Below are 230,686 nucleotides of genomic sequence, written 5' to 3'. Positions count from 1 at the left end.
TGGGCATGCAATAACTGCAGCGCAAATCGCAGCGGTCGGTGACGGACAGCCGCACATAATCGATCGAACGGCCAAAACGGTCCTGCAACTTGACGCTACCCATGACGCTACTCCTGTTTCTTCCTTGATTGTAAAGGCTGGGGCACGATCTGGCTGTGCCCCAGAAGGCCTAGCGGCCTACGCCTTCCGGTCTATTGCACTAACGGACTGGCTGTGCCTTCCAGCTCGATGCCGGCGATCTCCGCGCGCCCCACCAGCAAGTGCAGATACTGGTGCACGGCGCGCTGCCACGCGGCACGCGACAGGCGGTCGGCGATCTGCGCCTGCACCGCCTCGTAGGCGATGGCCTGGCCTTCGACCCGGCGCAGCACCTGCACGATGTGGTAGCCGAAGCGCGTTTCCAGCAAATGGCCAGCCAGCGCGCCCTCTTCCAGGCGGAAAAGCAGCGCGTCGAACTCCGGCACGCTCTGGCCCGGCGACAGCTGGCCCAGGTTGCCGCCCAGGGCGCCCGAGGGGCAGTTCGAATACTGCGCCGCCAGTTCGCCGAAGCGCTCGGGCGCCAGCTTCAGGGCGTCGAGCACGGCTTGCGCCGTGGCCCGCAGCAGTTCCAAAGGCGCCTCGGGCGTCACCTGGAACAGGATGTGGCGCGCCTCGACCAGCGCGCCGCTGCTAAACAGCTGCGGACGCTGCGCATAAAAGGTGCGGCAAGCCGCATCATCGGCGGGCGGCACGCGCACTTCCTGCGCGAACAACGCTTCGATGCGGTCGTCAAGGCTGCCGCCCTGCACGCCGAGGCGTTCGACCTCGTCTTGCAGCAGCCGGCGCAGCACCAGTTCATGCACGGCCTGTTTCAGCGGATTGCCGGCGCCGTCGTGATGCGGCAATTCCTGCGCGATGTCGGCATCGTCGATATCGATGCCATTGACGGAGATTCCCATGATGTAGCTCCTTTCTTAACGGCGGCGCACCAGTTGATAGGCGCGGCCCAGATATCCAATGGCGCCAAAGCCGCTCCACACGTGCACCAGGCGGGTGAACGGGAAGATGACGAACAGCGACATGCCCATGAACAGGTGCAGCTTGAACACCAGCGGCGCATCGACGATGAAGCTGGCCGCGTCGCCGCGGAAAGTCACGATGTGCTGCGCCCAGTTCATCAGCAAGACCATCATGTGGCCATCCATGTGCGAAGCGGAGACGAAGATCGACGACAGTCCCAGCAGCAAGGTCAGCAGGATCCACACCATCACCAGCTTGTCACCGGCCGTGGTGACGGCGCGCAAGCGCTCATTGGAAAAGCGGCGCACCAGCAGGATCAGGATGCCGGCCAGGCACAGGCCGCCCATCACGCCGCCGGCCGCCATGGCCACGCCCTGCTTCAGGCTGTGCGACACGCCCAGCGTATCCCACACCCAGACGGGGGTGAGCAAGCCGGCCGCATGGCCGAACAGCAGGCCGATGATGCCGATGTGGAACAGAATATTGCCCAGGCGCAGGCTGCCGCGGTGCAGCAACTGGCTGGAATCGGACTTCCACGTGTATTGCTCGCGGTCGAAACGGATCAGGCTACCCAGGAAAAAGATGGCCAGCGCGATGTATGGATAAATGCCATACACAAATTGATGCAAATAGTTACTCATGATGTACTCTCCTCATGCGGACGCGATTCAAGCTGCGCGCCGCGGCTGCGGGTGAAAATGCACGGGATGGACGCCGCCCGCGACCTGGCCCTGACCTTGGCGCAGCAACGGCTCGACGCCGTCCGCACCGGGACCGAAGGTTTCCAGCGCTTCATCCATGTCGCGCACCGGCGGTTCGGCCAGCATTTCGGCCGCCACGGGGCTCAGGCGTTCTAGCAAGGTGAAGATGGGCGCATACGGGCTGCCGTTGGCCGTCAGCTTGCGGCCAATGTGCGCCAGCACGTGGACGGCGTCGCCCAGCAGCGGCGCCGAAGCCGCCTCGTCGAGCTGTGCCAGGAACTCCAGGAACAGGGGCACGAAGTCGGGCAAGTCGTCGCCCACCATTTGCAGGCCGTGGCGCTTGTATTCCTCCATCAGGTCGACCATGGCCTGGCCCCGGTCGCGCGATTCGCCGTGGATATGCTCGAACAGGTGCAGCGAGTGCGACGGATTGCGGTCGAACGTGGCCACGTACTGCTGCTGCAGGTCGATCAGGCTGCTGCTTTCCAGGTGCGCCAGCAAGGGCTGCAGCAGCGCGTGCTGTTCCGGCACGGCCGCCAGCGCGGCGTCCAGTTGCGGCAGGTGCGCGATCAGCTCGGGCTCCGGATACAGCAGCAGACGCGAGAGGATGTGATAATGGTTCATCGGGTTGGTCATATCGATTCCTTAAGCGCCAGGCGCCGTTTTGCGCGACTTCGGCATCTGCATGAAGATGGCCGAACCGTGTTTTTTCTTGCCGAACAAGGTAGGCTCGCTGACCCCGTCCGAGCAGCCATTGCCGAAGCTGAAGCCGCAGCTGCCCTTCTCGTTGAAGCTGTCCTCCGCCATTTCCTTGTGGCTGCTGGGGATGACGAAGCGGTCTTCGTAATTGGCGATGGCCATGATGTGGTACATGTCCTCCACCTGCGCCTTGGTCAAGCCCACCTGCTTCAATACCGTGAGGTTTTCCACCTTCTCGACGGTCTTGCTGCGCATGTAGGCACGCATGGCCAGCATGCGGTCCAGCGCCGAGACGATGGGCGGCTGGTCGCCGGCCGTCAGCAGATTGGCCAGGTACTGCACGGGAATGCGCAGGCTTTGCGTATCCGGCAGCATGCCGTTCACGCCCAGCTTGCCCGATTCGGCGGCCGCCTGGATCGGCGACAGCGGCGGCACGTACCACACCATCGGCAAGGTGCGGTATTCCGGATGCAGCGGGAACGCCACTTTCCACTCGACGGCCATCTTGTAGACGGGCGACTTGACGGCAGCTTCCAGCCACAGGTCGGGAATGCCCTGGCGGCGCGCCTCGGCGATGATGGCCGGATCGTGCGGATCGAGGAACAGATCGAGCTGCGCCTGGTACAGGTCCTGCTCCTGCGGCACGGAGGCGGCAGCCTCGATCTTGTCGGCGTCATACAGCAGCACGCCCAGGTAGCGGATGCGGCCCACGCACGTTTCCGAGCACACGGTCGGCTGGCCCGCTTCGATGCGGGGGAAGCAGAACGTGCACTTCTCCGCCTTGCCGGACGACCAGTTGTAGTAAATCTTCTTGTACGGGCAACCGGAGATGCACATGCGCCAGCCGCGGCACTTGTCCTGGTCGATCAGCACGATGCCGTCGTCTTCGCGCTTGTACACGGAGCCGGACGGGCAAGACGCCACGCACGTCGGGTTCAGGCAATGCTCGCACAGGCGCGGCAAGTACATCATGAAGGTGTTTTCGAACGTGCCGTACATCTCCTTCTGCATGTTGTCGAACAGTTTATCTTTACTGCGCTGGGCGAATTCCCCGCCCAGGTCATCTTCCCAATTCGGACCCCACTCGATTTTCTCCATCTTTTTCCCCGTCAGCACGGAGATGGGACGGGCCGTCGGCGGCGTCTGCGACAGCGGCGCGCTTTGCAGGTGCTCGTAGTCGTAGGTGAACGGCTCGTAGTACTCGTCGATGGCAGGCAGGTTCGGGTTGGCGAAGATATTCGCCAGGATTTTCAGACGGCTGCCCTGGCGCGGCTCGATCTTGCCCGCGTCCGTGCGGCGCCAGCCGCCATTCCACTTGTCCTGGTTTTCCCACTGCTTCGGATAGCCGATGCCTGGCTTGGTTTCCACGTTGTTGAACCATGCGTACTCGACGCCGTCACGGCTGGTCCACACGTTCTTGCAGGTGACGGAACAAGTGTGGCAGCCAATGCACTTGTCCAGGTTCAGCACCATGCCGATTTGCGCTCTGATTTTCATACTATGCTCCTTCTTCCTGCAACGGGCCTTCGAGCCAGTCGACCTTGTTCATCTTGCGCACCAATACGAATTCATCGCGGTTGGAGCCCACCGTGCCGTAGTAATTGAAACCGTACGCCAGTTGTGCGTAGCCGCCGATCATGTGCGTCGGTTTGGGCACGGCGCGCGTCACCGAGTTATGGATGCCGCCCCGCTTGCCCGTCATCTCCGCGCCAGGCACGTTGATGATCTTTTCCTGGGCGTGGTACATCATCGTCATGCCGGCCGGGATGCGCTGGCTGACGATGGCGCGCGCCGTCAGACTGCCATTCACGTTGAACACCTCGATCCAGTCGTTGTCGACGATGCCTGCCGTCTGCGCATCGGTTTCCGACAGCCACACGTGCGGTCCGCCGCGCGACAGGGTCAGCATGCGCAGGTTGTCCGAATACGTGGAGTGGATGCCCCACTTCTGGTGCGGCGTCAAAAAGTTCAACGCCAGTTCCTTGTTGCCGTTCGGCTTGGTGCCCAGCAGCGCTTCCGTCGTCTTCGTGTTGATGGCCGGCTTGTACACGCACAGCCCCTCGCCGAAATCGCGCATCCACAGGTGATCCTGGTAGAACTGCTGGCGGCCCGTCAGGGTACGCCATGGGATCAGTTCATGCACGTTGGTATAGCCGGCCGTGTAGCTGACTTCCTCGCTTTCCAGGCCCGACCAGGTGGGCGAGGAAATGATCTTGCGCGGCTGCGCCTGCACATCGCGGAAGCGGATGCTGTCATGCTCGCGCGGCAGCGCCAGGTGGGTGTGCTCGCGTCCCGTGATGGCGGACAGCGCGGCCCAGGCTTTCACGGCCACGTGGCCATTCGTTTCCGGCGCCAGCGACAGAATCATTTCGGCCGCATCGATGGCCGTATCGAGGCGCGGCTGGCCCTTCGACACGCCCTCGTCGAGCACCGTGCGGTTCACGCCGCGCAGCACGTCCACTTCATGGCCCGTTTTCCAGGAAATGCCCTTGCCGCCGTTGCCGATGGTTTCCAGCAGCGGGCCGATCGAGGTGAACTTCTTGTAGACGTCGCGGTAATTGCGCTCGACCACCGTCATGTTCGGCATGGTCTTGCCGGGAATGGCGTCGCATTCGCCCGCGCGCCAATCCTTGGGATCGAATGGCTGGCCCAGTTCGCCCGGGGTGTCGTGCATCAGCGGCGTCAAAATGATGTCTTGCTGGGTGCCCAGCAGCTCGCCGCCGATTTCCGAGAATTTCTCGGCAATGCCCTTGTAGATTTCCCAGTCCGATTTCGATTGCCACAAGGGTTGCACGGCTTCCGACAAGGGGTGAATAAACGGATGCATGTCCGACGTGTTCAAGTCGTCCTTTTCATACCAGGTGGCCGTCGGCAGCACCACGTCGCCATACAGACACGTGGTCGACATACGGAAGTCCAGCACCACCAGCAGATCGAGCTTGCCTTCGGCGGCCGGGCGCACTTTCACCTGCTTCGGCGTGAGGCAGTCGTCTTCGTCGCTGAGCAAGCCATTCTGCGTACCAAGCAGGTATTTCAGGAAGTACTCGTGACCCTTGCCCGAGCTGCCGAGGATGTTCGAACGCCAGACGAACATATTGCGCGGGAAGTTGGCCGGGTTGTCCGGGTCGTCGCACGAGAACTGCAGCTGGCCCGCCTTGATCTGGTCGAGCGCATATGCGGCCGGCGCCTGCCCTGCCGCCTTGGCGGCCTTCGCCACTTCCAGCGGATTGGTTTGCAGCTGCGGCGCCGATGGCAGCCAGCCCATGCGCTCGGCCTTGGCGTTGTAGTCAAGCAGGGTCAGGTCGCCCGTGCCGCCGGCCGCCGATGGCGAGGCGATGTCGCCCGTTTCCAGCTTTTCGTGACGCCATTGGCTCGTGTGGGCATAGAAGAACGAGGTGCCGTTCATCTGGCGCATCGGACGCACCCAGTCCTGGGCGAAGGCCAAAGGCGTCCAGCCCGTTTGCGGACGCAGTTTTTCCTGGCCCACGTAATGGGCCCAGCCGCCGCCCGACTGACCGATACAGCCGCACATCATCAGCATGTTGATGATGCCGCGATAGGTCATGTCCATGTGGTACCAGTGATTCAGGCCGGCGCCCACGATGACCATGCTCTTGCCGCGCGTCTGGTCCGCGTTTTCCGCGAACTGGCGCGCCACGGTGATGACGTCGGCGCGTTTCACGCCCGTGTGCTTTTCCTGCCATGCGGGGGTGTACGGCACGTCGTCGTCATAGCTTTCGGCCACGTTTTCGCCGCCCAGGCCACGGTCGATGCCGTAGTTGGCCAGGGTCAGGTCGAACACGGTGGTCACTAGGCCCGTGCTGCCGTCGGCCAGGCGGATGGTTTTCACGGGCACCTTGCGCAGCAACATGTCGGACGCATCCTTGCCGCCGAAGTAGGCGAAACCCACTTCCGTGACGGCGTCGCTGTCGTTGATCATGGAGAGCATCGGCACGATAGGCGCGCCGCTGCCGCCCGCCTTCTGTTCCAGGTTCCACTTGCCCGACTCGCCCCAGCGGAAGCCGATGGACCCGGCCGGCGCCGTGATGGCGCCCGTGGTTTCATCAATGACGAGGGTTTTCCATTCCGGATTGTTGGTTTCGTCGAGGTTGTTGTCCAGGTGCGAAGCGCGCAGGAAGTAGTCGGGCACCAGGGTGCCGTTATGCTCCTTGAGCAGGACCAGCATAGGGAAGTCCGTGTACTGGCGCGCATAGTCGCGGAAGTAGGCGCTCTGCCCTTCCGAGTGGAATTCCTTGAGGATAACGTGGCCCATGGCCAGCGCCAGCGCGGCGTCCGTGCCCTGCTTCGGCGCCAGCCAGATGTCGCCGAACTTCACCATTTCGCCGTAATCGGGCGAGATGGCCACGGTTTTCGTGCCCTTGTAGCGCACTTCCGTGTAGAAGTGGGCGTCCGGCGTGCGCGTCATCGGCACGTTCGAGCCCCACACCATCAGATAGGTCGAGTTGTACCAGTCGGCCGATTCCGGCACGTCCGTCTGTTCGCCCCACACTTGCGGGCTGGCCGGCGGCAAGTCGCAGTACCAGTCATAAAAGCTCAGGGCCACGCCGCCGATCAGCGACAGGTAGCGCGTGCCGGAGGCATAGCTGACCATGGACATGGCGGGAATCGGCGAAAAGCCGACGACGCGGTCCGGGCCGTATTTCTTGATCGTCAGCGCATTCGCTGCGGCGATGATTTCATTCGATTCGTCCCACGTGGCGCGCACGAAGCCGCCCAGGCCGCGGATGGATTTGTATTGCTGCGAGCGCACGGGGTCCTGGCTGATCCAGTCCCAGGCCGTGACGGGGTCCATGGTCTTGCGCGCTTCGCGCCACATTTCCATCAGGCGGCCGCGCACCATCGGGTATTTCACGCGCTGCGCCGAATACACGTACCAGGAATAGCTGGCGCCGCGCGGACAGCCGCGCGGTTCGTGGTTGGGCAGGTCGGGCCGCGTGCGCGGGTAATCGGTTTGCTGGGTTTCCCAGGTGATCAGGCCATTCTTGACATACACCTTCCAGCTGCACGAGCCGGTACAGTTCACGCCATGCGTGGAGCGCACGATCTTGTCGTGCTGCCAACGCTGGCGGTAGGCGTTTTCCCAGGTACGGTCTTCATCGACCACGGTGCCATGGCCGTTTGAAAACGGCTCGGCGGGCTTGCTAAAAAATTTCAGGCGGTCCAGAAAGTGACTCATGCTACCTCCACATTGCGCCGCAGACAGCGGCGCCAGGTCTTAAAAAACGCTGCAAGCAGGATGGCTCAAGCGTCGATACAAACAGTCTATCGATGCGCCGTGCCCGGCGGTATTGGCAAGAAGTCGGTTTCCGGCACCAGGAATGCATAGATGGATAGTCACTATTGCCTATGGGCGGCAAGGCGGCGCTGCGGTATACCTGTCGTCATCGTTCAACACAGAGAAAGAGCACCATGTCGATTACCGATTACGCCAGCCTGCTGCGCAGCGCACGCAACCAGGAACAGCCGCAACGCCTGCTGTTCACCTTTACCCAGGCGCAGGCCCAGCCTGGCGGCCAGGGCAAGTCCCTCACGCCCGTGATGTGCGCAGACAAGCTGCCCGAGGAACTGGACAACTTCGAGACATTGAAGGAGGAGTCGAAACAGATGCAGACGCACTGGGACGTGGTCTTCGTGGCGGGACTGGCGGGCCAGGACGGCCAGCCGCCGGCGGCGCAGGAATGCGAAGCGCCCCTGCGCGCCATGGTGACAGCCATCGAGCAAGGCCGCATCGACAGCCTGCTGGCGTTTGACCGCAGCGGGGATTTGTTACGTTTTAGCTGAATCCGGCCAAGGGCGCTCGTGCAAATGCCGCGCGCGCTCTATCGGACACACCAGCGGCAAAAACTGCTGCTGGCGCGCCGAATACGCCATCAGCGCCCCGCTGTCGATGTCGAAATACCATCCATGCAATTTCAATAATCCCTGCTCTACCCGGCGCTTGAGCCACGGGTAGGTGAGCAGGTTGTCCAGCGACTGCAGGATGCTGGCCAGTTCGCACGCATGGTGCTGTTCCGCCGATGAACGGTGCGCCAGCTCGCGCCGCACGCGCTGCGCCACCGGTTCGGCGATGCGCATCCACTGTCCCACGAAGTCCGTTTCCTGGCCTTCCGCGCGCGGCTGCGGTTCCAGCAGCGCGCGGATGCCGCCGCAGCGCGCATGCCCGAGCACGATGACCCTGGCCACTTCGAGCTTGCAGACGGCAAACTCGATTGCCGAACTGACGCCGGGCGGCGCGTCGGGCGTGCACGGCGGCACCAGGTTGGCGATATTGCGCACGACGAACATGTCGCCCGGATCGCTGCCCGTCAGCAGCATGGGATCGACCCGCGAATCGCAGCAGCCGATCAGCAGGGTCGAAGGCCGCTGCCCGTCGCGCAGGCTGTCGTACAAGGTTTGCGGCTCGCTGAAATACTGCTGCTGAAACAGGCTGAAGCCGTTGACGAATTTTTCCAGTTCTTCCATGACTACCTCTTACTGAATACAACGCCCGGCAAGCAGGACTTGCCAGGCATTCTGACGCTAATTAGCAAGGCATCGGCGCGTTTTTACGGGCATAGCACCACCAGGTGATCGCGATGCAGCTGACATAAAAGCCGATGAAGCACCACAGGGCCGCGTCGGGGCTGCCCGTCAGCGAAATCGAGGTGCCATAGCTTTTCGGGATGAAGAAGGCGCCATACGCGGCCACGGCCGAGGTGAAGCCCAGGACGGCCGCGCCTTCCTTGTTGGCGTCGACGATGGCTTGCTCCTGCTCCGCCTTGCCCTTGCCGGCGGCCGCGCGCTGGTGTTCCGTCAAAAAGATCACGGGGATCATGCGGAAGGTCGACGCATTGCCGATACCGGTGCCGGCGAACAGCAGCATGAACATCCAGAAGAAACCGGTGAAGCTGCCACCCGCGCCGGATTGCGGCATGAAGTACAGCACGCCCAGCACGGCGCCGATCATCAGCAGGAACGACCATAAGGTGACGCGGGCGCCGCCTAATTTATCGGAAATCACGCCACCGGCCACGCGCGCCAGCGCACCGACCAGGGGGCCGAGGAAGGCGTAATCGAGCGGGTTCACGTCGGGGAACTGGATCTTGATCAGCAGCGGAAACGCGGCCGAATAACCGATGAAGGAGCCGAAGGTACCCGTGTACAGCCAGCACATGAGCCAATTGTGCTTGCGCTTGAAGATCACGGCCTGTTCCGAAAACGAAGCCTTCGCCGACGCCAGGTCATTCATGCCGAACCAGGCCAGCAAGGTGGAGAGCGCAATGAACGGCACCCAGATGAAGCCCGCGTTTTGCAGCCACATGTCCTTGCTCACGCCATTCTTGACCCAGGTGAGCGAATCGCCGCCCCAGGCGCCGAAGACGGCGAAGGTGATCACCAGCGGCACGACGAACTGCACCACCGACACGCCCAGGTTGCCCAGACCAGCATTCATGCCCAGCGCGAAGCCCTTGCTGGCCTTCGGGTAGAAAAAGCTGATGTTGGCCATCGACGAGGCGAAATTGCCGCCGCCGAAGCCGCACAGCAGCGCCAGGATCAGCATGGTCGGATAACCGGTGTTCACATCCTGCACCGCCAGGCCGATGCCGATGGCGGGAATCAGGAGCGAGCCCGTGGAAATGGCCGTCCAGCGGCGGCCGCCGAAGATCGGCACCATGAACGAATAAAAGATGCGCAAGGTGGCGCCGGACAGGCCCGGCAAGGCCGTCAGCCAGAACAGCTGGTTGTTGCTGTAGGTAAAACCGATGTTGGGCAGGTTGACCACCACCACGCTCCACACCATCCACACGGCGAACGCCAGCAGCAGCGCGGGAATCGAGATCCACAGATTACGCGCGGCCGTAGCCTTGCCTGTCGATTGCCAGAAACTGGGAGTTTCCGGCTCCCAGGTGTTAATCATGTAGCGGCTCATGCTTTTGCTCCTGCAGGTTGTTGGATAGTCGCCGCAGCCTGCGGCTTGAACGAGAAATGCATCCAGACGAGGGAAACGCAGACGGTGCCGTACAGGAGCATGAAGGAGCTCGAACGCACGCCGGTGAAGTCCACCAGGGCACCGAACATCACGGGCAGGATGAAGCCGCCCAAGCCGCCGGCCAGGCCCACCACGCCCGAGACGGCGCCGATATTGTCGGAAAAATCATCGCCGATGAACTTGAAGACGGACGCCTTGCCCACGGCCATGGCGATGCCGACGATGAACAGCAGTACGGTGAACCACAGCGGCGACAGGCCGATATGGAAGGCCAGCGGACCCGTGACGGTTTCCACCACCATCTGCGTTTGCGGATACGACAGCAGGAAGAAGCACACCCAGCACACCCACATCACGGCCCAGGTGACTTTCGCCGCACCGTATTTGTCGGAGATCCAGCCGCCCACGGCGCGCAGCACGCCGCCCGGCAGCGAGAAGCAGGCGGCCAGCAGCGCCGCGTGCTTCAGGTCGAAGCCGTATTCGGCCACGTAGTACTTGGTCATCCAGAGGGCCAGCGCCACGTAGCCGCCAAACACCACCGAGTAGTACTGGCAGTAGCGCCACACGCGGGGATCCTTCAGCACCTTCATTTGCGCGCTGAAGCTTTCGCCAGATGGCGCCAGATGCGATTTGTCCGTGTAAGAGAACAGCCAGAAGATGATGGCAGTGGCCAGCATGGCCACGGCATACACCTTGGGCAGCATTTGCCAGCCGAAGGCGGCGACGATGCCGGGCGCGACGAACTTGGTCAGCGCGGAACCGGAGTTGCCGGCGCCGAAGATGCCCATCGCCAGGCCGCGGCGTTCCTTTTCATACCAGCGCGCCACGTACGGCGTGCCGACGGAAAACGAGCCGCCCGCCAGGCCGACGAACATGCCCAGCACGAGAAAATGCCAGTAGGCGGTGGCGTAGGAGATCAGGTAGATCGGCACCACGCTGGCCAGCATCAGCCAGAAGAAGACGCGGCGTCCGCCGTATTTGTCCGTCCAGATGCCCAGGGGCACGCGCACGAGGGAGCCCGTCAGCACGGGCATGGCGGCCAGCAGGCCGAATTGTGTTTCAGTCAAGCCCAGGCTGGTCTTGATGGGGATGCCCAGTACGGCAAACATCATCCAGACTGCAAAGCAGATGGTAAATGCGAAGGTGCTGCTGATCAGCACGGACGCCTGCTTGCGCCGCATGCCGGGTTCGACTGCCTTGTTACTACTGTTGTTCTTAGTGCCATCTAGGGTAGCCACGATGTTTCTCCATGAATGCACTGGCCGTCTGGCCAGCCGTCCCGACCAGCTTACGTGGCAGAGGGGAAAGGCACTATCGGTCACAGGGTGATTCTGGAAAGGCAATCTGGATAGCCGTATCGGCAAAAGTGACTAGACAGGGAGGCGCCGCACTAGGCTGAACGGCAGGCCAGGCTCGTGCGAACCGCCGCCCTGCCCAGCCTGGAAAAGCAGGCCCGCGGGCAGTCCAATTCCCGCCATGCCTTGATCTGCATCAAGAACATGAAATTGCCTGGCGAAACCGCCTTGCCGCATCACCGCTCTATCCTATTCGCCTCCCGCCGCCTGCATTCCCCAGTAGCGGCAAGAGCTTCACCAAGAGGAGTTACCATGAAGATATTCTTTTTCACTATCCTGTTGCTACTTTTACAGGCGCTCCCGGCATCGTCACGCGCCAGCGGAAGGCTGCCCGCGCTGGCCGCCAGCCAGTCGCAAACTTCCGTTTCCGGCCTTTCCGCAGGCGCATTCATGGCTGTGCAATACCAGGTCGCCTATTCGGGATCGGTGATCGGCGCGGGCATCGTCGCCGGGGGGCCGTATTACTGTGCCACCGGCATGGCCACACGTACCGCGCTGTGCATGGGCTGGATGAGTCCTCTTGAACCGTGGCCGCAGCGAATGCTGCTCGCGGCCGAATATTTCGCCACCATGGGCCTGATCGACCCGCTCGACAACTTGAGGCACGAGCGGATCTACATATTCAGCGGCCTGAATGACAAAGTCGTGGTACCGCCCCTGGTCGACGCTACGGCCATTTTTTTCAGGGATGCCGGCGTTCCCGCCGAAAATATGCTGTACATCAAGAATGTTCCTGCTGGACATGCCATGATATCGCCATCGTATGGCGGCGACTGCGCCACGAATGGGGACCAGTACATCAACCACTGCGAGGTCGACGGCGCGGCATATGACCAGCCTGGCGCGATACTCAAGCACATCTATGGCGACTTGAATCCGCCGGTGCGCAAGCGCACGGACAAGGCGAAAAGCTTCAATCAGCGCGAATTTTCCATGGGCTGGACCAGCCTGGATGCCGATGCCCATGTGTATATCCCCGCCATCTGCCTGCGCGAGCCCGGCTGCCGTATCCATGTGGCATTTCATGGTTGCGAGCAGACCCAGGCGGATGTGGCCGATGCCTTTTATGAAAAAACCGGCTATAACGATTGGGCCGACAGTAATAAAATCATCATCCTGTATCCGCAGCTGCGGCGTGTCGGCATCCTCAACCCCCTCGGATGCTGGGACTGGATAGGCTATACGGGGCAGAACTACGCGTTCCGCTCGGGAGCGCAGATGTCCGCCGTGCATGCGATGCTGACGCGGCTGATGTCCGCCCCGGACTGAGCGCGGATGATTGCCGCCCGCTTCTTCGTCCGGGCGGCAAGGCGCAAACCCGCCGGCGCCTCATGCGATTTACCGGCGTGTTTGCCGGCGTGGCGAGAAAGACGCATGATGATGGCAGCGGCCTGCATGACCGCGCATGCCCGCTGGGCGATATCGACAAGGGAAAACCCGACGGGAAAGGAGCATTCATTGATGTATTACGCAGGAAACAGCGCCGCACAGGGTGACGAGAGCACCGTGCTGGTCCGCACTGCAAGACCCGAAGAGATCGACGCCATGCTCGCCTGCGATGCCTATGCGCAGGCGCACCCGGAGCGTGGCGATGCCGTGCGCGCCGCCGTCGGCCAGGGCCACTGCCTGGTGGCCATGCGGGCGGGCCACGTGGCCGGCTATGCCCTCACGCACGACGACTTCTTCGGCTACGGCTTCGTCTCGCTGGTGGTGGTCGATTCCGGGCAGCAGCGGCGCGGCGTGGGATTGCGCCTGCTGGCCGCCGCCGAAGCCGCGTGCCAGACAGGCAAGCTGTTCACCTCGACGAACCAGTCCAACAGCGCCGCGCAACGGCTGTTCGCCAGCGCGGGCTTCGTGCGCAGCGGCCAGATTGACCATCTCGACGAGGGAGACCCGGAGCTGGTGTACGTAAAATGGTGCCGCTGATCGATCGCGCCTCATCCCGACGACGTATGGCGCGGCGGGCCAAAGGCGGCTATGCTGGCGCCATCGTCAATCAACGCCGACAACATCACGCATGGATTATCTGAGCCTCAAGCATTTCCACATGGGTTGCGCCGCCGCCAGCGGCTTTCTTTTCCTCTTGCGCGGCGCGTGGATGCTGCGCGCCTCGCCCGCCTTGCAGCAGCACTGGGTGAAGATATTGCCGCACCTGGTCGACACGGCCCTGCTGGCCAGCGCCATCGCCCTGGCCGTGTGGAGCGGCCAGTCGCCGGGCAGCCAGCCGTGGCTGGCCGCCAAGCTGTGCGCGCTGGTGGCCTACATCGTGCTGGGCACCATCGCCCTGAAACGCGGCAAAACGCCAGCCGTGCGCGGCGCCGCCTTCGCGCTCGCCGTGCTGGTATTCGCCTACATCATCGCCGTGGCCGTGACCAAACAGGCCTGGCCACTCTGATACATCAGAAGAGGTAGCGCAGCGTGACGCTGGCATTGCGCGGCGCGCCCCAGTAACCCTGGTTGTACATGCCAAGCTGGCTGTAGTAATGCTTGTCGAACAAGTTGTTGACGTTCGCCTGCAGCGACAGCTGGCGCGACAGCGCGTACTTCGCCATCAGGCTGGCCACGGCGTACCCCCCCTGCTCCACGCGTTCCGTGCCCTTCGGCCCGGTGGCGTCGCGGTAGGCGCCGCTCTGCCAGTTCACGCCGCCGCCCACCGATAACGCGCGCCAGTCGCCACGCAGCTGATACGTGGAAAACACGCGCGCCAGGGTCTGCGGCACATAGCTGTTCAGGCGCGCGCCCGTGTTGTCCTCGGCCGCCGCGTGCGACACGCTGCCCGAGACATTCCAACCCTGCGCCAGCTCGCCCGAGACATCCAGTTCCACACCCTTGCTGGTGGTGCCGGCCGCCGCGTAATACGCCTGCGTCAGCGAATTGCCGACGAAATGCCCCGTGTCCTCCTGCGCCAGGCCGTCTTGCGCGATGCGGAACACGGCCAGCGCCGCGTTCAATCGGCCGCCGAAATACTCGCCCTTCACGCCCGCTTCCACATTCTTGCCCTGCACGGGATCGAGGTAGCGGCCGAACCGGTCCTGGTAGCCCTGCGGCTTGAATATCTTGCTGTAGCTGGTGTACAGCGCATGCTGCGCGTCGATATCCCACACCAGGCCCGCATACGGCGTGACGGCATGCTTGGCATACGCGTAGCTGCCGCCCCAGTCATCGACGTGGTCCGCCTTGTAGCGGCTGTAGCGCGCGCCGACGATCAGTTTCAAGGGATCGGCCAGCGAAAAGCGCGCCGTGCCGTAGATGCCGCGCTGCTGCACCGTGTCGAGCAACTGCCAGCGCGAGAAACTCGGCGTGTTCCAGTCCGGCTCCGGCGCCACGCCCTGCCACTGGTAGAAATTGCCGTAATCGACGCTGCTGCCGGCAATACCCGGATTGCTGGAGAACTGGTTGCTGCCCGAGACGCCAAACGCCAGGTCGTGCGTGCGCCCCAGCAGCTGCACGGGGCCCTGCACATAGGCGTCGACGCTGTCCTGGCGCCGCGTGCCCGAGTAAAACCCGGCGTAGCCCGTCACGCCCTGGCCCGTGACCTTGTCCGGCCAGGTATTGGCGAAAAGCTCGGCGGCCGAATAATTGCCCCAGCCGTGATTCAGCATGGCCGTCAGGTTCCAGCCCTTGCCCAGGTCCTGCTCCAGGCGCAAAAAGGCCGTCTGGCTGGTGCTGAACCAGCGGCTCCAGGTGGTTGCCGTGGTGGCGGAACGAGGCAAGGTGGCCCGTTCGCCATCCGCATACCACAGCGGCAAGCCGCCATACATGCCGCCGCGCGGGCGATTATCCTGGTACTCATAGCCGGCAATCAGCACGCTGCCGGGCGCCAGGTCCGCTTCCACGGTGGCATACGCCATGGCCTTCTTGGCGTGATACAGGCGCACATACGATTCGCTGTCCTGGTAGCTGGCCACGACACGCCCGCGCACCTTGCCATCCGCGGTGAGCGGCGTGGAGACGTCCGCGCTGACGCGCGCATTGTGCCAGGAACCCAGGCTCAGGGCAGCATTCCCGGCGAGCTGACTCGATGACGCGCGCTTGCGCACCAGGTTGATGGTGGCCGACGGCTCGCCCGCGCCCGTCAGCAGGCCCGTGGCGCCGCGCACGATCTCGACCCGGTCGTAGGCCGTCATGTCCAGGGTGCTGTCACCCACGCTGAACGCATTGTCGACCGTGGTGGGAATACCGTCATACTGGTAGCTGGCGATGGAAAAGCCGCGCGCGAAGAACGAGGTGCGGTCGCTGTCGTAGCGGTTGATAGCCACGCCGGCCGCGTTTTGCAGCACCTCTTCCACCGTTTGCAGGTTCTGGTCATCCATCTGCTGGCGCGTGACCACGCTGACGGCTTGCGGCGTCTCGCGCACGGACAGGCCCAGGCGCGTGGCCGAGCGCATGGTCTGCGTCGTATACGAACCGCTGCCTTCCGTCGCGCCGTTCGCATCAAAGCTGGCGCTGACCTTCATCTCGGGCATGGTCTGGCCGCCATCGGCCGCCGCCATGTCGAGCACATAACCGCCGTTCGCCTGCGGCACGGCGCGCAAGCCCGAGCCGGCGACGATGGCGCTCAGCGCTTGCGGCACGCTGTAGCTGCCCGCCAGGCCGGCGCTGCGCTTGCCCGCCACGGCGGCGGCCTGGTAGGAAATCATGGTGCCCGTCTCCTGGCCGAAGCACACCAGCACCTGTTCCAGGGTACCGGCGGGTATCGCCAGCTCGATGCGCGCCGCATTGGCTGCCTGGGCAAGGGGTACGGCGGCCGAGGCGCCGCCGGCGGCGAGCAGCCACAGGGCCTGACTGACGGCCAGCGCCGCCACGCTGCGGCGGCATGTGCTGGAAATGGAAGAGGTGTAAATAGGTGTTGTGCTGGGCATGCGGACTGTTTTCCTGAAAGTGAATGAAGGGTTCACTCGCTATGTCACGCGAAAATCGAAAACCCCTCATTTTTTCGGAAAATAATCACGGGTGCTTCCGATGCGGCACCACGCTCACCCAGAAGCGCGTGCTCTGGCGCACGTCGACGGGCAAGGTGCGCGTCAGCATGTCGAGCACTTGCGTCGTGTCGGCCAGCGGATAAATGCCCGACACGCGCAGGTGGGCGATGGCGGGATCGCAGGCCAGGCGCCCTTGGCGATAGCGGGCCAGCTCGCCGACAAAATCGGCCAGCGGCATGTCGTGCGCCACCAGCATGCCGGCCGTCCACGCATCCGCACCGGCAGGCAAGGTTTGCACGCTACCGATCTGCGCCGCCGTGAAGCTGGCTTGCTGGCCGGCCTGCAGCCTGCGCACGGCGGCGGGCGCCTGTTCCGGCAGAATATCGACGGCGCCCGCGAACACGCCCAGGTGTGTGTGCCCCCCTTCCGCGCGCACGGCAAAACGCGTGCCCACAGGCTGCAAGCGGCCTTGCGCCGTGCGCACGAAAAAGGGACGGCCAGCCGCATCGCGCGCCGTACTGACCATGATCTCGCCTTTTAACAAGGTCACCATGCGCTGGCCCGCATCGTAGCGCACGTCGATGCTGGACGCCGTGTTGAGCGCGATGCGCGTACCGTCTGCCAGCACGAGGTGGCGCAGCTCGCCCGTGCCGGTGCGGTAATCGGCCAGCCAGAAGGCCGCCTGTTCGTCGCCGCCCGCCAGCCAGGCGCCGCCGCCCACGGCCAGCAGCGCCAGCAGCTTGAGCGACTGGCGCCGCGCCGCATTCGCTTGAGCGTGCAGCGGCTTGCGGGCCAGGGTGCCGTGCGCCAGCGGCGCGGGCAAGGCACGCATGCGCGCCATGCAGCCTTCCACGTGCTGCCAGGCCTGCTCGTTTTCCGGGTCGCTGCCGCGCCAAGTGCGCCAGGCCTGCTCCACTTCGGGCGTGGCGTCTCCGGCCTGCAAGCGCACCAGCCATTCGACAGCCTGCAGGCTGGCCGCTTCCGGCCTCAGGGCGCCCATCACGGCGCCGACGGGGAAAAGAAGCACTGGTGCATGGCTTTGACCAGGTGGCGCTGCACGGTGGCCAGCGAGATGTTCAGTTCCAGCGCAATGGCCGCCTGCGGCATGCCGTCGAGCTGCGACAGCAGAAAAGCGCGGCGCACGGCGGGCGCCAGGCCGTCGAGGCGGCGGTCGATGTCGAACAGGGCTTCGAGCAGGATCGCCTGCGCCTCGGGATCGGGCGCGCACTGCGCGGGCAGGCTGGCCAGGGTTTCCAGGTAGGCCGCTTCCAGGTCGCGGCGGCGGTACAGATTGCCCAGCACGCCCTTGGCCACGGTGGTGAGGAAGGCGCGCGGCTCGCGGGCGGCGATGGCCTCATCACGGTTCAGCAGGCGCATGAAGGTGTCGTGCGCCACGTCGGCCGCGTCAAACGCGTTGCCCAGCTTGTGCCGCAGCCAGCCTTGCAGCCAGCGGTGGTGATCGTGGTACAGGCTGCCCACCTCCTGGTGGACGCCGGGTTGGGCTGCCGACACGTCGCATGCTCCCTGGGTCGCAAATAATAATGATTCGCATTCTATATCTAGGCGGTGCTGCGGCGCAAGCGGCCTGCAAATGCCAGTTTGACGCGATTCTTTCCAAAATTGCCAGGCTGACCACGTCCGCCGGCGCAATGCACGGTGCAAGTTCTACCGGGCGCGCCTCGGCACGCGGCAATGATAGTATTGACAACATCACCCAGCCGGCCATCCTGGCCTGGCGTCCCTCCATTGAAAGGCCAACATGCTGTTATCTGAACTGCTGACCAAGCTGACCTGCGGTGACCTGGAAGGCGAGGAACTCGACGCGGCCGTCACCGCCATCACCAACGCGCCGTCCGCGCCACGCGACGAGTGGATCGACAGCGATGCGCATGCCTACGCGGTGGCGATCCTCTGGCACCTGGCTGGCTATACGGCGTCGGGCGACAAGCTCGATGAGCTGCACGAACAGATACAGGACATGTTCGACGAATTCCCCGACTTCCCGTACGCAATGCTCGAGGGAGGCGACGGTAGCGCGCTGCCCTATTTCGAGTGGCTGGACACGGAACTGGCGCAGCGCGCCGTGGACGAAGGCGGCTATGACCTGATCCAGATCGACGGCAACGGCACCGACCAGATGGATGCGCTGGTCGTGTACCGGCGCGATACAAACGACATCATCCAGGCGGCGGCATTGATGGGAGTGACGATAGGCCGCCCGCTCACCTACTATCGCGGCATCGAAGCGATGGTGGGCAAGCGGCCGGGGTAAGGATCAACGCCTATTGCATCGGCAAGGCCGCCACATCGACGGCCGGTGCCTGGCCCGTGGCCGGACGCGTGAAGTTCTGGCTGGTTTTCACGTAGTCGGCAAAGAAGCCGCCGTTATGCAGGTAGAACTTGCCGTTTTCCAGGCCGCCCGCGTAATCCATGCGCTGCGCATTGGTGGCCGTGGCGTCGCCCGTGAACCTCCCCGCCGTCACTTCCGACCAGGCGCCTGAAACGTTCCTCGCCCACTGGTTGCCGAACTGGACGCGGCGCTCCGTGTAGCCCAGGGTATCGATGAAGTTCTCGAGGAAGGAATGCACGCCCGTCAGATACGTGGAAATCGCCGGCCGCTTCCAGGTGGCGATGTAGCGCCACTTGCCCGTCTCGGGCGCGTAGAACCAGGCCGAGTAGTCGCTGCCGCCCTTGCCGTCGGGCCGCGCGCGCGTGATGAAGCGGTAGGTGGTGCCGGCCGCCCAGTTGTACGACAAATAGGTCTGGCCGCCCGTGCCTTCACCGCCGAACGCGTTGTCGACCACGCCGGCGCCCTTGCTGACCAGGGTGGTCTTCGCGCCATTGTCGGCGTCCCAGACGGAAAACAGGATCCAGCGCTCGCTGGTCGATTTCACCTGGATGCCCATGTAGCCCTGGCCAAAGCCGTTGGCCATGAAGTAGGAGCCGATGGCGTCCTGCCCCTTGGGTATCGTCATCTCGTTATAAAAATACTCGGTATTGGCCGGCACCGTGTAACCCATGTGCACGGACGGACCGCGCCGCGACCAGTAGTAATTGGCCGGGTCGTTGGCGTAATTAAGCGCCGCGTTCGCAGTCACCTTCAACGCGGCGACGTCGCCAAACGTGGCTTTTGCGCGCGTCACCCCCTGCAAGTCCACCTTCACATAGCCGGCCGTCGGCACATCGACCATGCCGACGGCGTAGGTCTTGCGGGCCTTGCCGGCCAGCTTGACGTCGAACGGCGCGCCATTGATCTTCACGCGGATGGTGCTGTTGCCGCCATCGGCCAGGCTGGCGTCGAGCGCCACCTGGACGGGGCCCGCCTCGGCCACGCGGAAATACGTGCTGGCGACGGCATCGGGATTGCTCCAGCCGGCCAGGCCATGTTCGCCGATGACGGCGCCCTTGTCTCCGCTGGTGATGAAGGCATTGCCGGCCAGTTCCACGGTGGCGGGCGTGACCGCTGTGGCCACGCCAGTGGCCAGCAAGGCGGTGCCGCCCATGTCTGAGGTAGCGGTGGCAGTGGCGCCGCCGCAGGCTGCCAGCAGCAAGGGCATGGCGGGAAGGACTGCGCAGAGTAATGAACTTCTGTGTTTCATCAACGTCTCCTGGTAGTACGGCGTGCAACAGGCGCAAGAAGTCCTGCGGCATGCGCCGCGGTTGAAAAACGGATCGGGACAGAAAAAACCCGCTACGGCGGCAAGCGCGGTAGCGGGCGAATGGAGCTTAGTACTTGCCGTCGAGGGCGAAGATAGGCTTGCGCGATTTCCACTGCCCGCCCGTGAAGTCCGGGAAGTCCAGGGTCTGGAAGTTGGCGGCGATCGATTGCTCGGACAGGGGCGTGATGGCGCTCCACGTCACGGCATCGTAGATATCGATCGGCATCGGCGCATTGGCCTTCAGGGCTTCGACGAAGGCGTGGATGACGAAGAAGTCCATGCCGCCGTGGCCCGCGCCTTCCGCTTGCGCCGCATACTTGCGCCATACCGGGTGCTCATACTTGTCCTGGTAAGCCTTGAAGTCATCCCACTGGTGCGGCTTGCTGACGCCCTCGATATGGATGGCATTGTTCAAGTCCATCCACAGGCCGTCCGTGCCTTGCACGCGGAAGCCCAGCGAATACGGGCGCGGCAGGCTCGTATCGTGCTGCAGGATGATGGTTTCGCCGTTTTCGCACGCCAGGGTGGTGGTGACCACATCGCCCAGCTTGAATTTCACCTTGGCGTTCGCATGCTGCGCGCCGCCCGGCTGCTTGACGATGTAGTCGTGCAAGCCGCGCGCCTTGGTAGCGAAGGCGTTGATGCGCGTAAAACGGTTACCGCGGTTGATGTTGGTATACATGGCGCACGGGCCGATGCCGTGGCTCGGATACAGTTCGCCATTGCGTTCGACCGAGTGCTGCGTGCGCCAATGGGCTTCCGACCAGCCTTTTTCGCCGAATTCCACGCCGCCGCCATACGGCTTGGCTGGATTGCCGCTGTTGAATTTGACGGCGCGCAAATCGTGCTGGTAGCCGCCCTGCAGGTGCAGCAGTTCGCCGAACAGGCCCGCGCGCACCATCTGCAGCGCAGCCATCACGTCGCGGCGGTAGCACACGTTCTCCAGCAACATGTACGGCGTGCCCGTTTTCAGCTGGGTGTTCAGGACATCCCAGTGGTCTTGCAGGGTGATGCCGGCCACCACTTCGCAACCGACGGGTATCTTCGCCTGCATGGCGGCGATCGCCATGGGCGCATGGAATTCCCACGGCGTGGCGATGATCACGCCATCGAGGCCACCCGCGTCCAGCATGCGCTTGTAGGCTTTCTGGTCGCGGTCTTCGCCATACGTGCGCGGACGGGGCTTGCCGGCTTTGGCTACCTGGCCCAGCGCGTGTTTCAGCATGATCGGCTCGATATCGCACAGGGCGACCACTTCCACGTCGTCGCGGCGCACCAGTTCAGCCAGCAGCACCTGGCCGCGCATGCCCGTGCCGATCACGCCCAGGCGGACCTTGTCGCGGCCTGCCACGGGGGTGGCGTTGGCGTCGCCGGGCAGCAGTGCGCTGCCGGCCATGGCGCCACCGGCCAGCGCGGCGCTGGCGGAGAGGAAATTGCGTCGATTGATTTGTGTTGTCATTGGTCTCTACTCGCTTCCATTGGTAATGTTCGTCGCCGGCCCGCCATACAGCGGACCGGCTGCAGTTTAATAGGTGTATTCAGCCGTGAAGCGCACCGAACGCGGCGCCGTACGTCCATCGACCTGCAGGTAATTGCGGGAGATGGCGCCATGGTCTTCGCGCGTTTCGGTGTAGCGGGTCACGGTCTGGCTGTTGAACACATTGAAGACGTCCACTTTCAGGCTCAGGCCCTTGACGGCGCTGGGAGTATAGGCCACATTCATGTCCAGCTGGGCTTGCCACGGCAGGCGGCCCTGGCTGCCGCGCGGCGCCGGCTTGCCGTTGCAATAGAAGTAGGAATCATCATAATCTTTCTCGAACCTCAGGTTATCGGGCAGCGCGCCGATGCAGTTGCGCGGTGCGCCCGAGGTCAGCGACAGGTTGGCGCCCACCATCACGTCCGGGATGACCTGCATGAAACCGTAGGCCTTGAAGGCGTGGCGATGGTCGCCCGGCAGGTAGCCATACGCGTTGTACATCAGTTCCTTGTGGTCGTCGCTGACCGTCAGGCCCACGTCGCCGCCGCCGATGCTGTCCGTCTGGCCTTCCATATTGCCCTTCAGGCCGGACAAGGTGTAGGTCAGCTTGCCGTACCAGCCGTTCGTGTACGGGTGCTCGATGAACATGTTCAAGGCGCGGTAGGTGCGCGATGGCAGCGGGTTGCCCCACTCCGCCGCCGAAATATCCACGCGGCGCAGGCCCTTGCCATCGTCAAAGTCCACCATCAGGCTGTTGTCGCGGCCAGGGTTGATGATGGCGCACTGGAAGCCGCTCCATTTGCCCGTGTCGACGCCGTTGCGCGTGGCCCAGGCTTGCAGCGGACGCTCGTCGCAGACGTCGTCGTTGGTGTCGTTCAGCTTGCGGTACAGAAAGCTGGCGCCCACCACCAGCTTCTTGCTCAGGGCGCGTTCGAAGCCCAGCGAGAATTCATCCTGCGACAGCGGCTTCAGGCCCACGGCCGTCACCTCGCGCGCGTCGCGGCTCTGACCATACGCGTTGTTGGCCGAATACGGCTTGCTGATGGCGTGCAGGCCCGTCGGCGCGCCCGTGACGGGATCGACGCCCGTGTAGGTGAACATCTCGCTGGTGGCCAGGAAGGGGCTGGCCATGTTGCTCGACAAATTCGATGGCACCGGCAGGTGGTAGCGACCGCCGTTGGCGAAGAATTTCAGGGTGCCGTCGCCCAGGTAATCCCAGGTGGCGCCCACGCGCGGGGCGATCATGTTGCGCTGCGAAATGAAGGCCACGCCATCGGTGCTGTAGTTGGTGAACTGTTCGCGGCGCAGGCCCAGGTCCAGCAGCACCCGTTCCGTGACCTGGTAGTGATCCTGGATGTACTGCGCCGATTGCACGCTGGTCGGACGCGCCAGGTTGGCGTTCAATTCCTTGCTGACGTAATAGCCGTCCTTGCCGTAGCCGTTGCCCTGGGCCGGCGTTTCAAAGGCGCCGTTGATCAGGAGCGTCGGATCCTTGACCTTCTGGTACTTCCAGCGGTAGCCGCCGGCCAGGCTCAGGCCCACTTTCGATTCCACGTCGATGCGGTCGATGCCGCCGCGCAGCGAATGCTTGCCCAGCTTGTATTCCAGGTCCAGGCGCTTGGCTTTCTGGCGGTCTTCCGACGACGGGTCGACCAGAGTACCGGTCACCATTTGCGGATTGGTGTACGTCAGGCCAGGCACCTGGGTTGATTCATTCGACGACGTTTGCGCCAGCAGCGGATTGTAGCCTTCCGGGGTACGGCGGTGCGAAGTGCGCGACTGCCCCATCATCGCCGTCACCGTCAGGTTGTCCGTCAGGTAGCCCGTGTACTTGAAGATGTCGACATTCGCGCCCGGCGCGGCCGACGAGCCGCAGCAGTTGATGGTGGTCTCGCTCCCGCCGCCAGCCACGTTGTTGCGTTTCAAGGTGGCATAGTCAAAACCATAGCTCTGGCTGTCCGTAGTCGTGCGGTCATACAGCTTGGTATATTCAAAGTGATGGTCGTCCGTCAGGTTGTAGTCCAGTTTGGCCATCATGCGGTCAACCTTGCTCTTGCTCTCGCGCCAGCCGTTCGGCAGCACCTTGTCCACCAGGTCGTCGCGCGCACCGGCGACGGCGCCGCCGTCCGTGCGCGTCTGTTCCAGCGCCACGAAGGCGAACAGCTTGTTCTTGATCAGCGGTCCGCTGCCGTACAGGCCGACCACCTTGCTGGTGCTGCCGTTATCGCGGTTCCAGTACTTCAAGGTGCCATCCGTCTCCGGATTGGCGCCCGTGTTCGGGTAGTACCGGTTTTCCGTCGTGCCCTTCAGCGAGCGGGGGATGATCGAGACCTTGCCGCCGAATTCAACCTTGTTGCCGCCGCTCTTGGTGGTGATGTTGATCACGCCGCCCGTGGAGCGGCCAAATTCCGAACCGTAGCCGCCCGACAGCACCTGCAGGTTCGAGATCGCGCCGAACGGCAGCTCCGACGCGCCCACCTGGGTCAGGAGGTTGGTGATGGGGAAGCCGTTGACGTAGAACGCGTTTTCGGACTGGCCCGAGCCGCCGATCGACGGTGCATTGCCATACACGCTGTTGGTGCCGCGCGCCACGCCCGGCGTCAGCTGCACGATGGAGGCGACGTCGTTGCCGACTGGCAGCGCCTTCAATTCCTTGGCGGTGAAAATCACGCCATTGTTGGTGTTCGACACGTCGATCGGATTGCGCGACGCCTTCACCACGACGGTCTGCTCCTGGCCCACGGGGCCAGCCGCGCTGGCCGGGCCGAAGTTCGCTTCCGCGCCCGCGCCGATCAGGGCCTCGACTTCCTGCGACGCTTCCACCGAACCGGCACGCAGCACGCGCACCGCATAGCGGCCTGGCGGCATGGAGTTGGCCACATAGCGGCCCGACGTATCCGGCGTCAGGCTGCGCTGCACGCCCGTCGCCAGGTTTTCCAGCACCACGGTGGCGCCGGCCGGCGCGCTCACTTCGCCGAAAATGGTGCTCGTGGCGTTCGACTGTGCCCAGGCCTGGCCTGGCACGCCGGCCGCCAGTGCGATCACGATCGCGGCGGCGCGGCTGATGTCGCGCAATTTGAGTCGGGTGCTATGCATGATGTCTCTCCGTCTATATCGAGGGTTATACGCGCCCTCCCCGCTCCAGGGCGGAGTCGGGGGAGCGCAATTTTTATGGTGGTCGTCGGCCGGTGCAGCCAGGCAGTTGCACCTTTCGGGAAATCAGTCCGTATCGGCTGATTTTCGTTTTCTTGGGATTACTTTAAAAAGAAAAATAAGTATCGTCAACAAAAAGAAAGTTAAAACGGTAATTTATCGCTCAATCGAGCAAATAAATGCAATTTATCTTTCGATTCAATCAGTGACGCGTCGAATAACTTTCGTTATCGTGGTGTGGCAGATACACGCGTCTGCAGGAAGGTGGCAAACAGAGGACGATACGGGCGGGAATCAGGGGAGGAAAACACGAAAGACGACAGGGCAAACGTCTTTCGCTTACGTTTATCTTTCGTATTGTGCATTTCGGAACATTGTCTTTTCTTTTCCATGGCAAAACCCCGGCCCGCCACAGGCAGGCTGGCGGATCGGGGCAGTGTCACGCCTTAAAAGAACTTGTAGCTGGCCGACAGGGCAAACTGGCGGCCGAACAGGTCCTGGCTATGGTTGTAGCCTTCCCAGCCGTTCGGGTCGTAGTACGGCTGCTTGTTGAAGGCGTTTTTCACGTTCAGGCCCACGTCCAGGTGCTTGATCGGCTTCCAGTTGAACGCCAGGTTCACCGTCGTGTACGACGGCGCCCCCTTGCACTGGCCGGCCGGCAGCGCCACGGAGGCGGCGGTGCAGTTTTCCGGCGTGTTGTCCTTGTCCCAGGGGCCATACGCCCAGCGCGTCTTGCCCGAGTAGTTGATGAAGACACTGCTGACGAAGTTGCGGTAGCTCCAGTCGGCGTTGACGGTGGCGCGGTAGCGCGGCGAATCGTAGTAGCCGACGGTGTTGCCCTTGATGTCGCTACCGTCTTCGCTGTCGTGGGTGTCGCGCTTGCGGATGGTGGCCGCAATGCCCGTACTCAGCTTGCCCATGTCTCCCAGCGAAAAGCGCGTGCGCGCATCGATGTCGACGCCGTCCATCAGGGTGCGGCCACGGTTCGAATACGAGTTGATCAAGCCGCCCAGGTTGCCCACCGAGTAGCCGGGCACGCCGCCCGCGCACACGCCCGCGTTGGCGGGATTGGCGCACATGGCCGCCACCGCCGCCACATTGCCACGATCCGCGTCGGTCAGGTCATTGCGGATGGCGCTGGGCGTGCCGGCCAGGGTCGGACCGTATTTGTCCACCAGTTCCGTAAACAGCTCGTTGAAGTCCTGGCGCACGATTTCGTCGCGGCGGTTGATAAACCAGTAATCGATGGAGATGCTCACGTCCTTGGCCGGCTGCAGCACCAGACCGACGGTGGAAATCTTGGCCTTCTCCGGACGCAGGTTCTGGTTCGGCGGCGTCAGGCCGCCCACCGTCGTCGAGCAATTCGAATTGAGCAGGCTCTTGCCCAGGTCCGCATCCGTCGCCACCTTGGACTTCATCAGCGCGCGCGCCATGGCATTCGTTTCATCGCAGCGCACCGTGTCGCGGATGCCGCCCACCTGCGCAAAGACGCCGCCCGTGCCCGATTCGGCCAGGTTGGGCGCGCGGAAGCCTTCAGAATACGTCCCGCGCAGCATCAGGTCGGGCCGCGCGCGCCAGATCACGCCCAGCTTGGGCGCCAGGTTGGCGGCGAAATGCGGATATTTGTCCAGGCGCGCGGCCGCATTCACTTCCAGTGTGTCGGAAAGCGGCACCACCACCTCGCCAAACACGGCGGCGATGGTGCGCCGGCCGTCGAACCAGGAACCGCCCTGTTGCGTGATCAGGCCATTGGCCGCATCCGTGTTGCCGGGCGTGAGAAAACTCTCGCGCATGACGTTGGTGCCCACGGCGGCGCGCACTTCGCGCTCGCCCAGCTTGAACAAGGTGCCTTCCAGCTTCGCATCCCAGGTCATCAGCTTGGTCCACGATTCGATGGCGAAGGTCGGGTAGGCGCTGCGCAGCAGCGCCGCATTGGCCTCGCTGATTTCGCCGAACTTGTAGGCGGGATTGTCCGAAATGAACGTGCGGCCGCTGACGGGGTCTTTCGTGAACGGGCCGAATGCCTGTTCAAAACCCTTGATGTTGATGTTCGCCGTCTGGAACAAGGTGGAATGGCTGCCCGCCACGCTGAGCGCCGTTTCAAAATCCCAGCCGCCGCCGATGCTGCCGCGCAGGCCGACGAGCGCGCGGTAGTTTTCATCGACGTTCTTCTGGCCGAAGTGGCCCGTCGCATCCTGCAGCAGGTAGTTCAAGCCGGCCGCGCCGCCCATCTTGGCCACCATGTCGGCATCGAGCTTGCCTTTCAGGTAGACGTTGTTGGGACTCAGGAAAGGCGTGGCGAAGGTGTTCAGGGTATTGCCCGTGTTGCGGGCGAACCAGTTGTTCGTGCTGCCGCTGTTGAAGCTGGACGGACCGTTTTCGCCGCGCATCTTGATGTGGGTCAAGGCGCCCTCCGCGAACGCTTCCAGGTCGCCGCCCAGTTTCAGCCGGCCGCTCAGATACGCCGTGGCCCGCTCCGAGGTAGGCCCCGTGTCGAGCTGGTTGGGCAGCGCATTCCACACGCAGCGCGTGCCCGACGCTTCCGTGATGCTGGTGTTGCAGCCAGGCGCGGCGCGCTGGGTGCGGGCATTGTTGTTGGCCTTGTCGAAGACAAAGAAGGTTCCGGGGTTCATCGTGCCCGGTTCGCTGCCGACGCCCACGCGCATGTTCGGGATGAAGTTGGGATTATTCGCATAAAAATACGCGGGACGCTTGCGCCAGGTGTCGGCCAGCGCGATGCGGTCGCGCTGGTAGACGTTCACGGAGCCGTAGATGTTGTAGCCGTCGCTGGCCAGGTCGCCCAGGCCATACAGCACGCTGGCCTGGCGCTCGCCATAGGATTTCACGCTGGGCGAAAACTCGCCGTTGGCGCGCGCCTCCAGCCCCTGATACGACTTCTTGGTGATGACGTTGATGACGCCGGCCACGGCATCGGAGCCATACACGGCCGACGCGCCATCCGTGAGGATTTCCATGCGCTCGATGGCAGCGGCGGGAATGGCGTCGATATTGACGAACATGGTCTGGAAGCCGGCCGGCGCGCCATAGAACGACAGGCGGCGGCCATTCAACAGCACCAGGGTGCCCTGCGCACCGAGGCCGCGCAAGTTCGCCTGCGAACCGCCGTCCGAGCCCGTGAACATCGAGCGGAAGTCCTGCTGCGCCGGACGGGCGGCGGGCAGGTTGTCGAGCACCTGCAGCAAGGTGAGCGCGCCCATGTTCTCGATCTGTTTGGCGTTGATCACCTGTACGGGCGACGCCGTTTCCGCGTTGATGCGCTTCAGGCTGGACCCCGTCACTTCGACGCGCGTCAGTTTCTCTTCCTCCGCTGCCAGCGCCGTTGACGCCAATCCTACCGCCACCATGGCGACCATCAGTTTTTTCAAGTGCATTCCCATCTCCCTTTTTATCAGTGATTTGTTTTCGTCAGGTTGCAAGAGCCCCTCCCCGGTCCGAAGAGGGGCTCGTTTTTGGTGAAATGATGAAGTGAAGTTGCTTAGCGCGGCTTGACGGTCGCGCCTTCCGTGCCGGTCAGCACGGCGTTGGCCCAGTTACCGCAGACCTGGGACGGGTGGGCGCCGCGCGCGCCCAGGGTGCGCAAACTGAGCTGGCTCAGGCCGCGCACGTCGATTTCGGGTTTGACCACCCCGGGAGCCGTGACCAGGCCGCTGTCATACAGCAGCCGCTCACCGCTCCAGACCTGGAATTGCAAGCCGCCCGCGCTGCGGCAGCTATCGTCCACGCCCAGGTCGGCGCGCAGCAGATTCCAGTTGCCCGCCAGTTGCAAGTCGATGCGGCTGGCGGGGCCCACGCCGAGGCCCTTGCGGAACCACAGCCCGTTCATGCGCATTTCGGCTGCCTTGCCGGCTGGCCTGTCTTTCGCGATATGCTTCGGCAGCGCCAGGTCCGACAGATAGCGCTGCACCTCCTCGCCTTCGGCCACGCGGTGCTCGAGCACGCGGAATTCGGACAGGGTGACGGGCGCCACGTCGGTCGCCAGCGCCGCATCGAACGCGCGCGCCACCGGTGCGCCTTGCGCCGCCGTGACCATCGGGTCGGTGGACGCCGCGCCATCGCCTTCCGGATTTTGCGTGCTCATCACGCGGAAGCGCAGCAGGCGCCCGGCCGTGGCAGGGAAATTGATCGTCTGCGTGCCCTGTTCCAGTTTCAGGGTGCCACGCGCAAGCGGTGCGCCCCACTCTCCATTGTTGTCGCCGATGTAGATTTCATAGTCGCGCACCTGGCCATGCTTCCAGTGCTGGTCGTTGCGCGGCGCCAGTTCGATGCCGTCCACCAGGCGCCGTTCCGTGAAGCCGATCACCCATTCGTGCGGCCCGCTCTTCACGGACGGGCTGCGCACGGTGCGGAACCACGTCTCCGGCTTGCCATCGAAGGCGTTTTCCAGCGGATAGCCATTTTCCTCAAACGGACGTCCCACCACCTGCATGGCATCGGCCGGCAAGGCGCGGCCCGGCACGGGCGCGGCCGGGAAGTCGGCGTCCAGCCGCGCCACGGCCAGCGCACCGGCGACCTGCAAGGTCAAGGCCTGGCGGATATCCTGCGCCGCCACCTTCACGTGCAGGGTGCCCTGGCGGTCGGCAGCATCGAAATACCAGCCGTCCAGCGCCTTGTCGTAGCCGGCGCGGTCGCCGGCTGCCGCGATCAGCCGTTCGCCGGCACGCACGGCGGCCGGGGCCTGGCCCGCCAGCATGCGCAGCGCATAGCCGCGGCGCGCTTCCTGGCCCTGGTACTGGCCATCGACAGCGCCGATGTCGACCTGCACGTCGCCGCCCGTCTGGCGCATGCGGATGACTTGCTGGCTGAAGGCGCCGCCCTGGTACTGGCGCGTGTTGCCATCGTCTTCATACAGCGTGTATTCGGAATCTCCGTGCGGGTAGATATCGAGCGTGAGCTGATCCTTCGGCTTCTGGCCGTCATACAGCATTTCCGGATACATGGGCAGGATGGCGCCGGCCCGCACGAACACGGGCAACTTGTCCAGCGTGACCTGCATGTCCAGGTCGCGCCCTTTCGCGTCCGCCGTGGCCTGGAGGCCGTCCCAGTAGTCGTACCACGTGCCCTGCGGCAGGTGGATGCCCTTGCGCCAGCCGCCGCTGACGGCCTGGCTGCGGTAGACGGGCGCCACCAGCACGTCGCGGCCCAGGAGGAACTGGTATTTATAGGCTTCCGTGTAGGCGGCCGGGTCTTGCGGGTAGTCCCACATCAGGCCCCGCACCAGCGGCGCGCCCGATTGCTCCGCTTCGCGCACCAGCGTATACATATACGGCGTCAAACGCATCTTGAGTTTCAAGTAGCGGCGGTTGATGTCGCGGTACGGCTGCTCGAACCACCACGGATGCTTGCGCTCGGCCGCGGCCCAGCCGGACATGCCCATCAGCACGGGCGTAAAGCTTTTCCACTGCAAGTCGCGCAGATAGGTTTCCGGGCTGCCGCCAAAGATGGCGTCCACGTCGCCGGACGCATACGCCTGGCCGGACAGGCCCGAGCCGATCAGGGTCGGGATGTGCCAGCGGATGTAGTCCCAGCTGGCGCTCTGGTCGCCCGTCCAGGCCACGGCGTAGCGCTGGATGCCGGCCCAGCCCATCACCGTCCACAGAAATGGCCGGCTGTCGGAGTTGTTCAGGATGCCGTCGTAGGCCGACTTGTTCGCATCCATGGCGAATTGGTAGCCCTTGCCCGTCCACGCCACGTCCAGCTTTTGCACGCGGCTGCCCGCCTGGCCCACTTCCCACGCGATCTTGTCGACGCCGTTTTCCGTCCACAGACCCGTACGGAAGCCATAGCCGGCCAGGCCCTTCACGGTTTCCGGCAAATTCGTGTAGCCGCAGCCATAGCCGTCGTTGGGCAGAATCCAGCCGCCCGGCATGTCGTGCTCGCGGTACTGGCGCGCCACGCTTTCCACCACGTCCGGCGTCTTGCCGGTCGGGCCATCCGTCCAGCCCTTCGGCACGGAACCGGGCTTTTTCACGTTGTCGCCATCGTTGTAGCAATCGGCGTCGCCGTATTCCAGCGCCCAGCGGGGCAGCATGCGGGCGCGGCCCGTCAAGTCCGTGTAGCGGGTGACGACGTCGCGCACGTCCTTGCCGACGAAGAAATACGCGTCATAGCGGCCTTCCGCGTGCTGCAGCGATATCTGTTCCTTGTCGCGCAAGTCGTAGTTCCCGTCGGACCAGGTATTGCGCAGCATGCCCCAGCCCCGTGAACTCATGAGAAATGGCGCGGGATTCGGCCGGTCGCCCTCTTCCCAGCCGCCCGAATACGACACGGGCACCTGCTTGCCCTTGAATTCGAAGCGGCCATTCTGCTGGCCGCCGCCAAAGTATCGTTCGCCGGGCAGGCTGGAAAGCACCTGCACGCCCTGCTTGTCGTCGAGCGACAGCGGCTGCACTTCGCGCCACAGGGGCACCGCGTCGCCCTTGCGGTACAAGGTAAAGCGCAGCGGCTTGCGGTCGATGCGCAGGCTCAGGGCTTCGGTGCTGATCAGGATATGGCCGGGCTGTTCGTCGATCTGGTATGCCACCTGCGCGGCCGGCTGGCCCACGACGATGGGCGCGGCCTTGTCGCCGGGGCCCGTCAAGCCCCCCTTGCCGCCCGCCTGGATGCGCAGCACGTCCGCCTGCGGCAGGCTGATACGCAACTGCATGCCCGTGTCGCTGCGCACATCCCAGCCCAGCGCCTCGCCCTTGACCACGTCGGCCGGGTGCACGGCGGACAATGACTGCAGATTGCCGATGGTCGCGGCCTGCAAGCCAGGCGCAGACAGAGTGGCAAGAGCGGCGAGGACACAGGCGGAAAGGAGGCGGCGGGGAAGCGGGAGAGGTTTCATCGGCTGGCTTTCAGAAGTAATTCAATGAAATTACTTTAAGAAGAAAAATAAATATCGTCAACAAAAAGAAAGTTTTGGCGCCAATTTATTAATAAAATACCTAAAATCAGCTCATTTATCTTACGTTTTACTAAAAAATTACGATACATACTTTCGTTATCGTCGCATTTCAGCGACAGGTCGCGCCGCCACACGCTTTCACGCTGCACTGCAGCACACTATCACACCGTTAAAACGACACAATTTCGCAAGTCGATTAAAAATTTACTTTCGTTTTACTTTCGTATTTGACTTTTCGAAATTTAGTATTTATGCTTTCTCCAACAAACACTTTACTGACACTCCATGACTACCCTTCTTCAGCGTGACATTCAAACCTGGCGCGACATCGGCGGCCTGCACACGGCCGAGGAAATCGCCCACCAGCCAGCCATCTGGCGCGCGCTGTCCGGCATTTTGCGCAACGAGCAAGCCAGCCTGGCCGCCTTCCTGGGCGACGCGCTGTCCAATCCGCAGCAGCGCGTCATCCTGACGGGCGCCGGCAGCTCGGCCTATGTGGGCGAGATCGTCGTCGATACCCTGAACGCGGCCTGGCCTGCGCAGATCCGCGCCATCGCCACCACCACCCTGCTGACGCATCACGAGCTGTACCTGGAAGCGGATGCGCCCACCCTGCTCGTCTCGTTTGCCCGCAGCGGCGACAGCCCGGAAAGCCTGGCGGCCGTGGAACTGCTGCGCCAGGTCGTGCCCGGCGCGCGTTTCCTGAACATCACCTGCAACGCGGACGGCAAGCTGGCGCGCCAGGGCGCCAACGACAGCAACACCTATAACCTGCTGATGCCGGAAGGCAGCTGCGACCGCGGCTTTGCCATGACCAGCAGCTTTACCAGCATGCTGCTGGCGGCCCTGTCCGTGCTGGGCAAGGATACGGACTTGCAGCGCCTGGAGGCCCTGGCCGGCCTGGGCGAGCAAGCCTTGCGCGACTGGTCGGCCCCCGTGGCGCAGCTGGGTTCAACACCCGTGCAGCGCGTCGTCTACCTGGGCAGCGGCCCGCTGGAAGCGCTGGCCAAGGAAGCAGCCCTGAAAATCCTGGAATTGACGGGCGGCCGCGTGATGGCGATGGCGAATACGCCGCTGGGTTTCCGCCACGGCCCGAAATCGGCCGTCACCACGGAATCGCTGGTGATCCTGCTGCGCAGCAGCAAGCCGCTGGCGCGCCAGTACGAAGACGACCTGCTGAAAGAACTGCAGCGCGACAGCGTGGCGCAGCGCTGCCTGACGGTAGGCATCGGCGGCGACTTATCTGCCAACTTAGCGGCCGATGCGCCGGCCTGGCCCGATGCCTGGCTCGCTCCCCTGTGGCTGCTGATGGCGCAGCAATATGCGCTGCACCAGTCCGCGCTGCTGCAACTGCGCCCCGACAATCCATTCGCCGGCGGCATCGTCAACCGTGTCGTGCAGGGCGTCACCATCTATGGCCATGACCAATTCTAATCACATCGCCGGTTACCACGGCATCGACATCGGCGGCAGCAAGATGGAGCTGGTCGCCTTCCGTGACGACGATGGCGTGCTGACGGAAGCGTTCCGCGAACGGGTGGCCACGCCGGGCGACGATTTTGCCGCCTTCGTGCAAGCCATCGTCGACCTGGTGGCGCGCGGCGACGCCGCCCTGGGCACGACGGCGCCCGTCGGCATCGGCTTGCCCGGCGTGATCGACAGCGCCAGCGGACGCCAGCTCAGTTCCAACGTGCCGGCCCTGAACGGCCGCCTGGTGGCGCAAACCCTGCAGCAAGCCTTGCAGCGCCCTGTTGCCATCGGCAACGATTGCCAGTGCTTCGCCCTGTCGGAAGCGCAGGGCGGCGCGGCCGACAATGCCGCCAGCATGTTCGGCGCCATCCTCGGCACGGGCGCCGGCGGCGGCTATTGCGTGGGCGGCCAGCTGCTGCGCGGCTTTAACGGCGTGGCCGGCGAATGGGGCCACTGGAGCCTGCCCGCCACCCTGCTGGCGCAGCACGACCTGGCCGAATACCCCTGCCCGTGCGGCAAGGCGGGCTGCCTGGAACGCTATGTCTCCGGACCCGCCATGCGCAAGCTCCACGCGCATTTCGGCGGCGACGGCGCCGAACCGCTGGCCATCGTGGCGCGCGCCAACATGGGCGACGCCGTGGCCCAGCGCACGGTCGCCGTGCACCTCGATGTGCTGGGCCACGCGCTGGCCGGCCTGGTGCTGGCCTACGACCCGCACGTCATCGTGCTCGGCGGCGGCTTGTCCAAGCTGCCGCACCTGTACGACAAGCTGCCGGCCGCCGTGAAACGCCACCTGTTCCCCGGCGTGCACGTGCCGCCTATCCTGCCGCCCCGCTTTGGCGACGCCGGCGGCGCGCGCGGCGCGGCCCTTTTGATACGACAACATACAAAGGCGTCAACATGATGAAGCAAGCGGAAAACCCGACTTTTACCCTGTCCCCGATCCAGCAAGTGATCAAGGCGCACCGCCGCGGCGAGCGCGTGGGGCTGTACGCCGTCTGCTGCAGCCACCCGAGCGTGCTGCGCGCCGCCATGCGCGTGGCCAGCGAATACGACACGGTACTGCTGGTCGAGGCGACGTCGAACCAGGTCGACCAGTTCGGCGGCTACACGGGCATGACGCCGGCCGTTTTCCGCGACACCATGCTGGCCCTGGCCCGCGAACAGGGCTTCCCCGCCAGCCGCCTGGTGCTGGGCGGCGACCATCTGGGTCCGAACGCCTGGCAGCACCTCGATGCGGCCACCGCCATGGACCATGCCGAAACCCTGATCGCCGCGTATGCGTCGGCCGGTTTCCATAAAATCCACCTCGATTGCAGCATGCGCTGCGTGGATGACCCCTTGCAGCTCGACGATGAAACCGTGGCCGCCCGTTCCGCGCGCCTGTGCATCGTCGCCGAGGAAGCGGCCGCCGCCGCCGGCTTTGCGCCGCCCGTCTATGTGATCGGCACGGAAGTGCCGATTCCTGGCGGCGAAGCGTCGCTGGCGCAGGCCGGCGCCGTCACCAGCCCGCAAGCGGCGCGCCGCACCCTGGACGTGCACCGCCGCGCCTTCCTCGACAACGGCCTGCATGGCGCCTGGCGCCGCGTCATCGCCATGGTGGTGCAGCCGGGCGTCGATTTCGACCAGAGCAGCATCCAGCACTACGATGCGGATGCCGCCGCCGAGCTGTCGGCCTTTGTCGCCGAGCAGCCTGGCCTCGTGTTCGAAGCCCATTCCACCGACTACCAGCGCGAAACGGCGCTGCACGCCATGGTGCGTGACCATTTCGCCATCCTGAAAGTGGGCCCGGCCGCCACCTTCGCCCTGCGCGAGGCGCTGTTCGCCCTGTGCCAGATCGAGGAAGAACTGCTGCCGGCGCACGCCACCTCGCAGCTGATGCAAGTGCTCGACGACGTGATGGTGGCCAAGCCGAAGAACTGGATCAAGCATTACCTGGGCACGCCGGAAGAACAGCGATTGATGCGCCGCTACGGCTTGAGCGACCGTTGCCGCTATTACTGGGGCGAGCCGGAAGTGGCGGCCGCCGTCGGCAAGCTGCTGGCCAACCTGGACGCCGTGGCCATTCCGCTGCCGCTGCTGAGCCAGCATTTGCCGGAACAGTACCTGGCCGTGGTGCAGGGCAGCCTGCAAGCGCAGGCGCCGGCCTTGATCGAGCACAAGATCGGCAGCTTGCTGGCGCAATATGCGCGCGCCTGCAACCGCAATGCGGCAGTGGCCGTCATTGCCGAAGCGGCAATCTGTTAAGCTCGGTATTTTCATTTTTTACTGAGCCCGCCACCATGCGAAATACCAGCCAACGTCGTGAATCCATCCTCCAAATGCTTGCCCAGCAGGGCTCGGTGCAGGTGACCGATCTGGTGGAAAAGCTCGGCGTGTCTGCGGTCACCATCCGCAGCGACTTGAATGCGCTGGAAGCGCAAGGCATGGCCACGCGCAGCCACGGCGGCGCGACCCTGACGCGCACGCCGCCGCCCGAGCACACGATACGCCAGAAGGACGCCATCAACCACGAGCAGAAGGAGCGCATCGGCGCCTTTGCGGCGCGGCTGGTGGAACCGGGCGACAACATCATCATCGACTCGGGCACCACCACCATCTCGCTGGCGCGCCATCTGCGCGATGCGACGGGCGTGACGGTGGCCACGAATGGCCTGAACATCGCGTGGGAACTGGCCGATGCGCCCGGCGTGGACCTGATCCTCACGGGCGGCTTGCTGCGCAAGCAGTCGCTGTCGATCCAGGGCAGCCAGGCCGAAACCTGCCTGCAGGCGTACAGCTTCGACAAGCTGTTCCTGGGCGTGGACGGCTTCGACCTGCAGTTTGGCGTGACCACCCACCACGAAGCGGAAGCAAGCCTGAACCACAAGATGGTGGAACGGGCCAAGAAAATCATCGTCCTCACGGACGCCTCGAAGTTCGGCCGCGTCAGCCTGCACCGCATCGTGCAGCTGGATCGCGTCGATACCGTCATCACCGATGCCAGCATCAGCCAGGAGTACCGCGAAGGGCTGCAAAAGCTGGGCATCGAACTTTTTATAGCGGAATAACACATGCTGAGCGGCAGAATCCTTACCCCATCTGGCTGGATCACGGGCACCATCACCTTTGACCAGCGCATCGTCCAGATACAAGAAGACCCTGCCGCCGACAGCGCGCTGACCATCCTGCCCGGCTTCATCGACCTGCACGTGCACGGCGCGGCCGGCGTCGACATCATGGAAGGCGGAGACGCGGGCGCCACCGTGGCGCAGGTGCACGCGCGCCACGGCACCACGGCCCTGCTGGGCACCACCCTGACGGCCAAGGAGCCGTCGATCCTGCGCGCCCTGCAAGGCCTGGCCGGCGTCATCGCCGAGCGCCCCGCCAACGGCGCGCGCATGCTGGGCGTGCACCTGGAAGGCCCGTTCCTGAACCTGCACCGCCTGGGCGCGCAGCCGCCCGACGTCGTGCAGGCCAGCTTGGCGCTGGTGCAGCGCTTCCACGCCATCGCCCCCATCAAGGTGCTGACCATGGCGCCGGAAATCCCCGGTCACCTGGAACTGATCCCGCAACTGGCGGCGATGGGCATCCGCGTGCAGATCGGCCACAGCGCCGGCACGTACGACGAAGGCGTCGCGGCGCTGCAAGCCGGCGTCTCCGGCTTTACCCACCTGTACAACGGCATGACGGGCATGACGCATTACGACCCGGGCATGGTGGGCGCGGCCCTGGCGCACGCCGAATACGCGGAAATCATCCCCGACCTGCAGCACGTGGCCAAGGGCGCCCTGCGCGCGGCCCTGCGCGCCATCCCCCGCCTGTACGGCGTGACGGACGCCACCTCGGCCACCGGCATGCCGGACGGCGAGTACGGCCTGGGCACGCAGCGCGTCTATAAATGCCTGGGCTGCGTGCGCCTGGCCACGGGCTCGCTGGCCGGCAGTGTGCTGACCATGGATCAGGCCCTGCGCAATTTCGTCGACCTGGGCCTGGATCTGGCCGACGCCTCGAACCGCTTGTCGCTGTACCCGGCCGACTACCTGGGCGAATCCGAACGGGGCCGCCTGGCGCCCGGCGCCTGGGCCGATATCGTCGTCCTCGATTCCACATTACAGCCAGTGTCCGTCTTCGTCGAAGGCGCGGCCATCGATCTTTCCACCCGCTAGATTCAGTCTCTAGACCCAGCCCCCAACCTCAACCCCGTCCCGGAGTTTTCATGCACGACACGTCACACAAGGCCCCCGTGTGGGCCATGCGCTACCTGCTATTTATTGCCGGCATGGGGGGATTGCTGTACGGCATAGACATCGGCATCATCGCCGGCGCCCTTCCCTACCTGGAATCGACGGCCTCCGTGGCGTGGAAACTGACGGCCCAGCAGCTGAGTTTTATCGTTGCCGCCGTGCTGTTGGGCTCCGTCCTCTCCTCGCTGTTCGCCGGCGCCTTGGCCGACCTGCTTGGCCGGCGCTGGGTGATGTTCCTGGCCGGCGCCCTGTTCAGCGCCAGCATCCCGCTGATCGCGCTGGCCGACGGCTACATGCCGCTGCTGCTGGGCCGTCTGCTGCAAGGCATCAGCGGCGGCTTGATCGGCGTCGTCGTGCCCCTGTACCTGGCCGAATGCCTGCCCGCGCAGCAGCGCGGACGGGGCGCGGCCCTGTTCCAGCTGCTGCTGACCATCGGCCTGGTGGCCGCCGCCCTGATCGGCCTGCTGCAGGCGCAGACGGTGGAAACGGCCACGCAGGCGGCGCAAGCCTTGCCAGAAGCGGGCCGCATCGCCGCCATCTTCACGGCCAAGGACCACGCCTGGCGCAGCATCTTCTGGGTCTGCCTGACGCCGGGCCTGGTGTTTACCATCGGCGCCCTGCTGCTGGCCGAATCGCCACGCTGGCTGGCGCAACGGGGCCGCATCGAGCAGGCGCGCCAGTCGCTGCTGCGCACGCGCCTGCCCGCCGACGCCGACATCGAACTGCGCGAGATGCAGGATACGCCGGAAAATACGGCCAAGGCCGGCGGCAAGGCCAGGGATCCGCTGCTGAGCCGCCGCTACGTGCTGCCCTTCCTGCTCGCTTGCCTGATCCTTGCCTGCACCCAGGCGACGGGCATCAATTCCATCCTCGCCTACGTCGTCAATATCTTGAACCAGGCAGGCCTGTCCGGCGCCTCCGCCAACATGGCGGACGTGTTGTTGAAGGTGCTGAACGCCGTGATGACGGTGGTGGCCGTGCTGCTGGTGGACCGCAAGGGCCGCAAGTTCCTGCTGATGCTGGGCACGGGCGGCATCGTCGTCTCGCTGCTGGCGGCCGGCCTGCTGTTCCGCGGCGCCGAAGCGCACCTGGCCGACGTGCGCCCCGCCATCGCGGCGCAAGTGCAAGCGGACAGCCTGGCCTTGCACCTCGATGCGGCCACCTTGGCGGCCCTGGGCGCGGCGGCCGACGGCACGCCACAGCAGCTGACCATCGCCTACGCCTACGGCCCCTTCACCAACGTGAAAAGCCTGCGCAGCGACGATCCCGTGCTGCGTCAGGTGACGATCGCCCGCGCGGACGCCGTGCAGGCCGACAGCGTGATCGGCGTGTTCTTCCGCAAGCTGCACCTGAACCCCTTCGCCGACCCGGCCGCCGGGCGCGAGGCGCCGCTGCGCATCGAGAAGGCCAGCCTGGGCCCCGTGCCCTCATCCACGCACGGCTGGCTGGTGGCGGTCGCCATCTGCGTGTTCGTTTCCAGCTTTGCCGTGGGACCGGGCGTGTGCGTGTGGCTGGCCCTGTCCGAGCTGATGCCGACCCGCATCCGCTCGAACGGCATGAGCATCGCCCTGCTGGTCAATCAATTTGTCTCGACGGTGATCGCCGCCATCTTCCTGCCGACCGTGGGCTTGCACGGTTATTCGACGCTGTTCTTCTTTGGCGCCGGCTGCACGGTGCTGTACTTCCTGGCGGCGGCCTTCCTGCTGCCGGAGACCAAAGGCAAGACACTGGAAGAGATCGAGGCGCACTTTTCAAAGTAAGCCAAAGTAACCATTTGTAGCAGTCTCCTTTCCAGCCCCGGCCGCTTCCGGGGCTGTTTTTTTGCCCGCAAGACAAGCTTCCGGGCTGGCGCGCACGCCAAAGTACGGTTTTCCTTCTGGAATCTTGGCCGCCTGGGCTAGAATCTGGCTGCGTCGTGCTACTCACGAGGCGGCAATGGCGCCATGACAAAAACCACCAGGAGACACAGTGAGCTTATTTAGAACCAAGAATTTGGATGACATGATTGCCCACAGCAAGAAGCCAGGAGGTCTGGCCAAGGTGCTGGGGCCCTTCGACCTTGTCCTCATGGGCATCGGCGCCATCGTCGGCACGGGCATTTTCGTGCTCACCGGCACGGGCGCGCTGACGGCCGGCCCCGCCCTGTCGCTGTCGTTTGTCGTGGCGGCCGTCGCCTGCTGCTTCGCCGCCCTGTGCTACGCGGAATTCGCCTCCACCGTACCGGTGGCCGGCTCCATCTACACCTACAGCTACGCCACCCTGGGCGAGCTGGCCGCCTGGATGATAGGCTGGGACTTGCTGCTCGAATACGGCCTGGCCGCCGCCGCCGTCTCCGTCGGCTGGTCCGGCTACTTCCAGTCGCTGCTGTCGGGCTTTGGCATTACCCTGCCCGTCGCGCTCACCGCCGCACCGGGCGCCCTGCCCGGCGTGACGACCTTCATCAACCTGCCGGCCCTCGTCATCATGCTGGCCCTGACGGCCATGCTGGGCTGGGGCGTGCGCGAATCGGCGCGCCTGAACAACATCATGGTGGCCATCAAGGTGGGCGTGGTGCTGCTGTTTATCATCTTCGGCGCGCGCCACGTGCAGCCGGCCAACTGGCAGCCCTACATGCCGTTCGGCTACCACGGCATGCTGAGCGCCGCAGCCCTCGTCTTCTTCGCCTTCATCGGCTTTGACGCCGTCACATCGGCCGCCGAGGAAGTCAAGAAACCGTCGCGCGACCTGCCGATCGGCATCATCGGCTCGCTGGCCGTGTGCGCCGTGCTGTACGTGGTGGTGTCAGCCATCATGACGGGCATCGTGCCGTACCAGAAATTCCTCGGCGTCGACCATCCCGTCTCGCTGGCCCTGCAGTATGCGGGCGAAAACTGGATCGCCGGCTTCGTCGACCTGGGCGCCATCCTCGGCATGACCACCGTGATCCTCGTGATGGCATTTGGCCAGACGCGCATCATCTTCGCCATGTCGCGCGACGGCTTGCTGCCCAAGCGCCTGTCGACCGTGCACCCGCGCTTCCACACGCCGTTCTTCGCCACCTGGCTGGTCGGCATCGTCTTCGGCCTGATCGCCGCCGTGATCCCGCTCAACATCCTCGCCGAGCTGATCAACATTGGCACCTTGGCCGCCTTCACCATGGTGTCGGTTGCCGTGGTGGTGCTGCGCAAGAAGCGTCCCGACCTGCCGCGCGCCTTCCGCTGCCCCGGCGTGCCGTACGTGCCGGCGCTGGCCGTGATCCTGTGCGTGGGCCTGATGAGCTTCCTCAGCTGGGTCACCTGGGTGGCCTTCACCATCTGGCTGGTGATCGGCCTGGTCATCTACTTCGGCTACGCGCGTCGCCGTTCGCTGCTGCACCCGCCGCAGTAAAAAATCCCCTGCAGCGACATATCCTGTCGCTGCCCCAGTTAAGATGGCGGTCTCGCAACCACCGCAGGCCGCCATCCATGCAACGTTCCCCCGACCTCATCGCACAGCTGGACCAGAGCACGGACCAGCTCAAACGCGCGCGCCTGCGCAACATGCAGTGGCTGGCCGTCGGCTTGCTGCTGCTGGCCGCGCTGGTCTTCGCCGTGGCCCGTTCGCAGCGGGGCGGCCACCCCGCCTGGGGCTACGTGGAAGCGTTCGCCGAAGCGGCCATGGTGGGCGCGATCGCCGACTGGTTCGCCGTCGTCGCCCTGTTCCGCCACCCGCTGGGCATCCCCCTGTGGCATACGGCCATCATCCCGAACAGCAAGGCGGACATCGGCCGCAGCCTGGGCGCCTTCGTGGAAAACCATTTCATTACCGAACAAGGCATCGCCGAACGCATCGTGCAGGCCGACCCCGCCGCGCGCCTGGGCGCCTGGCTCGGTGACGAGACCCACGCGCGGCAGCTGGGCATGGCCGGCGCCGGCGTGGCGAAACAGCTGCTGGCGATGGCCGACCACGACAAACTGGGGCGCCTGCTGCGCGAGCAGGCCAGCGGCTACCTGGGCCAATTGAATGTGTCGGACGTGGCGGCCGACTGCATCGATGCGCTGATCGCCGACGGCAAGCCGCAGGAATTGCTGGACTTCCTGCTCGACCGCAGCGCCGCCTACCTGGACGAAGAGCACCACCACGCCGCCATCGGCGACTTCGTGCTGGGCGCCTTCCAGATCGAGAACGCGCTGGTGAAAAAAGCCGTGAAAGCGTATGAACCGCGCATGATCGCCTCGCTGCAGAAATTCGCCCTCGCCGTGCGCGTCGATCCGGCCCACCCGCTGCGCCAGCGCATCGCCGGCTGGATCGCCGACAGCGCGCTGCACCTGAAGGCCGACCCGCAGTGGCAAGCCACAGTGCGCCGCTACCAGCTGCAGCTGATCGCCAGCGATACGGTGCAAGCCATGCTGGGCGACGTCTGGAACCACCTCCGCACGCGCCTGCTGGCCGACCTGCACGCCGACCAGCCCGTGCTGGCGCAAGCCATCGCCGGCCTGGCGCAGAACACGGGCAAGGTGCTGGGCGCGGACCAGGCCGCGCGGGCATGGCTGAACGACGCCATCGTCGCCGGCAGCGGCGCGCTGGTGCGCCGTTACCGGGGCGAGGTGGGCGCCTTCATCGCCGCACGCCTGGACCTGTGGAGCAAGGACGAAATGAGCGAGCGCATCGAACTGGCCATCGGGCGCGACCTGCAATTCATCCGCATCAACGGCACCGTCGTGGGCGGCCTGGCCGGCTTGCTGATTTATACGGCTACCCAGCTGTTCTAGGCAGCCTTCACCAGCGCGGCACGGCACTGGCCGGCGCCGCATGCGAGGGAAAATGCGGCAGCACTTCCTGCGCCAGTTCCTGCAGCACCTCCGCGGCCGGGCGCTGGCCATGCTGGATGCCCAGCGCCGCATGGTTGACGCCCGCTTCGCGCCATTCACCGAGCAAGTCGATCAAGCCCCTGCGCCCCGTGCGCAGCACATAGCCGCTGCGCACGGGCGTGCGCGGGTAATCGGGGTCGTCCACCAGGTCCAGCCACTCGTTGCACATGTGCGGACGAAAGCCGCCATCGGGTATGCAGGCGCGCCAGGCGCGGATCTTGTCCGCCAGCCGGCGCGGCCCGTCCGGCGTATCCGTCGCTTCCGGATACGTCAGCCATCCATCGGCGTGGCGCCCGATCCACTCCAGCGGCTGGCCCGAGGAGCTGGTGACGACGAGGGGAATGGCGCCCGCCACGGGCTTGGGCAGCAGTTCGAGGCCCGCCAGGCTGCCCAGCGGGCCGTCGATGCTGGCGGGACCTGCCTGCAGCAGCTGGCGGAACATGTGCACGGCCTGCGCATAGCGCGCGCCGCGCGTGGCATACGGCACGCCATACGCGGGAAATTCGCTGGCCCGGTCGCCCGACGCCGTGCCCAGCACCAGGCGTCCGCCCGACAACTGGTCGATGCTGGCGGCCGCCTTGGCCAGGTCGATCGGATGGCGCAGGGTGAAAATGGCGCTGCCCGTGGCCAGGGCCAGCGAGTCCGTGCGCGCCGCCAGATACGCCAGATAGGTCCACGGGTCGAACAGCTGGCCCGCATCGCCGAAGCGCGGGTCGAACAGGGGAATGTCGCGCACCCAGGCGGCGGCAAAGCCTTGCCGGTCCATGGCGGCGACCAGGTCGGCCTGGCCCGCCAGCGCCTGCATGTCGCCCTGGTAAAAGCGCAGCGGCAGATAAATGCCGAGGGTGAGCGCGCCGGGCGCGAACATGCGGCGGTAGCCGGCATGGTGGGCAAACGCGTGCGAGGACGCGCCGCCGGTATCGATCGTCATATTGTTCCTTGATATAGGTCAAGCGCCCGTGGCGGGCGCGGGAAGCGTGATGCCCAGCTGCACGGCCGGGCGGGCCGCCACGCGGGCGTACCAGGCGGCCACGTGCGGCCATTCATCGAGCTTGAAGCCGACCAGGTCGGCGATGTGCAGCCAGCCGAAGCTGGCGATGTCGGCGATGGAATAGTCGTCGCCGGCCAGGTAGGCATTGGCGGCCAGGTGGCCGTCCATGGTGGCCAGCGCCGCATCGCACAAGTGGCGGAAGTGCGCCGTGGCGACGACATCCGCCCCGCCGTCGGCCAGTTCAAAATGCACGCGCTGGCCCAGCATCGGCCCCATGCTGGCCGCGTGAAATTGCAGCCAGGTGATGGCGGCCCAGCGCTGCTGCGGCTGCTGCGGCAGCAAACGCCCCGTCTTTTCCGCCAGGTACAGCAGGATGGCGGCCGACTCGAACACGGTGATGCCCGTGTCGTGGTCGACCAGCACGGGAATGCGCCCGTGCGGATTGAGGGCCAGGAAGGCGGGCAAGCGGTGCTCGCCCTGTTCGATGCGCACATGGCGCAATCGATAGGGCAAGCCCAGTTCGGCCAGCGCGATGGTGGCCTTGAAACCGTTGGGCGAGCTGTCGGTATAGAGCTCCATCATGACGCCGCCTCCTGGCGCGCGGCCTTGCCGGGCAGGATGGCGATGGCGCAGGCCAGGCCCGCCGCCACCAGGCAGGCGGAAACGAGGATGGCGCCGCTGTAGCCTTGCGCGGCCGTGCCGCCGCCGGCCAGCACGGCGATGCTGACCGCCACGCCCACGGCCAGGCCGACGGCCGAGCCGACTTCCTGCGTGGTCGTCAGCATGCCGCCCGCCAGGCCATGATCCGCTTCCGGCACGCCATCGATGCCGGCCACCGTCCAGGCGGGAAACGCCAGGCCATAACCGATGCCGGCCAGTACGGTGCCGGGCAGGATGGAGGCGGCCCACGACGCCAGCGTGGCCAGCGACGCGCCCAGCATGGCCAGGCCGCCGATGAACAGCAGCATGCCGCCAACGATGACGGGCTTGGTGCCGCAGCGGGCGATCAGCGCCGGTCCGGCCCACGCGCTGGCCAGCGTAAAGGCGACGGCCATCGGCAGCAAGCCCAGTCCCGTGCGCGTGGCGGAAAAGCCCAGCACTTCCTGCATGGCCAGCGCCACGACGACAAAGGTGGGGCCGAGGGCCGTATTGGCCAGCAGGGAGACGACATTCGCGCCGCCCGTCGAGCGGCGCAGGAAGACGGCCAGCGGCATCAGCGGCGCGGCCACGCGCCCCTCCACCCAGACGAACAGCGCCAGCAAGGCCAGCGCCAGCGCGACCAGGGCAAACGTGAGCGGATGGGCCAATCCCACATGCTCGCTATTGGCAAAGGCAAACACCAGCGTCGCCGCGCCCGACGCCACCAGCAGCGCGCCCCACACGTCGAGCGCGCCGCCAGCCGCAGCGGCATCGGGCCGGCCCTGGGGCAAGGCCGGCGACAGGGCCAGCACCAGCAAGCCGACGGGCACATTGATCCACAGCACCCAGCGCCAGCCCAGCAGGTCCGTGATGAAGCCGCCCAGTATCAGTCCCGCCACAAAGCCGCTGGCCGCCACGGCCGTCCAGGCGCCGAGCGCCCGGTTGCGCTGCGCCGGCTCGGGAAACACGGCCAGCAGCAGCGAGAACGCGGCCGGCGAAAACATGGCGGCGCCGAAGCCCTGTAGCGCGCGCGTGGCCACCAGCATGGCCGGGCTGTGCGAAAAGCCGCCCAGCAGGGAGGCGGCCGTGAACAGCAGCAGGCCCGCGATGAAGACGCGGCGGCGGCCAAACAGGTCGGCCGCGCGCCCGCCCAGCAGCAGGAAGCCGGCGATGGCCACGCCATACGCATTGATCACCCATTGCAGCCCGCCGGGCGTGAAGCCCAGGCTGTGCTGGATTTGCGGCAAGGGGATCATGGTGATGGAAAAATCGAGCAAGGCAACGAATTGCGTGGTGCACAGCAAAAGCAGGCAAAGCTGCCGATGTGAAAGTAACATGGAGATCCTATCGATATAGTTTTACTCGACGTAAAAAGAACGCCGCATTCCCCTATAATGCGTTTTCCTAGAGCGAAACAGAAACGATGTTTTTTCGCGCTTAACTTTAGAAAAACTATATCGATGACGCATCCTTTACCGCTCCAGGCGCTGCGCGCCTTTGTCGAAGTGGGCCAGCGCGGCAGCATCAAGGCAGCCGCCGAAGCGCTGCACGTGACGTCGGGCGCCGTCAGCCAGCAAATCCGCCTGCTGGAAGAACGGGTCGGCATGCCCCTGTTTACGCGCGAACGCCAGGGCTTGCGCCTGACCGAGGCGGGCGCCAGGGTCCACCCCGCCCTGCTGGGCGCCTTCGCGCAGATCGCCGGCGCCAGCCAGGCGCTGGAAGACATGGGCGCGCGCCAGACGCTCACCGTCAGCACGGTCGCCACCTTTGCCGCCGCGTGGCTGGTGCCGCGCCTGGGCCGCTTCAACCAGCGCCATCCCCATATCGAGGTGCGCGTGGAAGCGACATCCGCGCTGGTCGACTTGCGCCGCGACCGGGTCGACGTGGCCTTGCGCCACGGCCTGGGCGACTATCCGGGCTTGCAGGTGACGCGTTTGATGGCGCCCGTGCTGGTGCCCGTCGCCAGCCCGTCCCTGATGGCGGGCCAGCCGCCCATCGCCACGCCGGCCGATTGCCTGCGCTACCCGCTGCTGCACGACACGGACCGCGCCGACTGGCCCCTGTGGCTGGCCGCGCATGGCGCGCCGGACGGCAGCGAGGATGCGGCGCGGGCGCTGCGCGGCTCGGCCTTCGAAGATGATTTTCTGTTGATACGCGCGGCCGAGGCGGGCCAGGGCCTGGCCCTGGTGCCGCAGCTGTACGCGCAGGAAGAAATCGCCGCCGGGCGCCTGGTGCAAGTGCTGGACTTGCCGTGGCCCGCGCGCTTTGCCTACTATCTGGTGACGCGGCCCGACGCAGCCACGCGCCCTGCCGTGCAGGCATTCATGGCATGGATTTGCGAGGAAGCGCAGGCCACGCGCTAGAACACATCGCCGCCGGCCGCGCACGACACCACGCCGCACGCGGTGCTGAACAGCACCGGCACGCCGGCGCGTCCCATGGCGATGCAGCTTGCGGCGGGCAGCACGGCCAACAGCAGCGCCAGGTAGGCGAGCGCCTGCAGGCGGCCCAAGGCCGGTCGCACAGCGCCCGCGGTATCGCGCGCCATGCCGCGCCTGAACGCCGTATTGCCCCTGCAGGCATCTGCCCTGCCGCTTGTCATCCAGTTCGTAAGCATGTCCCTCTCCTCGATTCCGGTTACCGGCCTGTCCCGCCGGCTTGAACGGCCTGCACGCCTGCTGCTCAGGCTGTAATGGCATTTTGCTGCATAAATTTACCAAATACAATAAATAAATCCAAAAAGAAACAATTTTTTTGGTTTGCCAGCATGCATCGTGGCGCAAAGAAATCCGCCTTGACAGAGTGTAAAATGGGGTACTGGACACTGGCGCCGCCATCGAGTCCGGGTATCGCCGCATGGAAAATTCAATTTTAATTATTGCAATCAGTAAATTCGTTGGAATGCATTTCGTTTATGCAGCAAACGGACTCTGCCATCCCGGCGGCAGGTTGCCGGCCGCAGGCATCCGGCCAAACTTGATGTAGATCATAATTTTTTGAACAAGCTCTTGCTATCCTGTAAAAAAATGACGGGAGCCCCAGATGAACAAGATGCAGTCGAGCAATGCGGAGCAAAAGTTTGCACACGAGCGCCTGGGCAGCGCCTGGCAAGGCGTGCCGGTTCCCGGCTATCCGGAAAGCGCGCCGGAAGGCGCCACGCTCGACCTGCTGCTGAACGCCTGGCTGGGCAAGTTCACGGGCGGCATTTCGCCGGCCGCGCTGGGCAACGCGTATGCCGACTGGCTCAGCCACCTGGCGCTGGCGCCGTCGAAGCAGCAAACGCTGCTGCAGGAAGCGAGGAAGAAGATCGGCCGCTGGCAGCAATATGCCTGGCAATCGACCCTGACCGGCGGCGCCGCCGAACCGCCGTGCATCGCGCCGCTGCCGCAGGACCGGCGCTTCGACGACCCGGCCTGGCAACGCTGGCCCTACAATCTCGTCTACCAGGGTTTCCTGCTGCAGCAGCAGTGGTGGCACCGCGCCACCACGGGCGTGCGCGGCGTCTCGCCGCACCACGAGGATGTCGTCACGTTTACCGTGCGCCAGTGGCTCGACATGCTGGCGCCGTCGAACTTCCTGCTGACCAATCCCGTGGTGCAGCAAGCTACCCTCGCGAGCGGCGGCGCCAGCCTGGCGCGCGGCATGGTCCACGCGGCCGACGACTGGCAGCGCGCCGCCATGGGCGCCGGCGCGGCCGGCGAAGCCACGTTCAAGGTGGGCGGAAACGTGGCCGTCACGCCGGGCAAGGTGGTCTACCGCAATGACTTGATCGAATTGATACAGTACGCGCCCGCGACAAAGAGCGTGCATGCCACGCCGCTGCTGTTCGTGCCCGCCTGGATCATGAAGTTCTATATTCTCGACCTGTCGCCGCACAATTCGCTGGTGCGCTACCTGGTGGGCCAGGGCCACACGGTGTTCATGATTTCCTGGAAAAACCCGCAGGAAGAAGACCGCGAACTGTCGCTGGAAGACTACCGCCAGCTGGGCGTGATGGATGCGCTCGACGCCGTTGCCCGCATCACGGGCGCGCCGCAGGTGCACGCGGCCGGCTACTGCCTGGGCGGCACCCTGCTGGCGATCGCCGCCGCGACGATGGCGCGCGATGGCGATGCGCGCCTGGCCAGCCTCACCATGTTGGCCTCGCAGGTGGACTTCAAGGAGCCGGGCGAACTGTCGCTGTTCATCGACGACAGCCAGGTCAGCTTCCTGGAAGCGGCCATGTGGAAGCAGGGTTACCTCGATACGAAGCAGATGGCGGGCGCCTTCCAGTTGCTGCGCTCGAACGATCTGATCTGGTCGCGCCGCTTGAACCACTACCTGCTGGGACAAGATGAACAGGATAGCGACCTGATGGCCTGGAACGGGGACGCCACGCGCATGCCCTGCCGCATGCATTCGGAGTACCTGCGCCGCCTGTTCCTGCACAACGACCTGGCCGAAGGCCGCTACCGCACGGCAGGCCGCCACATCGCCCTGCCCGACATCGATGCGCCCATCTTTGCCGTCGGCACCCTGACGGATCACGTGGCGCCGTGGCGCTCCGTCTACAAACTGCAGCTGCTGACCGACACGGACGTCACCTTCCTGCTCACCTCGGGCGGCCACAACGCGGGCGTCGTCTCGCCGCCGGGCCAGCCGCGCCGCAGCTACCAGCTGGCCACGCACCGCCACGACGCGCCCTATGTCGACGCGGACAGCTGGCAGCGCGACGTGCCGCACCATGACGGTTCCTGGTGGCCCGCCTGGCAAGCCTGGCTGGCGCAGCAAGCGGGTGCGCAAGTGGCGCCGCCGGCCATGGGCCCCGACCTGGGCGACGCGCCGGGCAGCTACGTGCTGCAGACCTGACAACTGACAACCGAGGAAACGCCATGCCCTACACCACCCTGCTGGTCCACGTCGACAATTCCCGCCACTGCGCCCAGCGCATCCGCCTGGCCGTGCGCCTGGCCATCGCCGAAGGGGCGCACCTGATCGGTTCGGCCATGAGCGGCATCTCGCGCTACGCGTATGGCGGCGGCGTCAACGCGCTGCAGTTTGCGCCGGCGCAGATGCAGGCGCTGCGCACCCAGGCCAGCGAAGCCTTGCACGACTTCGAGCGCATCGCGCGCGAGGAAGGCCTGGGCGCCTACGAAACGCGCTTCGTCGACGACGACGCGCAAGGTGCGCTGCTGCTGCAGGCGCGCTATTGCGACTTGCTGATCCTGGGCCAGACGGATGCGCAGGATACGCCGTCGCGCGTCATCGCCGGCACGGCCGAATACCTGATGCTCCATTGCGGCCGGCCCGTGCTGATGGTGCCGCACGCGCCCTCCGCCGCGCCGGCCGGCGCCGCGCAGCATCCGCTGCTGGCCTGGAACGGCAGCGCCGAAGCGCTGCGCGCCATCACCGATGCGCTGCCGCTGCTGCAAAAGGCGCGGCAAGTCACCCTGGCCGTCGTCAATTCGCACGCCCAGCCGGCCGCGCACGGCGAGCAGCCGGGCGCCGATCTGGCCCTGTACCTGGCACGCCATGGCGTCAACGTCGAGGTGCTGCAGCACGACACGCCGCCGGGCCAGGACGTGGGCACGGCCCTGCTGGCCATGGCCGCGCAGCGGCGCTGCGACCTGGTCGTGATGGGCTGCTACGGCCACATGCGCCTGCGCGAAGCGCTGCTGGGCGGCGTCACGCGCACGGTGCTGCAAGAGACGACGTTGCCGGTGCTGGTGTCGCACTAGCGCGGCCGGCGGGCCTTCAGCCTTCCTTCACCCGCCCCTCATCCGCGCTTCATGCGCGGCGGCGACACTGCTCATGCCCTTACCCACACCAGGAGTACAGCATGAGCAAGACACCCGGCGCCCCCGCGCATTTCCACGCCCGCAGGCACTTTCTGTCGGGGATGACGGCGCTGGCCGGCCTCGCCGCATGCGGCGGCAGTTCGCTGCCGCGCGCACCCGCCGTGACGGACCGGAAGATCGGCGTCGCCCCCGGCGTCAGCCTGCACGTGCGCGACTGGCCATCGGCAAGGGGCGGCAGCGACGACGTGATCGTGCTGCTGGCCGGCCTGGGCGCCAATGCGCATGCGTTCGACAGCCTGGCGCCCGCGCTGGCGCGCCGCCACCGCGTGCTGGCCATCACGCGGCGCGGCTACGGTTCATCGAGCAAGCCAACGCCCGCCAGCGACGCCAGCTACTCTCCCGCCACCCTCGTGGCCGACCTGCTGGCCGTGCTGGACGCACTGAAGGTGCCGCGCATCATCCTGGCAGGGCACTCCATCGCCGGCAACGAGCTGACCCTGTTCGCGGGCAGCCACCCGCGGCGCGTGCGGGGCCTCGCCTACCTGGACACGACCTTCGATTACCTGGCCAGCGGAGGCTATGAAGAACCCGCACCGACGCCCTACGATGAACCGCCGCCCGGCCCGGCCGACCTGGCATCGCTGGACGCCTCGATCGCCTATGCCAGACGGATCAACAAGCAATGGTGGCCCGCGCTGGAAACGAACTGGCGCGATGCGCTGGAAGTGCTGCCCGGCGGCGCCGTGCGGCCGAATACCCCGTCCGCCATCGCCACGGCCATGGACATGGCCGCGCACAATTTTTCGCCCGACTACCGCCGCGTGCGCGCGCCGGCGCTGGTCGTCACCGTCGATCCCGGCACCTTGCGCAACCTGTTTCCATGGCTGCTGCAAGCCGATCCCGCCACCCGGGCCGCCGCGCAGGAAGTACTCGACTTTATCCGGCCCCTGCGCCTGGCTGACGGCGAGCGTCTGGCCGCCGCCCTGCCCGGCAGCAGCCACCTGGTAATGCGCAACGGCTTCCACAGCGATTTCTTCATCGAGTACGAGAGCACGGTGGTCGATGCCATCGAGGCCATGCGCTGGGAAGGTCTACAATAGGCGTGCAGCCAGCCGCCGCGCAGTGCCTTTTCGAACACGGCGCGGTCTTCTCCGTTTCCCTTGTCCCAAGGAGTTCCGCATGAGCAAGCAAGCCACCATCGTCCTCGTCCACGGTTTCTGGGGCGGCGCCGCCCACTGGAGCCGCGTCATCGTCGAATTGCGGCGCCACGGCCACACGGCCATCCGCGCCGTCGAACTGCCCTTGACGTCGCTGGCCGACGACGCCGAGCGCACGCGCAAGATGGTGGCGCAGGTCGATGGCCCGGTGTTGCTGGTGGGACACTCCTACGGCGGCGCCGTGATCAGCGTGGCCGGCAATGCGCCGAATGTGGCGGGCCTCGTGTACATCGCCGCCTTTGCCCCCGACGCGAGCGAAAGCCCTGGCAGCATCACGCAGGAACACCCGCCCCTGGGCGCGGCCAGCCTGGAAGGCGACAGCGACGGCTATCTGTGGGTCAAGCCCGAGCAATACCATGACAGCTTTTGCCAGGACCTCGACGCGGAAGAAGGCGCCGTGCTGGGCGTGGTGCAGAAAGCGCCGCTGGCCAGCACCTTCGGCGACACCGTCAGCGACCCGGCCTGGAAACATAAGCCCAGCTGGTACCAGGTGTCCAGTGCCGACCGCATGATTTCCCCCGTCAACCAGGAGCGCATGGCGGCGCGCCTGCAGGCGCGCAAAGTCATCACGCTGAACGCCAGCCACGCGTCGCTGGCCTCGCGCCCCGTGGAAGTGGCGGCGCTGATACTGGAGGCGGCAAACGCGCTGGCCGCAGCGTAAGCTTGCCGGCTACAGCCAGCCTTCGCGCTTCAGGCGGCGGTGCAGCCACCAGCAGCCGGCGATGATGACGACGATCACCGCCGGATAGCTGCCGCGCCACTTCAGTTCCGGCATGAATTCGAAGTTCATGCCGTACAGGCTGAAGACCATGGTGGGCACGGCCAGGATGGCGGCCCAGGCGGCCAGGCGCTTGACGACCTCGTTCTGGCGGATCGAAATTTGCCCCAGCGCCACCTGCATGGCCGAGTTGACCAGTTCGCGCATCTGCCCCGCCGTATGCGTGACCCGTTTCACGTGGTCGAGAATGTCGCGGTAATAGATGCGGTTTTCCTTGGGCACGATATCGCCATGGAAACGGATCAGCTGGGTGCAGATATCATGCAGGGGATTGACGGCCGCGTCGAGCTTCAGCAGCTCCGTCTTGAGCTGGTAGAAATCCTGCAGCTTGTCTTCGCTCAAGCTGGGCTTGAACAGCTGCAGCTCATGGTGCTGGAAGCGGGCCTGCAAATGGTCTATGCACGGCTGATACTGGTCGACGATGAAATCGATGATGGAATACAGCACGTAGCCGGGACCGCTGGCCAGCTTCTCGGGCATGCTTTCCTTGCGTTCGCGCAACTTCGCATAGCCGGCCGAAGCGCCGTGGCGCACCGTGATGATGAAGCGGGGACCGAGAAAGACGTGGGTTTCGCCGTAGACGATGGCCTCGCCATCCAGGGTGGCCGTGTGCATCACCATGAACAGGGTGTCGCCGTACTCTTCCAGCTTGGGGCGCTCGTGCGCGCCCTGCGCATCCTCGACGGCCAGTTCGTGCAAGCCGAAGGCCGCTTGCAGCGCGTGCATGGCCGTGACGTCGGGGCTGGCCAGGCCGATCCACACGAAACAATCGGGGTCGCCGAGGAAGTCGCCCACCTTGTCGATATCAAAGTGCGCGATCTTCTTGCCGTCGCGATACGCTTCGCAATTGACGACGGCGGCGTGGGTACTCAGGTCCATGGTGATTTTCGGCCAGGGGCAGCAATATTGGGGGGCCAGTATAGCGGAAAGCCCATGATTGCCATGCCAATCCGGCTGCCGCATTGACATTCGGGCACGTCAATGTAAAATGAGAACCATTCGCATTTAAGAAGAGCCTGCATGCGCCAGCGGCACGGGACTTCCGCGCCAACCTGGAGTGTGCCGTGACGTATGCCGTATCGCCTGCCGCCGATTCTCAAAGCCCCATGTCATTGAGTCAGCTGTATGGCCAGCACCATCCGTGGCTGTTGCGCTGGCTGCGCGGCAAATTGTCCTGTACGGATCACGCGGCCGACCTGGCGCAGGATACCTTCATCAAGCTGCTGGCCACGCCCGGCGAGCGCGCCGTCACCCTGCGCGAGCCGCGCGCCTACCTGACCACCGTGGCGCGCCGCCTGCTGATCGACCATTACCGCCGCCAGTCGCTGGAGCAGGCCTGGCTGGCCACCCTGGCGCAGCTGCCCGCCCCCGTCACGCCGTCGGCGGAAGACCGCTTGCTGATCCTGGAAACCCTGCACCAGATCGACGCCATGCTCGACGGCCTGGGGGCGAAGGTGCGCACGGCCTTCCTGCTGTCGCAGCTGGAAGGCATGGCGTATGCGGACATCGCCGCGCGCCTGAAAGTAAGCGAGCGCACCGTCAAGCGCTACATGGTGCAGGCGTTCGAGCAATGCATCCTGCTGCTGGCCTGACATGAGCGCGGCCCTCGATGCGCGCGCCGCGCGCGAAGCGGCGCACTGGATGATGCGCCTGCAAGGCGGCGAACTCGACGCTGCCGCGCAACAGGGGCTGGCCCGCTGGCGCGCCGCCCACCCCGACCATGAAACGGCGTGGCAGCGGGCCGAGCAAGTATGCCGCACCTTCGGCATGCTGCCCCCGCCGCTGGCCATGCCCTTGTCCAGGCAAGTGCTGGACCGCCCGTCCGGCGCGCAGCGCCGCGCCATCCTGAAGACCCTGGCCGTGCTGATCGTCGCCGGCCCAGCCGGCTGGGCCATGCTGCGCGTGGCGCCATGGCAGGCATGGACGGCCGAGCTGCGCACGGCGACAGGCGAAATCCGCCACCTCACCTTGGCCGACGGCAGCGGCCTGAGCCTGAATACGGCCAGCGCCGCCGACGTCGTCTTCGGCGCGTCCCTGCGCCTGGTGCAGCTGCGCGGCGGAGAGATACACGTGGCGACCAGCCCCGATCCCCTCGGGCGTCCCTTCATCGTGCGCACCAGCAACGGCAGCATCCGCGCCCTCGGCACGCGCTTCACGGTGCGCCAGGACGACAGCCTGCTAGGCGCGCGCACCCACGTGGCCGTCTCGCAGGGCGCCGTGGAAGTGCGGCCAGCCGAAGGCCGGCCCATCATCGTGCAGGCGGGCTGGCAAGCCAGTTTCGATGAAACGGCCGCCGAAGCGCCGCAGCCGCTGGCGCCGCACGCAGCCGCCTGGCTCAAGGGTTTGCTGTACGCGGACGACACGCCGCTGGAGCAGGTGCTGGCGCAGCTGGCCCGCTATCGCCACGGAGTGGTGCGCTGCGATCCGGCCGTGGCGCGGCTGCGCGTGTCGGGCGTGTACCAGCTGCGCGATACGGACGCCCTGCTGGCCCTGCTGCAAGCGTCGCTGCCCATCCGCGTAAGGCGCCACAACCGTTGGTGGATTTCTGTCGGGCCCGCATAAAAATTTTTGAGAACAATGTCCCTTTCCGTCATGTGCCCCGTCAATCCACACAGGACCAACACATGAACGAAGGGAAACAAGCAATGAAGCACTACCGCCACACCAGCATCACCCTGGCCCTGCTGGGCAGCCTGGCCTTGACCGCGCCCGCATCCGCCCAGCAGCAACCGCAACAGGCGCCCGCGCGCCACTACCAGGTGGCCGCCGGCCCCCTCGGTGCCGTCCTGTCCGCGTTTGCGGCCGACGCCGGGGTCAGCATTTCCGGCGCCGCCGGCCTGTATGCGGGCTTGAACAGCCGCGGCTTGAACGGCAACTACCAGGTGGCCGACGGTTTCGCCCGCCTGCTCGATGGCAGCGGCTTATACGCTGTCGACCAGGGCGGCGGCCACTACGCCGTGCGCAAGCTGCCTTCGGCGGCCGACGCTGCCACCCTGCCCGGCATCGCCGTGCGCGCCACGGCCGAGCGCAGCACGAGCACGGAAGGCACGGGCTCGTACACGACGCCGGCCACGGCCAGCGCCACGGGCCTGGTGCTGTCCCTGCGCGAGACGCCGCAATCGGTCAGCGTCATCACGCGCCAGCGCATGGACGACCAGGACTTGCTGACGGTGCGCGACGTGCTGCGCAATACGCCCGGCATCGCCGTCAACCAGTTCGACACGGAACGCAGCACCTTTTCCGCGCGCGGCTTCGACGTCGACAATTTCCAGTACGACGGCGTGCCCACCACCTATAAGGTGCAGTATTCGGGCGGCGAATCGGAAATGGATTCGCTGATCTACGACCGCGTGGAAGTGACGCGGGGCGCCACGGGCTTGCTGACGGGCGCCGGCTACCCGTCCGCCTCGATCAACCTGGTGCGCAAGCGGGCCAGCGCCAGGCAATTCGAAGGACAATGGTCGCTGGCGGCCGGCTCGTGGAGCGATTACCGGGGCACGCTCGACCTGGCTGCGCCGTTGAATGCCGACGGCTCCGTGCGCGGCCGCGTGGCCGGCGCCTGGCAAGACCGCAAGTCGTTTACCAATGGCTATTCGAACCAGCGCCAGCTCGTCTACGCCACCGTCGAAGCGGACCTGGCGCCCGGCACCGTGGCCATGCTGGGCGCCAGCTACCAGAAGAACGACCCGAAAGGCAGCAACTGGGGCGGTTTCCCCCTGTGGTACAGCGACGGCACGCGCACCGATTTCGACCGGTCCGTCACGACGGCGCCCCGCTGGGCCGCCTGGGCCACGGAACAGACGAATGTGCACGCCACCGTCGAACATGCGCTGGGCCAGGGCTGGAAAGCGCAGGCGCAAGCCATGTACAGCAAGCACACGGAAGACACGCCGCTGGTGTTCCTGGCGGAGCGGCCCGATAGAATCACGGGCCTGGGCATGCTCGGCTACCCGAACCGCTACATCGGCGCGCGCGACCAGAGCAGCGCCGACATGAAGCTGTCCGGCCCGTTTACCCTGGGCGGACGCCAGCATGAAGTCATCGTCGGGGCCAACTACACGCTGCAGCACGCCGAGTTCAGCGTCAAGGAAGCGCTCGACCCTGAACCGATCGGCAATTTCCTCGCCTGGGATGGCAGCTACCCGCAGCCGGCCTGGGGCGAACTCGTGCTGTCGGAAAAATACACGACCAAGCAATATGGCGCGTATGGCGCGGCGCGCCTGAACCTTGCCGACAACACCAAATTGATACTCGGCGGTCGCTTGAGCCGCTGGGACAAGGACCGCATCGGCTTTGACGGCAGCGCCCGCTTTGCCTTCGCCAAGAGCAAGTTCGTGCCCTACGCGGGCGTGGTGATCGATCTCAATGAGACATACTCGGCCTACGCCAGCTATACGGACATCTTCCGCCCGCAGGAAAACCAGGACCGCACGGGCGCCTGGCTGGACCCGCTGACGGGGCAAAGCCTGGAAGTGGGCTTGAAGGGAGAACTGGCCGGGGGCCGGGCCAACGGTTCCATCGGCATCTTCGAGATCAAGCAGGATAAGCTGGCCCAGCCGGACGGCGCGCACAGGATTCCCGGCACCACCACGCAGGCGTACTATGCGGCGCGCGGCGCCACCAGCCGTGGCATCGAGGGGGAATTGTCAGGCCGCCTGGCGCCGGGCTGGAACGTGACGGCCAGCGCCAGCCACTTCCGCGCCAGAGACCGCGAGCAGCAAGACATCAACACCCTGTCGCCCCGCTCGACGGCGCGCCTGTTCACCACCTGGAAGGTAAAGCCCGACCTCACCGTGGGCGGCGGCGTCAACTGGCAAAGCAAGTTCTACTTTGACGACGAAGGCCCGAACGGCAAGGAAAGAGTGACGCAGGAAGCCTACAGCACAGTCAGCCTGATGGCCACGTACCAGCTGTCGCGCCAGTTGACGGCCCAGCTGAACGTGGAAAACGCGCTGGACAAGAAGTACATCAACATCAACACCTACGCGCAAGGCACGTATGGCGTCCCGCGCAGCGTGCGGGGGACGTTGACGTACCGGTTTTAACGTAGCAGCCAGTATTTAGCGTACACGCAGGACGGGCACTGGTAGCAACACGATTCATGCCTATCTAAGCTCGTCCGTGTGCGCGGTCGCGTATTTCACGTGCAATTCAACATGAAAATTCGGAGCATCGCATGGTTTCCAATCAAATGAACTCGTTCGGACATCGGGTGTGCATGACCCAGCCAAGACCCGATCAGGCTCAACTCCAGCAATCAACCCTGCTTCCGACACAATCTTGATATTGTCGTCATTCATTACCTTCCTGATTGCATTGGCAACTACCCGGGCACGTAACTGCGCCTGCTGCAAATACTTATTGCCATCTTTATCGTTGGGAAGTAGTACATTCTGATTCTGGCGAACGCCTTGCACAAGGACCAAAATGCTGCGCGGAACACCCGCGCCACGAACTGTCAAGAGTACGTCGTGCAGCCGCTCCAGAATGTCAGCGTTCAACTCCTCGCCACGCGATTCAAGTCCAAGGTCATGCGTAAGATCGAAACAAATATCCATCGCAGGACTGCTGGTAATGACACGCAATGAAACCGAGTCGAATCGAAGGGAAATTTTTCTTCGCACCACCTGCTCGGTACCGAAGATAGTGGAGCGATCCGGCCCTCGCAGGCTGAAGCTCACAAGAGAGATAGCGCCTATGCCTGTCCACAATACATCAGCGCCATGCAATAGCAATCGCCCCTCTGCAGTTCTACGACAGTCCAGAATAGGTCTGCCTATAAATTCGGTGGCGCGTTCAATCGCACCCAATTCCGCCTCAGCTACCTCAATACTTACATTCGAGCTTCGAATACCCATGGCATTGAAAGCCATCTGCGGCAATGTCATGGGTCCGGAGTAAAAAAGCACAAAGGCAAGTGGCAAAAAAAAGAAAAAAGCATATTGCCACCAAACGACTGAACGTATGGATTGGCGCGTAACCGCGTCTGGCTGCTCGCTTGACGTCACCGCAATCAGCATCTGCAAGGTGAAAAATCCAGCCAGGAAGCAGCCGATTAATAAGAAGGTAAAAACCATCAAGCCTTTGACGAGAACCAGACTCAACATCACGATGAACACGACGAGGGAAAATAATACTGAAAAAAAGCCGCGCAGCGGACTTGGCAGCTTATTGAGTGGAGTCCTGCTATTTCTCGTCGCCCCCTTGCGAAATTGACGTATTTTCTTTGGAATCCAACGCAAACGGGGCCACCAGCGAGAAGTCGGAAGGGCCGCTATTTCCTGGATATATCGCAATGGACGAAATGGCGATAATGTCTTACGCCTGAACCGGCACTTGTATCTTATGTAATTGACAATCTGCAGTAACCATAAAGCAGAAAAAGTTCCATAAATCCAGAGTATTCCATATATAAAACTGAAGGCCAACGCAATAAATACAAACAAAATTATCTCGCCTGGCGCCAAGGCGGAAGGGAAAAATTTAATTGAAAATAAATATGAAAATACGACGATAGCGCCAATAGCAATGGCAATTTTGTATGCCAATGATGCGAGGTGATTGACGTTTTCTATGCGTTTGGTATTGGCATCGTTTCTTTCTAGCACCTCAGTTGGCATTGGCGCGTCTGTCGATGGGGTAGATTGATTTCCGGATGACATACCCCCCCCCGTTGACAATAGTAATTGATCATGGCACCCAACATATGGGTGTCGTACAGACATATATAGACCTAAAATAAGACCTCTCCCTTATGGAATAATTCGCTCCTCGCCCAAAAAAACCAGTACATTGCGGCGGCAGCGGCAGGGTCTCAATGTCCGCACGCTCGAGGTCACGGCGCCGCCATTGCAGCAGCAGGATGCTCTCAGCCATCATACTCAGATAGGATCGCGGATGGCTACCAGCTGTCCCGTGTGCAGAATGCGCACGACTGTTTCGGAAGCCACGTCTTGCGCTGCCGTTTTGTTGAACAGCCGTAACAGCAGGCGTTGCAGCACCCATCCCCCGTATTCCGTAAAACAGGCGGGCCGCCAGCGATTGCTCATGCGGCAAGAGAGATAGTACGGAGACTCATCTATCAGACTCACGAATGATAATGATTCTGATTGTATTTTTACATCGCACCGCCGGCACGGCGCTACCCCGTCGAAATGACCATGTTCAAGGCGCGCCGCAATTCCTTCAGCCGGGGCGGCTTGCCCAGCACGCAGTTGACGTGTTCCGGGTAGTCGCTGTCGGCCGCCAGGCGCTGGCCCCAGCCCGTGAGCATGATGATGGGCGTGGCCGGCGAATGCTGGCGCACGGCGCTGGCCACCTTGCGCCCGTCCACGTGGGGCATGCCGAGGTCCGTGATGACCACCGCGAAATGCTCGCCCCTGTCGCAGGCGACCAGGAAGCAGTCGATGCCGGCCTGGCCGCCATCGGCGGACACCACGTCGTGGCCGTCGATTTCCAGGATGTCGCGCAGGGACTTGAGCACCATCGGGTCGTCGTCCACCACGAGGATGCGCAGGCGCGGCGGCACGGCGTGGGCCGTGTCGGGCACTTCGATCCCCTCGCCTTCCGCGCAGGCGGGAAACGCCAGGCGCACCGCCGTGCCCTGCCCCGGCGCCGTGACGATGTCGATGCCGGCCCCATGGCGCTCCATCATGCCGTACACCATGGCCAGGCCCAGGCCCGTGCCCCGCTCGCCCTTGGTGGTAAAAAACGGCTCCAGGCAGCGGCGGCGCGTATTTTCGTCCATGCCGATGCCCGTATCGCCCACTTCGACCTGCACCTGCCGTACCCCGGCCTGGCCCGGCCCGGCGATGCAGGCCGTGCGCACGGTCAGGGTGCCGCCTTCCGGCATGGCGTCGACGGCGTTGAAGACCAGGTTCGTCAGCGCTTCGCGGATTTCGCCTACGCTGCCGGGCAGCATGGGCAACCCGTCCGCCAGCTCCATGCGCAGGGCGATGACGATGCCGCGCTGCTGCGGCATGTCGCTCCAGCGCGCGCGCGTCAAGTCCAGCACCTGCTGCACCACCAGGTTGACATTGATGGGCGACAGCGCCAGTTGCGGTTCGCGCTGGCGGTAGAATTCGCGCATGCGCGCCACGGTGGCGGCCACGTCGTCGATGGCCCGTTCGATGACTTCCAGACAATGCCGGCCCTGCGGACTGAGATTGGTTTCCGTCTCCAGCAAGGACTCGGTGTACAGGGCCACGGGGGAAATGGCGTTATTGATATCGTGCGCGATGCCGCTGGCCATCTGCCCCAGCGCGCGCAGGCGCTCCTGCTGCATCACCGACTGCTGGGTCTGGCGCAAATCGTCATACGCGCGCTGCAGCGCGCCGTAGAGCTGCGCCTGGTTGGCGGCCAGCGCCACGTGCTCGCTCAGCTGGCTGAGGAATTCGCATTCGCCGCTGGTGAAACTGTGCGCGGCACGGCGCGCCACGATCAGGATGCCGAAGACCGTGTTTTCAGCCAGCAGCGGCGCCATGACGAGGGCGCGCAGCCCCCCTTGCGCCAGCCGCTGCGGAAACGGAAACGCCACATCGGCGATGTCGGCTTCATACACGAGCTTGCCGCGCACGCAGCTCGACAGGCCATTTTCATCGATGGGAATGTGCGCGTGTTCGCTCATCATGAAGGACTGCGCCAGCGCCTCGCTGCGCACGCCCACGCACGTCACCTGCAGCGCGTGCTGCGACGGCTCATACAGGCAGATGCAGCTGAAATCGATGGGCAGCTGCTCTTCCAGGCTGCGCACCACCACCTGGAAGATGCTGCGCAAGTCCTGCCGCTCTCCGATCGAGCGCGTGATCTGCTGCAGCAGGTTCAGGCGCTCGAGCTGTTCATGCACCTTGCGCTCGGCCAGCTGGCGTTCGGCGATCTGCGTTTCCAGGGCGGTATTCGTGTGCGCCAGCTCGTCGCGCGAAACGGTGGTGCGGCGCAGCTTTTCCGTCATGCCGTCGAAGGCGCGCGCCAGGTCGCCGATTTCATTTTTGGTGTGCACGCCGAGCGCAAAATCGAGCTTGCCAGCGCCGACGATCAGGGTACCCTGGCGCAACTTTTCCAGCGGTCCCGTGACGCTGGTCATGGTGAAGTAGATCAAGCCGGCCACCAGCGCGATGATCATGCCGCCGAACAGCATCACGGCCACGTTGGCTTGCTGCTGCGCCTCCAGCACGCCTTGCCGGCTCAATTCGGACAGCCGCATCGCATCCGAAATCATGCCCTGCACCTTGCCCATGATCTGGCCCGACAGCCGCGCTTCCAGCTCGCCCAGCACCTCGCGCCGCTGCGGGTCCTGCCCCAGCTCGCGGTGATTCGCGACAAACAGCTCGAACAGGCCGCCCACGCCGGCCAGGTCGCCCTGCAATTCGCGCAGCAGCTTGCGCTCTTCGTCGCCGTTGAAGACGGGCGTGGCCAGCAGCCCCGTGGACAGCGACTCGCTGCGCAGCTGCCACTGGGCGCGCGTGCGCGCACCGTGGTGCAGCGCATACTCGATCGACAGGTAGCGCAGCGACGTGACGGCTTGCAGGATATCGGCCGCCGCCTTGTTCTTCGCCAGTTCGCGCTGCATCGCCATGGTGGTGGAGAACAGCACGGCGACGATGATGGCCACCAGCACCACGCAAAACAGTTGGGCCAGCTTGAAGCGCGTGACGATTTTCACGGTGGCCCTCTCAATGAATGACCGTCACGGCCGATGGCGCCACGGCTTCCAGGCCATCCAGGTAGACGGCGTCGAGGAAATTCGGCATGTCGCCGCGCTCGCCCAGGCGGTTCTTGATGGCCCAGCGCGCCTCGTCTTCCAGCGCCAGCAGCAAGCCCTGGTCGAGCACGACGCCAAACTGATAACCGTGCCAGGCCGCCTGCAGGCGTGCCGCTTCGCCGGGCGACGCCCTGGCAAACAGGGCGCGCGCGGCGTCGGGCTCGTCCTGGCAAAAGCGCGCGCCGGCGATCAGCGCGCGCAGTACCTTGCGCATCGTCGCCGGGTGCGCGCGCACGTAGTCGCCCGCGCCGGCCACGTTGAACAGGCCCGCATACACGTCCTCGCCATAGAAGATGGCCGCCTTGCCCGCGATGGCGTGCGTCATGGCCGTCAGGAACGGTTCCCAGCCGGCCGCCGCATCGACCTCGCCCCGCGCCAGCGCAGCGGCCAGCTGGTCCGGCGCGTAGTTGTGCAGAGTGACTTCGCCGGGCAGCAGCTTCTGGCGGTTCAGGAAGGCGTCCAGCGCGAACTGGCCGGAGGTGCCCAGGGTCACGCCGATGCGCTTGCCCTTCAGGCTGGCGGGCGTGGACACGCCGCGGTCCAGGCGCCCCACGATGCCGTGGTCGCGTTCGGCCTCGAAGATGCTGGCGATGATGACGACGGACTGATTCTTCAGGCTCGCCAGCACCACGGGAATATCGGACACGGTGCCCAGGTCGGCCTGGCCCTGCAACACGGCTTCCAGCGACGCCTTGCCCGACGAGTAGGATTGCAGCCGCGCGTGGATGCCTTCGCGCGTGAAATAGCCCTGCCCGTGCGCGGCCAGCACGGGGCAGCTGCCCACGTATTCCGCGTTCACGGCCAGGCGCAGCTCTTCCACGGGGACGGGCAGCGGCGCGGGACGGAAATACAGCCGCCACAAGGCGATAGCGGCCAGCACCGCCAGCAGCAGTGCGGCCGCCAGCCAGACCGTCCGCCGCGCTGGCGTCGGGCCGCTCATGCGCTGCACTGCGCCGTGGCCGACTCCAGCGCGCTATTGACGGCCTCGGAAAACGCCACCACGTCGACCGGCTTGGTGAGATAGCGGTAAAAACCGGCCGCCAGCCCCTGGCGGATATCGCCGGGCCCCGCCACGGCCGTCAGGGCAATGACGGGAATATGCGCCGTGCGGGCATCGGCGCGCAGCAGCTGCATGACTTGCGTGCCGCTGATGTCGGGCAGGTCGATATCCATCAGTATCAGCTGCGGCAGGTGGCGGCGCGCCATCTCCAGGCCCGTTTGCCCGTCGCCGGCCGACAGCAGGTCGAGATCAGGGCGAAAATGGATCAGGCCCGCCACCAGGGTCACGTTCAGGGGATTGTCTTCCACATACAGCAGCGTCTTGCGCTCCGGCAACGTTATCGGCTCGGCGGGCCGGGCAATGGCGGGCAGGCGCGGGCTTTCCTGCAGCGGCTGGCGCGCCGGGCAACTGGCGATGTCGAGCCAGAAAGTGCTGCCGCGCCCGGGCGTGCTGGCCACGCCGAGTCTGCCCTGCATGGCTTCGGCCAGGCGCTTGCTGACCACCAGTCCCAGGCCCGTGCCCTCCTCGTCGCGCGCATCGCGTCCCAGGCGGTTGAAGGGCTGGAACAGCGCCTCGAGCTGCGCAGCGCTCAACCCGGCGCCCGTGTCGCGCACGGACAGGCGCAGCCGCTGCGCATCGACGGGCTGGCAATCGACGTGGATCTCGCCCTGTTCGCGGTTGTACTTGACGGCGTTCGAAAGCAGGTTGATCAGCACCTGCTTGAGGCGCGTGCGGTCGGCCAGCACATGCAGGCCGACCGCTTCCACGAACGTCAGGGTGATGCCGCGCTTGTGCGCCAGCGGTTCCATCATTTGCCAGCATTCGTGGTAGATGCCGGCCAGGTCCACGGGCTCCATCGACAGCGACATATTGCCCGACTCGATCCTGGCGATATCGAGGATATCGTTGATCAAGGTCAACAAATGCCGACCGGCGCCGAAGATGTGCGAGGCAAAGGTTTTCCTTTCCTGCGCCGTCGAGGGGATGGAATCGGACGTGAGCATCTGCGAAAAGCCCAGGATGGCGTTGAGCGGCGTGCGCAGCTCGTGGCTCATGCTGGACAGGAAATTGGTCTTTTCCTGGTTCGCCCGCTCGGCCACTTCGCGGGCCAGCTGCAAATCCTTGTTCATGGCGTCGAGTTCGGCCGTGTGCTGGCGCAGCAGCAGTTCCAGGCGCGCATTGGCGATGCGCAACTGGCGCGTTTCCAGCGCCCGCGCCAGTATCAGCAGGATGCCCGAGACCTTGAACGGCTTGACGACGTAATCGAGCGCACCCGCCTGCATGGCCTGCACGGCCGAGGCAATCGTGCCTTCGCCCGTCATGATGATGCAGGCCAGGTCGGGATCGATCTGCCGCGCCGCTTCCACCACGGCGATGCCGTTCATGCCCGGCATCATCAGGTCGACCAACAGCAGGTCGAACGATTCGACGGCCAGCAGGGACAGCGCCGCCTCGCCCGAGGCGAGCCCCGTCGTGTCGTAGGCCTGGCCGCGCAAGGTGTCGCACAGCGCGCGCACGTGCTCCAGCTCGTCATCGACGATCAGTATCCGCGGCGGCATTGGTGAGCTGTTCATGCATTCTCCTGGCGGCATGGCCTTGCGGACCTGAAACCTGCCCCGCAAGATGCGTTCCGAGCATAGCACTTGAAAATTACCAAAAATACACGCTTTGTCACGCGCGCGGCGGCGCCAGGACGCCAGCCCGAGGCTAGGTCATGACAGGCAGCCCCCGCAGCAGCTTGTCCGGGGTCAGCGGATAGCAGGCCCGAGGCAGCAATCTGGTAAACGAACGTTCAGCCTCAGGCCGCGCCGGGTCGTGCCGACGCCGCCCTGCGCCGCGTACCCCGTGTGGCGCGCGCAATGGTCGAGCGCCTGGCGCAGGGCCGTATCGACGTTGCGCAGCGACATGTCGTGCCGCTCGGCCACTTCCTGGCGGGTCAGCTCATCCACGCGCAGCGCTTCGAGCACTTGCCGGTGGCGCCGCGGCAGCAAGTCGACGGCCTGCGCCAGGCGCCGCACGTCCGCCTGCAGCTCGGCCAGGCGTTCCGGACCCGCCGCCGTATCGGCGAGGAAATCGACCAGGCCGGCGGCGCCATCGTCACCGCCCTCGTCCGCATACAGCCAGGCGCGGTTGCGGCGCAGGCTGTCCATGGCCGCATTGCACGCCACGCGGAAGACATAGGCGACGGGGCTGTGCGCCAGCGCCGCGCCGTCGCCGGCCGCCAGCGCGCCCAGCCGCAGCCAGGCGTCGTGCAGGCTGTCGCTGGCCAGCTCGGCGCAGCCCAGGTGGCGCGCCAGGCGCCGGTGCAGTCCCGCGTAATTGCCTTCCAGCACAGCCTGCAGCCGGGCGCCCTGCGCCGGCGCCTGCATCGGCAGGGGCGCCACGTCGTTGGCCGCCTGCAGGCGGGGCCGGATGGCGGGCCGGCACCAGGCCATGCCGGCATGCCCCGCCGCGCGCAGGGGCAAGACAGCGGCCACATTCGCCATGCCGGCCATCATGGCGACAACCTGCTGCGCTCTTGCGCCGTCAGCTGGCGCGTGGCCGATTCCGGCAAGGTGCCCAGTCCCAGCACGCGCACGGCGCTGCGCGGGTTGTAGTCGGCCGCCTCGATGCGCGCGCCCTCCTGCGGCGTCGCTTGCGCGCTGTCCGGCGGTGCTTCGCTGCCAAAGCCCAGCACGCGCACCGTGAACACGGATGGCTGCGCGGAACGGGTGGCGGCGCGTTCGCGCTGCACCACGTCCTGCGCCGCCGCCGTGGCCTGGGAAGCGGCCGCGCTGGCGTTCGTCATGGCCGCCACGTTGACGGACGCCGCCGTCGGCATGCCCTTCGCTTCGCCCTTGACCTGGATGTTGGCCGCATTCATCACTTTCAGCGCGGCCAGGTTGACGTTGCCCGAGACGCGGATGCCCGCCTCGCCCGCGTCGATGGTGCCCAGCGGGGCCAGCAAGTCCACGTCGCCGGCCGGCACTTCCGCGATCGGCGCCAGGGTGGCGATGCCGGCGCCCGTGCTCGGCACGTCCGACGACAAGGTCACGTTGCCCCAGTTGTCATACACGCGCTTGGGCGGCGTGTAGACGATGGTCGACTTCGAGCCGCGCCCCGCGTTGATGTCGCCCTGCGACGACCAGCCGAGGATATCGCCGCCAAACGTCGTCATGATGCGGCTCTGGCCCAGCAGGATGCTGCCGTGCGAGAACAGCTCGATATTGCCGCCGCCCTTGGTGATGACGCCCGAGGTTGCCGGCGGCGCCTCGCCTTCGATGCCGAACACCTGCTTGCCGCCCGGCGTCAGCAGCTGGATGTCGCCGCCGAAGTTCGTGTGCACGTAGCCGCTGCGGGGGTAGTAATCCCAGCGCTGCTCGCCGTCATTGCGCACCGCGTACAGACCACGGTACATGACGATGTCGCCCGCATAGGCAAGCGCCTTGCCGTTGGCGTCCGTGGCCGGCGCCAGGGCCGCGATGGCGTTGCGGCTACGCAGGAAACTGCCATAGCGCGAGCTGTCCCAGTCGTTGTATTCGCGCCCGCCCGCCTTCAGTTCCGCGAAATACACATTGCGGGCAAACACGCGCTGCTGCGGCTCGGGCAAGGCCAGGTAAAAGGCCAGAACCTCGGCGGCCGTGCCCTTGAAGGCATAGCGTTCACCCAGCCACGCCGCCAGTTCGCTGTCGTACGCTTTCACTACCTTGCCCGCCTGGTCGGCCAGCGGCACGCCCTTCTGCGCCACGTTCGCCGGGTCGAGATACGGCTTGACGAAGCGCAGGTAGTCGAGACCGGCCGCGCCCACGCCCGCCTGCATGGCGATGCCGGCGCCCGGACGCTTGTCGCCCGCCACCACAGGACCGAGGCTGACGACGCTGCCCTTGTCCTGCATCAATATGTTGCGCCCGGCGCTGATGTCCAGCGTGCCGGGACCGGCCACGTTGAAGGAACTGTTCAGGATGTCGCGCCCGGCCGACACCACCGATACGTCAAATGCATTATTGTGCACGAACAGGTTGCTGTAATTGCGGAACATCATGTCGCCGTCGCCCCTGGCACCCACGGCTTCCAGCTGGGCCGTGCCGCTGCTGACGATATCGCGGCCCGCCTTCATCCACACCGGCTGCGCCCCCTCGTACCAGGTGACGCCCGCCCGCGGGGCATCGTCAAACGCGACCATGCGGCCGCTGTTCACGCCCATCAGGTCGCCCGTGACGGCATAGATGCGCGCCGCCTGCGTGCCGCTGTTGGCCGGGCCGGCGGCGGAATCGGGGCCGAAGGCGAACAGGGGATAGTTCACTGTCGACGATGGCACGCCCGTGCTCGCGACATTGTCGGCCAAGGGCGTCAGGCTGCCAGGCCTGAGGTTCCACGCCGCAAAGGCGGGCTTGAACGGCGTCGCCATGCTGTCGGCGGCAGCGCCGGACTGGCTGATGGCATAGCCGCCCGCATAGATGGAGTCGCCGGCCAGCCATTGCAGCTGGGCGTTGGGCGACGGCGCCAGCAGCAAAGGCGCGGCATACAGCGATGCGGAGCTCCAGTCCGTGATGGCCTTGCCATAGTACAGGCTGCCATGCGGCGCCGCGACCCGCACGATGGACGGGTAGACGATGGCCAGGTCGGTGGCCGTGTCGATGCCCGCCGTCAGCGGCGTCATGTTGCCGCCGGCGGAGAGCAGGTCGAGCGCCGTGCGCGGCGTCCACAGGCTGAACCAGCTGTAGCCGGCGCCCTGCTCGCCCGACGCGCTGGTATAGGACGAGGTATTGAGCTGCAGGACGCGGCCGGGATCGGCCACTTCCTGCAGCACCTGGTCGCCCAGGGTTGCCACGCTGAAGGTGGCGTCGCCCGGTACCAGGGTCATGCCGCCCCGTGGCGTCGCGCGCGTGGCGCGGAAGGCGTCGAAGGCGCGCGTTTCCAGCGGCACGTGGTCGGTCCCCCAGGTGCCGTACTGCAGCGCAACGGCGCCCAGCTGGCCCGCCGCCACGTCGGCATGGCCGCGCAGGTCGGCCAGCGCGCCATTCAAGTGTCCGTCGCCGGGCTTGCTGGCGGGATTGAGGGCGCCGCCCACGCGCAGGTCCAGGTCGCCGCCGCCCGTCAGTTGCAGGCTGCCATCGGCCAGCACGCGGCCCGTGCTGCCTACGGCCAGCAGCAAGCCTTGCGAGCGCACATTGATGTTGCTGTCGTAGATAGCGCCGACCTGCCGCGCCAGCATGCCGGCGTCGCCCGCCACGTCGGCGCGCACATTGCCGCCGCCCAGGGTGCCGAAGCCCGTAAAGCCCAGCACGGTGTCGGCCAGGCCGCTGCGGGCAGCATAGGTGCCGAAATTGATCCACCACGCCGTCGGCTGGGCCGGGCCGCCCGTGGCCACGCCACCGCTGCCCTGGCGCCACAGCCAGTTGCCCACCGCCACCGAACCGCCCAGGCCATCCTTGTTGACGGGACGCCCGTTGCTGGCCGCCGCCGCGCCCACCAGCGAACCGCTCAGATCGCCAGCCACCTGCAGCAGCAGATTGCCGCCCTGGTCCGGATACCAGGCGCGGTAGAGGCTGTCGCTGCCGCCGTCGACGAGGCGCTCATGCGCGCCATCGGGGTTGGACAGCACCGTGCCGTCCAGCCCGCGCGCGCGCGCCAGGTTGTACGGGTCGCCGGCTGCCGTCGCCACCGACGACGTGCCGGCCGTGTACACGCCATACAGGCTGTCCATGCGCAAGTTGCCGCCGCTGACCAGGTCCAGGTCGCCCGTGCCCGTGCGCAGCACGCTGTAGCGCAGGCTGGACGCCTTGTAGTCGAACGTGGGCTGCGACGCGCCGCACCAGGTGGGATTCTCCTCGCACATGGTGGGCCAGCCCAGGCCGTCGAGGTCGACCACGTCGCCCGCCTTCACGCTGGGATCAGCGAACTCTTCCGCGCCCGCCCTGGTCCATACGTATGCCACCTTCAGCACGCACAGGCTCGGGTCGTTGGCGCAAAATACCTCGACAGTCTGGCCGAACTGGCTGGTGAATTCCTCGGTGATGGGCTCGCCCGCCACGATGCCGGGAATGCCTTCGCGCTCGCCCAGCTCCTGCGCTTCCTTGGTCCAGTACTGCACGCCCTTCGGCGGTATCAACACGCCATACATGCCGTAATGGCTGTCGGCCAGGCGCAGGGTGCCGTGCGCGGGATGCGCCTGCACGGCGCGCGTGTCGGCCCCGTCCAGGTCGGCGCCGGCTACCAGGCGCATGCCCCACGCCTGCGAGCCGTCGGCCAGCATGGGCGCGATGGCCCACAACCGGCCTTGGCGGCCCGCCACTTCCGGGCGCAGTTCGATGGCGTCCACGCCCGGCAGCAGCTTGACGTTCGTGCCATTCGGGATCAGCGCGCCGACGGGCAACACCACCTTGCCGCTGAGGGTGACCACATTGAGCTCGCCCAGCAAGCCGGGCAAGGCGACGCCTTTCGGCCAGGTCATGGCGCGCACCTTGATCAGCTGCCCAATCACGCTGCCCGCGTCGAGGCGCGTGCCGGATGGCAAGGTTTGCGCCGTGGCCAGCAAGGTGCCCGCAGCGTGGAGAACCTTGCCGGTGCTGTCGCGCACGGCGGCCGCCAGCACCGTGCCGGCCGGCAAGGTGAGCACCTGGTTCAGGACCACGTCCACGGGCAGGCGCGTGTTGGCGCGGACATTGAAGGCCTTGACGGGCACGTCGTAATTGAGCGTGACGCCGCCCGGGAAGATGGTGCCGTCGGCCAGGGTCACGCCCTTGCCCGGCACGATGACGTCGCTGCCGTTGAAGTCGCGCCCCGGCAACAGTTTCCAGCCGCTGTCGTCCTGGGTGGCAGGCGGCGGCGCGAAGCCGTCATTGATGCTGCCGTAGATGCTCAAATCGCCGCCGGCGCGCAGCAGCAGGCTGCCCACCTCGCCCGAACCGCGCACGGTCGTGCGCTGGAAGCGGGGATTGAGGCTGGCGTAGCGCATGCCCGACAAATCCAGGTCGCCCTGCACCACCAGGTCACCGTCCGCCGTCTTGCTGACGATATCGACGCCGGGACGCAAGTGCAGCGCATCGGCATACGCGGCCGTGGCCAGGCCGGCCAGCTTGCCGTTGCGCAAGGCCGTATTCGCCAGCGCCGCATCGATGAAAGCCGTGCTGTCCCCGTGCTTGCTGTCAAGATACACCTGGTTGATCACCTGGTAGGGGCGGCCGCTGGCCGACAGGTCGGGCACGGGCTGTCCATTGGCGCCCGGCGCCATGGCGTAGGCCGCGTCGTCGTAGCGCTGCATGGCGTTGACGGCGATGGATTTCGCGCCGCGGATGGTCAAGCCGCCGCCGGCGGCGATGGCGATGTCGCCAAAGGTGGCGGCGTCCGCATCCGTGCGCGCGCCGCCGCTGCCCAGGCGCGGCGCGCTCAATTCCACCGTGCCGCGCGCGGCGCCGTCGTATTCGCCCTTGCCCTTGCCCGCCACGGCGGCCGTGCCGTGGCGCACGTCGATCTGCGCGCCGCCGGCCAGGTTCAATGCGCCTTCGCCCGCATTGATTTCCACCATGGCGCGGTTCGGGCTGTCGATGATCTTGCCATAGCTGTCGACGCGCAGGACGGTGCCATGCGCGTCGAGCACGGCGTTGCCGGCCAACGTCAATCCATGCTTGCCGGCCAGGCGGATGCTGCCCACGCGCTCGCCGCTGGCATCGATCACGCCAGCGACGGTGAGGCGGCCATTGTCGACGGCCACCTGCACTTCGCCCGCCTTGACCTCATTGCCTATCGTCAAGTCACCCCGTTTCAGCTGGAAGCTGCGCCCGCCCGTCACGCCGCCGTCCGTCAGGCGCTTGTTCAGCGAGGCGAACTGGCTGTCCAGGGTGCCGCCGGCGCCCAGGGTCTGCGCGCGCACGTCCACGCTGCCCTGCTTGTACGGCACCATGGTACCGCCCGCGTCGTAGCTGCCGCTGGCGCCGCCCAGGATCTTGCCCTGCAAGTCCACCATGCCGGCCCCGCCGTCGAGGGCCACGGCCTTCAGGCTGCCGGCGCGGTTATGCTCGGCCGACAGGTCGATCACGCTGCCCGCCCCCTGGCGGATGTCGCCGGCGCGGCTGTCCAGGATGACGTCGCCGCCCCAGCTGTATTTATCCACGTCAAAGAAGGTGCTCTTGCGGCCCGCCATGTCGATGCGCGCCGCGTCGGCCACGGTGATGTCGTGCTGCGCGTTGACGGTGAGCTTGCCGCTTGGCAGCACCACGGCCGTCGCCACGCTGACGCTGTCGCCGTTCAAGCTCAGCTGAGCACCGAACCCATCGTTGTTCTTGACGGGCGCGGCGGGAGCCACGCCGGCCGGCGCCGCCACCGTCAGCGCGCCGCCCGCCGTGTAGCTGTGCGCGGAACCGGCGTCGCCCGTCAGCAGCGGCGTGCTGATGTGCAGGTTGCCGCCGCTGTACTGGAAGCCCTTGCCCGTCTCATATGCGCCCTGCGCCTGGTAGACGGACAGGCTGCCCTTGTGGTTGGCCGTGACTTGTCCCGACGCTTTCAGGTTGACCGTGCCAAAACCGAGCGCCAGGCGGTCGAACGAGGCGACACCGGCCGGCTGGGTGAACGGGCCGAAGCCGAAATCGATGCGTTCCGCTTCCAGGTTCAGGGTGCCGCTGCCCGTGCCGGCGCCGTGCGCGATCACGTTGCCGGCCGCCGACACGGCGCCGCCCCAGATCAGGTTGGCCGTGCGGATGGTGGCCGCCGTGCCGGCCCCGCCCTGGCCATACATGGCCGGCGTGGTCAGCACCAGGCGTTCCAGGTTCGATTTGCCGCTCGCCTTGTCGTAGGTGTCGAGCACCACGTCGCCATAGAAATTGACGCTGTCGGCCGCGCTCAGCATCAGCGCCTGCAGGGCGGGCGCGCCCGTGCTGGTATCGCCGCGCAGCAGGCGGTCCAGCACGCCCTGGTTCAGGGTCAGGCCGGAGGGACGCGTGCCGCTGGCCTGGGCTGCCGCCAGCGCCTCGTTCGAGCCGATATTGATGGCGCCCACGGCCAGGCTCAGGTTGCGCGTGCCGTAGCGGGCCGTGTCGTGCAGCTGGAAGCTGCCGCTGGTCGACAGCAGCAGGGTACCTTCCGAGTACAGGCTGGCCGTGTCCGTGCACGCCAGCGCGCACATGCCGATGCGGATGCCGCCGCGCGCGGTGCCGCCCACGGGCGCCACGTTGAGCAAGCCGTTCGACGCTGCCAGCATGTGGATGTCCGCCTTGCTCTTGTAGATGAAGCCGTCGTTGGCGTCGTAGGCGGCCTTGCCCTTGCCCAAGGTGCTGATGCCGGCGCCGGCGGCGATATCGATCACGCCGATGCCCAGCTCGGTATTGCTGGGGTCCTGGGCGATCAGGAATACTTCAGGCGCGGACAGCACGGCGCCCGCGCGCAGGTAGATGGCGCGCGCAAAATTATTGCCAAAATTCACATAATTGCCGCCCTGGCCAAATTCCGTGATCGGCGAGCTGCCCACCACGATGCGCGCCGCGCCGATATTGTTCAGGCTTGAAGCGCGCACGCTGACCTGCCCGGCGCCGCTGGTGCCCGGCGCGCCGTCGCCAAGGATCTCGATGTCGCCAGCGGAAGGAATGCTCGACATCAGCACCACGGTGCCGCCGTAGCCCCCCTCGGCGGCGGCGAACTTGCCCGTGCCGCGGAACTGGAGCGTGTCCGCCCCGCCGCCGGGCGCCATGGTCAGCTTGAGCGTTTTCGCATCGGACGGCAGCAGCGCGCGGGGAATGCCCCGCGTTTGCGCGTCGGCCAGCGCGAAGGCGGCATAGCCCGTTTCGTTGTACTGCGAATACGTGCGCAAGACCTTGGCCGGCGTGAGTATCAGCTGGCTGGCCAGCGGCGCGCGGATGTCCGTGCCCGCGATCGACAGGGTGCCGGGCGCGGCCCAGGAACCGTTGCGCAGCGGCTGCGCCACGCTGCCGGCGCCGCCCTGGCCCGCCAGGCCGTTCAGTTCCACGCGGAAAGCGCCCGGCAGCAAGGCATAGGTGGACGGCATCAGCGTGTAGGTGCCGGCCGCCAGGCCCGGCACGCCGCTGCCTATCGTCACCTGCCGGCCCACGGCCGGGTCGGACGCCGCCTTTTCGCCGCCCGAAGGCGCTTGCGGCGCCTGCACGCCCGGCACGATGGCGTACACGGGGTTGGTGGCCAGGCCCGGCAGCACAAAGCCGCCGTTCGCTCCCACCTGCGCCAGCGGATGGTAGCGCGCATCGGTGGAACCGCCGCGGCCGGCGATGAAGCCGGCGCCCGTCAGTTCGCCGCCGCCGGACAGGTCGAGCAGCGCGCCCGGCTGCACATCCACGGCCACGCCCGCCATTTCCACGCCGATGTGCAAGCTGCCTTGCGAATTGACGCCGCCCACGCCGATGAAGGTGGCCGCCTTGCCATCCACGTTCCAGTTCTGCCCGTCGACGGTGCCGCCATACGGCATGACCATGCCGGCGCCGCTGACGGAGGTGATGCTATTGGCCAGCAGATTGACCGTCAGGCTCTTGTCATTGTCATAGCGGGCCACGCCGATCTCCAGGCGGCCCAGCGGCGCGCGCACGACGCCGCCCTGCTCGATATGCGCGGCCGCCAGCTCCAGCGAGCCGAAGGCGGAAGACGGCATGGCCGGCACGTCCGCCGTGCTGCGGCCGATGGTCAGGCTGTGCGCCGGATCGTAGCCGAACTTGCCGCCAACGGAACCATAGCCCACGCGCACGGCGGCGCCGGCGCCCGTGGCCGGATACAGCTGGGCCACATTGAGGGTCATGTCGCCGGGCGAGGACAATACCGTCGACGGCTGGTTGCCGTCCCAGCCCAAGGGCGACAGCAGGAAGCGCAGGTCGCCGCGGCTGCTCAGGCGCACGTCGTCAGCCAGCATGTTCACCATGCCGCGCACGTCGATCAGGTCGCCCGCAATACTGATCTGGCTGGCAACCGGCGACGCCCCCGCGCTGCCTGGCGTCGTATAGAAATCGCGGCCAGCCGGCTTGATGCTGGCCAGGCGCACATACGGCGCCGCGATGCTGATGCGCGCGCCGGGCTGGCTGCCGGGCGTGAGCACGGGCGCGCCGTACAGCTGGAAGCTTTGCTGCAGCCGCAGCGCCACGTCGCCGTCGAAGGAGGCGGCGCCCAGCAGCGCCAGGTTGGCGAAACCGCCCGCCTCCACCTGCTCCACGGAAAAACGGCCGTGGCCATACTGCAGCGTTGCCGCGGCGTCCTGCGCGCTCGCGTGCGCGGCCAGGTCGCTGGCGCCCTGGCGCTGCGTCATGGCCAGCTGGCGGCCCTGTAGCACCTTGGGCGTGGCCAGCACTTTCAGGTACTCGGGCGTGCCCGTGGCCAAGGACAGGGTGCCGCCCGCCGCGCCCGCGCCGCCGGCCCTGGCCCGCAGCTGGCCATCGAGGTACAAGCCATTGTTCGACGCCAGCGCGATGCTGCCGCCCGCGCTGGCCACGTCGATGGCGTCGCCATTGACGTCGAGCACGGCGTGCGCGCCGGACGCGTCGAGCACGGCGCCGTCGCGCACGACGACGAACAGGCTGGCCGCCGAAGTGCTGCCCTGTGCATGGTCGATCTCGCCGCCGACGACGATGCTGCCGCCATCGACTACCTTGCCATAGCGCCGGCCCTGCGCGTCCGTGGCGCTGACGGCGCGCGCGGCCACGTCCAGCACGGCATGCTCGCCGATCCAGATGGAACGGCCATGGCCGGCCGCTTCCACCGCTTCGGAAACCGTCCGGTCAACGCCCACGCCGCCCAGGCTGATCTTGCCGCCCCACGCGTTCAGGCGCCCTTCCACCGTCAACTGGCCCACGCTGGATAGCTTGATGGACTGGCCCGCATCGACGCTCACCACGGCATTCTTGCCCACCAGCAATTCGGCGATGGCCATGTCGGCCGCGCCGGACTGGATATCGCCCACCTGCACGGCAAGGCTGGCGCCCTTGCGCTGCGTCAAGGTGCCCTTCAGCGGATTTTCCGTGACCTGTTCCGGCATCCACAGGGCCAGTTTCTCATTGTCCACCACGCGCAATACTGGCATGCGCACGTCCACCTGCGTGCCGTCCGCTACCGTGACGCCTTGCTTGCCAACCAGGCTGTAGCTGGAAAAACCCTTGTCGAAGAAGCCGCCGTCCAGCTGCAGGGCGCCCGCCTCGGGTTTTTCAATGTGGCCGATCATAATCTTGTTGGCCTGCAATTCCAGCTTGCCGCCGCCCGCCACACCGTGGCCGCGCACTTGCGCGCCCTTGCCCAGCACCAGGTCGGCCTTCGGTCCGTAGCTGGCCAGGGTCACGTTGCCGCCCTTGCCGCCCTGCTGTTTCGCCTGCGCCAGGATGGCCGCGCCGGAACTGACGTCGACCAGGCTGCCATTGCCGATGCGCACGTCACCATACGTTCGCAACGATACGCTGCCGCCGTTCATATAAGGCAGGCCGGCCGCGGCCAGCGGGTCGCGCAGCACGTTACTGAGCAGGCCGCTGGCATCGAGGCTGACGCCGTCGGCCAGCACCAGCGTGCCCGGAGGCACGCCAGGATTGACGAAGGTATCGAGCATGCCCAGCGAACCGATCTGGTTCAGCACGTTGCCGGCCGCGATGCTGCCGCCGCGGCTGCGCAGGCTGGCATTGATGGCCACGTCCTTGCCGAACAGGGTGATAGTGCCGCCATCGGCCACCTGCAGCGCGCTGTCGACGGTGATCGCGCCCTTGGCGGCGATGCGCAGGGCGCCCAATTGCTGATTGTTCAGCAAGGTGGTGTCGAGCAGCAGCCTGCCCTCGCGCTCAGTGGACAGCACGCCTGTCACGTCGAGGCCGGCGGCGATGCCGTCCTGCACGCGCGTCAGGCGCACCTCGTCCATGACGGCGGACAGCGCATGCTGCAGCACGCCCGTGCGCTTGTCGAACATCGGCACGTACTGGCCCACGATCAGCTGCCCCCGCTGTGCGGCCGCCAGCTGCGACTGCTGGTAGCCGTCGAGCAGCGCTTGCGGCGCCTGCGCCTGGCGCTCGCCCTGGAAAACGTCGCCCGCGATGCCCCCTTCCAGCACGGCCGACCCCGTGGCCACCACCAGCTTGCCCGCGTCGCGGCCCACCGTGTAGCCGTTTTCCAGGCGCTTCTGTGCGGCGATCAAAGGATTGGAGTAGAACGCGCTGGCATCCTTGCCCCAGCGCACATGTTCTTCCTCGTAACCCTTGTACACGCCCGCATACGGCAAGTCGGCGGGCGCACTGCCTGCCTCATACAGCTTGCCGTCCGCGCCTTTCAGCCAGGTCTGGCGCAGCGCACCCGTCTGCACGTCCAGGGTGCCGCCCGACAGGTTGATGCTGGAGCCAAGCTGCGTGACGACATCCTTGCCGCCGAAGCTGACCGTACCGCCCTGCGCCATCCATTCGCTGACGGAGTGGCCCTGCGTGCCCAGGTAACCGGCCACTTCCAGCAAGCCGCCCGCCGTATACCAGCGGTCGCTGTCGTAGCCGTTCGTGCCTTTTGGCACGAACACCAGCTTGCGGCGGTCCACCCAGATATTGTTATTGATCAAAGCCTTGCCGTCGCGGTTGACGGGCGCATCGCGCTGCTCGTTGCCCTGCACGTTGATCTCGACATTGTTCGCTTCCATCGCCACCTTCACACCCACGGCGCCGGAAACGTCGAGCTGGGCGCCGTCGCGCAGCAGGCTGCGGCTGGCCGCGTTGACGGCGATCTGGCCGCCCGTGGCCAGGGTCAGCGAATCGCCGAGCAATTCCACCGTGCCGGCGCTGCCGATCTCGATGCGCGACTGGTCGCGGCGGTCGTTCACGGCGAGGATGTTTTCCGTGGACGTCACGGCCGGGCCGCGCATGGCGTCGCGCTGGCTGTCGAGCGCCGTCGTCTTGCCGTCGTCTTCGACGAGGATGGCCGTGGTGGCGCCGCGGCCCACGGTGACGGCCGCGTCGCTGCCCAGCGCGTTCAGGTGGATGGTGCCGCGCGTGGCCGTGGTGGTGGTGGCGAGCAGCACGCCATCCTGCTGCACCGTGCGCCCGGCCAGGGTGACGTCGCCTTCGCGCGCCTGGATCAGGCCCGTGTTGACGACCTTGCCCGCCGTGCTGCCGGCCGCGAACTGCGGCGTGACTTCGCTGCCGCGCGTGGTCGACAGCGGATTGCCATCCGTGCCCACGCCTTTTTTAATGGTAAAGCTGTCGCCGGCGGCCAGCAGGGCCTGGCCCTTGGGCGTGCCGATCTCGCCCGCATTGTGCACCTCTTTACCCAGCAGCATCACGTAACCGCCGCCTTCCGTGCTGCCCTTGGGCGCATTGCTGGCCAGGCGCGCGCCGGCCTGCACCTGCACCTTGCCGGCCGCATCCGTGAACGTCGTGGCGCCGGCCGTGCCGGGGCTGTAGATGCCGTTTTTCTGGAATTGCGCGTCGCTGATACGGGCCGCGGCCGCCACCAGGCTGCGCGTATCGACCTGGCTCGTGCCGTTGAAGACGATGCCGTTGCGGTTGACCAGCAGCAGCGTGCCGTCGGCCTTGATCTGGCCCTGGATCTGGCTGGGACGCGCTTGCGGATCGTTAACCCGGTTCAGCACGGCCCAATCCTTCTGCTGCTGGAACGTCAAGGTCGTATCCTTGCCCACGTTGAACGTTTCCCAGTTCAGGATGGCCTTGTCCGCCGTCTGCTGCACCACCACGGCCGTCTTGCCCGCCGCCACCGTCTGCACGGGCGCCTGGGCATTGAGCCAGCCGGCCGTCAGGCTGTTGGTGTCGACCTGCAAGCCGCCTTGCACGAGACCATCGGGTGCCCCAGACACGCCGCTCGCCGCCTGGCGCGCCTGCGCCTGGGCCGCTTGCTGCGCGGCAATGGCGCGCGCGGCCAGGTTCAGGTTGTTGAGCGAACGCTGCAATTGCGCATTTGCCTGCTGTTGCTGGCCCTCGGGCCGGCTGCCCAGCGGCAGCGGCTGGCCATTCGGCAGGCGGCCAGCCGTGGCCGCCGTAGTTTGCGCCGCGCCCTTGGCCGCGAACCAGCCACCGCTGAACGCCTGCTGCGCGCGGGCCGGCGTGGCATAGGCGCCCGCCATCAGCATGGTGGTCAATGCGTAGGCGAGCGGCGTGAGCCGCAAGCGGCTGCCCAGCGTGGAGTAACGCTGCGCGCCCGTGTCATTGGTTGGGACTGGGCGCTGGGCAGTGTGAAGCTTGGTCATGGCAATGGTTTCCTGGCTAGAGAGAAGGGAACGGAGCCTGGCGGTAGCGCAAGCGTCCATGCCTCCATGACGTAGCTCAATGGCGGAAGGGATAATGTTTTTTGAAAAATATTTTCAGATATTTTCAAATAAGCCTGCCAAAGGGAAACCTGGAATCAGCGGAAATCAACTGAGCAGCACGATGCCGCCCGGCAAACTGGTCATTTGCGCGCCATACAGGTCGCGTATCATCGCCAGCGCGCCATCGGTTTGCCCGATGGAAAAACGCATGCGCACGAGGCGGCGGCCCAGCTCGGCATTGCGCAGCACCACCCGGCCCGGCCGGTAGCGGTTGATTTCATCGACGACCTCGGCCAGCGGCTTGCCGACAAACGACAGCGCGCCCGTGCGCCACGCGCTGGCCTCCTCCGCTGGCGCGGCCGTGGCCGCCTGCACGCCCCGGTCATCGTAGACCAGTTGCTGCCCCGCATCGAGGGTCTGGCGCCGCTGCTGCCAGACCACGTCCACGGCGCCCGCCAGGCAGGTGACGCAGACGGCGTCGTCCGTGTGGCGCACATTGAAGCGGGCCGACTGCGCCAGCAAGCGCCCCGCGCCTGCCACCACCGTGACGGGCTTGCGCGCGCCGCTGGCGAGGATTTCCGCTTCGCCGCCCAGCAGTTCGATGGCTTCCGGCGCCCGCACATCGATGCGCGTCTGCGTATTCATCTGCACCGTCATCTGCTGCGACACGGCCACCTGCCGCTGCTCGCCCGTGCCCGTGCGGTAATCGGCGCTCCATTCCTGCAGCGACGGCCAGGCGCCCAGGGGCGGGCGCAAGGCCAGCACGGCCACGCCGGCCGCCAGCGCGCCGCCCAGGAAAGCCCGGCGCCCGGGGCGCGCCGGGAACGCCAGCACGTTCGCCCGCTGCGGCGCGGCGGCGCGGCTCAAGGCGGGATCGAGCGCCTGCCACACTTGCTGGAGTTCGCGCCAGGCGCGCGCATGCGCGGAGCTGCGCGCACACCAGGCGCGCAAGGCGTCGGCGTCCGCCTGCGTGAAATCGTCGCCGCGCAGCCGCGCCCACCAGGCAGCGGCTTGCCGGCCGATGTCAGCGTCGCTGTCGGCGGTATTGGAAGGGGCGCGTGGATCGCGGTCAGGAGCAGTCATGAGATTCATCAATATTTACGGCGGCCCGACACATCGCTGCGCTGGGCGGCATCGGCGTCGGCCATGCACGTTTTACAGTGTTGCATAGCGGCCTGCAATTCTTTCTTCACCATCGCCACGGAAATGCCGAAGCGCTCGGCAATGTCCGCATTGAGCAAGCCATCGACCCTGGCGGCCGTCAGGATGGCGCGGCGGCGCGGCGACAGACCCGCCAGCGCCGCGTCGAGCGCCTGCACGTCGAGCCGCGCCGAGACGATGCGCGCCGGGTCGCTGATGTCGTCGCCGGCCTCGTCGGCCATGTGCATCAGTTCTTCGCGCTCGCGCTCGGTGACGATGATACGGTCGCGGCGGTAGGCATCGGTGGCGATATTGGCCGCCATGCGCAGCAGGTAGGCGTCGGGGTTGTGGACGGGCGCGGCGGCGGGACCGGGCGCCACCATCGCTTCGAGGCGCAGCCACGTTTCCTGCAGCGCATCGGCCGCATGGTGCTTGCAGCCGACCACGCGCTCCAGGCGCCAGCGCAGCACGGCGTAGCGCGAACTGAGGTGGCGTTTCAGCTTGGTGCGCAGGTCGGGCATGCTCATGGCGCGAGCCTTCCCATTGTTCCGGGGGCGCAATCGACTTCGCTGCCCGGCCCCTGCGGCAGCAGCAGGATGGAAACGGGTTGCGGCATCGAGGGCTGCGGCGCCGCGCCCACGCGCATGCCCAGCACCAGGCGCGCGATGGCCGTGTCGCGCGCGCGCAAGCCCGTGCTGTCGAGCAGGTGCACGCGGTCCACCACGCCGGCGCGGTTCAGATACAGTTGCAGCGCCAGCCGGTAGCCGCCGGGACGCGTCTGCGCCGCGCGGCACAGCAAGCCCAGCAGCACGTGCTGCAGGCGGCTCACATAGGCCGCATGGTCGCCGCCGCCCTGCACGGCGCCCGGGATGTCGGCGGCGGCCACGACGGCGGCCTGCGGCAGCTCCGCCGCGGCAGCAGCGGCAGCGCCGGCCGGGGCGTACACGATGACGGCTTGCGCGTCGGACAGGCGCGATTGCAGGCCCGTGCCTTCCAGCAAGGCTTGCAGGGCCGCGCCGGCCGCATGGGCGCCGCGCACGGCCCCCGACTGGCGCTGCGCGTAGCGCTGGTCCATCAGCACGGCGATGCCCGTGCGGCGGCTGTACAGGTCCAGCGCGTCGCCCAGGTTTTGCGCGGCGATATCGAACTGCAGCACGGGGCCGTCGGCCGGCTGCGCCCGCACGGGCCCCACCGCGGCCAGGAAACCCAGCAAAACCAGGTATCCTGCCAGCGCAAGCACATGGACGGATGCCGGGCTGCCTGTCATATCGCTATCGAGTCGCTATCGTGTGAGGGGGGAATTGCGTGGAAACAAGGCATTGCCAAGTAACAACTCTTGCATCAACTGCAATAGCCTACACAGAAAAAATGACGGCTTCGTGACATCGCCGGCGTGCATAAATTTCGCCATGCGGGACGTCCGGCGCGCCACCTATTTCGGCTACACTGGCTGTCACTTTCCCTTTCAGACGCCTGATGATCGAAAAGAATCTGCCCGAGCTGGTCTTGCTGAAGCGCCTCATCGACGAGGGCGGCAGCCACCTGGAAGTGGCCGCGCCCTGCAGCATCGCCATGGATGGGCGCGAGTTTCCCGTGTACTCCATCGCGCTGGGCAATCCGAGCCCCGACGTGCCCGTGCTGGGCTTTTTCGGCGGCATCCATGGCCTCGAGCGCATCGGCACGCAAGTCATCCTGTCTTTCCTGGAAAGCCTGGTCGCGCGCCTGCGCTGGGACGCCACCCTGCACCAGCAGCTGGAAACCATGCGCCTCGTGTTCATGCCGCTGGTCAATCCAGGCGGCATGTGGCAAGCCACGCGCTGCAATCCGCGCGGCGTGGACCTGATGCGCAACGCACCCCTGAGCGCGCGCGAAAAAGTGCCGTTCATGCTGGGCGGACAGCGCTACAGCGCCCGCCTGCCCTGGTACCGTGGCGCGGCCGGGGGGCCGATGGAGCTGGAAAGCGCCGCCGTGTGCGACCTCGTCGAGCGCGAACTGCTGTCGCGCCAGTTCAGCATCGCCCTCGATTGCCATTCCGGCTTCGGCTTGCGCGACCGCATCTGGTTTCCCCACGCGCATACCAAGGTGCCCATCGAACACCTGGCCGAAATCGGCGCGCTGGAAGAGCTGTTCAGCCAGAGCTACCCCAACCACAACTATGTGTTCGAGCCGCAAAGCCGGCAATACCGCACGCATGGCGACCTGTGGGATTATCTGTACCTGAACGGCACCAGCTATACCGGGCGCGTGTTCCTGCCGCTGACCCTGGAAATGGGTTCCTGGCTGTGGGTCAAGAAAAACCCGCGCCAGCTGTTCAACCGGGTCAGCATCTTCAACCCCACGGCCGCGCACCGCCTGCAGCGCGTGCTGCGGCGGCACCTGGTGTGGTTCGATTTCCTCATGCGCGCTGCCAGCAGCCACGGCCGCTGGATGCCGGAAGGCTTGCTGCGCAAGGCACAGCGCCGGCGCGCCCTGGCGCAATGGTATGAATCATGATGCAGATCAACACGCACGATAACTGGGTCCTGTTGCGCGGCCTGATGCGCGAACAGCGCCACTGGGGCAGCTTCCCCGCCACCTTCGCGCGCGCCCTGCCCGGCGCCAGCATCGTCACGCCCGACCTGCCCGGCAACGGCACGCGCCATGCGCAGGACAGCGCCACCCGCGTGGCCGACATGGTGGAAGACTGCCGCCGGGAGTTGCAGGCGCGGGGCATCCCGGCGCCCTACCACTTGCTGGCCCTGTCCCTGGGCGGCATGGTGGCCGTCGAATGGGCCAGCCGCTATCCGCAGGAAATCGCCCGCTGCGTGCTCATCAACACCAGCATGCGGCCGTTCAATCCCTTCCATCAACGCCTGCGCTGGCAAAACTACGGCGCCCTGCTGCGCCAGCTGCTGCTGGGCGATGCCGCCAGCCAGGAAGCATTGATCTTGCGCCTGACGAGCCGCCGGCATGCCGGCGGCACTCCCGCGCTGGTGGCCGACTGGTTGACTTACCAGCAGGAATACCCGGTCAGCCGCCGCAACGCGCTACGCCAGCTGCTGTCGGCCGCCCGCTACCGCGCGCCCCTCGTCCGCCCGACCATGCCCGTGCTGGTGATGGCCGGCGCGCAAGACCGGCTGGTCGACCACCGCTGTTCGCAGCGCCTGGCCCGCGCCTGGCAAGCCGATTGCCTGATCCACGGCGACGCCGGGCACGACTTGCCGCTCGACGAGGGGGAATGGCTGGCGCAATCGGTGGCGCGCTGGCTGGGGGTGGCAGCGGCAGGCGATGAGCAGACCAACACGGCACAATCATCATGCCGATAACCTATCGCACGGAGCAACTGACGGCGCTGGCAGAGGCCGGCGTGCAGGAACGGATTTTCCCAGGCGCGGCCTGGGCCATCGGCACCGTCGACCACGACGTGGCGGGCGCGGCCGGGCGGCTCACGCCGGAGCCCGCCAGTGCCGCCATGCAGGTCGACACCCTGTTCGATATCGCTTCGCTGACCAAGATCGTCAGCGTCTGGTCGCTGATCGGCAGGCTGATTGGCCAGCAACGCCTGCGCCTGGACGACCGGCTGGCCGACGTCTTGCCCGGCACGGCGGGCTACGCGCTGGCGCCCATCACGATTTTCCAGCTGCTCACGCATACGGCCGGCTTGCCGCTGCGCGCCCGCCTGCGCGCCAGCTATGGCGAGGTGTACGACGATATCGTGCGCGGCGTGCTGCGCGAACCGCTGGAAGGCACGCCGGGCCAGGCTGTCGAATACACGGACCGCGCCGCCCTGATCCTCGGCTTTGTCATCGAGCGCCTGCTGGGCCTGCCACTGGAACAGGCGCTTGCAGAGCATGTGCTGCAGCCGCTGGGCATGGCCGCCACGGGCTACGGCCCGCTCGCGCCACGCCACGGCCAGTTAGTGGCGCCGACCGAGTATTGCGAACAGGCGGGCGCCCACCTTGCCGGCGTGGTGCATGATTTCTCGGCCCGCCTGCTGGGCGGCGTGTGCGGCATCTCCGGTCTGTTTTCCAACGTGCCCGACTTGCAGCGCTTCCTGCGGGCAATGCTGGCGCCGGGCCTGCATGGCGCAGGCCAGGTGTTTGACGCCGGCTGGGTGCACGCTTCGCTGACGGTGCAGACGGGTTCGTTAAATCCCTCGCGCGGCCTGTTCTGGCACCCGGCGGCAGGCACCGGGCCGGCAGACGACGTCTGGTGCCACCAGGGGTTCACCGGCACGGCCATGTGGCTCAGCCCCCGGCGCGGCCGCTATGCCGTGCTGCTGACGAACAAGCTGTATTACACGCGCGATTCCGCCCGGGTCAACGCGCTGCGGGGCGACTTCATGCGCTGCGCATTCGGCCTCTGAGGTTTACAACCGCAAGCTCACCGCGATGGCCAGCAGCAGCGCGCCGGCCGCCGCCAATAATGCGCCGTTGAAACTGTGCGACTGCGCATACAGGCTGCCTGCCAGCACGGGGCCGATAATCTGTCCGATGCCATACACCACCGTCATGATGGCCATCATGCTGGCGCCCGCCTTGACGGCTGCCCGCTGCGCGGCCGGCATGGCGATGGTCACCGTGCCGACAAACGTGCCACCGACGAGGATGGCGCTGAGCAGATAGCCGGCGGCCGAGGGCGCCAGCACGGGCAAGGCCACGCCCAGCGCCTGCAGCAGCAAGTTCAGCCGCAGTGCCTGGCGCGTGCCCAGGCGCTCGTGCAGCCGGTGCCACAGGAAACACGAAGGCGCCGCGCCCAGGCCGAACACGGCCCACACGTGGGCGGAATTGAGATTGGGCAAGGCCACACCCACCAGCACAGGCAGATAGGTGGCCGTGACGATGTAGCCGAGTCCCGCCAGTCCATAGATCAGCACCAGCGGCCAGGGCGACACGGGCGCCAGCGCCGGCGCGGCCGGTGCCGACGGCGCATCCGCGGTCGCCTGGCCGCTCACGGCAAGCGCGGGCGCGGCCGCCAGCCCCGCCAGCACGGTGCCCCCGGCCAGCAGCAGCCACATACCGGCGCTGCGCCAGCCCAGGTGCGATGCCAGCACCAGCAATTCGGCCGAGATGGCAATGCCGGCGCCCACGCCCGCATACAGCAGCGGCGCGCCGCGCGCCTGCCCGCGCTGCACCAGCAGCCACAGCGACGCCGCCACCATGGCCAGGGCGCTGAAGACGCCCGCCACGCCGCGCACCGCCACGATGAGCCAGACGGGCATCGGCCAGGCCAGCACGCCCAGGCACAGGGCCGTGCCGGCCACCGACCACAAGCACAGCCGGTGCGCGCCATTCGCCCGCGCGCGCATGGCCAGGATGGCGCCCAGCAAGTAACCGGCATAGTTGGCCGAGGCGGCGAGGCTGCCGTCGCGCAAGGTCAAGACGCCTTCCTCGAGCATATGCGGGTAGATGGCCGTGAAGGCGAAGCGGCCGAAGCCCATGCCGATGGCGAGGATGACGGCCGCAGCGATGGCCGCGCGCAGCCTGGCCGGCCCGCTCACGCCGCCTCGCCGAACTGCGCCAGCAAGTGCTGGAACGCGGGTACGTCGAATCCCGCGCGCCACACCAGCACGGTGTCAATTTGCCCTGCGGAAATAGTCGCCAGGGTGTCCGGCGCGCCGGACAGCGCCAGCACGCTGGCGGGCAGCAAGGTCACGCAGGCGCCGGCCGCCACGCAGGCAATCATGCAGTGATACGAACTCATTTCCTGCACCCGCCACTGCGTACTGCCGGCCACGCCCAGCACCTCTTCTGCGATGCCGCGGTAGGTGCAGCCCTGCGGAAACGCCGCCAGCGAGCGCGTGCGCACGTCCATGGCGCGGCGCGCCTGCGCTTCGCTGGCCGGCAGCAGCAGGCACAGTTCCTCGCGCCACACGGCCTTCGATGCCAGGCCCAGCTCCGCCAGGGCGGCGGCGCCGCCGAATGCTGGCGGCAAGGCCACGAAAGCGCAGTCGAGCAAGCCCGTGCGCACTTGCTCGATCAGGGGCCGCGATGGCCCCGTGCTCAGCGCCAGGCGCGTCGCCGGATAGCGCGCGTGATACGCGGCCAGCAAGGCCGGCAAGCGGCTGGCCGCCGTGCTTTCCATGCTGCCGACGCGCAAGGTGCCCCCCTCGCGCCCGCCCGTGACGACATGCCGCGCTTCGTCCGCCAGCGCCAGCAGGCGCTGCGCATACTCGAGAAAGCGCTCGCCCGCCGCCGTCAGGGCCATGCGTTTATTGGTGCGCACGAACAGTTCCGCGCCGATATCGGCTTCCAGCTGCTGGATGCGCGTGGTGACGCTGGACGGCGCGCGGCCCAGCCGCGCGGCGGCCTGGGTGACGCTCAGTTCATTGGCGACCGAGCAAAAAATCCGCAATGATTCCGAATCCATCGTATTCTCTTTTTGAAAATGATTGTGCTATTATATTCTTAAAATACGAATTAAATACAGCATCCTCAACTTCATGAAGGAATCATCATGACGTCAATCCAGCGCTTCCTCGACCGTCTCGGCTTGCAATTGCCCATCATCCAGGCGCCGATGGCGGGCGTTTCCACGCCGCGCCTGGCCGCCGCCGTCTCGAACGCGGGCGGCCTCGGTTCGCTGGGCATCGGCGCCGGCACCGTGGCGCAGGCGCGCCAGATGATCGCCGACACGCGCGCGCTGACGGACAAGCCCTTCAATATCAATGTGTTCTGCCATGCCCCGGCCGTCAGGGATGCGCGGCGCGAAGCGGCTTGGCTGGCCCATCTGGCGCCCCTGTTTGCGGAGCTGGGCGCGGCCGCGCCAGAGGCGCTCGACGAGATCTATAAAACGTTCATCGGCGACGAGGCGGCGTTTGCCCTGTTGCTGGAACAGCGTCCCGCCGTCGTCAGCTTCCATTTCGGCTTGCCGACGCAGCAGCAGATCGCCGCCCTGCGCCAGGCCAGCATCTACACGATGGCCACGGCCACCAATGTGCGCGAAGCAGCACTGATCGAACAGGCGGGCGTCGACGCCATCGTGGCGCAAGGCGTGGAAGCGGGCGGGCATCGCGGCGTCTTCGACCCGCAAGCGCCGGACGAGCGCCACAGCACCACCGTGCTGCTGCGCCTGCTGGCGGGCCGCACCGCCCTGCCCCTCATCGCCGCCGGCGGCATCATGGATGGACAAGGCATCCGCGCCGCGCTGGACCTGGGCGCCGTGGCCGCGCAGCTGGGCACGGCATTCGTGCTGTGCCCGGAATCGTCGGCCAATGCGGGCTACCGGGCCAACCTGAGAAGCGAACGGGCGGCCAGCACCCGGCTGACCAGCGTGCTGTCGGGCCGCCTGGCGCGCGGCATGGTGAACCGCTTCATCGAACATGGCGAAGCGCCGGGCAGCCCGCCGCCGGCCGACTATCCCGTCGCCTACGATGCCGCCAAGCAATTGAACGCGCTGGCCAACCAGCATGGCGACAGCGAATTCGCCGCGCAGTGGGCCGGCCAGGGCGCCCCGCTGGCGCGGGAAATGGGGGCGGAGGAATTGGTGGCCACCCTGGCGCGGGAAATGGCGGCCTGACTTTTCCGGGGCCGCCCGCCTACGCCGGCTGCTGCTGCGTGGTGCAGTGGATGCCGCCGCCACCAGCCGCGATGGCGTCGATGTTCAACTGCACGATGTCGCGCCCGGGGAATTGCTCGCGCAGGATAGCCTTGGTATTGCGGTCGGCTGCCGCATCGCCAAATTCCGGGCACAGCACGGCGCCGTTGCAGACATAGAAATTGATGTAGCCGGCGGCGAAATCCTTGTTTTCATAGCGCGGGCGGACTGACCCAGGACCCGGCAAGACCACCACCTGCAGCGCACGGCCGCGCGCATCCGTGGCCTTGCGCAGGATGTCGAGGTGGCGCTGGGTGACGGCCCGTTCGGGCGACGCCGGGTCGCTGTCGAAACCGGCCGCGACGACGCCGGGAGCGCAGAAGCGGGCATAGAAATCCGTGTGGCCATCGGTGATATCCTGGCCCGCGATGCCGGGCAGCCAGATGACTTTTTCGATGCCCAGCAGCCGGCGCAATTCACGTTCGCATGCTGCCTTGCCGACGCCGGGATTGCGGTTGGCGTTCAGCACACAGCTTTCCGTGATGATGGCCGTGCCCTGGCCATCGACTTCGATGCCGCCCCCTTCCAGCACCAGGCTGCTTTCCAGCACGGCCACGCCGGCGCGTCCGGCCACAAAAGGGGCCACCCGCGCATCGTCATCGTAGTCCTGTTTTTCGCCCCAGCCATTGAAATTGAAATTCACGCCGGCCAGCGCCCCGCCCGCCTTTTTCACGAAGACGGGGCCCGTGTCGCGCATCCACAGGTCGTCGATGGGCTGCACCAGCAGCTTGACCTTGTTGCCGCACAGGCGAGCCGCCACGTCGTAGTCTTCCTCGTTGACGAGCATGTGCACGGGTTCGACGCTGGCAATCGCCTGCGCGATGCGCGCCAGGTCCGCCTGCGCGCCCGCCTTCAGGCGCTTGCCCCACACGTCGTCATTCGCGCCGAAAGCCATCCACGTGGCGGCGTGGCGCTCGCCTTCGTCGGGCATGCGCCAGCCGGCGCCGGCCGCCAGGGCGGATATGGCCGGCAAACCGGCCGCGGCGCTGGCCGCCAGGCCCATGGCACCGTTCAGAAAATGTCGTCGTTGCATGCTGTTCTCCTGTGCGGCGCGCTTACGCCGGTTCCTGTTGCGTGGTGCAATGGATGCCGCCGCCACCGGCCGCGATGGGGTCGATATTGATCTGGATCACGGCGCGTCCCGGATACAGCTGCGCATACTGCGCCCTGGCGCTGGCGTCCGCTTGCGCATCGCCGAATTCTGGCAGGAAAATGGCGCTGCTGGTGGCATAGTAATTGATGTAGCCGGCGGCGAAGGTGTTCGGGTTGTTTCCGGGACGAATTTTCTCGGGACCGTCGATGACGACGATCTGCAGCGGCTGGTTGTCGGCATCCGTGGCGCCGCGCAGGATCTCCAGGTGGCGCCGGGTCAGCGCGTAATCGTACGATGCCGTGTCCATCTCGCGGTGCGCCGCCACCACGCCGGGGCGCACGAAGCGGGCGTAAAAGTCCGTGTGGGCATCCGTGATGTCCTGGTTCTTGATGCCTGGCAGCCAGATCACCTTGCGGATGCCCAGCAGGCGCTGCAGTTCCGCTTCGCAGTCGGCCTTGCTCCAGCCCGGATTGCGGTTGCTGTTGAGCACGCAGCTTTCCGTGATGATGGCAGTACCCTTGCCATCGACTTCCAGCGAGCCCCCTTCCAGCACCAGGCGCGTGGCCAGCAGCGGTACCCGGGCTTGGGCGGCGACCACGTCGGCCACCTGGCCATCCTTGCCGGACTGCTGCTTGTTGCCCCAGCCATTGAAGTTGAACTTCACGCCGGCCCGCTCGCCATTCGGCTTGCGCACGAAGACGGGCCCCGTGTCGCGCATCCAGACATCATCCATCTCGGCGGGAATCAGGTTCACGCGGGCGTCCAGCAACTGCCGCGCACTGGCCAGCTCTTCCTGGCGTACCAGCATGTTGACGGGTTCATAGGCGGCGATCGCGTTGGCGATGCGCACCAGCGCCAGTTGCACTTGCGGCACTTGCGCGCGCGTCCAGACGGCGTTCGAGGCGCCATACGCCATCCACGTCGCCTTGTGGGCTTCGGCCTCGTCGGGCATGCGCCAGCCGTCGGCCTGTTGCACGCCACCGCCGCTATTGATCGGAGGCAATGGCGCGACGGGGCCCGTTTCCGGCGTGCCGCCGCCGCAGCCGGCCAGCATGCCGCCCATGGCCAGCGCGCTGCCGCCCAGCATGCAATGGCGCAAGAAATATCGACGTGTGTTCATATCCATCCTTGATGAGTTAGTCAGAGTGCCGCGCAGTCGATGCGCTGGCATGGACGGCATTGTGGAGCGATCAAGATATGAAAACAAATGATATGATTTACGCCAATTCATTAGGTTTTCTCATATGTCAGAACATCGCATTCCCTCGCTGAAGTTATTGATGGGCTTTGAAGCGGCCGCCCGCCACGGCAATTTCTCGCGCGCGGCCGACGAGCTGCACGTGACGCAGTCGGCCATCAGCCACCAGGTGCAATTGCTGGAAGAACAAGTCAAGCAGCCGCTGTTCCGCCGCGCGGGACGGGGCGTGGAACTGACGGTGGCGGGCGAAGTGCTGCTGCGCAGCGTGCAGCCCTCGATGACCGTGCTGCGCAGCGGCCTGGGGCGCATCGCCACCTATCTCGATCCGGGATTGGTCGTGCTGGTGTGTCCGGCACCCCTGCTGCACGGCTGGCTGCAACCCCGGCTGCGGGCGCTGGAAGCGCAGCTGCCCGAACTGTGCTTGCTGCTGTCGGTCGATGAGAGCGCCCGCTTCGTCGACGAGATCGACGTCGATATCGCCATCGGCGAGCGCCCCATCCTGCAGCCGGACTTGCAGGAAATCCCCCTGCTGCGCGATGAATGGGTGATGGTCGCCAACAGCGAGCTGGCGGCGCGGCTGGCCGGCGTGCCGCAGGATGCGCATCACCTGCACGCGGATCTGGTGTGTCTGGAAGAAAGCTTGACGGGCGACACTACGGCGCCATTGTTCCTGGGGCCGCTGGCGCGCTTTCGCAAGCGGGCCATCTACGACGATGCGCGCCTCTTGCTGGACGCTACGCTCGACGGGCGCGGCATCGCCTGCCTGCCGCGCCTGCTGGTCGATGCCAGCCTGGCGCGCGGCCTGCTGCACATCCTGCCCGATTATCCGCGCGTGCCCGGCGCCACGTGGTGGCTGTCGGGCGTGGCGGAACATCCGCGTTCGCCCATCGTCGGGCAAGTATTCGACTGGCTGCGCGCGCAGGGTGCAGCGCAGGGGCAGTGATTACGGCAGCGGTGCAGGCGCAGGCGCGCGCGCATAGTCGATGCCGCTGGCCCAACGGTTTTCCCAGTGCGCCAGATACGACTGCGCCAGGCGCTCGCTGTGCCACACGACGAGCACGTTTTCGCTGTTGGCGGTGGCCGCATCGGCCGTGTAATTGAAGCTGCCGTTCTGCACGGTCACGCCATCGACAACGATGTACTTGTCGTGATGCAAGGCATAGCGGGAAATCAGGCGCGTGGGAATGCCCGCGCCGACGAGCCGGTCCAGCGCGGCCCGGCTGTTCTTGCGCGCGTTGCGCCGCGTATCGGCCAGCACCCGGACATCCACGCCCCGTTGCCGCGCCCGCAGCAAGGCCTCGACCACATGGGGCGAGCTGAACGAATAAGCGGCCAGCCGGATGCTCGACGCCGCGCTATCGATGACCTTGAGCACCAGCGCCTCCGCCCCGCCATCGGGAGAAAACGCGTTCTCGATGGTCACCACGGGCGCGGTGTCGGCGGCAAGCGCCGCTGGCGAAACGCCGTTAGCCAGGCACAGCTCAACGGCAAGTACGAGATTCTTCATCACTGGCATTTCCCTGTTTCAATAATCGGGGGTGGACGAACAAAAAATGTGGACACAGCCTGCAGGCAGACTCGTCGCCTGGGCGAGCGTCCGCTGTCGCCCCAAAGCAGACGTGATCGCGTCACCACCATTTGCCGAACTGGTTGAGCGCTGAATACAGCGCAAGCATTGACCCGGCATTGATCTTCAGACGAATTGCGATGCAGTCGCCATCTTGTGACTGCCTTTCCGAACGAGGATTGATCGTTAGATACTCCTGAGATGAATGCCGTTCGAAGTGAAGTACTGGGTACTCGCTCATGTCATTCAGTCCTGCGTCACGGCCGTCACGGAGTTCACTTTCGAATTGAATGAGGGCTTCGTACTCAAACCAACGGTGCTCGGCAGTCCAGTTGCAACTCTGGCTTCCACTTGAATACTCAACTTCAAGCCGGACCTGGACGCCAATATCTATCGGGTCTACTTCTGCAAACCAAAGCTGGAACTTGAGTGGTCCTTCAGCGAAAGCTACGTCGGCAGCCATCTGAATCCTTTCTTGGGTGTGCTAATCTCGGGCTATCGCAGTGGCCGCCTCTGGCCGCTAGCTGAAGTCCAGAGGATGGAAATCCGACATTGCTTTACGCAGCAAAGGACGAGTATATACATCTTCATTGCTACCGCTTACTTGCCCTGTATGCAAATACTCGCCTTCATCAAAGGCTTGGTACACCGCCCAAGAGTAGGAAGGAAAATCTTCAAGTGGCGTCCAGGCAGACAGTGCATTCATCGCACAATCAGCAATGTCGAAGTCAATCGAACCCGCAAGATATCTCTCCGCAATTTCTTTCGAAAAACTGTCGGAAAACTCACTTCTTGACGCGCCATAAACAGTGAATGCGGCATTGAGCTCTGCGATGACCTGGGAGTGTCCCTCGTGAATGTGGCGAAGAATATTCTCCATGTTTTCTCGATTAATTTAACGGCCGCTTCTGGCCGGCTGCCGTCGTTGGCAGGTTCCGCCCCATAGCGGACAGTCGAGCATGTGCGCGGTCAACTTGCCAAAGTATTAGCCCTTGACGACTCGCAGCATCCCATTGATGGCAGAAAGTTGTTCAAGGACGGCGGGAAGGTAGGTCTGGTCAATTTCGAATTCAAAATCCAGCTTACTTCCATAACAGGCTACAAACCAGGCAGTGCCAGAGACTTCGATTCCTCCGCGCCCATTTCCTCGAAGTTTAAGCGTTAGTTGTTCTTCCCTAGGCAATAGTTGGGCTTTGCCGCTTAAATTTTCGTAGAGCGCGCGAAGCTCAGCCTCAAAAATCTGAAAGTCAGTCGGTTCAAAATCAGCAGATATCGAGGCGCTAAATCCACGGACCCTAATCTCAGCATCGCCACCAACCCAGTCATCGGTTCCGTTATGCTTCCGAATGATTATCTCGACAAACTCCGAGTCGTTACCAATGTGTATTTGATGCATAGTTTCTCAATCAGTCTGGGCTAACCCCAATATCATTACTTTCGAGAACACTGCTGAACGACCGCTCCTGGCCGGTAGCGGCACCAGAGCATAGCGGATTGCCAATCAGAAAATCTCACACATTGTCACGCTGCTTCGAATGGCCGCTTCTGGCCGATTTCAGCCAACCAGTCCACCTTCAAAACGAATCGGAACCCCACGACGTCGTGCATCACTGCTACGTCTCTCTACATACTCTGGGAGCCTGACACACCGCATCAGTTCATTTTTTCGACTTCTGACCATTTGAATACACCAGCACACCTTGCTCGTTGAACTGCTGGGTACTCAGCAGCACGCCCTTATCACTGTAAACCTGAAGAATGCTTACCTTACCGTTGAGATGGTAACTATTTTGCACACCCACGGGCTGGCCATCGCGCCATTGCCCTCGGGACTCCAGCTTGTCATGACTAAAATACGTAGTTGCTACGCCGTGTTGGCGGCCATGCTCATCTAGCTCTACCTGCGATTTAATATTGCCATCTCGATCATAATAGCGGTAACCGCCAACCATCTTGCCAGAAACAAAATCGGCTGCATTGGTCTGTCCGGAGATTCGTACCAGATCGCTCTTGATGGTATCGAAAATCTCCACCTTCCAAGTGCCGGGCAACGCTGCTTTTGGTAGGGGCAGCACCAGCACATAAGGCGAGAGATGCTTGACCTGCGGCATCAGCTGTTCGTCCAGGTAGAGGCGCGCCTTGCCGTCGGGACAGGAGTCCGGGTCACAGTCGGTCATCATGCGCGCAAACGGAATGGCCTCATCGCCGGCTTTCCCGACAGGGCAGCCAAACAAGGTCACGACCATTGCTGTCTTGTCACGGATGCGCTCGGCGAGTGCGGGTCTGAGGCTCGCATACTCATCTTTGTTTTCCAGCATCCCCTCTTTTATGCGCAGCTGATTGCCGCCGCAGGCCGTAGATTCCGCCACGGTCAGCACATCGGCGCCTTTGCTATCTTTCTCGTTAGAAATAGCCGTAAACACGTGTCGCTGAATAATATCGGCCTGCGCCACTACTGGCCACAACAGCATCGCACCTAGCGCCACGCATATCATTTTCTGATGTTTTTTCAAGTACATCTCTAATCAAGTGCAACTGTAATATTGACTGGGTTAGCGGAAAAGTGCTTTCCCATGGCCGCTTTTGGCTGCTGTCATTGGCAGGTTCCGCCCCATTGTGCCGCCCGAAATCACATTCAACGTCAAAGTGATCGCTGCGCTTCAGTCCGTCAAATGCACCATAGTGTTATCCATTTGCGTCAACTTTGCTTCGATCTGATCCAAAGCATGTAGCTTTTCTTCGCGATGAGACCAGTCCCCCGCGGCCAGCGCCTGGGCTCTTTGCTGCCCGATAGCGTCCAATGCCAGTTGTCGCGCCTGTTGGTTGCATGCCGCTCTTAACTTTATATCCGCAAATGCGAGAGCAATCGACGCTTCGCAGCGCACGTCATCGTCCATGGCGTGTATGTTGGCGTATCCCCACTGCTTTGCCAGTTTCTCGAGGAATCGAATTGGCGTGACATCCTTGTGCGTCTTGTGCCAATCGCGATAGTTCTCCAGAAGATCAGCTCCAGTATCATTGCCGTTCGGCGAGAAATCATCCGTGCAGTTCCAAAAAAATGGATCATCCAATATCTCGCGTGCCTTGGGATGAAAGTCTTCCCAGTCGATTCCCAACTGCTCCCAGGCCGACATTCCATCACGCTTGGCTTGTGCCGCTGCCTCCAGCCCGGATGCCATGAGTTGCAGGGCTTCCTCCGAATCGGGGACGCGTTTCCTGGCAGCTTCACAGTGGTCCAGAAATTTCTCCAAGCTAAAATCATCAGTGCGCTTCAGTCGCTTGCTCAATAGCCCTAATGCATGGACGACTTCATCAACACCTGCCTTAAAAAGTGGCAAAGACAATGTTGAAGAACGCGTCCAGTCCCGGCCTTCCATCAATTCGCTGGCGATGTCGATCTCGACCTTGCCCTTTGCTCTTCGATAAGTGACCTTGGGCAGCGTTGAGCGAAAATTATTGTGCGCCTCCAACAGAGATTCCAGCGTCTTCTTTGCCGGACCAGAGTCCCTGAAGTGAAGCGTGACCGCAATTTCCTGAATCGCGTCGCCAAAACTGCCGCTGTCCGCGAGAAGAAAATCCCCGATCGGAGACAACGTTGTGTGACCGCCGTAGCAATTATAGGAATTTGCGACTACATGGAAATCCATTGAATACTGCCTTTCATCCGAAATTTCAATTGTTCTGAATGTCGATATATATTGCTTGTTCACCTCAAGCCAGCCATGCCGTGGCTACGGCAACCGGTGCCGGAACGTCGGTTCGATGTTGCGCGCATGCAGCCAGCGCACGATGTCTTCCAGGGTGGCGTCCTGCAACAGCAAGCCTGGCGCGGTGGCGGAAGATGCAACAGGCGATGCGGCCACGGGAACAGGCGCTGGCGAAGACTCCGAAAGGCCCGCATGTCCCTGTAATTTCGCCAGCGCCTGCGCGAACTGGGCCGGATTGATGCTGCGCAAGCTTTCCAGGAAGCCCAGTTGGGCGGCGGGCTGCGGCGGCATGTCCAGGCCCGGCTCGTCGACGAAGGCGGCGCCCATGCTGGGGTGGATGAAGGCGGCCCACTTGCCGGACGGCTGCAGGCTTGGCGGCAACGCCACCTGTTCCACGTCGGCGGGCGGCGCGGCGGCAAGAATGTCGGTCGAGGCAGGCAAAAAGGTCGAGCGCAGCAGTTGCACGAACTGACGCGCCTGGGCGACGGGTACGGGCGTGGCCAGCGATAGCCATAACTGGAACGCCGTGCCCGAGATGCTGACGGCGGGCGCGGGCAAGTCCAGCTCGTGCTGCACGGCATTGGCGATCGTGCACAGCGCGCTCCAGTGCGCCTCGCCGCCGCCCTTGCCGCCAAACTCCAGTACCAGCGCGCGCGTCAGGCCGCTCCCGGTCACGAGTCGCACCGCTACCGTCTGCTCGCCCGACAGATGGCGCGCCAGCACGGCCGGCGTCAGCGGCTGCACGCCGCCCTCGCCATCGACATAGTGCTGCTGTTCATCGAACAGGTACAGGCGGGTGAGTTCGGAAATCAGTTTATGCATGGACGGCCTCGTAATGACGTTGAGCAACACTTGTCAACGTGCCCAGATTATAGCCTCCCAAGCCTTGGCGCACCCGCACGTCCGACGCCAAACACGAGCCAGCTGGCCACGGCGAACAGGCAGGCGGCCACGCCGCCGTACAGCATCACGGCGCCAAAGCCTTCTGCCAGCGCAAGCTTCGCCACGCCGGCCGGCAGCATAGCGGCGCCCTTGCCTGCCGACAAGTCTTCCACCATGGCGCGCCTGCCCGCCCTGCTGGCGCAGTTCGCCCATCTGTTTCCCGCCGTGCGCCTGGACGTGACGGTCGGCACCTATCTTGACTTGCAAAAACTGGTCGCCGCCGATGCGCTGGACCTGGCTGTCGTCATGGCCCTGGCGGACGGGCAAGATGAAGCGGCCGTGCTGCGCCGCACGCGCTTCGTCTGGGCTGCGGCGCAGGATTTCCGGCACGACGGCGCGCTGCCCCTGCCGCTGGCGTTTTCACCGGCGCCCTGCATGCACCGGCAAGTGGGCGTCGATGCCCTCGAGGGCGCCGGTCTCGACTGGCGCGTGGCGTTCACCTCGCCCAGCCAGCAGGGCTTGCGCGCCGCCGTGCTGGCGGGCCTGGCCGTCACGGCCCTGCCGCAAGGCGACCTGGAGTCCGGCATGCTGGTCATCGATGGCCAGCATGGCTTGCCCGCCCTGCCCGCCGCCCAGTTCCAGCTGCTGTGGCGCGCCGCCGGCGGCACGGCGGCGGCCGACGCGTTCGGACAGTTGCTGCGCGAGTGGTCAGCCGCCGCGGCGGCTTGACAGCACCAGCAGCAAGGCCAGCGCCAGCATGGCGCTGGCGCCGCCCAGGGACACCGTCACGCGGTGCGCCAGCAGCGACGCGCCGACGCGCTGGTGTGCGCCAAAGGACGAGATTGCCACCAGCACCGCCAGCCCCAGCGAATTGCCCAGCTGGTGCGCCACGTTGACGATGCCCGCGGCGGCGCCCGCATCCTGCGCGGGAACGCCCGCCACGCCGGCCGCCGTCAGCGGACTCAAGGCCATGCCCTGCCCCGCGCCGATCAGCACCATGGGCAAGGCCACGCCCAGCCAGTACGCCGTGCCCGCATCGATACGGCTCAGCCATGCCATGCCCAGCAGGGTTATCGTCAATCCCATGGCCAGCAGGCGCGCATTGCCCAGGCGACGCGTCAAACGCGGCACGCACAGGGCCATGCCGAAGTTGACCAGGGTCATGGGCAGGAAAGCCAGGCCCGTCAGCGAGGGCGGATAGCGCAGCACCACTTGCAGGAATTGCGTGGTGAAAAAGAAAAACCCGATCATGGCGCCCAGGAACAGCACCCTCGCCCCGTACGCCGCATTGCGCTGCGCATCGGCGAACAGGCGCAGCGGTAGGATCGGCTGCGCGGCGCGCCGTTCGATACCAATGAAAGCGGCCAGCAGCAGCACGCCCGCCGCCAGCGCACCTTGCGTCAAGGAATCGCCCCAGCCGGCGCCGGCCGAGCGGATCAAGCCATACACGAGGGCCGACATGCCGAGGGTGGAACTGGCCGCGCCAGCCACGTCAAAGCGGCCCCGGCTGCGCGGGCTTTCCGCGATGAAACGGCGCGCGGCCAGCAGCATGGCCGCGCCGATGGGCAGGTTGATGAAGAAGCCCACGCGCCACGACAGCCATTCGGCCAGCACGCCGCCCAGCACCAGGCCCACGCTGGCGGCGATACCCGCCACCGCGCTGTACAGGGCGATGGCCCGCGTGCGTTCGCGCCCTTCCGCAAACGTGGTTTGCAGCAAGGCCAGGGTGGATGGCGCCAGGATGGCCGCGCCCACGCCCTGGATGGCGCGCGCGGCAATCATCATGGCTGGCGAGCGCGCTAGGCCGATGGCCAGCGACGCCAAGGTGAACAGCGCCAGGCCCAGCTGCAGCAGGCGGCGCCGGCCAAGCACGTCGCCGGCGCGCGCGGCCAGCAGCAGCAAGCCGCCAAACGTCAGCGTGTAGGCGCTTTGCACCCAGGCCAGGCCCGTATCCGTAAAGCCCAGTTCCTGGTGGATGTTCGGCAAGCCCGTCAGCACGATGGATGTGTCGAGCACGATCATCACGTAGCTGACGAGAATGATGGCGAGGATGGCCGCCTTGGGCGGCGCGGCAGAGGGAGTAGCAACTGGCGGATTGTTCATGCCATCACTGTAAGCCGTATGCATTACCATGAATAGATGGTAAAGTCTGCATGAACTTATTAGCACAACTAATGAATTGAAAAGACATCCGCCATGGCACAAACCAACTTCAACGACATACTCGCCTTCGTGGCCGTGGCCCGCGAAGGCAGTTTTACCCGGGCGGCGGCCAAGCTGGGCGTGTCGCAGTCGGCGCTGAGCCAGACCGTGCGGGCGCTGGAGGAACGGCTCGACTTGCGCCTGCTGGTGCGCACCACGCGCAGCGTCTCGCCCACGGAGGCGGGCGAGCAGCTGCTGCGCACGGTGGCGCCCCGCTTCGACGAGATCGAGGCGGAACTGGCCCTGCTCAGCGCACGGCGCGACAAGCCGGCCGGCAACATCCGCATCAGCGCGGGCGAGCATTCGGCGCTGACGGTGCTGCAGCCGGCCATCGCCCGTTTGCTGCCGGACTATCCCGACATCAACATCGAAGTCATCGTCGACAATGGCATGACCGACATCGTGGCCGCGCGCTGCGACGCGGGCGTGCGCCTGGGCGAGCAAGTGGCCAAGGACATGATCGCCATGCCCATAGGCCCGGATTTCCGCATGGCCATCGTTGCCTCGCCCGCCTATTTCAGCCGGAATCCGCCGCCCGTCACGCCGCAGGACTTGATGGCGCACAACTGCATCAACATGCGCCTGCCCACCTTGGGCGGCCTGTTTGCCTGGGAATTTTCCAAGGATGGGCAGGAACTGAAGGTGCGCGTGGAAGGTCAGATGATCTACAACAACATGGCCATGCGCCTGCATTCGGCCCTCGATGGCCTGGGCCTGGCCTGCATGCCGGAAGACGTGGTGCTGCCTTACGTGGCCGATGGCCGCCTGGTCCGCGTGCTGGACGACTGGTGCCCCGCGTACGCGGGCTACAAGCTGTATTACCCGAGCCGGCGCCACCCGTCTCCCGCGTTTACCTTGCTGCTCGACACCTTGCGCTATCCCCGCGTTTGAGCCAGCGCAATCGTCCACCGGGCGTGGACAGTCGCCAAACGAACATGCGTTTACCGTGCGGCGGCGCAGGACTATAGTGGCTACTTTCCCACCTGTTCAAGGATCGCCATGAAACTCTTTTATTCGCCGGGCGCCTGCTCGCAGGCGCCGCACATCCTCCTGCGCGAAACGGGCACGCCATTCACTCTGGTCAAGGTCGACCTGGGCCAGCACCGGACGCAGGAAGGCGGCAATTACTACGAACTCAACCCGAAAGGCCAGGTGCCGCTGCTGGCGCTCGCCGATGGAACGACCTTGAGCGAAGGCCCCGTCATCGCCCAGTACATCGCGGAACAGGCTGGCCGGCAGGACTTGCTGCCGTCCGTGGGCAGTTTTGCCCGCTACAAGGTGCTGGAATGGCAGAACTACATCACGTCCGAGCTGCATAAATCGTTCAGTCCCCTGTTCGATCCGCGCATCGACGCGGCCGCCAAGGCCTTGTTCGTCCAGCAACTGGCCAAGAAATACAAATGGGTGGACAGCCGCCTGGAAGGCCAGGCCTACCTGACGGGCGACACGTTCACGGTCGCCGACGCCTATCTGTTCGTCATCACGGGCTGGGCACCAGGCGTGGGCGTGGACTTGTCCGCGCTGGCGCATGTGCAAGCCTTCCTGGCCAGAGTGGCCCAGCGCGACAGCGTCAAGGCGGCTTTGGAAGCGGAAGGACTGGCCAAGGCGGCTTGAGCGCCATCGCCCGGTGCACGGCTCACGTCTTTTCCGACTTGCCGTGCATCACCATGATGGTTTGCTGCATCAGCGCGCACAGGGTTTCCTTGCCATCGCGCACGGCGAATACTTCGGCTTGCGTGACGATCAGGGTGCGCCCCGGGCGCACCACCTTGCCGCGCGCGATCAGTTTCTCGCCATCGGCGGGCGCCAGCAAATTCATCTTGTATTCCACCGTCAGCACGGACGCGCCGTCGGCCACCATGGTCATGGCCGCGTAGCCGGCGGCCGAATCGGCAATCATGCCCACCACGCCGCCATGCACGAAGCCGTGCTGCTGCTCGATGCCGCGCCAGTGCGGCACGTGGATTTCCGTGCTGCCATGCGCCACCACGGGCAGGCTGGCCTGGATCAGGGTCATGGCGTTTTGCAGATCGAAACTGGCGCGGACTTTCTCAGCGAAGTGCGGGTCGGGAAGATGGGACGTGCTCATGGGCTGTGCGCTTTCAAGGGGAGAACGCCTTACTGTACCCGCTTATGCCCGTTCGCACCATGTCGCGGCGCCCGCCAGCTTGCACGGCGGATGCGGTAGTATCGCCATGTCGACACATGATCCCTCCTCCTGCCCCCGCGAAAGGTCCGCCATGGAAGAAGAATACGAAGTACCCAGCCCCCATGAGCACGCCGTGGAAGAGGCGACGGAGAAGGAGCGCGATGGCCTGACGCAGAAAATCGCCCTGATGACGGCCATCCTCGCCACCATCGGCGCCCTGATCAGCTACCAGAGCGGCAACGCGCAGAACGAGGCCATGTTCCTGAAGAACGAGAGCATCCTGAAACAGGCACAGGCGAGCGACCAGTGGGCCTTGTACCAGGCGAAGTCGACGAAAGGCCATATCGCCGAAGCGACGGCCGCGCTGGCCAGCGTACCCGAGGTGCGGGCCCGCTTCCTCGCGGAACAGGCCAGGCAGGAACGGGAAAAGCCCCTGGTGCAGGCGCAGGCGCACCAGCTGGAAGAGCAGTCGAGAAAGCTGGGCGAGGCGTCGGAAGCCAAGCTGCGCCCGCACGAACGGCTGGCCATGGCCCTGACCTTCATCCAGATCGCCGTGGCGCTGGCCGCCATCACCGTGCTGACGCGGCGGCGCTGGCTGCTGTGGGGCTCGGTGGGCGCGGCGGCGGCCGGCATACTGGCGGCCGGCAGCGCCTTCCTGCTGTAGCGGCAGGCGGGGTCAGGCGGGCGGCACGATGCCGCTCCAGCCCGGCAAATAGCGCGCCTGCTGGCTGCGCGCCAGCTTCATGGCCTGCGCCAGTGCCTTGGGGAAATTTTTCTGCAGGCTGGCGGGCGCGATGCGGCTGCGCAAGAAATCGGCCCACAGGAATTCGCTGAACGGCGTCACGTCCTTGGCGTAGCCGCCCGCGCTGCGCAATTCGCCGGCCAGGCTGCGGTAGGGATCGTCGTGCAAGCCGCTCAGGTGCCGGGGGATGGCGGAAAAATCGCGGCGCAAGCCTTCGCTGTCGTACGGGTGCACCCACTGGTGGTGGTCCATCACATGCCAGAAGTGCAGCGGCTCCAGCCAGGACAAATCCTTGAGGATCATCAAACTGACGCTTTTCACGCCTTCCTGGTGCAGCGCCAGGCCGAAATGGTGGTGGTCGACGATGTAGTGGCGCCCTTCCGGACCGATGATGCTGGGAAACCAGTGGTCGGCCAGCGCCGCCGCCCGCGCTTTCCGGCCCAGGCTGGCCCAATGCGCGCGCTTGAGCGCCACCTCGGCCATGCCCACCGTGATTTGCGTGGGCAGCAGCTTGTTCAGCCGTCCCTTGACCAGTTGCGGTTTCGCGCTTGTCATACCGTCTCCCAGATGCATGGCCTGGCCGCCAGCGTAGCATAGTCGCCGCTACTTTTCAGGCGTGGCGCAGCCCAGCAGGCGCACGGCCTCGGCCACGCTCAATTCGCTGAGCAGCAGCGCCGGCCCCGCCTGGGCGGCCAGCATGTCGCGCAGCGCCAGTTGCAGCACGGCGCACGCCGGCTCCTTCAGCCGCGCCAGCGCCAGGGCCAGCCCCCGCTGGCGCGCAAACGCGGCAAAGTCGCGCAAGGCTTCGACGCTGCTGCCATCGAGGTCGGGCGACTCTTCCAGGCTGAGGATCACCTTGCGCAGCGGACCGGAGCGCTCTTCCAGCATGGCGCGCGCCAGGTGCAGGCTGCGCTCGGCATTGACGAAGAACAAGGGTTCATCGAGGCGCAGGATCAACGTGTCGGGCTGCGCGCGGGCCGCCGGGTACAACGCCAGCTTCACGTAGTCGTGGCTGTCACCCAGCCGACCCAGCACGGACAGGCCCGGCCGCGACAGGCGGCGCAGCATCAGCAGCAGGCTCATGGCGATGGCTGCCAGCAAGCCGTCGAGCACGCCGAACAGCAGCACGCCGGCAATGGCCGCCAGCACCAGCAGGCGGTCGCGGCGCCAGGTGAAATAAGGCCGCAAGGAAACAGGGTTCAGGGTATGGCTGACGGCATGGATGACCACGGCAGCCAGCACGGGCACGGGTATCAGGGCCACCAGCGGCAGCAGGGTCAGCACGATGACGCCCACGACGGCGGCCGCCACCAGCCCCGCCAGGCGCGAGGTGGCGCCGGCCGCCTCGTTGGCGGAGGTGGCCGAATAGCCGGCGCCCACCGGCATGGCCTGGAACAGGCCCGCCACCACGTTCGCCGCGCCCAGCGCCAGCAAGTCGCGCTCGGGCGCTACGGCGTCGCCATGCTTCAAGGCAAAACTGCGGATGGCGCCATACGATTCCGCATACAGGATCAGCGCCAGCGCAAACGCCAGCTCGGCCAGGCGCGTCCATTCCTCCTGCGTCAGGCGCGGCAGGACAGGCATGGCCAGGCGCACATCGATGGCGCCCACCAGGGCCACGCCATGGCGTGGCAAGTCCAGCCATTGCCCGGCGGCGATGCCCAGCGCAATGACGATCAGGCCGGCAGGCCAGCGCTGCAGCCGCCGCAGCAGGAACAGCGACAGCAGCGCCGCTGCGCACAGGCCGGCGCCGCTGCCGTTCCACTGCCCTGCGCCTGCCAGAAGGCCTGCCAGCAGATGCGGCACATCGCCGTGCGCCGGCTGCACGCCCAGCACGCCGGGCAGCTGTTTCACGATGATCACGATGGCCAGGCCGAAGGAAAAGCCCCGCAGCACGGGCTTGGCGATGAATTCCGTGATGCTGCCCAGCCTGGCCAGCCAGGCCAGCAGGAAAAATGCCCCCGTCAATATCACCAGTCCCGCCATCAGCATCAGCCGGTGCCCCGCCGTGCCGCCCGGCATGGATGCCATGGCGGCGGCCAGCACGGCGGCCGAGGACGACGTGGCCGAGACGATGGCAAAGCGGCTCGTGCCCAGCACGCCGTAGCACAGCAAGCCCGCAAACAGGGCCAGGATGCCCGCCTGCGGCGCCAGGTTGCCGATGCTGGCATACGCCACCGCTTCCGGCAGCAGCAGGCCGGCGATCGACAGGCCGGCGCTGGCATCTTGCCAGCGGTTCATTTGCGTCGCAGCCGATGCGCTCATGGAGGCTCCTGGTGGGTGGCGCTAGTCCGCTCCATGATGCGGCAAGAACGGTGTTTCCGGCCACATTTGCTTACATTTTATACATAAAAACTGTCTACCGGCGGCCCCGGCAGCGCATTCAGGCAGTGTGACATCCCTGATCGACCACCTGGAGACTACAATGAAAACCACCGTCCTGTCCGCCATCACCGTGATCGTGCTTGCCTCGGTTGCCGCCAGCAGCTTTGCCGCAGAAACGACCTGGCAGAAAAACCATCCCCGCCGCGAACAGGTGAACAACCGCCTCGCGCATCAGAACGCGCGCATCCATAAGGAAGTCAAGGAAGGCGAGATCAGCAAGGGACAGGCGGCCGCCCTGCACCGCGAGGACCGCAGCATCCGCCGCGAAGAGCGCAGCATGGCCAAGCTCGATAACGGCCATATCACCAAGGCGGACCAGCGCGCGCTGAACCAGCAGGAAAATGTGGTCAGCAAACAGATCGGAAAGTGATTTGACGCAAGGGGCGGCGTTGCACGGTGCAACGCGCTCGCGCCGCCCACGGCATGCAGCTCTGTGCGAAAATGCCCGCCTTCGCCATTGCCGGATTCTGCCCATGCCGCACGCTGCCCTCGCTACCCCTGCTACCCTTTCCGAGCGCGATGCGCGCCGCATCGCACGCCACGCGCCAGCCGCCGACGCCGCCCGCTTCCTGCATCCGGCCCAGCAAGCCTTGCTGCACCGGCGCGGCTGGCTGACGATGCTGGCGCCGCGCGGCGCGGGCGGAGCCGAGCTGCCCTTGCCGCAAGTGGTGCGCCTGGAGGAAGCCGTGGCCGCCGTCGACGGCAGCATGGGCTGGGTGCTGACCCTGTGCGCGGGCGCGGGATGGTTCGCGGGCTTCCTGGCGCCCGACATGGCGCGGGCCATCATCGGCACGCCACGCGTCTGCCTGGGCGGCAGCGGCGCGGCCACCGGTGATGCGGAAGAGGAAGGCGACGGCTACCGCATCACGGGCAGCTGGGACTACGCCAGCGGCGCGCCGATGGCGACCCACTTCACGCTGAACGCCCGGCTGCGGCGCGATGGCCAGCCCCTGCTCGATGCGGACGGCAAGCCGCGCATCCGCGCCTTCCTCGTGCCCGCCGCCCTGGTGCAGCTGGTGCCCTCGTGGAACAGCATCGGCATGCGCGCCAGCGCCTCGCACAGCTACCGCATCGACGGTCAATGGGTTGCCAAGGAACACGGTTTCACCATCGCTCCTTCGGCCGCGACGGCCGACGGCCCCCTGTACCTCTACCCGTTCTATTCGCTGGCCTACGTGACCCTGGCCGCCAACGTGGCCGGCATGGCCAGCCATTTCATGCAACTGGCCGAAGAAGGCATGCGCCACCGCCGCCATGCGCGCGCCGGCTTGCCGCTGCTGGACGTGCCGGAAGTGGCCGCCATGCTGCAAGCCAGGAAACAAGCGTTCGCGGCCGCCCGCACCCGCTTCTATGCCGTGCTGGACGACAGCTGGGCGCAGGTGGCGGGCGGCGCGGCGCTCGGCGCGGATGCCATGCAAGCCGTGCAGGACCGTTCGCTGGACTTGGTCGCCGCATGCCGCGCGGCCGTCGGTGATTTGTATCCGTATTGCGGCCTGTACGCGGCCCGCGAAGACAGCACCATCAACCGCGTGTGGCGCGATTTCCACACAGCCAGCCAGCATGCGCTGCTGCTGCCGTAATCTGCCTGAACGCCCGGCGCGGCATCGTCATTGAGCGCCTTGGCGGGGATAGCTATCGTCCGCCACCTGTTCCAGCCACGTCACCGCCGTGCCATCTTGCGCCTCGGCAATGGCAACATGCTGCATGGCGGACGTGGCCGTCGCGCCATGCCAGTGCTTGACGCCGGGCGGTATCCACGCCACGTCGCCCACGGCCAGCGCCTGCAGCGGGCCCTGCCAGTGCTGCACCCAGCCCTGGCCTTGCGTGACGATCAGGGTCTGGCCCAGCGGGTGCGTATGCCATGCCGTGCGGGCGCCGGGCGCGAAGGAGACGATGGCGCCGCCCACGCGGGCCGGCACCAGGCGCTGGAACCTGGCGTCGACTGCAACTTTCCCCGTGAAATAGGCGGCGTCGCCCATGCTGCTGGGCATGGCGGCGGCGCGCGTGACGGTGACGGCCGCTGGCGCGGCAGCCGGCTCGGCGGACACGGCCCCGGCGGGCAGGCAAAGCGGCAAGAGTGCCGCAGCGTATCGGTGCATGTGGATATCCTTTCTTGCCGCGCGGGGCGGCGGTCGTTATTTGCGGAAGACTTCTTTCGCCACGGCCAGCGCCGAGACGGCATTCGGCCAGCCCGCATAGAAGGCCAGGTGGGTGATCGCCTCGACCAGCTCGTCCTCCGTCAAGCCGTTCTGGCGCGCCAGCAACAGGTGCGATTTCAGCTGCTCGGGACGGTGCATGGCCACCAGCGCGCTGACGGTCACCAGGCTGCGGTCGCGTTTGGACAGCTGGGGACGCTCCCAGATGTCGCCGTAAAGCACCTTGTCCGTGAGGTCGGCCATCTTCGGCGCAAGGTCCCCCATCAATTGCTGCGCGCGCGAGGGCGGCTTGCTCTGCGCATCCAGCGTTTGCGCTGGCGCAAAGACGGGCAGCGCCAGGCAAGCCGCCAGGAAGCCCGCTTTCATGCTGTTCGAGAAAACGCCCATCACGCCCCCAGGTGCTGGCGAAAGAAGGCGTCCAGCCTGGCCAGCGACTGCGCGATATGGGGCGGCCGGTCGTACAGGTCCACATGCGAGGCGCCTGGCACGACGAACAGTTCCTTCGGCTGCGCCGCCCTGGCGTACGCATCCTCGCTGAAGTAGGCCGAGACGGCGCGCTCGCCGACGATCATCAGCAACGGGCGCGGCGCGATCGTCTCGATCTGCGCGAACGGGAAGAAATTCATCATCGGTGCCAGGCTCGTCAAGGCGTACAAGCTGGTCGAGTGCGGGTGCTGGCCCCGGGGCGTGGCGTAGTAGTCGAGGAATTCGCGCACGATTTCCGGCGCGTCCGGCCCGGCCGACTCGGGCAGCGCGCGGATGTCGCGCCGCGGTTCGCCGCGCGCTTCGCGCGTGCGCTGCTCGCCGACCTCGTCCAAGGTCTTCATGCGCTGCTCGTAGGTGAGCGTGTCGCCCAGCCCCTGGCGGCGCGCGCGGCCCATGTCGTACATGCTGACGGTGGCGATGGCCTGGATGCGGTGGTCGACCTGCGCCGCGCTGACGGCATAGCCGCCGCCACCGCAAATGCCCAGCACGCCGATGCGCGCCGGGTCCACGGCCGGATGATTGCTGAAGAAATCCACGCAGGCGCTGTAATCGCCCACGCGCGTGCCCGGCACTTCCGTGTAGCGGGGCAAGCCGCTGCTGTCGCCGTAATGCGAAGCGTCGAACGCCAGGGTCACATAGCCCAGTTCCGCCAGTTTTTGCGCATGCAAGCCGGCCGTCTGTTCCTTCACGCCGCCGAACGGGTGGCCGATGACGATGGCGGGATATTTTTTGGCCGCGTCGAAGCGGGCCGGCATGAACAGGTTCGCCGCGATGACCGTCTGCGCGCTGGTGTTGGGGAACGTGACGCGTTCGATAGCGACGCCGTTGCGCCGGGGATGGCCCACGACCATGGGCCGGGTGGGCGCAGACGCCGGCGCTTGCGCCTGGGCCGTGCCTGCCAGGGCCATGCCGGCGCCGCCGGCCACCATGGCCAGCGAGGTGTTCAGGAATGTGCGCCGCTGCGGCTGGGGAACTTCATCACGCATCTGTATTTTCCTTGTAAACATTGATATGGAACAAGCCGCGTACGAGGCACGCTTGTGGCAGATCAAGCGTACCCGCCCTCGCCCACCGTGAATAGACAGGCAAATCCACTAAAGTCTATAAGTACAGCTTATGAATGGCGCCGCCGGCCAGCCATGCCTGACAGGGAAGGCAGCCGGGCGCCATGCGGCCTGGATTGCCTGATAAGATGGGGACATTGCTACTTCCCGCTCCCCTATCCATGCACGTCAACACGCTCAGCAGCCTGGCGCAACTTTTGGCCAGCGCCGAAACGGAAACCCTGGCTTTTCCCACCAGCATCAATACGGCCCTGCTCCTGCAAAAGGAACTGGCCAATCCGGATTGCCACTCGGCCGACATCAGCCGCTTGCTGCTGTGCGAACCGACCTTGTCGGCGCGCGCCGTGGCGCTGGCCAATTCGGCCCTGTTCTCGCCCGGCCAGGCGCCCGCCATCACCAGCGTGCGCGCCGCCGTCGAGCGACTGGGCCACCGCAACCTGTATGCGCTGGCGACGGCGGCCGTCATCCGCCAGCTGAACGCGGGCATCCGCGACGAAGCCTTGCGCGCCCGCGCCACCCAGCTGTGGGCGCACACCGTGCACGTGGCGGCGCTGGCGCACGGGCTGGCCACCACCGTCACGCAGACGGACGCCGATACGGCGCTGTTCGCCGGCATCGTGCATGAAGTGGCCGGCTTTTATTTGCTGGCCCAGGCCGACAAGACTCCGGGCCTGTACGCCCAGCTGGAAACGCAGATGGCATCCACGCTGGAAGTGATCGGCCGCGCGCTGATGCGCCAGCTGGGCGTGCCGCTGCCGGTAGCCGACGCCGTCAACGCCTTGCCCGGCTCGACCATCATGCTGCCGCCCGAGGGCTTGCGCGACACCCTGCTGCTGGCCAAGGCGCTCTCTCCCGTCCCGTCGCCGCTGCCGCAGGCCGGCGTCACCGTCAGCGAGGCGCTGCAAGCCTATCTGGAGCATGATCCCGTGCTGCAGGCGCTGCGCACGCAGCCGTCGGCCGAAGCGCAGGCCCTGATCGAGGTACTGCTCAGCTGATGGCCGATCTGCTATGATGGCGCGAGCCGGGATGGACCCGGTCCGCTTTCATTGATGCTCACTGGAAAACTGCCTTGACTACCTCCTTACGCATGCTCGGCCTGGCCGCAGCTCTGACCATGGCGTGCAACGCCAACGCCGACAGCTTCGTTTCCTCGGCCTCCAGCGCCGGTTCCCAGTCGAGCGGCAGCATTTCCGATTCGCTCAACGGTTCGAGCAACAGCTCTTCGCGCGACAACAAGGTGGCCAATGGCCCCTACCGCATCATCGACGTGGCCGCCGTGCCGGGCCGCGCCGGCATGACGCGTTTGACCATGCAGGCCGACGCCACGGCAACGCCGCTGGTGCTGGACTTGCCGCAAGCGGCGCTCGACAAGCAGCAGCTGGCGCAGGGCGACGTGGTGCATGCGCAAAACCGCGCCTACGGCATCGAATTCTCGCGCAACGACACGCGCGCCGCCTTCTTCCTCGTGCTGGCCGACGACTGGTACGGCGAAATGGCCACGCGTCCCGTCAGCCTTTGATTTTGCGCAAACTGGCGCCGCTGCTGGCCGGCTGCGCCGCGCTCGTCCTGGCTGGCGCCGCCCAGGCGGGCACCTCCATGTCCTCCTCGCGCTTTTGCGACCGCGCCCAGGAACTCACGGCCACGGAACAGGACCGGCTCTTGCGCTTTGCCGCCGTCGTGCGCGAGGAACTGGCCGCCAGCGAAGGCAGCGTGGCCCTGATCAGCCGTTCCGGCCTGGACCTGGCCCGCTTCGGCATCCGCTATTCGCACGCCGCGCTGGCCTGGCGCCACGACAATGACAGTGGCTGGTCCGCGCGCCAGCTGTACTACGCCTGCGACGAAGGCCGCCCGCGCATCTTCGACCAGGGCACGGCCGGTTTCGCCATGGGCACGGAAAACCCGGCGCTGGGCTACATCTCGCTCGTGAAATTGCCGGCCGAAACCGTGCCGCCCCTGCGCCGCGCCCTGCTCGACCCCGTGCGCGTGCAGCAGTTGCTGGCGGGCCGCTACAGCGCCAACGCGTATGCTTTCAATTTGACATACCAGAATTGCAATCAATGGGTGGTGGAAATGCTGGCCTCGGCCTGGGGCGAGCTGGCGGCAGGCGGCGACTTGCGCGCCCGCGCCCAGGACTGGCTGCGCGCCGCACCATATGCGCCCGCCCCCGTCGACGTGGGTGCGCGCTGGCTGATGCTCGGCTCCATCTTCGTGCCCCTCGTGCACATGGATGACCACCCGCCTGAGGCAATTCGCTCGATGCAGCTGGCGGTGAGCCTGCCGGCCAGCCTGGAAGCGTTCGCGCGCCAGCGCCTGCCCGCCAGCGAACGCGTGGAAATCTGCCACGACGGCAAGCAGGTGGTGGTGCACCGGGGCTGGGAACCGATCGCCGACGGCTGCGTGCCCGGCGCAAACGACCGGGTCATCGCCCTCGACGATACCTGGCTTCCTTAGGCAGACTAAGCGGCCAGGACCGCTTCGACGTGATCCAGTAGGCGCGCTGATTCGAGCCCCTGCCCCATCCGGCGGGCCAGCTCGCCGCACGCCAGCCTGACTTCGGGCGCGTCCAGCAGGCGCGCCAGCTGCCGCTGCATGCGCCCGGCAGACAAGCGCTTGGCCAGCAAGACTTCCCCCACACCGAGCCGTTTGGCGCGCCAGCCATTGTCGAACTGGTCGTACGCGAACGGCACGATCAGTTGCGGGATGCCCGCGCGGAAAGCGTCCGCGCTGGTGCCGATGCCGCCGTGATGCACCACGGCCGCCACGCGCGGCAACAGCGCCGCGAACGGCGCGTGCGCCTGCCACAGCACGCCAGCCGGCAAATGCTGCGGCACTTGCGCCGCATGGGGCGTAAGGAACAGGCCGCGCCGCCCCAGCCGCCGCAAGACGTCCAGGGCGATGCTGAAATAGCGTTGCGCGTGCTGGTGGCCGGTACCGGGCGTAAACACGATGGGCGGCTCGCCCTCGCCCAGAAAACGTTCGAGTTCCGGCGGCAGCGCTGCGGCGCCAGGCATGGCGGCGGCGGTGAAATCGGCTTGCGCGAAGTACGGCGGCCAATCCGCCTGCGGCGCGGCGAACCAGGCGGGAAACAGTCCCAGCGAGGCGTCCGGCGCGGCCAGCATGTGTCCAAAAAAATGCGCTTCCGGCGGCAAGCCGTGCTGCGCGCGCGCGCCGTTCAGCCCAGGCAGCAGCACCGGGTCGATCATGGCGCGGTGGATCATGCGCCACAGGGCCTGGCGCCAGGCCAGTGGCACCCAGGCGGGAATGCGCAGCGAACCGGCCGTCAGGAAATCATGGCTGCTGCACAGGTTCGATGGCGCCAGATACGCCGCGACGATGCGCAAGTCCGGGCGCACGGAACGCGCCAGGGCCGCCATCGGCACGAGGATGGGATGGCACAGCACCACGCAAGCCTCGTTGGCCGGCAAGCCTTGCACGATGTCGCGCACGGCGCCCAGGTGCGGCACGAGGCCGTTCCACACCACGCCCCAGCCCTTGCGTTCATCCCACAGGCCGGGGTTGCCCAGCATGGCCTGCCCCTCTTCCGCGCTGCCGAAGGTACGATACGGCAACTTTGACGCCTGCGCGGCCGCTTCCTGCCAGCCCGGCACCAGCAGCAGCACGCGCCGGCCCCGTTGCTGCAAGCCCTGCGCCAGCGCGATAAACGGCTGCATGTCGCCGCCGGTGCCGCTGCTGGCGATGATGACGAGCGGGGATGGATCAGCCATGCAGCCATCCGTGCCTGGCGGCAATTTTCAGCGGGAAATCAAGCAAGAACGAGGGGTGCATGGGCATCTTTCCTAGTTGAAACACCCAACGATAGTAAGCGATTAACGTTAGCATTTCAATCAATTATTGAGCACGGCACGGCGCCATGCCTGCCGCCGCTACACCGGCAGTTGCAGCACCATGTCCCATCGATCGATGCCCGGCCCGAAGCCGTCCGGCGTCACGTTGACCGTCACGAAACCGTAGCCCGCATAAAAGCCTTGCGTGTGCTGGCTGGTATTCATGCGCACGCTGGTGATGCCCGGCACGGCGCGGATGGCGTCCAGGCGCGCCTGCGTCAGCGCCCGGCCCAGTCCCTGGCCATGCGCATCCTGCGCCACCATGCCCCAGCACAGGCTGGCGGCGCTGCCGCCCGCCTCGATGGCATGGCCGCCGCAGGCGACGATGCGGCCGTCGCGCAGAATGACCAGGTAGGGATGCGTCGAGGTATCGAGCCAGGCGGCAAAGTCCGCGCGCTCGGACGGGTCGAAAAAGCGCGGTGTATTGCCGTCGAACAGGGCCAGGCAGGCATCGCGGTCGCCGGCCTGGTAAGGACGTACAGTCTGCATTGCTATCCTTTCAGAAACAGGAAGGGAAATTACACGGGCGCGCACTCACAGCAGCTGCTCCGACGTCACCACATGCACGCCCGGCGCGGCGGCCAGCGCCGCTTCCAGCAAGGCGCTGGCGATGCGCGGCGCGGGATTGATGCGCCAGCGGCGCGGCAGCACGGGACCGAGCACGCGCAGGATGCGCAAGGCGGCGCCCTCGCCCGCCCGCGCCACGGCGCGCTCGCCGCCGATCAGGCCCGGCCGCACGTACGTGAGCGAACGAAAACCCAGCGCTTGCAGGTCGCGTTCCAGCTCGCCCTTGACGCGGTTATAGAAGATGCGCGAAGCGGCGTTGGCGCCGGCCGCGGAATTGAGCACATAGACTGGCGTGCCGGCCGCCAGCGCCAGCCGCGCCACGGCCAGCGGATAGTCGTGGTCCACGCGAGAGAATATTTGCCGGGTGCCGGCCACCTTCATCGTCGTGCCCAGGGTGCAGATGACGGCGTCCGCCTGCCACCACGATGCGTCAGGCGGCAATTGATCGAAATCAATGAGCGGCGCGGCCAGCTTGGGATGCGACGGCAGCGGTCGCCGCACGGGCGCCACGATGGCCGTGATCCGCGCATCCATCAACGCCAGGCGCAGCACTTCGCTGCCGACGAGACCGGTAGCGCCTACGAGCAGTAATTTCATTGCATCCCAGTATAAAGTTGCTCACAGCCACCACCATACACGGAACTCAGGACAGGCGCAGCGCCAGCGCGGCCAGGGTCACCAGCAGCACGGGCACGGTCAGCACGATGCCGACGCGGAAATAGTATCCCCAGGAAATGTGGATGTTCTTGCTGTCGAGCACGTGCAACCACAGCAAGGTGGCCAGGCTGCCGATCGGCGTGATCTTCGGTCCCAGGTCGCTGCCGATGACGTTCGCGTAGATCATCGCTTCGCGCACGGCCCCCTGCGCCGTCGTCGGGTCGATGGCCAGGGCGCCCACGAGCACCGTCGGCAAGTTGTTCATCACGGACGACAATAACGCCGTCAGCACGCCCGTGCCCATGGCCGCGCCCCACACGCCGTACTGCGCAAAGTGGTTCAGCATGCCCGTCAGGTAAGCCGTCAAGCCCGCATTGCGCAAGCCGTACACGACCAGGTACATGCCCAGCGAAAAGATAACGATGTGCCATGGCGCATGGCGCAGCACGTAGCGCGTGGAAATCACGTGGCCCTTGCCGGCCACGCCCAGCAGCAGCGCGGCGCCCACGGCGGCGATCAGGCTGATGGGCACGCCAAGGCTTTCCTGCGAGAAAAAGCCCACCAGCAGCAGCACCAGCACCAGCCAGCCGGCGCGGAAGGTGGCCAGGTCGCGGATGGCGGCGTCCGGACGTTTCAGCTGCGCCACTGCATAGTCGCGGGGAATATCCTGGTGGAAAAAGAGCAACAAGGCCGCCAGGGTGGCCAGCACGGCGACGACGTTGACGGGCACCATCACAGACGCGTACTCGGCAAAGCCGATCTTGAAGAAATCGGCCGAGACGATGTTCACCAGGTTCGACACCACCAGCGGCAGGCTGGCCGTGTCGGCGATGAAGCCGGCCGCCATCACGTAGGCCAGGGTGGCCTTGGCGGAAAACTTCAGCGCCCGCAGCATGGCGATGACAATGGGCGTGAGGATCAGCGCGGCGCCGTCGTTGGCGAACACGGCGGAAACGAGGGCGCCCAGCAAGACCAGCAGCACGAACAGTTTTCTGCCGCTGCCGCCGCCCCAGCGCGCCACGTGCAAGGCGGCCCATTCGAAGAAGCCGGCCGCGTCCAGCAGCAGGCTGATGATGATCACGGCGATGAATGTGCCGGTGGCGTTCCACACGATGTGCCAGACGACGGGGATGTCGCCCCAGTGGATGACGCCGGCCAGCAAGGCGACGCAGGCGCCGATGACGGCGCTCCAGCCGATGCCCAGGCCACGCGGCTGCCAGATGACGAGGATGAGGGTGGCGAGGAAGATCAGGAAAGCGGTCAGCATGCGGTAATGGTCCCGTGCAATGCGGCGTCGCGGGCACCATGCGCCGCAGCCTGTGAAATAAAACAATACTTCTATATTACTGGAATTATTGAATCAATGCAAAACCGCAGTGCTTGCGCCTCACTGCAGCGCCATGCCAGCCGGGAGGCCGGCGGCGCAAAAAAAAGTGGGCGCCAGCATTTATGATTGTCTTTAAGCAATTTAATCGGTGTATAGTCGCAGCACCGTTGACACTAGGATCGAACAAGGAAGCATACATGGCGCGCATTTACCACACCAACAATATGGGCGAAGCGGACGTGCGCGTGGCCATCGTGCAGCGCGGCAACGCCGACTTGCTGGTGCAACGGGTGAGCAGCTGGGGCCTGGCGCATGGCGACGCCCATTGGTTCCTCACCCGTGAGCGGAAGGACGCCTCGGCCAGCGTGTATTTCACTTCGCAAGGCTTCGCGCAACTGACCATCTGCTTTGTCGACCACGCGGGCGAGGCAGGCTGGGCCCGGCCACACCGATTTAAAGGTTGCCTGTCGCACGGCGGCACCTGACCATCAAGCGGAGGAATTCGTCATGGATTTGATCTTACTGGAACCCGGCGACGGGGAACTCGTGTTCGGCAAGGCGCCGGACGGTGAAAGCAAGAGCGGCGGTATCGACGCCATCTGGCGCGACGCCGCCGCGCTGTGGGGCGTGGGCCGGTACATCGAGCTGGTGTCATTACATCAAGGCATGAAGCAGCAAATAACGACCGACGTCAGCAACTCTGCGCGCACGTCCGGCCGGCCCGTCATCACCGAATTTACCTGCGTCAAGTATGTCGATGCGACCTCGGTCAAACTGTACGATCTGTGCCTGCGGGCGAAGCCGCTGGGCAGCGGCCCGGACCAGCCGACCAGGCTGTACATCACCCGCCAGACGGGCGACAAGACGGCCAACATCATCACCATCGCCCTGCGAGACGCCCTGATCAGCGAAATCCAGCTGCAAACCCATCCCGACGACATGCCCACCGAGCAGTTCAAGCTGAACTTTACGGAAATCCTCTGGACGTACAGCTTGCAGCAGGCCGACGTCCAGCTCGGCGACCAGCAGACGACGGGCTGGAGCCTGGCGCGCAACCGCCCGATCGGGGCATTTACAGGATAAGCACATGAACGACGCTGTACACGCGACTGACATCGCCGACATCGGCAACGCCGGCCTGGCGCTGCTCCACCCGTTCCTGCCGGCAATGTTCCAGCGGCTGGACTTGCTCGCCACTGGCGGCGATGGCAGGCCGCAGCTGCGCGGCGAACACGGCGCGCGCGCCGTTCACTTGCTGCAATACCTGGTCGATGGCAGGAGCGACGCACCGGAGCAGGAGCAGGCACTGTCGCTGAACAAGCTGCTGTGCGGCCTGCCCCTTGACTTCCCCGCACCGCCCGTCGACCTTGGCCAGGACGAACTGACGCTATGCGACCAACTGCTGCATGCCGTCATCGTCAACTGGCCCGCCAGTGGCTCCGTCTCGATCACGGCCTTGCGCGCAACCTTCCTGCAGCGCGCAGGCCGGCTGCAATGGCGCGGCGCAGACGCCGCCCTGGCCGTGCAACGCAAGACTGTCGATGTGCTCATGCACCAGCTGCCATGGTCCATGGGCATCATCCGGCATCCATGGATGCGGCAGCCCTTGCATGTGACATGGTAGCCCCGCAGCAGACCGATACTTCCACGAGGAAACCCACATGAGCAACTACATCCGCATCGCCGGCAACCCCGCAACCGGCATCGTGCTGCTGGGCGACGATGGCGCGGTACGCAGCCTGGGCCAGGTTGAAACATGGTCGGCGTGGATGGCGTCCCCGCAGGCCGCCGGCTTCGTGCCCGGCGAAGCTGCGTTTGCCTGCCTGCGCGGCGACGGCGCGGGCTTCGTCACGGTGGCCCACGGCACGGCCATCCGCTACCTCGCCGTCCTGGGCCAGCCGAATGCGCGCTGGAAGGACGTCGCCTTGCCGCCTGCCGGCACGGGCATCGCCGGCCTGGCGGGCGGCCCCCTGGAGGGCTACCTGCTGCTGGCCGCCGACGGCCGCCTGTACCGGCTGGACGGCCCCGCCGCTGGCGGCCGGAGCGAATGGCAAGCCTGCGCCGCCCCGCCGTTCAGTGACAAGGCCACGCTGATCGCCGGCTGCTGGCAGCATGGCATGCTGGCGCTGGCCGACGGCGCGGCAGCTAAGCTGAAGAGCGGTGGCACCGGCGACGCCTGGACGGCGCTGCCGGCGCCACCGCTCGCCTTCGAGATGGTGACGGGGAATTTTCAGGATGGCTTCATCGCCTACGGCGAGGGACTGTTGTTCATGCTGGACATGGGCGCCCAGCCGAGGTGGAGCCGCCTGGGCATGCCAAGCTTCGACATGCGCGCCCTGTCCGGCGATCCCGCGCACGGCGTGGCAGCCGTGCTGGCCGACTCCAGCGGCGACGGCACCCTGGTCGTCTATACGCTGCATCCGGGCAAGGGATCGTGGTCGCTGGCCCTTGCACCGTCGGCAAAGCGCGCATAGTTCCTACTCCTCCAGCCCTCCCCCCAGCGCCTTGTACAGGGCCACGGCCGACTTGAACTGGTCGCGCCGCGCGTCGAGCAAGGCTTGCTGCGCCGCATACGACTGACGCTGCGCGTCGAGCAATTCCAGCCGGCTGTCCTGGCCCGCGTCGTAGCGCAGCTGCGACAGGCGCTGGCGCTGCTGCGCCGCCGTCACCACGCGTTCCTGCGCGGCGATCTGCTGCGCATACGTGGCGCTGCCCGCCAGGCCGTCGCGCACGTCGCGAAACGCCGCCTGGATCGCTTGCTCGTATTGCAGCACGGCCACGTCCTTGCGCAGGCGCGACAGCTGCAATTCCGCGCGCAGCTGGCCGCCCTGGAACAGCGGCTGCGTCACTTGCGGCGCGAACGACCAGCTGCGCGCGCCGCCTCGGAACAGGTCGCCCAGTTCCGGGCTGGCCAGGCCCAGCTGCGCCGTCAGCGACAGGCGCGGGAAGAAGGCGGCGCGCGCGGCGCCGATTTCCGCATTCGCCGCCACCAGCGCGTATTCCGCCTGCAGGATGTCGGGACGGCGCGCCAGCAAGTCCGACGGCAGGCCGGGCGGCAGCTGCGTCAGCACGGGCTGGCCGTCGAGCGGCCGGCCCGCCGGCAAGTCGACGGGCAACGGCGCGCCCAGCAACAGTGCCAGGTTGTTGCGCGCCAGGGCAGTGGCCCGCTCGCGGGCCTGCACGTCCGCTTCCGCCGTGGCCGCCTGCCCTTCGGCTTGCGCTACATCAAGACCGCTGCCCTGCTGCGCGCCGTGCAGGCGCTGCGTCAAGACGAGGGCCTGGCGCCAGTCGAGCAGGGTTTGCCGGGCCAGCGCTAGCTGTTCCTCGGCCAGCCGCTGTTCCAGGTAGGCGTCGGCCACGGCGCCGATCAGGGCCATGTGGGCGGCCCGCTGGCCCTGCTGCGTGGCCAGGTAGCGCGCAAAGGCGGCCTCCGACAGCGAGCGCAGCCGGCCGAACAGGTCGATTTCGAACGCGCTCATGGCGATGCCGGCCGTAAACTGGTTTTGCACCGTGGGATTTTGTCCCGTGGCATCGGCAGCGCGCTGGCGCGTGCCGCCGCCGTTGAGACCAATCGCCGGATAGCGGCCCGCATCCTGGATCTGGTACTGGGCCCGCACGGCTTCCACGTTGAGGGACGCCACGCGCAGGTCGCGGTTGTTTTCCAGCGCGATGTCGACCAGGCGCTGCAGGCGCGCGTCGAGCAGCATCTGGCGCCAGCCCAGGTTGGCCGCGGTGTCGGCCGTGCCTGGCGCGGCGGCCTCGGCATACGCGGCGGGAATCAGCGGCGCCGGTTTGACCAGCGGCGGCGTCAATGAACAGGCCGACAAGGCCAGCGCGGCCAGCGGCGTGATAAAAATCAAACGCATTACAACTCTCCTTCCACCGCCTTGACGGCGATGCGATTACTGCGTTTGTTGAAATAACGGTCCATCTTGTCGACGGCGCCCAGCACCACGACAAAGAACACGGGCACGAAAAACACGGCCAGCACGGTGGCGGTAATCATGCCGCCGAACACGCCCGTGCCGATCGCATGCTGCGTCTCGGCGCTGGCGCCCGTGGCCAGCATCAGCGGCACCACGCCCAGCGCGAACGCCAGCGACGTCATCAGGATCGGGCGCAAGCGCAACCTGGCCGCTTCCACCGTCGCCTCGACCAGTCCCTTGCCCTGCGCCTGCAACTGGCGCGCATATTCGACGATCAGGATGGCGTTCTTCGCGGAAAGACCAATAATCGTGATCATGCCGACCTTGAAGAACACGTCGTTCGGCATGCCGCGCAACATCACGGCCAGCACGGCGCCCAGCAAGCCCAACGGCACGACCAGCATGACGGAGACGGGAATGCTCCAGCTTTCATACAGGGCCGCCAGCACGAGGAACACCACCAGCATCGACAGCGCCATCAGCATGGGCGCTTGCGACGCCGATTCCTTCTCTTGCAGCGACTGCCCCGTCCACGCCAGCGCGAAACCGGGCGGCAATTGCTTCACGAGCCGCTCCATTTCCAGCATGGCGTCGCCGCTGGACACGCCGGGCGCCGCGCTGCCCGAAATGCGCGCCGCCGGATAACCCTGGTAGCGCACCAGCTGCAGCGGCGACTCGCTCCACACGGGGCGCACCAGTTCGCCCAGGGCCACCATGCCGCCCGCGTTATTGCGAATGCGCAAGGCCAGCACGTCGTTCAGCTGCATGCGCGACGGCGCATCGGCCTGGATGATCACTTGCTGCATGCGGCCCGCATTCGGGAAATCGTTGACGTAGGTCGACCCCATGGCCGCCGTCAGCATGTCGGCGATGGCCGTAAACGACACGCCCAGCGCTTCCGCCTTGGTGCGGTCGATATCGAGGCGCACGCTGGCGCCGGGCGGCAAGCCGTCCGGATACACACCCGCCACCTTGCCGCTTTGCGCGGCCAGGCCCAGCAACTGGTTTTGCGCCGCCTGCAGGGCAGCGATGCCCTGGTTGGCGCGGTCTTGCAGGCGCAGGGAAAAGCCGGACGAGTTGCCCAGTTCATCGATGGCGGGCGGCATCAGGCTCATGATCACGCCCTCCTTCGCCTGCGACATGGCGGCCTGCGCCAGCGCCACTTCTTCCTGCGCCGTGGCGCCGTTGCGCTGTTTCCAGTCCTTCAGCATGGTGAACGCCAGGCCCGCATTCGGCCCCGCGCCGGAAAAGCTGAAGCCGAGGATCGATTGATTTACCTCAATGCCGGGCCGCGTGGCCACGTGCTGTTCGTACAACTTGACGACATCGAGCGTGCGCTCCATGGTGGCGTCGGACGGCAGCTGGATCGAAGTAATGAAATAGCCCTGGTCTTCTTCCGGCAGGAAGGCCGACGGCAGCTGCATGAAGGCCACACCCAGCGCCGCGACGATGGCGCCGTACAGCACCATCGAGCGCCCAGCGCGTTTGAGCATCGCCACCACGCCCTTTTCATAGCGCGCCGTCATGCGCTCAAACTGGCGGTCGAACCACAGGAAGAATCCCTTCTTGTCATGGTCGTGCGGGCCGATGGGTTTCAACATCGTGGCGCACAGGGCCGGCGTCAGGGTCAGCGCCAAAAACGCCGAGAACAGGATCGACACGGCCATGGCCAGGGTGAACTGGCGATAGATGGCGCCCACGGAACCGCTGGCCAGCGCCATCGGGATGAACACGGCCGTCAGCACCAGGGTGATGCCCACCACGGCGCCCGTGATTTCGCGCATGGCTTTGGATGTCGCTTCCTTCGGCGACAAGCCTTCGGTCGCCATCAGGCGCTCCACCGCTTCCACCACGACGATGGCGTCATCGACGATGATGCCGATGGCCAGCACCATGCCGAACATGGTCAGCACGTTGACGGAATAGCCGGCCAGCAGCATCACCGTAAACGTCCCCATCAGGGCGATCGGCGCGACGATGGCGGGAATCAAGGTGTAGCGTATCTTTTGCAGGAACAGGTACATGACGAGGAACACCAGCACCATCGCCTCCAGCAAGGTGACGACGACCTTTTCGATCGAGATCTTCACGAACGGCGCCGTATCGAAGGGCACCGAATACTTGATCCCGGCCGGCATGGTGTGCGCCAGTTCGGCCATGCGCGCGCGCACGGCGGCCGCCGTCTGCACGGCGTTGGCGCCCGGCGACAGCATGATGGCGGCGCCCGACGCGGCTTGTCCGTTTTCGCGGATGCTGAAATTGAAGCTTTGCGCGCCCAGCGACACTTTCGCCACGTCGCCGATGGTCACTTTCGAGCCATCGGGATTCGCGCGCAGCACGATGGCGGCAAATTCGGCCGGCGTTTGCAGCTGGCCCTGCACCGTCAGCGGGATGGTCACGCGCTGGCCGTGCACGGCGGGCGAGTCGCCCAGGCGGCCCGGCGCGATCTGCGCATTTTGCTGCGCGATGGCGGCCGTCAGCTCGCCCATGGCGATGTTGTACGACACCAGCTTGGCCGGATCGACCCAGATGCGCATGGCGCGCTCGGAACCGAACAGCTGCACCTTGCCCACGCCGGGAATGCGGCGCAGTTCTTCCGTCACGTTGCGCGCCAGGTAGTCGCCCAGCGCCACTTCGTCGTGCTGGCCATTGTCCGAGATCAAACTGACGATCATCAAAAAGCCGGACGACGCCGATTCCACCGTCAAGCCGTTTTGCCGCACGGCTTGCGGCAGGCGCGGCTCGATGGCTTTCAGGCGGTTTTGCACGTCCACCTGCGCCATTTCCGGATTCGTGCCCGGCTGGAAGGTGACGGTGATCGAGGCCGAGCCCGACGTATCGGTGGACGACTCGAAATACAGCAGGTGCTTGACGCCCGACAGTTCGCGTTCGATCAAGCCCACCACGGAATCGTTCATGGTTTGCGGCGTGGCGCCAGGGTAGTTGGCGCTGATGCTGACGCTGGGCGGCGCCACCGAGGGGAAGCGCGCAATCGGCAATTGCGGTATGGCGATCAGTCCGAACAGGACGATGAAGACCGCCACCACCCACGCGAAGACGGGGCGGTTGATGAAAAATTGAGGCATGTGCTTAGACTTTCATTGTATTCAAAGTGTGCATCAACGCGCCCTGGCGGCAGCCGCCGTTGCCACGACGGCTGGTTTCCACGCTTGCGGCGCGGCCGTGGCGCCCGGCTGCAGGCGTTCCTGGCCTTCGATGACGACGGTTTCGCCAGCCTTCAAGCCGCCGTTGACCACGTACTGGTGCTCGATCACGTCGCCCACGCTGATGGGTTTAAGACTTGCTTTGTTCGTGCCATCGAGCACCCAGGCCTGCGCCTGGCCGCCGCTGCTGTGCAGAACGGCTTGCTGCGGCAACAGCACGCCATTCGCCTGCACGGCGCGGGCGATGCGGGCGCGTACGAACATGCCCGGCAGCAACTGGCGCTGCGGATTGTCGACCAGCACGCGGATGACGGCGTCGCCCGTGCCCGCATCGACGCTGATGCCCGAGAACAGGATGCGCCCCGTGACGGGATGCGGCTGGCCATCGGCGCCCAGGATGGTCACGGGCAGCTTGTCCGCGCCGCCCGTGCCCGACGCTTGCAATGCCGCCAGCGCGGCGGCCGGCTGGCGCACGTCGACATACACCTTGTCGATCTGCTGGATGCGCGCCATCGGCGTGGCATCGGCCAGGCCCACGAGCGCGCCTTCCGTCACCAGTTCCGAGCCGATGCGCCCGGCAATGGGCGCCTCGATGCTGGCGAAGGCCAGGTCCAGGCGGCGGCGCGCCAGGGCGGCACGCGCCTGCGCCACGGTGGCCACGGCTTGCTCGCGCTGGGCCACGGCGTCGTCATACGCCTGGCGACTGATGGCGTCCGCCTCCACGAGCGGCTTCAACCTGTCGGCCTGGCTGCTGGCGCGGTTGGCCGTGGCCACCGCATGCTGCAGGGCGGCGGCGGCCGAATCGACGTCCGCCTGGAACGGCGCCGGATTGAGCTGGAACAACTTCTGCCCCGCCTTCACTTCGGCGCCCTGCTCGAACTGGCGGCGCAGCACGATGCCGCCCACTTGCGGGCGGATGTCAGCCGTGCGGAAGGCGGCCACCCTGCCCGGCAATTCATCGCTGAGGACGACGGGCGCCGCTTGCAGCTTGAGTACCGTCACGGCGGCGGGCGGCGCCGCGCCTTCTTCCGGCGCGGGTTTGGAACAGGCGGCAAGGCTGAGCAGTGCCGCGGCGATCAACATGTTTTTCTTGGTGAGGTGGCTCGGATGCATGGTCTTTCTCTATGGCAGATCCCAACCGGCGGTCCGGTCGACAGATAACAAGAGCATAGAAGGCCAACATGGATGTTCCATCAAAGAAATGTGGAGATTCGATGGAGAGCGCGAAGAATGCTAGACTATTTGCATGAACTATCATCACAGCGCCAGCCAGCCCTCGTTTCTTGCCACCACACCCCCTTCCGCCCTCGTCCTGATCGCCGAAGATGAACCGCAAATCGCCCGCATCCTCGCCGGTTACCTGGAGCGCGACGGCTACCGCACGGCCTTCGCGCACGACGGCCAGGAAGCGCTGCAGCAGCACCTGGCGCTGGCGCCGGACCTGCTGCTGCTCGACGTGCAAATGCCCAGGGTCGATGGCTGGGGCGTGCTGGCGGAAGTGCGGCGGCGCGGCGAAACGCCCGTCATCATGCTGACGGCGCGCGACCAGGATGCCGACAAACTGGCCGCCCTGCGCGTGGGCGCCGACGACTACATCATCAAGCCCTTCAATCCGGCCGAAGTGGTGGCGCGCGTGGCGGCCGTGCTGCGCCGCTCGCGCGTGCGCCACCACCCGGTGGGCGGCCAGCGCCTGCGCTGCGGCCCCATCGAGATCGACCAGGAAACGTACGTGGCCAGCGTGCTGCGCGACGGCGCACCCGTGCCCTTGAGCCTGACCCTGACGGAGTTCCGCCTGCTGGCCCACCTGGCGCGCACGCCGCGCCGCGTCTGCAGCCGCCTGGAATTGCTGGAGTCATGCATGCCCGAGAGCAATTCCATGGAACGCACGGTGGACAGCCACGTCAGCAAGCTGCGCAAGAAACTGGAAGAAGCTGGGGTGATGAACATGCCGGCCAGCCTGCGCGGCGTGGGCTACCGCCTGGAAAGCGAGCTCTGATGCGCTTCACGGGCCTGAACCGGCAGATCGTGCTGTCGATGTCCGTGCTGATGGTCAGCGGCATCCTGATCATCTGGATCGGTTCCTGGACCTTCTTCGCCATCGCCTTCAAGATCGACCCCGGCATGCTGTCCGAACCGGACGACTGGTCGCCGACGACGGCCGAATGGCTGTGGATCTTCGCCATCACCATCTTCGGCCTGGGCCTGGCGGCGTTTTTCGCCATCAAGCTCGCTTCGCGCATTCTCAAGCCGATCAATTCCGTGATGGACAGCGTGCGCCGCGTGGCGCATGGCGACCTGTCCGCGCGCGCCTTCGCGGGCGACCGCAGCCTGGGCGAGACGGCCATGCTGGTCGATGACTTCAACAGCATGGCCGAGCGCCTGCAGCGGGCGGCCAAGGAAAGCGAGACGTGGAATGCGGCCATCGCGCACGAATTGCGCACGCCCGTGACGATCCTGCGCGGCACCTTGCAAGGCGTCGTCGACGGCGTCTTCAAGCCCGAGGAAGTGCCGTTTTCCAGCCTGCTGGCGCAAGTCGAGGACCTGGGCCGCCTGATCGAAGACTTGCGCACCCTGAGCTTGGCCGACAGCGGCCACATGCAGCTGCGCATGGCGTGGACGGACCTGACCCTGGAAATCGGGGAAGTGCGCCGCCTGCTGGCGCAGGAGATGGAAGCGGCCGGCTTTACGCTGCAACTGCACCTGTCCGACCATCCCGTCTGCTGCGACGCGGCGCGCATCCGGCAAATCGTGCTGGCCCTGCTCGACAACGCGCGCCGCTACGCGCATCCGGGCTTGCTGCGCGTGCGCACCCGCGTGCAGGCCGGCCAGTACTACCTGAGCGTCGAAGATGCGGGTCCCGGCATTGCCGACGACCTGGCGCCGCACGTGTTCGAAGCGTTCCGCCGCGGCGACAGCGCCAGGGTCGACTTGAACGCGGGCAGCGGCCTGGGCCTGGCCGTGGTGGAAGCCATCGCGCGCGCCCACGGCGGCAGCGCCGTCTGCACGCGTGGCAAGGCGGGCGGCAGCCTGTTTACCATCAAGTGGCCGGTCGAGCATGGCGCCCCGCCGCCCGCCGGCTGACTACACGGGCGGGGCGCGCAGCATGTCGACGAAGGCGCGCAGCACGGGCGGCATCTGGCGCCGGCCCGGGTAGTACAGGAAATACCTGGGCGGCGGCGGCAGGCAGCGCTCCAGCACGCACGCCAGGCGCCCCGCCGCGAGATCGGCGCGCGCATCGGCCTCGTACACATACGCCAGTCCCGCGCCATCGCGGGCCGCGCGCAGCATCAATTCATCGTCGTCGAACACCAGCGGGCCGCCGACGGCGATGCTGACGGCTTCCCCTTCCAGCTCGAACTCCCACGCATACTGGCGCCCGCTGGGAAAACGCCGGCCGATGCAGGCATGGTCCAGCAAGTCGCGCGGCGTGCTTGGCGCCCCATGCACCGCCAGGTAGGCGGGCGACGCCACCACGACGAACGGTTGCGGCGCGCCCACGGGCACGGCGACCATGTCGGCCGCCACCTGCTCGCCAAAGCGGATGCCCGCATCAAAACCGTCGCGCACGATATCGATCATGCCGTCATCCGTCACCACTTCCACCTGCACGCGCGGATAGCGGGCGACGAAGCTGGCCAGCATGGGCGCGAGCAGCAGCCGGGCGGCCGGACGGGGCACGTTCAGGCGCAACTTGCCTGCGGGCACATCCTGCAAGGCGCTCAGGTCCAGCAAGGCATCGTCGATTTCGCGCATGGCCGGCGCCAGCCGCGCCAATAGCTGCTGCCCCGCCTCGGTCGGCGTGACGCTGCGCGTGGTGCGGTTCAGCAGGCGCACGCCCAGGCGCTCTTCCAGCGTCCGCAGCGCATGGCTGAGGGCGGAAGCGGAGACGCCCCGTTCGAGGGCCGCCTTGCGAAAGCTGCGCAGGCGGGCGACGGCGGCAAAGGCCGTCAATTCATTCAGGTCAGCCATTATTCGGGAAGCAATTCATGAGTAATATTCAGTAATGTATGCAGGATTAGGCATCTTATCGCATGCTGTTGCTTCATCCATACTCCTCGCATCTTTTTTTGAAGAGGAGTGAAAAATGGAACACAGAACACTGGGCAACTCCGGCTTGCGCGTCGCCCCCATCGGCCTGGGCTGCATGGGCATGAGCTTTGCCTACGGCGGCGCGGACGAAGCCGCCTCGCTGCGCGTGCTGCACCGCGCCGTGGAATTGGGCGTGACCCTGATCGATACGGCGGAAGTCTACGGCCCCTACGCCAACGAGGACTTGGTAGGCCGCGCCGTGAAGGAGTTGCGCGGCAAGGTCCACATCGCCACCAAGTTCGGCTTCAAGATCTTGCCTGAAGGAAAAGGCGTGGCACGCATGGCGGGCGTCGACAGCCGCCCCGAACACATCGTCCAGGCCGTGGAGGGTTCGCTGTCCCGGCTGGGCATCGAATGCATCGACTTGCTGTACCAGCACCGGGTGGACCCCGCCGTGCCCATCGAAGACGTCGTCGGCGCCATGGCCGGCCTGGTGCGCGCAGGCAAGGTGCGCCACCTGGGGCTGTCGGAAGTGTCGGCCGCCACCCTGCGCCGCGCCCACGCCGTGCACCCGATTGCGGCCGTGCAGTCCGAATACTCGCTGTGGAGCCGCGACGTGGAGGCAGAGGTGCTGCCCGCCTGCCGCGCCCTCGGCATCGGCTTCGTGCCCTACAGCCCGCTGGGCCGGGGTTTCCTGACGGGCCAGCTCACGTCCAGCGCGATGCTGGCGCCCGACGATTACCGCCACAGCCTGCCTCGCTTCCAGCCGCAGGCGATGGCGGCCAACGCGCACCTGGTGACAGAATTGCAGCGCCTGGCGGCGGCGCGCGGCGTCACGGCGGCCCAGCTGGCCCTGGCCTGGCTGCTGGCGCAAGGCGACGACATCGTGCCGATACCCGGCGCCCGCAGCCTGGCGCACCTGGAAGAAAACGTGGCCGCCGCGCGTATCCCCCTGGGCGACAGCGAGCTGGCCGCCATCGGCGCCGCCATCGCGCCCGCCAGTGTGCAAGGCGCGCGCTATCCGGACGTGGAACTTGCCATGCTTGGCCTGTAGACAAGCGTACTCGAGTACGCTAATTTGAGTACGAATACCGCTTCTTTTTGCCCGCCGCACTTGAAATGCCTGAATCCGCTATCATTTCCAATCTGAACTATTCATTATGAAAGGGATTTACATGTCCGATTTGCTCGAAACACTGCAATGGCGCTACGCCACCAAGAAAATGGACCCGACGAAAACGGTGCCGCAAGACAAGGTCGAGCGCATCCTGGAAGCCGTGCGCCTGACGGCCAGCTCCAGCGGACTGCATCCTTACGAAGTCTTCGTCGTGACGAATCCGGCCCTGCGCGAGCAGATCAAGCCGCATGCATGGAACCAGGGCCAGGTGACGGATTCCTCGCACCTGCTGGTGTTTGCCGCCTGGGACAATTACACGGTGGAACGCATCAACGCGCGTTTCGACCTGGTCAACGAGGTGCGCGGCTTCAAGAATGAAGGCTGGGAAGCGTACCGCCAGCAAATCCTGGCCACGTATCCGCAGCGCGATGCCGAGACCAACTACCAGCACGCGGCACGCCAGGCCTACATCGGCGTGGGCACGGCCCTGATCGCCGCGGCGCAGGAACAAGTCGATTCGACGCCGATGGAAGGTTTTGATCCGGCCAAGGTCGATGAAATCCTGAACCTGCGCGAAAAAGGCTTGCGTTCCGTCGTCATGCTGCCGCTGGGCTACCGCGCCGACGAAGGCGACTGGCTGGTGGACTTGAAAAAAGTGCGCCCTGCTCGCGAGCAATTCATCACCGAGCTGGCGTAAGCGCTACGCCAGTGACTGAAAAGCGGATGCCCTGACCGGCATCCGCTTTTTTTTGTCCGTTCAGGCCGCCTGCGGGAAGCGTACCGTCACCTGCAATCCCCGCCCTGCCTCGCCGTCGGCCAGCGCGATATCGGCCTGGTGGTGCTCGGCGATGTGGCGCACGATGGACAGGCCCAGGCCGCAGCCCCAGGCGTCGTTGCCGTCGGGACGGAAGAAACGGTCGAACAGGCGCGCATGGTGCTGGCGCGGCACGCCGGGGCCGTTGTCGGACACGCGCAGCAAGGGCCTGCCCTCTTCCACTGCCGCCTGCAAGTCGACCCGGCCGCCCTGCTGCGTGTAGCGCAAGGCATTGTCGATCAAGTTATTCAGCAACACTTGCAAGCCGTCGGGATCGGCCTGCACCAGCACCCTGGCGGGCGGCGCTTCCACCACGCCCAGGTCAATCGCGCGGCTGTTGGCCAGCGCGCTATGGTCGCCCACGGCCGCTTCCAGCAATTGTCCCAGGTCCACCGTGTGCAGCTGGCTGGCCGTGAGCGCCGTTTCATGGCGCGCCAGGCTCAGCAACTGGCGCACGAGGTGCGTGCTGCGGTCCAGCCGTTCGTGCAGCCGCGCCAGCGCCACGCGCCGTTCTTCCTCGCTGCCGGCCCGTTCGGCCACCTGCAGCTGCAGTTTCAATGCCGTCAGCGGCGAACGCAATTCATGCGCGGCATCGGCGACAAAGGTGCGCTGCGCCGTCAGCGCCGCCTCGAACTGCCCCATCAGGCTGTTGAGCGCCAGCGCCACGGGCCGCAGTTCGGGCGGCATGTCGTCGGCCGCCAGGGGCGTCAGGGCGTCCGGCGAACGGCCTGCCACGGACTCGGCCAGCCGGTGCAGGGGCGCCAGCGCGCGTCCCACGACGGCGACGATCAGCAGCGCCAGGATCAGCGCGAACACCAGCAGGGGCGCGCCGGCCCGCACGGTCATCCGCCAGGCCAGCTGGTCGCGCACGGCCTGCGCCTGCGCCACCTGCACGTAGCGGCCGCGCCGCGTTTCGCCGTACAGGCGCCAGTCCTCGCCGTGCAGCTCGACATCGGCGAAACCGGCCAGCGCATAGCGCGGCAGTGCCGGCTGCTCCTGCAGGACGGGCAAGGGCTGGCCATCCTCGTCCCACGCCTGCAGCACGAACGCTTCTTCCGGCTCTTGCGCGGCGGCCAGTCCCTCCTGCGGCTCGAACTCGTCGGGCAAGGCCACGGCCAGCTGGCGCAGCTGCAAGTCGGCCAGCTCATTGGTTTCTTCCAGCAGCGAACGGAACAGGGAAATGCCGGCGCCCAGCACGCACAGCAGGGTGGCGGCCAGCAAACCGAGCAGCAATTGGCGGCGGATGGTCAGCATGGCGCCAGTCGCATCTTGTAACCAACGCCGCGCACGGTCTGGATGCAATCCGCACCGAGCTTCTTGCGCAGCTGGTACACGTACACGTCGACGGTATTGCTTTCCACTTCGCTATCCCAGCCGTACAGCTTTTCGCTCAGCTGGCGCTTCGACACCACCTTGCCCGGATGGTCGAGCAAGGCGCGCAGCACGGAAAACTCGCGCGGCGGCAGCTTGATCTGCTCGCCCTCGAACGTGACGTCGTGGCTGGCCAGGTCGAGGATCAGCGCGCCATGCTCGATGACGGAGCGCGAACGGCTGACGCGGCGGCGCAGCAGCGCGCGGATGCGCGCCAGCAGCTCGTCGAGGTCGAACGGCTTGACCAGGTAATCGTCGGCGCCGCTGTCGAGCCCTTCCACGCGGGCCGGCGTGCCGTCGCGCGCCGTGATGATCAGCACGGGCAACTCGGCACCCCGCGCGCGCATGGCGCGCAGCACGTCCATGCCCTCCTTGCCGGGCAAGCCCAGGTCCAGCAGCATCAAATCGTAGGCGAAGCCGGCCAGCGCCAACTCCGCATCGTGGCCATCGCGCACCCAGTCCACGGCATAGCACTCGCCGCGCAAGCCCTCGACCAGGCTTTCCCCGATCATCGGATCGTCTTCCACCAGCAACACGCGCACGCGGGCCTCTCAAAGTCTTGAAAAAGCCACCATCTTACCTTGACTGGCGCCGCGCCGCAGGGGCTGCCGCGGTAGCCTTACCTGGACCCGGACCCGCGGAACGGCGGGATATTGCCTTCTTGCGGATACAGCGCCACGCCTGTCGCAAGCGGTGCCGCCGCAGCGAGCGCCTCGCCGGGCTGGGCCGCTTGCGATACGGGCAGAACGGCCAGCAGGGATACCGCGCCAACACAGAAAATAGCCTTGATTTTCATATCATTCCTTCAAAGGTTGCATAGAAAAATATCGGATCAATACATTATTTCGTATATTGATAAACAGGCAATGCCAGTCCAAGATAGCTACATGCCGGCAACAAGTCAATCTCCGCAGCAACTGAATTGCCCGCGTGTCCGCCCATGCCATGCATGGCGTGAATTCGCGATACCGTGACTATGTGCGCATTTGGCGCGTTTTTTATGCGGTATATTTTCCTTCCCTCCACGCATCTGGAAAGGCATGCCATGTCCAGTTCCACCCAAGATACCGTCATCGTCAAGGCGGCGATTTATCCGCCCATCGGCATTGCCCGCGTGGGCAACAGCCCCAGCGAATACTTTATGGGACCGGAGGTGCCGGAACCGGCGCCGCGGCCGGCCGGCTATTACCGCGATGCGTCCGGGGCCATCAAGCGCCAGGCGGCGGGCTTTCGCATCTACGGCTTGAACGCCGCCGGCGTGGCCGTGGCCGAGTTGAACGCCAGCAATGCCGACATCGAATGGTCCGTCACGCTGGCCAACACCAAGGCGGCGTGGTACCAGTTCCAGATCGCGCTCGACATTCCCGAGGCGAATGCCACCCAGCCCTCGTTCCTGCGCAACATGGCCGTCACCGACCGCGCGCAACTGTCCATCACGCCGGGCGAGCGCAAGATCGGCGGCAGCGAACAGCCGGCCGTCGCCTTCGACAGCGGCCGCTTCATGGGCACGCCCGTCTACCTGGGCGAGTTGCGCACGGACGCCATGGGACGGCTGATCGTGCTGGGCGGCCATGGCAAGTCCGCCTCGTGGAATGGCGCGCGCGCCATCACCTTTGCCAACAACGAAGGCTGGCATGACGACACGGCCGACGGCCCCGTCTGCGCCACGGTGCACTACCAGGGCCAGGCCTTGCCCGTCGACATGGCCTGGGTGGTCGTCGCGCCGCCCGACTACGCGCCGCAGCAAAAGTCGGTGCGCACCATGTGGGACTTGATGCGCGACTTGTTTGTTTCCGAAAACAAAATTACCGCGCCTGCCGTTCCCTCGTTCCAGGACGACATCCGTCCCATTTTCGAGCGCCTGTCCAACCTGCAATGGGTCAATGCCGGCTTCGCGGCCGCCTTCGGCTGGGATGGCAGCACGCCGTTCAGCCGCGACGAATGGATGGCGCGCCTGGCCAGTCCGTCCGAAAACCGCAAGGAGTGGCGCAACGTCATCTATAACCAGTTCCGCCAGTTCGAGCGCGACGCCCGGGCGCCATCGCCGTGGCCGTGGCTGTATGGCGACGCGATGGCCATCCCGCCGGCAGACACGCCGCGCCAGAACTGCGCGCTGAGCAATTTGCAGTTGCGCTTCCTCAAGCAATGGGCCGACGGCAAGTTCACGGACGACTACGCGCCTGGCAAGACGCCGCCGCAAAGCCTGGCCGACGTGGAAGTGGCGCAGCAGCCGGACACCCTGCTGCGCGCCGCCATGGAATTCTGCCTGGCCGACGCCTTCCACCCCGGCTGCGAAATGACCTGGCCCATGCGCCAGGCCAGCATGTACAGCGCGCCGTTCCGCCTGGCGCACCGGCCGCCCGGCTGGGTGGAGCCGGATTACGGTGCGGTGTTGACGCCGGACAATATCGGCAGCCCCTGCTCGGCGCAGATCGCCGGCGGCGTGACGCGCTGGATGGCCGTGCCTTGGCAAACGGACACGGCCAGCTGCCGCTCCGGCTACCAATCCGACTACGATCCCTATGTGCCGACCTTCTGGCCCGCGCGCGTGCCGAACCAGGTGATGAGCAAGCTCGCCTACGACACGGTGATGAACCGGGAAGCCCCCACCGACGACCGCCTGGCCGCCTTCGCCCGGCGCGCCGCGTGGATACGTCCGCTGGGCAACATCAGCTATGAAGAGCAAATCAACAACATGATCGCCGACCTGGCGCAAGTGGGCGTGGTCGAGGTGCGCCCCGGCCCCACGGACGTGAGCGGCTTCCCCGCCGTCCTGCAGGTGGAAAACCTGCCGCAAGCGATCGCCGGCAAGCATACATTGCGTGCCGCGGCGCCCATACCGGACGAGTTTGTCGACGTCGACCTGGAAGGCACGGAAAAAGCGCGGCATCTGCAGCGGCACCGCTCGTGACGGTGCTGCAGGCCGACGTGCTCGTCGTCGGTGCCGGTCCGGCCGGCGCCACGGCCGCCCTGAACCTGGCGGGGCGGCACCGGGTCTTGCTGGTCGACCGGCTGGCCGCGCCGCTGGCGCGCATCGGTGAATCGCTGCCGCCCGCCGCCGCGCGCCTGCTGCAAGACATGGGCTTGCTCGACGCCTTCCTGCGCCAGGGCCATGCGCCCTACCACGGCAACCGCGCGTGGTGGAACGGCGCCTGGGCGGAACACCACTTCCTCAGCGACCCCGATGGCCACGGCTGGCACCTGGCGCGCGGCACCTTCGACCTGTGGCTGCGCGACGAAGCGCGCCAACGCGGCGCCGCCCTGCTGGCCTCGGCCAGGGTCGCGGACATCGCGCCGGACGATGGCGGCTGGAGAGTACGGCTGGAAACGCGGCACGGCACCTGCGACGCGGCGGTGCGCATCGTCATCGACGCCACGGGACGCAGCGCCCGGCTGGCCCGCAAAGCGGGCGCGCAGCGCCGGCACAGCGACCGGCTGATATCTATATGGCAATACGGACACGAACGCACGCCCTCCGCGCGGGGCTTTGCCCACATCGAGGCGTGCGAATACGGCTGGTGGTACAGCGCGCCCCTGCCCGGCCAGCGTCGCGTGCTGGCCCTGCATACGGATGCGGACTTGCTCGGCAGCACCGCCCTGCGCGATGCCGGCTGGCTGGAAGCGGCGGCACGGCGCTTGCCGGCTACGCGGGAATTGCTGGAGCAGCAAGGTTACGGGGCCGATACACCGGCCCTGGCCACGCCCGCCCATACGGCCGCCCTGGACGCCGCCGCGGGACCGGGCTGGTTCGCCGCCGGCGACGCGGCCCTGAGCTTCGATCCGCTGTCGTCGCAAGGCATCTTCAACGCCCTGTACACGGGCCTGGCCGCCGCCGAAGCGGCCGACCGCACGCTGCAGGGCGACGCCGCCGCTTGCCAGCAATACAATGCGGAACTGGCGGCCATCGGCGCGGCATACGGACGCCACCTGGCATACTGTTACGGCCAGGAAACACGCTGGCCGTCGGCGCCATTCTGGAGCCGGCGCCGGCCGCTCGCGGCCCGCTGACCCGCCGGCCCGCAAAAAAAATCGCTGCGCCGCCGTTCTGCCACGCGCTGCCGCTATGGCTGCATGGCAAGCGCCCCGACCACCAGCGCGCGCATGCCCAGGTCGAACTCGGCCTCGATAAGCGCATCGTCCTCTGCTTCCCAGGCGTCGCCGGCCGGCGCATACACGGTGTCGGCCAGGGCCACGCAGTGGAAGGCCACGGTCGACAGCAGCCAGCGGGCGCGCTCCCTGGGCAGCCGGTAGCTGTCCGCCACTTGCGCCTGGTGGGCGTCGATCCGGGCCAGCATGGCCGGCGTCGTCGCTTTTCTGCGCAGCAGGTACGGCGCCAGCCCCGGATGCGACTTGACCAGCGCGCGCAGCGAGGCGCTGAAACGCAGCAGGTAGCCCTCCAGGTCGTCGTTGCCCGTCGCCGGAAGTTTCCATCGAACAAAAATTTCCTCTGCCACCAGCAGCTTGAGCGCCGCCAGGTTCGCCACATGCTTGTACAACGCCACATGGCTGACCCCGAGCAAGGTGGCGACACCGGTAAACGTCATGGCGGGCAGGCCCAGCGCCATGCCGGCGTCGGCGATGCGTTCGCGCGTGATGCTGGGGGGACGCCCGGGGCGGGGCGAAGTGCTTGCAATAGTCATCGTTATGGTCCGTGGCAGCAGCTGCGTTGTCGGTTTCAGTTAATTAGTTTAGCATGGTGAAACTAATTACCCAATACCAAGGAGTACTTACCATGGCAACACCAGTAGAACAGCAATCCAACGGTCCCTTGCGCAATGCCGAGCATGACCGCAGCCTGCATGACGTCACGGCCGCCGTCGTCGCCATCGCGCATCCCGTTCCCAGCGTGTTGCGCGTCACCGCCCGCCTGGCCCGTTCCGGCGACGATCCCCAATGGGCGCTGCCCAACGTGGCTTTCCGCATCCACCTCGACGGACCAGCGTATGGCGGCGCGTCGCGCATCTACACCGTGCGCAGCTTTGACGCGCAGGCAGGCGCGTTTACCTTCGATATCGTGCGGCATGCACACGCGAGTCCGATGATGCACTGGGGTAACAGCCTGCGCGTGGGCGAGGTCTTCCGCCTGACGGGGCCGCGCCCGCAGTTCATCGTTCCTGCCGGCGCCGAAAAGAAAATCGCCCTCTTCCTCGACGAAACGGGCATACCCGCGCTGTATGCCATGTTGCAGCAGTGGCCCGCCGGCGCGAGCGGCATCGGCTGGGTGGTGACGGATGATGCGGCCTCCTTTGCCGAGCTGCCCACCGTGCCGGGCCTGGCATTGCAACGCCTCGGCACGGCCCACGTGGCGCCGGACGGGCCGCTGGCGGCCCAGGCCAGGGCCTTGCAATATCCGCACGATTACGCGATCTGGGGCGCCGGCGAGCGCGATGAAATGCGCGCCATCCGCCAGCATTTTCGCGTCGACGCCAGCCTGTCCAAGGAACAGGTGCTGGTGGCAGGCTACTGGAAACGGGGCGTCAGCAACACGGACATCGATCTGCGCCGCCGGCAAAATTTCGAGCAGCTGATCGCCGATGGCGGCACCCTGGCCGATTTCGACGACCTGGCCGTCGAAGTGTGAGCAGCGCCGGTCGCGGCGCGCGCTAGCGGGCGGCGAAGTCGAAGCGCCACGCGTCCTGGCTGCGGTGCAAGGTAACGTCCACTTCGGTAGCCGAGACCGGCATCGCATATTGCGTCATGTCCTGGAAACTCTCCAGGCTGTAAGTCTGGCCCGCCGCCGGCCGCATGGCCACCACAAAATACAGGCTGGGCAGGTATTCGAAACCGACCGTCATGTTGGCATCGACATCGGGCATAGTCGCGACCGGCCGGTCGTTCACGTACCAGTTGCAGCTGAATGGGATGAATGGGCTGGTCTCGTTCATGACGCCGCATTGTGCCGGCGTCAGCTTCGATTGCGCCAGCGAGGCGGCGGCCGGCTGCAGCAGCGGCGACAAGCCATGCGGGCTCACGGCCGACAGCAGCTGGCCCGGCGCGATGACCTGGCGGCCCGAGACGATCTTGTTCCCGGTGATGCCGAAACTGTTCACGTCGGTCGAGATCCTGTCCTCGTAGTGGAACGATTCGGTGGCGCCGGCCGACCCCGTCAACACCTGCCAGGCATGGCTGCGGTAATGGCCCTGCGGGTTGTGCAGCTTCAGGAAGACCAGCACGGAGTTGCCTAGCAAATCGTCTGTTTCCACGTTGTAGCGGACGTTGAATTGAATGCCCATCGCTTGCTCCCTGCCTGGAATCTGCACGAACTCAGGAAAGACAGCGCCGGAGGACGAGTCCACGATTTCCTCCGGCGCCGGTTGTCACTGCCCCTGCCCTGGCTGATGCAGGGCGTAAGCACGCTATTCGCGAACGATTACTGCGCCAGGTAGCGTTCCGAACGGGGACCGTACAGCAAGCCATTCGGCACGCCGGCCGACAGCATGCGCGCATTTGCCGTGCCGGCGAGCGGATGGCTGGCATCGGTGCTGGTATTAATGATCTGCTTGACGGCCGCCGTCACCAGCATGCCGACCAAGCCACCGCCACCGCTGTTATTGCCTTCGTTGCTCGACGCGCTGGCCGCGCCCTGCCACAGCAAGGCGCCCGTCTTCAGGTCGACCAGCTTGGCATCGACCGACACTACCGTCACGCTGTCGATCACGGCATAGGTCGTGCCGTACTTGGAAATCGTCACGTACAGGCCCGCATCGGCGCCAAAGATCTCGTTGAGCTTTTTCGCGTCGACGCCGTGGATATCGGCGGCGTTCGTCAAGCCGTTCTGCTTGAAGGTTTCGCCGACCACGGCCACTGGCAGCACATAGTATCCCGCTTCGGCCAGCGGATAGGTCACTTGCGCGTAGACGCTGTTGCCGGCATTGACTTCCGGCGAGTTGTTCAACGGTGGCAAGACCACGATGGAGCGGGGCTTGGCTGCCTTGAAGGCGGTGTAATCGTAGGCCGCCTGCTTGGTGGCGCAACCGACCATGAAGATGGCGGGACCCAGACACAAGGCCATTTTCAACATGCGCGACATCATAATTTCTCGCCTTTTTTCATTTTACCCAACAGGAAGTCCATGTACGGCGTCGATTCCGGGAACAGTTTTTTCTCGTCTTCGAACTGCGCTTCGACTTGCTCCGGCTTGCCAGCGATCGAGTACAGCATGCCCAGGTGGGCATGGAAACCCGGCGGCGCGTGGTTGCCCTTCGCGCCGATCACTTGCAAGTCTTTTTCCATGGCGGCGATCTGCTGTTCCGGGCTTTCACCCTTCAGGTATTCGTACACTTGCGGCTCGTAGCCTTCCCATTGGTACAGGGTCTTCGATTGCGTGGCGCAACCGGTCAGGGCGGCACAGGCGAGCAGCGCCAGCAGGGCTGCGCCCTTGTTCATTATTGTTTTCATGGGATACCTTATTGTTTGCGCATTGCGCCCGCTTCGACACCAGCCACCAGGCGCTCGACCGCTTCGCGCATGGCCAGGTCCAGCACCTTGCCGTTGAGGGTGGCGTCATAGCTGGCGGTGCCGCCAAAACCCAGCACTTCCCGGTTCGACAGGCTATATTCACCGGCGCCGGCGGCCGAAAACACGACTTCCGAGGTAGCGATGTTGACGACGTTCAAGGTGACCTTGGCATATGCCACTTGCGTCTTGCCGCGGCCCATGATGCCGAACAATTGCTTGTCGCCAACTTCCTTGCGGCCGAATTCGGTCACGTCGCCCGTGACGACGAAATCCGCGCCCTTGATATTCTGGCCCTGCTTCTTGAACTCGGCTTCCTGCTTGAGTTCCGCCATGTTGTCGCGGTCGAGCACATTGAAACGGTTGGACGTCTGCAGGTGCGCGATCAGGATCGTTTTCGACTGGCTGCCCAGGCGGTCGACGCCATCGGAAAAGATGCCGCGCATGAAGTTCGAGCGGTTGTCGAATTTGCCGACAGCGATCAGGGTGCGTGGACCAACGTAGGGACGGGCTGCGCTGGCAACCGTGGGGACAGCCAAAGCTTGCGAGGATTCGGAAGCGCAACCAGCCAACGCCGCGCCAATCAGCGCTGCAATCAACAACGCGCCGGGTTTATTCTTGTTCATAGTGCCCTTATGATATGGAGGATCAGGAGCAACCTGCGAAATTGATTTTTGGCAAGTTAATTTCCTAATGGCAATTATATGGTATTGCATGTCTCACAATTCTCTCCAAAAGTAACGATGGCAAGGATTGCATGATTGCCGGCGCTACTCAGGCGCGGCCCTGCTTGACTTCCCGGGGCCGATTCATTAACTTAGTAGTAAAAAAGCGCGCCGTCAGCGCCCTGTGCCACTGTCCCTCTCGGACTTCGCCCGCCGGCCCGCCCCACTCCGGCGCCAACTCCACGTTTTCCACCTGGACGGGTCTCTTGGCCATGCCGATACACGATCATTCCCCGGCCCATCCGCTGGCCACGGCGCTGGCGCTCTCGCTGGGCGCGGCCGTCGCCCTGGGCCTGTCGCGCTTTTCCTATGGCTTGCTGCTGCCGCCCATGCGCGCCGACCTGGGCTGGTCCTACCTGCTGGCAGGGGCCATGAACACCTTCAATGCGCTCGGTTATTTTCTCGGCGCCCTGGCCACGCCGGCGCTGATGCGCCGCCTGGGCGTGTGGCGCTTGCTGATCGTCGGTTCCGTGCTGGCCAGCATCTTCATGCTGATGTCGGGCCTCGTCAGCGACACGGCCACCCTGTTCCTGCAGCGCGTGTGCGCGGGCGTGGCCAGCGCATTCATCTTCATCGCCGGTGGCGTACTGGCGGCGCGGCTCGGCTCCATGCACAGCCAGCGCGCCGGCTTCTACATCGGCCTGTACTATGGCGGCACGGGCTTTGGCATTGCCTTGTCTGCCCTGCTGGTGCCGGCTGCATTGGCGTCCGCCCGGCAGCACGGCGCCGCGCATGCGTGGCAATGGCCCTGGTTGGCACTGGGCATCGCCTGCCTGCTGGCCACCGCCATCATGGCCTTGCCGGCGAAAGCCATCGGCGAAGCGCCGCGCGCCGTCGACACGCCGCGGCGCTTCGCCTGGCGCGACTTTTCCCCCAGCCTGGCCGGCTACTTCATGTTCGGCGTCGGCTACATCGGCTACATGACCTTCGTCATCGCCCTGCTCAAGCAGCAAGGCATGCCGCCCACCTTGATCACGGTGTTCTACACGGTATTGGGCCTGGCGGTGGTGGCGTCGTCGCGCATCTGGGCGCGCATGCTGGACCGCTACAAGGGTGGCGAATCGCTGGCGATATTGAATGGCGTGCTGGGCGCGGCGACCATCCTGCCCGCGCTGACGAGCTTTGTCCCCGTCGTGTTCCTCTCCGGACTCGTCTTCGGCGCCGTGTTCCTGTCGGTGGTGGCGTCGACCACGGCCCTGGTGCGGCATAACCTGCCGCAGCAATCCTGGACGGCAGGCATCAGCGCCTACACGACGGTATTCGCCCTGGGCCAGATCGTCGGCCCCATCGTCGTCGGCTGGATTGCCGACGGCCCCGCCGGCCTGGAACGGGGTTTGATCGCCTCAGCCATCGCCCTCTTCATCGGCGCGGCGCTGGCCGTGCGGCAAAAGGCGCTGGCGGCGGGCGCGTAAGCGACTGTCTCGCACATGCATTGGCCCCGCTTATTGCGGTTTGGCATACTTTGCGACGCCTGTTACATCGAACAGTACACAACGCTGGTTTCCAACCACCCAGGCGTCGTGCCCTGGTGGCATATAGAAGACGTCACCCGGGCCATATTCCATTTCAGCGCCATCATTCATCCTTACCACCATCCGTCCCTCAAGGACCATGCCGGTATGAGCTGCCTGGCACGAATCGGTTCCTGCAATCGGTTTTACGTGCAGACTCCAACGCCAGCCAGGCTCAAATTCGCCGCGCCCCATGGTCTGTTCACCAAGCGTAAAGACAGCCATCCGGCCGGCTCCGTCCTTGAATGGGCGGACTTCGTCCGGCTTATCCAAGGATTTCTTTTCTAACATTGCACTCATGACCCGTCCCTCCTTTGGAATTTCTGGAAGTATTAAATTTCCGAATTGGAATAACTGACACAATATAAAAATCACATCATTTTCCAATATAGTTTAATAATGGAAATTTACAAGCAGAGCACCTGCCGCACTTACCTCAAATGCGGAGACGGATCGTACAATTGAAACTTCCGGGCCAATGCTTCAACATCCATTTACACTGCAGGCATAGCCCACCTTCGCGGAAAGAAAACGATGAACACCGATGCACGAAAAATCCCGGCAACGATGGATGCCGAGACGCTGGAATTCATCCAGGGCCTGTTCGCCCTGGTGCGCGAAGGCGATACGCAGCAACTGGGCGCCATGGTGGCTCAGGGCGTGCCAGTGAACTTTCGCAACGAAAAAGGCGACAGCCTGATCATGCTGGCCAGCTACCATGGCCACCTGGAAACGTCGCGCCTGCTGCTCGAAGCGGGCGCCGACGCCAACGTCCCCAACGACCAGGGCCAGACGCCGCTGGCCGGCGTGGCCTACAAGGGTTACCTGGACATCGCCGAACTGCTGCTCCGGCACGGCGCCAAGGTGGAAGGCAGCAGTCCGGATGGCAAGACCCCCTTGATGATGGCCGCCATGTTCAACCGCCTGGCCATCCTCGACCTGCTGCTGCAACACGGCGCCCGCATCGATGCCGTGGACAGCCGCGGCATGACTGCAGCTTCACTGGCCAAAAGCATGAGTGCGCAGGAAACCCTGGGCCGCCTGGCCAGCTTGGGGCAGACGGCATAGCCGACGCTGACATCACCGACAGTTTGCAAGCCCACCGGGAAAAAGTCCCTGACAAATCAGGAACTTGGCGGTGTCGCTGAGCAAGCGTCAGCTTACGCTGCCGAATGAACGATTATTCCCATTCGATGGTCAACGAGCTGGCTAAGCGCTTGATTTTTCAGTGTTTTCTACTTTATTCAGTTGCCGATACCCTCAAAAATACCCTCATCGCCAAAATCCGTCATTGCGGGTTTGTTGCCGGCGGAGACGGGAAAAACTAGCCCACTCGCTAGCACCTGCCATCAGATTCTTCTAGGCGATGAGGCCTTCATTTCAGCACATCAGCAATCGCAGCGCACCGAGACGCCGAGAGATACGCCAAGGTCGCAGCGCCGCGCTGTCACGCTGTCATTAGAGCAGTTTCGGGCGCGCTATAGCGACAGAGACGAGGCGATGGCACGCGCTTATCTATCGACCGCTTTTACCATGTCCCACATCGCCTCCGCTTTTCACGTCTCGAGCAGGACAGTCAGTCGAGCCGTATCGGCATTTAGTAAAGCGCAACCTGCTGCAGATCGAGACGACCAAGGCTGAGATCGTGTACGAATGCCGGACCTGCCCCCCGGCCTCCCGCAGCTTGGCCGCACGCCGCCACAATCCAATTCTCTGCCGTTTTGCCGAACGCTTGTCTGCAACGGACATGGCGAAAAAAGCCGTAATTGGCGCGATCATGCACAAACTAGCACATCTGATCTATGGCGTGATCCACACTGACAGGCCCTTTGATGCGCATTACTTGGCAAAAGGACTTGTCATTCAAGACGGTATCTGACCCCGGGCGTGCTGGCCCCGCGGCCCACGCGGCCCACGCGGCCCACGCGTAAACTGATCCCGATCCTTTAATCTCGCCGGCATTGAATTTTTTCCATTAGAACTCTATCAATCGATATTTATAATAATTATTGGGTCTAAAAAATCTTCTATTTCATTAACATTATACAAAACCTCTCCTTCCCTTTTTTTGTGAAATCTAAAAGTGCATATATCGCCAAACTCGTCACTCTTTTCATATCCAAAAATTGCGACAATGGGAAACGGTAATTTTCCATCACACAAAATTGAAAACTTCTCAACAAAACAGATCGATGAAGAAAAAAAGTTATCTACCATGAAGTCTTCAAGATGGATGCCATTAATTGCACATTCATACCCACTTAAATTTGAAAAATTTCTTTCAATAAATTCAATATCAGGAATATTTTTACAATTAAATGAGTTCTTAAAAAATACACACCCGTCAATCTCACTAAAACCATCATCCAAAATCTTCGCCAATCCAACAGGAAACTCATCTGGACATAAATATTTGGTTTCCACAAGATGGCCCATCGATCGATTACATTTTACGGTTATCATTTTTTTACTCCCAAGTATTTGGTTAATCCCTTATCTATCGCCTTTGAAAATCTTTCATCTTTAAGCAGATTCTGCACAGACTTAGGAGCAAGTTCTGCTGTTTGGACGTTAAAAAATACTTTGGTATTTGGATCGTAATAATACTTTTTATTATTTTCATCTTGGTAATGAATTTGACCAGGACGGCTTCCTGGAGCAGCATTCTCCACATCGATCCTTTCTTTTCCTTTACCTTGCCAAATAGTTGTTGAGTGTGTTTTTTGTCCATCCTCACCCAACATTTTTCCTTGGTAATATCTAGCATCAATTTTTCCATCAACAGATTTTGTTTTTGATTTTCCAATTGATTGGACCATCAAGACTGCTAACATACTAGCAGCTTCGGGAGAGAGAGAGTATTTTTCCTGCAACTCTATCGTTGAACTCTCTACAGCTTTGTTTTTCCAATTGATAGATGAATAAAATTCCGGCGCAACCGATGTCAAAGATGCCTGATTTGTATGCGCGGATATGTATTTGAGGGTATTAAGACAAGAATAATCGCCTGGAGGGCAAAAGTTATACTTATCCTTAACCTCAGTAGAAAACAAACCCATCACACCATTCTGCTGGAGTGGATAAACAAAATCAGCGGTCAGCTCACGGCAAGACTCTGTAGTTATACATTGCTTCAATAAAACATCTTGAGCATCAGATAAATTTCTCATATCTGCTAATACGGAATCTTTGCATTGGACTGTTTTGCATTTTCCATAAGCATCTCGAAATTCATCCAGTTGCGCATGCTTCAGATAATTATTCGCCACCTCATTCGTGGCGCTAGCTGCTCCCGTCGCCCCACCAGCGGCGGCGCCCACCGCAGCGCCCGCAGCCAGCGTCAACGCATCACGCAGCGTTTCAGGCATATCAAGTTGCTTCAGGTGCTGGGCGATGGCATCCGTCGACAACGCCGCCGCGCCTGCGCCCAAAGCACCATTGGTTCCGCCGGCAAGCCCGCCAATTGCCGTGTGCAAGGCAACCCGCGCGAGTCCATCCTCTTTCCAATTCTCTGTTAACTCAACACTTTGACGCGTTAACTCTGCGCTTCTTTCAGGATCGGTTTCTCGAAGCTTATATGCTTCATCTGCCAATGCAGTCGCTTCTTTCAGCTTATCGGAAGCATAGGTCCCCAGCTTCTCTGCAGCAGCTGCCGCAAACGCCGCCGTCACATCCATCGTCGCCTGCAGCGCTGCCTTGTCAAAATTATTGCCAATCTTACCGCTGGAATCCACTCCAGTCGTTACATCGCGGTTCAGATCGGAGATAGCTTCATCCGCTCCCTTGCCCGTCGCTGCACGCTGAGCCGCATCATCGGTGATGACCAGAGTGCCGCCACTGATGCCGCTACGCGTAGTACTACTAGCGTTCTCGCTGAGCGCGACAATGGCAGGCAGGCCTGCGGTGGTGCCGCCTTTACCGCCAACATTGGTCAAATTCTTATTCTCTTCGGTCTCCTTGCCCGCTACCGAAAAACCGCCCGAAACACCCACACTGCTACCCTTCGATATCGCATGATTGGCAATGTCGCTGTGCGTCAGGGTTGAAGTAATCAGACTGCTGTCAAGCTTGCCCGCCTCCGTGGCACTGATGACGGCTCCCTTCAAGTCCGTATTGCCGCCCACCTTGATCTGGAAGCCGCCGTTGCCTGCCCTGATGCCGCTTTGCTCCTGTACGCTGGCATAGTCGTTGTGCATGTTGCTCTGGCTATAGCTGCCGCTGAAGCTGGCACCAATGCCCACCGTACCGCTGGCGGAAATGCTCTGGCTCTTGCTGTCGAACTTGGCCAGGTCTTGCAAGCTTTCCAGGTTCAGATTGCCCTTGATGTCGGCAATCACCTGGTTGGCGCTGGCCACGGCGCCCTTGATGTTGGTGTCGCCACCGCTTGTGATGATCAGCTTGTCGCCTGCATTCACATGGGTGTTGAGCTGCGTCGTGCCATCGCCGTCCTCATGCCCCTTGCTGCCGCTGACGCTGGCCGTGAAGCCGAACGAGGTGCCCTGTGTGCTGACGATCGCCTTCACGCCGACGGAGGCGCTCAGGCTCGAGCTCTTGCTGTGCTGGCTTTCCGTATCCTGCGCCGCCAGCAGATTGACATTGTTGTCGGCATGCAGGCGGATATCATTCTTCGCGTTCAGGTCGCTGCCCAGGATATTGATGTTGCTATCCTTGCCGCCACCCAGGGCCGTGATGTTGATATTGTTGCCTGTCAATACGCTGCCGCTATGCGTGGTGCTGGCCGTATTTTGCGTCTGGATGCTTTCCGAATGGCCCGCTGTCAGGCTGATGCTGATGCTTGGACCGCCTTCCTTCATCATGTCCTTGGCAGCGTCCTTGGCGGCCATGGCCGCCGTGGCCGCCGCCATGGCCGTAACGCGGCCATCCTTGGCCGTGCTGGCCGCTGAACTCATGGTTTGCAAGGTCTGGATGGCGCTGATCACGCTGCCGCCCAAAGCCAGGGTCAAGCCATCCTGCGTCGTCTTGACTTCAAATTTCCCCTTCTCATTGTCCTGGCCCGGCTTGATGGTGACGCTCTTGCCGATGATATCGAGATCGGTAGCGGCAAGAATATCGCTGCCGCCTATCCTCACGTTATTGCCGGCGACCATCGTCAACGCACCGCCCGTGGCGCCGATCGAACTGCGCGCCTCGCCGCTTTGCAAGGTGGCATCCCGCTCCTGATCCACCGTCGTGGTCTTGGTGCCATAGCTGAAGCCAATGCCGCCGCTACTCATGAAACCGCTTTTCTTGGTGCTGGAATGGTGCAGCTCGTACACGGTATTGGTGGCCGCATCGATCGTGATGTTGTTACCTGCGAGTAATCGCGTCGCATCGTCGCTCAAGATACTCGAACCCGTAACTTGCAGATCATGCCCAGCCTGCACCGTCACGCTGCTGCCGCCAAGCGAAGTGCCGATCGCCGTGGTGGTATCGACCACATCATGTTTGGTGGTGGTAGTCTTGTTCCAGAAACCCTTCTTCGTCGATTTGCTGGCAACATCGGTCACTTCGTTCTGGAAACCATTCACCAGGCTGATGTCATTGCCCGCCACCAGGCCCAAGGTGCCGCCCGCCTGCACGTCCGCCGCGCGCGCCGTCAGATCATGGCCCGCCTGCAAATTGACGTTGCCGGCGCCCATGATCTGGCTGCCCACTTCGCCTGTCTTGCTTTCTTTGCGGTAATTGTCCGCGTTGCGCACTTGGTCGTGCGTCGAGGCGACGGTGACGGTATTGAGAGTCAGGTTATTACCTGCGACCAAGCTGGTCTGGCCATTTGCGCCCGCATTGGCGATGACGCCTCCGGTCAGCGTCATATCACGGCCCGCCTGGGCGACCAGCGTATTGCCTTCACCCGTGCCGGTCACATACAGGCCTGCCACCTTGTCGACGACGGTGCTGGTTTCGCTATTGCCCATCCCTTTCTTGCTGGCATTGCTGACAGTGGTCGTGACGATGTTGATGTCTCGTCCGGCGCTTGCGATGAGCTTGTCTGTCGCGATCACCTGGCCGCCAGTATTATTAATATCATTGCCGGCCAGCATGACGATCTGCTTGCCGCCCAGCTCGCTGCCTTGGCTAGTGCCTTTGGTCGAGCTGTTGCCATACCAGCTTTGACGCGTTTCTGTATCCCGTGCCGTAGAAATGTCGATATTGCGTTCCGCAGACAGCTGCAGCGTTTCCGCTGCCTGGACATTTGCCGCTTTCAGCTGGATATTGTCACCGGCACTCAGGCGAATATCGCCGGCAGATGCAATCGTGCTGGCGGTTTCTTTGCTGGACGTATCGGTCATATGCCGCTTCCCAGGACCTGCCAACGTGAACTCACTACCGCTGTTCACTGTCGTGACGGCAATATCACGGCCGGCTGCGATGCCAATGCCGCCACCGGCATCCGTATTCACGACGGATGCACCCGCGATAGTCACGTCGCGCCCCGCAGATACCAGCAAATTACCGCTGCCGGCCGTGCCATTGCCAGTGACATACAGGCCCGCCAGATTATCCAGGGTAGTACGACTGTAGCTGTTTTTACCATCATTGCTACTGGACGTCAGCGTGGAGGTCTTCACGTTGATATCCCTTCCCGCACTGACTTGCAGCTCGCTATTGGCAGAAATGGTGCCGCTGATGTTGTTCAGGTCATTCCTGGCATGGGCCGAAATGGCATCGCCAGTAATGCGCCCGCCCAGGTTGTCGATATTTTCGGCATTCAGCTTGACGATCGTGCGTCCGGCGATCGTACCGCTATTGGTCAAATCGCCTTCGAGATTCAGATTGACTTCCTTGCCGGCCAACAATCCGCCCTGGCCATCGATATCGCCCTCACGCACGCGCACATACACTTGCGGCGCCAGCACTTTTTGCGTACTGCCGTCGGCCAGCACGACGTCCTGCTCCACCAGCCAGACGATATCGCTGGTCAGCCCCGCCATTTGCTCCGCTGTCAGCGCGATACCGGGACGAAGGTCCCATTGCTTGGCAAACGCGACACCTTGATCCATCAGTGCCTTGTACTGCTGTTCGTCACTGGTGTAATCGCCGACGAAACGCTGCCCTGTCAGCTCTGCGACTTGCTCGCGCACCAGGCGCTGCTCATAAAAACCGTCGCCCAGGCGCTTTTGCGTCACGGAGGGATCGTTTTTTACCTGCTTGAGCAGATAGTCGGAACCCGTCCATTCGCGGTAGCTGGCAAAGCGCGGATCGGTTTCCACCAGATAGCGGGACGATGGCGCAGAGCTCACTTTATACAAACTGGCGTTCGGAATCTGCAACGATGACCCCGTGGTCCGCACCACTTGCGCACGCGTGGATGGGTTGCCCAGTTTCACTTGGGTAATGCCATTCATGCGTACCTGCCCCACGCCACCGACGGCGCCTGCGTGTGCCGCGCTGCCTGTCGAGGCTGCGATAGCCACGTCTTTCAGCGGGTTCAATCCGGTTCCGGTGCTTGCTTGCGCGCCGTTGACACCGGCCAGCGCAGTCGGCGCCAGCGTTGCAATTTCGCCGGCCCGGCCAAGCATGCCGGCATCGGCAATACCGCCCGGCCCGCCCTTGCCCTGCACTTGATCTGCCGCAATGCCAGCCCCGGCGACGGGACCAAGGCCTGTATGCGAGCTGGCGTGGCTGCCGGTAATGCCACTCAACTGGGCAGCATTCACCGCCCCAAGCTCTCCAGCTTGGCCAAGGACGCCACCATGGGCCGCGCCGCCCGGCCCCTTGCCGCCCGACACGGCCGTGACCGCCCCCACAGACGAGCGAGACAGCAAGGCCGCATCAACGCCTGCGCCATGCTGGCCAGCGCCGCTGGCCGCATCAACGTGAGCGCCGGACACTGTGTCAACGGCAACAGTACGGGCCGCATCGCCCGTACGCGTGCTGCCCGTCGCACCGTGAGCGCCCGACACCGTGGCTGCGCCCTGTGCGGCAACGCTACCTGCCGCGCCTGTCGACACGTGGTTCAGTGATGTCCCTGCATCTGCAGCGATGCCTGTCGCGCCATCAAGCTTGCTGCCTGGCGTGACGCCAACAGCCGCATCGGTGACGGGATTGCCAGCACGGTCAGTCTTTTGGACAACACTGCCGCCATCGACACGATTAGTTTCTTGACCGCTGACATCGGCTTTCCGGATTTCTGTTGCCTCCGTAGAAAAAGCCGAAGTGCGCACATGCGTTTCCGCACCGCCTATGCGTTCCGCCGCACCACCAACGCCGTTTTTGACGGCACTGCCTGGTTTTGTGCCCTGGCCGCCGGTATTGGCATTTCCTTCATTGCGTGATGTGCTGGCAGAACTGGAGGGCTCAGTTACAGTCCGGTCTATGGGTGTATCAATTTTCGCCGTCACTGTTCTATGCTCAAATCCAATAACCGGTTTGAAAACTGTCATTTTTCCTTTCTCATGTACAGTTTTCTGCCCCTTCGTCGTCTTATTATTGAGAATCGCCCTATCCATATCCAAAGTACCACCTGCAATGATATGACTATTGTCATTCACAATGGCACTTGAGCTAATTTTCAAATTATTGCTTGCAATAATTCTCCCTGGATCAGAACTAACGACAACACTCTCATAGCTTGTGCGAGTCAGTTCACGCTTTGTGAAAACGGAATAGCCCCTGCCATCAGGTGCATTCATAAATAAGCTAGTATCCTTGGGGTCGTCTGGAAGAGCAAAAATATCCAAACCTAACGTGCCCTCTGTATACCAGATATCACTTCCTTTTCCTTGATACTCAGATATCGTCTCCGTCGTCATCCGCCCTTCCTCAAAAACCAGATGGTTATTGAGTACATTCACCTGACTCGCACCCAGGTTCAAGCTCCCCAGCGCCTCGATCGTCGCGCTGGCATTCGTCACCGTTCCCGCCCAGCCCGTGGCGATGCGGTTGCCGTCCAGGTAGCCACCGATGGCCATGTCACCGCCACTGAAGATCAGGCCGTGCTCGCGGTTGTTGAGTGTGGTGACGCCGATATCGAGCCGCTCGCGCGCCGCGATGGTGGCCGCCACGCCGCCTTCCACGTTATTGTTGACGGTGCCGCCTGCTATGCTCAGATGGTCGCCATAGATGCGGCCCGTGCCGACGTTGTTCAGCGTGCCCACGTTCAGTTGCGTGCTGATGCCGTCGATCACGCCCCGGTTGTTCAGCACGCCGCCGACGTTGACGCGCGTCGTGCCCGCATTGATGTCGCCCGTGCTGGCATTGTCGAAATTGGCCGCGCCCAGGGTCAGCATGCTGAGCGCCTGGATTTTCCCGGCATTGGCCAACTGCCCGCCGATGGTGATATCCGCATTGCCGTTGGCCATGATCTCGGCGCCTGCGTTCAGCGTAAAGTTGCCGGCCAGGTCCAGCGCCATATCCTTCTGCGACAGCACCTTGCCATCGCCGCTCAGGCTGCCCGCGCGGATATCGGTGCGCTGGCCGCCGATAATGGTGCCGCCCGAGTTGGTCACGGCCAGTCCCCGGCCAGGGCCCGTGTCCTGCAGCGCCAGCGTGCTGCCGGCGCTGAGCATGCCCAGGGTGTTGTTGATAATGCCTGCACTGTTGATCGCCAGGTTGCCATCGGCGCGCACCGCGCCCTGCACATTGCTGACATTGGCACTGTTCAGGGTCACATGGATGCCTTCGATGCCCTGGTTCGCGCCCAGGGTGCTGGCATTGTCGATCGCGCCGCCCGTCAGCGTGACGGCTGCGCCGGAGCGGATCAAGCCTTGCTGGTTATTAATACTGCCGCCACCCGCGTTCAGGCCGATATTGCCCAGCACCTGGATTTGCCCGCCCTGGTTTTGCAAGCCGCTCAGGGTCAGGTCCAGCGCCGACTTGCCGACGAGCTGGCCGCCACGGTTATCCAGCTGGCCCACGCTGCCCATGATGTTGCCGGCCACGCCCAGATAGCCGCCCGCATTGTTCCAGCTGCCCGTTTGCAGAGTCAATCCTGCGCCGCTGCTGATGCCGCCCGCGCTGCCCGGATGGCGCACGGCGTACGCGCCCGCATTGGTGTTGAGTAAAGCGTTGCCGTGCGTGTCGATGGTCATGGCGCCGCCCGATTGCAGCAAGCCGCCATCGTTGTCCAGGATGCCCGTCTGCAAGTTGACGGTGCCTGCGCCCACCAGGGTGCCCTGCGTATTGTTGAAGACCTGGCCATGCGTGTCGAGCGTGACGTTCGCGCCGGCAATGGTGCCTTGCCCGTTCCACAGGCCGCCATTGCGCAGGATGATATCGCCGCCCGCTTGCAGAGTGCCGCCATTGTTGACGGTGGCGCCCGTGGACGTGACCGCCAACAGGCCTTGTACCGAGGCCAGCTTACCCCCGGCGCTGTTGTCGACGCTAGCCGCGTTCACGGTCATATTGCCCGTGGCGGCCAGCAAGCCGCCCGCATTGTTCAATGCCTGCACCACATTTGCATTCAGCTGCCCGCCCGCCGTGGCGCTGCCGCCCTGGTTTAGCAGATTTCCGGCACCCAGCACGACATTGCCGCCGCCGGCGATGGCGCCGCCATGGCGGTTGTCGAGCACATTGCTTGCAGTCACCGTCAGGTTGGACGTGCCGGCCGCCTGCAGCTTGCCGCCCTGATTGTTGAGGGTCGGTGCAACAATCGTCGTGTTGCCGTTGCTGGCAATCGTGCCGCCGCGATTGTCCAGGCTGGTCGTCAATTGAATGCTGGTGTCGCCCTTGCCCAGCTGCGTCAGGTTGCCGCCCGCATTGTCCAGGGTCGTGCCCGTCACGCTCACTTGTTGCGCGATGGTACTGGCGTTGCGGTGGTCAATGGCGCCGGCCGTGACGACCAGGGCGCCATTGCCCGTGATCTGTCCGCGCAGGTCGTTCAACTGCGCGGCTTGCAGGCTCAAGGTACCGCTGCCCGCGTGTTCGATCTTGCCATCCGTATTCGTCAGCGTACCCGCTTTCAGGCCCAGGTTCGCGCTGTTGACGGCGATGCGCCCGCCCGTGTTGTCCAGCACGCCTGCTGGCGATGTCAAGTCGATGGCCGTATTGCCGGCACCCGTCTGTACGATGCTGCCTTGCTGGTTGTTCAGGTTGCCGGCTGTGACGGCAAGTTGGCCGGCGCTGATGTCGCCGCGCTGGTTGTTCCAGCTTGCCTGTCCAGATGTAATCGTCAAGGCGCCCGGCGTAGTGACCACGGCACCGCTGGTGCTGACATCACCGCTTGTCGCCGTCAGGCTGATATTGCCAGCGCTGCTGCGGCTGCCGCCGAGGTCGACACTGCCGCCGCTCAGGACGGCATTGCCTGCCGCCAACACTTGCCCATGCGCTCCCAATGCCTGTTGCGCCGTGACCTGCAAGTTGCCGCTCGTCTGCAGGCTGCCATCGGCTTTCACACCCGCGCCGATCAGGCTGGCCGCGCCGCTGTTGACGCTGTTGGCACTGATCGTGTTGTTGCCCTGGGCCAGGATCACGCCGGCATTCTCCAGCGCCCCGCCCACCTTCAGTACTTGTTCTGCGCCGGCAAACAGGCTGCCGCTGTTGCGCACGCTGCCCGCCGTCGTCGTCAGATTGCCGCTGGCAATGATACTGCCCTGTGCGTTGAGTAGCTCGTCCATCGTCAATTGCGCATTGCCGCCCGCCGCCTGCAACTGGCCCAGTGTATTGTCCACCTTGCCGCCAGCCAACGTCAGGTCGCGCCCGGCAATGATCACGCCGCTAGTATTGTCCAGCTTGCCCGTCGCTGCCACATTGACATCTTGCGCAGACGCAATACGGCCATGATCGTTGAGCAACTCGCCCGTTTCCACGCGTACATTGCCGTTCGCTTCGATCTTGCCGCCGCTATTGTCCAGGCGCGTGCTGGCCAGCACTGTTGCCGCGCTCGTGCCCAGCTGCGTGATCTGTCCCTGGCGATTGTCGAGGATGCCGGCGGAGACGTTCACCTGCTGCGCCAGCAGGCTGGCATTGCGGTGATCGATGTAATTGGCCGCCACCTGCAGCGCGCCATTGCCCGTCAGCTGGCCCCGCTGACCGTACAGATTCGTTGCACGGATCTCCAGCACGCCCTTGCCTGCATGCTCGATCTTGCCGTCGATATTCGTCAAGTCACCCGCCTGCAGGCGCAGGTTGGCGCTGTTGACGGCGATGCGCCCGCCCGTATTGTCCAGCTTGCCTGTTTCGATGACCGTGTCGCCAGCGCCCGTCTGTATCAAGGTGCCTTTGGCGTTGTCCAGGTTGGCAACGTGCAGGGCCAATTGTCCAGCGCTCAAGCTGCCGCCCTGGTTCACCAGTGCCTGCCCGTTGGCGGCATTCGCCGTGATGCTCAATAGACCATTCGTCGACACGACCGCCTTGCTGCTCGTCACATTGCCCGTCAAGGCCGTCAAGCCGATATTCGCCGCGCTGGTCTGGCTGCCGCCCACGTCGACCGACGCGCCCGTCAGCTGCAGCTGGCCGGCCGCCATGTTCTGGCCGCCAGCCTGCAAAGCGCCACGGGCCGTCACCGTCAGGTCACCGGCCGAGGCAAAGCTGCCATCGGCGCGCATGCCTGCCGCCAGCAATCCATTACCGCTCAGACTGCCCGCCGTGATCGTCGTATTGCCCAGCGCGGCGAGGCTACCTGTATTGCTGAGCAAGCCGCCGATATCCAGGGCCTGGTTGCGTCCCGCATACAGCACGCCCGCATTGAGCACATCGCCGCTGACCTTGGCCGTGATATCCGTGCCCGCGCTGAGCGTGCCTTGCGTATTGCGCACGCTGGCCGCGTCCAGGCGCAAGGCGCCAGTGCCCGCCTGCAGCAAGCCGCGCGTATTGTCGATGGCACCACCCAAGTGCAGATCGGTTGCCGCCGCGATCACGCCATCGGTATTGACGAGCGCGCCAGTGCTGGCGATGTCGGCGGACGTGGCCGAGGTGATCTTGCCCTTGCTGTTGTCCAGGCTGCCGGTCTGCACCGACAAGGTGCCGTTGCCGGCAATTTCGCCACTTGCGTTGTCCAGTTGGCCGGTGACGGCAACCGTCATGCCGCCCGCGCCCGTCTGCAGCAGATGGCCGCCCCGGTTGCTCAGGCTCTCGGCCTGCACGTTCAGGGACCGTCCCGTGGTGGTGGCGTTGGCGTGGTCGAACAAGCCTGCCTTCAGATCGACGGCGCCATTGCCGATGATACTGCCGCCTGCGCCCCGCAAGGTGGCCGCCGTGATGGCCAAGATGCCGCTGCCCGCATGCTCGATCTTGCCGCCCGCATTCGTCAAGCTGGCCGTGCCCAGGGTCAGATTTGCGCTATTGACGGCGATGCGACCGGCGCTGTTGTCCAGTTTGCCCGTCTGGATGACGGTATCGCCCGAGCCCGTCTGGATGACGCTGCCCTTGGTGTTGTCCAGGTTGCCCACATGCAGGTCAAACTGGCCGGCGCTGAGTTGCCCTTCCATATTGCGCAAGGTGTCTTGCGCATGGATCGTCAAGGCGCCGGCCGTGCCGACCGCGGCTTTATTGGTCGTCACATCGCCCTGTATTGCCGTCAGGCCGATGTTGGCGGCACTGGTCTGGCTGCCACCGATATCGATGCTGGCACCTGTCAGATTGGCCTTGCCCGCCGCCAAGTTCTGGCCATGCGCGGCCAGCGTTTGTGTTGTGCTGATCGTCAGGTCGCCAGCCGTGCCCAACTTGCCATCGGCCTGCATACCGGCGCCGATCAGGCTGCTTGCACCGCTGTCGATAGTCTTTGCAGTGATGCTGTTGTTGCCTTGCGCCGCGATCACGCCCGTGTTGACGATGGCGCCGCTGGCGGTCAAGGTCTGGTTGCCGGCGGCGTACAGGCTGCCGCTGTTGTTCAAGGTGTCGAGCGTAGCGTTCAGGTTGCCGCCGGCAAACACGCTGCCCGCGTTGTTGTTCAGCTTGCCAACCTTCAAGGTCGCATCGCCCGCCACGGCTTGCAACTGACCCTTGGTATTGTCGATATCGCCACCGTTCAATGCCAGGTTGCGCCCTGCTGCCACGGTACCTTCCGTGTTGTCCAGGCTACCGATGTTCAACTTGGCATCCTGTGCCGCCACGAGATGGCCCGTGTTGTTCAACAACGTACCTGCTTTCACCAGCGCATCGCCATTGCCTTCGATCTTGCCGCCCGTGTTGTCCAGCAAACCAGTCGCATTGACATTCATCAAACCTGTACCCGTTTGCGCCAGGCTACCGGCACGGTTGTCCAGGCTGCCCGCGTTCACCGTCAGCTGATTGGCCACGGTGGTGGCATTGCGGTGGTCCAAGGTCGCAGCGATGAGGTCCACTTTACCGTTGCCCGTGATCTTGCCGAACTGATTGTTGAACTGGCCTGCGTTGATGGCCAGGATGCCCGCGCCCGCGTGCTCCAGCTTGCCATTAATGTTCGTCAATATCGTGGCGTTCAAAGCCAGGTTCGCGCTGTTGACAGCGATACGGCCGGCCGTGTTGTCCAGCTTGGCCGTGGTGATAACGGTATCGCCCGTGCCCGTCTGCACGATCTCCCCGCTGGCGTTGTTCAGGTTGGCCACGTTCAGTTGCAACTGGCCGGCCACCAGCTGGCCCTGGTTGTTCACCAATGACTGGGCATTGTTCGCGTTGCCCGTGATGGCCAGCACGTTGCTGGCGGAAATCACCGCCTTGTTCGTCACGACATCGCCAGTATTTGCCGTGATGGCGATATTCGCTGCGCCAGTCTGGCTACCCGACAAATCGATCGATCCACCTTTCAACTGAGCGCTGCCCGCCGCCAGGTTCTGCCCGCTCGCTTGCAACACGCCATCGGCATGGATGGTCAATTCGCCTGCCGTGCCCAGGCTGCCGTCCGCCTTGATGCCGGCACCCAGCAAGCCGCTGCTGGTTACTTTGCCAGCGGTAATCGTCATGTTATTCACAGAGGCAATCGACCCGCTGTTGTTCAGCACGCCGCCCACCGTCCATTGCTGGTTGCGGCCCGCGTACAGCAGGCCAGCGTTGTTCAGGTCACCGCTCACTTTCGCCGTCAGGTCCATGCCAGCGCTGACCGTCCCCTGCTGGTTCAGCAAGGCCGCCACCTCAAGATGTAAATTGTCCGCCTGCAAGACGCCGCGCGTGTTGTCCAGTGCAGTGCCGCCAACCTGCAGATTGGTGGTGGCGGCGATCACGCCATCCGTATTGTTCAGCACACCTTTGCTGATGACAGAAGCTGCTGCCGCCGACGTGATGCGGCCCTTGTTGTTGTCCAGCACACCCGCCTGCACATTCAGCGTCCCCGTGCCCGCATGCTCGATCTTGCCATCCTGGTTCGTGACCTTGGCGGCATCGATATTCAAGTTCGTGCTGTTGACGGCGATGCGGCCAGCCGTGTTGTCAAGATTGCCCGTCTGGATGACGGTATCGCCCGAGCCCGTCTGGATGACGCTGCCCTTGGTGTTGTCCAGGTTGCCCACGTGCAAGTCGAGCTGGCCCGCCTGCAATGTGCCTTCCGCGTTGTGCAGGTTGGCGCTCGTTGTGATGTTGAGCGCGCCTGGCGTCGTCACCACCGCCTTGTTCGTGCTGACATCGCCCTGGGTTGCCGTCAGGCCGATGTTGGCGGCGCTGGTCTGGCTGCCAGACAAGTCCACGCTGGCGCCTGTCACGTTCGCCTTGCCCGCCGCCAGATTCTGGCCGTGTGCAGCCAGCGTTTGCGCGGTGTTGATGGTCAAGTCACCAGCCGTGCCCAGCTTGCCATCGGCCTGCATACCGGCGCCGATCAGGCTGCTTGCGCCGCTGTCGATAGTCTTTGCAGTGATGCTGTTGTTGCCTTGTGCCGCGATCACGCCCGTGTTGACAATGGCGCCGCTGGCGGTCAAGGTCTGGTTGCCGGCGGCGTACAGGCTGCCGGTGTTGTTCAGGCTCGCCAGGGTGGCGTTCAGGTTGGCGCCGGCAAACACGCTGCCCGCGTTGTTGTTCAGCTTGCCAACGCTCAAGGTCGCATCGCCCGCCACGGCCTGCAACTGGCCCTTGGTATTGTCGATATCGCCACCGGTCAATGCCAGATTGCGCCCCGCCGCCACCGTGCCTTCCGTGTTATCCAGGCTACCGATGTTCAACTTGGCATCCTGTGCCGCCACGATGCGGCCCTTGTTGTTCAACAACGTACCTGCTTTCACCAGAGCATCGCCATTGCCTTCGATATTGCCGCCCGTGTTGTCCAGCAAACCAGTCGCATTGACATTCATCAAACCTGTACCCGTTTGCGCCAGGCTGCCGGCACGGTTGTCCAGGCTGCCCGCGTTCACCGTCAGCTGATTGGCCACGGTGGTGGCATTGCGGTGGTCCAAGGTCGCAGCGGTGAGGTCCACTTTGCCGTTGCCCGTAATCTTGCCGAACTGGTTGTTGAACTGGCCCGCGTTGATAGCCAGCACGCCCACTCCCGCGTGCTCCAGCTTGCCATTGATGTTCGTCAATACCGTGGCGTTCAAAGCCAGGTTAGCGCTGTTGACGGCGATACGACCCGCCGTGTTGTCCAGCTTGGCCGTGGTGATAACGGTATCGCCCGTGCCCGTCTGCACGATCTCCCCGCTGGCGTTGTTCAGGTTGGCCACGTTCAGCTGCAACTGTCCACCTACCAGCTGGCCCTGGGTATTCACCAGTGACTGGGCGTTATTTGCATTGGCCGTGATGGCCAGCACGCTACTGGCGGAAATCACCGCCTTGTTTGTCACTACATCGCCAGTATTTGCAGTGATGGCGATATTTGCTGCGCCAGTCTGGCTGCCCGACAAATCGGCCGATCCACCTTTCAACTGAGCGCTGCCCGCCGCCAGGTTCTGCCCGGTCGCCTGCAAGACGCCATCGGCATGGATGGTCAGATCGCCTGCCGTGCCCAGGCTACCGTCCGCCTTGATGCCAGCGCCCAGCAAGCCGCTGCTGGTCACTTTGCCAGCGGAAATATGGGTGTTGTTGACGGAGGCGATCGACCCCGTGTTATTCAGCACGCCGCCCACCGTCCATTGCTGGTTGCGGCCCGCGTACAGCAGGCCAGCGTTGTTCAGGTCACCGCTCACTTTCGCCGTCAAGTCCGTGCCGACGCTGAGCGTGCCTTGCTGGTTCAGCAAGGTAGCGGCATCCAGACGTAAATTGTCCGCTTGCAATATGCCTCGGGTGTTATCCAGTGCAATACCGCCCACCTGCAAGTCGGCAGTCGCTGCCATCACGCCATCGGTATTGTTCAGCGCGCCCTTGCTAACGATGTCGGCCGCCGCGGCGGATGTGATACGGCCCTTGCTGTTGTCCAGCACACCCGCCTGCACATTCAGCGTCCCCGTGCCCGCATGCTCGATCTTGCCATCCTGGTTCGTGACCTTGGCGGCATCGATATTCAAGTTCGTGCTGTTGACGGCGATGCGGCCAGCCGTGTTGTCCAGATTGCCGGTCTGGATGACGGTGTTACCCGTACCCGTTTGCAGCAACGTCCCCTTGGCGTTGTCCAGGTTTGCCACATGCAGGTCGAGCTGGGCCGCCTGTAAGGTACCGTCCGTGTTGTGCAACGCGGCGCTGGTCGTCACGTTCAACGTGCCCGGCGTCGTCACCACGGCCTTGTTCGTGCTGACCTCGCCCTGGGTTGCCGTCAGGCCGATATTGGCCGCGCTGGCCTGGCTGCCACTGATGTCGAGCGTGGCGCCTGCCAGATTGGCATTGCCAGCCGCCAGAATCTGGCCGTGTGCATTCAGCGCTTGCGCGGTGCTGATCGCCAGGTCGCCAGACGTGCCCAGCTTGCCATCGGCCTGGATACCCGCGCCGATCAGACTGCTTGCACTGCTGTCGAGGCGATTGGCCGTGATGCTGGTATCTCCCTGCGCCGCGATGACGCCCGTGTTGACGATGGCGCCTGTTGCGTTCAGGGATTGATTCCCGGCCGCATACAGGCTGCCTGTATTATTCAGGCTGGCCAGTGTCGCGTTCAGGTTAGCGCCGGCAAACATGTTGCCTGCCGCATTGTTCAAGTTCGCCACGTTCAAGGTAGCGTTACCGGCCACGGCCTGCAACTGGCCCTTGGTATTGTCGATGTCAGCACCGCTCAATGCCAGGTTGCGCCCTGCGGCCACGATCCCTTCCGTATTGTCCAGGCTACCCACATTCAATTCGGCATCCTGCGCCGCCACGAAGCGGCCCGTGCTGTTCAGCAAGGTTGCTGCCTTCACCAGCGCGTCGCCATTGCCCTCGATCTTGCCGCCCGTGTTGTCCAGCGAGCCGGCGGCATTGAGGCTCATCAAACCTGTACCCGTTTGCGCCAGGCTACCGGCACGGTTGTCCAGGCTGCCCGCGTTCACCGTCAGCTGATTGGCCACGGTGGTGGCATTGCGGTGGTCCAAGGTCGCAGCGATGAGGTCCACTTTACCGTTGCCCGTGATCTTGCCGAACTGATTGTTGAACTGGCCTGCGTTGATGGCCAGGATGCCCGCGCCCGCGTGCTCCAGCTTGCCATTGATGTTCGTCAATACCGTGGCGTTCAAAGCCAGGTTCGCGCTGTTGACGGCGATACGGCCGGCCGTGTTGTCCAACTTGCCGGTGGTGATGACGGTATCCCCACTCCCTGTCTGCACGATCTCGCCGCTGGCGTTGTTCACATTCGCCACGTTCAGCTGCAACTGACCGCCCACCAGCTGCCCTTGGCTATTCACCAGCGATTGCCCATTGTTCGCATTGGCGGTAATAGCCAGCAGATTGCTGGCGGAAATCACGGCCTTGTTCGTCAATACGTCGCCGCTGCGCGCGGTGATGGCGATGTTGCTTGCCCCCGTCTGGCTGCCCGACAAGTCCACATTGTCGCCCATCAGCACAGTACTACCCGCCGCCAGGTTCTGGCCGCTTGCTTGCAAAACACCATCCGCGTTGATGGTGAGATCGCCCGCCGTGCCCAGGCTACCGTCGGCTTTCAAGCCGGCGCCGAGCAAGCCGCTGCTGGTCACTTTATTAGCGGAAATATTGGTGTTGCCAACGGAGGCGATGGAACCGCTGTTGCTCAGCACACCGCCCACCGTCAGTTGCTGGTTGCGGCCTGCATACAGCAGGCCGGTGTTGCTCAAGTCTGCGCTGAGGCGCGCCGTCAGGTCCGAACCGGCGCTGACCGTGCCCTGCTGGTTCAGCAAGGTCGCCGCCTCCAGACGTAAATTGTCCGCCTGCAATACGCCACGCGTGTTGTCGAACCCAATACCCGTCAACTGCAGCGCCTGCGTGGCCGCGATCACGCCATCCGTATTGGTCAGCGCACCCTTGCTGGTGATATCTGCCGAGGCAGCGGACGTGATACGGCCCTTGCTGTTGTCCAGCACACTAGCTTGCACTTGCACGCCGCCATTGCCGGCGATGTTGCCACGCGTATTGTCCAGGGTCTGCGCCACGTCCACGCGCATCTGTCCTGGTCCCGTCTGCTGCAGGGTGCCGTCGCGGTTGTCCAGATTGTCGGCCTGCACCGTTACCTGCTGCCCGGACGTGACGGCATGACGGTGATCGATCGTTTCCGCCTGGATATCAACCAGGCCATTGCCCGTCACCTTGCCGCGCTCGTCATCGAAACGCACCGCGTCGATGCTCAGGCTGCCCGTGCCCGCGTGCTCGATGCTGCCGTCGCGATTAGTCACAGTTTCCGCAGTCAGCGCCAGCTTGGCGCTGTTGACGGCGATACGCCCGCCCGTGTTGTCCAGGGTGCTGCCTGTCAATACCGTGTCGCCAGCGCCCGTCTGGATCAGGGTGCCGCCGCGGTTGTCGAGCGATCCCGTTGTGATATCCAATTGCCCGGCGCTCAGGGTGCCGCGCACGTTCGACAGGGCCTGGCCGCTGCCGGCAGCCGTCACGGACAGCAGGCCCGTGGTCGTCACCAGTGCGCTATCGGTGACGACATTGCCGGCGCTGGCGTTCAAGGCGATGGCCGCGCCGCCCGTCTGGCTGCCGCTGATATCGATGGCGGTGGCGTGCATGCTGGTCTTGCCAGCCGCCAGGTTCTGGCCGTGGGCCGCGATCGCTTGCGTGGCCGTCAGTTGCAACTGGCCGCTGCCGGCCAGACTGCCGTCGGCGCGGATGCCGGCGCCCAGCAAGCTGCCGGCGGTGCTGTCGATGCGGTTGGCGTCGATGCGGTTATCACCTTGCGCGGCAATGACGCCGCTGTTGCTGACGGCGCCGCTCACCTGCAGCGCCTGGCTGCCGGCCGCATACAGGTTGCCGCTGTTGAGCACTTCGTTGGCCCGGGTGGCAAGGTTGCCACCGGCAAACACGCTGCCGGCCGTATTGTTCAGCTTTGCCACCGTCAAGGCCGCATCACCCGCCACTGCCTGGATCTGGCCGCGCGTATTATCGACGTCGCCGCTGTCGAGGCGCAATGTGCGACCCGCCGCCAGGGTTGCTTCCGTGTTGTCCAGCACACCAGTCGATAGCGCCACATCCGTGCCCGAGACGATACGGCCCTTCTGATTTTGTACATTCCCTGCCTGCACGCTCAAAGCGCCATTGCTTTCCAGCGCGCCACCGCGATTGTCCAACCCGCCGCGCACCTGCACACCGGTCGCGCCCTGGCCGCTCTGCGCCAGGCTGCCACCCCGGTTGTCCAGGGTAGCGGCGTCGATGCTGAGCTGCCCCGCCACCGTGCGCGCATCGCGGTGGTCAATGTGCTCGCCCGTGAGCGCCATGGCGCCATTGCTGAGGATGCTGCCGCGCTGCAAGTTGACTTGCGCTGCGCCGATCTCCAGCGCGCCCGTACCCGCATGCTGGATTTGCCCATCCTGGTTGCTCAAGCTGGCAGCATGCAGACGCAGGGCCTGGCTATTCGTGGCGATGACGCCGCGCGTATTGTCCAGTGCACCCGGCAAGCGGATGGCCAGATCACCGTTGCCCAGTTGCATGATCTGGCCGCCCACGTTCGACAAGTCGTGCGCGTTCACGCCCAATTGCTGGCCCACCAGTTGCGCCGCATCGCTGCGCACGGTGCGCGCCGCATCCAACTGCAGGCGGTCGCGGGCGGTGACCTGCGCGCGGCTGGCATCGAGGTCGCCAGCGCTGGCGCCCAGGCTGACATTCCCGCCCGAAACTTGCGCCCCAGCAAGGTCCAGCTGGCGCGCCGCCAGGCTGCTGTCGCCGCCAGCCACGGCCGTGCCATGCATGGCAATGGTGTCGCCAGCAGAAACGCTCAGCTTGCCGCTGGCAGCCAAGGTATTGTCCAGATTCAAGCCAGCCGCCAGCACCGAGCCGGCAGTGGCATCGATGCGCGCCGCCGCCCCCGTGGCATGCACCTTGGCATTGCCCTGGGCCGCGATCACGCCGCTGTTGGCAATATTGCCCTGCGCCTGCACCTGGCTGTCGCCGCCCGCATACACGGTGCCGCTGTTGGCCACGTCGCCCGTGACGGCGATGCTCGTCTGGCTGCCCGCGCCAGCGGACTGGATATTGCCGCTATTGCTCAGCCAGCCATTCGATTGCAGCACCAGATTACCCGCCGTGGCCGCCAAGACGCCCGCATTGCGCACACCCAGGCCCGCTTCCGTGCCGATCAGGGTGATCTTGCCCGCGTACATGCCGCCCAGCTGTGCCACGTCCAGCGCATACGCTGGGGCAGATCCTACACCAGCCGCAGCGCCCGTCACCCCATGCGCCGCATCGATCTGGTTCGCCCCCGTCACCACTTTCAATTCCTGCGTCCAGATGCCGCCGTTGATCTGTGCGGCGCGCGCCAGGATGGCTGTGTAGTCGCTCAGCGAGGTGTCCAGTCCACGCCCGTTGATGCTGACCACGCCGCGCTGCACCATGTAGCCGTCCAGGCTGCCGCCGTTGAGGATCGGCGTGCCCGTCGTCAGCGTGACCCGGCTGGCATTGATGAAACCGCCGCCGTCGATGGCCACGCCGGCCGGGTTGGCGATGACGACCTCGGCCCGCTGCCCGGCCACCTCGACATAACCGCGCAGCTGGCTCGGGTTGGCCGAGTTGACTTCGTTCAATATCACACGCGCGCTGCCGCCGGCCAGCCATGGATTGCCTTGCACCCAGCCGCCCGTCTGCGTCTGCACGTTGCCGCGGCTATTGTTCAGGATAGCGCCATTCGCCGTCACGTCGAACTGGCTGTAGGTATTGCGCGACACGCCCGCCGCGCTCGGCGTCTGGATATTGACCTGCGTCACGCCGTTGGCGCTTTGCACCACGGTCGGACGCTGGCGGCCCGGCGCGTTCGGATCGGCCACGATCTGTCCCATGGCCGGGCCGGCGACAAAACTCACCATGCCCAGCGCGCCAAATATCGCCAAGGCCAGGGGCCGCAATTTGGCATTGACCCCGCCACCGCCATCACCGCCAAAGACACCACTGTCCAGGCCTCCCTCCCCCTTGGCAGCCTTGCCTTGCGACGAAGCATTTTCGGCGACGACCATCAATTGGCCACGGCGTTTGTTGAAGATGATGCGGTACAGGTTCTTGTTCATGAAAGTCCTAATAGCGGCCAAATACAGGGAAAGGAAAACGTCTGGCGGATGGCTGCGTTTAGTGACTTAATTCTTTAAAACTACGTAACTACATTGCTAAATATCAGTAACTGGCGTTCAGGCTGAAACCTGCCGTATGGCTGGCCGTGCGGAAGAGTTCAGGCTTATGCACGGGCCAGCCGACAAAAGCGTCGTACTGCACGCCCAGCCATTGCCCCCGCAAGCCGACGAAGCCGCCCGTCAGGCGGCGCGCGATCAGCCATGCGGCGGATGGCCCCGATACCTCGCCATGATCGAGTCCCGCATACGCTTGCTGGCCGCTGCTGCCCAACGGCACGCCGACTTCGTTGCGCAGCAGCCAGCCCCGTTCGGCCGACAGGCTGCTTTCGCCGTCATAGCCGCGCACCGTGTAGCGCCCGCCGATGGCGAAGCGGTCTTGCGGCACCAGCGGCGTACGGTTGTGCTGCGTGCGCCAGCTGCCCGTGTAGTGCAGCGGCTGGCCAGCCAGCGTGAACGGCACCGACACGGCCGCGTCGGCCAGCAGCAAGCGCATGCGCGAGGTACCCTCGCCAAACGCTTCCTCGGGTGCGGCCAGCGCCTCCATCGCGCCCGTGCCGCGCCGGTATTGCAGGTTCACGTCCAGGGTCGCCTGGCCCAGGAATTCACGGTGGCCGATACCGATTTCCCAGCCGGCCATGCGGCGGCGCTGCACTTCCACTTCCGTGTCGTCGATGAAGTTTTGCGCGGAACGCTGCCAGCCCCGTAGCGACACCGTCGTCTTGCGCGAGGCGTCGCGGTAAACCAGGCGCGACAACTTGACTTCGCGATTCTGGCTGGCGCCGCTGTAGTTGTAGTCCTGGCTGATGCCGGCCACGGACTGGTGGTAATGGCTGTCGCTGACCGTGAAGGCCAGCAGCCAGTAGGCGTAGGGAATCGAATAATGCGCCACCATGCCGGCCGTGCCGCGCGGGCCGTCACGGTCACCGTCGACGTTCTGGTTCAGGCTCAGGTAAAACAGGTCGTTCAGGGTCAGCCAATGGTCATACGACAGGGTCACGCTGCCCTGCAGCTTGCCCGTCGAGCGCGAACCGCCATCGTCGAGGCCCAGCGCCAGGCGGAACGGCAAGCCCTGCTTCCACTGGATCTGCAGGTCGCTCTCGCCCGGCTTCGCATTGCCGCCCTCGGCCGGCATGATCTGGATATCGGCCTCGGCCGTCGGCACGCGCTTGAAGTTTTCCAGCGCCTGTTCCGTATCGCGCACATTGAGCAAGTCGCCAGGGCGCGCCGGCACGGCATTCCACCAGGTGGCGCGGGGATTCGTGCCGGGCGCAAAGCCGATCTGGCGGATGCGACCCGGTATCAAGGTCAAGGCCAGCGTACCCTTGCTCAAGTCCTGCGGTTCGGCCAGCACGCGCGTGGTGACGTAGCCGCGCGCGATGATGGCGTTCTGCAGCCGGCCCATCAGTACGTTGATGGCCTGCGTGCCCAGGCAGCGCCCAAGCGCAGAGTCCGGCGCACCCAGGTCGTCGCGCCCGGCGGCGGCCAGCGCCCACTGGAATTGCGCGGCGTCCTCGCCTCGCAACACAAGCTGGTCAATCGTAAAGCATGGCGATTCGCCCGCAGGCAGGCGGTTGGCGGACGCGGCCGCGGGCGTCTCGAGCAGGCGCACGTCGGGAGTGCGTTCCTGCTGCTGGCGCAGGAGGCGCTCACGTTCTTGCTGGCGGATAAGTTCTTGGCTGGCATCGTCGCGCTGGCTGGCGCCAGGCGGATTGGGAAGGGGCGGTGCAATTTCAGGACGGGTCTGCGCGGACACGGCGGTACACAAAGTACTGCTAAACAAAAATACACCGCACCATGGCGTCAAGCGCAGGTGCATATGTTGCCTTAGGTAATTATTTACGTAATGAAATTATAAATTAATTATTTCTATAGGGCAACTATATTTATTTCTTGAGAACTTTACCTCTTTGGTAACTACCTTTCAACTATCCAATTACCACTAGTAAGACAGGTGAGCAGGCGATGGTGCATCGACATGAGCCCATAAAAAAACCTGCCAAACAGGGCTTCAGCTAGCTCAGTCATTCCGATACACAAAGTTTCCCAAAAAAACTTACTCCAACTCGATGCTCAATGAGATAGCTAAAGTTCTGCATTTTTCAAACCAATAAACTGCTGCTACCCTCGCAAATACTCTCACCGGATATATCCATCCTGTCCGATTTGTCGCGGACTGGATGGCAGAGGCAAGCCCGTTCACTCATACGGGTCACCATACCTTGCGCTTTTCACTGCGCGAGTAAGACAGTCAGTCGAACCGTATACACATTTGAGAAACTGATGCGTACCCTATGGGCTGAGATCGGGTAAGAATACCCCCGGCCTCCCCATCGCCTTGATCGGCAAGCTGCGCACCCTGCGCATGCAGCGGGACGAGGCCAAGGTCGTGTAAGATTTACGAAGCTGACCACGCTCCACTTCCGCCAGTCAGGCCATCCACCTTGCGACCATCCTGATGGGCCCATCGGCATGGGCTATCAACCGGCGACGTATCGCTGGCAGCAAGGATTGCTTAGGCCACGCGCAGGAGTCGGGCGGCACTGTCAGCGTCATGTTAAAACTCGCCGGGATTCTCCCTGGCTTCAACCAAGGTAACAATGCAAGATGATCAGCACCCAACATCAGCCATCCCTGAACGTCAGATCAGGGCCACCTACGACGAATCGACCATCCGTGTCTATCAGGCCTATTCGGATGTGATCGCAGATGACGCATTAACGAACGGCACATTTACTTCGCCCCCATTCAAAATGGAACGCATGACGTGGATTAAACCGTCTTTCTTATGGATGATGTATCGCGCAGGCTGGGGATTCAAAGATGCTGGTCAGCAACGCATACTGGCGATCGATATCAGTCGAGCGGGATTTGAATGGGCACTGGAGCACGGCTGCCTGAGCCACGCGGATGCGTCCATGAGCAAGGACGAATGGTCGGCGAAAAAAGAGGCATCGCCCGTGCGCATCCAATGGGATCCAGAACGGGATCTGCTGTTGCGGCCGCAATCTCACAGAGCCATTCAGATCGGCCTCAGCAAAAAGGCGGTAGAACTTTACGTACATCAATGGATAACCAGGGTGGCGGATGTGACGCCGCTGGCCCATGCAATCCATGCGTTGCTCGCCCAAGAGAAATTTGAGGAAGCAAAGCACATGCTCCCGCAAGAAAAACCGTATTCGTCAGTATTTTATCCATCCTGAACCCTGACATCCAGAACTTGAGAGCGAGGTCAAGCAAGGTAGCTCATGCAACGCAGGCCACCTCTTAGCAAGCTCAACTGCGTCCAGCTCCCTCCCCTGCGCGGAGCGGGGTCAGATCCGGCATCCGTACACGATCTCAACATTGACCATGCCGACCGGAAGAAATACGAAACAAGGGATGCCGCCATGCCGCTCCCGGGCGGTAAAATCATTGCTGTTGACCAAGCTGTGGCTGGCAGAACGCTCTTGCTCCTGTCATCACCGTGGAGACAGCTGCACCACAGCCGGTCATTCACGAACGCTATATATTGAAAGGCAATATGTATGTCTGGCAACACCCATGTTTCTGAGCGCCTCAAAAGCTGCCGCGAGAATCTTAGTATCTCACAAGTGCTGCTTGCCGAACTGGCGGGCATCAATCCCACGCAACTGTATCGCTATGAATCAGGCAAAGCCAAACTGCTTATGGACGCGGCAGAGAAGATTGCCGCTGCCCTCGACGTCAGCACCGCCTGGCTTATGCATGGGACGTTACCCATCGCCAGAGGGACGCAAATCGACCCGCCAGTACCGGCCGGAGGGGCGCTGATCCTGCATTTTCTGGAACTTCCCCCCATGCTTGCCTCCGCCGTGAAGCGCCTGTCCATGCAAAATGGCTGTACCGTAGAAATAGCGCTGCTGGACCTCGCGCATCAAGGCCTCGAAGCCATCCCCAAAAAAACCTTGGATTGCGCCGAGTCCGCAAGCAAGAGCGAGAAATAACCGGATCACTACCTTGCTGAGAAGTCGCGGTAGATGGAGTAGTGCAGCTCACGGGGAAATACGCGCAGCGTGATCCATGCGCTGACCTGTAAAGTCAAAAACTGCCTGATGACTGGCTGAATTCATTGACCTGGGATCGCAGTGGAGACGTCAATGCACGCATTTCCTTGGCGCGACGGATCAACCGCACGCACATCAAAAAAATGGCCGTTGATAATTCTTTTTGAATTATCAACGACCATCAATTTTTCACTTTAAAATCAAACAGTTAAAGCGAGCTCATCATTCCCATTCGATGGTCGCCGGCGGCTTGCCCGAAATATCGTAGACGACGCGGTTGATGCCACGCACTTCATTGATGATGCGGTTGGAGACCTTGCCCAGCAAGCTGTGCGGCAGGTGCGCCCAGTGGGCCGTCATGAAGTCTTGCGTTTGCACGGCGCGCAGGGCCACCACGTATTCGTAGGTACGGCCATCGCCCATCACGCCCACCGATTTGACGGGCAGGAAGACGGCAAACGCCTGACTGGTCGCTTCGTACCAGTTCGCTGGCAGCGCGTCCGGGTCGACGGCCTGGCCAGCGACGAACTCGTACGGCGTATTGCGCAGCTCTTCGATGAAGATGGCATCGGCGCGGCGCAGCAGATCGGCATAGTCTTTCTTGACTTCGCCGAGGATGCGCACGCCCAGGCCCGGGCCCGGGAATGGGTGGCGGTAGACCATGTCATGCGGCAAGCCCAGGGCCACGCCCAGCTTGCGCACTTCGTCCTTGAACAGTTCGCGCAAGGGTTCCAGCAGCTTGAGCTTCATGGTGTCCGGCAAGCCGCCCACGTTGTGGTGGCTCTTGATGGTCTGGCCTTTCTTGCCCTTGCCGGCCGATTCGATCACGTCCGGGTAGATCGTGCCTTGCGCCAGCCATTTGGCGTTGACCAGCTTGCCCGATTCGACCTGGAAGACTTCGACGAATTCGCGGCCGATGATCTTGCGCTTTTGCTCGGGGTCAGTGACGCCGGCCAAATGGCCCATGAACTGGTCTTCCGCATCGACGCGGATGACTTTCACGCCCAGATTCTTGGCGAACATGTCCATCACCATCTTGCCTTCGTCGAGGCGCAACAGGCCGTGGTCGACAAAGACGCAGGTCAGCTGGTCGCCGATGGCGCGGTGGATCAGGGCAGCCGCGACGGACGAATCGACGCCGCCGGACAGGCCCAGGATGACGTCATCCGTACCGACTTGCGCGCGGATCTTTTCCACCGCTTCGCTGATGTAGTCAGGCATGTTCCAGTCCGACTTGCAGCCGCAGATTTCATGCACGAAGCGGCCGATCATGGCCTTGCCCTGCACCGTGTGCGTCACTTCCGGGTGGAATTGCACGCCGTAGAACTGGCGCTCTTCGTCGGCCATGGCGGCGATCGGGCAGCTCGGAGTGTTGCCCATCAGCTTGAAACCTGGCGGCATTTCCAGCACCTTGTCGCCGTGACTCATCCACACTTTCAGCATGCCGTGGCCTTCGTCGGTGACGAAGTCGGCAATACCGTTGAGCAGCTTGGTATGGCTGCGGGCGCGCACTTCGGCGTAGCCGAATTCGCGCACCAGGCCGTTTTCCACCTTGCCGCCCAGCTGGGCCGCCATGGTCTGCATGCCGTAGCAGATGCCCAGAACAGGCACGCCCAGCTCGAACACGGCTTGCGGCGCGCGCGGCGAATCTCCGTCCAGGGTGGAATTGTGGCTGCCCGACAGGATCACGCCGGCGGCGCCATAGTTGCGCACGAATTCATCGCTGACGTCATACGGGAAGACTTCGGAAAACACGCCGGAATCGCGCACGCGACGGGCGATCAACTGGGTGACTTGGGAACCGAAATCGAGAATGAGGATTTTAGAGTGCATGGTCGGAGCTTTATTCAGGGTCAATTGCAAAACCGGCGCACTGGGCGCCGGTCTGGACTTTCGCTACCACAATAGCGTAGCTGGAAAACTGTTCAGGGCAAGGCACTGGAACGCAGCCATGGACAGTTTCTCCAGTACGCTTACTCGGAGCGGTAGTTAGGCGCTTCTTTCGTGATCTGCACATCATGGACATGCGACTCGCGCATGCCGGCCGAGGTGATTTCCACGAATTCCGCTTTTTCGCGCAGTTCGTCGATGGTGGCGCAACCGCAGTAACCCATCGATTGACGCACGCCGCCCACCAGCTGGAAGATGATCGCCAGCACGCTGCCCTTGTAGGCCACGCGGCCTTCGATACCTTCAGGCACGAACTTGTCGGCCTTCATCGTGGCGTCCTGGAAATAACGGTCAGCCGAACCATCGGACATCGCGCCCAGCGAACCCATACCGCGGTACGACTTGTAGCTGCGGCCCTGGTACAGGATCACTTCGCCCGGTGCTTCTTCCGTGCCGGCAAACATGGAACCCATCATGACGGTCGAAGCGCCAGCGGCCAGCGCTTTCGAAATATCGCCCGAGAAGCGGATACCGCCGTCGGCGATACATGGCACGCCCGTGCCTTCCAGCGCTTCGGCCACGTTCGAGATGGCCGTGATTTGCGGCACGCCCACACCGGCGACGATACGCGTGGTGCAGATCGAGCCAGGACCGATGCCGACCTTGACCGCATCGGCGCCGTATTCGACCAGCGCCTTGGCGGCGGCGGCCGTAGCAATGTTGCCGCCAATCACTTCGACTTGCGGGTACTTGGTCTTGATCCAGCGTACGCGGTCGAGGATGCCTTGCGAGTGGCCGTGGGCCGTATCGACCACCAGCACGTCGACGCCGGCAGCGACCAGCAGGTCGATGCGTTCTTCATCCTTGGCGCCCACGCCGACGGCAGCGCCGACCAGCAGCTTGCCCTGGCTGTCTTTCGACGCGAACGGGTGGGAAGTCGACTTCTGGATATCCTTGACGGTGATCAGACCGCGCAGTTCGAATGCGTCGTTGACGACCAGCACGCGCTCCAGGCGGTGCTTGTTCATCAGGCGCTTGGCTTCGGCCGTATCGGCGTCTTCCTTGACGACCACGAGTTTTTCGCGCGGGGTCATCTTGGCGGAAGCTTCCGCGTCGAGTTCCTGCTCAAAGCGCAAATCGCGGTTGGTGATGATGCCGACGACTTCCTTGCCTTTGACAACAGGGAAACCGCTGATGCCGTATTGTTCCGTCAGGGCGATTACGTCGCGGATTTTCATTTCCGGCGGAATCGTGATCGGGTCGCGCAGCACGCCGGCTTCGAAACGCTTCACGCGGGCCACTTCACGTGCCTGGTCTTTCGGATTCAAATTCTTGTGAATGATGCCGATGCCGCCTTCCTGGGCCATCGCGATCGCGAGGCGGGCTTCCGTCACCGTATCCATGGCTGCGGACAGCAAGGGAATATTCAGGGTGATATTGCGGGTCAGGCGAGTTTTGAGGGACGTATCGGCGGGCAGAACGTTGGAGTAGGCTGGGACGAGCAGCACGTCATCGAATGTGAGTGCTTTTTGAAGTAGACGCATAGCATTTCCTATTGGCGCAAAAGCAGATTATACAGAAAAAAGCGCCCTCCGTCCTTGCAGCATAGAAAAGATATTTAGAAATAGCAAAAAAATGTCCCGCCAGGGCCAGCCGCCAGCCGCAGCCCTGCCCTCTTCCAGACCCGTCAGGTCTTGGCGGGCTTGCCGCTGGCACGCCGGCGGCGCGCTTCTTTCGGGTCCGCCTGCAGCGGACGGTACACCTCGATCCGGTCATGTTCGCGCAAAACGGTGTCCAACGGCTTCTTCTTGCCATAGATGCCGACCATATTCACGACCAGGTCGATGCCGGGGACTTCCTGCAGCAAGCCGCTCTGCTCCACCGCCTGCCCGATGGTGGCGCCTGCAGCCACCGTCAATGAGCGCAGAAAGCTGCTATCGGGCAAGGCGTAGCAGACTTGCACCTGGATGCTCACTTCAGCCATACACCGTCTCCGCGCGCTTGCAGAAGGAATCGACCATGCTGTTGGCGATCATGCCGAAGACGGGGCCGATGATCTGCTCGAGCACGCGGCTGGAAAACTCGTAGTGCAGGTCCAGTTCGATCTTGCACGCATCTTCGCGCAGGGCCTTGAAGGTCCACACGCCGTCGAGGGTCTTGAAAGGACCGTCCACCAGCTTCATCTTGATGGAGCTCGGCGGCACGTTCTCGTTGGACGTGGTGAAGCTTTGGCGCACGCCGTGGTAATGTATGCCCACGCTGGCGACGACCGTGTTCTCGCCCCGCTCGCGAATCTCGACCGCACCGCACCAGGGCAGGAATTTGGGATAATCCTCCACCGCCGCCACCAGCGCGAACATTTGTTCGGCGCTATAGCCGAGAAAAACTGATTTATGTACTACTGCCATTGAAGAACCATTTGCTATGATGTTGGATACATTTGATTTTATCGCGCTTGCGCGAGACAGTAGTTTAACCGACCCGCGCACATTTACCATCTCATGACCATAGCAGACAACAGAAAAGCCTTCCACGACTACTTTATCGAGGATCGCTACGAAGCCGGCATCGTGCTGGAAGGCTGGGAAGTCAAAGCCATCCGCGACGCCCGCGTACAAATCAAGGAAGCCTACGTTGTCGTCCGCGGCGATGAACTCTTCCTGTTCGGCGCGCATATCAGCGCCCTGCCGACCGCCTCTACCCACATCCACCCGGAAGCCGTACGCACGCGCAAGCTGCTGCTGCACCGCACGGAAATGGATAAACTGATCGGCAAGGTGGAACGCTCCGGCTATACGCTGGTGCCGCTCAACCTGCACTACAAGGGCGGCCGCGTCAAATGCGAAATCGGCCTGGCAAAAGGCAAGAAACAGCACGACAAGCGGGCAGCGGAACGCGACCGCGACGGCGCGCGCGAAGTGCAGGCGGCAATGAAGTCGCACCGCCGCTGATCCGGCACCACGCGCAGCGAGTTGCGCCAATACCACCAAGCCCGGCTATATGCCGGGTTTTATTTTGACTGTGCCTGCGGCAAACGGAAATGCACAGCGCAATGGGATGAAAACAGGAAAAGGAAGAAATATTGCGGGAATAAGACAGATATTATCGAAAATACCATGGAGATAAGCGAATGAATCAGCTTTGCCTGCCTGGCCAAAGACGATTAATCAGGAAAGTTCCGGATGCTTGCATGCTGCCTTGTACTACACCTGTACTACTCCACAGGACAAGCATCCGAATGAACGGTTTTTTAAACCTTCAGGATCAAACCTTCAGCAGATCGCGCGACTTGCCCGAATCGGTCCACTCTTTGACCCATTTCGGTTGACGGCCACGGCCAGTCCATTGCTGCGTCGCATCATCCGGATTGCGATAGCGTACTGCGACCGTGCCGGTTTTAGCGCGGATACCGGTACCAACCAGATCTTTTACGGAAACGCCAACGCTCTGGGCGATTGCCAGGATTTGTTCACGCGCTTTGGACAGATCGTCCTGTTCGCGTTTCTTCATTTGCTTCTTGATGTCGTCCTGCAAGGTGCGCAGTTCGGACAGGGATAAGCTGGACAGATCCATGATATTTCCTTGTGTGAGTTGAAAAATATAACTGAACAGTTAAATTCTATCCAATTGTAACGCGACTGAGGTGATTTTTCTTGAGATTTGATTGTTTTTTACAATTCTCTTACCAAAAACCCGACTTCCCCGACCTTCAGATGATGTAAGTCTTCAATCCAGGGAGCGGACATCGCGCCGGACCGACTGTCTGCGCCGACTCCCCTTCCTTGTGCGATCACGATTCAATGCAGCACCATCGGCAGTATTTATTTTGCAGCACTTTCTACCTCATTGCAATTTATAGTAATCATAAATTGCAATTCAAAATATACATGGGAGCAATACTATCGCCAATTATGCATCGGCTCCCAAACACTACCCAAGTATCCGCCGCGGATATCGGTTGAATCATCGCAATGCATGAGCAGCAGATTCTACTTCAATCAAAAAGATAAGCGTCGCACGGCAGCATATAATCCCGAAAGTGCGCACAGCATAGCATAAAGAAAATATTTTCAACATTGCCATTTAGAACGCAGATACTCGAGCCCTGTTGCCAGCATATATTCCAGCAGCGCAAATGAAAACTGCCCGCGATATGGCGGGCAGTTTTGACGACTAACTTGCTACGAGTTTGCTATTCACCAGGCAATCAGGGAATCGCCACGCCGCTTTTCGGCTTTTGCGTTTTCACCACCTGCATCGCCGTGGCGATCAAACCGCTCATATCGCCCAGATTGGCCGGCACGATAATCGAGTTATTTGTTTTCGCCAATTGCGCGAACGCGCCCACATACTGCTCGGCCACTTTCAGGTTGACAGCATCTTCGCCGCCCGGCTCGCGGATGGCGGCGCCCACCTGGCGCAGCGCCTCGGCACTGGCTTGCGCCAGCGCGACGATGGCCGTGGCCTGGCCTTCGGCACGGTTGATCGACGCCTGCTTTTCGCCTTCCGAGCGGGCAATCGCCGCTTCGCGCTCGCCGCTGGCGATATTGATCTGCTCCTGCTTGCGCCCTTCCGAGGCGGCAATCAGCGCGCGCTTTTCGCGTTCAGCCGTAATCTGCGCCTGCATCGCATGCAGAATTTCCTTGGGCGGCGTCAAATCCTTGATTTCATAGCGCAATACCTTGACGCCCCAATTCGCCGCCGATTCATCGATGGCATTCACGATGGCCGTATTGATATGGTCGCGTTCTTCAAATGTCTTGTCGAGTTCCATTTTACCGATCACCGAACGCAAGGTCGTTTGCGCCAGTTGCGTAATGGCGGCGATATAATTCGACGAGCCATACGAAGCACGCATGGCGTCGGTAATCTGGAAATACAGAATGCCATCGACCTGCAATTGCGTATTGTCGCGCGTAATACATACCTGCGGCGGCACGTCGAGCGGAATTTCCTTGAGCACGTGCTTGTAGGCGATACGGTCGACAAAAGGCACGACGATATTCAAGCCAGGCCCCAATACCGCATGGAACTTGCCCAGGCGCTCCACCACCCAGGCATGCTGCTGCGGTACCACATTGACCGTCTTGAAGACAAATACCAATGCCAGCAATAACAAGATCAACGACATGCTTCCGATGCTTACTTCCATAATCTACTCTCCAGGTTATCCAACAATCAAACGGCTGCCACGCACGGCGCGTATGGTGTAATGGCCGGCTTGCGTATCGCTGCCGGGAATCAGTTCCACATCCCACAAGGCGCCGCGGTACATGACGCGCGCCGCGCCATCGACCCAATGCGCGACCGCCACGCTTTGGCCGATATCGAGATTGACATTCGGATCCTGCGCCGCATCGCGCCGCGCCGCCTTGCCAAAACGGCTGCGCCGCAATAACAGGGTGGCCGCCACGCCGACAATGGCGGCCGTCAGGGCTTGCCAGCCGCCATTGCCGCCCGCCAGCGCCACCAGTCCTCCGGCACTGATACCGATGGCGATCATCAGCAAATAAAACGTGCCCGTAAACAGCTCCAGGATCAATACCGCGCCAGCCGCCACAAACCAGCCTACCCATTCAGCCATGATGCCTCCATCTTTGCGAATCCGAAAATAAAAAACCCCGCAGCCTATATAAGCGACGGGGTTTAATGCGTATTACTGCCTGATATTATTCTTGCCAAACACCTATATACAAGCAGTCTAACGCAATTCCTGATGGCGTCAATAGGCAGGGGCGAATTAGCGCCGCAGGCCCGGCAATTACTCTTCCAGCAGGCTGCGCAGCATCCACGCCGTCTTTTCATGCAAATCGAGGCGCTGCGTGATCAGGTCGGCCGTCGGCTGGTCATTGGCTTTTTCCAGCAGCGGGAACAGGCGGCGCGCCGTGCGCGCGGTCGCTTCCTGTGCCGATACCAGGTGGCTGACCATATCCAGCGCCGGCGGCACACCGTCGATTTCCTTGATCGAGGCCAGCTTGACGAATTCCTTGTAGGTGCCGGGCGCAGGATAGCCGAGGGCGCGGATGCGCTCGGCGATCAGGTCCAGCGCGGCCCACTGTTCCGTGTATTGCGTCATGAACATCAGGTGCAGGGTGTTGAACATCGGCCCCTTGACGTTCCAGTGAAAATTATGGGTCATCAGGTACAAGGTGTAGCTGTCGGCCAGCAGGCCGGACAGGCCTTCCGCAATCTTCGCGCGGTCCGCCTCGGAAATGCCGATGTCGATCTTTGCCACTTTGCTCGGTTTCTTGCTTGCCATGAGAACTCCCGTTTCAATGTATTGGTGGAATCATTTTAGCTGATCTGGCGCAATGCCATCGAATACAGGCGTGCGCCGCATGGCAGGCATAAAAAAACCCGCTGCCGGGTGAGCGGCAGCGGGTTTTCAGAGGGCGGACAAGACGCTTACGCTTTCAGCGCAGCGAGCTTTTGCCAGGTATCGATCACCGAGTCCGGGTTCAGCGACATCGATTCGATGCCCTGTTCCATCAGCCAGACGGCGAAGTCCGGATGGTCGGAAGGCCCCTGGCCGCAAATGCCGATGTACTTGCCGCGTGCCAGGCAAGCCTTGATGGCCAGGGCCAGCAGGGCTTTCACGGCAGGATCGCGCTCGTCGAAGTCGGCGGCCAGCAATTCCATGCCGGAATCGCGGTCCAGGCCCAGGGTCAGCTGGGTCAGATCGTTCGAACCGATCGAGAAGCCGTCGAAATGGTCGAGGAACTGGTCGGCCAGGATGGCGTTCGACGGCACTTCGCACATCATGATGACGCGCAAGTCGTTCTCGCCGCGCTTCAAGCCATTCTTCGCCAGCAGGTCGATGACTTTCTCGGCCTGGCCCAGGGTGCGCACGAATGGCACCATGATTTCCACGTTCGTCAGGCCCATGTCGTTGCGCACGCGCTTCATCGCTTCGCATTCCATGTTGAACGCTTCGGAGAAGTCGGCCGACAGGTAGCGCGCCGCGCCGCGGAAGCCCAGCATCGGGTTTTCCTCGTCCGGCTCGTAGCGCGAACCGCCGATCAGCTTCTTGTACTCGTTCGACTTGAAGTCGGACAGGCGCACGATGACTTTTTTCGGCCAGAACGCGGCGGCGATGGTGGCGATGCCTTCGGCCAGCTTGTCGATGTAGAACGCTTTTGGCGAAGCGTGGCCGCGCGCCACCGATTCCACGGCCTTTTTCAGGTCGGCATCGATGTTCGGGTATTCCAGGATCGCGCGCGGGTGCACACCAATATTGTTATTGATGATGAATTCCAGGCGCGCCAGGCCCACGCCCGCATTCGGCACGGACTGGAAGTCGAACGCCAGCTGCGGATTGCCCACGTTGAGCATGATCTTGGTGTCGAGCTTCGGCAATTCGCCGCGCGACACTTCCGACACTTCCGTTTCCAGCAAGCCATCGTAGATCTTGCCTTCGTCGCCTTCGGAGCACACCACGGTGACGAAGGTGCCGTCTTTCAGCACGTCGGTGGCGTTACCGCAGCCGACGACGGCAGGCACGCCCAGCTCACGCGCAATAATTGCCGCGTGGCAAGTGCGACCGCCACGGTTGGTGACGATGGCCGAAGCGCGCTTCATGACCGGTTCCCAGTTCGGGTCCGTCATGTCGGCAACGAGCACGTCGCCTGGCTGCACGCGTTCCATGTCGGCCGGGTCGTGGATCACGCGCACGGGGCCGGCGCCGATCTTCTGGCCGATGGCGCGGCCGGAGGTCAGCACGGTGCCGGTGCTTTTCAGCTTGAAGCGCTCCTGCACGTCGGTCGCCTTTTGCTGCGACTTGACGGTTTCAGGACGCGCCTGCAGGATGTACAGCTTGCCGTCGCGGCCATCCTTGCCCCACTCGATGTCCATCGGACGGCCGTAGTGGTTTTCGATGATGACGGCATATTTTGCCAGTTCCACCACTTCGCTGTCGTTCAGCGAGTAGCGGTTGCGCATTTCGACGGGCACGTCGACGGTTTTCACGGAACGGCCGGCTTTCGCTTCGTTCGTGAATTCCATCTTCAGCAGTTTCGAGCCGATATTGCGGCGGATCACGGGCGACTTGCCTTTTTCCAGCATCGGCTTGTGCACATAGAATTCGTCGGGATTGACGGCGCCCTGCACCACGGTTTCGCCCAGGCCGTAGCTGGAAGTGACGAAGACCACGTCCTTGAAGCCCGATTCGGTATCGATGGTAAACATCACGCCGGCCGCGCCCAGGTCGGAGCGCACCATGCGCTGCACGCCGGCCGACAGGGCCACTTCAGCGTGCGTAAAGCCCTTGTGCACGCGGTAGGAGATGGCGCGGTCGTTGTACAGCGACGCGAACACCTGCTTCATGGCCTCGAGCACATTGTCGATGCCGACCACGTTCAGGAAGGTTTCTTGCTGACCAGCAAAAGACGCGTCCGGCAAGTCTTCCGCCGTGGCCGAGGAACGCACGGCAAACGACATTTCGGTGTCGGAATCGGCCACCAGCTTGGCGTAGAACTGGTCGATTTCGGCGGCCAGGCGTGGCTGGAATGGCGTTTCCACGATCCATTGACGGATCTCGGCGCCGGCTTGCGCCAGCGAGCGCACGTCATCGATGTTCAGCCCTTCGAGGCGCTGGGCGATGCGTTCGGCCAGCGGCAAGCCGCCGTTGGCGCTATATGACAGGAAATCGCGGAATGCCTGCGCCGTGGTGGCAAAGCCACCGGGCACGCGCACGCCGGCTTCCGCCAGTTGGCTGATCATTTCGCCCAGGGAGGCGTTCTTGCCGCCGACGGATTCGACATCCGTCATGCGCAAATGCTCGAACGAGGCAACATACACCGCGTCCTTGTCTTCCTGCTGTTGCGATACTGCGTTGGTCATAATGACACCCTTACTGATGATAGAAATCTTTACGCGCGGCGCACAGACAGTCTTCTTGTTATTCTTGGCGTCGTGCAGCACAATCATACCGTTGCAGCCATTTTACCTTGTGCGGCGCAAATTGACGACGCACAATCTTGATCCGAAAACCCATGACACAAGAACCACGCCCTCCTCTGCCCTCCGCGGCCCGCACCGTCTTCTTCGTTTCCGACGGCACCGGCATCACCGCCGAGACGTTCGGCCACTCGGTGCTGACGCAGTTCGATCTGCGCTTCCGCCAGATCCGCCTGCCCTTCATCGATACCATGGACAAGGCCTACGAGGCGGCGCGCAAGATCAACGAAGCCTTCGCCACCGATGGCCAGCGCCCGATCATTTTCTCGACCCTGGTGAAGAACGACCTGTCGGCCGTGATCCGCAAGTCCAGCGGCATGCACATGGACCTGATCCAGACCTTTGTCGCCCCGCTGGAGCAGGAGCTGGGCGTGATGTCGACCCATACCATCGGGCGCTCGCACAACATCGTCGACAGCGAGGAATACAAGAACCGCATCGAGGCGATCAACTATTCGCTGGCGCACGACGATGGCCAGTCGCACAAGAACCTGTCGTCGGCCGATGTCATTCTGGTGGGTGTTTCGCGCTCTGGCAAGACCCCGACCAGCCTGTACCTGGCCATGCAATACGGCATCAAGGCGGCCAATTATCCGCTGATTCCCGACGATTTCGAGCGCGACAAGCTGCCATCGGCCTTGCTGGAATTTAAGAATAAAATTTTCGGATTGAGCATTACGCCCGAACGTTTGTCGGAAATACGCAACGAAAGACGCGCTGGAAGCAAGTATGCGGCCATCGAAAACTGCCGTTACGAGGTCAACGAGGCGGAAAAAATGATGAAACGCGAGGGTATCCGCTGGCTGTCGTCGACCACCAAGTCGATCGAAGAGATCTCCACGACGATCCTGCAAGAGATCAAGCCGAACCGCCGCGAGTACTAGAACGCTTGACCAAACCTGCTGCGCGTCGGTATAGGCGGCTTGCGATGCTCACCGTACTAGAAGTACGGTTGCGCTTCTCGGCCACCTCTCCCTTCCGCTCGCTACGGTTTTGTCAGGCGTTCGTTTCGCTCGAAAGCACCGTCAGCGCGGCGACCAGCTGATCGAGTTCGCTGGTCTGCGTCGTGATGGCCACCGTGGCGCGCACGATGTCGGTATCGCCGATATTGCGCTCCACCGTGAAGATGCCAAAGCGCTGCAGCAAGGCTTGCTGCAACTGGCGCGCGCTCATGCCGTCGACGGCAAACGCCACCAGTGCCGTGCCCCGTTTCGCATCGAGCGGCGACAAGATGCGCACGCCGGGCAGCTGCGCGGCGCGACTGACCCAGTAATCGCGCAGCCAGGCCAGACGCTCCATCTTGGCCGACGTGCCGCCCAGGCGCGCATGAAAATCCAATGCGGCAGGCACGGCCAGGATGGCGCCGATCGGCGGCATGCCCATGTGCAGCCGGCTGCGGATATCATCCAACGGATAATCCTCGTCGCCCAAATGCGGCTCGATCTTGTGCAGCTGCGAGGCGCGGATATACACGACACCCAGTCCCGCCGGCGCCCCCAGCCATTTGTGCAGATTGAAACCGGCGAAATCGACGCCCAGGGCCTGCACGTCCACGTCGACCTGCCCCAGCGCATGGGCGCTGTCGAGCAGCACGTCGATACCATGCTCGCGCGCCAGCGCCATGATCTCCCGCACCGGCAGTTGCTGGCCGTTGGCCGGTGTCACCTGCGACAGCAGCAGCAATTTGGGCTGGACGGCCTGGCGCATGGCTTGCGCGTAACGGGCGACGATCTCGGCATCGCTGATGGGCAAGCGCAATGTGACTTGCGTGCTGGTGACGCCACGGCGCTGCGCCAGCCAGCGCATGGCCGTGCGCATGGCCGGATAGTCGAGATTACTCCACAGCACCGTATCGCCGGGCGCCAGGCCGTGGTATTGCGTGATCAGCACCTGCATGGACTCGGTGCCGCTGCGCGTCAGCAGGATTTCGTGCGGTTCCGCATGGATCAGTTCCGCGACGCGCCAGCGCAGGATATCCACATGCGTGCGCGTGAACTCGCCGCGCACGAAAGGACTCAGCTGTTCATTGGTGTAGCGCACGGCCTGCTCGAAGGCCGCTTGCACGGGCGCGGCCATGGCGCCGAAATAGCCGTGTTCGAGATTGACGATGGCGTCCGGCGGCGCAGGATACAAGGCGGCCACCTGGCACCACCAGGCTTCGTCCCGGGCCGCACCGTCGGCAAGCAGGGGGAAGGACATGGCTACCCTGTTCAGGCCTGGCCCTGGCGCAGCTGCTCGAAGAAGCAGACGGCGGCGCAGGCGGCCACGTTCAGCGATTCGATCTGGCCCAGGTGGGGAATGACCACCTGGTGCGTGGCCATCGACAATAAATCATCGGCGACGCCCTGCCCTTCATGGCCGAAGAGCCAGGCGACCGGTTGGCGCAGGTCGACGTCGTACAATCGCTGCGTGGCATAGCCGCTGGTGGCGAGCGTCGCCACCTTGGCACCGGAAACGAGCGCTGCCAGGTCGACGTTTTCAAAGATGTCGAGCACGAAGTGTGCGCCCATCGCCGCGCGCAGCACCTTCGGCGACCAGCAGAAGGCCGTGCCGGCGCTGCAATACACCTGCGTGATGCCGGCGGCCGCCGCGCTGCGCAGGATGGAACCCACGTTGCCCGGATCTTGCAGGTTATCGAGCAGCACGGCCGACACGCTCAGCGGCTGCGTGACGGCCCGTTCCGGCGTCTCGATGAGGAACATCACGCCCACGCCGTGCTCGACCTGGCTCACCGCGTGATACAGCGCGTCGGGCAAGCCCAGCACGTGCGCGCGCTGGCTTTCCAGCTGGCCGACGATGTCCGCCACTTCCGGGTTCTGCAAGGCGCTTTCGCTGACGATGCACTGCTCCGGCATGCCGCGCAGCTGCAGGTAGGACTGGCACAGGTGTACACCGTCGAGCAGGGTGCGGCCCGACTTGCGGCGCGCCTGCGAACTGCCCGCCAGTTTCAGCAAATCCTTGTATTGCGCATTGTCGCGCGAAGTAATCGTCTTCATGCCACCACCTCCTGTCCGCCAAACAGGGCGATCACGTTGCGCACGGGTGCGAACGAGCGGCGGTGCACGGGCGAGGCGCCGTGCAGGTGCAGGCGCTCCAGGTGCAATTTGGTGCCATAGCCCTTGTGCTGGTCGAAGCAGTATTCGGGATAGGCCGCATGCAGGTGCACCAGCGCCGCGTCGCGCGCCGTCTTGGCCAGGATCGAGGCGGCGGAAATCGAATCGACCTTGTCGTCGCCGCCGATGATGGCCATGCCGCGTATCGGCATCACGGGGCAGCGGTTGCCGTCGATCAGGGCCAGGGTCGGCACGGTGGCCAACGCTTCGACGGCGCGGCGCATGGCCAGCATCGACGCCTGCAAAATGTTCAGGCGGTCGATTTCCTCTTCCGACGCTTCAGCGATGGCCCAGGCGAGGGCCTTGGCCTTGATCTGCGGTGCCAGCAGGTCGCGCCTGGCTTCGGTGAGCTTTTTCGAATCGCGCAAGCCGTCGATGGGCTGGTTCGGGTCGAGGATCACGGCGGCGGCGAACACGGGGCCGGCCAGCGGACCGCGCCCTGCCTCGTCGACGCCGCAGATGATTTCATCGAGCGAGAATGGCAAGTCGTCAAACAGGCCGGGATAGATATTTTTCACGTTGAATCTTTGGTTGGGTATTGCGGTTGAAGCGGTGATCGGGAGCTACTTGCGGTTGGCGGCGATGACTTGCATGACGGCGTTGGCGCTTTCGCGCGCGCTGTCGCGCAGCAGGCTGTGGTGCATGTCCGTGAAGCGCTGCACCAGGCGCAGGCGGCCCGGCACGTCGCTCAGCTGCTGCCACATGGCCTCGGCCAGCGCTTCCGGGCTGGCCGCGTTTTGCAGCAGCTCGGGCACCAGGTAGTCGCGCGCCAGAATGTTGGGCAAACCGATCCACGGCTGATAGCCCATGTGGCGCATGATTTCCCACGAGGCGCGCATCATCTTGTAGGCGATGACCATGGGTTTCTTGTACAACGCCACTTCCAGCGAGGCCGTGCCCGACGCCACCAGCACCGCATCGGCGGCGCAGATGGCCGTGTGCGAGCCGCCATCCGTCAGCAGTATCTCGACGTCCTGCAGGCCCGCCTCGCGGATCAGCTGCAAAAAGTACTGGCGCTGTTTTTCACCGGCCATGGGCGCGACGAAACGCAGGGAGCGGTCGCGCGCCAGCAGCAGCTTGCAGGCGGCCACGAACGCCACCGTATTGTATTTAAGCTCGCCCATGCGGCTGCCCGGCATCAGGGTCACGACGTTCGCGTCTTCCGGCAAGCCCAGGGTGCGGCGCGCGGCCGCTTCGTCGGGCTGCAACGGGATCATTTCGGCCAGCGGATGGCCGACATAGGTGACGGGCACGCCTGCCTTGCGGTAGATCTCTTCCTCGAACGGGAAGATCACCAGCATATGCGAGACGGCCTTGATGATTTTCTTGATGCGCCCGCCGCGCCAGGCCCAGATCTGCGGCCCGATGTAGTGCACGGTGGGGATGCCGCCTTCCTTGAGCTGCTGTTCCAGGCCCAGATTGAAGCCGGGATAGTCGGCGCCGATGAAGACGGCGGGACGCTCGGCCAGCAACTGGTCGCGCAGCGCGTTCTGGATGCCCTTGATTTCGCGGTAGCGGGGAATGATTTCGAACAGGCCCCGTACCGTCAGCTTGTCGAGCGGCCAGTCGGAAACAAAGCCCTGCCTGGCCATGTGCTCGCCGCCGATACCGTGGAAGCGCGTGCCGGGCAGCTGCGGCACGAGGCCGGACAGCAGCCGGCTGGCCAGCAGGTCGCCCGACACCTCGCCGGCGACGATGGCGACGTTGGCGACACCGAGGCCGCTGGCCTGGTCAGCGGACGATGCCACGCGAGGCCACGCCAAGGAATTCGCGCATGGCGCGAATGTGTTCCGCCACCTCGGGCGACGACGCCGCTTCTTCTTCGAACAGGGCTGCCTTCGATTCCTCCAGGGTCAGTCCCGAGCGGTAGATGAGTTTATACGCGGTGCGTATGCCGTTGATCTGCTCGCGCGTAAAGCCGCGGCGTTTCAAGCCCTCGATATTGACGCCATGCGCCTGCGCCGGATTGCCGTTCAACAGAACAAAAGGCGGCACGTCCTGCGTCAGGCTGGTGCTCATGCCGACAAAGGCGTGCGCGCCGATCTTGCAGAACTGGTGCACATTGGCGAAGCCGCTCATGATGACCCAGTCGCCGATCTCCACGTGGCCCGCCAGCTGGGCGTTGTTCGAAAAAATCGTGTTATTGCCCACCAGGCAATCGTGCGCCAGGTGCACGTATGCCGAAATCCAGTTGTCGTTGCCCAGGCGCGTCACGCCGCCGCCCTGCACGGTACCCGTGTTGAAGGTGCAGAATTCGCGGATGGTGTTGCGGTCGCCGATTTCCAGGCGCGTCGCCTCTCCTGCCCATTTTTTATCCTGCGGCTGCGCGCCGATGGAAGAAAACTGGAACAGGTGGTTGTCGCTGCCAATCGTCGTGTGGCCGTCGATGACCACGTGCGGGCCGACCTTGGTGCCGGCGCCGATGCGCACGTGCGGACCGATGATGGTGTACGGGCCCACCTCGACCGAGCTGTCGAGCTCGGCCTTCGGATCGATGACTGCCGTGGAGTGGATGGCCGCCATCTTACTGCCCCGCTGGCTGGCTCGCAGACTGGCTCGCATCCTGCGCGCTGCGGATGGTGCACATCAGTTCCGCTTCCAGCGCCACTTTGCCGTCGACGGAGCCGACTGCCTTGTATTTCCAGATGCCGCGCGAGACGCGCAGGATTTCCACATCCATCTTCAGCTGGTCGCCCGGTTCGACAGGACGCTTGAAGCGCGCATTGTCGATGCCGACAAAGTACACCACCGAATTCTCGTCCGGTTTCACGCCCATCGACAGGAACGACAGCAAGGCCGCCGTTTGCGCCAGCGCTTCGATCATCAGCACGCCGGGCATGACCGGCTTGTGCGGGAAATGGCCCTGGAAGAACTCTTCGTTGACCGTCACGTTCTTGATGGCGGTGATGGTTTTGTTCGCTTCCCAGTCCAGCACGCGGTCAACCAGCAGCAGCGGATAGCGGTGCGGCAGCAGCGATTTGATGGCCAGGATGTCGAGGGTCTTTTTTTCAGTAGTCATTTTTCGTCTTGCGTGGTCAGTGTTTTAATTGTTTTTTCAAGCGCGCGGATCTTCTCGCGCATGCTTGACAGGTTGCGCACGATGGCGGCGCTCTTTTCCCAGTCGGCGTTCTTGGCCAGCGGATAAAAACCCGTGTACTGCCCCGGCTCCGCGATCGAACGCGAGACCATGCTGCCCGAGCCCACGTGGACGCGGTCGGCAATGGTCAGGTGGCCCAGCACCATGGCGGCGCCGCCAAAGGTGCAGTACTTGCCGATGATGGCGCTGCCGGCCACGCCGACGCAGCCGGCCATGGCCGTGTGCGCGCCGATGCGGCAGTTGTGGCCGATCTGGATCTGGTTATCGAGCTTGACGCCATCTTCGATGATGGTGTCGGCCAGTGCGCCGCGGTCGATGGTGGTGTTGGCGCCGATATCGACATCGTCACCGATCACCACCCTGCCCGTCTGCGGAATCTTGATATACACGCCGCCTTCGTTGGCGAAGCCGAATCCGTCGGTGCCGATCACGGCACCCGAATGGATGATGCCGCGCTGGCCGATCACGCAGCGCGCATGGAAGGTCACGTTGGCCAGCAGCTGCGTGCCCGCGCCGATGACGGCGTCGCGCCCCACCACGCAGCCAGGCCCGATGACGCAGCCGGCACCGATCACGGCACCCGCTTCGATCACCGCATGCGCGCCGACGGAGGCGCTGGCGTCAACCTGCGCGCTGGCGTCGACAAAGGCGCCCGGGTGGATGCCGACCGGGGCCTTGATCTCGTGCAAGGCGGCGAAATACTGCGCCGCGCGCGCGAAATACACATAGGGATTCGGTGTGACGATGCGCGCGCCCGCGTACTCGTCGCCGATCAGCGCGTCGTCGGCCGGCGTGAGGATCAGCGCCGCAGCGCCGCTCTGGGCCGCCTGTGCGCGGAATTTGGTATTGCTGAGAAAGCTGATGTGCGAAGCGCCGGCGTCGGCCAGCGGTGCGATGCCTGAGACTTCCAGGTTCGGATCGCCCGCCAATTGCCCGCCGAAGCGTTCGACCAATTCTCCTAGTCGAGTGCCCATCTGATTACCTTTATAAATACGCCTGCCAGTGCACGCAGAGCATGCACTGGCAGGCTTGAAACCGTTTCGATTACTTGTCCAGCGCCTTCAAGACCTTGTCGGTGATGTCGATGCGCGGGCTGGCCCACAGGGCTTCCTGCAGCACGATGTCATATCCTTCGATATGCGCCATCTGCTGGATGATGGTGTTGGCTTTTTCCGCGATGGCGCTGCGCTCTTCGTTCGTGCGCTGGCTCAGGTCTTCGCGGAACTCACGCTGGCGGCGCTGCAGCTCCTTGTCCAGCTCGAAAAACTCGCGCTGGCGCTTGGCGCGCTCCGCCTCGCTCAAGGTCGGCATGTCCTTTTCCAGGGCTTCGTTGGCGACCTTGAAGCGGGCCGCCAGTTCCTGCACGGCTTTTTCACGCGAGCGGAACTCTTCGGCCAGCTTGGCGCTGGCCAGCTTGGCCAGCCTCGATTCGTTATAAATACGTTCGCTGCTGATCCAGGCGATCTTCGACTCCTGAGCCTGCGCCTGCACCGGCAACAGCGAACTCCAGCACAATGCAATCATGGCAAGGGACTTGGGCAGGGTGGCGGATGCGGTGTTCATGATACTCCATGGTCAAAAAGTAAAAGCTGTCGCCCCGTTTCAGATGGCCGGTTAGAAACCGGTGCCCATCTGGAACTGGAAGCGCTCCAGGCGGTCCGTCGGCTTGGCGTTCAGCGGCTTGGCATAGCTCAGCTTGAGCGGGCCCACCGGTGAAATCCAGCTGATGCCCAAGCCAGCAGAATAGCGCAATTGCGAAATCCGCATTTTTTCGCCTTCCTGGTAGACCTGGCCGCCGTCAAGGAAACCGAACCAGCGCAGGCTGCGGTCATTGCCCGAACCGGGGAATGGCATCTGCAGTTCCGCGTTACCGATCAGGCGCGAAGCGCCGCCCAGGGCATCGTTGGTGCTCGGTTCAACCGCGCCCAGCGAGGAACTCAGATAGCCGCGCACCGAACCGATGCCGCCGCCGTAGAAGTTCTTGAAGACCGGATACACGTGCTTGCCGATACCGTGGCCGTAATCGATCTCGCCCTTCAGCGCCAGGGTGACCTTGCTGAACAGCGGACGGAAGTACTGGTGCTCATAGATGGCACGGAAGTACTTCTGGTCGCCGATCAGGTCAGCCTCCAGGTTGACGCGCTGGTAGCGGCCGATCGATGGCGTCAGGGCGCTGTCGCGGCTGTCGCGCTGCCATGCCGCCGTCAGCGGGATGGAATTGGTGGTGGCCGAACCGATACCGTCGGACGGGCCGCCATTGTCCACCACGTACTGCTTGAAGCGGATCGGGCTGGTGACGTCGGTCTCGATGCGCGAGCGCTCGCCGCCGATACCGAAGAAGACGGTGTCGACTTCCGAGAACGGCACGCCGAAACTGACGCGGCCACCGGTTTGCTTGATCTTGTAGCTGCCGATGTTCAGCGCCGGCGGTTCCGTCGTCCGCAGGTAGACTTCAAAGCTGCGCGAAATGCCGTCGTCCGTGAAGTACGGATTGGTTTGCGAAAACGCAATCGTGCGGCTGTAATGGCTGGTATTGAGTTCAATGCCGACCGTGTTGCCGCTACCGGCAAAGTTGGCCTGCGAAATCGACGCCGACAGGGTGAATTTCTCCGATTGCGAGAAAGCGCCGCCGATCAGGAAGTTACCCGTTGGTTTTTCCACCACCGTCACGTTGACGTCGACCTGGTCGGTCGTGCCCTGCGCTTCCGGCGTGTCGATGGTCACGTCCTTGAAGTAGCCCAGACGGTCGACACGGTCGCGCGACAGCTTGATCTTGTTGCTGTCATACCAGGACGATTCGAACTGGCGGAATTCGCGGCGGATGACTTCATCGCGCGTGGTGGTATTGCCTGCGATATTCATGTGGCGCACGTAGACGCGCTTGCCCGGATCGATGAAGAAGGTGAAACCGACTTCATGCTTTTCACGGTTGATTTCCGGATTGGCGTTGACGTTGGCAAACGCGTAGCCGAACGTGGCCAGACGGTCCTGGATGCGCTTGTTCGTCGCCGTCAGGCGCGCGCCCGAATAGATTTCGCCTTCGCGCATCAGGTTCAGGGCTTTCAGCTCTTCTTCGCGACCGAACATCTCGCCTTCGAACTTGGTGCCGGCGATCTTGTATTTTTCACCTTCGGTGATATTGATCGTCAGGTAAATGTCTTTTTTATCGGGCGTGATCGACACTTGCGTCGAGTCGACCTGCATTTCGATATAGCCGCGGTCCAGGTAGTAGGACTTGAGCGACTCGATGTCGCCCGTCAGCTTGGTCTTCGAATATTGATCGGCCTTGGTGTACCAGCTGAACCAGCCGCCCGTGTTCAGGGCCAGCTGCTCGCGCAGTTCCTTGTCGGTGAAGGCCTTGTTGCCGACGATGTTGATCTGCTTGATGCGGGCCACGTCGCCCTCGTCGACGGCGAACACCACGTTGACGCGGTTGCGCTCGATCGGCGTGACGGTGGTGGTGATCTTCACGCCGTACAGGCCATGCGACAGGTACTGGCGCTTGAGTTCCTGTTCCGCGCGGTCAACGGATGCCTTGTCGAAAATCTTGGCTTCGCCCACGCCGATTTCCTTCAATGCCTTGACCAGCACATCCTTTTCAAATTCCTTGGTACCCGTAAATGCCACGGAAGCGATGGCCGGACGTTCCTCGACCAGCACCACCAGCACGTCGCCCTCGGCTTCCAGGCGCACATCCTTGAACATGCCCGTCGCATACAGGGCCTTGATGGCGGCAACGCTCTTCTCGTCGGAGAACGTTTCGCCGACCCGCACCGGCAGGTAGGCAAAGACGGTGCCCGCTTCGGTACGCTGGATCCCTTCGACCCGGATGTCCTTGACAGTAAATGGCTGGACGGCCAGCGCGTGGCCGGAACAGATGGCCATGACGGCGGCGCCGATCAGGCTGCGACGAAAGGAAGGCAAGGCAAAACGAGCAGAATGTAATTTCATTGGGGTTATTCAATGGGTAAATCAATGGACAACATACACAAAAGATTGCTTGTGCGACTCACGCAATGGCATCAACCACCGCCCTAATTCAGCAATCGCAACACGTCATTAAAGACGGCAAGCACCATCAAGGTCAGCAACAAACCGATCCCCAGGCGCTGGGCAATCTCGCCTACGCGCTCCGGCAAGGGGCGTCCGGTCAAAACTTCCAGCGAATAATACAGCAAATGCCCGCCATCCAGAACAGGAATGGGTAGCAAATTCATCACGCCCAGACTGATACTGATGAAGGCAATGAAGCTCAGGTAGCTTACCAGGCCGATGCGCGCCGTCTGGCCCGCGTAATCGGCGATGGTAATGGGACCCGTCACATTCTTCAGCGAGACCTGGCCGGTGATCATTTTGCCCAGCATTTTCAGGCTCATGACACTGGTATCCCAGACCTTGGCGGACGCCTTGCCCACGGCGGAGAACGGTCCGGAGGCCACGGTGATCATATCCGGCACCTGTCCCAGCTTTGCCTGTATCTTACCAACTGTTACAGCTCCCTCTGCCCCGGCGCCCGGCACGGCGTCCGGCGTAATGGACAGGGTCAGGTCCTGGCCCTGGCGCAAGAGCTGTAATTGCAAGGTCCGGCCCGGCGCCTGGCTCAGGGTGGCGATGACGGCCGCCACGTCGTGCACGGGCTGTTCGTCGATGGCCAGGATCTGGTCGTTTTTCTGCAGGCCGGCGCGCGCGGCGGCGCCATCGGGCATGATTTCCATCAAGGTGGGCGCGGAACGGGCCAGGGTCAGGCCCAGCTTGCCCAGCACGTCGCCTTCCAGGTCCGCTTCCGTCAGGCTGGCCGTCGGCAAGGTCGCTTCCTGCTGGCCACGGTCGGGACGGCGTACTTCGATGCGCGCCGGCTGCTTGTCGAGGGTGGCCTGGATCAGTTCCCAGCGCAGCTCGGACCAGCTGGCCACGGCCTTGCCATTCACCGATTCGACCGTATCGCCGCTGCGCAAGCCGGCCGCATAGGCGGCGGTCTGCTCGGCCACGGGGCCGAGCTTGCTCGACGGCTCTTCGATACCATGCATGAACAGGCCCGCGTACAGCACGATGGCGACGAGGAAGTTGGCCAGCGGGCCGGCGGCCACGATGGCGATGCGGCGCCACACGCTCTGGCGCGTGAATTCGCGGCGCAATTCGCTTTCCGGCAAATCGCTGAGGTCTTGCGCGCGGCTGTCGAGCATGCTGACATAGCCGCCCAGCGGCAGCGCGGAAATCGCCCACTCCGTCTGGTCCTTGCCAAACTTGCGCGAATACACCACTTTTCCCATGCCGATCGAGAAACGCAGCACTTTTACGCCGCACCAGCGCGCCACCAGGTAGTGGCCCAGCTCGTGCAGGGTGATAAGCGAGCCCAGCGCGACGATGAACGCCAGCAAGGTGGTAATCAGGGTCATGCGGCCAGCCTGTGGGCGATGTACGCGTGCGCGGCCGCTCTGGCCAGGCGGTCCTGCTCCATCACGGCCTCGATGCTGGAGGCGGCGCCGTGCGGCACCGTCTCGATCACGTGCGCGATGACGCGGTCGATCTGGCGGAAGCCGATCTGTTCGTCGAGGAAGGCTTGCACGGCCACTTCATTGGCCGCGTTCAGCAAGGCCGGCGCCGTGCCGCCCGCGCGCAAGGCGTCGAAGGCCAGCGCCAGGCAGGGGAAGCGGCGGAAATCGGGACGTTCGAACTGCAAGGTGGCCACTTGCGCCAGGTCAAGCTGCGCCACGCCAGAGTTGATACGCTGTGGATATGCCAGCGCATGCGCGATCGGCGTGCGCATGTCCGGATTGCCCAGCTGGGCCAGCACGGAACCGTCGATGTACGACACCATCGAATGGATCACGCTTTGCGGGTGTATCAGCACCTCGATCTGCTCCGCCGGCGCGCCGAACAGCCAGTGCGCCTCGATCACTTCCAGGCCCTTGTTCATCATGGTGGCCGAATCGACGGAAATCTTGCGCCCCATGGCCCAGGTCGGATGCTTGCAAGCCTGGTCCGGCGTGACCGTGTCGAGCGTCTCGACGTCGCGCGTGAGGAAGGGGCCGCCTGACGCCGTCAGCACGATTTTCGCCACGCCCGCGGCGCCGGGCGCTCGGCCATGGGCATGCGGCATGCATTGGAAGATGGCGTTATGTTCGCTGTCGATCGGCAGCAGTACGGCGCCGTTGTCATGCACGGCATCGATGAACAGCTGGCCGGACATGACCAGCGCTTCCTTGTTGGCCAGCAATACTTTCTTGCCAGCACGGGCCGCCGCCAGGGTCGGCGCCAGGCCGGCCGCGCCGACGATGGCCGCCATCACGCCCGTCACTTGCGGCGCGCTGGCGATGGCGCACAGGGCCTCCACGCCATACTCGACTTGCGTATCGACGCCCTGCCCGCGCAGCAAACGTGTCAGCTCAAGGGCGGCGTCAGCCGTGCCGACGACGGCGCGCTGGGGACGGAATTGCAGGCACTGGGCGGCCAGTTCGGCGACACGGCTGTGCGCGCTCAACGCGTACACGCTGTATTGCTCCGGGTGACGCGCGAGCACGTCCAGGGTGGACACGCCAATCGAACCGGTCGCGCCAAGGATGGTGATGTATTGCATGAGTTTCCTTAAAGCCAGCTGGCCACGAGGGCGGCAAATGGCAGGACCGGGATCAACGCGTCGATACGGTCGAGTACACCGCCATGGCCGGGCAGCAGGTTGCTGCTGTCCTTGATGCCGGCGCGGCGCTTCAATTGGGATTCGAACAGGTCGCCGACGATGCTGGCGGCGACGATCAGCAGCAGCACCAGCAAGGCCACCAGCCAGCCGCGGCGCAATTGCAGCTGCACGGCAAAGGTGTCTTGCAAGACCGGCAGTGCTGGCGCGGCGAAAATCGTGATGGCGGCGATGACGAGCACGGCGATGCCGCCGCCGATGGCGCCTTCCCAGGATTTACCTGGGGAAATACTTGGCGCCAGCTTGCGCTTGCCGAAAGCCTTGCCCGAGAAATAGGCGCCGATATCGGCGATCCACACGAGGGCCATCACGGACAGCAGGTACAAAGGGCTATGCAGGAACAAGGCGATGATGGCGACGAAGCAGCCGACGATGGTCACCGGATACACCAGGCTGAGCAAGGTATTGCCCAGGCCTTCGGTGGGCGGCAAGCCCGTCGCCAGCGAAGGCACGAAGCGGATCAGCCAGATGGCCACGCACAGGGCGAACCAGAAATTGAGCTGCGCCATGCCGTTGCCGACAAAAAACGTATAAGCGAAGGCGGCAGTCCAGATGGCGGCAATCAGGAGCGCCTGGCGATTTTTGAAAATGCGGAAGCTTTCCCAGATGGCGGCGCCGAAGAACGCCGTGGCGATCACGGCGAAGGCGGGGAAGTAATTCAGATACAGAACCGGCAGCAAGACCGCCAACAAGACCAGGGCGGTGATTATCCGTGTTTTCAGCATCAGTTTGTCTTTTCAGTTAATTGCGCGCTGGTACGGCCAAAGCGCCGTTCGCGCTGCTGGTAAGACGCGATTGCCGCGTCGAGGCACTCGTCATTGAAGTCGGGCCAGAAAGTCTCGGTGAAAAACAACTCAGTGTACGCCAGTTGCCACAGGAGGAAATTGGAAATGCGCTGCTCGCCGCCCGTGCGGATGAACAGATCGGGCTCGGGCGCGTAAGCCATGGCCAGGTGCGGCGCCAATTGCTCTTCCGTGTAGGCGTGCCCGGCGCTCTGGCCGTTGGCTGCCGCCTCGGCCGTCATTTTGTTGACTGCCTGCATGATATCCCAGCGGCCGCCGTAATTGGCGCAGATGGACACCGTCAGGCGCGTGTTGTTCGCCGTCTTGCGTTCCGCATTGGCGATCAGGGTTTGCAACTGCTCATTGAAGCGCGACAGGTCGCCCACGACCTTGAGGCGGATATCATTGGCGTGCATCTTGACCACTTCGCGTTCCAGCATCGTGACGAACAGGCGCATCAGCATCGACACCTCTTCTTCCGGGCGGCGCCAGTTTTCCGAACTGAAGGCAAACAGGGTCAGGTACTCGACACCGCGATCGAGGCAAGTCTCGACGATGCCGCGCACGGCGTCGGCGCCCTTGACGTGGCCAGCCACGCGGGGCAGGAAGCGCTTGGTTGCCCAGCGGCCATTGCCATCCATAATGATTGCCACATGGCGCGGCACCGTGCCCACCTCAGGTACTGCCGTTGTCGAACTCGAATAGATCATGAAAACACGAATACCAAAAATAAAAGATAGCTATTATGCGCCAAATAGCACTGCCCGGAAAAGCCATGCTTTCCCGGGCAGCGTCAAAAGAACTGAAAACTAGACCGTCAGCACTTCTTTTTCTTTGTCGACCACCATCTTGTCGATGTCGGCAATAAACTTGTCCGTCAGCTTCTGCACTTCTTCCGACGAGCGGCGCTCATCGTCCTCGGAGCAGGCTTTTTCCTTGACCAGTTTCTTCAGCGACTCGTTCGCATCGCGGCGAATGTTACGCACGGCAATCTTCGCGTCTTCCGCTTCGCTCTTGACCAGCTTGACCATTTCCTTGCGGCGCTCTTCCGTCAGCGGCGGCGTCGGAACGCGGATCAGGTCGCCCTGTGCCGACGGGTTCAGGCCCAGGTCGGCGTCGCGGATGGCTTTTTCGATGGTGTTGGCCATCTTCTTTTCGTACGGCTGCACACCGATGGTGCGCGCGTCGATCAGGGTCACGTTGGCGACCTGGGTCAGCGCCGTCGGCGAACCGTAGTAATCGACCATCACGTGGTCCAGGATACCCGTATGGGCGCGGCCGGTACGCACTTTGGCCAGGTCGGCCCGCAGTGTTTCCAGCGACTTCGTCATGCGTTCCTGGGTGTTCTTTTTAACGTCAGCTAAGGACATTACCTACTCCTTGTCTTGATAATAATGAATATTCTATTGCGCTTGCGGGTTGAATAGTACCGCAGCCGGGAGTGCCGAAAACCGTTCAGGGCAAGGCGCAGCGCCGAAGACAGTACTTAATGTACGGCGAGGCGCTGCAACGCAGCCATGAGCGGTTTCTCGGCGCTCCGCTTTCCTTATACGTGAACCAGCGTGCCTTCATCTTCACCCATGATGACGCGCATCAGCGCGCCCGGCTTGGTGATCGAAAACACCTTGATTGGCAGTTTCTGGTCGCGGCACAGGGCGAATGCGGTGGCATCCATCACTTGCAGGTGCTTGGCGATGGCGTCGTCGAACGTAATCGTGTGGAACAGGGTGGCGTTCGGATCCTTCTTCGGATCGGCCGTGTAGACGCCGTCGACCTTGGTGGCCTTCAGGACGATCTCGGCGCTGATCTCGGAACCGCGCAGGGCGGCTGCCGTGTCGGTGGTGAAGAACGGATTGCCGGTACCGGCGGCGAAGACGACCACTTTACCTTCTTCCAGGTATTGCAGGGCTTTCGGGCGGACGTATGGCTCGACCACTTGTTCGATGCCGATGGCCGACATGACGCGCGCGGTGATGCCGACGTGGCGCATGGCATCGGCCAGGGCCAGTGCATTCATCACCGTGGCAAGCATGCCCATGTAGTCGGCGGTGGCGCGGTCCATGCCTTGCGCACCAGGCGCGACGCCGCGGAAGATATTGCCGCCGCCAATCACGATTGCCAGTTCCACACCCAACTTTGCCACCTCGGCCACATCGGCCACCATGCGCTCGATCGTGGCGCGGTTGATGCCGTAGGGATCATCACCCATCAGGGCTTCGCCGGACAACTTGAGGAGGACGCGCTTGTAGGCTGGTTTTGACATGAGCTGGGGCTCCATAAATGAGGTTATTCGAGTATGACATGGCGCAGCGCCTTGCAGCGCCGGATAGGCGGGAGGAAGCTGCCCATGCCGCCGCCCGGCACGACAGGTGCGGGCGGGCCAAAAAAACGGGCCTCTCGGCCCGCTTTACTTACGCTCCCTGGGAGGCAGCCATCTGTGCTGCGACTTCTGCTGCGAAGTCGTCTTGCTTCTTCTCGATGCCCTCGCCCACTACGTACATGGCGAAACCTTTGACGCTGGTGTTAGCCGCCTTCAGCATTTGCTCAACCGACAGCTTGTCGTTTTTCACGAAAGCTTGGTTCAGCAGGGAAACTTCTTTCAGGAACTTCTGTACGGAACCTTCCAGGCGCTTGGCCAGGATTTCCGGCGATTGCGCTGGCTTGCCTTCGGCGGCCGCTTTGGCTGCGTCTTCTTCGGCTTTCAGTTGTGCAACCGAACGCTCTTTTTCGATCAGTTCCGCAGGAACTTCGTTCGACGACAGCGACACTGGCTTCATGGCAGCGATGTGCATGGCCACGTCTTTGCCGACTTGCTCATCGGCGCCGTCGAATTCGACGATCACGCCAATGCGCGAACCGTGCAGGTACGAAGCCAGCTTGGCGCTGGTTTCGAAACGCTGGAAGCGGCGGATGGTCATGTTTTCGCCGATTTTGCCGATCAGGGCAGCGCGCACGTCTTCCAGGGTCTTGCCATCGAGTGGCAGGGCCAGCAGAGCAGCGACGTCAGCCGGGTTGTGTTCCGCTACCAGACGGGCAGCGTTATTGGCCAGTGCCAGGAAATCGTCGTTTTTCGCAACGAAGTCGGTTTCCGAGTTCACTTCGACCAGGGCGCCTACGCCATTGGCGATGTAGGTTGCCACGACGCCTTCAGCGGTGATGCGTGCCGATGCTTTCGATGCCTTGCCGCCCAGTTTGACGCGCAGGATCTCTTCCGCACGAGCCATGTCGCCTTCGGCTTCGGTCAGTGCTTTTTTGCATTCCATCATTGGTGCGTCGGTTTTGCCGCGCAATTCGCCTACCATCGCTGCTGTAATCGCTGCCATGTGTTTCTCCTGATTCGGTGAGTCGATAGTCGCGGCCGGGCATGCATGCCTCGCCAGCGGTCACTATCGTTTTTTTTGTTAAAAAAAAGGGGGAGCTGCTGCCACCCCTTTTCCCTTACTGCTGTGCTTACAAACGGCTATCCTGCGATAGCCTGGCCATTAAGCCTGTTCGTTTACTTCGACGAATTCGTCGCCAGCGGCTGCTTTAACCATTTCAACAACTTCGTTACCGGCAGCTGCACGGCCTTCGATGATTGCATCAGCAACACCGCGAGCGTACAACATGATGGCTTTCGAGGAGTCATCGTTACCTGGGATCACGAAGTTCACGCCTTCTGGGGAGTGGTTGGTATCGACAACGCCGATGACCGGGATACCCAGTTTAGCTGCTTCGGTGATCGCACCTTTGTGGTAGCCGACGTCGACGACGAAGATTGCGTCAGGAATGCCGCCCATGTCCTTGATGCCGCCGATCGATTTTTGCAGCTTGATCATTTCGCGGGAGAACATCAGCGCTTCTTTTTTCGACAGCTTCTCGATCGAACCGTCTTCGATCATCACTTCCATGTCTTTCAGACGCTTGATCGAGGTTTTGATCGTTTTGAAGTTGGTCAGCATGCCGCCCAACCAACGTTGATCAACGAAAGGCACGCCAGCGCGTTGTGCTTCAGCAGCGATGATTTCGCGAGCTTGACGCTTGGTGCCAACCATCAGGATGGTGCCACGGTTTGCAGCCAGTTGACGCACGTGCTTCATTGCGTCCTGGTACATCGCCATGGTTTTTTCCAGGTTGATGATGTGGATCTTGTTGCGATGGCCGAAGATGAACGGTGCCATTTTTGGATTCCAAAAACGGGTTTGGTGACCAAAGTGGACACCGGCTTCCAGCATTTCGCGCATTGTTACGGACATTATTAACTCCAGGGTTGGGTCTGGAATCCGATCAGTCACCATACAGGCACCCTTGTCGACCGGATTCGCGTGTTTATATAAATTAAAGACACTGTTTTACTACATTGCTTAAAAGAGAATTCAAGCAACCCGGGATTCTACACCGAAATGCCCATTTCATCAAGTCCACGGCACAAATCGCGCGCGCAGCGACGGCAAGCGTTGCACCACGCTGGTGCAAGGCGTATCCGCCATGGCCATTCCCGCAAAAAACGCCTGCCCGCCCTAGGATGGAGGCGGCGGATACAGGGCGCCTCGTTTATAATTTCGACATATTTGCAGACTTTTCCTCCTACGCTGAGATTCGTCTGTGCTTTTCACCCGAACAACTTGCAGATTGCGAATTACATCATGTCCACCATCCGTATCAATACCGCCGCCGACATCGAAGGCATGCGCGTTGCCGGCAAACTCGGCGCCGAAGTGCTCGACTACATCACTCCCTTCGTCAAGGTCGGCGTCACGACCGGCGAACTGGACCGCCTGTGCCACGAATACATGGTCAACGTGCAAGGCACCATCCCTGCCCCGCTGAACTATTGCCCGCCCGGCTACACGCCCTACCCGAAAGCCATCTGCACCTCCGTCAACGACGTCATCTGCCATGGCATCCCCGGCGACAAGGTCTTGAAAAGCGGCGACTCCGTCAACCTCGACATCACCGTCATCAAGGATGGCTACCACGGCGACAACAGCCGCATGTTCCTCGTCGGCACGCCGACCATCCTGGCCAAGCGCCTGTCGGAAATCACCTATGAATGCATGTGGCTGGGCATAGCCCAGATCAAGCCCGGTGCCCACCTGGGCGATATCGGCCACGCCATCCAGCAGCACGCGGAAAAGGCCGGCTACAGCGTGGTGCGCGAATTCTGCGGCCACGGCATCGGCAAGGTCTTCCATGAAGAACCGCAAGTGTTGCATTACGGCAAGCCAGGCACCCTGGAACGCCTGGAAGCGGGCATGATTTTCACCGTCGAACCGATGATCAACTCGGGCCGCCGCGAAATCCGAGAAATGAACGATGGCTGGACCATCAAAACCAAGGACCGCAGCCTGTCGGCGCAATGGGAACATACGGTGCTGGTGACGGAAACGGGCTATGAAGTGCTGACCGTCTCGCCCGGCATGCCACCGCCACCGGCCTTGATCCTGAACAAAGCCTGATTCTCCACCCCACGCACCGCCACCCAGGGTCCAGATGAAAAAGCAAGTTCGGGAACAGCTGAAACAGCAACTGAAAGCCGACCGCCAGGTCGTCATTGCGGCCTTCCAGGCCGACGGCAAGCCTGAAAAACTGCTGCGCAGCCTGCGCCACAGCGTCGACGGCGTGCTGGCGCGCGCCTGGCAGGAAGCGGGCTTGCCACCAGGCACTTCCCTGGTGGGCGTGGGCGGCTATGGCCGCGGCGAACTGTTTCCGTATTCCGACGTCGACCTGCTGATCCTGCTGCAACAACCGCCCGATGGGGCCACGCAGGAAAAGCTCGAGGAACTGGTGCAGCTGCTGTGGGACCTGGGCCTGGAAATCGGCCACAGCATCCGCACGGTCGATGAATGCCTGGTCGAATCGAAGGCCGACATCACCGTGCAAACGAGCTTGCTCGAAGCGCGCCTCGTGTGCGGCAACGCGGACTTGTTCGCGCAATTGCAGCAACGCTATGACGCGGCCATGGACCCGCAGGCGTTTTTCCACGCGAAAACGGCGGAAATGCGCCAGCGCCATGCCAAATATGAAGACACGGCCTTCAGCCTGGAGCCGAATTGCAAGGAAAGCCCGGGCGGCTTGCGCGACTTGCAAGTCATCCTGTGGGTAGCCAAGGCGGCCGGCCTGGCGAACTCGTGGCGCACCCTGGCCACGGGCGGCCTGATCACCCTGACGGAAGCGCGCCAGCTGATGGAAAAGGAGCGCGCCTTCAAGGATATCCGCGTGCGCCTGCACCTGCATGCGGGGCGGCGCGAAGACCGCCTCGTGTTCGACGTGCAGACGGCGATCGCCGAATCGCTGGGCTTGCAGGCGACTGGCAGCGGGCCGCACATGCGCCGCGCCAGCGAATTCCTCATGCAGCGCTACTACTGGGCCGCCAAGACGGTGACCCAGCTCAACACGATTTTGCTGCAAAACATCGAAGCGCGATTGTTTCCACAAGACAATGTGGCCGTGCCCATCAACGCACGCTTCAATGAAGTCAACAGCCTGATCGACATCAGCGCCGACGATACGTTCGAGCAATACCCATCGGCCATGCTGGAAGTCTTTGTGCTGATGACGGAACGCCCGGCCCTGAAGGGCATGACCTCGCGCGCCACGCGGGCCCTGTGGCACGCGCGCTTCAAGATCGACGCCGCCTTCCGCCAGGACCCCGTCAACCGCGCCCTCTTCCTGCGCATCATGCAAGCGCCGGTCGGTATCATCCATGCGCTGCGGCGCATGAACGAAATGAGCATCCTGGGGCGCTACCTGCCGAATTTCCGCCGCATCGTGGGCCAGATGCAGCACGACCTGTTCCACGTGTACACGGTCGACCAGCACATTTTGATGGTAGTGCGCAACATGCGCCGCTTCACCATGAGCGAACACGCGCACGAATACCCGTTCTGCAGCCAGCTGATGGCCGATTTCTCGCAATCGTGGCTGCTGTACGTGGCGGCCCTGTTCCACGACATCGCCAAGGGCCGCGGCGGCGACCATTCGAAGCTGGGCGTGGCCGACGCCACCCAGTTCTGCCAGGAGCACGGCCTGTCGGAAGAAGACACGGAACTGGTGGCTTTCTTGGTGGAAAATCACCTGACCATGTCGCAAGTGGCGCAAAAGCAGGATTTGTCCGATCCCGACGTCATCGCCGCCTTTGCAAAGGTGGTCAAGGACGAGCGCCACCTGACGGGCCTGTACCTGCTGACGGTGGCCGACATCCGCGGCACCAGCCCGAAAGTGTGGAATGCCTGGAAGGGCAAGCTGCTGGAAGACCTGTACAAGATCACCTTGCGCGTGCTGGGCGGCGAGCCGCACACGGCCGACCGCGAGCTGAAGAACCGCCAGCAGGAAGCGCTGGCCACCTTGCGCCTGTACGGCTTGCCGCCGGACGCCCATCTGAAGCTGTGGCAGCAGCTGGACGTGGCGTATTTCCTGCGCCACGACGCGTCCGACATCGCCTGGCAGACGCGCTCGCTGTATGACAAGCTCGACAGCAAGTTGCCGGTGGTAAAATGCCGGCTGGCGCCCATCGGCGAAGGCTTGCAGGTGGCCGTGTACATTCCCGACCAGCCCGACCTGTTCGCGCGCATCTGCAGCTATTTCGACCGCAAGAACTTCAGCATTCTCGACGCGAAGATCCACACGACCAAGAATGGCTATGCGCTCGACACGTTCCTTGTCACGGAGCAAAATTTCGCCAAGAGCTACCGCGACATCATCAGCCTGATCGAGCATGAGCTGGGCGAGCTGCTGCAGTCGCGAACGCCGCTGCCGCCGCCGGGCAAGGGACGGCTGTCGCGCCTGTCGCGCACCTTCCCCTTCCAGCCGACCGTGGATTTGCGGCCCGATGAAAAGGGCCAATACTATTTGCTGTCGGTGGCGGCCAACGACCGCACGGGGCTGCTGTATGCGATCGCCAACGTGCTGACCAAGTACCGCATCAACTTGCACACGGCCAAGATCATGACCCTGGGCGAGCGGGTCGAAGACGTTTTCCTCGTCGACGGTCCCGCGCTCAACAATGCCCGCAACCAGATATTGCTGGAAACCGATTTACTCGATGCGCTGAAAGTGTAGACTTTCCGCGCAGCGCCTACCTTACTGAAACTGAAACAACATGACCGAAGAATTATTACGCTTGTCCAAACGCATGTCCGAACTGGGCCTGTGCTCCCGCCGTGAAGCCGATGAATGGATCGCACGCGGCTGGGTCCGTGTGGATGGCAAGGTGGTGTCCGAGCTGGGCAGCAAGGTCTACCCCAGCCAGCGGGTCACCGTGGAACGCCAGGCGGCGGCCGAGCAATCGAAGCGGGTCACCGTGCTGATCAACAAACCCGTCGGCTACGTCAGCGGCCAGGCCGAAGACGGCTACACGCCGGCCGTGGCCCTGATCAAGGCGGAAAACCGCTGGGCGGAAGACCGCAGCCCGGAACAATTCCACCCGACCCAGCTGCGCAGCCTGGTGGCGGCCGGCCGCCTGGACATCGATTCCGTCGGCTTGCTCGTCCTGACGCAGGACGGCCGCGTGGCCAAGCAGCTGATCGGCCACGATACCGATATCGACAAGGAATACCTGGTGCGCGTGAGCTACACCAAGGGCGGCACCCTGCCCGACAGCGAACTGAAAAAACTCAACCATGGCCTGTGGCTCGACGGCAAGCCGCTGCTGCCGGCCAAGGTGCGCTGGCAAAATGAAGATCAGCTGAGCTTTACCTTGCGCGAAGGCAAGAAACGCCAGATCCGCCGCATGTGCGAAGCCGTCGGCCTGAAAGTGCTGGGCCTGAAACGCGTGCGCATCGGCAAGGTCAAGCTGGGCGACTTGCCGACGGGCCAATGGCGTTACCTGAGCGCGGACGAACAGTTTTAAGCGACGGCATCAAGGTGGCATGCCGCGTGGCATGCCAAGCCATATAAGCAACAGGAATATAGTGATATAAAAACAATTATTGTGATTTACTTAGTAAATATTGCTTTAAACCTATACACTATTCCCCATCAGAACAAAAGAGATACGCTGTCGTGAACGATCCCATCCCCAATCCCCTGCGCAAAGGCGCGCCCAGCCTGGCTGACGTGGCCGAGCCGATGGCGCCAGGCACCAAGCCGCACCATATGAGCGATCCGTGGGATATCGGCGAAACCCTGTGCAGCCTGGCAGACAACGGCGACGCCATTTCCATCTACCCGACGGGCGGCGAAGACGTCATCATGGCGCGCATCCTGTCCGTCGACGACGACTTGCCGCAATTCGTGCTGGAACTGAATGAAGGCGCCACCCTGCCCGAAGGCGGCGCCACGTTTGTGTCGTGGGTGCAAAGCGCCAAGTTGCAATTTACCATCAATGGCGAATGGGAAGCGTATCCCGAGCGGCCGAACGTGTATCTGACGAACTTCCCCAGCCATTGCCTGGTGCTGGAACGGCGCGAATCGGCACGCCTGGAAACGCCGCTGGGCGTGTACTACCTGGCCGCCTTCGTGCTCGAGGGGCGTCCGTATGAATTGCAGCTGTATGATTTCTCGGCCGGCGGCATCGGCATGCGCGCCCATCCGCGCGACACGGTAGGCCTGTACGTGGGGCGCAAGCTGTCGCGCGTGCGCCTGGAGCTGGGACCGAACAAGGTCATGATCGCCGACCTGGAAATCCGCCTGTCGCGCACCTTCCGCTCCTTCCTGCTGGGCGAGCAGGTGCAGATCGGCTGCCGCTTCCTGAACCTGACGGAAGCCATGCAGGATGAATTGAAAGTGCTGCTCGACAACCTGGGCAGCAGCCGCAAGGTGCGCTAGCTTCGCTTCACGCATGAAAAATGGCCGCCCAGCTGATGCTGCGCGGCCATTTTTTGTTTAACAGCCAAAGTCACGAGGCGCCTGAAAAACGTTCAGGGCAAGGCGCATTGCCGAAGACAGTACGAAGAGTACGGCGAGGCAATGCAACGCCGCCATGGGCGTTTTCTCAGCCGCCGATCAATCGTCGTCGTTCGGGTCGAGGTCAGGAAACATGACTTCCGTGTAGCCGAATTGCGTAAAATCAACGATACGCATCGGATACAAAATGCCGTGCAAGTGGTCCACTTCATGCTGCACCACGCGCGCATGGAAACCGTCGCAGTCGCGGCTGATGGGCTGGCCGAACTGGTCCACGCCTTCGTAGTGCAGCTCGCTCCAGCGCGGCACGCTGCCGCGCAGGCCGGGCACGGACAGGCAGCCCTCGAAACCCTCTTCCTTGCGTTCCGACAAAGGCGTCAGCACAGGATTGATCAGCACGGTTTCCGGCACTTGCGGCGCATCGGGGTAGCGCAGGTTCTGCTTGAAGCCGTAGATCACCAGCTGCAGGTTGACGCCGATCTGCGGCGCCGCCAGGCCCGCGCCATTGGCCGCATGCATGGTGTCGAACATGTCGGCGATCAAGGCATGCAGTTCGGGCGTATCGAATTCACGCACGGGCTCGGCCATGCGCAGCAGGCGCGGATCGCCCATCTTGAGGATGTCACGTACCGTCATTTTGTTTCCAGTGTCGCTTGCAATTGTTGCAGATAACTACGGAAGGCGGCGCCCGTTTCCGGATGTTTCATGCCCATCGCCGTCGTTGCCTTCAGGTAACCAAGCTTGGAGCCGCAATCATAACGCTGCCCCTGGTAGCGGTAAGCCAGCACGCGCTCTTCGCGCATCAGGGCGGCGATGCCGTCCGTCAACTGGATTTCGCCGCCGGCGCCCGTGCCGATATTTTCCAGATGGTTAAAGATACGGCTGGTCAGCACATAACGGCCCACCACGGCCAGGGTTGACGGCGCCTCTTCGGGCGCGGGCTTTTCCACGATGGCCGAGACCAGCTCCAGGTCGGGCTGATAATTCTTTGCCGACACAATACCGTACTGCTTGGTTTCCGCGCGCGGCACGTCCTGCACGGCCAGCAGCGAGCAATTTTCATACTGGAAGACATCGGTCATCTGCGCCAGCACGGGGCGCACGCCTTCTTGCACATCCATGAAATCGTCGGCCAGCAAGACGGCAAACGGCTCGTCGCCGATCACGGGACGGGCGCACAACACGGCATGCCCCAGGCCCAGCGGCGCCGACTGGCGGATGTAAATGCAATTGATATGCTTGGGAATGACGTTTTGCACCATGTCGAGCAACTGGCGCTTGCCGGCCGCTTCCAGCTCCGATTCCAGCTCGTAAGCCGTATCGAAATGGTCTTCGATGGCGCGCTTGTTGCGTCCCGTGATGAAGATCATTTCCGTGATACCGGCCGCCACCGCTTCTTCCACCGCGTACTGGATCAATGGTTTATCGACGATGGGCAACATTTCCTTCGGTTGTGCCTTGGTCGCTGGCAAGAAGCGGCTGCCCAGGCCGGCGACGGGAAAGACTGCTTTTCTGATTTTTTTCATGGGTCTTCTGTAATATTTTAAGAATTAATCCTGCGCGAGCAAGGCCAGCAAGCCAGCCTCGTCGAGGATGGCTACGCCCAGTTCCTGGGCCTTGGCCAGCTTGCTGCCGGCGTCCGAGCCGGCCACGACATATCCTGTCTTCTTCGAAACAGAACCGCTGACCTTGCCACCGGCTGCTTCGATCAGCTCCGCCGCCTCGTCGCGGCTCATGTTGGGCAAGGTGCCCGTCAGGACGAAAGTCTTGCCGTCCAGCTTGCCGCCAGCGGCTGGCATTTCAGGCAATTGTGACAGTAATTCATGGCGCAGGGCGTCCAGTTGACCAAGCAGCTTGACATTGCCCTCATCGGCCAGCCATTGCGCCAGCGACTCGGCCACGGCGGCAGGCAAGCCCGCATGGAAGCTGGCGCCCTGCGCGGCCAGGCTGGCCAGGGTCACGCCCCGCTCCACCAGCTGCTTGCTGCGCGGCTCCGTCAGCTTCGGGATGCCGATGGCGGCCAGCAAGGTGGTTTGTTCGAGCTGCGTGCGCAGCTTGGCGCTGGGCGCATGTTCGCCTTGCGGCGCGACGCCCGCATCCAGCAACGCCTGCAGCGCCTGCTGGTTCTTTTCTTCGGCAAAGAAGTCGGCAATCGACTCGGCGACCGTGCCGCCGATGTCGGGCAGCACGCGCAGCAAGGCTGCGGGCGCTTGCCGCACATACGCCAGGCTGCCGAGCCACTCGGCCAGGGTCTTGGCCGTCGATTCGCCCACGTGGCGAATGCCCAGCGCGAACAGGAAGCGCTCAAGCGGCGGGCGCTTGCTCGCTTCTATACCGGCCAGCAAGTTTTCCGCCCACTTGGTGGGAATCTTGCCTTGTTGCACTGTTTCTGGCGTCGAACCGTCGCGCTCGTCGGCGCGCACTTTCATTTCCAGCAATTTATCCAGGGTCAGGCTGTACAAGTCGGCCAGGCCATGCACGTATTCCAGTTCGACCAGGGTATCGATATAACGTTCGCCCAGGCCTTCGATATCCATCATGCGCCGGCCCGCGAAATGGCGGAACGCTTCCTTGCGCTGCGCCGAGCAGAACAGGCCGCCCGAGCAGCGGGCAATCGCCTCGCCCTCTTCGCGCACCACGTGCGAGCCGCACACGGGGCACGTTTCCCGCATCTTGAACGGCGGCGGCGCCGGTTCCGGCCGTTTTTCCAGCACCACGGACAGCACTTCGGGAATCACGTCGCCCGCGCGGCGCACGATAACCGTATCGCCCACGCGCACATCCTTGCGCAGCACTTCATCTTCATTGTGCAAGGTGGCGTTGGTAACCGTCACGCCGCCCACGGACACGGGCGCCAGGCGCGCCACGGGCGTCATGGCTCCCGTGCGGCCCACCTGGATATCGATGCCCAGCACCTGCGTCAGCGCCTCTTCGGCGGGGAACTTGTGCGCCAGCGCAAAACGCGGTGCGCGCGACACAAAACCCAGCTCCTGCTGGTCTTCCGTCGCGTTCACCTTGTAGACGACGCCGTCGATTTCATACGGCAAGGTGGGACGGCGCGCGCCGATGTCCGCGTAATAATCGAGCAAGCCCTGCGCGCCCTGCACCACACGGCGCTCCTTCGACACGGGGATGCCCAGGGTTTCGTACCAGTCCAGCAAGGCCGAATGCGACACGGGCATGGCGGCGCCATCGAGGGCGCCGATGCCATACGCATAGAAACGCAGCTTGCGCTGGGCCGTGATGCGCGAATCGAGCTGGCGCAGGCTGCCGGCCGCCGCATTGCGCGGGTTGGCGAATTCCTTCTGCCCCGCTTCGCGCTGGCGTTCGTTCAAACGGGCAAAATCGGCCTTGAACATCATCACTTCGCCGCGCACGTCGAGCAAGGTCGGAATCCGGTCGCCATGCAGGCGCAGCGGGATGCCGGAAATGGTGCGGATATTCGCCGTCACATCCTCGCCCGTGGCGCCATCGCCGCGCGTGGCCGCCTGCACGAACAGGCCGTTTTCATAGCGCAGGTTGATGGCCAGGCCGTCGAATTTCACTTCGGCAGCGTAATCGACTTCGGCACCGTCAAGGTCCAGGCCTTCGCGCACGCGGCGGTCGAAGTTGACGATATCGTCATCGGTGAAACCATTGTTCAACGACAACATCGGCACCGTGTGCGTGACTTGCTCGAATTGCGGCAAGGGCGCCGCGCCCACGCGCAAGGTGGGCGAATCGGGCGTGCGCAAGTCGGGATGGGCCGCTTCCAGCGCCTGCAGTTCGACGAACAGCTTGTCGTACTCGGCATCGGGGATGGTGGGATTGTCGAGCACGTGGTAGGCGTGCAGATGCCGATTGAGTTCGGCCGTGAGTGCCAGGACGCGCTGAGCGGCATTCCGCTGGGCGGCGTCCTGGTTGATCGGATCAGTCATTGTTGCGGGATTCTTCAGCTAAATAAACGCAGGGCGCGGGTGGAACCGGCCGGAATGTCGGCCGCGTCCATTTCCTGGTAAAACTCTTGCACCTGGCCGGCGATCTCGGCCAGCGCCGCGTCCGACAGGGCCTGGTTGTAATCGTCGACGATGGTGGCGTCCAGGCGGCCCACCAGTGCCTTGGCGCAAGCGACCATGGCGCCGAAGCCGTCGCGCGCGGGCGCCACGCATGGTACGTCCAGCAGCAGGGTCAGGCGCGGCGTCGTTTCCTCGGCCAGGGTGACATTCGTCGACAGCGAGAACAGATAGCCACCTTCGCCGTCCGGCATGACGAAACGGCCGTCCGGACGTACGTCGAAGCCCTGCTTTTCCAGCGCGAACAGCAAGGTGGAAATGGCCCATGGCGCGCCATTCGTGTGCAGGTTGACGCCCAGCTGGGCATCGTGACCGGCCACGAAGCGGTGCAGATTGCGCGCTTCGGCCATCACTTCCATCATGTCGGGCACTTCCGGCTCGGCGCCGATCTCGTCAGCCACGCCGCGCAGGCGCGTGACCAGTTCCGAGTATTCCAGTTCATTCAGGGCCGTGCTGCGGCTGGCCAGCTGCACGCCGCCCTGCATCTTGGTGTAGACACCGCCATGCGTGATCGGTTCCCAGTCGCCATTCACGTGCAAACCGATGAAGTGGACGGGCTTGTTGCCCACCAGGCGCAGGGTTTGCAGCACGGGCAGGATCTTGTCGCCACGCACGGGCGCTTCCAGCGACAAAGGCAGCAGGCAATCGATCAGCGGGTCGACCAGGCTGGTCGCCTGTTCGCTGGCGGCGCTGACTTCCGGCTGCGCCGGCGCGGCAGGAGCGGCGGGTGCAGGGTCGGCATCGGCCAGCGACGGTTCCGCATGCACGGGCGCGTCCGGCACCACGGCCGCCGGCGGCGCACCGAACGACGGTTCGGCCTTGGCGGCGGGCGCGGCGTCGAAGCGCGGTTCCTGGCGCAGCACGGGTTCCTGGGCTTCCACGGCAGGAGCGTCGCCCTCGCGCATCAGCACGTCGTCGTGGTCGGTGGAAAAAGCCCGTTCCACGCTTTTCTTGGCCTTGTATTCCTGCCATTTGTTGTACGAGAAAACACCGACGATAAAGACGCCGCCGGCGCCGAACAAGGTAATTTGAAGGTCTGTCATGCTGCTTGTGCCTCGGTTGCAAAATTTGCGGCGGACTCCATGTCCACCGCCACGATGCGCGATACGCCCTGCTCCTGCATCGTCACACCGATCAATTGATGGGCCATTTCCATCGCAATCTTGTTATGCGAAATGAAAAGGAATTGGGTCTGGTCGGACATGCGCTTGACCATGCGGCAGAAGCGTTCCGTGTTCGAATCGTCCAGCGGTGCATCGACTTCGTCGAGCAGGCAGAACGGCGCCGGATTCAGGCGGAACATGGAAAACACCAATGCGGTCGCGGTCAGCGCCTTCTCTCCACCCGATAACAGGTGGATGGTGGCATTTTTCTTGCCGGGAGGCTGCGCCATGACTTGTACACCGGAATCGAGAATCTCGTCGCCCGTCATGGTCAGCCTGGCCTGGCCGCCGCCAAACAGAATCGGGAACAGCTCGGAAAAGTGATGGTTGACCTTGTCGAACGTGTCTTGCAGCAAGTCGCGCGTTTCCTTGTCGATCTTGTGGATCGCGTCTTCCAGCGTGTTGATCGCTTCCGTCAGGTCGGCATTCTGGGCGTCGAGGAAATTCTTGCGCTCGGATGCCTGCGCCAGCTCGTCCAGCGCGGCCAGGTTGACGGCGCCCAGGCCCGTGATGGCGTTCGTCAGGCGCGTCACTTCGCCCTGCAGATACGATGGACGCATGTCCGGGTGCAGCTTTTCCGTCAGGGCCGCTTCATCGGCGCCCGCTTCCAGCAGTTGCTGGGCGAATTGCTCCTGGTTCAGGCGCGCAGCCTGTTCCTTGAGCTGCATTTCCATGATCTTGTCGCGCTGCGGCTGCAAGCTGCGTTCCGATTGCGTGCGCGCATCTTCGGACAGGCGCAGCTGCTGCGTAATCTGATCGAGTTCGTGGCGCGCGTCCGCCAGCGCCCGCTCCTGCGTCGTGCGGCGTTCGAGCAAGTCCTGCAAGCCGTCAGCGGCCGCGCCGCTTTCCAGGTTGGCCAGTTCCAATTCTCCCGCCTGCAGGCTTTCCGTCACTTGCTGCGCCTGCGTGCTGGCCGTGGCGATGTTGCGGCGCAATTCCTCGATCTTCGCGCGGTGGGCTTTTTCCGCGTATTCCGTATCCTTGGCGGCCCGCTCCAGGTCGCGCAAGGCTTCGCGCGCTTCGGCCAGACGCTGTTCCTTCTGCAGGAAATCCGTGTGGCCGTCTTCGTGCGCTTCCTGCAAGTTGCCCAGCTCCATGTCCAGCTGTTCGAATTTCTCTTCCGATTCCAGCTTGGTCTGCATCTGCTCCGCTTCCTGCGCGGCGATCTCGGCGAGATCCGCACCGATCTGCGTGCTGCGCTGGTTGAAGCGCGCTTCCACTTCCGACAGTTTCACCACGTCCAGTTGCAGAGTATGCACGGAAGACGTCAGTTGCTGTATGCGCAAGCGCAAGTCGGACAGATTGCGCGTCAGGGTGGCAACGGCCGCATCGGCCCGCACGGAACGGGCGCGCGCCTCTTCGGCCAGCAATTGCTGGGCACGCAACTGCTTGCCGATATTGTCGATTTCCTGCTGGCGGCCCAGCATGCCTTCCTGCTCCGAATCGGCCGCATAGAAGCGCACGCTGGTGGCCGTCACGACGTGACCGGCGCGCGTGACGAAATAGCCGCCCGGCGGCAATTTAGCGCGTTCGGCCAGGGCTTCGGCCGCGTCTTCCACGGCATAGGCGTTGTACAGCCAATCCTGCAACAGGCCGCGCAAGCCCGGATCGTTGAGTTTCAACAAGTTCAGGAACGGTTTCAGGCCGGCGATTTCCGGCAGCGGCAGCGGCGCCACCGTGGATGGCGCGTACAGGGCCAGCTTGGCCGGCGGCGCGTCGGCAAAGAAGGCCTTGGCCCAGTCGATATTCGACAGTTGCAAGGCCGACGTGCGCTCGCGCAAGATCGATTCCATGGCCGCTTCCCAGCCCGCTTCGATCTGCAGCTTTTGCCACAGACGCGGCAAGGTGTCGAGCTCGTGCTTTTTCAGCCAGGGCTGGACCTTGCCCTGCGTCTGCACCCGTTCCTGCAATTGTTTCAAAGCGGAAAGACGCGCTTCCAGCTGGGCATTCGCCGCCGTCTCGGCATTGACTTGCGCCTGCGCCTCGGCCCGTTCCTGTTCCAGCTTTGGCTGCTGCTCCAGCGCTTCTTCCAGGTAGAAACCCTGCTCTTCCAGGGTTTGCTGCTTTTCTTCCAGTTGCAGTTTCAGGTTTTCCAGGTGGCTGCTGTCGGGCAGACTGAGGCTGTTCTTTTCCTGCTGCAGGCGCTCGCGGCGGCTCAAGAGGCTGGCCAGGATGTTCGAGGCGTTGCGCTGGTGCGCCGATTCCAGCTCCAGCTGCTGCTGGGCCTGCATGATGCGCGCGCGCGATTCCGTGCTCTTGTTTTGCGCGGCGCGCCAGGCGGCGTCCAGCTCGGGCAATTGCTCGCCCTTCTGTTCCGCCATCATTTGCGATTGCTCAACCTTCGCGGCCAGTTCTTCGAGGTGGAATTCCGCCTCTTCGATCTGTTCCTGGTATTCGCCGCCCTGGCTGGTCCACTGGTCGCGCTGGGCCGTCAGGGTGGCCAGCTGTGCCTGCAGGCGGGCGCGCGATTCGATGACGAACTTGATCTGCGCTTCCAGGCTGCCGATTTCCGCATTCGTCTGGTACAGATGACCTTGCGCCGTATGCAGGCGGTCGCCCACGGCAAAGTGCGCCTGGCGCATCTGCTCGAGGGTCAGTTCCACGTTGCGCAGCTTGGCCGTCTGCTCTTCCAGGTCCGTCTGCGCCTGTTCCACTTCGCGGAAATAGCGCGTCTGCTCGTTTTGCGCCTCGTTCTTGCGCAGCAGCCACAACAGCTTCTGTTTTTCTTCCTGGTCCGCCTGCAAGGCGTGGAAGCGGGTGGCGACAGCGGCCTGCGCTTCCAGCTTTTCCAGGTTGGCATTGAGTTCGCGCAAGATATCTTCCACGCGCAGCAAATTTTCGCGCGTGTCCTGCAAGCGGTTTTCCGTCTCGCGGCGGCGTTCCTTGTATTTCGATACACCGGCCGCTTCTTCGAGGAAGACGCGCAATTCTTCCGGGCGCGATTCGATGATGCGCGAAATCATGCCCTGGCCGATGATGGCGTAGGCGCGCGGCCCGAGGCCCGTGCCGAGGAAGATATCCTGGATGTCGCGCCGGCGCACGGGCTGGCCATTGATGTAATAGGTGGAGGTGCCGTCGCGCGTCAGGGTGCGCTTGACGGCGATCTCGGCGTACTGGCCCCACTGGCCGGACGCCTTGCCATCGTTATTGTCGAACACCAGTTCCACGGAAGCGCGCCCGGCCGGTTTGCGGTGGGTGGAGCCATTAAAAATGACGTCCTGCATCGATTCGCCGCGCAATTCCGACGCTTTCGATTCGCCCAGCACCCAGCGCACGGCGTCGATGATGTTCGACTTGCCGCAGCCATTCGGCCCGACCACGCCCACGAGCTGGCCTGGCACCTGGAAATTGGTGGGATCGACGAAAGACTTAAATCCCGACAACTTGATGGAAGAGAGACGCACGTGTTTTAGAGTTCCTGGCCTATGCTGGCGGTTATATTTGGGTGAACCCGGTTCATATTCAGTTCATGGCCACCTTGGCCACCCTTGCGGCAACAGTCCGGCCACTCACCGCAGGGAGTGGTTCATCATACCATTTCCTGATGCTTTTCTGGCCAAAAAACCGCAGCGCCAGGCGCCGGCGTGCCCCGCCTTACGGGGCTGGGCGGCCATCCTGCGCCAGTTTCCAGTCTTCGCGGGAAAAAACACGCTCATGACCGGACAGCGCCAGGGCCAGTTTTTGCAGCCATTGCTCGGTCGGCATGGGCTCCGCCTTGAAGCTGAGCCCCACCATCAGCACGAGGCTGGCCAGGGCCAGCGCATGGCTGACGGCGATATTCACGGCGCCGCGGGCGCTCCACATGAAGCCCAGGGCCAGCGCCAGGCCCAGCACGCAGCCGCTGACGGCTTCCGACACGCTGTGCGCATGCACGACCACGCGCGAAATGGCCACCAGCACGGCAAAGGCCACGCCGACGAGCACGCCGGCATGGCGCCAGCGCGGTGCAGCCCGCTGCAGCAGCACATACATCAGCACGGGAAACACGGCGCCGGCGCGCATGGCGTGGCCGCTGAAGCCCGTAAAATCGAGCGCGCTGCTGCCCACGCCCCAGCTCATGAAGGCCAGCTTCGACAGCACCACGAGGGCCAGGCCGCCGCCGTACCACAGGCTCCAGCTGAGCACCAGGCGCCATTGGCGCGAGACGAGCAGCCACAGGGCAATCGCCACGCCAGCCGGCCCCATCACGGACATATCGGCCGCAAAAGAAATCCCATTCCACCAAGTCATCGCGCCTGCACTTATTTCATGATCAGCTTGCACTATGCCACGACTCTGCCCTGTTCCGCGCGGCTTTTGCTGTGCTGCAGCGAAGAATTACATTCGATTACAAACTTTCCACGCTGAAACCATCGGCCCGGCATGGCATGGCGGTGCGCGGCAGGCGTCAGATATTCGTCAGGCGCTTGCCCTTGGGCGGCGCAAAGTCCCGGATCGATTCGATCATGCCCACTTCCAGCGCCTGGTCGGCCGTCAGGTGCAGGTCGGAATACGCGTGCACCTGCCACTGCTCTTCCGTCAGGCTGACGTGGCCGCGCAGGATGCGCTCGGTACGCATGTCGTCGGCGCGCAAGCCCTCGACGATGATGCTGAGCGCGTCGGGGCGGGAACCGGGCGAGGCTGTCGCATGCGACTTGTGCACCATGAAGCGGGCCGTGTCGCTGGCATGGCGGTGCCGCCCCGCCAGGAACAGGGTGACGGCGATGGAGGCCACGGCGCCCGCGTTGTAGGTGATGATGTCGAGCGGCAACTTGCTGAGGAAGTTGTACAGACAGATGCCGTCGCTGACATAGCCGCCGTTCGACTGGATCAGGATGTGCGCGGTGGTGAGCTTGTCTTCCGTGATGTCGGCCGCGGCGTTGAAGACGCGCCGCACCATATCGCTGTTGACGTCGCCCGAGAGGGTAAAGTAACCGTGCTGCTCGGTGTTGTTTTGCGTCTCGCTTTGTGTAGTGTTCATGGCAGGCACCCGCAAGAAAGCCAGAATTTCATCATAGCGCATTCCCGCGCGGCCGGGCGCCCTTTTGCACCGGGCCAGCGCCCCTCCCAGCCCCGCAAACCGGGGCTTTTGCTGCAATTTGACAATGTCTTTTCAGATTGACAGAAACACCCTGCTGGCATATATTCCTCCCACTTGATCGGGAGAGGGCAAACCAGCGTTGCCGCCGAAGGGGCACTACCCAAAAACTCTCAGGCAAAAGGACCGATCAGGCGGACTGAAGCTGTTGCTTTGGCGACACGTTTCAGCTCAACTCTGGAGAGCGGCCGCGGCTATTGCCGGCGGCCCACCGAAGGGGCGCACGGGGCAAGCCCCCGTAATCTCTCAGGTACAAAGGACAGGGGGGTCAGTGATCACGCTGGAAAGCCGTGTTTGGCTATTCTATGTTTTGTTAACTCCCCTTTTACCTTCGTCCCGAGGAATCCATGACGCTCAAAGCGACCCCACTCAATAACGCCCACCGTGCCCTCGGCGCCCGCATGGTCGATTTCGGCGGCTGGGACATGCCCGTCAACTACGGCTCGCAAATCGAAGAACACAACGCCGTGCGCGGCGATGCCGGCATGTTCGACGTGTCCCATATGTGCGTGGTCGATATCGAAGGTCCGAACGTGCGCGCCTTCCTGCGCGGCTTGCTGGCCAACAACGTTGACAAGCTGCAAGTGTCGGGCAAGGCGCTGTACTCGTGCATGCTCAATGCCGAAGGCACCGTTATCGATGACCTGATCGTCTACTTCTTCAACGAAAACTGGTTCCGCCTCGTCGTCAACGCGGGCACGGCTGAAAAAGACGTGGCGTGGATGCAGCAGCAAAACACCAACACCAACAGCGGCCTGACGATCACCGAGCGCCGCAATGCCAACAATCCGATGGCCCTGGTGGCCGTGCAAGGCCCGAACGCGCGCGCCAAGGTGTGGCAAGTGCTGCCGGAAACGCAAGCCGCGTCCGAAGCCATCAAGCCGTTCAACGTCGTCATCGTCAAGGACACGGCCTTCGGCGAAGTCATGCTGGCGCGCACCGGCTACACGGGCGAAGACGGCTTTGAAATCGGCGTGGCCGCGACCCAGGTGGAAGCGCTGTGGAACGCCCTGGCGGCGGCCGGCGTCAAGCCGGCCGGCCTGGGCGCGCGCGACACCCTGCGCCTGGAAGCGGGCATGAATCTGTACGGCCAGGACATGGATGAAACCGTCAACCCGCTCGACGCGGGCCTGGCGTGGACCATCGACCTGGTCAGCGAGCGCGATTTCATCGGCAAGGCCGCCCTGCTGGCCAAGGGCCAGAATGCGCAATTCGTCGGTTTGATCCTGCGCGAAAAAGGCGGCGTGCTGCGCGCCCATCAAAAAGTCATCATCGCCGGCAGCGAAGCCACGGGCGAAATCACCAGCGGCACCTTCAGCCCGACGATGCAGGAAGCGATCGCGCTGGCGCGCGTGCCGAACGGCGTCGCCGTGGGCGACACCGTGCACGTGGAAATCCGCGGCAAGCAGCTGGCCGCTTCCGTCGTCAAGCTGCCTTTCGTGCGTAACGGTAAAATCCTGGCTGCGTAAGGTTTTATAGAGCCGCCCGCAAGACCGTACAACCATAATCAATAACGAACACTTACCATCTGGAGCCACACATGAACATTCCTGCAGACCTGAAGTACACCGCTTCCCACGAATGGGTACGCCTTGAAGGCGACGGCACGATCACCGTCGGCATCACCGAGTACGCGCAGGACGCCCTGGGCGACATCGTCTTCGTCGAACTGCCAACCGTGGGCAACACCTACGGCGCCGGCGACGACGCCGCCGTGGTGGAATCGGTCAAGGCAGCGAGCGACATCTACGCGCCGATCGCCGGCGAAGTCGTGGCTGTCAACGACGACGTGGTCAACTCGCCCGAGTCGATCAACGCCGACGCCTACGCCAACTGGCTGTTCAAGATCAAGCCAGCCGACGTGTCGGCCCTGGACGGCTTGCTCGACGCTGCCGCCTATGGCGCCACCACCGGCGCGTAATCGCGTTTGACTCACGGGCCGCAATCGCGGCCCGTTTGCATTTTTTCTGCGCTGCGCCCGCGCGCCGCATCCCGGTTTTTCAGTCTTTTTTGGCCTCTATATCATGACCCGCACCAGCCTGACCCAACTCGAAGCACGCGATGCCTTCATCGCCCGCCACATCGGCCCTTCCCACACCGAACAAGCAGCCATGCTGGCGACCCTCGGCTATCCATCGCGCGCCGCGCTGATCGACGCCCTGGTACCGGCCAACATCCGCAACAAGGGCGCCCTGCCCCTGGGCGCCTATTCGCAGCCGATGCCGGAACAGGAAGCCCTGTCGCGCCTGAAAGCCATCGCCGGCAAGAACCAGGTTCTCAAATCCCTGATCGGCCAAGGCTACTACAACACATTCACGCCCGGTGTCGTTTTGCGCAACATCTTTGAAAATCCGGCCTGGTACACGGCGTACACGCCTTACCAGCCTGAGATTTCGCAAGGCCGCCTGGAAGCGATCCTGAACTTCCAGCAAGTGATCACCGATCTGACCGGCATGGGCATCTCGAACGCCTCGATGCTGGACGAAGGCACGGCCGCCGCCGAAGCAATGACCCTGATCCAGCGCGTGGGCAAGTCGAAGTCGAACGTGCTGTATGTGGCCAATGACGTGCTGCCGCAAACGCTGGAAGTGGTGCAGACGCGCGCCCAGCCGATCGGCATCGAAGTGCGCACGTTTGATCCCGCTGAAATCGAATCGCTGGACGCCTGCTTCGGCGTGCTGCTGCAATACCCTGGCGTCAACGGCGTCGTGCGCGATTACCGCGCCGGCGTGGAAAAGCTGCACGCGAACGGCGCCATGGTCATCGTCGCGGCCGACCTGCTGGCCCTGACCATGCTCACGCCTCCTGGCGAATGGGGCGCCGACGTCGTCGTCGGCAACAGCCAGCGCTTCGGCGTGCCGCTCGGTTTCGGCGGCCCGCACGCGGGCTATCTGTCCACGCGCGATGAATTCAAGCGCAATATGTCGGGCCGCCTGGTCGGCGTGACCGTCGATGCGCAAGGCAACAAGGCGTACCGCCTGGCCCTGCAAACGCGCGAACAGCATATCCGCCGCGAAAAAGCGACCTCCAACATCTGCACGGCGCAAGTGCTGCTGGCCGTGATGGCCTCGATGTACGCCGTCTACCACGGCCCGGCCGGCCTGCTGCAGATCGCCCAGCGCGTGCACCGCTTTACGGGCGTGCTGGCCGCCAACCTGAAGACCCTCGGCTATGGCGTCGTCAATGCGACTTACTTCGACACCCTGACCATCAACGTCGCCGATGCGGCGCAACTGCACGCGACGGCCATGCACCACGGCGTCAACCTGCGCAAGATCGACAATACCCACGTGGGCGTGTCGCTCGATGAAACCACCACGCGCGACGATATCGCGCTGCTGTGGAAAGTGTTCGCGCACGGCCTGACCAACGCGCCTGCCGCGCCGGACCTGGACAGCGTGGAAGCTGGCGTGACCAGCGCCCTGCCGGCGCAACTGGCGCGCGAGAGCGCCTACCTGACCCACCCCGTCTTCAACAGCTACCACTCGGAACACGAGATGCTGCGCTACCTGCGCAGCCTGGCCGACAAGGATCTGGCGCTGGACCGCACCATGATCCCGCTCGGTTCGTGCACCATGAAGCTGAACGCGACGAGCGAAATGATCCCCGTCACCTGGCCGGAATTTTCGAACATCCATCCGTTCGCGCCGGACGCGCAAACCGTCGGCTACCGCGAGATGATTTCGCAGCTGGAAGAGATGCTGTGCGCCTTGACGGGCTACGCGGCCGTCTCGCTGCAGCCGAACGCCGGCTCGCAGGGCGAATACGCGGGTCTGCTGGTGATCAAGGCCTACCATGAATCGCGCGGCGAAGGCCACCGCAACATTTGCCTGATCCCGTCGTCGGCGCACGGCACCAACCCCGCCTCGGCCAACATGGTCGGCATGCAGGTGGTCGTCACCAGCTGCGACGCCAACGGCAACGTGGACCTGGCCGACCTGAAGGCGAAGGCGGAAAAGCACAGCGCCAACCTGGCTTGCGTGATGGTCACCTATCCATCCACCCACGGCGTGTTTGAAGAAGGCATCCAGGAACTGTGCGAAATCATCCATGCGCACGGCGGCCAGGTCTACATCGACGGCGCCAACATGAACGCGCTGGTCGGCGTGGCCGCTCCCGGCTCGTTTGGCGGCGACGTGTCGCACCTGAACCTGCATAAAACCTTCTGCATCCCGCACGGCGGCGGCGGACCGGGCGTCGGCCCGATCGGCGTGGGCGCCCACCTGGCGAAATTCCTGCCGAACCAGCGTTCCTCGGGCTACCAGCGCGATGCTGCCGGCATCGGCGCCGTCAGCGCCGCGCCATTCGGCTCGGCCAGCATCCTGCCGATTTCGTGGATGTACATCGCCATGATGGGCGCGGAAGGCTTGACGGCCGCCACCGAGACGGCGATTTTGGCGGCGAACTACATCGCGCGCCGCCTGGCGCCGCACTACCCCGTGCTGTACTCGGGCCACGACGGCCTGGTCGCGCACGAGTGCATCCTGGACCTGCGCCCGATCACGGACGCCACCGGCATCAGCAACGAAGACGTGGCCAAGCGTTTGATGGACTTCGGTTTCCATGCACCGACCATGAGCTTCCCCGTGCCGGGCACCCTGATGATCGAACCGACGGAAAGCGAATCGAAAGTGGAAATCGACCGCTTCATCGACGCCATGATCGCCATCCGCGCGGAAATCGCCAAGGTCGCCAGCGGTGAATTCGACCACGACGACAACCCGCTGAAAAATGCGCCGCACACGGCACAGGTATTGATGTCGGACAACTGGGAACGCAAGTACAGCCGCGAAATCGCCGCCTACCCCGTCGCTTCCTTGCGCCAGCGCAAATACTGGCCGCCGGTCGGCCGCGCCGACAACGTGTACGGCGACCGCAACCTGTTCTGCGGTTGCGCACCGATCAGCTCATACGAAGAGGAATAACGCCAGACCAAACCTACTGCGCGTCGCGCTTTGCGGCCGGCGATGCTCACCGTACTGAAGTACGGTTGCGCTTCTCGACCACAAATCGCTGACGCTCGCTACGGTTTTGTCAGGCGTCGATACTCAGTAATCAGGAATTAAAATCCCGGCGAAAACCGGGAGCATTAAACCAGAACGGCAGGCCGCAAGGTCTGCCGTTTTTTTTATGCGCCGCGTTACAGCGCCAGCAAGGCCGCGCCCGGCAATCCCAGGGCGGTGCCCAGCATCGTCAGCAGCACGACATCGCGCCGCTCGCAGCGGGCGCGGTGCGAACTCCAGGCGGCGAACAGCAAGGCCACGGCCACGCCGCTGAGCGAAATACCCACTTCCGTCATGTCCACTCTCCCCGCAGATGCGGCACAGCTGCCATTGTTACGTTCATCATCGTCGTCATCCTTTGCCTTTATTAAGTTAACTACCTATCGGTAGGTAGCCAGTGTACAATAAAAAAGACGGCAATGTCCATGCCGTGTTTTTTGACGATACAAAGGAAGCGCAATGCAGCAGCAAACCCCTCTCCCCGCCGCCAGTCTCGCTCTGGCGGCTTCCCTGGCCTTGGTGGCCGTGCTCGGCCCGGCGGGCATCGACATGTATCTGGCATCGATGCCGGCCATGGCGCGCGAACTGCATACCTCGTATGCAAATGTGCAGCTGAGCCTGACGGTTTTCCTGCTGGCCCTGGGCGGCGGGCAATTGCTGTGCGGGCCGCTCACCGACATGCTGGGCCGGCGCCGTCCGCTGCTGGCCGGCATCGCCGTGTACATTCTTGCCGCCGTGTGGGCGTCGCAGGCGGATCAATTGAGCACCCTGCTGCTGGCGCGCTTGCTGCAAGGCATGGGCGCCGCGCTGACCCTGGTCGTGGTGATGAGCATGGTGCGCGACGTGGCCGATGGCGTCAAAGCGGCGCAGCTGTTTGCCCTCTTGATGACCATCGTCGGCCTGGCGCCCGTGCTGGCACCCGCCGTGGGCGGCTTGCTCGACGCCCACTACGGCTGGCGCGCCGTGATGCTGGCCCTGGCCGCGCTGGGCGTCTTGACCTTGCTCAATAGCGCGCTGTTCCTGCCAGAAACCCTGCCAGCAGCCAGGCGCGTCGCGCCGCGCGGCATGCACCGCACGTATGCGCGCATCGCGCTGGACCGCGCCTTCCTGCTGCCCGCGCTGGCCCTGTCCGCCACTTTCTTTTTCCTGTTTGCCTATATCGGCGGAGCGTCGCTCGTGTACCAGCGCGATTTCGGCCTGTCCGCGGGCAGCTTCGGCCTCGTGTTCGGCGCCACGGGCGTGGCCGTGCTGCTGGGCGCCATGGCCAGCGGCCGCCTGGTGGAAAAGCACGGCGTGGCGCGCCTCTGCGTGGCGGGCAGCGTGGCCATGCTGGGCGGCGCGGGGCTGGCCCTGCTCGGCGCCTGGGCGGGAGCAGGCATCGCCGCTGTCGTGCCGGGCATGTTCGTGGCCCTGTTTGGCCTGGGCATCGCGGAAGCGGCGCTGATGGCCATGGCCATGGGTTCCCAGCAGCGCGCGCTCGGTTCCACGGCCGCGCTGCTGGGCGCCATCCAGATGACCTTGTCGTCGCTGGCCACGCCGCTGGCGGCCAGCCTGTCCGAATGGGGGCCGCTGCCGTGGCTGCTGTTCTTGACCGTGGCCGGCCTGCTGGTATCATGGCTGACCCTGGCCACTGCGCGCGTCCATCCGGTCCATGCCAGCAGCCTGGGAGCGCACTGACGCCTCACCCCATATCACCCCCATGATGAAAAAACGCTCGGCCTCGGCCGATAATATCTGTGCCGTCGCCGTCGTCCACTTTTCCGAACACGGCTACGACGCTTCGTCCCTCAGCGACATCGCCGCGCAGGCGGGCATGCGCAAGGCTTCGCTGTACTCGCACTTCGCCGGCAAGGACGCCCTCTTCCTCGACGTGTTTGCCGACGCCCTGGCCGAAGAGCAAGCCTTCATGGACAGCTGCTTCGCCGACGAAGCGGCGCTGGCGGCGCCCGGCGGCCAGCAGGCAGGCGCCCTGTACTGCGACCGCATGGCGCAGCGCTATGCGGACTCGGCCCATTTGCGCTTTCTGCTGCGCACGGCGTATTTGCCGCCCGCGCCCCTGCGCGTGGAAGTGGGCACGGGCTACGAAGCCTTGCTGGCGCAGCTGCAGCAGTATTACGTGCAGAGCTTGGCCCGTCTCGCGCCCACGTTATCGTCGCAGCGCATCGACCTGTATGCGCAAGCCTACCTGGGCATCGTCGACAGCCTGCACGTAGAGCTGATCTACGCGGGCGGCGCCGCGCTGCAGCAGCGCCACGCGGCGCTATGGCAGATATTGTCCGATTCGCTGGCGATGGCCACGCAACATGGCTGAGCATGCGGCCTGCCACAGTCACATTACACTTTGGAAACCTAAGATTTCTTCAGTTGACACTCTTGCAGCATGTGCATAAGATGCCCCCATTATTCATTTACGGAGTCCCACGTGGGTACTTGTTCTAGTGACAGTAGCCGATCTTGTATCGGCGATTGCCTCGGCAGCTAAACAGCAAGCAACGCGGAACTCTCTTTCCTCCGTGCCTTGCTGAGCAAGGTGCGGTGTCTCGCGCGGCCAGTACGGCCGCACGCCTCTCCCCCCTCTTTCCGATCGCGACCGGCTACTGACCCGGATTGCCCGCCAGCACTATCGTGCTTTGGCGGCACGCAAGTCTTGCCTGCGGCTGCGCCGCCCGTCAACACCTCGTCGTGAAAGGAAGAGCAATGAATCTCTTCACCCGCTTATTCGAATCGTTCCTGCGCAAGCGCCATACGGCAGGCAACTTCCGCCGCCGCGCCATGCCGCTGGAAAACAGCACGGCCCGCCCCGTGCCCGACCACCTGGCGCGCCAGTTGCTGGCTGCCGCCCATGAAGACCTCGATAGCGCCCTGAACCGCCTGCACACGCGCCTGGAAGGCTTGCGCGATGCCGAAGCACAAGTGATCGGCGCGCAAACGGGTCCGAACGAGGTCGAGCATGAAAAGCCGCTGGCCTGGTACCAGCACCTGTGGCTGTGCTACAAGAATCCGTTCAACCTGCTGCTCACCGTGCTGGCCATCGTTTCCTACCTGACGGAAGACCCGAAGGCAACCATCGTCATCGGCACCATGGTGATCTTGTCGACCCTGCTGCGTTTCGTGCAGGAAGGCCGCTCGAACCGGGCCGCCGAGCGCCTGAAAGCCATGGTCAGCAATACTGCCACCGTGCTGCGCAATGGCCAGCAAGTCGAGCTGCCGATCCGCCAACTCGTGCAGGGCGACCTCATCGTGCTGTCGGCAGGCGACATGATCCCCGCCGATTGCCGATTGCTGTCCGCGAAAGACCTGTTCGTCAGCCAGGCCGCCATGACGGGCGAATCCTTGCCCGTGGAAAAGATGGCCGAGCTGGCCGACGCCCATGGCAAAGATCCCATGGAACTGGCCAATCTGCTGTTCATGGGCACGAACGTGATCTCGGGCGCCGCCACGGCGCTGGTATTGGCTACGGGCAACCGCACGTATTTCGGCACCATCGCCACGCGCGTGACGGCCACCGAGCGCACGCCCACGGCGTTTGAGGCGGGTGTGAACAGCGTCAGCTGGCTCTTGATCCGCTTCGCCCTCGTGATGGCGCCGCTCGTGTTCCTGATCAACGGCTGGACCAAGGGCGACTGGATGGAAGCGTTCCTGTTCGCCCTGTCCGTGGCTGTCGGCCTGACGCCGGAAATGCTGCCCATGATCGTCACCAGCACCTTGGCCAAGGGCGCCGTGAAACTGTCCAAAAAGAAAGTCGTCGTCAAGCGCCTGGACGCCATCCAGAACTTCGGCGCCATGGACGTGTTGTGCACGGACAAGACGGGTACCTTGACGCAGGACAAGATCGTGCTCGAGCGCCATACCGACGTGTTCGGCCAGCAATCCGATGAAGTGCTGCAATTCGCCTATTTGAACAGCCACTACCAGACGGGCTTGAAAAACCTGCTGGACCGCGCCGTGCTCGACCACGTGGAATTGCAGACGGAAATGCAGCTGGCGCGCGACTACGTAAAGGTCGATGAAATCCCCTTCGATTTCGTGCGCCGCCGCATGTCCGTCGTCGTTTCCGAAAAGAATGATCACCATGAACTGATCTGCAAGGGCGCCGTCGAGGAAATCCTCGCCGCCTGCAGCCACCTGCGCCTGGGCGGCGTGAATATCCCCCTCGATGCGGCCCTGCTGGACAAGGTGCTGGAAACCACGCATGGCCTGAACGCGGAAGGTTTGCGCGTGGTGGCCGTGGCCGTCAAGGAAGTCCCGCCCCATAAAACCGTGTACGGCGTGGCCGATGAAACGGCGCTCACGCTGATCGGTTATGTCGCTTTCCTCGATCCGCCGAAGGAATCGACGGCGCCCGCCCTGCGCGCGCTGGCGGAACACGGCGTCACCGTGAAAGTATTGACGGGCGACAACCACCTCGTGACGGCGAAGATTTGCCGCGAAGTGGGCCTGGCCGTGCATGGCGTGCTGCAAGGCCCGCAACTGGACGACATGGATGACGCCACCCTGGCGAAAGCGGCCGAGGACAACACGGTATTTGCCAAGCTCAGCCCGCTGCACAAGGAGCGCCTCGTGCGCGCCCTGCGCGGCAATGGCCACATCGTCGGCTTCATGGGCGACGGCATCAACGACGCGCCCGCCCTGCGCGCGGCCGATATCGGCATTTCCGTCGATTCCGCCGTCGATATCGCCAAGGAAGCGGCCGATATCATCCTGCTGGAAAAGAGCCTGATGGTGCTGGAAGAAGGCGTGCTGGAAGGCCGCCGCACCTTCAGCAACATGCTCAAATACATTCGCATGACGGCCAGCTCGAACTTCGGCAATGTGTTTTCCGTGCTGGTGGCCAGCGCCTTCCTGCCGTTCCTGCCCATGCTGCCGCTGCACTTGCTGGTGCAAAACCTGCTGTATGACGTGTCGCAGATCGCCATTCCCTTCGACAATGTCGACGCCGAGCTGATCCAGCAGCCGCTGAGCTGGAACCCGCGCGACATCGGCCGCTTCATGGTGTTTTTCGGCCCCATCAGCTCGATCTTCGACATCAGCACGTTTATCCTGATGTGGCATGTGTTTGGCGCGAATACGCCGGAGCAACAGACCCTGTTCCAGTCCGGCTGGTTCGTCGTGGGCTTGCTGACGCAGACGCTGATCGTGCACCTGATCCGCACGCCGAAGCTGCCCTTCATCGACAGCATCGCGTCCGTGCCCCTGCTGGTGGCCACGACCCTGATCATGGCCGTGGGCGTATTCCTGCCGATGGGACCGCTGGCGACTTACTTCAAGCTGCAAGCCTTGCCATTGGGCTACTTCCCATGGCTGCTGGGCATCCTCGTCTGCTACACACTGCTGACGACGTTCATGAAACGCGTGTACCTGCGCAAATTCGGCTGGCAATAGTATGATGGGCCGCTCTTACCCCTACACAAGGCACGCATGAGCGGCTCCCCCTCACCTTCATCCCTATCCAAACGCACGCAGGCCCTGCTGCTGTCGGGCCTCGTGTTTCCCGGCAGCGGGCATTTCTTATTAAAACGCAAGGCGCGCGGCTGCCTCTTCCTCGTGCCCGCGCTGATCGCGCTGGTGCTCGTATTGCGCCAGATCATGGCACGATTGGATCAAGTTATGGCACAGATCGACAGCGGCGCCCTGCCCCTCGACGTGCAACTGATCGTGGAAAAAGTCGATGCGCTGTCGGCCCATGACGGCCCCGCCATGACGGTGGCCGTTTGTGTGCTGGTGGCATGCTGGATCGGCAGCCTCGTCGATACCATGCTATTGAAACCCTAGGATCGCTGGCGTCAGACGGCATCGCCCTTGACGCGGCGCGGCTTCGGTCCGCGCACGGCGGCGATGCGCGCTTCGCTGCGCACTTGCACGCGGCCGCTGAACCAGCCCTGCAAATCCTCGCCAAAGCCGGCCGGCGCCGCACTGCCCACGCCTTGCGCCAGGTCCGCCAGGGTCGTCTTGGCCAGCTCGGCGCGCATGCTTTTCTCGGCGCGCAGCATCAAGGCATGGATGCCGCACACGCCGCTGGTCATCCAGCCGGGCGGCTCGCCTTCATACAGGGTGCAGCGGCTGCGGATCTGCTGGCAATCGAACAACGGTTTCGGCCCCTCGATGGCGTCCACCACGTCGAGCACGCTGATCTCGGCCGCCGGACGCGCCAGCTGGTAGCCGCCGCGTATGCCTTCCGACGCCGTCACGATGCCCGCCTTCTCCAGCTTGGGGAAGATTTTTGCCAGGAAAGAGACGGAAATGCCCTGCAATTCCGCCAGGTCGCGGCTGCTGGCAGGCTCGGCAAGCGGCTGCGCCAGATACAGCAGGCAATGCAAGCCATACTCGGTGCCGCTTCCATAATGTGCCATGATGCCATTCCTCCGTTGCAAAACGGGGACTGTAGCACTCCCCGTTTGCAGCCGCAAGGCTACAGCGACAGCTCGAACGCGGGATCGGCGGCCGCCAGCGCCGCCGCGCTGTCGGCGGGCGGATAAATCACGCGGCCATTGATGGCCACCTTCAATGCCTTGCCTTCGCTGCCCGTCATCCACACCTTGCGCTCCCAGCCCTGCGTGACGACCGCTCCCCACGCCCCCAGGTCGAGGCACGTCACATAATACGGCTGGCGGTAGGGCCGCGTGGCCAGGCCCAGCAGGTCTGCCACGGCATTGTCGCCCGAGGAACGTCCGAGGAACATGGCGTGCTGGCAACTCATCAGCGTGTGATTGCCAGCGTCGTCCGTGGCCGCGACGGCCGCGTCGCCCGTGGCAAAGACCTTGCCCGCGCCAGGCACGCGCAAGTCGTTCGCCACCCGCAGGCGGCCCGCCGCGTCCTTGTCGCCGGGAATCTGCGCCGTCAGCGCGCTGGCCCGCACGCCCGCCGTCCACACCACGGTGGCCGCCTCGATGCGCTCGCCATCGGCCGTCGTCAAGCCGTCCCCGTCGATGGCGGCGACGGCCGAACCGAGCCGGCATTCCACGCCCAGCTCCGCCAGCGCCTGCTCGATCACGGGACGCGGTCCCGGTCCCAGGTCGGGGCCGATGTCGGGCGCCCGCTCGACGATGATCACCTTGATCTCGGCATCCTGCCCCAGGATGGCGCGCAGGCGGGCCGGCAGCTCGGCCGCCAGTTCGATGCCCGTGAAACCGCCACCGGCCACGATGACCGTATTGCGCGCGGCCGATGCGGGCCGGCCAGCCAGACCATGCAGGTGCGCATCGAGCGCCACCGCGTCGTCGCGCTGGTCGGTGCTGAAGGCAAATTCTTGCAAACCCGGAATATCCGGACGGAACAAGCTGCTGCCCGCCGCCAGCACCAGGCGGTCATAGGCCAGGGTCGAACGGCTGCCGTCGGCGGCCACGATATCGACCTCGTCGCTGGCGCTGCGGATGGCCTCGACCTTGCCCGCGATGAAGCGCACGCCCGTGTCGTCAAACAGTTGCTGCAACGGCGCCACCATGCCGGCAGGCGCCGGCTCGTACAGGCGCGGGCGCATCGTCAGCACGGCTTCCGGCGCCACCAGCGCCACTTCGATGTCGCCTGCCGCAACGTTTTCCAGCCGCAGGCGGCGCACGGCAGCCAGGGCGCTCCACAAGCCGGCAAAGCCGGCACCAATGATCAATACGCGCTGTGTCATGTTTTTTCTCCTTGATTTGATAACGCAGACTATATCACTCCGTGTTATGCGGCGCAAGCGGACATGCCGAAAAAGGCGCAGCCTGTCTTGCGGTCCGCGCCGCACTCGCGTAGATTCGCGGCACAACGATCAGGGAAAGCCCCATGCAAGAGGAATTGGAAACATTGCTGGCAGCAGCGTTCAAGAGCGAGCGGATACAGGCGCGCCGGATGGCGGCGCTGGAAGGCATCACCGGCGACGCGGCGCTGCAGCGCATACTGGAACAGGCGGCAGGCACGCAGGGCCTTGCCGCCCTGCTGGCGACACGGACGCAGGCGCGCGCGGCCGACGCGCAGCGCAAGGCGCAAAAGATCAGCGACCGCCAGCAGGCGCAAGCGGCCAAGCGCCTGCCGGCTGGCCCCGCTTCGGCATGGCGCGGCTGGTTCGACGGCTCCGCCCACCCGAATCCGGGCAAGCTGGGCATCGGCGCCCTGCTGCTGGGGCCGAACGGCGAACGTATCGAAGTGAGCGAGGCCGTCGGTTATGGCAGCAGCAGCGACGCGGAATATGCGGCCCTGACGGCCGTGCTGCAGGCGGCACTCGGCGTGCGCCCGCCGCCCGCGCAACTGCTGCTGTACGGCGACAGCCAGGTGGTGATCAACGATGTATTGGGAACGGCGGCGGCTGGCGCCAAGGGACTGGAAATACACAGGGCCACCGTAGTGGCCCTGCTGGAACAATTACACGATGTAACGCTGCGCTGGCTGCCGCGCCACCGCAATGGCGAGGCGGACCGGCTGTCGCAGCTGGCGATCGCCGGCTGGGTGGAGGAAGACCCTCCACCCCTTGCCGTTTAGGCGGCGCGGCCGATCTGCAATGCCTCTTGCGGCGCCTTGGCCGCCGGGCGCTTGCCGCCGCCCACGGCCTTCAAGCCGCCGGCGCCGGCCTGCTGGCCATTCAATTTGAACACGCTGACCACTTGCGCCAGGTTGTGCGCCTGGTGCTGCATCGATTCGGCGGCAGCCGCCGACTCTTCCACCAGGGCCGCATTTTGTTGCGTCACGGCATCCATCTGGCCGATGGCCCGGTTGATTTCGTCGATGCCCACGCTTTGCTCGCTGCTGGCCGCCGTGATTTCCGTGATGATGTCGCTCACACGCTGCACGCTGTCGACGATATCGTTCATGGTCGAACCGGCTTGCGCCACCAGCATGCTGCCCGCGTTGACTTGCTCCACGGAAGCACCGATCAGGGTCTTGATCTCTTTCGCCGCCGATGCGGAACGCTGCGCCAGGTTGCGCACTTCGGACGCCACGACGGCAAAGCCGCGACCCTGCTCGCCCGCGCGCGCCGCTTCCACGGCCGCGTTCAGGGCCAGGATGTTCGTCTGGAAGGCGATGCCATCGATCACGCTAATGATATCGACGATCTTGTTCGAGGAAGCATTGATCGATTCCATCGTGCCCACCACTTGCGCCACCACTGCGCCGCCCTTGACGGCCACTTGCGCCGCCGAGGCCGCCAACTGGTTCGCCTGGCGCGCATTGTCCGCATTCTGTTTCACGGTGGAAGTCAGCTCTTCCATCGACGACGCCGTTTCTTCCAGGGAACCGGCCTGCTCTTCCGTGCGGGAAGACAGGTCCTGGTTACCGGCGGCAATTTCCGTCGATGACGTCGCGATGCTGTCCGTACCTGCGCGCACTTCGCTGACGATGTTGAGCAAGCTTGTGTTCATGTCCTTCAAGGCCAGCAAAAGTTGCCCAGTTTCATCTTTGGCGCTGGCGTCGATCTGCGCCGTCAAGTCGCCATCGGCCACCTTGCGGGCGATGTCCACGGCCGTGCGCAGGGGGCGCACGATGCCCGTCGTCAACAGCCAGGCGCAGACGACGCCAAAGCCCAGCGCCAGCACGGCCAGGGTCAGCAGCAAGTTGCGGCTCGTCTTGGCGACCTCGTCGATCTCGCGCGCCGTCGTGTCGATGCTGGCGCGCTGGTGCTGCAGCATGTCGTTGACCACTTTCAGGTATTTCGTCGAACCGGGCACGAAGATGCCCTGGAACGCCTTTTCTGCCTCGGCTTCCTGCCCATCCGCCTTCAGCTTCGACACTTGCGCGCGCGAATCGAGGTAGACCTTGCGCTGTTCGCTCACCAGGCGGAACAGTTCCTTTTCTTCCGGGCTGGAAATCAAGGCTTCGATTTTCTTTTGCAATTCGCCCGACACGACGGACGATTGCTTGGCCTCTTCCGCAAAATACGCGCCCAGTGACGTGTCGCTGCTGCGCGCGATGGCCGTGGTGCGGCGCACGCCGCTATCGATCTTTGCATACCAGTCGGAAATATAGCGTTCCTTCGCCAGCGGCAGCTCCATCATGGTGCGCGTGGCCATGGCCACGTCGTGCAAACGCCACACGCTGATGCCCGTAATGAGCATGGAAAACAGCAAAATCACGGCAAAACCCAGGCCGAGGCGCACACCAATACTGACGTTTCTTAACAAATTCATGTGAATATCCTAAAAAAGCGGAACCAGACTATATAAAAGGGGTTGCGGCTGCCCGGGGCAGCCGCGGCGGCATCAGCGCGTGCCGATGCGCAAAGTGGTTTGCGGCGCTGCCGGGCGTTTCTGCGCGTGTTGCACACCCTTCACGCCGCCGGCGCCGGCCTGCTGGCCATTGAGTTTAAAGACGCTGACGACTTGCGCCAGATTGTGCGCCTGGTGCTGCATCGATTCGGCGGCCGCCGCCGACTCTTCCACCAGGGCCGCGTTTTGTTGCGTCACAGCATCCATCTGGCCGATGGCGCGGTTGATTTCGTCGATGCCCACGCTTTGCTCGCTGCTGGCCGCCGTGATTTCCGTGATGATGTCGCTCACGCGCTGCACGCTGTCGACGATATCGTTCATGGTGGAACCGGCTTGCGCCACCAGCATGCTGCCCGCGTTGACTTGCTCCACGGAAGCACCGATCAGGGTCTTGATCTCTTTCGCCGCCGATGCCGAACGCTGCGCCAGGTTGCGCACTTCGGACGCCACGACGGCAAAACCGCGGCCTTGCTCGCCCGCGCGCGCCGCTTCCACGGCCGCATTCAGCGCCAGGATATTCGTCTGGAAGGCGATGCCGTCGATGACGGAAATGATGTCGACGATCTTGTTCGACGAAGCATTGATCGATTCCATCGTGCCCACCACTTGCGCCACGACTGCGCCGCCCTTGACGGCCACTTGCGCAGCCGAGGCCGCCAACTGGTTCGCCTGGCGCGCATTGTCCGCATTCTGTTTCACGGTGCTGGTCAGCTCTTCCATCGACGACGCCGTTTCTTCCAGGGAACCGGCCTGCTCTTCCGTGCGGGAAGACAGGTCCTGGTTGCCGGCGGCGATTTGCGTCGACGACGTCGCGATGCTGTCCGTGCCGCTGCGCACTTCGCCCACGATATTGAGCAAGCTCGTGTTCATGTCCTTCAGGGCCAGCAAAAGTTGCCCAGTTTCATCTTTGGCGCTGGCGTCGATCTGCGCCGTCAAGTCGCCATCAGCCACCTTGCGGGCAATGTCCACGGCCGTGCGCAGGGGGCGCACGATACCCATCGTCAAGACCCAGGCACAGACGACGCCGAATGCCAGCGCCAGCGCGGCCAGTACCAGCATCAGGTTGCGGCTGGTATTGGCGACGGCGTCGATCTCGCGCGCGGTGGCGTCGATCGTGGCGCGCTGGTGTTCCAGCAAGTCCGACACCATCTTCTGGTACTTGGCGGCGGCCGGCACGAAGGTCTTTTCAAACACTTCATTGGCGGCATCGACCTGCGCTTCGCCCTTCAGCTTGTAGACCTGGTCGCGCGAACCGATGTATACCTTGCGCTGTTCCAGCAAGCCCGCGAACATGGCTTTTTCCTCCGGCTTGTCGATCAGCGCCTCGATTTTCTTTTGCAGCTCGGCCGAGCTGGACGACGAGACTTTCGATTCTTCAGCGAAATAGCCGCTCAGCGAGGTATCGCTGCTGCGGGCAATGGCGATGGTGCGGCGCACGGCGCTGTCGATACGGCCATACCAGTCGGAAATATAGCGTTCCTTGGCCAGCGGCTGCTCCATCATGACGCGCGTGGCGCTGGCCACATCGTGCAAGCGCCAGACGCTGATGCCCGTAATGAGCATGGAAAACAGCAAAATCACGGCAAAACCGAGTCCCAGGCGGACACCGATGCTGACGTTGCGTAATAAATTCATGTGACTGTCCTAAAAACCCGGATGCCGGCGTGGCGGCCGGCTGGCGCTCCCGCTCAGGGCGGACGCTGGCTGGCTGCCATGGCGAAACGGGCGTAAAAAGTGAAACTCAAGTGAAACTGGCGCACGGTTCGGCTGAACCGTGCGCCAGGAAATGCGCTAGCGTGCGCCTTGCAGAAAAAGCAAACAATGCTTGGGGTCAATTGTTTCTAAAAAACCCTCTCGCACTAGGGTGTCAGGAAATGTTCAGGGCAAGGCGCGTTGCCGAAGACAGTACGAATGTACGGCGAGGCAATGCAACGCCGTCCTGGACTTTTCCTGGCGGCCTAGGCTGCCAATTTTTCGATCAAGCCCATATCGGCGCTGGACATCAACTGGTCGATATCGACCAGGATCAGCATGCGCTCGTCGATGGTGCCCAGGCCGATCACGTATTCCGTGTTGATCGAACGGCCCATGTCCGGCGCCGGCTTGATCTGTTCCGGCATCAGGGTGGTGACGTCGGAAACGCGGTCGACGACCATGCCGACGACGCGGTTGCCGATATTGAGGATGATGACGACGGTGAACTGGTCATAACTGGGCGTGCCCAGGTTGAACTTGATGCGCATGTCGACGATGGGCACGATGATGCCGCGCAGGTTGACCACGCCCTTGACGAACTCGGGCGCGTTGGCGATGCGGGTCGGCGTTTCATAGCTGCGGATTTCGCTGACTTTCTGGATGTCGATGCCATATTCTTCCTGGCCCAGGGTAAAGGCCAGGTATTCGGCAGCCTTGGCAACGGTTGCGCCAGTGTCGCTGGAAATGGTGTTCATGATATTCCTTTCGTTAACTCGCCTGGGGCGCAGGCCAAGGCACGCTGCAAGCAAGCCTTGGACGTGGCAAAGTCACCCAACAGGGGATGGCCGCCACTTGTGTGTTTTTGCAAATATTTTCTAGCAATTAGCTTATGCCTCTAATTTCCTTGCGGCAATGTTACCCCATGTAAATTTTACATGCACTAAAAAAGAGCGACCGTCTGATTTTTGATTTTCAAAAATGCAATTTATGTGGCGATTACGGCACGCCGGCCCCCGCCACGCACTGCGCCGTTTTATGCCACACTGGCGGCCCCTGCTTTTTACGACTGAGAACATGCATTCTTTGCTTTCCCAATGGCAACCACGCCTGCTGGCGCTGGCCAAGGCCGGCCTGGGCGATGACGGCGCCCACGACCTCAACCACCTGCACCGCGTCTGGCGCAATGCCAGTGTCCTGCTGCAAGACCATGCGGACGCGGATGCGCTCACCGTGATGGCCGCCTGCTACCTGCACGACCTGGTCAACCTGCCAAAGAACCACCCCGAGCGCCACCTGGCTTCGCGCCAGGCGGCAACGCTGGCTTGCCGCCAGTTGGCGGAACTGGATTTTCCGGCAGAAAAATTGGCCGGCGTGGCCCACGCCATCGAGACGCACAGTTTTTCCGCCAACTTGCCGCCGCACACGCTCGAAGCGCAAATCGTGCAGGATGCCGACCGCATCGATGCGCTGGGCGCCGTCGGACTGGCGCGGTTGTTCTATACGGCCGCGCGCATGGATAGCGCGCTGGCGCACGGCACGGACCCGCTGGCGCAGCAGCGTCCGCTCGACGACAAGGCTTACGCGCTCGACCATATCGTCACCAAGCTCGACAAGCTGCCCGGCAAGATGCAGACGGCGGCGGGCCGCGCGCTGGCCGAACAGCGACTGGCCGTGCTGACGGATTTCCGCGCCGCCTTTGCCGATGAATGGGGAATTGCCATCTAGCATGGGTGGCGATAGCCAGCATGGCCCACGCTGTCTATAATGCAAGGCTCAGCTATCGCGCCGCGCGCCAGCAGGAAGCTGCCACGCGCCGGCGCCACGCCAACAACTGAACTCCGCACGCCGCACGGCGGCGCGGGGTGCGCGCCGAAAGCATGCATGTCCGATAAAACCAGCCCCGACAGCCATTCACCGTCATCGCCCGCCTCGCCCGCGCGCGCCGGCAACCTCAATTTCATCCTCGTCTGCGTCTTCATCGACATGCTGGGCATCGGCCTGGTGGTGCCCGTGCTGCCCATCCTGATCGGCGACTTTGTCAACGGCAAGGATGAGCAGGCATTCTGGTACGGCATCATGGCGGCCGTCTTCGGCTTGCTGCAATTCATCTTCATGCCCATGCTGGGCGCCATCAGCGACCGCGTGGGACGCCGCCCCGTGCTGCTGTATTCGATGGCCGGCATGGGCATCAACTTTCTCGCCACGGGCTGGGCGCCGAACCTGGCCTGCCTGTTCATCGGCCGCATCATCGGCGGCGTCTCGTCGGCCAGCATGTCGGTCGCGTCCGCCTATGCGTCCGACGTCTCCACGCACGACAACCGCGCCAAGAGCTTCGGCAAGATCGGCGCCGCCTTCGGCCTGGGCTTCATTTGCGGCCCCATGCTGGGCGGCCTGCTGGGCGAGATCAACCTGCACCTGCCGTTTTACGTGGCGGCGGGCCTGTCGGCGGCCAATTTCATCTACGGCTATTTCTGCGTGCCCGAATCGCTGCAGCCGGGTCCGCGCGCACCGTTCACCCTGGCGCGCATCAACCCGTTTGCCGCCCTGCTCAAGCTGGTGCGCCGCGTGGAAATCCGCGGCCTGGTGCTGGCCTTCGGCCTGATGACGTTTGCGCAAATGATGCTCAACACCACCTGGGTGCTGTACACGCACTTCCGCTTCGACTGGACGCCGCGCCAGAACGGCATCGCCCTGTTCTGCGTGGGCCTGTGCGCGGCCGTCGTGCAGGCGGGCTTGCTGGGCATCCTCATCAAGCGTTTCGGCGAAGTGCGCCTGTCCCTGCTGGGCATGGCCTCGGGCGCCCTCACCTATCTGCTGTACGGCCTGGCGACGCAGGGCTGGATGATGTATGCGCTGATCCTGTGCAACCTGCTGGCCTTTGCCGCCGGACCGGCGCTGCAAGGCATCATCTCGAAATCGTCCAACGCCAGCGAACAGGGAGAACTGATGGGCTCCTTGCAATCGATCAGCAGCCTGGGCATCATCTTCATGCCTTTGCTCGGCAGCATGATTCTCGGCGAAGTGAGCCACTTGCCGCCGCAAGACTGGCGCATCGGCAGCACCTTCTACCTGTGCGCCATCATGCAAACCCTGGGCATCCTGGTAGCCTGGCGCTACTTCAAGGCGCAACGCCAGGCAAGACTTATGGTTTCCACCACAAAGTAGTCGGCGGGATAATATTGTATTTGGGAAATAAATAGGCGAGAATGGGATAATCAAGCGGGCGTTGCCGACGCCGGCGATACGATGGTGAGCAAGGATGGGTATGACTGACTTTTATTCCAGCGCCTGGCGCCGAACCGTGGCCATGCTGGCGCTGGCGCTGCCATCGCTGGCGGGCGCGCAATGCTCGCGCGACATCCAGGTGCCCGTCTCGGCCATCGGCGCCAGCGTGGTGGTGAATGGCGCCACCATCAGCGGCATTTATCCCGACTTGCTGCGTGGCATGGGCGCCAAGCTCGGCTGCAATTTCATCTTCACGGCCGTGCCCCGCGCGCGCCTGGAAGCGATGTTCGAGGCGGGCAAGGCCGACTTGCTGATCCCGGCCAGCAGCACCTTGCGGCGCGACCAGCATGGCCTGTTCATCCCCATGCTGGGCAGCCGGCCCCTGCTGATTTCGCTCCAGGGCGCGCGACCGCCCATCAACACCATGCAGGAACTGATCGAGCGGCGCGAATTGCGCGTGGCGCTCGTGCGCGGCTACGACTATGGCGCACCGTACCAGGCGCTGGCGAAGGAGCTGAGCAGCCAGGGCCGCCTGTTCTACGAAGTCGACGCCCTGTCCGTGGCGCGCCTGATGCAAAGCGGCTTCATCGATGCCACCATCATGGCGCCCACCATCCTCGCCGGCGTGGCGCAAAACGATGCGCGCGTGTATGGCCTGGCCGACCGCCTGCGCCTGGAAGCGTTGCCGGAATTGCCCTGGGGCATGAGCGGCGTCTACCTGTCGCGCAAGTCGCTGACGGCGGAAGACCAGGCGACCCTGCGCGAACTGCTCGACAGGGCGGGCCGCTCCGGCTCCGTGATGGACGGCTTCCAGCGCCATCACCGCCAGGAACTGTTGTCGCTGAGCATACGCCCCCGCTAAGGCCTGCATGTCCGGTCTGGTCGTCGCCGTCGTCCTGTTTGCCGCCCTGCTGCACGCCAGCTGGAACGCCATCGTCAAGTCGGGCAAGGATACCTTCCTCAGCACGGTGCTCGTTTCCGTGGGCGCCGCCCTGATTTCGCTGGCCGTCTTGCCCTTCGTCAACACTCCCGCGCCCGCCAGCTGGCCCTACCTGGCCGCCTCGGCCGTGGCACAGCTGGCGTATTACTCGCTGCTGGCGGCCGCCTACAGGGCGGGCGACATGAGCCATGCCTACCCCTTGATGCGCGGCAGCGCGCCATTGCTCGTGGCGCTGGCCAGCTGGCCGCTGATCGGCGAACGCCTGTCTCCCATGCAGATGGGCGCCGTCGCCTGCATTTGCGCGGGCATCCTCGGCCTGTACGTGGCCGCGCGCACGGGCGCCATCGGCAGGATGCCGAAAAACACGGGCCGGGCCACCGCCTTTGCGCTCGGCAACGCCTGCGTCATCGCCAGCTATACCTTGATCGACGGCATCGGCGTGCGCCTGTCCGGCGCGCCGGCCGCCTACACGATGTGGATTTTTGTCTTGAACGGCGCAGGACTGCTGCTGTGGACGGCGTTGCGCCGCCCCGCCGACTTGCTTGCGTATGCGCAAACGCAATGGCGCCTGGCCGCCGTTGGCGGCTTCGGCACCCTCGCTTCGTATGGCCTGGCCCTGTGGGCCATGACGCAGGCGCCCGTGGCCGCCATCGCGGCCCTGCGCGAAACGTCGATCCTGTTCGCCATCGCCATCGCGGCCCTGTTCCTGCGCGAAAAGATCAGCCCCCGCCGCTACCTGGCCATCGGCCTGATCGCGGCGGGCGCCATCCTCATGCGAATCGCTTAGCGGGCGTCGAGCGGCGCAATCGGCAACTCGATCGCGCTGGCCGCCCCTGTCGCGTGGTACACGCGCTGCGTCGCCTTTCTATAATGGCCCGGGTCGGCCAGGAAGATGTTCGGCACGTAGTTTTGCGGGTTGCGGTCGTACAGGGGGAACCAGCTCGACTGCACTTGCACGGCGATGCGGTGGCCGGGCAGGAAGACGTGATTCGCGTTCGGCAAGGCGAAGCGGTAGCGTTCCACTTTACCTGCCGGTATCGGCGTCGGGTGCTCGAAGCTGTCGCGGTAGCGCCCGCGGAAGATATCCATCGCCACGCCCAGCTGGTAGCCGCCCATGGCCGGCTGCGACGGCACTTCGTCCGGATACACGTCGATCAGTTTTACCACCCAATCGGCATCCGTGCCGCTGGTGGCGGCAAACAGGTTCACCATCGGCGCGCCGGCGATGCGCACGGCCGTCTTCAACGGTTCGGACACATAGCTGAGCACGTCCGTGCGGTCGGCATAGCCGCGCTGGTCGCTGACCAGCCATGGCTTCCACACATCGGGGTCCATGAGGCGCACGGGACGGGGCACGAAAGGCACGGGCTTGGCAGGGTCGGCCACGTATTCATCGAAAGCGCCTTCAGCCGCATCCGCAGCGCCCGATGGCGCCGCAAAACCCAGCCTGGAACCGTCCTGCAGGTAGATCGGCGTCAGCTTGGTGTCGCAGGTCTCGCAGGCCAGCGGCCACTGCTGCAGGCGCTGCCACTGGTTGGTGCCGGTCTGGTACGACACCACGGGCGCCGTGTTCGCTTCCGGCGCGCCATCCTTCAGGTATTGATTCAGGAATGGCTGCATGACTTTTTCGCGGAACTGGCGCGCCGTATCGCCGTCAAACTTCAGGGCGCCCAGGCTGGAACCGTCATAGTTGACGCCGCTATGGCGCCACGGGCCGATGGCCAGGTAATTGAGGTTGTTGCGCTTGTCGCGCCCCTCCATCGCCGTGTAGGTGGCGTACGGGCCATAGATGTCTTCCTGGTCCCACTGCCCCACCACGTGCATGGTAGGCACGATCAGCGGGCGCTTGGCGAGGATCTTGTCGAGCGCCTGTTCCTGCCAGTAACTGTCGTAGGCGGGGTGCTCGAACAGCTTTTTCGTGTAGGTCAGCTTGTCGATGCCGAACTTCTTCGCATAAT

General features: G+C 64.0%; 179 protein-coding genes and 2 riboswitches (2 of these 181 only partly in view). Of the genes, 69 read left to right on the top strand and 110 right to left on the bottom strand.

The window, feature by feature from the left end:
• The 6 genes from moaA to VPH40_RS01400 all read right to left on the bottom strand — a co-directional run.
• On the bottom strand, positions 1 to 103 hold the start of the coding sequence (gene moaA, locus VPH40_RS01425; RefSeq protein WP_328572415.1) for a GTP 3',8-cyclase MoaA. Its footprint begins 884 nt before the window's first position; only the first 103 of its 987 coding nucleotides appear in the window; the start codon lies at positions 101 to 103; the stop codon falls past the left edge of the window.
• Positions 104 to 191: 88 nt separating this feature from the next.
• Entirely contained in the window at positions 192 to 938 is a 747-nt protein-coding gene (locus tag VPH40_RS01420; RefSeq protein WP_099664216.1) for a peptidylprolyl isomerase, read from the bottom strand.
• A gap of 15 nt (positions 939 to 953) precedes the next feature.
• On the bottom strand, positions 954 to 1,640 hold the full coding sequence (gene narI / locus VPH40_RS01415; protein WP_328572414.1) for a respiratory nitrate reductase subunit gamma: 687 nt from the start codon (positions 1,638 to 1,640) through the stop codon (positions 954 to 956).
• Between the two features lie 27 nt (positions 1,641 to 1,667).
• The gene (gene narJ, locus VPH40_RS01410) at positions 1,668 to 2,336 is read right to left on the bottom strand and encodes a nitrate reductase molybdenum cofactor assembly chaperone (RefSeq protein WP_328572413.1); all 669 of its coding nucleotides are present in this window, start codon (positions 2,334 to 2,336) and stop codon (positions 1,668 to 1,670) included.
• 9 nt (positions 2,337 to 2,345) lie between these two features.
• Positions 2,346 to 3,896: a nitrate reductase subunit beta gene (gene narH, locus VPH40_RS01405; RefSeq protein ID WP_099664219.1), complete on the bottom strand. Its 1,551-nt coding sequence runs from the start codon at positions 3,894 to 3,896 to the stop codon at positions 2,346 to 2,348.
• Position 3,897: 1 nt separating this feature from the next.
• The gene (locus VPH40_RS01400) at positions 3,898 to 7,596 is read right to left on the bottom strand and encodes a nitrate reductase subunit alpha (protein WP_328572412.1); all 3,699 of its coding nucleotides are present in this window, start codon (positions 7,594 to 7,596) and stop codon (positions 3,898 to 3,900) included.
• A 233-nt stretch (positions 7,597 to 7,829) separates the two neighbouring features.
• Between VPH40_RS01400 and VPH40_RS01395 the strand changes: the two genes are divergently transcribed.
• Positions 7,830 to 8,201 (top strand): ribonucleotide reductase subunit alpha, encoded by a 372-nt coding sequence (locus VPH40_RS01395; protein WP_328572411.1) that lies wholly within the window; start codon positions 7,830 to 7,832, stop codon positions 8,199 to 8,201.
• Here VPH40_RS01395 and VPH40_RS01390 read toward each other — a convergent pair.
• The 3 genes from VPH40_RS01390 to VPH40_RS01380 form a co-directional block, all read right to left on the bottom strand.
• Positions 8,187 to 8,882, bottom strand: a complete 696-nt coding sequence (locus tag VPH40_RS01390) for a carbonic anhydrase (protein ID WP_077403725.1) — start codon at positions 8,880 to 8,882, stop codon at positions 8,187 to 8,189. The two genes, VPH40_RS01395 and VPH40_RS01390, sit on opposite strands and share 15 nt — an antisense overlap.
• A 61-nt stretch (positions 8,883 to 8,943) precedes the next feature.
• The gene (locus VPH40_RS01385) at positions 8,944 to 10,329 is read right to left on the bottom strand and encodes a NarK family nitrate/nitrite MFS transporter (RefSeq protein WP_328572410.1); all 1,386 of its coding nucleotides are present in this window, start codon (positions 10,327 to 10,329) and stop codon (positions 8,944 to 8,946) included.
• Positions 10,326 to 11,570 carry an MFS transporter gene (locus tag VPH40_RS01380; RefSeq protein ID WP_328573323.1) on the bottom strand — a complete coding sequence of 415 codons (1,245 nt, stop codon included), beginning with the start codon at positions 11,568 to 11,570 and terminating at the stop codon, positions 10,326 to 10,328. Before VPH40_RS01380 ends, VPH40_RS01385 begins: the two co-directional genes overlap by 4 nt.
• A 426-nt stretch (positions 11,571 to 11,996) precedes the next feature.
• Here VPH40_RS01380 and VPH40_RS01375 point away from each other — a divergent pair, with 426 nt between their 5' ends.
• The 3 genes from VPH40_RS01375 to VPH40_RS01365 all read left to right on the top strand — a co-directional run bounded on the left by VPH40_RS01375 (position 11,997) and on the right by VPH40_RS01365 (position 14,139).
• Positions 11,997 to 13,013, top strand: a complete 1,017-nt coding sequence (locus tag VPH40_RS01375) for an extracellular catalytic domain type 2 short-chain-length polyhydroxyalkanoate depolymerase (protein ID WP_328572409.1) — start codon at positions 11,997 to 11,999, stop codon at positions 13,011 to 13,013.
• Between the two features lie 192 nt (positions 13,014 to 13,205).
• Positions 13,206 to 13,670, top strand: coding sequence for a GNAT family N-acetyltransferase (locus VPH40_RS01370; protein ID WP_328572408.1), 465 nt, complete (start codon positions 13,206 to 13,208; stop codon positions 13,668 to 13,670).
• A gap of 91 nt (positions 13,671 to 13,761) precedes the next feature.
• Positions 13,762 to 14,139 (top strand): SirB2 family protein, encoded by a 378-nt coding sequence (locus VPH40_RS01365; RefSeq protein ID WP_328572407.1) that lies wholly within the window; start codon positions 13,762 to 13,764, stop codon positions 14,137 to 14,139.
• Between the two features lie 4 nt (positions 14,140 to 14,143).
• Here the strand turns inward: VPH40_RS01365 and VPH40_RS01360 are convergent, their stop codons facing one another.
• From VPH40_RS01360 to VPH40_RS01350, 3 genes are all read right to left on the bottom strand, one after another.
• Complete coding sequence (locus VPH40_RS01360) at positions 14,144 to 16,606, bottom strand: TonB-dependent siderophore receptor (RefSeq protein ID WP_328572406.1); 2,463 nt, start codon at positions 16,604 to 16,606, stop codon at positions 14,144 to 14,146.
• 85 nt (positions 16,607 to 16,691) lie between these two features.
• Complete coding sequence (locus tag VPH40_RS01355; RefSeq protein ID WP_328572405.1) at positions 16,692 to 17,666, bottom strand: FecR domain-containing protein; 975 nt, start codon at positions 17,664 to 17,666, stop codon at positions 16,692 to 16,694.
• Entirely contained in the window at positions 17,666 to 18,178 is a 513-nt protein-coding gene (locus tag VPH40_RS01350) for a sigma-70 family RNA polymerase sigma factor (RefSeq protein WP_305051745.1), read from the bottom strand. Before VPH40_RS01350 ends, VPH40_RS01355 begins: the two co-directional genes overlap by 1 nt.
• 247 nt (positions 18,179 to 18,425) lie before the next feature.
• Here VPH40_RS01350 and VPH40_RS01345 point away from each other — a divergent pair, with 247 nt between their 5' ends.
• Positions 18,426 to 18,938 (top strand): hypothetical protein, encoded by a 513-nt coding sequence (locus tag VPH40_RS01345; RefSeq protein ID WP_328572404.1) that lies wholly within the window; start codon positions 18,426 to 18,428, stop codon positions 18,936 to 18,938.
• Between the two features lie 10 nt (positions 18,939 to 18,948).
• Here VPH40_RS01345 and VPH40_RS01340 read toward each other — a convergent pair whose 3' ends face one another.
• The 5 genes from VPH40_RS01340 to VPH40_RS01320 form a co-directional block, all read right to left on the bottom strand.
• Complete coding sequence (locus VPH40_RS01340; protein WP_328572403.1) at positions 18,949 to 20,265, bottom strand: DUF3472 domain-containing protein; 1,317 nt, start codon at positions 20,263 to 20,265, stop codon at positions 18,949 to 18,951.
• Positions 20,266 to 20,392: 127 nt separating this feature from the next.
• On the bottom strand, positions 20,393 to 21,784 hold the full coding sequence (locus VPH40_RS01335) for a Gfo/Idh/MocA family protein (protein ID WP_305061687.1): 1,392 nt from the start codon (positions 21,782 to 21,784) through the stop codon (positions 20,393 to 20,395).
• A gap of 66 nt (positions 21,785 to 21,850) precedes the next feature.
• Positions 21,851 to 24,898, bottom strand: a complete 3,048-nt coding sequence (locus VPH40_RS01330) for a TonB-dependent receptor (RefSeq protein ID WP_328572402.1) — start codon at positions 24,896 to 24,898, stop codon at positions 21,851 to 21,853.
• Positions 24,899 to 25,401: 503 nt separating this feature from the next.
• Positions 25,402 to 28,347, bottom strand: a complete 2,946-nt coding sequence (locus VPH40_RS01325) for a TonB-dependent receptor plug domain-containing protein (RefSeq protein WP_328572401.1) — start codon at positions 28,345 to 28,347, stop codon at positions 25,402 to 25,404.
• A 104-nt stretch (positions 28,348 to 28,451) separates the two neighbouring features.
• Complete coding sequence (locus VPH40_RS01320; RefSeq protein ID WP_328572400.1) at positions 28,452 to 31,724, bottom strand: TIM-barrel domain-containing protein; 3,273 nt, start codon at positions 31,722 to 31,724, stop codon at positions 28,452 to 28,454.
• Between the two features lie 423 nt (positions 31,725 to 32,147).
• Between VPH40_RS01320 and VPH40_RS01315 the strand changes: the two genes are divergently transcribed.
• From VPH40_RS01315 to VPH40_RS01280, 8 genes are all read left to right on the top strand, one after another.
• The gene (locus tag VPH40_RS01315; RefSeq protein ID WP_328572399.1) at positions 32,148 to 33,296 is read left to right on the top strand and encodes an SIS domain-containing protein; all 1,149 of its coding nucleotides are present in this window, start codon (positions 32,148 to 32,150) and stop codon (positions 33,294 to 33,296) included.
• A complete protein-coding gene (locus VPH40_RS01310; protein WP_328572398.1) occupies positions 33,283 to 34,236 on the top strand; it encodes an ROK family protein in 954 nt (317 codons plus the stop codon). Before VPH40_RS01315 ends, VPH40_RS01310 begins: the two co-directional genes overlap by 14 nt.
• Positions 34,236 to 35,579 carry a D-tagatose-bisphosphate aldolase, class II, non-catalytic subunit gene (locus VPH40_RS01305; protein ID WP_328573322.1) on the top strand — a complete coding sequence of 448 codons (1,344 nt, stop codon included), beginning with the start codon at positions 34,236 to 34,238 and terminating at the stop codon, positions 35,577 to 35,579. Before VPH40_RS01310 ends, VPH40_RS01305 begins: the two co-directional genes overlap by 1 nt.
• Before the next feature lie 35 nt (positions 35,580 to 35,614).
• The gene (locus VPH40_RS01300) at positions 35,615 to 36,382 is read left to right on the top strand and encodes a DeoR family transcriptional regulator (RefSeq protein ID WP_285817020.1); all 768 of its coding nucleotides are present in this window, start codon (positions 35,615 to 35,617) and stop codon (positions 36,380 to 36,382) included.
• A gap of 3 nt (positions 36,383 to 36,385) precedes the next feature.
• Entirely contained in the window at positions 36,386 to 37,480 is a 1,095-nt protein-coding gene (locus VPH40_RS01295) for an N-acetylglucosamine-6-phosphate deacetylase (protein ID WP_305059725.1), read from the top strand.
• 50 nt (positions 37,481 to 37,530) lie between these two features.
• The gene (locus VPH40_RS01290; RefSeq protein ID WP_328572397.1) at positions 37,531 to 39,318 is read left to right on the top strand and encodes an MFS transporter; all 1,788 of its coding nucleotides are present in this window, start codon (positions 37,531 to 37,533) and stop codon (positions 39,316 to 39,318) included.
• A 208-nt stretch (positions 39,319 to 39,526) separates the two neighbouring features.
• Positions 39,527 to 40,924: an amino acid permease gene (locus VPH40_RS01285; protein WP_305051735.1), complete on the top strand. Its 1,398-nt coding sequence runs from the start codon at positions 39,527 to 39,529 to the stop codon at positions 40,922 to 40,924.
• Positions 40,925 to 41,001: 77 nt separating this feature from the next.
• The gene (locus tag VPH40_RS01280) at positions 41,002 to 42,288 is read left to right on the top strand and encodes a DUF445 domain-containing protein (RefSeq protein WP_328572396.1); all 1,287 of its coding nucleotides are present in this window, start codon (positions 41,002 to 41,004) and stop codon (positions 42,286 to 42,288) included.
• Positions 42,289 to 42,295: 7 nt separating this feature from the next.
• On the opposite strand, the gene VPH40_RS01275 is transcribed toward VPH40_RS01280, so the two are convergent.
• From VPH40_RS01275 to VPH40_RS01265, 3 genes are read right to left on the bottom strand one after another with little or no spacing between them, the layout of a single operon-like run.
• Positions 42,296 to 43,318 (bottom strand): LLM class oxidoreductase, encoded by a 1,023-nt coding sequence (locus VPH40_RS01275; protein WP_328572395.1) that lies wholly within the window; start codon positions 43,316 to 43,318, stop codon positions 42,296 to 42,298.
• 18 nt (positions 43,319 to 43,336) lie between these two features.
• Complete coding sequence (locus VPH40_RS01270; protein WP_328572394.1) at positions 43,337 to 43,960, bottom strand: glutathione S-transferase family protein; 624 nt, start codon at positions 43,958 to 43,960, stop codon at positions 43,337 to 43,339.
• Entirely contained in the window at positions 43,957 to 45,354 is a 1,398-nt protein-coding gene (locus tag VPH40_RS01265) for an MFS transporter (RefSeq protein WP_328572393.1), read from the bottom strand. The genes VPH40_RS01270 and VPH40_RS01265 overlap by 4 nt, the downstream gene beginning before the upstream one ends.
• Positions 45,355 to 45,477: 123 nt before the next feature.
• On the opposite strand from VPH40_RS01265, the gene gcvA reads away from it, so the two are divergent.
• Positions 45,478 to 46,380 carry a transcriptional regulator GcvA gene (gene gcvA, locus VPH40_RS01260; RefSeq protein ID WP_305051730.1) on the top strand — a complete coding sequence of 301 codons (903 nt, stop codon included), beginning with the start codon at positions 45,478 to 45,480 and terminating at the stop codon, positions 46,378 to 46,380.
• Here gcvA and VPH40_RS01255 read toward each other — a convergent pair.
• On the bottom strand, positions 46,377 to 46,634 hold the full coding sequence (locus VPH40_RS01255) for a hypothetical protein (RefSeq protein ID WP_305051729.1): 258 nt from the start codon (positions 46,632 to 46,634) through the stop codon (positions 46,377 to 46,379). The two genes, gcvA and VPH40_RS01255, sit on opposite strands and share 4 nt — an antisense overlap.
• A gap of 434 nt (positions 46,635 to 47,068) precedes the next feature.
• On the opposite strand from VPH40_RS01255, the gene VPH40_RS01250 reads away from it, so the two are divergent.
• The 4 genes from VPH40_RS01250 to VPH40_RS01235 all read left to right on the top strand — a co-directional run bounded on the left by VPH40_RS01250 (position 47,069) and on the right by VPH40_RS01235 (position 51,672).
• The gene (locus VPH40_RS01250; protein WP_442906629.1) at positions 47,069 to 48,865 is read left to right on the top strand and encodes a PHA/PHB synthase family protein; all 1,797 of its coding nucleotides are present in this window, start codon (positions 47,069 to 47,071) and stop codon (positions 48,863 to 48,865) included.
• 23 nt (positions 48,866 to 48,888) lie between these two features.
• A complete protein-coding gene (locus tag VPH40_RS01245) occupies positions 48,889 to 49,734 on the top strand; it encodes a universal stress protein (RefSeq protein ID WP_251349026.1) in 846 nt (281 codons plus the stop codon).
• Positions 49,735 to 49,835: 101 nt separating this feature from the next.
• Complete coding sequence (locus tag VPH40_RS01240; protein ID WP_328572391.1) at positions 49,836 to 50,894, top strand: alpha/beta hydrolase; 1,059 nt, start codon at positions 49,836 to 49,838, stop codon at positions 50,892 to 50,894.
• Positions 50,895 to 50,973: 79 nt separating this feature from the next.
• Positions 50,974 to 51,672, top strand: coding sequence for an alpha/beta hydrolase (locus VPH40_RS01235; RefSeq protein ID WP_328572390.1), 699 nt, complete (start codon positions 50,974 to 50,976; stop codon positions 51,670 to 51,672).
• Between the two features lie 9 nt (positions 51,673 to 51,681).
• Here the strand turns inward: VPH40_RS01235 and VPH40_RS01230 are convergent, their stop codons facing one another.
• Positions 51,682 to 52,668, bottom strand: a complete 987-nt coding sequence (locus VPH40_RS01230; RefSeq protein ID WP_099664247.1) for a magnesium and cobalt transport protein CorA — start codon at positions 52,666 to 52,668, stop codon at positions 51,682 to 51,684.
• A gap of 185 nt (positions 52,669 to 52,853) precedes the next feature.
• Here VPH40_RS01230 and VPH40_RS01225 point away from each other — a divergent pair, with 185 nt between their 5' ends.
• The 3 genes from VPH40_RS01225 (at position 52,854) to VPH40_RS01215 (ending at position 56,834) form a co-directional block, all read left to right on the top strand.
• Entirely contained in the window at positions 52,854 to 53,381 is a 528-nt protein-coding gene (locus VPH40_RS01225; protein ID WP_289898178.1) for a sigma-70 family RNA polymerase sigma factor, read from the top strand.
• A gap of 1 nt (position 53,382) precedes the next feature.
• Complete coding sequence (locus tag VPH40_RS01220; RefSeq protein ID WP_328572389.1) at positions 53,383 to 54,351, top strand: FecR domain-containing protein; 969 nt, start codon at positions 53,383 to 53,385, stop codon at positions 54,349 to 54,351.
• 62 nt (positions 54,352 to 54,413) lie between these two features.
• Positions 54,414 to 56,834 carry a TonB-dependent siderophore receptor gene (locus VPH40_RS01215; RefSeq protein WP_328572388.1) on the top strand — a complete coding sequence of 807 codons (2,421 nt, stop codon included), beginning with the start codon at positions 54,414 to 54,416 and terminating at the stop codon, positions 56,832 to 56,834.
• A 60-nt stretch (positions 56,835 to 56,894) separates the two neighbouring features.
• Here the strand turns inward: VPH40_RS01215 and VPH40_RS01210 are convergent, their stop codons facing one another.
• The 9 genes from VPH40_RS01210 to VPH40_RS01170 all read right to left on the bottom strand — a co-directional run bounded on the left by VPH40_RS01210 (position 56,895) and on the right by VPH40_RS01170 (position 80,155).
• A complete protein-coding gene (locus tag VPH40_RS01210; RefSeq protein ID WP_328572387.1) occupies positions 56,895 to 58,451 on the bottom strand; it encodes a hypothetical protein in 1,557 nt (518 codons plus the stop codon).
• 479 nt (positions 58,452 to 58,930) lie between these two features.
• The gene (locus VPH40_RS01205) at positions 58,931 to 61,450 is read right to left on the bottom strand and encodes an ATP-binding protein (RefSeq protein ID WP_328572386.1); all 2,520 of its coding nucleotides are present in this window, start codon (positions 61,448 to 61,450) and stop codon (positions 58,931 to 58,933) included.
• Positions 61,451 to 61,460: 10 nt separating this feature from the next.
• The gene (locus tag VPH40_RS01200) at positions 61,461 to 62,489 is read right to left on the bottom strand and encodes an ABC transporter substrate-binding protein (protein ID WP_328572385.1); all 1,029 of its coding nucleotides are present in this window, start codon (positions 62,487 to 62,489) and stop codon (positions 61,461 to 61,463) included.
• Positions 62,486 to 64,123, bottom strand: a complete 1,638-nt coding sequence (locus VPH40_RS01195) for a response regulator (protein ID WP_328572384.1) — start codon at positions 64,121 to 64,123, stop codon at positions 62,486 to 62,488. The genes VPH40_RS01200 and VPH40_RS01195 overlap by 4 nt, the downstream gene beginning before the upstream one ends.
• 174 nt (positions 64,124 to 64,297) lie before the next feature.
• Positions 64,298 to 65,047, bottom strand: coding sequence for a sigma-70 family RNA polymerase sigma factor (locus VPH40_RS01190; protein WP_328572383.1), 750 nt, complete (start codon positions 65,045 to 65,047; stop codon positions 64,298 to 64,300).
• Entirely contained in the window at positions 65,044 to 77,688 is a 12,645-nt protein-coding gene (locus tag VPH40_RS01185) for a filamentous haemagglutinin family protein (RefSeq protein ID WP_328572382.1), read from the bottom strand. Before VPH40_RS01185 ends, VPH40_RS01190 begins: the two co-directional genes overlap by 4 nt.
• Positions 77,689 to 77,853: 165 nt before the next feature.
• Positions 77,854 to 78,831, bottom strand: coding sequence for a FecR family protein (locus VPH40_RS01180; protein ID WP_328572381.1), 978 nt, complete (start codon positions 78,829 to 78,831; stop codon positions 77,854 to 77,856).
• A gap of 8 nt (positions 78,832 to 78,839) precedes the next feature.
• Positions 78,840 to 79,415: an RNA polymerase sigma factor gene (locus VPH40_RS01175; protein WP_289915395.1), complete on the bottom strand. Its 576-nt coding sequence runs from the start codon at positions 79,413 to 79,415 to the stop codon at positions 78,840 to 78,842.
• The gene (locus VPH40_RS01170) at positions 79,412 to 80,155 is read right to left on the bottom strand and encodes a hypothetical protein (RefSeq protein WP_143451322.1); all 744 of its coding nucleotides are present in this window, start codon (positions 80,153 to 80,155) and stop codon (positions 79,412 to 79,414) included. The genes VPH40_RS01175 and VPH40_RS01170 overlap by 4 nt, the downstream gene beginning before the upstream one ends.
• Before the next feature lie 209 nt (positions 80,156 to 80,364).
• Between VPH40_RS01170 and VPH40_RS01165 the strand changes: the two genes are divergently transcribed.
• Genes VPH40_RS01165 through VPH40_RS01155 form a run of 3 tightly spaced genes read left to right on the top strand, consistent with a single transcriptional unit; the run spans position 80,365 to position 83,233 of the window.
• Entirely contained in the window at positions 80,365 to 81,381 is a 1,017-nt protein-coding gene (locus VPH40_RS01165; RefSeq protein ID WP_328572380.1) for a M14 family zinc carboxypeptidase, read from the top strand.
• Positions 81,378 to 82,193 (top strand): alpha/beta fold hydrolase, encoded by an 816-nt coding sequence (locus tag VPH40_RS01160; protein WP_328572379.1) that lies wholly within the window; start codon positions 81,378 to 81,380, stop codon positions 82,191 to 82,193. Before VPH40_RS01165 ends, VPH40_RS01160 begins: the two co-directional genes overlap by 4 nt.
• Positions 82,184 to 83,233, top strand: a complete 1,050-nt coding sequence (locus tag VPH40_RS01155) for a serine hydrolase domain-containing protein (RefSeq protein ID WP_328572378.1) — start codon at positions 82,184 to 82,186, stop codon at positions 83,231 to 83,233. Before VPH40_RS01160 ends, VPH40_RS01155 begins: the two co-directional genes overlap by 10 nt.
• Before the next feature lie 3 nt (positions 83,234 to 83,236).
• Here VPH40_RS01155 and VPH40_RS01150 read toward each other — a convergent pair whose 3' ends face one another.
• Together VPH40_RS01150 and VPH40_RS01145 are read right to left on the bottom strand one after the other, a co-directional pair.
• Positions 83,237 to 84,367, bottom strand: coding sequence for a YbfB/YjiJ family MFS transporter (locus tag VPH40_RS01150; protein ID WP_328572377.1), 1,131 nt, complete (start codon positions 84,365 to 84,367; stop codon positions 83,237 to 83,239).
• The gene (locus VPH40_RS01145) at positions 84,364 to 85,236 is read right to left on the bottom strand and encodes a LysR substrate-binding domain-containing protein (RefSeq protein WP_328572376.1); all 873 of its coding nucleotides are present in this window, start codon (positions 85,234 to 85,236) and stop codon (positions 84,364 to 84,366) included. The genes VPH40_RS01150 and VPH40_RS01145 overlap by 4 nt, the downstream gene beginning before the upstream one ends.
• Positions 85,237 to 85,323: 87 nt before the next feature.
• On the opposite strand from VPH40_RS01145, the gene VPH40_RS01140 reads away from it, so the two are divergent.
• Positions 85,324 to 86,385, top strand: coding sequence for an NAD(P)H-dependent flavin oxidoreductase (locus VPH40_RS01140; protein WP_328572375.1), 1,062 nt, complete (start codon positions 85,324 to 85,326; stop codon positions 86,383 to 86,385).
• Positions 86,386 to 86,404: 19 nt separating this feature from the next.
• Here the strand turns inward: VPH40_RS01140 and VPH40_RS01135 are convergent, their stop codons facing one another.
• Together VPH40_RS01135 and VPH40_RS01130 are read right to left on the bottom strand one after the other, a co-directional pair.
• A complete protein-coding gene (locus VPH40_RS01135) occupies positions 86,405 to 87,496 on the bottom strand; it encodes an agmatine deiminase family protein (RefSeq protein WP_328572374.1) in 1,092 nt (363 codons plus the stop codon).
• Positions 87,497 to 87,518: 22 nt separating this feature from the next.
• Complete coding sequence (locus tag VPH40_RS01130) at positions 87,519 to 88,676, bottom strand: agmatine deiminase family protein (RefSeq protein WP_328572373.1); 1,158 nt, start codon at positions 88,674 to 88,676, stop codon at positions 87,519 to 87,521.
• A gap of 124 nt (positions 88,677 to 88,800) precedes the next feature.
• Here VPH40_RS01130 and VPH40_RS01125 point away from each other — a divergent pair, with 124 nt between their 5' ends.
• Positions 88,801 to 89,697 (top strand): LysR family transcriptional regulator, encoded by an 897-nt coding sequence (locus VPH40_RS01125; protein ID WP_328572372.1) that lies wholly within the window; start codon positions 88,801 to 88,803, stop codon positions 89,695 to 89,697.
• Here the strand turns inward: VPH40_RS01125 and VPH40_RS01120 are convergent, their stop codons facing one another.
• From VPH40_RS01120 to VPH40_RS01085, 8 genes are all read right to left on the bottom strand, one after another.
• The gene (locus VPH40_RS01120; RefSeq protein WP_328572371.1) at positions 89,698 to 90,261 is read right to left on the bottom strand and encodes a phospholipase D family nuclease; all 564 of its coding nucleotides are present in this window, start codon (positions 90,259 to 90,261) and stop codon (positions 89,698 to 89,700) included. It abuts the gene before it with no gap.
• A 121-nt stretch (positions 90,262 to 90,382) separates the two neighbouring features.
• Entirely contained in the window at positions 90,383 to 90,784 is a 402-nt protein-coding gene (locus VPH40_RS01115) for a hypothetical protein (RefSeq protein WP_328572370.1), read from the bottom strand.
• A 57-nt stretch (positions 90,785 to 90,841) separates the two neighbouring features.
• Entirely contained in the window at positions 90,842 to 91,201 is a 360-nt protein-coding gene (locus VPH40_RS01110; protein WP_328572369.1) for a hypothetical protein, read from the bottom strand.
• Between the two features lie 105 nt (positions 91,202 to 91,306).
• Positions 91,307 to 91,717, bottom strand: coding sequence for a WapI family immunity protein (locus VPH40_RS01105; RefSeq protein WP_328572368.1), 411 nt, complete (start codon positions 91,715 to 91,717; stop codon positions 91,307 to 91,309).
• A 262-nt stretch (positions 91,718 to 91,979) separates the two neighbouring features.
• Complete coding sequence (locus tag VPH40_RS01100) at positions 91,980 to 92,834, bottom strand: toxin-antitoxin system YwqK family antitoxin (RefSeq protein ID WP_328572367.1); 855 nt, start codon at positions 92,832 to 92,834, stop codon at positions 91,980 to 91,982.
• Positions 92,835 to 92,981: 147 nt separating this feature from the next.
• Positions 92,982 to 94,031, bottom strand: coding sequence for a hypothetical protein (locus tag VPH40_RS01095; RefSeq protein WP_328572366.1), 1,050 nt, complete (start codon positions 94,029 to 94,031; stop codon positions 92,982 to 92,984).
• Positions 94,032 to 94,052: 21 nt separating this feature from the next.
• Positions 94,053 to 94,850: a TOTE conflict system archaeo-eukaryotic primase domain-containing protein gene (locus VPH40_RS01090; protein ID WP_328572365.1), complete on the bottom strand. Its 798-nt coding sequence runs from the start codon at positions 94,848 to 94,850 to the stop codon at positions 94,053 to 94,055.
• 47 nt (positions 94,851 to 94,897) lie between these two features.
• On the bottom strand, positions 94,898 to 95,086 hold the full coding sequence (locus VPH40_RS01085; RefSeq protein ID WP_257218635.1) for a hypothetical protein: 189 nt from the start codon (positions 95,084 to 95,086) through the stop codon (positions 94,898 to 94,900).
• On the opposite strand from VPH40_RS01085, the gene VPH40_RS01080 reads away from it, so the two are divergent.
• Complete coding sequence (locus VPH40_RS01080) at positions 95,085 to 95,639, top strand: LysR substrate-binding domain-containing protein (RefSeq protein WP_328572364.1); 555 nt, start codon at positions 95,085 to 95,087, stop codon at positions 95,637 to 95,639. The two genes, VPH40_RS01085 and VPH40_RS01080, sit on opposite strands and share 2 nt — an antisense overlap.
• On the opposite strand, the gene VPH40_RS01075 is transcribed toward VPH40_RS01080, so the two are convergent.
• Positions 95,619 to 97,013 (bottom strand): MFS transporter, encoded by a 1,395-nt coding sequence (locus VPH40_RS01075; RefSeq protein WP_328572363.1) that lies wholly within the window; start codon positions 97,011 to 97,013, stop codon positions 95,619 to 95,621. The genes VPH40_RS01080 and VPH40_RS01075 overlap by 21 nt on opposite strands.
• Before the next feature lie 93 nt (positions 97,014 to 97,106).
• Between VPH40_RS01075 and VPH40_RS01070 the strand changes: the two genes are divergently transcribed.
• Both VPH40_RS01070 and gstA read left to right on the top strand, forming a co-directional pair.
• A complete protein-coding gene (locus tag VPH40_RS01070; protein ID WP_328572362.1) occupies positions 97,107 to 98,003 on the top strand; it encodes a LysR family transcriptional regulator in 897 nt (298 codons plus the stop codon).
• A 108-nt stretch (positions 98,004 to 98,111) separates the two neighbouring features.
• Entirely contained in the window at positions 98,112 to 98,726 is a 615-nt protein-coding gene (gene gstA, locus VPH40_RS01065) for a glutathione transferase GstA (protein WP_328572361.1), read from the top strand.
• Between the two features lie 22 nt (positions 98,727 to 98,748).
• Here the strand turns inward: gstA and VPH40_RS01060 are convergent, their stop codons facing one another.
• The gene (locus tag VPH40_RS01060) at positions 98,749 to 99,201 is read right to left on the bottom strand and encodes a PaaI family thioesterase (RefSeq protein ID WP_328572360.1); all 453 of its coding nucleotides are present in this window, start codon (positions 99,199 to 99,201) and stop codon (positions 98,749 to 98,751) included.
• A gap of 151 nt (positions 99,202 to 99,352) precedes the next feature.
• Between VPH40_RS01060 and VPH40_RS01055 the strand changes: the two genes are divergently transcribed.
• Entirely contained in the window at positions 99,353 to 99,925 is a 573-nt protein-coding gene (locus VPH40_RS01055) for a DUF4337 domain-containing protein (RefSeq protein ID WP_328572359.1), read from the top strand.
• 12 nt (positions 99,926 to 99,937) lie between these two features.
• Here the strand turns inward: VPH40_RS01055 and VPH40_RS01050 are convergent, their stop codons facing one another.
• Together VPH40_RS01050 and VPH40_RS01045 are read right to left on the bottom strand one after the other, a co-directional pair.
• Positions 99,938 to 100,558: a ParB-like protein gene (locus VPH40_RS01050; RefSeq protein WP_251349075.1), complete on the bottom strand. Its 621-nt coding sequence runs from the start codon at positions 100,556 to 100,558 to the stop codon at positions 99,938 to 99,940.
• A 48-nt stretch (positions 100,559 to 100,606) separates the two neighbouring features.
• Entirely contained in the window at positions 100,607 to 102,268 is a 1,662-nt protein-coding gene (locus VPH40_RS01045; protein ID WP_328572358.1) for a SulP family inorganic anion transporter, read from the bottom strand.
• Between the two features lie 160 nt (positions 102,269 to 102,428).
• On the opposite strand from VPH40_RS01045, the gene VPH40_RS01040 reads away from it, so the two are divergent.
• The gene (locus VPH40_RS01040) at positions 102,429 to 102,758 is read left to right on the top strand and encodes a hypothetical protein (RefSeq protein WP_099664282.1); all 330 of its coding nucleotides are present in this window, start codon (positions 102,429 to 102,431) and stop codon (positions 102,756 to 102,758) included.
• A 103-nt stretch (positions 102,759 to 102,861) separates the two neighbouring features.
• Positions 102,862 to 103,968, top strand: coding sequence for an acyl-CoA dehydrogenase (locus tag VPH40_RS01035; protein ID WP_328572357.1), 1,107 nt, complete (start codon positions 102,862 to 102,864; stop codon positions 103,966 to 103,968).
• A gap of 27 nt (positions 103,969 to 103,995) precedes the next feature.
• Here VPH40_RS01035 and VPH40_RS01030 read toward each other — a convergent pair whose 3' ends face one another.
• The 3 genes from VPH40_RS01030 to VPH40_RS01020 are packed head-to-tail and all read right to left on the bottom strand — an operon-like array spanning position 103,996 to position 106,016.
• The gene (locus VPH40_RS01030) at positions 103,996 to 104,487 is read right to left on the bottom strand and encodes a (R)-mandelonitrile lyase (RefSeq protein ID WP_328572356.1); all 492 of its coding nucleotides are present in this window, start codon (positions 104,485 to 104,487) and stop codon (positions 103,996 to 103,998) included.
• A 36-nt stretch (positions 104,488 to 104,523) separates the two neighbouring features.
• Positions 104,524 to 104,931, bottom strand: coding sequence for a carboxymuconolactone decarboxylase family protein (locus VPH40_RS01025; RefSeq protein ID WP_328573321.1), 408 nt, complete (start codon positions 104,929 to 104,931; stop codon positions 104,524 to 104,526).
• Complete coding sequence (locus VPH40_RS01020) at positions 104,931 to 106,016, bottom strand: alpha/beta hydrolase (RefSeq protein WP_328572355.1); 1,086 nt, start codon at positions 106,014 to 106,016, stop codon at positions 104,931 to 104,933. Before VPH40_RS01020 ends, VPH40_RS01025 begins: the two co-directional genes overlap by 1 nt.
• Positions 106,017 to 106,222: 206 nt before the next feature.
• On the opposite strand from VPH40_RS01020, the gene VPH40_RS01015 reads away from it, so the two are divergent.
• The 3 genes from VPH40_RS01015 (at position 106,223) to VPH40_RS01005 (ending at position 108,545) form a co-directional block, all read left to right on the top strand.
• Complete coding sequence (locus tag VPH40_RS01015; protein ID WP_328572354.1) at positions 106,223 to 107,089, top strand: HDOD domain-containing protein; 867 nt, start codon at positions 106,223 to 106,225, stop codon at positions 107,087 to 107,089.
• 92 nt (positions 107,090 to 107,181) lie between these two features.
• Entirely contained in the window at positions 107,182 to 107,613 is a 432-nt protein-coding gene (locus VPH40_RS01010) for a hypothetical protein (RefSeq protein WP_099664287.1), read from the top strand.
• Positions 107,610 to 108,545: a DUF2145 domain-containing protein gene (locus tag VPH40_RS01005; RefSeq protein ID WP_328572353.1), complete on the top strand. Its 936-nt coding sequence runs from the start codon at positions 107,610 to 107,612 to the stop codon at positions 108,543 to 108,545. The genes VPH40_RS01010 and VPH40_RS01005 overlap by 4 nt, the downstream gene beginning before the upstream one ends.
• A gap of 5 nt (positions 108,546 to 108,550) precedes the next feature.
• On the opposite strand, the gene VPH40_RS01000 is transcribed toward VPH40_RS01005, so the two are convergent.
• The 4 genes from VPH40_RS01000 to VPH40_RS00985 form a co-directional block, all read right to left on the bottom strand.
• Positions 108,551 to 109,819: a nucleotide disphospho-sugar-binding domain-containing protein gene (locus VPH40_RS01000; RefSeq protein ID WP_328572352.1), complete on the bottom strand. Its 1,269-nt coding sequence runs from the start codon at positions 109,817 to 109,819 to the stop codon at positions 108,551 to 108,553.
• 159 nt (positions 109,820 to 109,978) lie between these two features.
• A complete protein-coding gene (locus tag VPH40_RS00995; RefSeq protein WP_328572351.1) occupies positions 109,979 to 110,428 on the bottom strand; it encodes a GNAT family N-acetyltransferase in 450 nt (149 codons plus the stop codon).
• Between the two features lie 45 nt (positions 110,429 to 110,473).
• Positions 110,474 to 111,103, bottom strand: coding sequence for an NAD-dependent dehydratase (locus VPH40_RS00990; RefSeq protein WP_328572350.1), 630 nt, complete (start codon positions 111,101 to 111,103; stop codon positions 110,474 to 110,476).
• 46 nt (positions 111,104 to 111,149) lie between these two features.
• Entirely contained in the window at positions 111,150 to 112,430 is a 1,281-nt protein-coding gene (locus VPH40_RS00985) for an arsenic transporter (RefSeq protein ID WP_328572349.1), read from the bottom strand.
• A gap of 257 nt (positions 112,431 to 112,687) precedes the next feature.
• Between VPH40_RS00985 and VPH40_RS00980 the strand changes: the two genes are divergently transcribed.
• The 4 genes from VPH40_RS00980 to VPH40_RS00965 are packed head-to-tail and all read left to right on the top strand — an operon-like array spanning position 112,688 to position 114,964.
• Positions 112,688 to 112,975: a DUF6150 family protein gene (locus VPH40_RS00980; RefSeq protein ID WP_328572348.1), complete on the top strand. Its 288-nt coding sequence runs from the start codon at positions 112,688 to 112,690 to the stop codon at positions 112,973 to 112,975.
• A gap of 22 nt (positions 112,976 to 112,997) precedes the next feature.
• Positions 112,998 to 113,573, top strand: a complete 576-nt coding sequence (locus tag VPH40_RS00975; RefSeq protein ID WP_328572347.1) for an Hcp family type VI secretion system effector — start codon at positions 112,998 to 113,000, stop codon at positions 113,571 to 113,573.
• A 4-nt stretch (positions 113,574 to 113,577) separates the two neighbouring features.
• On the top strand, positions 113,578 to 114,114 hold the full coding sequence (locus tag VPH40_RS00970) for a contractile injection system tape measure protein (protein WP_328572346.1): 537 nt from the start codon (positions 113,578 to 113,580) through the stop codon (positions 114,112 to 114,114).
• Positions 114,115 to 114,151: 37 nt separating this feature from the next.
• Positions 114,152 to 114,964, top strand: coding sequence for a hypothetical protein (locus VPH40_RS00965; RefSeq protein ID WP_328572345.1), 813 nt, complete (start codon positions 114,152 to 114,154; stop codon positions 114,962 to 114,964).
• A gap of 3 nt (positions 114,965 to 114,967) precedes the next feature.
• Here VPH40_RS00965 and VPH40_RS00960 read toward each other — a convergent pair whose 3' ends face one another.
• The 3 genes from VPH40_RS00960 to VPH40_RS00950 are packed head-to-tail and all read right to left on the bottom strand — an operon-like array spanning position 114,968 to position 120,693.
• Positions 114,968 to 116,356 carry an efflux transporter outer membrane subunit gene (locus VPH40_RS00960; RefSeq protein WP_328572344.1) on the bottom strand — a complete coding sequence of 463 codons (1,389 nt, stop codon included), beginning with the start codon at positions 116,354 to 116,356 and terminating at the stop codon, positions 114,968 to 114,970.
• Positions 116,356 to 119,502: an efflux RND transporter permease subunit gene (locus tag VPH40_RS00955; RefSeq protein ID WP_328572343.1), complete on the bottom strand. Its 3,147-nt coding sequence runs from the start codon at positions 119,500 to 119,502 to the stop codon at positions 116,356 to 116,358. Before VPH40_RS00955 ends, VPH40_RS00960 begins: the two co-directional genes overlap by 1 nt.
• Before the next feature lie 33 nt (positions 119,503 to 119,535).
• Complete coding sequence (locus VPH40_RS00950) at positions 119,536 to 120,693, bottom strand: efflux RND transporter periplasmic adaptor subunit (protein ID WP_328572342.1); 1,158 nt, start codon at positions 120,691 to 120,693, stop codon at positions 119,536 to 119,538.
• Positions 120,694 to 120,826: 133 nt separating this feature from the next.
• On the opposite strand from VPH40_RS00950, the gene VPH40_RS00945 reads away from it, so the two are divergent.
• Positions 120,827 to 121,576, top strand: coding sequence for a response regulator (locus VPH40_RS00945; protein WP_328572341.1), 750 nt, complete (start codon positions 120,827 to 120,829; stop codon positions 121,574 to 121,576).
• Entirely contained in the window at positions 121,576 to 122,661 is a 1,086-nt protein-coding gene (locus tag VPH40_RS00940) for an ATP-binding protein (protein WP_099664300.1), read from the top strand. The genes VPH40_RS00945 and VPH40_RS00940 overlap by 1 nt, the downstream gene beginning before the upstream one ends.
• Here the strand turns inward: VPH40_RS00940 and VPH40_RS00935 are convergent, their stop codons facing one another.
• The gene (locus VPH40_RS00935) at positions 122,662 to 123,549 is read right to left on the bottom strand and encodes a LysR family transcriptional regulator (protein WP_099664301.1); all 888 of its coding nucleotides are present in this window, start codon (positions 123,547 to 123,549) and stop codon (positions 122,662 to 122,664) included.
• A gap of 115 nt (positions 123,550 to 123,664) precedes the next feature.
• Here VPH40_RS00935 and VPH40_RS00930 point away from each other — a divergent pair, with 115 nt between their 5' ends.
• Together VPH40_RS00930 and VPH40_RS00925 are read left to right on the top strand one after the other, a co-directional pair.
• Complete coding sequence (locus tag VPH40_RS00930; protein ID WP_328572340.1) at positions 123,665 to 124,663, top strand: aldo/keto reductase; 999 nt, start codon at positions 123,665 to 123,667, stop codon at positions 124,661 to 124,663.
• Positions 124,664 to 124,784: 121 nt separating this feature from the next.
• Positions 124,785 to 125,423 (top strand): NAD(P)H-dependent oxidoreductase, encoded by a 639-nt coding sequence (locus VPH40_RS00925; RefSeq protein WP_289915501.1) that lies wholly within the window; start codon positions 124,785 to 124,787, stop codon positions 125,421 to 125,423.
• Positions 125,424 to 125,483: 60 nt separating this feature from the next.
• Here VPH40_RS00925 and VPH40_RS00920 read toward each other — a convergent pair whose 3' ends face one another.
• The 3 genes from VPH40_RS00920 to VPH40_RS00910 all read right to left on the bottom strand — a co-directional run bounded on the left by VPH40_RS00920 (position 125,484) and on the right by VPH40_RS00910 (position 127,707).
• Entirely contained in the window at positions 125,484 to 126,794 is a 1,311-nt protein-coding gene (locus tag VPH40_RS00920; protein ID WP_328572339.1) for an ATP-binding protein, read from the bottom strand.
• Complete coding sequence (locus VPH40_RS00915; protein ID WP_289898229.1) at positions 126,788 to 127,453, bottom strand: response regulator transcription factor; 666 nt, start codon at positions 127,451 to 127,453, stop codon at positions 126,788 to 126,790. The genes VPH40_RS00920 and VPH40_RS00915 overlap by 7 nt, the downstream gene beginning before the upstream one ends.
• A gap of 77 nt (positions 127,454 to 127,530) precedes the next feature.
• On the bottom strand, positions 127,531 to 127,707 hold the full coding sequence (locus tag VPH40_RS00910) for a hypothetical protein (protein ID WP_289898230.1): 177 nt from the start codon (positions 127,705 to 127,707) through the stop codon (positions 127,531 to 127,533).
• Positions 127,708 to 127,956: 249 nt separating this feature from the next.
• Between VPH40_RS00910 and VPH40_RS00905 the strand changes: the two genes are divergently transcribed.
• Positions 127,957 to 129,822: a LodA/GoxA family CTQ-dependent oxidase gene (locus VPH40_RS00905; protein WP_328572338.1), complete on the top strand. Its 1,866-nt coding sequence runs from the start codon at positions 127,957 to 127,959 to the stop codon at positions 129,820 to 129,822.
• A complete protein-coding gene (locus tag VPH40_RS00900; RefSeq protein WP_328572337.1) occupies positions 129,819 to 130,919 on the top strand; it encodes a tryptophan 7-halogenase in 1,101 nt (366 codons plus the stop codon). The genes VPH40_RS00905 and VPH40_RS00900 overlap by 4 nt, the downstream gene beginning before the upstream one ends.
• A 53-nt stretch (positions 130,920 to 130,972) precedes the next feature.
• Here VPH40_RS00900 and VPH40_RS00895 read toward each other — a convergent pair whose 3' ends face one another.
• Complete coding sequence (locus VPH40_RS00895; RefSeq protein ID WP_328572336.1) at positions 130,973 to 131,551, bottom strand: TetR/AcrR family transcriptional regulator; 579 nt, start codon at positions 131,549 to 131,551, stop codon at positions 130,973 to 130,975.
• A 92-nt stretch (positions 131,552 to 131,643) separates the two neighbouring features.
• Between VPH40_RS00895 and VPH40_RS00890 the strand changes: the two genes are divergently transcribed.
• Positions 131,644 to 132,492, top strand: coding sequence for a siderophore-interacting protein (locus VPH40_RS00890; protein ID WP_328572335.1), 849 nt, complete (start codon positions 131,644 to 131,646; stop codon positions 132,490 to 132,492).
• Between the two features lie 22 nt (positions 132,493 to 132,514).
• Here VPH40_RS00890 and VPH40_RS00885 read toward each other — a convergent pair whose 3' ends face one another.
• From VPH40_RS00885 to VPH40_RS00870, 4 genes are all read right to left on the bottom strand, one after another.
• On the bottom strand, positions 132,515 to 133,207 hold the full coding sequence (locus tag VPH40_RS00885) for a hypothetical protein (protein ID WP_328572334.1): 693 nt from the start codon (positions 133,205 to 133,207) through the stop codon (positions 132,515 to 132,517).
• Between the two features lie 74 nt (positions 133,208 to 133,281).
• On the bottom strand, positions 133,282 to 133,944 hold the full coding sequence (locus VPH40_RS00880) for a DUF799 domain-containing protein (RefSeq protein WP_034788080.1): 663 nt from the start codon (positions 133,942 to 133,944) through the stop codon (positions 133,282 to 133,284).
• Positions 133,941 to 134,309 (bottom strand): DUF4810 domain-containing protein, encoded by a 369-nt coding sequence (locus VPH40_RS00875; protein ID WP_328572333.1) that lies wholly within the window; start codon positions 134,307 to 134,309, stop codon positions 133,941 to 133,943. The genes VPH40_RS00880 and VPH40_RS00875 overlap by 4 nt, the downstream gene beginning before the upstream one ends.
• 8 nt (positions 134,310 to 134,317) lie before the next feature.
• Positions 134,318 to 134,992 carry a CsgG/HfaB family protein gene (locus VPH40_RS00870; protein ID WP_077403418.1) on the bottom strand — a complete coding sequence of 225 codons (675 nt, stop codon included), beginning with the start codon at positions 134,990 to 134,992 and terminating at the stop codon, positions 134,318 to 134,320.
• Between the two features lie 311 nt (positions 134,993 to 135,303).
• Here VPH40_RS00870 and VPH40_RS00865 point away from each other — a divergent pair, with 311 nt between their 5' ends.
• Positions 135,304 to 136,503, top strand: coding sequence for a YbfB/YjiJ family MFS transporter (locus VPH40_RS00865; RefSeq protein WP_328572332.1), 1,200 nt, complete (start codon positions 135,304 to 135,306; stop codon positions 136,501 to 136,503).
• A 30-nt stretch (positions 136,504 to 136,533) separates the two neighbouring features.
• Here VPH40_RS00865 and VPH40_RS00860 read toward each other — a convergent pair whose 3' ends face one another.
• On the bottom strand, positions 136,534 to 136,902 hold the full coding sequence (locus VPH40_RS00860) for a cupin domain-containing protein (protein ID WP_215409092.1): 369 nt from the start codon (positions 136,900 to 136,902) through the stop codon (positions 136,534 to 136,536).
• Positions 136,903 to 137,136: 234 nt separating this feature from the next.
• Between VPH40_RS00860 and VPH40_RS00855 the strand changes: the two genes are divergently transcribed.
• Complete coding sequence (locus tag VPH40_RS00855; RefSeq protein WP_328572331.1) at positions 137,137 to 137,670, top strand: ankyrin repeat domain-containing protein; 534 nt, start codon at positions 137,137 to 137,139, stop codon at positions 137,668 to 137,670.
• A 616-nt stretch (positions 137,671 to 138,286) separates the two neighbouring features.
• On the top strand, positions 138,287 to 138,481 hold the full coding sequence (locus VPH40_RS00850; protein ID WP_257218641.1) for a hypothetical protein: 195 nt from the start codon (positions 138,287 to 138,289) through the stop codon (positions 138,479 to 138,481).
• Positions 138,482 to 138,588: 107 nt separating this feature from the next.
• Here the strand turns inward: VPH40_RS00850 and VPH40_RS00845 are convergent, their stop codons facing one another.
• From VPH40_RS00845 to VPH40_RS00835, 3 genes are all read right to left on the bottom strand, one after another.
• Positions 138,589 to 139,065, bottom strand: coding sequence for a hypothetical protein (locus tag VPH40_RS00845; RefSeq protein ID WP_328572330.1), 477 nt, complete (start codon positions 139,063 to 139,065; stop codon positions 138,589 to 138,591).
• Entirely contained in the window at positions 139,062 to 158,960 is a 19,899-nt protein-coding gene (locus tag VPH40_RS00840; protein WP_328572329.1) for a two-partner secretion domain-containing protein, read from the bottom strand. The genes VPH40_RS00845 and VPH40_RS00840 overlap by 4 nt, the downstream gene beginning before the upstream one ends.
• Positions 158,961 to 159,063: 103 nt before the next feature.
• Positions 159,064 to 160,836 carry a ShlB/FhaC/HecB family hemolysin secretion/activation protein gene (locus VPH40_RS00835; RefSeq protein ID WP_328572328.1) on the bottom strand — a complete coding sequence of 591 codons (1,773 nt, stop codon included), beginning with the start codon at positions 160,834 to 160,836 and terminating at the stop codon, positions 159,064 to 159,066.
• Positions 160,837 to 161,617: 781 nt separating this feature from the next.
• On the opposite strand from VPH40_RS00835, the gene VPH40_RS00830 reads away from it, so the two are divergent.
• Together VPH40_RS00830 and VPH40_RS00825 are read left to right on the top strand one after the other, a co-directional pair.
• Positions 161,618 to 162,220 carry a DUF4291 domain-containing protein gene (locus tag VPH40_RS00830; protein ID WP_328572327.1) on the top strand — a complete coding sequence of 201 codons (603 nt, stop codon included), beginning with the start codon at positions 161,618 to 161,620 and terminating at the stop codon, positions 162,218 to 162,220.
• A 324-nt stretch (positions 162,221 to 162,544) separates the two neighbouring features.
• Positions 162,545 to 162,982, top strand: coding sequence for a helix-turn-helix domain-containing protein (locus VPH40_RS00825; protein ID WP_328572326.1), 438 nt, complete (start codon positions 162,545 to 162,547; stop codon positions 162,980 to 162,982).
• Positions 162,983 to 163,264: 282 nt separating this feature from the next.
• Here VPH40_RS00825 and guaA read toward each other — a convergent pair whose 3' ends face one another.
• The 4 genes from guaA to VPH40_RS00805 form a co-directional block, all read right to left on the bottom strand.
• Positions 163,265 to 164,875: a glutamine-hydrolyzing GMP synthase gene (gene guaA / locus VPH40_RS00820; RefSeq protein ID WP_101480991.1), complete on the bottom strand. Its 1,611-nt coding sequence runs from the start codon at positions 164,873 to 164,875 to the stop codon at positions 163,265 to 163,267.
• A 140-nt stretch (positions 164,876 to 165,015) separates the two neighbouring features.
• On the bottom strand, positions 165,016 to 166,476 hold the full coding sequence (gene guaB / locus VPH40_RS00815) for an IMP dehydrogenase (RefSeq protein ID WP_034752206.1): 1,461 nt from the start codon (positions 166,474 to 166,476) through the stop codon (positions 165,016 to 165,018).
• Positions 166,477 to 166,619: 143 nt separating this feature from the next.
• A complete protein-coding gene (locus VPH40_RS00810; protein WP_305051662.1) occupies positions 166,620 to 166,916 on the bottom strand; it encodes an RnfH family protein in 297 nt (98 codons plus the stop codon).
• A complete protein-coding gene (locus VPH40_RS00805) occupies positions 166,909 to 167,340 on the bottom strand; it encodes a type II toxin-antitoxin system RatA family toxin (protein WP_034752216.1) in 432 nt (143 codons plus the stop codon). Before VPH40_RS00805 ends, VPH40_RS00810 begins: the two co-directional genes overlap by 8 nt.
• Positions 167,341 to 167,433: 93 nt before the next feature.
• Here VPH40_RS00805 and smpB point away from each other — a divergent pair, with 93 nt between their 5' ends.
• Entirely contained in the window at positions 167,434 to 167,883 is a 450-nt protein-coding gene (smpB, locus tag VPH40_RS00800; protein WP_034752217.1) for an SsrA-binding protein SmpB, read from the top strand.
• A gap of 313 nt (positions 167,884 to 168,196) precedes the next feature.
• Here smpB and VPH40_RS00795 read toward each other — a convergent pair whose 3' ends face one another.
• The 5 genes from VPH40_RS00795 to ppsA all read right to left on the bottom strand — a co-directional run bounded on the left by VPH40_RS00795 (position 168,197) and on the right by ppsA (position 173,770).
• Positions 168,197 to 168,505 carry an H-NS histone family protein gene (locus tag VPH40_RS00795; protein WP_010397665.1) on the bottom strand — a complete coding sequence of 103 codons (309 nt, stop codon included), beginning with the start codon at positions 168,503 to 168,505 and terminating at the stop codon, positions 168,197 to 168,199.
• A gap of 634 nt (positions 168,506 to 169,139) precedes the next feature.
• Positions 169,140 to 170,084: an SPFH domain-containing protein gene (locus tag VPH40_RS00790; RefSeq protein WP_099664320.1), complete on the bottom strand. Its 945-nt coding sequence runs from the start codon at positions 170,082 to 170,084 to the stop codon at positions 169,140 to 169,142.
• Positions 170,085 to 170,099: 15 nt separating this feature from the next.
• The gene (locus tag VPH40_RS00785; RefSeq protein ID WP_099664321.1) at positions 170,100 to 170,516 is read right to left on the bottom strand and encodes an NfeD family protein; all 417 of its coding nucleotides are present in this window, start codon (positions 170,514 to 170,516) and stop codon (positions 170,100 to 170,102) included.
• Between the two features lie 177 nt (positions 170,517 to 170,693).
• Positions 170,694 to 171,191 (bottom strand): Dps family protein, encoded by a 498-nt coding sequence (locus VPH40_RS00780; protein ID WP_034752224.1) that lies wholly within the window; start codon positions 171,189 to 171,191, stop codon positions 170,694 to 170,696.
• 146 nt (positions 171,192 to 171,337) lie between these two features.
• Positions 171,338 to 173,770, bottom strand: coding sequence for a phosphoenolpyruvate synthase (ppsA, locus tag VPH40_RS00775; protein WP_077409088.1), 2,433 nt, complete (start codon positions 173,768 to 173,770; stop codon positions 171,338 to 171,340).
• Positions 173,771 to 173,922: 152 nt separating this feature from the next.
• Between ppsA and ppsR the strand changes: the two genes are divergently transcribed.
• Positions 173,923 to 174,771, top strand: coding sequence for a posphoenolpyruvate synthetase regulatory kinase/phosphorylase PpsR (ppsR, locus tag VPH40_RS00770; protein ID WP_035818186.1), 849 nt, complete (start codon positions 173,923 to 173,925; stop codon positions 174,769 to 174,771).
• Positions 174,772 to 174,883: 112 nt separating this feature from the next.
• Here ppsR and VPH40_RS00765 read toward each other — a convergent pair whose 3' ends face one another.
• From VPH40_RS00765 to rpsB, 17 genes are all read right to left on the bottom strand, one after another.
• Positions 174,884 to 176,086, bottom strand: a complete 1,203-nt coding sequence (locus VPH40_RS00765) for an aminotransferase class V-fold PLP-dependent enzyme (protein ID WP_328572325.1) — start codon at positions 176,084 to 176,086, stop codon at positions 174,884 to 174,886.
• A gap of 11 nt (positions 176,087 to 176,097) precedes the next feature.
• On the bottom strand, positions 176,098 to 176,883 hold the full coding sequence (locus VPH40_RS00760; RefSeq protein WP_251349116.1) for a TrmH family RNA methyltransferase: 786 nt from the start codon (positions 176,881 to 176,883) through the stop codon (positions 176,098 to 176,100).
• Positions 176,880 to 177,518 (bottom strand): ribonuclease HII, encoded by a 639-nt coding sequence (gene rnhB, locus VPH40_RS00755; RefSeq protein ID WP_289898327.1) that lies wholly within the window; start codon positions 177,516 to 177,518, stop codon positions 176,880 to 176,882. The genes VPH40_RS00760 and rnhB overlap by 4 nt, the downstream gene beginning before the upstream one ends.
• A 45-nt stretch (positions 177,519 to 177,563) precedes the next feature.
• Positions 177,564 to 178,748, bottom strand: coding sequence for a lipid-A-disaccharide synthase (gene lpxB / locus VPH40_RS00750; RefSeq protein ID WP_328572324.1), 1,185 nt, complete (start codon positions 178,746 to 178,748; stop codon positions 177,564 to 177,566).
• A complete protein-coding gene (gene lpxA, locus VPH40_RS00745; RefSeq protein WP_092610952.1) occupies positions 178,732 to 179,523 on the bottom strand; it encodes an acyl-ACP--UDP-N-acetylglucosamine O-acyltransferase in 792 nt (263 codons plus the stop codon). Before lpxA ends, lpxB begins: the two co-directional genes overlap by 17 nt.
• A gap of 1 nt (position 179,524) precedes the next feature.
• A complete protein-coding gene (fabZ, locus tag VPH40_RS00740) occupies positions 179,525 to 180,019 on the bottom strand; it encodes a 3-hydroxyacyl-ACP dehydratase FabZ (protein WP_071077748.1) in 495 nt (164 codons plus the stop codon).
• On the bottom strand, positions 180,016 to 181,071 hold the full coding sequence (gene lpxD, locus VPH40_RS00735) for a UDP-3-O-(3-hydroxymyristoyl)glucosamine N-acyltransferase (protein ID WP_289898329.1): 1,056 nt from the start codon (positions 181,069 to 181,071) through the stop codon (positions 180,016 to 180,018). Before lpxD ends, fabZ begins: the two co-directional genes overlap by 4 nt.
• A gap of 70 nt (positions 181,072 to 181,141) precedes the next feature.
• A complete protein-coding gene (locus VPH40_RS00730) occupies positions 181,142 to 181,660 on the bottom strand; it encodes an OmpH family outer membrane protein (RefSeq protein ID WP_077403376.1) in 519 nt (172 codons plus the stop codon).
• 51 nt (positions 181,661 to 181,711) lie between these two features.
• Positions 181,712 to 184,048 (bottom strand): outer membrane protein assembly factor BamA, encoded by a 2,337-nt coding sequence (gene bamA, locus VPH40_RS00725; RefSeq protein WP_099664327.1) that lies wholly within the window; start codon positions 184,046 to 184,048, stop codon positions 181,712 to 181,714.
• An 83-nt stretch (positions 184,049 to 184,131) separates the two neighbouring features.
• Positions 184,132 to 185,493, bottom strand: a complete 1,362-nt coding sequence (gene rseP / locus VPH40_RS00720) for an RIP metalloprotease RseP (protein ID WP_328572323.1) — start codon at positions 185,491 to 185,493, stop codon at positions 184,132 to 184,134.
• Positions 185,490 to 186,674 carry a 1-deoxy-D-xylulose-5-phosphate reductoisomerase gene (gene ispC, locus VPH40_RS00715; RefSeq protein WP_099664329.1) on the bottom strand — a complete coding sequence of 395 codons (1,185 nt, stop codon included), beginning with the start codon at positions 186,672 to 186,674 and terminating at the stop codon, positions 185,490 to 185,492. The genes rseP and ispC overlap by 4 nt, the downstream gene beginning before the upstream one ends.
• 8 nt (positions 186,675 to 186,682) lie before the next feature.
• Positions 186,683 to 187,516, bottom strand: coding sequence for a phosphatidate cytidylyltransferase (locus VPH40_RS00710; protein WP_251349122.1), 834 nt, complete (start codon positions 187,514 to 187,516; stop codon positions 186,683 to 186,685).
• Entirely contained in the window at positions 187,516 to 188,283 is a 768-nt protein-coding gene (gene uppS, locus VPH40_RS00705) for a polyprenyl diphosphate synthase (protein WP_099664331.1), read from the bottom strand. Before uppS ends, VPH40_RS00710 begins: the two co-directional genes overlap by 1 nt.
• Positions 188,284 to 188,382: 99 nt before the next feature.
• A complete protein-coding gene (gene frr, locus VPH40_RS00700; protein ID WP_034784152.1) occupies positions 188,383 to 188,943 on the bottom strand; it encodes a ribosome recycling factor in 561 nt (186 codons plus the stop codon).
• A gap of 176 nt (positions 188,944 to 189,119) precedes the next feature.
• A complete protein-coding gene (gene pyrH, locus VPH40_RS00695) occupies positions 189,120 to 189,836 on the bottom strand; it encodes a UMP kinase (RefSeq protein ID WP_034752258.1) in 717 nt (238 codons plus the stop codon).
• 148 nt (positions 189,837 to 189,984) lie between these two features.
• Positions 189,985 to 190,896 carry a translation elongation factor Ts gene (gene tsf, locus VPH40_RS00690; RefSeq protein WP_034752260.1) on the bottom strand — a complete coding sequence of 304 codons (912 nt, stop codon included), beginning with the start codon at positions 190,894 to 190,896 and terminating at the stop codon, positions 189,985 to 189,987.
• Positions 190,897 to 191,055: 159 nt separating this feature from the next.
• A complete protein-coding gene (rpsB, locus tag VPH40_RS00685; protein ID WP_010397614.1) occupies positions 191,056 to 191,808 on the bottom strand; it encodes a 30S ribosomal protein S2 in 753 nt (250 codons plus the stop codon).
• Positions 191,809 to 192,198: 390 nt separating this feature from the next.
• Between rpsB and map the strand changes: the two genes are divergently transcribed.
• The 4 genes from map to VPH40_RS00665 all read left to right on the top strand — a co-directional run bounded on the left by map (position 192,199) and on the right by VPH40_RS00665 (position 197,320).
• Positions 192,199 to 193,011, top strand: coding sequence for a type I methionyl aminopeptidase (gene map, locus VPH40_RS00680; protein WP_099668116.1), 813 nt, complete (start codon positions 192,199 to 192,201; stop codon positions 193,009 to 193,011).
• A 34-nt stretch (positions 193,012 to 193,045) separates the two neighbouring features.
• A complete protein-coding gene (locus tag VPH40_RS00675) occupies positions 193,046 to 195,613 on the top strand; it encodes a [protein-PII] uridylyltransferase (RefSeq protein ID WP_328572322.1) in 2,568 nt (855 codons plus the stop codon).
• Between the two features lie 40 nt (positions 195,614 to 195,653).
• On the top strand, positions 195,654 to 196,403 hold the full coding sequence (locus VPH40_RS00670) for a pseudouridine synthase (RefSeq protein WP_034752263.1): 750 nt from the start codon (positions 195,654 to 195,656) through the stop codon (positions 196,401 to 196,403).
• 152 nt (positions 196,404 to 196,555) lie between these two features.
• Positions 196,556 to 197,320 carry a flagellar brake protein gene (locus VPH40_RS00665; protein WP_328572321.1) on the top strand — a complete coding sequence of 255 codons (765 nt, stop codon included), beginning with the start codon at positions 196,556 to 196,558 and terminating at the stop codon, positions 197,318 to 197,320.
• A 177-nt stretch (positions 197,321 to 197,497) separates the two neighbouring features.
• Here the strand turns inward: VPH40_RS00665 and def are convergent, their stop codons facing one another.
• The 7 genes from def to VPH40_RS00630 all read right to left on the bottom strand — a co-directional run bounded on the left by def (position 197,498) and on the right by VPH40_RS00630 (position 207,573).
• Entirely contained in the window at positions 197,498 to 198,034 is a 537-nt protein-coding gene (gene def / locus VPH40_RS00660; protein WP_076569759.1) for a peptide deformylase, read from the bottom strand.
• Complete coding sequence (gene galU / locus VPH40_RS00655; RefSeq protein WP_077403348.1) at positions 198,031 to 198,924, bottom strand: UTP--glucose-1-phosphate uridylyltransferase GalU; 894 nt, start codon at positions 198,922 to 198,924, stop codon at positions 198,031 to 198,033. Before galU ends, def begins: the two co-directional genes overlap by 4 nt.
• A gap of 24 nt (positions 198,925 to 198,948) precedes the next feature.
• Positions 198,949 to 201,315: an NAD-dependent DNA ligase LigA gene (gene ligA, locus VPH40_RS00650; protein ID WP_328572320.1), complete on the bottom strand. Its 2,367-nt coding sequence runs from the start codon at positions 201,313 to 201,315 to the stop codon at positions 198,949 to 198,951.
• Between the two features lie 14 nt (positions 201,316 to 201,329).
• Complete coding sequence (locus VPH40_RS00645; RefSeq protein ID WP_251349126.1) at positions 201,330 to 202,493, bottom strand: cell division protein ZipA C-terminal FtsZ-binding domain-containing protein; 1,164 nt, start codon at positions 202,491 to 202,493, stop codon at positions 201,330 to 201,332.
• The gene (gene smc / locus VPH40_RS00640) at positions 202,490 to 206,017 is read right to left on the bottom strand and encodes a chromosome segregation protein SMC (protein ID WP_289898332.1); all 3,528 of its coding nucleotides are present in this window, start codon (positions 206,015 to 206,017) and stop codon (positions 202,490 to 202,492) included. Before smc ends, VPH40_RS00645 begins: the two co-directional genes overlap by 4 nt.
• 190 nt (positions 206,018 to 206,207) lie before the next feature.
• Positions 206,208 to 206,843, bottom strand: coding sequence for a phosphatase PAP2 family protein (locus VPH40_RS00635; protein WP_257218642.1), 636 nt, complete (start codon positions 206,841 to 206,843; stop codon positions 206,208 to 206,210).
• 157 nt (positions 206,844 to 207,000) lie between these two features.
• Positions 207,001 to 207,573, bottom strand: a complete 573-nt coding sequence (locus tag VPH40_RS00630) for an ATP-dependent Clp protease proteolytic subunit (protein WP_251349129.1) — start codon at positions 207,571 to 207,573, stop codon at positions 207,001 to 207,003.
• A gap of 169 nt (positions 207,574 to 207,742) precedes the next feature.
• Positions 207,743 to 207,829, top strand: a riboswitch (glycine riboswitch).
• Between the two features lie 28 nt (positions 207,830 to 207,857).
• A riboswitch (glycine riboswitch) is annotated at positions 207,858 to 207,963 on the top strand.
• 74 nt (positions 207,964 to 208,037) lie between these two features.
• Between VPH40_RS00630 and gcvT the strand changes: the two genes are divergently transcribed.
• The 3 genes from gcvT to gcvP all read left to right on the top strand — a co-directional run bounded on the left by gcvT (position 208,038) and on the right by gcvP (position 212,615).
• Entirely contained in the window at positions 208,038 to 209,159 is a 1,122-nt protein-coding gene (gcvT, locus tag VPH40_RS00625) for a glycine cleavage system aminomethyltransferase GcvT (RefSeq protein WP_251349130.1), read from the top strand.
• A gap of 71 nt (positions 209,160 to 209,230) precedes the next feature.
• Positions 209,231 to 209,611 (top strand): glycine cleavage system protein GcvH, encoded by a 381-nt coding sequence (gene gcvH, locus VPH40_RS00620; RefSeq protein WP_077403327.1) that lies wholly within the window; start codon positions 209,231 to 209,233, stop codon positions 209,609 to 209,611.
• Between the two features lie 103 nt (positions 209,612 to 209,714).
• The gene (gene gcvP / locus VPH40_RS00615; RefSeq protein ID WP_328572319.1) at positions 209,715 to 212,615 is read left to right on the top strand and encodes an aminomethyl-transferring glycine dehydrogenase; all 2,901 of its coding nucleotides are present in this window, start codon (positions 209,715 to 209,717) and stop codon (positions 212,613 to 212,615) included.
• 215 nt (positions 212,616 to 212,830) lie between these two features.
• On the opposite strand, the gene VPH40_RS00610 is transcribed toward gcvP, so the two are convergent.
• Complete coding sequence (locus tag VPH40_RS00610) at positions 212,831 to 212,989, bottom strand: hypothetical protein (RefSeq protein WP_171985004.1); 159 nt, start codon at positions 212,987 to 212,989, stop codon at positions 212,831 to 212,833.
• 163 nt (positions 212,990 to 213,152) lie between these two features.
• Here VPH40_RS00610 and VPH40_RS00605 point away from each other — a divergent pair, with 163 nt between their 5' ends.
• The 4 genes from VPH40_RS00605 (at position 213,153) to VPH40_RS00590 (ending at position 218,465) form a co-directional block, all read left to right on the top strand.
• Positions 213,153 to 214,370 (top strand): Bcr/CflA family efflux MFS transporter, encoded by a 1,218-nt coding sequence (locus VPH40_RS00605; RefSeq protein WP_328572318.1) that lies wholly within the window; start codon positions 213,153 to 213,155, stop codon positions 214,368 to 214,370.
• A gap of 22 nt (positions 214,371 to 214,392) precedes the next feature.
• The gene (locus tag VPH40_RS00600; RefSeq protein ID WP_305055178.1) at positions 214,393 to 215,004 is read left to right on the top strand and encodes a TetR/AcrR family transcriptional regulator; all 612 of its coding nucleotides are present in this window, start codon (positions 214,393 to 214,395) and stop codon (positions 215,002 to 215,004) included.
• Between the two features lie 386 nt (positions 215,005 to 215,390).
• Positions 215,391 to 218,075, top strand: coding sequence for a magnesium-translocating P-type ATPase (gene mgtA / locus VPH40_RS00595; protein ID WP_289913833.1), 2,685 nt, complete (start codon positions 215,391 to 215,393; stop codon positions 218,073 to 218,075).
• 36 nt (positions 218,076 to 218,111) lie between these two features.
• The gene (locus VPH40_RS00590) at positions 218,112 to 218,465 is read left to right on the top strand and encodes a hypothetical protein (protein ID WP_328572317.1); all 354 of its coding nucleotides are present in this window, start codon (positions 218,112 to 218,114) and stop codon (positions 218,463 to 218,465) included.
• Between the two features lie 11 nt (positions 218,466 to 218,476).
• Here the strand turns inward: VPH40_RS00590 and VPH40_RS00585 are convergent, their stop codons facing one another.
• Together VPH40_RS00585 and VPH40_RS00580 are read right to left on the bottom strand one after the other, a co-directional pair.
• Positions 218,477 to 219,043 carry an RrF2 family transcriptional regulator gene (locus tag VPH40_RS00585; RefSeq protein ID WP_289905349.1) on the bottom strand — a complete coding sequence of 189 codons (567 nt, stop codon included), beginning with the start codon at positions 219,041 to 219,043 and terminating at the stop codon, positions 218,477 to 218,479.
• Between the two features lie 59 nt (positions 219,044 to 219,102).
• The gene (locus VPH40_RS00580) at positions 219,103 to 220,311 is read right to left on the bottom strand and encodes an NAD(P)/FAD-dependent oxidoreductase (protein ID WP_328572316.1); all 1,209 of its coding nucleotides are present in this window, start codon (positions 220,309 to 220,311) and stop codon (positions 219,103 to 219,105) included.
• A gap of 143 nt (positions 220,312 to 220,454) precedes the next feature.
• Here VPH40_RS00580 and VPH40_RS00575 point away from each other — a divergent pair, with 143 nt between their 5' ends.
• A complete protein-coding gene (locus VPH40_RS00575) occupies positions 220,455 to 221,147 on the top strand; it encodes a ribonuclease HI family protein (RefSeq protein ID WP_328572315.1) in 693 nt (230 codons plus the stop codon).
• On the opposite strand, the gene VPH40_RS00570 is transcribed toward VPH40_RS00575, so the two are convergent.
• The 3 genes from VPH40_RS00570 to VPH40_RS00560 form a co-directional block, all read right to left on the bottom strand.
• The gene (locus VPH40_RS00570; protein ID WP_305061607.1) at positions 221,144 to 222,790 is read right to left on the bottom strand and encodes a methyl-accepting chemotaxis protein; all 1,647 of its coding nucleotides are present in this window, start codon (positions 222,788 to 222,790) and stop codon (positions 221,144 to 221,146) included. The genes VPH40_RS00575 and VPH40_RS00570 overlap by 4 nt on opposite strands.
• Positions 222,791 to 222,862: 72 nt before the next feature.
• Positions 222,863 to 224,503, bottom strand: coding sequence for a methyl-accepting chemotaxis protein (locus tag VPH40_RS00565; protein ID WP_305051645.1), 1,641 nt, complete (start codon positions 224,501 to 224,503; stop codon positions 222,863 to 222,865).
• Positions 224,504 to 224,826: 323 nt separating this feature from the next.
• Positions 224,827 to 225,318 (bottom strand): chemotaxis protein CheW, encoded by a 492-nt coding sequence (locus tag VPH40_RS00560; protein ID WP_035818113.1) that lies wholly within the window; start codon positions 225,316 to 225,318, stop codon positions 224,827 to 224,829.
• A gap of 319 nt (positions 225,319 to 225,637) precedes the next feature.
• On the opposite strand from VPH40_RS00560, the gene VPH40_RS00555 reads away from it, so the two are divergent.
• The 4 genes from VPH40_RS00555 (at position 225,638) to VPH40_RS00540 (ending at position 229,515) form a co-directional block, all read left to right on the top strand.
• Complete coding sequence (locus VPH40_RS00555; RefSeq protein WP_328572314.1) at positions 225,638 to 226,288, top strand: HD domain-containing protein; 651 nt, start codon at positions 225,638 to 225,640, stop codon at positions 226,286 to 226,288.
• A gap of 156 nt (positions 226,289 to 226,444) precedes the next feature.
• Positions 226,445 to 227,728, top strand: coding sequence for a TCR/Tet family MFS transporter (locus VPH40_RS00550; protein ID WP_328572313.1), 1,284 nt, complete (start codon positions 226,445 to 226,447; stop codon positions 227,726 to 227,728).
• 100 nt (positions 227,729 to 227,828) lie between these two features.
• Positions 227,829 to 228,650, top strand: a complete 822-nt coding sequence (locus tag VPH40_RS00545; RefSeq protein WP_289898344.1) for a substrate-binding periplasmic protein — start codon at positions 227,829 to 227,831, stop codon at positions 228,648 to 228,650.
• 7 nt (positions 228,651 to 228,657) lie between these two features.
• Positions 228,658 to 229,515 (top strand): DMT family transporter, encoded by an 858-nt coding sequence (locus VPH40_RS00540; RefSeq protein ID WP_328572312.1) that lies wholly within the window; start codon positions 228,658 to 228,660, stop codon positions 229,513 to 229,515.
• Here the strand turns inward: VPH40_RS00540 and VPH40_RS00535 are convergent.
• Positions 229,512 to 230,686 carry the 3' portion of a CocE/NonD family hydrolase gene (locus VPH40_RS00535; RefSeq protein WP_305061604.1) on the bottom strand. Its footprint extends 769 nt past the window's final position, so the window shows 1,175 of its 1,944 coding nt (coding positions 770-1,944); its start codon lies off the right edge, out of view; its stop codon occupies positions 229,512 to 229,514. The two genes, VPH40_RS00540 and VPH40_RS00535, sit on opposite strands and share 4 nt — an antisense overlap.

The sequence above is a fragment of the Janthinobacterium sp. P210005 genome, assembly GCF_036231865.1.
Taxonomy (GTDB): Bacteria; Pseudomonadota; Gammaproteobacteria; order Burkholderiales; family Burkholderiaceae_D; genus Janthinobacterium; species Janthinobacterium kumbetense.
This window is presented reverse-complemented; position numbering and strand designations above follow the sequence as displayed.

What these genes read in the sequence shown, in the direction of transcription:
- VPH40_RS00600 (WP_305055178.1), top strand. Translation starts at nt 214,393, where the DNA reads ATGATGAAAAAACGCTCGGCCTCGGCCGATAATATCTGTGCCGTCGCC.
- VPH40_RS01315 (WP_328572399.1), top strand. Translation starts at nt 32,148, where the DNA reads ATGACTACCCTTCTTCAGCGTGACATTCAAACCTGGCGCGACATCGGC.
- VPH40_RS01210 (WP_328572387.1), bottom strand. Translation starts at nt 58,451, where the DNA reads ATGTCATCCGGAAATCAATCTACCCCATCGACAGACGCGCCAATGCCA.
- VPH40_RS00985 (WP_328572349.1), bottom strand. Translation starts at nt 112,430, where the DNA reads ATGCTGACCGCTTTCCTGATCTTCCTCGCCACCCTCATCCTCGTCATC.
- VPH40_RS00880 (WP_034788080.1), bottom strand. Translation starts at nt 133,944, where the DNA reads ATGATGTCGCGCATGTTGAAAATGGCCTTGTGTCTGGGTCCCGCCATC.
- VPH40_RS01395 (WP_328572411.1), top strand. Translation starts at nt 7,830, where the DNA reads ATGTCGATTACCGATTACGCCAGCCTGCTGCGCAGCGCACGCAACCAG.
- VPH40_RS01420 (WP_099664216.1), bottom strand. Translation starts at nt 938, where the DNA reads ATGGGAATCTCCGTCAATGGCATCGATATCGACGATGCCGACATCGCG.
- ligA (WP_328572320.1), bottom strand. Translation starts at nt 201,315, where the DNA reads ATGACTGATCCGATCAACCAGGACGCCGCCCAGCGGAATGCCGCTCAG.
- VPH40_RS00795 (WP_010397665.1), bottom strand. Translation starts at nt 168,505, where the DNA reads ATGGATCTGTCCAGCTTATCCCTGTCCGAACTGCGCACCTTGCAGGAC.
- VPH40_RS01085 (WP_257218635.1), bottom strand. Translation starts at nt 95,086, where the DNA reads ATGGTGGAAGACTTGTCGGCAGGCAAGGGCGCCGCTATGCTGCCGGCC.
- VPH40_RS01325 (WP_328572401.1), bottom strand. Translation starts at nt 28,347, where the DNA reads ATGCACTTGAAAAAACTGATGGTCGCCATGGTGGCGGTAGGATTGGCG.
- VPH40_RS01125 (WP_328572372.1), top strand. Translation starts at nt 88,801, where the DNA reads ATGTCAGAACATCGCATTCCCTCGCTGAAGTTATTGATGGGCTTTGAA.
- VPH40_RS00975 (WP_328572347.1), top strand. Translation starts at nt 112,998, where the DNA reads ATGGATTTGATCTTACTGGAACCCGGCGACGGGGAACTCGTGTTCGGC.
- VPH40_RS00590 (WP_328572317.1), top strand. Translation starts at nt 218,112, where the DNA reads ATGAGCGGCTCCCCCTCACCTTCATCCCTATCCAAACGCACGCAGGCC.
- VPH40_RS01265 (WP_328572393.1), bottom strand. Translation starts at nt 45,354, where the DNA reads ATGTTACTTTCACATCGGCAGCTTTGCCTGCTTTTGCTGTGCACCACG.
- VPH40_RS01110 (WP_328572369.1), bottom strand. Translation starts at nt 91,201, where the DNA reads ATGGAGAATATTCTTCGCCACATTCACGAGGGACACTCCCAGGTCATC.
- VPH40_RS01310 (WP_328572398.1), top strand. Translation starts at nt 33,283, where the DNA reads ATGACCAATTCTAATCACATCGCCGGTTACCACGGCATCGACATCGGC.
- VPH40_RS01355 (WP_328572405.1), bottom strand. Translation starts at nt 17,666, where the DNA reads ATGGGCGCCCTGAGGCCGGAAGCGGCCAGCCTGCAGGCTGTCGAATGG.
- VPH40_RS00565 (WP_305051645.1), bottom strand. Translation starts at nt 224,503, where the DNA reads ATGAATTTATTACGCAACGTCAGCATCGGTGTCCGCCTGGGACTCGGT.
- VPH40_RS01180 (WP_328572381.1), bottom strand. Translation starts at nt 78,831, where the DNA reads ATGACTGCTCCTGACCGCGATCCACGCGCCCCTTCCAATACCGCCGAC.
- VPH40_RS00760 (WP_251349116.1), bottom strand. Translation starts at nt 176,883, where the DNA reads ATGAAGACGATTACTTCGCGCGACAATGCGCAATACAAGGATTTGCTG.
- gcvT (WP_251349130.1), top strand. Translation starts at nt 208,038, where the DNA reads ATGACGCTCAAAGCGACCCCACTCAATAACGCCCACCGTGCCCTCGGC.
- VPH40_RS01380 (WP_328573323.1), bottom strand. Translation starts at nt 11,570, where the DNA reads ATGCGGCGCAAGCAGGCGTCCGTGCTGATCAGCAGCACCTTCGCATTT.
- guaA (WP_101480991.1), bottom strand. Translation starts at nt 164,875, where the DNA reads ATGCACTCTAAAATCCTCATTCTCGATTTCGGTTCCCAAGTCACCCAG.
- VPH40_RS01000 (WP_328572352.1), bottom strand. Translation starts at nt 109,819, where the DNA reads ATGGCTGATCCATCCCCGCTCGTCATCATCGCCAGCAGCGGCACCGGC.
- gstA (WP_328572361.1), top strand. Translation starts at nt 98,112, where the DNA reads ATGAAACTCTTTTATTCGCCGGGCGCCTGCTCGCAGGCGCCGCACATC.
- VPH40_RS00540 (WP_328572312.1), top strand. Translation starts at nt 228,658, where the DNA reads ATGTCCGGTCTGGTCGTCGCCGTCGTCCTGTTTGCCGCCCTGCTGCAC.
- VPH40_RS00560 (WP_035818113.1), bottom strand. Translation starts at nt 225,318, where the DNA reads ATGAACACCATTTCCAGCGACACTGGCGCAACCGTTGCCAAGGCTGCC.
- VPH40_RS00925 (WP_289915501.1), top strand. Translation starts at nt 124,785, where the DNA reads ATGTCCGATTTGCTCGAAACACTGCAATGGCGCTACGCCACCAAGAAA.
- VPH40_RS01360 (WP_328572406.1), bottom strand. Translation starts at nt 16,606, where the DNA reads ATGCCCAGCACAACACCTATTTACACCTCTTCCATTTCCAGCACATGC.
- VPH40_RS00875 (WP_328572333.1), bottom strand. Translation starts at nt 134,309, where the DNA reads ATGAAAACAATAATGAACAAGGGCGCAGCCCTGCTGGCGCTGCTCGCC.
- VPH40_RS00940 (WP_099664300.1), top strand. Translation starts at nt 121,576, where the DNA reads ATGCGCTTCACGGGCCTGAACCGGCAGATCGTGCTGTCGATGTCCGTG.
- VPH40_RS01035 (WP_328572357.1), top strand. Translation starts at nt 102,862, where the DNA reads ATGCCGCACGCTGCCCTCGCTACCCCTGCTACCCTTTCCGAGCGCGAT.
- mgtA (WP_289913833.1), top strand. Translation starts at nt 215,391, where the DNA reads ATGAATCTCTTCACCCGCTTATTCGAATCGTTCCTGCGCAAGCGCCAT.
- VPH40_RS00550 (WP_328572313.1), top strand. Translation starts at nt 226,445, where the DNA reads ATGTCCGATAAAACCAGCCCCGACAGCCATTCACCGTCATCGCCCGCC.
- VPH40_RS00630 (WP_251349129.1), bottom strand. Translation starts at nt 207,573, where the DNA reads ATGAACACTACACAAAGCGAGACGCAAAACAACACCGAGCAGCACGGT.
- VPH40_RS01280 (WP_328572396.1), top strand. Translation starts at nt 41,002, where the DNA reads ATGCAACGTTCCCCCGACCTCATCGCACAGCTGGACCAGAGCACGGAC.
- gcvA (WP_305051730.1), top strand. Translation starts at nt 45,478, where the DNA reads ATGACGCATCCTTTACCGCTCCAGGCGCTGCGCGCCTTTGTCGAAGTG.
- VPH40_RS01335 (WP_305061687.1), bottom strand. Translation starts at nt 21,784, where the DNA reads ATGACAACACAAATCAATCGACGCAATTTCCTCTCCGCCAGCGCCGCG.
- VPH40_RS01330 (WP_328572402.1), bottom strand. Translation starts at nt 24,898, where the DNA reads ATGCATAGCACCCGACTCAAATTGCGCGACATCAGCCGCGCCGCCGCG.
- VPH40_RS00730 (WP_077403376.1), bottom strand. Translation starts at nt 181,660, where the DNA reads ATGAACACCGCATCCGCCACCCTGCCCAAGTCCCTTGCCATGATTGCA.
- VPH40_RS01390 (WP_077403725.1), bottom strand. Translation starts at nt 8,882, where the DNA reads ATGGAAGAACTGGAAAAATTCGTCAACGGCTTCAGCCTGTTTCAGCAG.
- VPH40_RS01050 (WP_251349075.1), bottom strand. Translation starts at nt 100,558, where the DNA reads ATGACAAGCGCGAAACCGCAACTGGTCAAGGGACGGCTGAACAAGCTG.
- VPH40_RS01160 (WP_328572379.1), top strand. Translation starts at nt 81,378, where the DNA reads ATGATGCAGATCAACACGCACGATAACTGGGTCCTGTTGCGCGGCCTG.
- VPH40_RS00825 (WP_328572326.1), top strand. Translation starts at nt 162,545, where the DNA reads ATGTCTGGCAACACCCATGTTTCTGAGCGCCTCAAAAGCTGCCGCGAG.
- VPH40_RS00895 (WP_328572336.1), bottom strand. Translation starts at nt 131,551, where the DNA reads ATGACTATTGCAAGCACTTCGCCCCGCCCCGGGCGTCCCCCCAGCATC.
- VPH40_RS01295 (WP_305059725.1), top strand. Translation starts at nt 36,386, where the DNA reads ATGCTGAGCGGCAGAATCCTTACCCCATCTGGCTGGATCACGGGCACC.
- VPH40_RS01060 (WP_328572360.1), bottom strand. Translation starts at nt 99,201, where the DNA reads ATGAGCACGTCCCATCTTCCCGACCCGCACTTCGCTGAGAAAGTCCGC.
- VPH40_RS00980 (WP_328572348.1), top strand. Translation starts at nt 112,688, where the DNA reads ATGGCGCGCATTTACCACACCAACAATATGGGCGAAGCGGACGTGCGC.
- smpB (WP_034752217.1), top strand. Translation starts at nt 167,434, where the DNA reads ATGACCATAGCAGACAACAGAAAAGCCTTCCACGACTACTTTATCGAG.
- VPH40_RS01020 (WP_328572355.1), bottom strand. Translation starts at nt 106,016, where the DNA reads ATGCGTGATGAAGTTCCCCAGCCGCAGCGGCGCACATTCCTGAACACC.
- VPH40_RS01275 (WP_328572395.1), bottom strand. Translation starts at nt 43,318, where the DNA reads ATGACGATCGATACCGGCGGCGCGTCCTCGCACGCGTTTGCCCACCAT.
- uppS (WP_099664331.1), bottom strand. Translation starts at nt 188,283, where the DNA reads ATGATCTATTCGAGTTCGACAACGGCAGTACCTGAGGTGGGCACGGTG.
- gcvH (WP_077403327.1), top strand. Translation starts at nt 209,231, where the DNA reads ATGAACATTCCTGCAGACCTGAAGTACACCGCTTCCCACGAATGGGTA.
- VPH40_RS00605 (WP_328572318.1), top strand. Translation starts at nt 213,153, where the DNA reads ATGCAGCAGCAAACCCCTCTCCCCGCCGCCAGTCTCGCTCTGGCGGCT.
- VPH40_RS00575 (WP_328572315.1), top strand. Translation starts at nt 220,455, where the DNA reads ATGCAAGAGGAATTGGAAACATTGCTGGCAGCAGCGTTCAAGAGCGAG.
- lpxA (WP_092610952.1), bottom strand. Translation starts at nt 179,523, where the DNA reads ATGGCGGCCATCCACTCCACGGCAGTCATCGATCCGAAGGCCGAGCTC.
- VPH40_RS01245 (WP_251349026.1), top strand. Translation starts at nt 48,889, where the DNA reads ATGCCCTACACCACCCTGCTGGTCCACGTCGACAATTCCCGCCACTGC.
- ispC (WP_099664329.1), bottom strand. Translation starts at nt 186,674, where the DNA reads ATGCAATACATCACCATCCTTGGCGCGACCGGTTCGATTGGCGTGTCC.
- galU (WP_077403348.1), bottom strand. Translation starts at nt 198,924, where the DNA reads ATGAAAAAAATCAGAAAAGCAGTCTTTCCCGTCGCCGGCCTGGGCAGC.
- VPH40_RS00955 (WP_328572343.1), bottom strand. Translation starts at nt 119,502, where the DNA reads ATGCCTCAATTTTTCATCAACCGCCCCGTCTTCGCGTGGGTGGTGGCG.
- VPH40_RS01365 (WP_328572407.1), top strand. Translation starts at nt 13,762, where the DNA reads ATGGATTATCTGAGCCTCAAGCATTTCCACATGGGTTGCGCCGCCGCC.
- VPH40_RS00935 (WP_099664301.1), bottom strand. Translation starts at nt 123,549, where the DNA reads ATGGCTGACCTGAATGAATTGACGGCCTTTGCCGCCGTCGCCCGCCTG.
- VPH40_RS00910 (WP_289898230.1), bottom strand. Translation starts at nt 127,707, where the DNA reads ATGAAAATCAAGGCTATTTTCTGTGTTGGCGCGGTATCCCTGCTGGCC.
- ppsR (WP_035818186.1), top strand. Translation starts at nt 173,923, where the DNA reads ATGACACAAGAACCACGCCCTCCTCTGCCCTCCGCGGCCCGCACCGTC.
- VPH40_RS01115 (WP_328572370.1), bottom strand. Translation starts at nt 90,784, where the DNA reads ATGGCTGCCGACGTAGCTTTCGCTGAAGGACCACTCAAGTTCCAGCTT.
- VPH40_RS00965 (WP_328572345.1), top strand. Translation starts at nt 114,152, where the DNA reads ATGAGCAACTACATCCGCATCGCCGGCAACCCCGCAACCGGCATCGTG.
- VPH40_RS01200 (WP_328572385.1), bottom strand. Translation starts at nt 62,489, where the DNA reads ATGAGCGGCCCGACGCCAGCGCGGCGGACGGTCTGGCTGGCGGCCGCA.
- VPH40_RS00835 (WP_328572328.1), bottom strand. Translation starts at nt 160,836, where the DNA reads ATGCACCTGCGCTTGACGCCATGGTGCGGTGTATTTTTGTTTAGCAGT.
- VPH40_RS00855 (WP_328572331.1), top strand. Translation starts at nt 137,137, where the DNA reads ATGAACACCGATGCACGAAAAATCCCGGCAACGATGGATGCCGAGACG.
- VPH40_RS01055 (WP_328572359.1), top strand. Translation starts at nt 99,353, where the DNA reads ATGGAAGAAGAATACGAAGTACCCAGCCCCCATGAGCACGCCGTGGAA.
- VPH40_RS00780 (WP_034752224.1), bottom strand. Translation starts at nt 171,191, where the DNA reads ATGGCAAGCAAGAAACCGAGCAAAGTGGCAAAGATCGACATCGGCATT.
- VPH40_RS00610 (WP_171985004.1), bottom strand. Translation starts at nt 212,989, where the DNA reads ATGACGGAAGTGGGTATTTCGCTCAGCGGCGTGGCCGTGGCCTTGCTG.
- VPH40_RS01175 (WP_289915395.1), bottom strand. Translation starts at nt 79,415, where the DNA reads ATGAGCATGCCCGACCTGCGCACCAAGCTGAAACGCCACCTCAGTTCG.
- VPH40_RS00930 (WP_328572340.1), top strand. Translation starts at nt 123,665, where the DNA reads ATGGAACACAGAACACTGGGCAACTCCGGCTTGCGCGTCGCCCCCATC.
- VPH40_RS01215 (WP_328572388.1), top strand. Translation starts at nt 54,414, where the DNA reads ATGAACGAAGGGAAACAAGCAATGAAGCACTACCGCCACACCAGCATC.
- VPH40_RS01345 (WP_328572404.1), top strand. Translation starts at nt 18,426, where the DNA reads ATGCTGTTATCTGAACTGCTGACCAAGCTGACCTGCGGTGACCTGGAA.
- VPH40_RS00970 (WP_328572346.1), top strand. Translation starts at nt 113,578, where the DNA reads ATGAACGACGCTGTACACGCGACTGACATCGCCGACATCGGCAACGCC.
- VPH40_RS01400 (WP_328572412.1), bottom strand. Translation starts at nt 7,596, where the DNA reads ATGAGTCACTTTCTGGACCGCCTGAAATTTTTTAGCAAGCCCGCCGAG.
- VPH40_RS00790 (WP_099664320.1), bottom strand. Translation starts at nt 170,084, where the DNA reads ATGGAAGTAAGCATCGGAAGCATGTCGTTGATCTTGTTATTGCTGGCA.
- VPH40_RS01250 (WP_442906629.1), top strand. Translation starts at nt 47,069, where the DNA reads ATGCAGTCGAGCAATGCGGAGCAAAAGTTTGCACACGAGCGCCTGGGC.
- VPH40_RS00710 (WP_251349122.1), bottom strand. Translation starts at nt 187,516, where the DNA reads ATGCTGAAAACACGGATAATCACCGCCCTGGTCTTGTTGGCGGTCTTG.
- VPH40_RS01340 (WP_328572403.1), bottom strand. Translation starts at nt 20,265, where the DNA reads ATGAAACACAGAAGTTCATTACTCTGCGCAGTCCTTCCCGCCATGCCC.
- VPH40_RS01070 (WP_328572362.1), top strand. Translation starts at nt 97,107, where the DNA reads ATGGCACAAACCAACTTCAACGACATACTCGCCTTCGTGGCCGTGGCC.
- VPH40_RS01255 (WP_305051729.1), bottom strand. Translation starts at nt 46,634, where the DNA reads ATGCTTACGAACTGGATGACAAGCGGCAGGGCAGATGCCTGCAGGGGC.
- VPH40_RS01145 (WP_328572376.1), bottom strand. Translation starts at nt 85,236, where the DNA reads ATGGATTCGGAATCATTGCGGATTTTTTGCTCGGTCGCCAATGAACTG.
- VPH40_RS00890 (WP_328572335.1), top strand. Translation starts at nt 131,644, where the DNA reads ATGGCAACACCAGTAGAACAGCAATCCAACGGTCCCTTGCGCAATGCC.
- VPH40_RS00920 (WP_328572339.1), bottom strand. Translation starts at nt 126,794, where the DNA reads ATGCTGACCATCCGCCGCCAATTGCTGCTCGGTTTGCTGGCCGCCACC.
- VPH40_RS01190 (WP_328572383.1), bottom strand. Translation starts at nt 65,047, where the DNA reads ATGATGGCCGGCATGGCGAATGTGGCCGCTGTCTTGCCCCTGCGCGCG.
- VPH40_RS00675 (WP_328572322.1), top strand. Translation starts at nt 193,046, where the DNA reads ATGAAAAAGCAAGTTCGGGAACAGCTGAAACAGCAACTGAAAGCCGAC.
- tsf (WP_034752260.1), bottom strand. Translation starts at nt 190,896, where the DNA reads ATGGCAGCGATTACAGCAGCGATGGTAGGCGAATTGCGCGGCAAAACC.
- VPH40_RS01300 (WP_285817020.1), top strand. Translation starts at nt 35,615, where the DNA reads ATGCGAAATACCAGCCAACGTCGTGAATCCATCCTCCAAATGCTTGCC.
- VPH40_RS00870 (WP_077403418.1), bottom strand. Translation starts at nt 134,992, where the DNA reads ATGAACAAGAATAAACCCGGCGCGTTGTTGATTGCAGCGCTGATTGGC.
- narJ (WP_328572413.1), bottom strand. Translation starts at nt 2,336, where the DNA reads ATGACCAACCCGATGAACCATTATCACATCCTCTCGCGTCTGCTGCTG.
- VPH40_RS01185 (WP_328572382.1), bottom strand. Translation starts at nt 77,688, where the DNA reads ATGACCAAGCTTCACACTGCCCAGCGCCCAGTCCCAACCAATGACACG.
- VPH40_RS00670 (WP_034752263.1), top strand. Translation starts at nt 195,654, where the DNA reads ATGACCGAAGAATTATTACGCTTGTCCAAACGCATGTCCGAACTGGGC.
- VPH40_RS01230 (WP_099664247.1), bottom strand. Translation starts at nt 52,668, where the DNA reads ATGGACCTGAGTACCCACGCCGCCGTCGTCAATTGCGAAGCGTATCGC.
- narI (WP_328572414.1), bottom strand. Translation starts at nt 1,640, where the DNA reads ATGAGTAACTATTTGCATCAATTTGTGTATGGCATTTATCCATACATC.
- VPH40_RS01375 (WP_328572409.1), top strand. Translation starts at nt 11,997, where the DNA reads ATGAAGATATTCTTTTTCACTATCCTGTTGCTACTTTTACAGGCGCTC.
- VPH40_RS00830 (WP_328572327.1), top strand. Translation starts at nt 161,618, where the DNA reads ATGCAAGATGATCAGCACCCAACATCAGCCATCCCTGAACGTCAGATC.
- VPH40_RS01135 (WP_328572374.1), bottom strand. Translation starts at nt 87,496, where the DNA reads ATGCAACGACGACATTTTCTGAACGGTGCCATGGGCCTGGCGGCCAGC.
- VPH40_RS00995 (WP_328572351.1), bottom strand. Translation starts at nt 110,428, where the DNA reads ATGCAGACTGTACGTCCTTACCAGGCCGGCGACCGCGATGCCTGCCTG.
- VPH40_RS00635 (WP_257218642.1), bottom strand. Translation starts at nt 206,843, where the DNA reads ATGACTTGGTGGAATGGGATTTCTTTTGCGGCCGATATGTCCGTGATG.
- VPH40_RS01010 (WP_099664287.1), top strand. Translation starts at nt 107,182, where the DNA reads ATGCTCGGCCTGGCCGCAGCTCTGACCATGGCGTGCAACGCCAACGCC.
- VPH40_RS00990 (WP_328572350.1), bottom strand. Translation starts at nt 111,103, where the DNA reads ATGAAATTACTGCTCGTAGGCGCTACCGGTCTCGTCGGCAGCGAAGTG.
- map (WP_099668116.1), top strand. Translation starts at nt 192,199, where the DNA reads ATGTCCACCATCCGTATCAATACCGCCGCCGACATCGAAGGCATGCGC.
- VPH40_RS01155 (WP_328572378.1), top strand. Translation starts at nt 82,184, where the DNA reads ATGCCGATAACCTATCGCACGGAGCAACTGACGGCGCTGGCAGAGGCC.
- VPH40_RS01195 (WP_328572384.1), bottom strand. Translation starts at nt 64,123, where the DNA reads ATGAACAGCTCACCAATGCCGCCGCGGATACTGATCGTCGATGACGAG.
- VPH40_RS00845 (WP_328572330.1), bottom strand. Translation starts at nt 139,065, where the DNA reads ATGATAACCGTAAAATGTAATCGATCGATGGGCCATCTTGTGGAAACC.
- VPH40_RS00580 (WP_328572316.1), bottom strand. Translation starts at nt 220,311, where the DNA reads ATGACACAGCGCGTATTGATCATTGGTGCCGGCTTTGCCGGCTTGTGG.
- bamA (WP_099664327.1), bottom strand. Translation starts at nt 184,048, where the DNA reads ATGAAATTACATTCTGCTCGTTTTGCCTTGCCTTCCTTTCGTCGCAGC.
- VPH40_RS00950 (WP_328572342.1), bottom strand. Translation starts at nt 120,693, where the DNA reads ATGCATCCGAGCCACCTCACCAAGAAAAACATGTTGATCGCCGCGGCA.
- VPH40_RS00545 (WP_289898344.1), top strand. Translation starts at nt 227,829, where the DNA reads ATGACTGACTTTTATTCCAGCGCCTGGCGCCGAACCGTGGCCATGCTG.
- VPH40_RS01030 (WP_328572356.1), bottom strand. Translation starts at nt 104,487, where the DNA reads ATGCACCGATACGCTGCGGCACTCTTGCCGCTTTGCCTGCCCGCCGGG.
- pyrH (WP_034752258.1), bottom strand. Translation starts at nt 189,836, where the DNA reads ATGTCAAAACCAGCCTACAAGCGCGTCCTCCTCAAGTTGTCCGGCGAA.
- VPH40_RS01090 (WP_328572365.1), bottom strand. Translation starts at nt 94,850, where the DNA reads ATGCATAAACTGATTTCCGAACTCACCCGCCTGTACCTGTTCGATGAA.
- VPH40_RS00860 (WP_215409092.1), bottom strand. Translation starts at nt 136,902, where the DNA reads ATGAGTGCAATGTTAGAAAAGAAATCCTTGGATAAGCCGGACGAAGTC.
- VPH40_RS01075 (WP_328572363.1), bottom strand. Translation starts at nt 97,013, where the DNA reads ATGAACAATCCGCCAGTTGCTACTCCCTCTGCCGCGCCGCCCAAGGCG.
- frr (WP_034784152.1), bottom strand. Translation starts at nt 188,943, where the DNA reads ATGTCCTTAGCTGACGTTAAAAAGAACACCCAGGAACGCATGACGAAG.
- VPH40_RS00585 (WP_289905349.1), bottom strand. Translation starts at nt 219,043, where the DNA reads ATGGCACATTATGGAAGCGGCACCGAGTATGGCTTGCATTGCCTGCTG.
- def (WP_076569759.1), bottom strand. Translation starts at nt 198,034, where the DNA reads ATGACGGTACGTGACATCCTCAAGATGGGCGATCCGCGCCTGCTGCGC.
- VPH40_RS00865 (WP_328572332.1), top strand. Translation starts at nt 135,304, where the DNA reads ATGCCGATACACGATCATTCCCCGGCCCATCCGCTGGCCACGGCGCTG.
- VPH40_RS00945 (WP_328572341.1), top strand. Translation starts at nt 120,827, where the DNA reads ATGAACTATCATCACAGCGCCAGCCAGCCCTCGTTTCTTGCCACCACA.
- guaB (WP_034752206.1), bottom strand. Translation starts at nt 166,476, where the DNA reads ATGCGTCTACTTCAAAAAGCACTCACATTCGATGACGTGCTGCTCGTC.
- VPH40_RS00905 (WP_328572338.1), top strand. Translation starts at nt 127,957, where the DNA reads ATGTCCAGTTCCACCCAAGATACCGTCATCGTCAAGGCGGCGATTTAT.
- VPH40_RS01130 (WP_328572373.1), bottom strand. Translation starts at nt 88,676, where the DNA reads ATGAACACACGTCGATATTTCTTGCGCCATTGCATGCTGGGCGGCAGC.
- rpsB (WP_010397614.1), bottom strand. Translation starts at nt 191,808, where the DNA reads ATGTCCGTAACAATGCGCGAAATGCTGGAAGCCGGTGTCCACTTTGGT.
- VPH40_RS01370 (WP_328572408.1), top strand. Translation starts at nt 13,206, where the DNA reads ATGTATTACGCAGGAAACAGCGCCGCACAGGGTGACGAGAGCACCGTG.
- VPH40_RS01220 (WP_328572389.1), top strand. Translation starts at nt 53,383, where the DNA reads ATGAGCGCGGCCCTCGATGCGCGCGCCGCGCGCGAAGCGGCGCACTGG.
- VPH40_RS00645 (WP_251349126.1), bottom strand. Translation starts at nt 202,493, where the DNA reads ATGACAGACCTTCAAATTACCTTGTTCGGCGCCGGCGGCGTCTTTATC.
- narH (WP_099664219.1), bottom strand. Translation starts at nt 3,896, where the DNA reads ATGAAAATCAGAGCGCAAATCGGCATGGTGCTGAACCTGGACAAGTGC.
- VPH40_RS00960 (WP_328572344.1), bottom strand. Translation starts at nt 116,356, where the DNA reads ATGCGTTTGATTTTTATCACGCCGCTGGCCGCGCTGGCCTTGTCGGCC.
- VPH40_RS01385 (WP_328572410.1), bottom strand. Translation starts at nt 10,329, where the DNA reads ATGAGCCGCTACATGATTAACACCTGGGAGCCGGAAACTCCCAGTTTC.
- VPH40_RS01290 (WP_328572397.1), top strand. Translation starts at nt 37,531, where the DNA reads ATGCACGACACGTCACACAAGGCCCCCGTGTGGGCCATGCGCTACCTG.
- VPH40_RS01165 (WP_328572380.1), top strand. Translation starts at nt 80,365, where the DNA reads ATGATCGAAAAGAATCTGCCCGAGCTGGTCTTGCTGAAGCGCCTCATC.
- VPH40_RS00570 (WP_305061607.1), bottom strand. Translation starts at nt 222,790, where the DNA reads ATGAATTTGTTAAGAAACGTCAGTATTGGTGTGCGCCTCGGCCTGGGT.
- VPH40_RS01235 (WP_328572390.1), top strand. Translation starts at nt 50,974, where the DNA reads ATGAGCAAGCAAGCCACCATCGTCCTCGTCCACGGTTTCTGGGGCGGC.
- VPH40_RS01025 (WP_328573321.1), bottom strand. Translation starts at nt 104,931, where the DNA reads ATGGGCGTTTTCTCGAACAGCATGAAAGCGGGCTTCCTGGCGGCTTGC.
- VPH40_RS00810 (WP_305051662.1), bottom strand. Translation starts at nt 166,916, where the DNA reads ATGGCTGAAGTGAGCATCCAGGTGCAAGTCTGCTACGCCTTGCCCGAT.
- VPH40_RS01120 (WP_328572371.1), bottom strand. Translation starts at nt 90,261, where the DNA reads ATGAAGAATCTCGTACTTGCCGTTGAGCTGTGCCTGGCTAACGGCGTT.
- VPH40_RS01305 (WP_328573322.1), top strand. Translation starts at nt 34,236, where the DNA reads ATGAAGCAAGCGGAAAACCCGACTTTTACCCTGTCCCCGATCCAGCAA.
- VPH40_RS01140 (WP_328572375.1), top strand. Translation starts at nt 85,324, where the DNA reads ATGACGTCAATCCAGCGCTTCCTCGACCGTCTCGGCTTGCAATTGCCC.
- VPH40_RS01270 (WP_328572394.1), bottom strand. Translation starts at nt 43,960, where the DNA reads ATGATGGAGCTCTATACCGACAGCTCGCCCAACGGTTTCAAGGCCACC.
- VPH40_RS00555 (WP_328572314.1), top strand. Translation starts at nt 225,638, where the DNA reads ATGCATTCTTTGCTTTCCCAATGGCAACCACGCCTGCTGGCGCTGGCC.
- VPH40_RS01170 (WP_143451322.1), bottom strand. Translation starts at nt 80,155, where the DNA reads ATGACAGGCAGCCCGGCATCCGTCCATGTGCTTGCGCTGGCAGGATAC.
- lpxD (WP_289898329.1), bottom strand. Translation starts at nt 181,071, where the DNA reads ATGGGCACTCGACTAGGAGAATTGGTCGAACGCTTCGGCGGGCAATTG.
- fabZ (WP_071077748.1), bottom strand. Translation starts at nt 180,019, where the DNA reads ATGACTACTGAAAAAAAGACCCTCGACATCCTGGCCATCAAATCGCTG.
- VPH40_RS00785 (WP_099664321.1), bottom strand. Translation starts at nt 170,516, where the DNA reads ATGGCTGAATGGGTAGGCTGGTTTGTGGCGGCTGGCGCGGTATTGATC.
- rseP (WP_328572323.1), bottom strand. Translation starts at nt 185,493, where the DNA reads ATGACCCTGATTACCACCTTGCTGGCGTTCATCGTCGCGCTGGGCTCG.
- VPH40_RS01045 (WP_328572358.1), bottom strand. Translation starts at nt 102,268, where the DNA reads ATGAGCGCATCGGCTGCGACGCAAATGAACCGCTGGCAAGATGCCAGC.
- gcvP (WP_328572319.1), top strand. Translation starts at nt 209,715, where the DNA reads ATGACCCGCACCAGCCTGACCCAACTCGAAGCACGCGATGCCTTCATC.
- VPH40_RS01240 (WP_328572391.1), top strand. Translation starts at nt 49,836, where the DNA reads ATGAGCAAGACACCCGGCGCCCCCGCGCATTTCCACGCCCGCAGGCAC.
- VPH40_RS00840 (WP_328572329.1), bottom strand. Translation starts at nt 158,960, where the DNA reads ATGAACAAGAACCTGTACCGCATCATCTTCAACAAACGCCGTGGCCAA.
- VPH40_RS01080 (WP_328572364.1), top strand. Translation starts at nt 95,085, where the DNA reads ATGGCGCGCCTGCCCGCCCTGCTGGCGCAGTTCGCCCATCTGTTTCCC.
- ppsA (WP_077409088.1), bottom strand. Translation starts at nt 173,770, where the DNA reads ATGACCAACGCAGTATCGCAACAGCAGGAAGACAAGGACGCGGTGTAT.
- VPH40_RS00805 (WP_034752216.1), bottom strand. Translation starts at nt 167,340, where the DNA reads ATGGCAGTAGTACATAAATCAGTTTTTCTCGGCTATAGCGCCGAACAA.
- VPH40_RS01040 (WP_099664282.1), top strand. Translation starts at nt 102,429, where the DNA reads ATGAAAACCACCGTCCTGTCCGCCATCACCGTGATCGTGCTTGCCTCG.
- VPH40_RS00765 (WP_328572325.1), bottom strand. Translation starts at nt 176,086, where the DNA reads ATGTCCTTCCCCCTGCTTGCCGACGGTGCGGCCCGGGACGAAGCCTGG.
- VPH40_RS01105 (WP_328572368.1), bottom strand. Translation starts at nt 91,717, where the DNA reads ATGCATCAAATACACATTGGTAACGACTCGGAGTTTGTCGAGATAATC.
- VPH40_RS01015 (WP_328572354.1), top strand. Translation starts at nt 106,223, where the DNA reads ATGGGGACATTGCTACTTCCCGCTCCCCTATCCATGCACGTCAACACG.